General features: G+C 67.7%; 159 protein-coding genes (1 of these 159 only partly in view). 88 read left to right on the forward strand and 71 right to left on the reverse strand.

Features of this window, described 5'->3' with window-relative positions; translation table 11 throughout:
- A protein-coding gene (locus KM176_RS15585; RefSeq protein WP_160894967.1) for an amidase crosses the window boundary here: on the reverse strand, nt 1-409 show its beginning. Its footprint begins 959 nt before the window's first position; only the first 409 of its 1,368 coding nucleotides appear in the window; it begins with the start codon at nt 407-409; its stop codon lies beyond the left edge, outside the window.
- Nucleotides 410-473: 64 nt separating this feature from the next.
- Nucleotides 474-1,259, reverse strand: coding sequence for a histidinol-phosphatase (gene hisN, locus KM176_RS15590; RefSeq protein WP_160894966.1), 786 nt, complete (start codon nt 1,257-1,259; stop codon nt 474-476).
- A 275-nt stretch (nt 1,260-1,534) separates the two neighbouring features.
- On the opposite strand from hisN (KM176_RS15590), the gene KM176_RS15595 reads away from it, so the two are divergent.
- Nucleotides 1,535-2,293, forward strand: coding sequence for a DeoR/GlpR family DNA-binding transcription regulator (locus KM176_RS15595; protein ID WP_160894965.1), 759 nt, complete (start codon nt 1,535-1,537; stop codon nt 2,291-2,293).
- A 9-nt stretch (nt 2,294-2,302) separates the two neighbouring features.
- Here KM176_RS15595 and eutC read toward each other — a convergent pair whose 3' ends face one another.
- The 3 genes from eutC to KM176_RS15610 form a co-directional block, all read right to left on the reverse strand.
- Complete coding sequence (eutC, locus tag KM176_RS15600; RefSeq protein WP_160894964.1) at nt 2,303-3,037, reverse strand: ethanolamine ammonia-lyase subunit EutC; 735 nt, start codon at nt 3,035-3,037, stop codon at nt 2,303-2,305.
- A gap of 1 nt (nt 3,038) precedes the next feature.
- Nucleotides 3,039-4,415, reverse strand: a complete 1,377-nt coding sequence (locus tag KM176_RS15605; RefSeq protein ID WP_311136167.1) for an ethanolamine ammonia-lyase subunit EutB — start codon at nt 4,413-4,415, stop codon at nt 3,039-3,041.
- 81 nt (nt 4,416-4,496) lie between these two features.
- Nucleotides 4,497-5,729 (reverse strand): serine hydrolase domain-containing protein, encoded by a 1,233-nt coding sequence (locus tag KM176_RS15610; protein ID WP_160894962.1) that lies wholly within the window; start codon nt 5,727-5,729, stop codon nt 4,497-4,499.
- Between the two features lie 543 nt (nt 5,730-6,272).
- Here KM176_RS15610 and KM176_RS15615 point away from each other — a divergent pair.
- The 16 genes from KM176_RS15615 (at nt 6,273) to KM176_RS15690 (ending at nt 24,779) form a co-directional block, all read left to right on the forward strand.
- A complete protein-coding gene (locus KM176_RS15615) occupies nt 6,273-7,808 on the forward strand; it encodes an ABC transporter substrate-binding protein (RefSeq protein WP_160894961.1) in 1,536 nt (511 codons plus the stop codon).
- Nucleotides 7,809-7,893: 85 nt separating this feature from the next.
- Nucleotides 7,894-8,880 (forward strand): ABC transporter permease, encoded by a 987-nt coding sequence (locus tag KM176_RS15620; RefSeq protein WP_202397847.1) that lies wholly within the window; start codon nt 7,894-7,896, stop codon nt 8,878-8,880.
- Nucleotides 8,881-8,896: 16 nt separating this feature from the next.
- Nucleotides 8,897-9,820, forward strand: coding sequence for an ABC transporter permease (locus KM176_RS15625; protein ID WP_160894960.1), 924 nt, complete (start codon nt 8,897-8,899; stop codon nt 9,818-9,820).
- Complete coding sequence (locus KM176_RS15630) at nt 9,820-11,670, forward strand: ABC transporter ATP-binding protein (protein WP_160894959.1); 1,851 nt, start codon at nt 9,820-9,822, stop codon at nt 11,668-11,670. Before KM176_RS15625 ends, KM176_RS15630 begins: the two co-directional genes overlap by 1 nt.
- Nucleotides 11,660-12,424, forward strand: a complete 765-nt coding sequence (locus tag KM176_RS15635; protein WP_160894958.1) for a DeoR/GlpR family DNA-binding transcription regulator — start codon at nt 11,660-11,662, stop codon at nt 12,422-12,424. The genes KM176_RS15630 and KM176_RS15635 overlap by 11 nt, the downstream gene beginning before the upstream one ends.
- Nucleotides 12,425-12,443: 19 nt before the next feature.
- Nucleotides 12,444-13,226 carry a histidinol-phosphatase gene (hisN, locus tag KM176_RS15640; protein WP_160894957.1) on the forward strand — a complete coding sequence of 261 codons (783 nt, stop codon included), beginning with the start codon at nt 12,444-12,446 and terminating at the stop codon, nt 13,224-13,226.
- A gap of 209 nt (nt 13,227-13,435) precedes the next feature.
- Entirely contained in the window at nt 13,436-14,125 is a 690-nt protein-coding gene (locus tag KM176_RS15645; protein WP_160894956.1) for a helix-turn-helix domain-containing protein, read from the forward strand.
- Between the two features lie 3 nt (nt 14,126-14,128).
- The gene (locus KM176_RS15650) at nt 14,129-15,739 is read left to right on the forward strand and encodes an ABC transporter substrate-binding protein (protein WP_160894955.1); all 1,611 of its coding nucleotides are present in this window, start codon (nt 14,129-14,131) and stop codon (nt 15,737-15,739) included.
- A 108-nt stretch (nt 15,740-15,847) separates the two neighbouring features.
- The gene (locus KM176_RS15655; protein ID WP_160894954.1) at nt 15,848-16,870 is read left to right on the forward strand and encodes an ABC transporter permease; all 1,023 of its coding nucleotides are present in this window, start codon (nt 15,848-15,850) and stop codon (nt 16,868-16,870) included.
- Nucleotides 16,870-17,700 carry an ABC transporter permease gene (locus KM176_RS15660; protein WP_160894953.1) on the forward strand — a complete coding sequence of 277 codons (831 nt, stop codon included), beginning with the start codon at nt 16,870-16,872 and terminating at the stop codon, nt 17,698-17,700. The genes KM176_RS15655 and KM176_RS15660 overlap by 1 nt, the downstream gene beginning before the upstream one ends.
- Entirely contained in the window at nt 17,700-18,590 is an 891-nt protein-coding gene (locus KM176_RS15665) for an ABC transporter ATP-binding protein (RefSeq protein WP_160894952.1), read from the forward strand. The genes KM176_RS15660 and KM176_RS15665 overlap by 1 nt, the downstream gene beginning before the upstream one ends.
- Complete coding sequence (locus KM176_RS15670) at nt 18,587-19,390, forward strand: ABC transporter ATP-binding protein (protein ID WP_160894951.1); 804 nt, start codon at nt 18,587-18,589, stop codon at nt 19,388-19,390. Before KM176_RS15665 ends, KM176_RS15670 begins: the two co-directional genes overlap by 4 nt.
- The gene (locus KM176_RS15675; protein WP_160894950.1) at nt 19,387-19,899 is read left to right on the forward strand and encodes a GAF domain-containing protein; all 513 of its coding nucleotides are present in this window, start codon (nt 19,387-19,389) and stop codon (nt 19,897-19,899) included. Before KM176_RS15670 ends, KM176_RS15675 begins: the two co-directional genes overlap by 4 nt.
- Entirely contained in the window at nt 19,899-21,977 is a 2,079-nt protein-coding gene (locus KM176_RS15680; protein ID WP_160894949.1) for a hydantoinase/oxoprolinase family protein, read from the forward strand. The genes KM176_RS15675 and KM176_RS15680 overlap by 1 nt, the downstream gene beginning before the upstream one ends.
- Nucleotides 21,974-23,629, forward strand: coding sequence for a hydantoinase B/oxoprolinase family protein (locus KM176_RS15685; protein ID WP_160894948.1), 1,656 nt, complete (start codon nt 21,974-21,976; stop codon nt 23,627-23,629). Before KM176_RS15680 ends, KM176_RS15685 begins: the two co-directional genes overlap by 4 nt.
- Before the next feature lie 55 nt (nt 23,630-23,684).
- Complete coding sequence (locus tag KM176_RS15690) at nt 23,685-24,779, forward strand: M24 family metallopeptidase (protein ID WP_160894947.1); 1,095 nt, start codon at nt 23,685-23,687, stop codon at nt 24,777-24,779.
- A gap of 258 nt (nt 24,780-25,037) precedes the next feature.
- Here the strand turns inward: KM176_RS15690 and KM176_RS25185 are convergent, their stop codons facing one another.
- Together KM176_RS25185 and KM176_RS15695 are read right to left on the reverse strand one after the other, a co-directional pair.
- A complete protein-coding gene (locus tag KM176_RS25185) occupies nt 25,038-25,169 on the reverse strand; it encodes a hypothetical protein (RefSeq protein WP_268946156.1) in 132 nt (43 codons plus the stop codon).
- Nucleotides 25,170-25,237: 68 nt separating this feature from the next.
- Nucleotides 25,238-25,753: a GntR family transcriptional regulator gene (locus tag KM176_RS15695; protein WP_236045336.1), complete on the reverse strand. Its 516-nt coding sequence runs from the start codon at nt 25,751-25,753 to the stop codon at nt 25,238-25,240.
- A gap of 169 nt (nt 25,754-25,922) precedes the next feature.
- Between KM176_RS15695 and KM176_RS15700 the strand changes: the two genes are divergently transcribed.
- Together KM176_RS15700 and KM176_RS15705 are read left to right on the forward strand one after the other, a co-directional pair.
- Entirely contained in the window at nt 25,923-26,729 is an 807-nt protein-coding gene (locus tag KM176_RS15700; protein ID WP_160894946.1) for a sulfite exporter TauE/SafE family protein, read from the forward strand.
- A gap of 10 nt (nt 26,730-26,739) precedes the next feature.
- Complete coding sequence (locus KM176_RS15705; RefSeq protein ID WP_160894945.1) at nt 26,740-28,242, forward strand: amidase; 1,503 nt, start codon at nt 26,740-26,742, stop codon at nt 28,240-28,242.
- A 36-nt stretch (nt 28,243-28,278) separates the two neighbouring features.
- Here KM176_RS15705 and KM176_RS15710 read toward each other — a convergent pair whose 3' ends face one another.
- Nucleotides 28,279-28,674, reverse strand: a complete 396-nt coding sequence (locus KM176_RS15710; RefSeq protein WP_160894944.1) for a GlcG/HbpS family heme-binding protein — start codon at nt 28,672-28,674, stop codon at nt 28,279-28,281.
- Nucleotides 28,675-28,810: 136 nt separating this feature from the next.
- Between KM176_RS15710 and KM176_RS15715 the strand changes: the two genes are divergently transcribed.
- Nucleotides 28,811-29,497, forward strand: a complete 687-nt coding sequence (locus tag KM176_RS15715; RefSeq protein ID WP_160894943.1) for a GntR family transcriptional regulator — start codon at nt 28,811-28,813, stop codon at nt 29,495-29,497.
- Nucleotides 29,498-29,503: 6 nt separating this feature from the next.
- On the opposite strand, the gene KM176_RS15720 is transcribed toward KM176_RS15715, so the two are convergent.
- The 5 genes from KM176_RS15720 to KM176_RS15740 all read right to left on the reverse strand — a co-directional run bounded on the left by KM176_RS15720 (nt 29,504) and on the right by KM176_RS15740 (nt 33,878).
- Nucleotides 29,504-29,950 (reverse strand): type II 3-dehydroquinate dehydratase, encoded by a 447-nt coding sequence (locus KM176_RS15720; RefSeq protein ID WP_160894942.1) that lies wholly within the window; start codon nt 29,948-29,950, stop codon nt 29,504-29,506.
- Nucleotides 29,951-29,956: 6 nt separating this feature from the next.
- The gene (locus tag KM176_RS15725) at nt 29,957-31,252 is read right to left on the reverse strand and encodes a TRAP transporter large permease (protein WP_215558797.1); all 1,296 of its coding nucleotides are present in this window, start codon (nt 31,250-31,252) and stop codon (nt 29,957-29,959) included.
- Entirely contained in the window at nt 31,249-31,761 is a 513-nt protein-coding gene (locus KM176_RS15730) for a TRAP transporter small permease (protein WP_160894941.1), read from the reverse strand. Before KM176_RS15730 ends, KM176_RS15725 begins: the two co-directional genes overlap by 4 nt.
- A gap of 60 nt (nt 31,762-31,821) precedes the next feature.
- Nucleotides 31,822-32,805: a sialic acid TRAP transporter substrate-binding protein SiaP gene (locus tag KM176_RS15735; protein WP_160894940.1), complete on the reverse strand. Its 984-nt coding sequence runs from the start codon at nt 32,803-32,805 to the stop codon at nt 31,822-31,824.
- 143 nt (nt 32,806-32,948) lie between these two features.
- Complete coding sequence (locus KM176_RS15740) at nt 32,949-33,878, reverse strand: LysR family transcriptional regulator (RefSeq protein WP_160894939.1); 930 nt, start codon at nt 33,876-33,878, stop codon at nt 32,949-32,951.
- Nucleotides 33,879-34,143: 265 nt separating this feature from the next.
- On the opposite strand from KM176_RS15740, the gene KM176_RS15745 reads away from it, so the two are divergent.
- The 5 genes from KM176_RS15745 (at nt 34,144) to KM176_RS15765 (ending at nt 38,809) form a co-directional block, all read left to right on the forward strand.
- Nucleotides 34,144-35,481 (forward strand): Rieske 2Fe-2S domain-containing protein, encoded by a 1,338-nt coding sequence (locus KM176_RS15745; protein ID WP_160894938.1) that lies wholly within the window; start codon nt 34,144-34,146, stop codon nt 35,479-35,481.
- A complete protein-coding gene (gene benB, locus KM176_RS15750; protein WP_160894937.1) occupies nt 35,478-35,981 on the forward strand; it encodes a benzoate 1,2-dioxygenase small subunit in 504 nt (167 codons plus the stop codon). Before KM176_RS15745 ends, benB begins: the two co-directional genes overlap by 4 nt.
- A gap of 13 nt (nt 35,982-35,994) precedes the next feature.
- Nucleotides 35,995-37,014, forward strand: coding sequence for a benzoate 1,2-dioxygenase electron transfer component BenC (gene benC / locus KM176_RS15755; RefSeq protein ID WP_160894936.1), 1,020 nt, complete (start codon nt 35,995-35,997; stop codon nt 37,012-37,014).
- The gene (gene benD / locus KM176_RS15760; RefSeq protein ID WP_160894935.1) at nt 37,011-37,799 is read left to right on the forward strand and encodes a benzoate diol dehydrogenase BenD; all 789 of its coding nucleotides are present in this window, start codon (nt 37,011-37,013) and stop codon (nt 37,797-37,799) included. The genes benC and benD overlap by 4 nt, the downstream gene beginning before the upstream one ends.
- Before the next feature lie 107 nt (nt 37,800-37,906).
- Nucleotides 37,907-38,809, forward strand: coding sequence for a LysR family transcriptional regulator (locus tag KM176_RS15765; protein ID WP_160894934.1), 903 nt, complete (start codon nt 37,907-37,909; stop codon nt 38,807-38,809).
- A gap of 8 nt (nt 38,810-38,817) precedes the next feature.
- Here KM176_RS15765 and KM176_RS15770 read toward each other — a convergent pair whose 3' ends face one another.
- The 8 genes from KM176_RS15770 to KM176_RS15805 all read right to left on the reverse strand — a co-directional run bounded on the left by KM176_RS15770 (nt 38,818) and on the right by KM176_RS15805 (nt 46,510).
- The gene (locus tag KM176_RS15770) at nt 38,818-39,537 is read right to left on the reverse strand and encodes an ABC transporter ATP-binding protein (RefSeq protein WP_236045337.1); all 720 of its coding nucleotides are present in this window, start codon (nt 39,535-39,537) and stop codon (nt 38,818-38,820) included.
- Entirely contained in the window at nt 39,530-40,273 is a 744-nt protein-coding gene (locus KM176_RS15775) for an ABC transporter ATP-binding protein (RefSeq protein ID WP_160894933.1), read from the reverse strand. The genes KM176_RS15770 and KM176_RS15775 overlap by 8 nt, the downstream gene beginning before the upstream one ends.
- A complete protein-coding gene (locus tag KM176_RS15780) occupies nt 40,266-41,270 on the reverse strand; it encodes a branched-chain amino acid ABC transporter permease (protein ID WP_160894932.1) in 1,005 nt (334 codons plus the stop codon). The genes KM176_RS15775 and KM176_RS15780 overlap by 8 nt, the downstream gene beginning before the upstream one ends.
- Before the next feature lie 5 nt (nt 41,271-41,275).
- Entirely contained in the window at nt 41,276-42,145 is an 870-nt protein-coding gene (locus KM176_RS15785) for a branched-chain amino acid ABC transporter permease (RefSeq protein ID WP_160894931.1), read from the reverse strand.
- Between the two features lie 71 nt (nt 42,146-42,216).
- The gene (locus KM176_RS15790; RefSeq protein WP_160894930.1) at nt 42,217-43,386 is read right to left on the reverse strand and encodes an ABC transporter substrate-binding protein; all 1,170 of its coding nucleotides are present in this window, start codon (nt 43,384-43,386) and stop codon (nt 42,217-42,219) included.
- A gap of 294 nt (nt 43,387-43,680) precedes the next feature.
- On the reverse strand, nt 43,681-44,673 hold the full coding sequence (locus tag KM176_RS15795) for a TRAP transporter substrate-binding protein (protein ID WP_160894929.1): 993 nt from the start codon (nt 44,671-44,673) through the stop codon (nt 43,681-43,683).
- 2 nt (nt 44,674-44,675) lie between these two features.
- The gene (locus KM176_RS15800) at nt 44,676-45,212 is read right to left on the reverse strand and encodes a TRAP transporter small permease (RefSeq protein WP_160894928.1); all 537 of its coding nucleotides are present in this window, start codon (nt 45,210-45,212) and stop codon (nt 44,676-44,678) included.
- 11 nt (nt 45,213-45,223) lie between these two features.
- Nucleotides 45,224-46,510 (reverse strand): TRAP transporter large permease, encoded by a 1,287-nt coding sequence (locus tag KM176_RS15805; protein ID WP_160894927.1) that lies wholly within the window; start codon nt 46,508-46,510, stop codon nt 45,224-45,226.
- Nucleotides 46,511-46,725: 215 nt separating this feature from the next.
- Here KM176_RS15805 and KM176_RS15810 point away from each other — a divergent pair, with 215 nt between their 5' ends.
- The 5 genes from KM176_RS15810 (at nt 46,726) to KM176_RS15830 (ending at nt 51,527) form a co-directional block, all read left to right on the forward strand.
- On the forward strand, nt 46,726-47,400 hold the full coding sequence (locus KM176_RS15810) for a TetR/AcrR family transcriptional regulator (protein WP_311136166.1): 675 nt from the start codon (nt 46,726-46,728) through the stop codon (nt 47,398-47,400).
- A gap of 26 nt (nt 47,401-47,426) precedes the next feature.
- The gene (locus tag KM176_RS15815) at nt 47,427-48,686 is read left to right on the forward strand and encodes an aspartate aminotransferase family protein (RefSeq protein WP_160894925.1); all 1,260 of its coding nucleotides are present in this window, start codon (nt 47,427-47,429) and stop codon (nt 48,684-48,686) included.
- 102 nt (nt 48,687-48,788) lie between these two features.
- Nucleotides 48,789-49,121, forward strand: coding sequence for a RidA family protein (locus KM176_RS15820; RefSeq protein ID WP_160894924.1), 333 nt, complete (start codon nt 48,789-48,791; stop codon nt 49,119-49,121).
- 25 nt (nt 49,122-49,146) lie between these two features.
- Nucleotides 49,147-50,391: an NAD(P)/FAD-dependent oxidoreductase gene (locus KM176_RS15825; RefSeq protein WP_160894923.1), complete on the forward strand. Its 1,245-nt coding sequence runs from the start codon at nt 49,147-49,149 to the stop codon at nt 50,389-50,391.
- Nucleotides 50,392-50,405: 14 nt separating this feature from the next.
- Complete coding sequence (locus tag KM176_RS15830) at nt 50,406-51,527, forward strand: DSD1 family PLP-dependent enzyme (RefSeq protein ID WP_160894922.1); 1,122 nt, start codon at nt 50,406-50,408, stop codon at nt 51,525-51,527.
- A 3-nt stretch (nt 51,528-51,530) separates the two neighbouring features.
- Here KM176_RS15830 and KM176_RS15835 read toward each other — a convergent pair whose 3' ends face one another.
- A complete protein-coding gene (locus KM176_RS15835) occupies nt 51,531-52,397 on the reverse strand; it encodes a LysR family transcriptional regulator (protein ID WP_160894921.1) in 867 nt (288 codons plus the stop codon).
- 103 nt (nt 52,398-52,500) lie between these two features.
- Here KM176_RS15835 and KM176_RS15840 point away from each other — a divergent pair, with 103 nt between their 5' ends.
- Nucleotides 52,501-53,406, forward strand: a complete 906-nt coding sequence (locus tag KM176_RS15840) for a DMT family transporter (RefSeq protein ID WP_160894920.1) — start codon at nt 52,501-52,503, stop codon at nt 53,404-53,406.
- Between the two features lie 24 nt (nt 53,407-53,430).
- Here KM176_RS15840 and KM176_RS15845 read toward each other — a convergent pair whose 3' ends face one another.
- Nucleotides 53,431-55,038 carry a tetratricopeptide repeat protein gene (locus KM176_RS15845; protein ID WP_160894919.1) on the reverse strand — a complete coding sequence of 536 codons (1,608 nt, stop codon included), beginning with the start codon at nt 55,036-55,038 and terminating at the stop codon, nt 53,431-53,433.
- A 153-nt stretch (nt 55,039-55,191) separates the two neighbouring features.
- On the opposite strand from KM176_RS15845, the gene KM176_RS15850 reads away from it, so the two are divergent.
- Nucleotides 55,192-55,407 carry a hypothetical protein gene (locus KM176_RS15850; protein WP_160894918.1) on the forward strand — a complete coding sequence of 72 codons (216 nt, stop codon included), beginning with the start codon at nt 55,192-55,194 and terminating at the stop codon, nt 55,405-55,407.
- A gap of 97 nt (nt 55,408-55,504) precedes the next feature.
- Here the strand turns inward: KM176_RS15850 and KM176_RS15855 are convergent, their stop codons facing one another.
- Nucleotides 55,505-56,833 carry an LLM class flavin-dependent oxidoreductase gene (locus KM176_RS15855; protein ID WP_202397846.1) on the reverse strand — a complete coding sequence of 443 codons (1,329 nt, stop codon included), beginning with the start codon at nt 56,831-56,833 and terminating at the stop codon, nt 55,505-55,507.
- Nucleotides 56,834-57,045: 212 nt separating this feature from the next.
- Nucleotides 57,046-58,173 carry an acetylornithine deacetylase gene (gene argE / locus KM176_RS15860; RefSeq protein ID WP_160894917.1) on the reverse strand — a complete coding sequence of 376 codons (1,128 nt, stop codon included), beginning with the start codon at nt 58,171-58,173 and terminating at the stop codon, nt 57,046-57,048.
- Between the two features lie 255 nt (nt 58,174-58,428).
- Here argE and KM176_RS15865 point away from each other — a divergent pair, with 255 nt between their 5' ends.
- The 4 genes from KM176_RS15865 (at nt 58,429) to KM176_RS15880 (ending at nt 61,904) form a co-directional block, all read left to right on the forward strand.
- Nucleotides 58,429-59,712, forward strand: a complete 1,284-nt coding sequence (locus KM176_RS15865; RefSeq protein WP_160894916.1) for a flavin-containing monooxygenase — start codon at nt 58,429-58,431, stop codon at nt 59,710-59,712.
- A gap of 24 nt (nt 59,713-59,736) precedes the next feature.
- Nucleotides 59,737-60,150: a RidA family protein gene (locus tag KM176_RS15870; protein WP_160894915.1), complete on the forward strand. Its 414-nt coding sequence runs from the start codon at nt 59,737-59,739 to the stop codon at nt 60,148-60,150.
- Between the two features lie 79 nt (nt 60,151-60,229).
- Complete coding sequence (locus tag KM176_RS15875; protein ID WP_160894914.1) at nt 60,230-60,907, forward strand: DUF1028 domain-containing protein; 678 nt, start codon at nt 60,230-60,232, stop codon at nt 60,905-60,907.
- 70 nt (nt 60,908-60,977) lie between these two features.
- Entirely contained in the window at nt 60,978-61,904 is a 927-nt protein-coding gene (locus KM176_RS15880) for a LysR family transcriptional regulator (RefSeq protein ID WP_160894913.1), read from the forward strand.
- A 39-nt stretch (nt 61,905-61,943) separates the two neighbouring features.
- Here KM176_RS15880 and KM176_RS15885 read toward each other — a convergent pair whose 3' ends face one another.
- On the reverse strand, nt 61,944-62,687 hold the full coding sequence (locus KM176_RS15885) for a class II aldolase/adducin family protein (protein ID WP_160894912.1): 744 nt from the start codon (nt 62,685-62,687) through the stop codon (nt 61,944-61,946).
- A gap of 269 nt (nt 62,688-62,956) precedes the next feature.
- On the opposite strand from KM176_RS15885, the gene KM176_RS15890 reads away from it, so the two are divergent.
- Nucleotides 62,957-64,084, forward strand: a complete 1,128-nt coding sequence (locus KM176_RS15890; protein ID WP_160894911.1) for an aromatic ring-hydroxylating oxygenase subunit alpha — start codon at nt 62,957-62,959, stop codon at nt 64,082-64,084.
- A 186-nt stretch (nt 64,085-64,270) separates the two neighbouring features.
- Here the strand turns inward: KM176_RS15890 and KM176_RS15895 are convergent, their stop codons facing one another.
- The 6 genes from KM176_RS15895 to KM176_RS15920 all read right to left on the reverse strand — a co-directional run bounded on the left by KM176_RS15895 (nt 64,271) and on the right by KM176_RS15920 (nt 72,601).
- Nucleotides 64,271-65,710 (reverse strand): sulfatase-like hydrolase/transferase, encoded by a 1,440-nt coding sequence (locus KM176_RS15895; RefSeq protein ID WP_160894910.1) that lies wholly within the window; start codon nt 65,708-65,710, stop codon nt 64,271-64,273.
- A 47-nt stretch (nt 65,711-65,757) separates the two neighbouring features.
- Nucleotides 65,758-67,383, reverse strand: a complete 1,626-nt coding sequence (locus KM176_RS15900; RefSeq protein WP_160894909.1) for an ABC transporter ATP-binding protein — start codon at nt 67,381-67,383, stop codon at nt 65,758-65,760.
- 44 nt (nt 67,384-67,427) lie between these two features.
- Complete coding sequence (locus tag KM176_RS15905; RefSeq protein ID WP_202397845.1) at nt 67,428-68,255, reverse strand: ABC transporter permease; 828 nt, start codon at nt 68,253-68,255, stop codon at nt 67,428-67,430.
- A complete protein-coding gene (locus tag KM176_RS15910) occupies nt 68,255-69,211 on the reverse strand; it encodes an ABC transporter permease (protein WP_311136165.1) in 957 nt (318 codons plus the stop codon). The genes KM176_RS15905 and KM176_RS15910 overlap by 1 nt, the downstream gene beginning before the upstream one ends.
- Nucleotides 69,212-69,279: 68 nt before the next feature.
- Nucleotides 69,280-70,836 carry an ABC transporter substrate-binding protein gene (locus tag KM176_RS15915; RefSeq protein ID WP_160894908.1) on the reverse strand — a complete coding sequence of 519 codons (1,557 nt, stop codon included), beginning with the start codon at nt 70,834-70,836 and terminating at the stop codon, nt 69,280-69,282.
- A gap of 565 nt (nt 70,837-71,401) precedes the next feature.
- Nucleotides 71,402-72,601 carry a replication initiation protein gene (locus KM176_RS15920; protein ID WP_160894907.1) on the reverse strand — a complete coding sequence of 400 codons (1,200 nt, stop codon included), beginning with the start codon at nt 72,599-72,601 and terminating at the stop codon, nt 71,402-71,404.
- A gap of 560 nt (nt 72,602-73,161) precedes the next feature.
- On the opposite strand from KM176_RS15920, the gene KM176_RS15925 reads away from it, so the two are divergent.
- The 4 genes from KM176_RS15925 to KM176_RS15940 all read left to right on the forward strand — a co-directional run bounded on the left by KM176_RS15925 (nt 73,162) and on the right by KM176_RS15940 (nt 77,153).
- Entirely contained in the window at nt 73,162-74,577 is a 1,416-nt protein-coding gene (locus KM176_RS15925; protein ID WP_160894906.1) for an AAA family ATPase, read from the forward strand.
- Between the two features lie 3 nt (nt 74,578-74,580).
- Nucleotides 74,581-75,684, forward strand: a complete 1,104-nt coding sequence (locus KM176_RS15930) for a ParB/RepB/Spo0J family partition protein (RefSeq protein WP_160894905.1) — start codon at nt 74,581-74,583, stop codon at nt 75,682-75,684.
- A gap of 96 nt (nt 75,685-75,780) precedes the next feature.
- Nucleotides 75,781-76,497, forward strand: a complete 717-nt coding sequence (locus KM176_RS15935) for a hypothetical protein (RefSeq protein ID WP_160894904.1) — start codon at nt 75,781-75,783, stop codon at nt 76,495-76,497.
- Nucleotides 76,494-77,153 carry an RES family NAD+ phosphorylase gene (locus KM176_RS15940; RefSeq protein ID WP_160894903.1) on the forward strand — a complete coding sequence of 220 codons (660 nt, stop codon included), beginning with the start codon at nt 76,494-76,496 and terminating at the stop codon, nt 77,151-77,153. Before KM176_RS15935 ends, KM176_RS15940 begins: the two co-directional genes overlap by 4 nt.
- Before the next feature lie 97 nt (nt 77,154-77,250).
- On the opposite strand, the gene KM176_RS15945 is transcribed toward KM176_RS15940, so the two are convergent.
- The 5 genes from KM176_RS15945 to KM176_RS15965 all read right to left on the reverse strand — a co-directional run bounded on the left by KM176_RS15945 (nt 77,251) and on the right by KM176_RS15965 (nt 84,420).
- Entirely contained in the window at nt 77,251-79,236 is a 1,986-nt protein-coding gene (locus tag KM176_RS15945; protein WP_160894902.1) for a CocE/NonD family hydrolase, read from the reverse strand.
- A gap of 62 nt (nt 79,237-79,298) precedes the next feature.
- The gene (locus KM176_RS15950) at nt 79,299-80,936 is read right to left on the reverse strand and encodes an ABC transporter ATP-binding protein (RefSeq protein ID WP_160894901.1); all 1,638 of its coding nucleotides are present in this window, start codon (nt 80,934-80,936) and stop codon (nt 79,299-79,301) included.
- Nucleotides 80,929-81,762 (reverse strand): ABC transporter permease, encoded by an 834-nt coding sequence (locus KM176_RS15955; RefSeq protein WP_160894900.1) that lies wholly within the window; start codon nt 81,760-81,762, stop codon nt 80,929-80,931. The genes KM176_RS15950 and KM176_RS15955 overlap by 8 nt, the downstream gene beginning before the upstream one ends.
- The gene (locus KM176_RS15960; RefSeq protein ID WP_202397853.1) at nt 81,759-82,706 is read right to left on the reverse strand and encodes an ABC transporter permease; all 948 of its coding nucleotides are present in this window, start codon (nt 82,704-82,706) and stop codon (nt 81,759-81,761) included. The genes KM176_RS15955 and KM176_RS15960 overlap by 4 nt, the downstream gene beginning before the upstream one ends.
- Before the next feature lie 118 nt (nt 82,707-82,824).
- Nucleotides 82,825-84,420, reverse strand: coding sequence for an ABC transporter substrate-binding protein (locus tag KM176_RS15965; protein ID WP_202397844.1), 1,596 nt, complete (start codon nt 84,418-84,420; stop codon nt 82,825-82,827).
- Between the two features lie 236 nt (nt 84,421-84,656).
- Between KM176_RS15965 and KM176_RS15970 the strand changes: the two genes are divergently transcribed.
- The 5 genes from KM176_RS15970 (at nt 84,657) to KM176_RS15990 (ending at nt 90,124) form a co-directional block, all read left to right on the forward strand.
- Complete coding sequence (locus KM176_RS15970) at nt 84,657-85,460, forward strand: helix-turn-helix domain-containing protein (RefSeq protein ID WP_160894898.1); 804 nt, start codon at nt 84,657-84,659, stop codon at nt 85,458-85,460.
- Nucleotides 85,461-85,523: 63 nt separating this feature from the next.
- Complete coding sequence (locus KM176_RS15975) at nt 85,524-86,069, forward strand: flavin reductase family protein (RefSeq protein ID WP_160894897.1); 546 nt, start codon at nt 85,524-85,526, stop codon at nt 86,067-86,069.
- Nucleotides 86,070-86,283: 214 nt separating this feature from the next.
- Nucleotides 86,284-87,678: a hypothetical protein gene (locus tag KM176_RS15980; RefSeq protein ID WP_160894896.1), complete on the forward strand. Its 1,395-nt coding sequence runs from the start codon at nt 86,284-86,286 to the stop codon at nt 87,676-87,678.
- A gap of 27 nt (nt 87,679-87,705) precedes the next feature.
- A complete protein-coding gene (locus tag KM176_RS15985) occupies nt 87,706-89,358 on the forward strand; it encodes a flavin monoamine oxidase family protein (protein WP_160894895.1) in 1,653 nt (550 codons plus the stop codon).
- A 70-nt stretch (nt 89,359-89,428) separates the two neighbouring features.
- Entirely contained in the window at nt 89,429-90,124 is a 696-nt protein-coding gene (locus KM176_RS15990; RefSeq protein WP_160894894.1) for an aspartate/glutamate racemase family protein, read from the forward strand.
- Here KM176_RS15990 and KM176_RS15995 read toward each other — a convergent pair.
- The gene (locus KM176_RS15995) at nt 90,121-90,315 is read right to left on the reverse strand and encodes a DUF1127 domain-containing protein (protein WP_160894893.1); all 195 of its coding nucleotides are present in this window, start codon (nt 90,313-90,315) and stop codon (nt 90,121-90,123) included. The two genes, KM176_RS15990 and KM176_RS15995, sit on opposite strands and share 4 nt — an antisense overlap.
- Nucleotides 90,316-90,386: 71 nt before the next feature.
- On the opposite strand from KM176_RS15995, the gene KM176_RS16000 reads away from it, so the two are divergent.
- Nucleotides 90,387-91,274 (forward strand): LysR substrate-binding domain-containing protein, encoded by an 888-nt coding sequence (locus KM176_RS16000; RefSeq protein ID WP_160894892.1) that lies wholly within the window; start codon nt 90,387-90,389, stop codon nt 91,272-91,274.
- Between the two features lie 14 nt (nt 91,275-91,288).
- On the opposite strand, the gene KM176_RS16005 is transcribed toward KM176_RS16000, so the two are convergent.
- Nucleotides 91,289-92,665 carry an aminotransferase gene (locus KM176_RS16005; protein WP_160894891.1) on the reverse strand — a complete coding sequence of 459 codons (1,377 nt, stop codon included), beginning with the start codon at nt 92,663-92,665 and terminating at the stop codon, nt 91,289-91,291.
- A gap of 304 nt (nt 92,666-92,969) precedes the next feature.
- On the opposite strand from KM176_RS16005, the gene KM176_RS16010 reads away from it, so the two are divergent.
- Together KM176_RS16010 and KM176_RS16015 are read left to right on the forward strand one after the other, a co-directional pair.
- On the forward strand, nt 92,970-94,022 hold the full coding sequence (locus KM176_RS16010) for an AbrB family transcriptional regulator (RefSeq protein ID WP_160894890.1): 1,053 nt from the start codon (nt 92,970-92,972) through the stop codon (nt 94,020-94,022).
- A 56-nt stretch (nt 94,023-94,078) separates the two neighbouring features.
- Nucleotides 94,079-95,578: an aldehyde dehydrogenase gene (locus KM176_RS16015; protein ID WP_202397843.1), complete on the forward strand. Its 1,500-nt coding sequence runs from the start codon at nt 94,079-94,081 to the stop codon at nt 95,576-95,578.
- A 42-nt stretch (nt 95,579-95,620) separates the two neighbouring features.
- Here KM176_RS16015 and KM176_RS16020 read toward each other — a convergent pair whose 3' ends face one another.
- A complete protein-coding gene (locus KM176_RS16020) occupies nt 95,621-96,376 on the reverse strand; it encodes an IclR family transcriptional regulator (RefSeq protein WP_160894889.1) in 756 nt (251 codons plus the stop codon).
- A gap of 192 nt (nt 96,377-96,568) precedes the next feature.
- On the opposite strand from KM176_RS16020, the gene KM176_RS16025 reads away from it, so the two are divergent.
- The 5 genes from KM176_RS16025 to KM176_RS16045 all read left to right on the forward strand — a co-directional run bounded on the left by KM176_RS16025 (nt 96,569) and on the right by KM176_RS16045 (nt 102,187).
- Nucleotides 96,569-97,732 carry an extracellular solute-binding protein gene (locus KM176_RS16025; protein ID WP_160894888.1) on the forward strand — a complete coding sequence of 388 codons (1,164 nt, stop codon included), beginning with the start codon at nt 96,569-96,571 and terminating at the stop codon, nt 97,730-97,732.
- A gap of 78 nt (nt 97,733-97,810) precedes the next feature.
- Nucleotides 97,811-98,926: an ABC transporter ATP-binding protein gene (locus tag KM176_RS16030; RefSeq protein WP_160894887.1), complete on the forward strand. Its 1,116-nt coding sequence runs from the start codon at nt 97,811-97,813 to the stop codon at nt 98,924-98,926.
- Nucleotides 98,923-99,930, forward strand: coding sequence for an ABC transporter permease (locus KM176_RS16035; protein ID WP_160894886.1), 1,008 nt, complete (start codon nt 98,923-98,925; stop codon nt 99,928-99,930). Before KM176_RS16030 ends, KM176_RS16035 begins: the two co-directional genes overlap by 4 nt.
- Nucleotides 99,927-100,793 (forward strand): ABC transporter permease, encoded by an 867-nt coding sequence (locus KM176_RS16040; protein ID WP_160894885.1) that lies wholly within the window; start codon nt 99,927-99,929, stop codon nt 100,791-100,793. Before KM176_RS16035 ends, KM176_RS16040 begins: the two co-directional genes overlap by 4 nt.
- Before the next feature lie 59 nt (nt 100,794-100,852).
- Nucleotides 100,853-102,187 carry an NAD(P)/FAD-dependent oxidoreductase gene (locus tag KM176_RS16045; RefSeq protein WP_160894884.1) on the forward strand — a complete coding sequence of 445 codons (1,335 nt, stop codon included), beginning with the start codon at nt 100,853-100,855 and terminating at the stop codon, nt 102,185-102,187.
- 538 nt (nt 102,188-102,725) lie between these two features.
- On the opposite strand, the gene KM176_RS16050 is transcribed toward KM176_RS16045, so the two are convergent.
- The 5 genes from KM176_RS16050 to KM176_RS16070 form a co-directional block, all read right to left on the reverse strand.
- Nucleotides 102,726-104,141: an FAD-binding oxidoreductase gene (locus KM176_RS16050; protein WP_160894883.1), complete on the reverse strand. Its 1,416-nt coding sequence runs from the start codon at nt 104,139-104,141 to the stop codon at nt 102,726-102,728.
- A gap of 83 nt (nt 104,142-104,224) precedes the next feature.
- Nucleotides 104,225-105,841: a tripartite tricarboxylate transporter permease gene (locus KM176_RS16055; protein ID WP_160894882.1), complete on the reverse strand. Its 1,617-nt coding sequence runs from the start codon at nt 105,839-105,841 to the stop codon at nt 104,225-104,227.
- Nucleotides 105,841-106,404, reverse strand: a complete 564-nt coding sequence (locus KM176_RS16060) for a hypothetical protein (protein ID WP_160894881.1) — start codon at nt 106,402-106,404, stop codon at nt 105,841-105,843. Before KM176_RS16060 ends, KM176_RS16055 begins: the two co-directional genes overlap by 1 nt.
- Before the next feature lie 63 nt (nt 106,405-106,467).
- On the reverse strand, nt 106,468-107,436 hold the full coding sequence (locus tag KM176_RS16065) for a tripartite tricarboxylate transporter substrate-binding protein (protein WP_160894880.1): 969 nt from the start codon (nt 107,434-107,436) through the stop codon (nt 106,468-106,470).
- 48 nt (nt 107,437-107,484) lie between these two features.
- A complete protein-coding gene (locus KM176_RS16070; RefSeq protein ID WP_160894879.1) occupies nt 107,485-108,909 on the reverse strand; it encodes a sulfatase-like hydrolase/transferase in 1,425 nt (474 codons plus the stop codon).
- A 111-nt stretch (nt 108,910-109,020) separates the two neighbouring features.
- Between KM176_RS16070 and KM176_RS16075 the strand changes: the two genes are divergently transcribed.
- Entirely contained in the window at nt 109,021-109,488 is a 468-nt protein-coding gene (locus KM176_RS16075; protein WP_160894878.1) for a MarR family winged helix-turn-helix transcriptional regulator, read from the forward strand.
- A 37-nt stretch (nt 109,489-109,525) separates the two neighbouring features.
- On the opposite strand, the gene KM176_RS16080 is transcribed toward KM176_RS16075, so the two are convergent.
- On the reverse strand, nt 109,526-112,969 hold the full coding sequence (locus tag KM176_RS16080; RefSeq protein WP_160894877.1) for an indolepyruvate ferredoxin oxidoreductase family protein: 3,444 nt from the start codon (nt 112,967-112,969) through the stop codon (nt 109,526-109,528).
- A gap of 168 nt (nt 112,970-113,137) precedes the next feature.
- Between KM176_RS16080 and KM176_RS16085 the strand changes: the two genes are divergently transcribed.
- The 10 genes from KM176_RS16085 to KM176_RS16130 all read left to right on the forward strand — a co-directional run bounded on the left by KM176_RS16085 (nt 113,138) and on the right by KM176_RS16130 (nt 122,334).
- Nucleotides 113,138-113,581 carry an Lrp/AsnC family transcriptional regulator gene (locus KM176_RS16085; RefSeq protein ID WP_236045338.1) on the forward strand — a complete coding sequence of 148 codons (444 nt, stop codon included), beginning with the start codon at nt 113,138-113,140 and terminating at the stop codon, nt 113,579-113,581.
- A gap of 61 nt (nt 113,582-113,642) precedes the next feature.
- Nucleotides 113,643-114,488, forward strand: coding sequence for a PaaX family transcriptional regulator C-terminal domain-containing protein (locus KM176_RS16090; RefSeq protein WP_236045339.1), 846 nt, complete (start codon nt 113,643-113,645; stop codon nt 114,486-114,488).
- 138 nt (nt 114,489-114,626) lie between these two features.
- Nucleotides 114,627-115,832, forward strand: a complete 1,206-nt coding sequence (gene pcaF, locus KM176_RS16095; RefSeq protein WP_160894874.1) for a 3-oxoadipyl-CoA thiolase — start codon at nt 114,627-114,629, stop codon at nt 115,830-115,832.
- Nucleotides 115,833-115,844: 12 nt separating this feature from the next.
- Nucleotides 115,845-116,828 carry a 1,2-phenylacetyl-CoA epoxidase subunit PaaA gene (gene paaA, locus KM176_RS16100; RefSeq protein ID WP_160894873.1) on the forward strand — a complete coding sequence of 328 codons (984 nt, stop codon included), beginning with the start codon at nt 115,845-115,847 and terminating at the stop codon, nt 116,826-116,828.
- Between the two features lie 22 nt (nt 116,829-116,850).
- A complete protein-coding gene (gene paaB, locus KM176_RS16105; protein ID WP_160894872.1) occupies nt 116,851-117,138 on the forward strand; it encodes a 1,2-phenylacetyl-CoA epoxidase subunit PaaB in 288 nt (95 codons plus the stop codon).
- A 92-nt stretch (nt 117,139-117,230) separates the two neighbouring features.
- On the forward strand, nt 117,231-117,956 hold the full coding sequence (paaC, locus tag KM176_RS16110; RefSeq protein WP_375372122.1) for a 1,2-phenylacetyl-CoA epoxidase subunit PaaC: 726 nt from the start codon (nt 117,231-117,233) through the stop codon (nt 117,954-117,956).
- 4 nt (nt 117,957-117,960) lie between these two features.
- Nucleotides 117,961-118,485, forward strand: a complete 525-nt coding sequence (gene paaD, locus KM176_RS16115) for a 1,2-phenylacetyl-CoA epoxidase subunit PaaD (protein WP_202397842.1) — start codon at nt 117,961-117,963, stop codon at nt 118,483-118,485.
- Between the two features lie 24 nt (nt 118,486-118,509).
- The gene (gene paaE, locus KM176_RS16120; RefSeq protein ID WP_160894869.1) at nt 118,510-119,586 is read left to right on the forward strand and encodes a 1,2-phenylacetyl-CoA epoxidase subunit PaaE; all 1,077 of its coding nucleotides are present in this window, start codon (nt 118,510-118,512) and stop codon (nt 119,584-119,586) included.
- A gap of 58 nt (nt 119,587-119,644) precedes the next feature.
- Nucleotides 119,645-121,717, forward strand: coding sequence for a phenylacetic acid degradation bifunctional protein PaaZ (paaZ, locus tag KM176_RS16125; protein WP_160894868.1), 2,073 nt, complete (start codon nt 119,645-119,647; stop codon nt 121,715-121,717).
- Nucleotides 121,717-122,334, forward strand: coding sequence for an acyltransferase (locus KM176_RS16130; RefSeq protein ID WP_202397852.1), 618 nt, complete (start codon nt 121,717-121,719; stop codon nt 122,332-122,334). Before paaZ ends, KM176_RS16130 begins: the two co-directional genes overlap by 1 nt.
- Here the strand turns inward: KM176_RS16130 and KM176_RS16135 are convergent.
- The 4 genes from KM176_RS16135 to paaG all read right to left on the reverse strand — a co-directional run bounded on the left by KM176_RS16135 (nt 122,318) and on the right by paaG (nt 125,620).
- A complete protein-coding gene (locus KM176_RS16135) occupies nt 122,318-122,917 on the reverse strand; it encodes a TetR/AcrR family transcriptional regulator (RefSeq protein WP_160894866.1) in 600 nt (199 codons plus the stop codon). The two genes, KM176_RS16130 and KM176_RS16135, sit on opposite strands and share 17 nt — an antisense overlap.
- A gap of 104 nt (nt 122,918-123,021) precedes the next feature.
- Nucleotides 123,022-124,329 (reverse strand): phenylacetate--CoA ligase PaaK, encoded by a 1,308-nt coding sequence (gene paaK, locus KM176_RS16140; protein ID WP_160894865.1) that lies wholly within the window; start codon nt 124,327-124,329, stop codon nt 123,022-123,024.
- Nucleotides 124,330-124,376: 47 nt separating this feature from the next.
- Nucleotides 124,377-124,826 (reverse strand): hydroxyphenylacetyl-CoA thioesterase PaaI, encoded by a 450-nt coding sequence (gene paaI / locus KM176_RS16145; RefSeq protein ID WP_160894864.1) that lies wholly within the window; start codon nt 124,824-124,826, stop codon nt 124,377-124,379.
- Nucleotides 124,826-125,620, reverse strand: a complete 795-nt coding sequence (paaG, locus tag KM176_RS16150; RefSeq protein ID WP_160894863.1) for a 2-(1,2-epoxy-1,2-dihydrophenyl)acetyl-CoA isomerase PaaG — start codon at nt 125,618-125,620, stop codon at nt 124,826-124,828. The genes paaI and paaG overlap by 1 nt, the downstream gene beginning before the upstream one ends.
- Before the next feature lie 164 nt (nt 125,621-125,784).
- Here paaG and KM176_RS16155 point away from each other — a divergent pair, with 164 nt between their 5' ends.
- On the forward strand, nt 125,785-127,752 hold the full coding sequence (locus KM176_RS16155; protein ID WP_160894862.1) for a 3-hydroxyacyl-CoA dehydrogenase NAD-binding domain-containing protein: 1,968 nt from the start codon (nt 125,785-125,787) through the stop codon (nt 127,750-127,752).
- A gap of 117 nt (nt 127,753-127,869) precedes the next feature.
- On the opposite strand, the gene KM176_RS16160 is transcribed toward KM176_RS16155, so the two are convergent.
- Together KM176_RS16160 and KM176_RS16165 are read right to left on the reverse strand one after the other, a co-directional pair.
- On the reverse strand, nt 127,870-130,659 hold the full coding sequence (locus tag KM176_RS16160) for a bifunctional aconitate hydratase 2/2-methylisocitrate dehydratase (RefSeq protein ID WP_160894861.1): 2,790 nt from the start codon (nt 130,657-130,659) through the stop codon (nt 127,870-127,872).
- A 196-nt stretch (nt 130,660-130,855) separates the two neighbouring features.
- Entirely contained in the window at nt 130,856-131,464 is a 609-nt protein-coding gene (locus KM176_RS16165; RefSeq protein WP_160894860.1) for a malonic semialdehyde reductase, read from the reverse strand.
- 196 nt (nt 131,465-131,660) lie between these two features.
- On the opposite strand from KM176_RS16165, the gene KM176_RS16170 reads away from it, so the two are divergent.
- From KM176_RS16170 to fucP, 11 genes are all read left to right on the forward strand, one after another.
- Complete coding sequence (locus KM176_RS16170; protein WP_160894859.1) at nt 131,661-132,215, forward strand: helix-turn-helix domain-containing protein; 555 nt, start codon at nt 131,661-131,663, stop codon at nt 132,213-132,215.
- 201 nt (nt 132,216-132,416) lie between these two features.
- Nucleotides 132,417-132,878, forward strand: a complete 462-nt coding sequence (locus KM176_RS16175; protein WP_160894858.1) for an Lrp/AsnC family transcriptional regulator — start codon at nt 132,417-132,419, stop codon at nt 132,876-132,878.
- A 363-nt stretch (nt 132,879-133,241) separates the two neighbouring features.
- Nucleotides 133,242-134,741 (forward strand): NAD(P)-binding domain-containing protein, encoded by a 1,500-nt coding sequence (locus KM176_RS16180; protein WP_160894857.1) that lies wholly within the window; start codon nt 133,242-133,244, stop codon nt 134,739-134,741.
- 150 nt (nt 134,742-134,891) lie between these two features.
- Nucleotides 134,892-136,097 (forward strand): ABC transporter substrate-binding protein, encoded by a 1,206-nt coding sequence (locus KM176_RS16185; protein ID WP_160894856.1) that lies wholly within the window; start codon nt 134,892-134,894, stop codon nt 136,095-136,097.
- A 102-nt stretch (nt 136,098-136,199) separates the two neighbouring features.
- Nucleotides 136,200-137,357 (forward strand): ABC transporter substrate-binding protein, encoded by a 1,158-nt coding sequence (locus KM176_RS16190; RefSeq protein ID WP_160894855.1) that lies wholly within the window; start codon nt 136,200-136,202, stop codon nt 137,355-137,357.
- Nucleotides 137,358-137,431: 74 nt separating this feature from the next.
- On the forward strand, nt 137,432-139,273 hold the full coding sequence (locus tag KM176_RS16195) for an ABC transporter permease (protein ID WP_202397841.1): 1,842 nt from the start codon (nt 137,432-137,434) through the stop codon (nt 139,271-139,273).
- 3 nt (nt 139,274-139,276) lie between these two features.
- A complete protein-coding gene (locus KM176_RS16200; protein WP_160894854.1) occupies nt 139,277-140,206 on the forward strand; it encodes an ABC transporter ATP-binding protein in 930 nt (309 codons plus the stop codon).
- Nucleotides 140,203-140,931 carry an ABC transporter ATP-binding protein gene (locus KM176_RS16205; RefSeq protein WP_160894853.1) on the forward strand — a complete coding sequence of 243 codons (729 nt, stop codon included), beginning with the start codon at nt 140,203-140,205 and terminating at the stop codon, nt 140,929-140,931. Before KM176_RS16200 ends, KM176_RS16205 begins: the two co-directional genes overlap by 4 nt.
- 83 nt (nt 140,932-141,014) lie before the next feature.
- Entirely contained in the window at nt 141,015-141,494 is a 480-nt protein-coding gene (locus KM176_RS16210; RefSeq protein ID WP_160894852.1) for a carboxymuconolactone decarboxylase family protein, read from the forward strand.
- Nucleotides 141,495-141,497: 3 nt separating this feature from the next.
- A complete protein-coding gene (locus tag KM176_RS16215; protein ID WP_160894851.1) occupies nt 141,498-142,076 on the forward strand; it encodes a peroxidase-related enzyme in 579 nt (192 codons plus the stop codon).
- A 337-nt stretch (nt 142,077-142,413) separates the two neighbouring features.
- Nucleotides 142,414-143,715 carry an L-fucose:H+ symporter permease gene (fucP, locus tag KM176_RS16220; protein ID WP_160894850.1) on the forward strand — a complete coding sequence of 434 codons (1,302 nt, stop codon included), beginning with the start codon at nt 142,414-142,416 and terminating at the stop codon, nt 143,713-143,715.
- 267 nt (nt 143,716-143,982) lie between these two features.
- Here the strand turns inward: fucP and KM176_RS16225 are convergent, their stop codons facing one another.
- The 5 genes from KM176_RS16225 to KM176_RS16245 form a co-directional block, all read right to left on the reverse strand.
- A complete protein-coding gene (locus KM176_RS16225) occupies nt 143,983-144,687 on the reverse strand; it encodes a YoaK family protein (RefSeq protein ID WP_160894849.1) in 705 nt (234 codons plus the stop codon).
- Nucleotides 144,671-144,973: a GNAT family N-acetyltransferase gene (locus KM176_RS16230; RefSeq protein ID WP_160894848.1), complete on the reverse strand. Its 303-nt coding sequence runs from the start codon at nt 144,971-144,973 to the stop codon at nt 144,671-144,673. The genes KM176_RS16225 and KM176_RS16230 overlap by 17 nt, the downstream gene beginning before the upstream one ends.
- A 127-nt stretch (nt 144,974-145,100) precedes the next feature.
- Entirely contained in the window at nt 145,101-145,508 is a 408-nt protein-coding gene (locus KM176_RS16235; protein WP_160895017.1) for a GFA family protein, read from the reverse strand.
- Between the two features lie 78 nt (nt 145,509-145,586).
- Complete coding sequence (locus tag KM176_RS16240; protein ID WP_160894847.1) at nt 145,587-146,564, reverse strand: D-cysteine desulfhydrase family protein; 978 nt, start codon at nt 146,562-146,564, stop codon at nt 145,587-145,589.
- A complete protein-coding gene (locus tag KM176_RS16245) occupies nt 146,561-148,213 on the reverse strand; it encodes an FAD-dependent oxidoreductase (protein ID WP_160894846.1) in 1,653 nt (550 codons plus the stop codon). Before KM176_RS16245 ends, KM176_RS16240 begins: the two co-directional genes overlap by 4 nt.
- A gap of 112 nt (nt 148,214-148,325) precedes the next feature.
- Between KM176_RS16245 and KM176_RS16250 the strand changes: the two genes are divergently transcribed.
- Nucleotides 148,326-149,294: a LysR family transcriptional regulator gene (locus tag KM176_RS16250; protein WP_160894845.1), complete on the forward strand. Its 969-nt coding sequence runs from the start codon at nt 148,326-148,328 to the stop codon at nt 149,292-149,294.
- A 15-nt stretch (nt 149,295-149,309) separates the two neighbouring features.
- On the opposite strand, the gene KM176_RS16255 is transcribed toward KM176_RS16250, so the two are convergent.
- The 10 genes from KM176_RS16255 to pdxY form a co-directional block, all read right to left on the reverse strand.
- Nucleotides 149,310-150,047, reverse strand: coding sequence for an aspartate/glutamate racemase family protein (locus KM176_RS16255; RefSeq protein WP_160894844.1), 738 nt, complete (start codon nt 150,045-150,047; stop codon nt 149,310-149,312).
- A gap of 5 nt (nt 150,048-150,052) precedes the next feature.
- Nucleotides 150,053-150,865 carry an SDR family NAD(P)-dependent oxidoreductase gene (locus KM176_RS16260; RefSeq protein WP_160894843.1) on the reverse strand — a complete coding sequence of 271 codons (813 nt, stop codon included), beginning with the start codon at nt 150,863-150,865 and terminating at the stop codon, nt 150,053-150,055.
- An 11-nt stretch (nt 150,866-150,876) separates the two neighbouring features.
- Nucleotides 150,877-152,196 (reverse strand): NAD(P)/FAD-dependent oxidoreductase, encoded by a 1,320-nt coding sequence (locus KM176_RS16265; RefSeq protein WP_160894842.1) that lies wholly within the window; start codon nt 152,194-152,196, stop codon nt 150,877-150,879.
- Nucleotides 152,189-153,166 carry an ABC transporter ATP-binding protein gene (locus KM176_RS16270; RefSeq protein WP_202397840.1) on the reverse strand — a complete coding sequence of 326 codons (978 nt, stop codon included), beginning with the start codon at nt 153,164-153,166 and terminating at the stop codon, nt 152,189-152,191. The genes KM176_RS16265 and KM176_RS16270 overlap by 8 nt, the downstream gene beginning before the upstream one ends.
- Nucleotides 153,166-154,170: an ABC transporter ATP-binding protein gene (locus KM176_RS16275; RefSeq protein WP_202397839.1), complete on the reverse strand. Its 1,005-nt coding sequence runs from the start codon at nt 154,168-154,170 to the stop codon at nt 153,166-153,168. Before KM176_RS16275 ends, KM176_RS16270 begins: the two co-directional genes overlap by 1 nt.
- 4 nt (nt 154,171-154,174) lie before the next feature.
- Nucleotides 154,175-155,068, reverse strand: a complete 894-nt coding sequence (locus KM176_RS16280) for an ABC transporter permease (RefSeq protein ID WP_236045340.1) — start codon at nt 155,066-155,068, stop codon at nt 154,175-154,177.
- Nucleotides 155,065-156,036 carry an ABC transporter permease gene (locus KM176_RS16285; protein WP_160894840.1) on the reverse strand — a complete coding sequence of 324 codons (972 nt, stop codon included), beginning with the start codon at nt 156,034-156,036 and terminating at the stop codon, nt 155,065-155,067. Before KM176_RS16285 ends, KM176_RS16280 begins: the two co-directional genes overlap by 4 nt.
- A 75-nt stretch (nt 156,037-156,111) precedes the next feature.
- Nucleotides 156,112-157,716 (reverse strand): ABC transporter substrate-binding protein, encoded by a 1,605-nt coding sequence (locus KM176_RS16290; RefSeq protein WP_160894839.1) that lies wholly within the window; start codon nt 157,714-157,716, stop codon nt 156,112-156,114.
- Nucleotides 157,713-160,085: a molybdopterin-dependent oxidoreductase gene (locus tag KM176_RS16295; protein ID WP_202397838.1), complete on the reverse strand. Its 2,373-nt coding sequence runs from the start codon at nt 160,083-160,085 to the stop codon at nt 157,713-157,715. The genes KM176_RS16290 and KM176_RS16295 overlap by 4 nt, the downstream gene beginning before the upstream one ends.
- 206 nt (nt 160,086-160,291) lie before the next feature.
- Nucleotides 160,292-161,143 (reverse strand): pyridoxal kinase, encoded by an 852-nt coding sequence (gene pdxY / locus KM176_RS16300; RefSeq protein ID WP_160894837.1) that lies wholly within the window; start codon nt 161,141-161,143, stop codon nt 160,292-160,294.
- A gap of 367 nt (nt 161,144-161,510) precedes the next feature.
- On the opposite strand from pdxY, the gene KM176_RS16305 reads away from it, so the two are divergent.
- Nucleotides 161,511-163,349 carry an ABC transporter ATP-binding protein gene (locus KM176_RS16305; RefSeq protein WP_160894836.1) on the forward strand — a complete coding sequence of 613 codons (1,839 nt, stop codon included), beginning with the start codon at nt 161,511-161,513 and terminating at the stop codon, nt 163,347-163,349.
- A 1,294-nt stretch (nt 163,350-164,643) separates the two neighbouring features.
- The gene (locus KM176_RS16310) at nt 164,644-166,050 is read left to right on the forward strand and encodes a sugar porter family MFS transporter (RefSeq protein WP_160894835.1); all 1,407 of its coding nucleotides are present in this window, start codon (nt 164,644-164,646) and stop codon (nt 166,048-166,050) included.
- Nucleotides 166,051-166,084: 34 nt separating this feature from the next.
- On the opposite strand, the gene KM176_RS16315 is transcribed toward KM176_RS16310, so the two are convergent.
- Both KM176_RS16315 and KM176_RS16320 read right to left on the reverse strand, forming a co-directional pair.
- Nucleotides 166,085-167,458, reverse strand: a complete 1,374-nt coding sequence (locus tag KM176_RS16315) for an amidase family protein (protein ID WP_160894834.1) — start codon at nt 167,456-167,458, stop codon at nt 166,085-166,087.
- Nucleotides 167,459-167,461: 3 nt separating this feature from the next.
- On the reverse strand, nt 167,462-167,638 hold the full coding sequence (locus KM176_RS16320; protein ID WP_160894833.1) for a hypothetical protein: 177 nt from the start codon (nt 167,636-167,638) through the stop codon (nt 167,462-167,464).
- Between the two features lie 280 nt (nt 167,639-167,918).
- Here KM176_RS16320 and KM176_RS16325 point away from each other — a divergent pair, with 280 nt between their 5' ends.
- From KM176_RS16325 to KM176_RS16340, 4 genes are all read left to right on the forward strand, one after another.
- A complete protein-coding gene (locus KM176_RS16325) occupies nt 167,919-168,626 on the forward strand; it encodes a helix-turn-helix transcriptional regulator (RefSeq protein ID WP_160894832.1) in 708 nt (235 codons plus the stop codon).
- Nucleotides 168,627-169,250: 624 nt separating this feature from the next.
- Entirely contained in the window at nt 169,251-170,210 is a 960-nt protein-coding gene (locus KM176_RS16330) for an AraC family transcriptional regulator (protein ID WP_236045341.1), read from the forward strand.
- A 105-nt stretch (nt 170,211-170,315) separates the two neighbouring features.
- Entirely contained in the window at nt 170,316-172,430 is a 2,115-nt protein-coding gene (locus KM176_RS16335; protein ID WP_160894831.1) for a TonB-dependent siderophore receptor, read from the forward strand.
- A gap of 179 nt (nt 172,431-172,609) precedes the next feature.
- On the forward strand, nt 172,610-174,307 hold the full coding sequence (locus tag KM176_RS16340) for an ABC transporter ATP-binding protein (protein ID WP_160894830.1): 1,698 nt from the start codon (nt 172,610-172,612) through the stop codon (nt 174,305-174,307).
- A gap of 213 nt (nt 174,308-174,520) precedes the next feature.
- On the opposite strand, the gene KM176_RS16345 is transcribed toward KM176_RS16340, so the two are convergent.
- Complete coding sequence (locus KM176_RS16345; protein ID WP_160894829.1) at nt 174,521-175,618, reverse strand: tRNA-dihydrouridine synthase; 1,098 nt, start codon at nt 175,616-175,618, stop codon at nt 174,521-174,523.
- Nucleotides 175,619-176,415: 797 nt separating this feature from the next.
- Here KM176_RS16345 and KM176_RS16350 point away from each other — a divergent pair.
- From KM176_RS16350 to KM176_RS16360, 3 genes are all read left to right on the forward strand, one after another.
- On the forward strand, nt 176,416-176,841 hold the full coding sequence (locus KM176_RS16350; protein WP_160894828.1) for a hypothetical protein: 426 nt from the start codon (nt 176,416-176,418) through the stop codon (nt 176,839-176,841).
- Nucleotides 176,780-177,379, forward strand: coding sequence for an RraA family protein (locus tag KM176_RS16355; RefSeq protein WP_237453194.1), 600 nt, complete (start codon nt 176,780-176,782; stop codon nt 177,377-177,379). The genes KM176_RS16350 and KM176_RS16355 overlap by 62 nt, the downstream gene beginning before the upstream one ends.
- A gap of 275 nt (nt 177,380-177,654) precedes the next feature.
- Entirely contained in the window at nt 177,655-178,161 is a 507-nt protein-coding gene (locus KM176_RS16360; RefSeq protein ID WP_160894826.1) for a hypothetical protein, read from the forward strand.
- A 212-nt stretch (nt 178,162-178,373) separates the two neighbouring features.
- Here the strand turns inward: KM176_RS16360 and KM176_RS16365 are convergent, their stop codons facing one another.
- Nucleotides 178,374-179,330 carry a LysR family transcriptional regulator gene (locus tag KM176_RS16365; protein ID WP_160894825.1) on the reverse strand — a complete coding sequence of 319 codons (957 nt, stop codon included), beginning with the start codon at nt 179,328-179,330 and terminating at the stop codon, nt 178,374-178,376.
- Between the two features lie 283 nt (nt 179,331-179,613).
- On the opposite strand from KM176_RS16365, the gene KM176_RS16370 reads away from it, so the two are divergent.
- Nucleotides 179,614-180,886: amidohydrolase (locus tag KM176_RS16370; protein WP_215558798.1), on the forward strand; the 1,273-nt coding region annotated here is incomplete at its 3' end.

Here is a 180,886-nt window from a genome sequence, read left to right on the forward strand (position 1 = left end):
AGGCCGAGCTGACGCCCGCCCCGAGGAAGCCCATGTCGGGCATGGTGGATTTCGCGAAGAGGATCGCGCCGGCTTCGCGCAGGCGGGCGACCGGCGGGCTGTCCTCGGTGTCGGGGGCGACGTCGCGCCGCGCCTTCAGGCCGCGCAGCATGGTCATACCCCTGACGGCGATGCTGTCCTTGATGACCACCGGCACGCCATCAAGCGGCCCCTGGGGCGCCCCCGCGACCCAGCGATCCGCCGAGGCCCGCGCCTGTTCCATCGCGCCCTCGGCATCGACCTCGTAAAGCGCGTTGATCTTCGGGTTCACGACCTCGATGCGCGCCAGAAGCGCCTGCATCACCTCGACCGGAGAGAGCGAGCCATCCCGGTATCCGTTGAGAAGTTCGGTTGCGGTAAGCGTCCACATGGGGGCGACCTTTTCTTGGCTGTCGGGCGTGCGCACACGCGCCGGTGTTCGGGGGGACGGGCGCTCAGGCGCCGGCGAGGCAGGGCGCGAGGGCCTTCAGCATCTGTTCATGCAGCTCGGGCGTGGCCGAGGCCAGCACGTCGCCCTTGCTGTCAAGGCCCAGCGGGCGGCCCGACCAGTCGGTGATCACGCCACCGGCGCCCTCCACCACCTGCACCACCGGCAGATAGTCGTAGGGCTGCTGGCCGATTTCCAGCACGATGTCGCAATGCCCCGAGGCCAGCAGGCCATAGTTGTAGCAATCCCCGCCGAAGCGCAGCAGGTGCACCGACCTGTGCAGCGCCTCGTAGGCGGCGCGGTCCGCACCGGTGTAAAGCTCGGGGTCGGTGGTATAGGCGCGCGCCTTCGACAGCTCGGTGCAGCCGCTGGCAGTGCAGGGAGTACCGTTGAAGGTCGTGGGCGCGCCGCGCATGCCCTGCCAGCGCTCATTGAAGGCGGGCATGTCGATCTGGCCCAGCACCGGCTCTCCGTCGCGCAGCAGCGCCATCAGGTTGCCAAACAGCGGGTGCCCGGTGACAAAGCTTTTCGTGCCGTCGATCGGATCGACCACCCAGACCTCGCGGGCGGACATGTTCACCGGGTCCTGTTCCTCGCCGAAGATGCCGTGCTCGGGGAAGGTCTCGGCAATGCGGGACCGCAGATAGGCCTCGATCTCGCGGTCGGCGACGGTGACCGGGGAATGGTCTTCCTTGTCGTCCACTTCCAGCGCGCTGCGGAAGTAGCGGTGGGCGATCTTGCGGGCATTGTCAGCGACATCCGCCGCGAAGACGAGTTCAGGGAACGAGGTCATACTGTGTTTCCATGCGATTCTGAGGCATTCCGGGGAGGATCACCTCCTGCTGACGCCAACATTCCCCACAAACACACACCCAGCAAGGCATTTTCCGGGGATTTCGGGCAATAACCTCCCAATTTGACAAACAAACACACATTCACGCTCCGAATGCCGCAATTCCCATCAGCTTTCGGCGCTGAATTAGGCACAGAGTCATACATACCCACACCTGCTGTGGACTTTTGCCGGGCTGCGGGGCACAGGATGGGGCGGCACAAGCGGGAGGCCCCATGTGGACGCATGAACGACAGGCGCAGATCCTCGCCCGGCTGGGCAAGGACGGCAAGGTGGCGGCCAACGATCTGGCCAGCGAATTCAGCGTCTCGCGCGAGACGGTGCGCCGCGACCTGATGGACATGGAAAAATCCGGCCTGCTGCGCCGGGTCCATGGCGGCGCAGTGCCCTCCCTCGCGCCCGAGCCCGAACCCGCCTTCGCGATGCGGCAGGAACAGTTCGCCTCCCAGAAGGAGGCCATCGGCCAGACCGCCTGCGCGCTGATCCCCACCGGCAGCACCTGCTTCATCGACGCCGGCACCACGACCTCGGCCTTTGCCCATGCGCTGGCGGCGCGCGGTCGCATCCGGGTGATCACCAATTCGCTGGAAATCGCGCGGATCATGGTCACCGGAGAGGATTGCGACACGCTGCTGCTGGGCGGCGCGCCCCATGCCGACGTGCCCGCCACCTACGGAGAGATGACCCTGGCCGAGATCGACCGCTTCCGGGCCGATTTCGCCGTGATCTCTCCGGTGGCGGTGGATCGCAACCGCGGCGTCACGGATTACGAGCTGCACGAGGCCGAGGTGGCGCGCAAGATGATCCGCAATTCCCACGCCTGCATGGTGCTGTGCCATTCGGCGAAGCTGAACACGGAAAGCCGGGTCTCGATCTGTCGCCTGGACGAGGTCGACCTGCTGGTCACCGACGCCCAGGCCGAGCCCTACGAGCTGCCGCGGGGGACGACCCATTACGCCCCCGCAGTCGGCTGAGCGCACGGCCTAGTCCAGCAGCGGCACCGTGTCGGACAGGTCCTTGAGGCCGACGCCGGTGACCCCCAGCTTGCGGGCATAGCGCACCAGCCAGTTGATCTTGTGGGTGGCATCGGCAAGCGACAGGCCGCCCTTTCCGTGGATGTTGGACACGCAGTTGCGGGCGCTGTCGGGGGTGCCCACCTTCGGCGACCGGGTCAGATAGGCGCCCAGGCTGTTGGTGACCGACAGGCCCGGGCGCTCGCCCACCAGCACCAGCACCAGATCGGCACCAAGCGCCGCGCCGACCTCATCCCCGATGCCGACGCGGCCCTGTTCGACCAGCACCACCGGCGCCACGTTCAGATCCGCAAAGGCCGCCAGAAGCGCGGCCACCAGCGCGCCGCCATTGTCGTTGACCGCATGGGCCGACAACCCGTCGGCCACCACGATAGCCAGATCGAACGGCCCCTTCGGCAGCCGCGCCAGATCGGCCTCTCGCAGGCGGCGGCCCAGGTCGGGGCGGCGGATGTAGACCTCGCGCGAGTCGGCGCGGCTGTGCACGGCGATCGCCTCGGCCGGGGCGATGGCGCGAGTGACGCCAGCCCAGTCCACCGGCATGGTGATCGCATCGCGGGCGCTGGCATGGCTGGCCTGGAAATCCAGCACCGCCGAGAGCGGCGCGGCCCCGGCGCCGGGCTCCAGCCGCAGCCGCGAGGGGGTCAGGCGTTTCAGCGCGCGGAAGGCCTCTTCAAGCTCGCTCATCTCAGGCCACCTTTCCCAGACGCTTGACGAAATGGTTCATGTCCGACAGCGCGCCGGTGCCATCCGACAGGCCGACCTTCTGCAGCCAGGCGTCGAATTCCGGCGCCGGGCGGGTACCGAAGCGGCGCTGCATCCAGCGCGCATCCTCGAAGGCGAGCGACTGGTAGGACAGCATCACGTCATCCGATCCCGGCACGCAGATCACGAAATTCACCCCCGAGGCGCCCAGCAGGCACATCAGCGTGTCCATGTCGTCCTGATCGGCATCAACGTGGTTGGTGTAGCAGACATCCACCCCCATCGGCAGGCCCAGCAGCTTGGCGCAGAAGTGGTCCTCAAGCCCGGCGCGGATCACCTGTTTGCCGTTGTACAGGTATTCCGGCCCGATGAAGCCCACGACGGTATTCAGCAGCAGCGGATCGAAAGCGCGGGCCACCGCATAGGCGCGCACCTCAAGTGTCTGCTGATCGACGCCATGATGCGCCTCCGCCGAGAGCGGCGCGCCCTGCCCGGTCTCGAAATACATGACGTTCTGGCCCAGCGTGCCACGGTTCAGCGACAGCGCGGCCTCGTGCGCCTCTTTCAGAACCGAGAGCGAGACGCCGAAACCATCGTTCGCCGCCTGCGTCCCGGCAATCGACTGGAAGACCAGATCCACCGGCCCGCCGGCCTCGATGATCTGGATGGAGTTCGTCACATGGGTCAGCACGCAGCTTTGCGTCGGCACGTCGAATTCCTGGCGGAACCCGTCCAGCGCCTTCAGCAGATCCGTGCAGTTGGCGATACTGTCCGAGGCCGGGTTGATGCCGATCACCGCATCGCCCGTGCCCTGCAGCAACCCGTCGAGGATCGCCGCCGCGATGCCGCGCAGATCGTCCGAGGGGTGGTTGGGCTGCAACCGGGTCGAAAGGTGCCCCTTCAGGCCCACGGTGTTGCGAAAGCGCGTCACCACCTCGATCCGGGAGGCGACCTCGATCAGGTCCTGGTTGCGCATCAGCTTGCTGACGGCGGCGACCATCTCGGGCGTCAGGGCGGGTGCGGCGCGGGCCAGCGCCGGACCGTCGGCGGCCTCGGAAAGCAGCCAGTTGCGCAGATCGCCCACCGTCATCGACCGGAACGGCGCAAAGGCCGCGACATCGTGGGTATCAAGGATCAGCCGCGTCACCTCGTCAGCCTCGTAGGGGATCAGCGCCTCGGTCAGGAAGGTGGTCAGCGGCAGGTCGGCCAGCACGTAGCGCGCGGCCACGCGGTTGGCTTCGCTGGAGGCGGCAAGGCCCGCCAGCTCGTCTCCCGAGCGCAGCGGGGTGGCGGCGGCCATGACCTGGGCCAGGGACTGGAAGCGGTGCGTCTCGCCACCGGCGACATGCGAATAGCTCACGGGAGGGATCGTGCCTTCTGCTGGGTCCGGACGGGCCGGAGAGGGGAGAAGGCCCGCGCGCTGCGGGCCCTCCATGTGCGTTCAGTTGGCAACCGTTGCGCCGTAGATGGCATCGGCCACGTCGGCGGGGAACTTGCCACCCAGCCCTTCCAGGCCGGTGTTGGTCATCTCGACCGCGGTGATGTGGCAGACCGGGTCGATGAACCAGGTGTGCCCGTAGACCCCGCCCCAGGAATAGGTGCCCTTTGGCTGCGGCGTCTTGGCGGCCACCGGATCCAGCAGCACCTTGCCGCCGAACCCAAAGCCATAGCCCGGCCCGTTGGTCGAGACCGGCAGATCGCCGATCTGGTTCTGCATCATCTGCGTGGTCAGCGCCGGGGTCAGGATGTCGCCGCCGCCCTCCTGAAGGGTTTCGAGCAGTTTAAGCACATCGCCCGCGCTTGAAACCATGCCCGCACCACCCGAGGGGAAGGGCGTGTCCTTGCGGGCACGGGAGGGCGAAAAGCGGATCGCGGCCCCGGGGACCGAGGTCACAAGCTGCGGATCCACCATCCGTTTCGCCCCATCGGGCGTGTTGTAATAGGCGGCAGTCAGGCGGTCGGACTGGGTAGAGAAGCCGGTATCCGTCAGACCCAGCGGCTTGGAGACCAGCTGATCCACGGCCTGCGGCAGCGGTTCGCCGGTGATCTTCTCGATCACCGCGCCCATCACGTCGACGGCCACCGAATAAGCCCAGCCCTTGCCCGGAGGATAGGCAAGGCCGGCGGCCGAGATGCGCTTCATCTCCTCGTCCATGCCGATATCGACCTCGTCCAGCCCGTCCGAGACGCCGGCCTTGTGATAGGGGCCGTCGGGCTGTTCCATCAGCCCGTAGCCCAGGCCCGCGGTATGGCTGAGCAGCTGGGAAATCAGGATCGGCGGCGTGCTGCCATCGGCCAGCGCCGGCTTGAAATCGGGCAGGTATTTCGTGACCGGATCCTCCAGCGACAGCTTGCCCTGCTTGACCAGCGCCAGGGCGGCGGTGGTGACGAAGGACTTGCTGACAGAGGAAAGACGGAAGATCGCGTCCTCGGCCATCGGGATATTGGCCTCGCGGTCAGCCAGACCGGCGGCGCGGCTGTAGACCAGCTTGCCGTCCTTCATGATCATCACGACGGCGCCGACGATGCGGTCGTCGCGAATCGCGCTGTCGATCGCCGAATCCACACCGGCACTGAAATCGACATCGCAGCTGCCAGCCTGGGCCGCACCGGCCATCATGGCCAGCCCGGCGGCTGCCAGCACAAGGGTCTTCCTGTTGGTATTAGGGCGCATTCCGCCTCCTGTTGGTGCTTGGGTTGCAGGGTCCATCCTTCTGGCCCCGATCTTTTCCGGCCGCCGGTCCGCCCCGCGGGGCTGGCGGTCCACCATCTGCCACCCCGGGGGCGGCATGTGAGGTTTGTTGGCGACCTGAGGCGATTTGTGGAGGATTCTCTCAGGACGGGCATGCAAGGTTTTTCAAACGGCTATTATTTGATCTGCTTTTATGTGTATTTGTGCGCTTACTCGTCATTGTGCAAAAATTTGCGCCCAAACACAGCTCAAAATTCGGCTGATCACGGGCCTTTTTGCCGGGATCTGCATCCGAACGCTTGACCGAATTGTGCACATGTGTGGTTTTGTGCAGGAGGTCGCACAACAACCACAGGACGATGACCATGACCGCATCCGCCTTCTTCCGTCCCCCGGCCGCGCCCGGCGCGGACCGGCGCGCCGGACAGGCCCGGTCGCATGGCCTGTGCTGGCTCCGGACCGATCCCGCGGGAAGGGCGATGGCCCGGACGATCCGCTGAACGACAAAACAACAGGGAAATCCACATGAAACTGAACCGCAGAAGCTTCCTGATGGTCACCGCTGCCATCCCGCTGACCGCCGCTCTGGGCGCGCCGCTGGCAGTCAAGGCAGGCGAGACCGGCACCATCCGCTGGCTGAGCCCCGAAAACACCACCGGCAACTGGGACCCGTCGATGAACACGACGCTGGCCAACACCCGGATCGAATTCATCGTCTTCGACACGCTGCTGCGCTACCCGATGACCGGCGACGACCTGCTCAAGCCCGAGCTGCGCCTGGTCGAAAGCTACGAGATGACCGACGGCCACACCGTCGATTTCGTGCTGAAGAAGGGCATCAAGTTCCATGACGGCTCCGAGCTGACGGCCGCCGACGTCAAGGCGACCCTCGAATACTACTCGCGCGAGGGCGCGGCGCGCGCCTTCTACCCCGGCCCCGTCAAGGTCGAGGTCAAGGATGACCACAGCTTCACCGTCACCACCGAGACCTTCCCCGCCCACTCCTTCCTGTTCCTGCAGGTCTATTCGCCGATCCTGCGCGCTGCCGATGTCGCCACCCCCGAAAAGCTGGCGGGCAGCATGATCGGCACCGGCCCGTTCCGCTATGTCGGCACCACCACCGACGGCCACAACTTCGAGGCCTTCGCGGATTACTGGGGCGGCGCCACCGGCAACATCCAGAAAATCCAGAACCGCTACGTCCCCGATGGCAACGCCCGAATGCTGGCGCTGATGTCGGGCGAGGCCGAGGTCATCGAACGCCTTGAGCCCGAGCAGTACGACAGCCTGAAGAAGAACAAGGATGTCGCCACGCAGAAGGTGAACTCGGTCGAGAACCGCTACCTGCACTTCCGCTGCAACAAGCCGCCGTTCAACGACTACCGCGTGCGCCGCGCCGCCGCCGCCGCCATCGACCGCGAGGGGCTGCTCTCGCTGATCGGCGAGGCCGGCTACGGCGCCGACAGCGTGCTGCCGCCGATGAAGCTGGGCTCCACCCCGCAGCCCGATTACGGCAAGTACGACCCCGAGCTGTGCCAGAAGCTGCTGGCCGAGGCCGGTTATCCGGGCGGCAAGGGCCTGCCGCCGCTGGAATACATCACCTCGACCGGCTTCTACCCGAAGTCCAAGGAAATCTGCGAGGCGATCACCGCCATGCTGCAGGCCGAGGGCTTCCCGGTGACGCTGACGGTGATGGAGGTCGCCGCCTGGAACGACGCCTATTACAACGTCAACGCCGGCAACATGATCGACGGCGGCTGGGCGCCGAACTCTCCCGAGCCCAACATCCAGCTGATGCTGCAGTACTACTCCAAGGTGGGCCTGGTGACCGGCGTGAACGAGCCCGAGCTGGACAAGGTGCTGCTCAAGCAGGTGGCAGAGACCGACATGAACACCCGCGCCAAGATCATCTCGGACGAGGTGCTGCCGATGGTGGCCGAGAAGCTGCCGAACCAGGTGCTGTTCAACTCTGCCATGATGATCGCCACCGCTGCCAAGCTGACCGATGTCACCATGACCGCCGCCGGCGACATGGACTTCACCGGCGCCACCATGGCCTGAGGCCTTCCGGAGCGGGTCCCTGCGCGGGGCCCGCTTCCCGCGACCCAGTCCGCGTGACCACGATCAACGACCCCGAGGACCAGACATGATCGCCACCCTCTCCTTCCTCACGAGACGCCTGTCGCAGGGCGCGCTCATCGTCTTCCTTGCCGCGCTGATCGTCTTCACGCTGCTGCGCATCGGCCCGGGCGACCCCGCCCGGATGCTGGCGGGCGGCCTTTCCGACCAGGCCAGCGTCGATGCCCTGTCCAAGCAGATGGGCCTGGACGATCCCTTCATCGTCCAGTTCGGCAAGTATATCGGTGGCATCGTCACCCATGGCGACTTCGGCCATTCCTACATCCGGTCGGAAAATGGCCAGTCGGTCGGTGGCGGCCATGGCGACAGCGCCGGTGCCTCCAACCGCGCCTCCGTCATCAGCCTGATCCTGGGCCGCCTGCCGCTGAGCCTGGCCCTGGCCGCCGCGGGCCTGGGCCTGGCGCTGGTGATCTCGGCTCCGATCGGGATCTGGGCGGGGCTGAGGGCCGGGAAATGGCCGGATTCAGTCACCATCATGGGCTCTTCCATCCTGGTCTCCATGCCCAGCTTCTGGATCGCCGGCCTGCTGGTCCTGCTGGTCTCGATCAAGCTGCAATGGCTGCCGGCGGTGGGCTACAGCGGCCCGAAATACCTGATCCTGCCCGCCATCGTGCTGGCCATCGAAATGGCGCCGATCTTCATTCGCACCTGGTCCTCGGCGATCTCGAGCATGACCCGGCGCGACTTCATCCGGGTGGCCCCGGTGCGCGGCCTGGGCAGCAAGGCTGTCTTCACCCGCCACGTGCTGCGCGGCGCGGCGGTGCCCTTCATCAACACCCTCGGCGTCATGCTGACCAGCCTGATCGGCTCCCTGTTGGTGATCGAATACGTCTTCGACTTCCCCGGCCTCGGCAAGCTGACCGTGGAGGCCGTGATGCAGCGGGACTTCCCGCTGGTGCAGGCCATCGCCATCGTCATCAGCACCTTCTTCGTGCTGGTCAACATCGCCGTCGACTATGTCAGCGGCCTCTTCGACCCCCGGCTGGACTACTAAGGGAAGGCGTGTTTCCATGAGCTCCGTTACCACCAACCCCGCCGCCGCCAAGCCCGCCCAGCCCTCGACCAGGGAACTGGCGATGGGCAGGCGGATCTGGCTGGCCACCCGTTCTTCTCCGTGGTTCCTGATGGGCGCCGTGCTGTTTGCCCTGCTGCTGATCATGGCCGTCGTCTCGGTCTTCGTGTTCCAGGTCGATCCGACCAAGATGAATTTCGTCGACAAGTTCAGCCCGCCGATGGGCGCCGAGGGCGCCAAGTCCCAGTTTCCGCTGGGCACCGACCAGCTGGGCCGCGACATGCTTTCGCGCACGCTGGTGGGGCTTCAGATCACCTTCCTGATCGGCCTGACCGCGACGGCGCTGTCCTTCATCATCGGCTCGGCCGTGGGTCTTTACGCCGGTTTCGTCGGCGGCAAGATCGACCAGATCCTGATGCGCATCGTCGACATCCAGATGTCGATCCCGCCGATCATCCTGGCGATCACCATCCTGGGCCTGGCGCGCGCCACCCCGGCGCTGGTGATCTCGGTTCTGGTGCTGGCGACCTGGCCGAACTATGCCCGCCTGACGCGCTCCGGCGCGCTGGCCGAGCGCAGCCAGGAATATGTCCGCGCGGCCCGGGTTCTGGGCGCCTCCAACATCCGCATCATCCTGCTGATGGTCGCCCCGATCGCCCTGCCCCCCATGGCCTTCGCCGCCGTCTTCGATCTGGCCCGCATGATGATCTTCGAATGCGTTCTGGACTTCCTGGGCATCGGCCTGCAGCCGCCCACCCCGACCCTGGGCGTGATCATCGCCGACGGCCGCAAGTACCTGATGAACGCATGGTGGATCGCCGTCCTGCCCGGTGTCTTCCTGATGCTGCTGCTGCTCTCGCTCAACATGATGGGCACCGCACTTGAACGCGCCCGCAACGCCGTCTTCGAAGGAGCGAAATGATGACCAAAGAGCTTCTGAAAGTCACCGACCTCAGCATCGCGAATGTCGGCCCCGCGACCCCGCGGCCGATCCTGAAGAACCTGTCCCTGTCCGTCGCCGAAAGCGAGACGCTGGCGATCCTGGGGCGCAGCGGCGCCGGGAAAAGCGTGCTGGGCCGGGCGCTGATGGGCTGGGTCGACGCCCCGCTGGGCGTCACCTCGGGCCGCATCACGCTGGAAGGCCAAGACGTTCTGGGCGCCAACCCCGATGCCCTGCGCCGCATCCGTGGCACCGGCATCGGCTATGTCGGCGCCGACCCCACCCGGGTCTTCGACCCGACCCTGCCCGTGGGCCGCCAGATCGCCGACAAGTACCGCGCCGTGCGCCCCGAGGTTTCGGCCAAAGAGGCGATGGAGCGGGTGCACGAGCTGTTCTCTCTGGTGCGCATCCCCGAGGCGCGTCACCGCATGGCCGAACTGCCGTCGAAATATTCCGGCGGCATGATCCAGCGCGCCGCCATCGTGGACGCCATGATCGGCGAGACCAAGCTGGTGATCGCCGACAACGTCACCCAGCCGCTGGACGTGACCGTCGCCGCCCAGATCATCCGCCTGTTCCAGGATCTGCGGGAACGCCTTGGCACGGCCTTCCTCTTCATCACCTCCTCCGTGCCCACCATCAAGGACTTTGCCGACCGCATCGTCGTTATGGACCAGGGCGAGATCGTCGAGGAAGGCCCGACTCCGCAACTGCTTGCCGCGCCCCGCACCGAGGCCTCCGAGAAGCTGATCGCGCAATCGCCGCGGATCTGGGGCACCACCGCCCCGGAAAGCCTCTCGGCGGAAGACATCCGCGACATGCCCCCGGCGCTGTCGATCACCGCGCTGCGGCGCACCTACAAGGTGCCGCGCAAGGACAAGCTGTTCGGATCCGTCTTCGTGCAGGCCGTGCGCGGTGCCGATTTCGATGTCTATCCCGGTGAAAGCCTGGCCATCGTGGGCGAATCCGGCTGTGGCAAGTCCACCCTGATGCGCCTGCTGACCTGGCTGGAGGAACCCGATGACGGCTCCGTCCAGTTCCACGGCAAGAACGTCGGCAGCTTCACCGCCAGGGAACGGTTCGACCTGCGCGCCCAGCTTCAGCTGGTGCTTCAGGATCCCTACGGGTCCATCCCGGCGCACTGGACCATCGGGCGCACGATCTCGGAATCGCTGCGGCTGCATTCGCCGCTCAAGGGCAAGGCGCGCCGCGCCAGGGTCGAAGAGACCATGGCAGAGGTCGGCCTGGATCCGGCGCTGTATGACAAGCTGCCCTCGGGTCTCTCGGCCGGTCAGCGCCAGCGCATCAACGTGGCCCGCGCCATCGTGCTGGAACCCACCGTGCTGCTGCTGGACGAGACCTTCTCGGCGCTGGACCCGATGGAGCAGACCCCGCTGATCGAACTGTTCCGCAAGCTGCAGCGCGAACGGTCCATCACCTGCATCTTCATCAGCCACGATCTGGCACTGGTGCGCCGCGTCGCCAGCCGCGTTGCGGTGATGTACCTTGGCCGGATTGTCGAGATCGGCTCGAACCACAATGTCTTCTCGCGCCCGCTGCACCCCTATACCCGCGCGCTGCTGTCGGCGGCCCCGACCATCGAGGACAGCCCCTACGATCCGAACGAATGCCTGGTCGATGGCGAACCTCCCTCGCCGATCCGGCTGCCCAAGGGCTGCGCCTTCGCGGATCGCTGCCCGGTGGCCCAGGAGGCCTGCATGAGCTCCGATCCGGAGCTGATGCGCGCCTCCGAACGCAGCCGCGTCGCCTGCCACTTCCCGCTGGCGGCCCTTGAACCGGCCTCGGTCAAGGACGCGGCCCATGTGGGCTAAGGACCGCCACCACCTGATCCTCGCCAAGCTCTCGGTCGCCGAGCGCGTCAGCGTGGACGAGCTGGTGGTGGACATGCAGGTGTCGCGCGAAACCATCCGCCGCGACATCGTCCAGCTGGAGGGCGAGGGGCGCCTGCGCCGCGTCCATGGCGGGGCGGAACGCGCGGCGGTGCAGAACGAACCGATGTTCGAGGACCGCAAGCGCGTCAATGCCGCCGCCAAGAAGCGCATCGGCATTGCCGCCGCGCGCCTTGTGCAGCCGGGGATGATGGTGGCGCTGGATGCCGGCACCTCGACGCTGGCCTTCGCCACCGCCATGGCGGGCATTCCCGACGTGGCGGTGATCACCAACTCGGTCGATGCCGCCCATGCGATCCTCGCGATCCGGCCCGATGCCGACATGGTGCTGATCGGGGGCCGCGTGGTCCCCGAGATCCCCGGCACCTTCGGAGAGATGGCCACCACCCAGATGCGCCGGCACAGCGCGGACCTCGCGATCTTCTCGCCGGTCGCGGTCTCGGCGGACCGCGGCGCCACGGATTTCCACATGTCCGAGGCCGATTTCGCCCGCGCCATGATCACCTCTTCGAAGAAGGTGGTGGCGCTGGCGGACGGATCGAAACTGGGCGGCGTCAGCCGGGTCGAGGTCTGCACCTGCCGCGAGATCGACACCCTCGTCACCGACAAGAGCGCCGATGCGGCGCGGCTGGATCCGCTCAGGGTGGCGGGTCTGGCGGACATCATTACCGCTTAATCACTTCAGGACAGATTTCATGATCCAGGATACCCGGGCCGGGCAGACCCTCGCCCTTGCCGGCGAGATGGCCGATACCGCACGCGGCATCGCGCTGGACTATTTCCGCACCACGCTGCCCTACGAGAGCAAGCAGGACGGATCGCCCGTGACGCTGGCCGACAAGACCATCGAGGCCCGCCTGCGCGCCCTGATCGAAGGCACCTTCCCCGAGGACGGCATCGTCGGCGAGGAACAGGACAGCGTGCGCATCGACAGCCCCCGGCTGTGGATCGTCGACCCGATCGACGGCACCAAGAGCTTCATGACCGGAATGCCGACCTTCGGCTGCCTGATCGCCACCTACGAGGACGGCGCCCCCGATCTGGGCGTGATCGAGCTGCCGGCGCTGAACGAACGCTTCGTCGGCAAGACCGGCCGCGCGACCGAGTTCAACGGCACCCCCTGCCACACCCGCGCCTGCACCCGCCTGGCCGAGGCCATCGTCTATGCCACCTCTCCCGACATCTTCACCGAGGCAGAGCTGGCGGCCTTCGACCGGGTGTCGAAACAGGCGGCGATCCGGCGCTTCGGGGGCGATTGCTACGCCTATGCGCTGCTGGCCTCTGGGCATGTCGATCTGGTCATCGAATCCGAGCTGAAGCCCTTCGATTACCTGGCGCTGGTGCCGGTGGTGCAGGGCGCGGGCGGCGTGATCACCGACTGGACGGGCCAGCCGCTGACGCTGGAAAGCGATGGCCGGGTCATCGCCGCCGCCACGCCCGAACTGCATGCAGAGGCGCTCGCGGCGCTGGCCCTCTGAGGGGCCGCCCCCACATCCCCCGCAGCCCGACACGCCGGATTCCCCAGGGGTCCGGCGTTCTGCTGTCGCAATATTGGGCATCCGCAGGGCGCGGTTCAATTTTAGGGTGCCTAAAATCCACACTTCGCGGCATTCTGCATCCATTCCCCTTGCCCCAAGGGCCCCGACTCGCTCAATTTTAGCCTGACTAAAACGCGAGGAAGGATCCGATGGCACCCGAACCGGCCGACACCGCAGGCAGCGTCGGCGACCGGCTGCGCCGCCGTCGCCAGGAACTGAAGCTGACGATGAAGCAGGTGGCCGAGGCGGCGGGCTTTTCCATCGGCTACATTTCCCAGATCGAACGCGGGCTGACGACGCCATCGCTGACCGCCCTCGGGCTGGTGGCCGAGGCGCTGGACGCGCCGCTGGCGGATTTCTTCACCCAGCCTGCCGCCGCCGGTCCGGTGACCCGCCAGGGCAACCGCGCCACCTTCAGCGTCGGGCTGGGCCAGGGCACCGTCTACGAACGCCTCTCGGCGGCCTTTCCCGGCAATGTGCTGCGCTCGGTCATCATGCACGAGGCGCCCGGCCACCGCTCCGACATCACCGCCCATGACGGCGAAGAGATCTTCTACATCGTCGAGGGCGCCCTGACGATTGAGGTCGCCGGAGAGACCTACGTGCTGAACAAGGGCGACTCGATCCATTTCAAGTCCTCGCTGCCCCATGTCAGCTGGAACCACACCACCGAACCGACGGCGATCCTGCACACCTGCACCATCGACGTCTTCGGCGACGACCGGCACCCCCATGCCCCCTCCGGGGACCGCCTGTCGCTGCGCCGCGCGGGCAAGAAGGCCCAGACCATAACACCGGCACAGACCGGCCAGGGAACCCTGGACAACCAACAGGAGTAAGTGATGGCACCCGAATTCTCCAAACGTCTGGGGGCGGCGCTGCTGGCGGCGACCTGCCTGACCACCACGCTGGCGGCAGCGCAACCGGCGCTGGCCCATGGCGTGCTGCGCCTCGATGAATCCGCCCCCGGCGACATCGACCCGGCCACCGGCAACGACAATGCCGACACCATCCTGTCGATCAACCTCTACGACGCGCTGGTGGCCCCCAAGCAGGGCGGCACCGGCTATGTCCCGCTGCTGGCCAGGAGCTGGAGCACCGAGGACGGGCTGACCTATACCGTGGATCTGCGCGACGACGTGACGTTCCTCTCGGGCAACCCGATGACGGCCGAGGACGTGGTGTTTTCGCTCGACCGGATGAAGGCGCTTGGCCAGGGGGTGTCCTACCTTTTCGACAAGGTGGAAAGCGCCAAGGCCGTTGATGCCCATACCGTGCAGTTCACCCTGTCCTCCAAGTTCGCGCCCTTCGTCGCCGCCCTGGTGCGCCTGCCGATTTTCGACAAGAAGACCGTGATGGACCACCTCGAACCCGGCGACACCCAGATGGGCGACTGGGGCACCAAGTGGCTGTCGCAGCATTCCGCCGGCACCGGCGCCTATTCCGTCGTCTCGCACAATCCCCAGGAAGAGACGGTGATGCAGCGCAATCCCGACTACTTCCTGGGCTTCGACGAGGCCGCGCCCGACACCGTGCGGCTGCGCTATTCGCTGGAACCCGCCACCGTGCGCACCCTGATCGCGCAGGGCGAACACGACATCTCCTCCCAGTGGCTGCCGCCCGAGGTGATGAGCGCGCTGGCAAAAGGCGGCGCGCAGCTGCTGAGCGAACCCGCCGCCGGGGCCTTCTACATCAAGTTCAACACCCGCAAGCCGCCGCTGGATGATGCCAACTGCCGCCTCGCGCTGGCCAATGCCTTCGACTACGCCAGCGCGCTGAAGCTGGTCGCCGTCTCCAAGGACATCAGCCAGGGCACCGCCCCCACCGGGCTGATCCCCAAGGGGCTGATGGGCGCCGATGACGAAAGCCATACCCTGAAGCAGGACATGGCGAAGGCGAAAGAGTACCTGTCGCAGTGCAAGTACACGCCCTCGGACTACACGCTCGACATTTCCTGGATCGGCGAGGTGCCACTGGAGGAACGCTTTGCGCTGCTGTTGCAGGCCAACTTCACCCAGCTGGGCTTCAAGGCCGAGATCCGCAAGATGCCCTGGGCGCTGTTCGCCTCCCAGGTCACCAGCCCCGAGACCACGCCGATGATAAGCCAGGTGCTGAACACCACCGCCACCGGGGATCCCGACGCGCTGCTCTACAACATGTATCATTCCTCGGCGGCGGGAACCTGGGCCTCTCCGGAATGGCTGAAGGACGATCAGGTCGACAGCCTGCTGGACGAAGGCCGCACCGAGACCGACCCCGAAAAGCGCGACGCCATCTATCATCAGCTGAACGACCGGCTGATGGCCCTCGCGCCCTCGATCAACATGTACGACGCGCAGGAGGTCTTCGCGGGCTCCACCCGGATCAGCGCCCCGGCCCTGTCGGACCCCGAGAAGAAATTCCCGCTCAGCCCGTTCGGCTTCACCTTCCGCCTGATCGATGTGAAGGACTGAGCGCCCGCGCCCTGATGGCGGAGACCTCCGCCCGTTCCGGGGGCCCTACGGCCCCCGCCCTCCGCGCGCCGACCCCTTGAGCGCGCGCGCGCCCCGAGAGGACCTGAAATGCCCCCCGCCCTCAGAGCCGTCCTCGGCAAGCTGATCACCACGCTCATCGTGCTGTTCGGCGTGTCGATCCTGATCTTCTGCATCGCCCGGATCATCCCCGGCGATCCCGTCCGCATCGCCCTGGGCCCGAATGCCAGCCAGGACATGGTGGATGCCCTGCGCGCGCAGATGCACCTCGATGCGCCGCTGGTGACGCAATACGTCTACTTCCTGCGCGATGTGCTGCACGGCGATTTCGGGATGTCGCTGTATTCCAAGCGCCCGGTGATTGCCGACATCGCCCAGTTCCTGCCCGCCACGCTGGAACTGATGATCGTCGCCGGGATCATCATGGTGGGCGTCGGCCTGCCGATGGGGATCCTGGCCGCGCGCACCCGCGATCGCTGGCCCGACCACCTGGTGCGCGTGATCACCCTGCTGGGTGTCTCGGCACCGGGGTTCGTCTGGGCCGTGGTGCTGATGCTGATCTTTGCCTATTTCGTGCCGATCTTCCCGATCGCGGGGCGGATCTCGAACAGCTTCCAGATTCCGCAGGTGACCGGCTTCATGCTGGTGGACACGCTGCTGGCCGGCAACCTCGCCGCCTTCGCCGATGCCTTCCGCCACATCATCCTGCCCGCCTGCGCGTTGGCGGTCACCGGGATCGGCCAGTCCGCCCGCCTGACCCGCGCCAACATGGTCGAAACCTACCGCAAGCCCTATGCCGAGATGGCCCAGTCCTACGGCTTTCCGGCCGGTCGCATCGCCCGGCGCTATGTCTTCAAACCCTCGCTGATCCCCTCGCTGACGGTGATCGGCCTCGATTTCGCCTCCATGCTGGGGGGCGCCTTCCTGGTGGAAAGCGTCTTCGCCTGGCCCGGCCTCAGCCGCTACGGCGTCAACGTGATCCTGGTGAAGGACCTCAACGGCATCGTCGGCACCGTGCTGGTGATCGCCGCCACCTTCCTGATCATGAACATCATCGTCGACCTGCTGGTCTGGTGGCTCAACCCCCGGTTCCGCCTCGGAGGGCGCAGCTGATGAAAAAAGCCTTCGCAATCCTGCTGTCGAACCCGCTCTCGGTGCTGGGGCTGGTGCTGATCGCCTTCGTCGTGCTGTCCGCCGTCTTCGCCGATGTCATCACCCCCTTCCCTTCGCACAGGGGCGCGGTGGTCGATTTCGCCAATTTCAACCAGCCGCCGCACTGGCCCAACATCTTCGGCACGGATCTGGTGGGGCGCGACCTATTCACCCGGATCATCTACGCCTACCGGGTTTCCCTGCTGATGGGCCTCTTCGTGCTGCTGATCGCGCCGCCCGTGGGTACGGTGATCGGCCTGATGGCCGGCTACATGGGCCCGAAGACCGGCTATGCGCTGAACCGGCTGACGGATGTCTTCCTGTCGGTGCCCCCGCTGGTGCTGGCGATGGCGATCATGGGCGTGCTGAAACCGACGCTGACCAACGGGATGCTGGCGATCACCGTCATGTGGTGGCCCTGGTACGCGCGCCTTGTCTACAACATCACCCGCGCCGAACGGGTCGAAGGCTACGTGCTGGCCGCCGAGGTCATCGGCGCCTCCAAATGGCACATCATGTTCCGCGAGATCCTGCCGAACTGCCTGCCGGCGGTGATCACCAAGATGACGCTCGACTTCGGCTTCGTGATCCTGATGGCCTCCTCCCTGTCCTTCCTCGGGCTGGGGGTGCAGCCGCCGACGCCGGATCTGGGCTCCATGGTGGCGGAGGGCGCGAAATACCTGCCCGACAGCTGGTGGCTGACCGTCTTCCCGGGCCTTGCCATCCTGATCGCCGTCTTCGGCTTCAACCTGCTGGGCGACGCCCTGCGTGACATGCTGGAGGCCGAGTGATGGACGATCTGACCCTGCGCATCCGCGACCTGAACCTGCGCTTCAAGTCGCTGTTTTCAGATACCGCCGTGCTGCACGGCATTTCGCTGCACATCCGCAGGGGCGAACGCGTGGCGCTGGTGGGCGAAAGCGGCTCGGGCAAATCCGTTACCGCACGCATCGTGCTGGGCACCCTGCAGGAGCTGAAGACCAGCCGCATCTCCGGCACGGTCGAGGTGATGGGCCGCGACCTGAAGAAGATGACCGAGAAGGAGCGCTACGCCCTGCGCGGGCGCGACATCTCGATGATCTTCCAGGATCCGACCTCCTCGCTCAACCCCGTCTTCAGGATCGCCGAGCTGTTCCACGAGGTTCTGAAGCGGCGCGATCCCGGCATTTCCGCCGCCGCCGCCCGCGCGCGCGCCGCGCAGATGCTGGCGCAGGTCTCCATCCACGAGCCCGAGCGGGCGCTCGACAGCTATGCCTTCCAGCTTTCCGGGGGCATGAACCAGCGCATCATGATCGCCATGGCGCTGGCCAATGAACCCGCGCTGCTGCTGGCGGACGAACCGGGCACGGCGCTGGATGTCACCGTGCAGGCCCAGACGCTCGAGCTGATGCGCGAGATGGTCGAGAGGAACGCCACGTCGGTCCTCTTCATCTCCCACAACCTCGGGGTGGTGCGTGAATTCGCCGACCGGGTCTATGTGATCTACAAAGGCCGTATCGTCGAACATGGCACGACCGAGGCGCTGTTTGCCGATCCCCGCCACCCCTACACCCGCGCGCTGATGGCGGCGGTGCCGCGCCTGACCGGCGGCGGCATCCCCGATGTGCCCGAGGTGTCCGAAAGCTTCTTCGACCCGATGATCACCCATGAGGGCCTGCGCGAACCGGAGCCGACACGATGAGCGTGCATCTTGAAATCGACAATGTCTCCAAGACCTTTCAGGTTGGCAGCCACCAGGTGCAGGCGCTGCGCGAGGTCTCTCTTCAGGTAACGCGCGGCGAATGTCTGGCGGTGGTCGGCGAAAGCGGGTCGGGCAAGTCGACGCTGGCGAACCTGATCCTGGGCATCCACGCCGCCAGCAGCGGCACGATCCGGCTGGACGGCACCGCCCTGCCCGACACCCGCGGCCCCGAACACCGCCGGCGCATCCAGCTGGTCCAGCAGAACCCGCTGTCGGCGCTGAACCCGCGCCGGCGCATCGGGGCCTCTCTGCGCCTGCCCCTTGATGTCTACGACATCGGCCCGAAGGCCGGACGCGCCGCCCGGGTCGGTGAACTGCTGCAAGAGGTCGGCCTGCCGGCGGACTTTGCGCACCGCAAGCCCTCCGCGCTTTCGGGCGGCCAGCGCCAGCGCGTGGCGATTGCCCGGGCGCTGGCCTGCGGCTCCGAGATCGTGGTGCTGGACGAGCCGACCTCGGCGCTCGACGTGCTGGTGCAGGCGCGGGTGCTGACGCTGCTGGACCGGCTGCGCCGCGACCGGGGCCTGACCTTCGTCTTCATCACCCATGACCTCTCTGTCGTGCGCAACATCGCCGACCGGGTCGCCATCTTCGAAAAGGGGCGCCTGGTCGAGACCGGCCCGACCGAGCAGGTCTTCACCGCCCCCGCATCCGACTACACCCGCCGCCTGATCGGCGCGGTTCCCGTCGTCTCCGACGCCGAAGCCCGGCTCAGAGACAAGCTTCTGGAGACTTCCAAGTGACCACGACCCCCTGCACGTCCGATTTCCTTGCGGCCATTGCCACCGAAGGCACCGCCCGGGCCGCCTTCGCGGCCCTGCACGCCCAGATCGAAAAGACCGTGGGCGCGAAAATCTTCACCATGACCGAGAACGTCCCCGAGAAGAACGCGAGCCGCCGCCTCTATACCTCGCACCCGGTCGAATACCCGACCTCGGCGCTGAAGCCCAACAAGCCCGGAGAGACCGATTGGACCGACTGCGTGATCACCCATCACAACACCTATGTCGCCAATGACCTGGCGACCATCGACACGGTGTTTCCCGATGCGCCGCTGATCGACTCCCTCGGGTGTCAGTCGGTGATCAACCTGCCGATCATCATCGGGGGCCAGGTCATCGGCACGCTGAACATCCTGCACGAGGCCGGCTGGTACACCCCCGAACGCGTCGCCGCGACCGAGGCCCTGCGCCTGCAAGCCACAACTGCCATGCTGCTGAGCCTGGCGCTTGACGCGAAAGAGGCCGCCTGATGGGCAAGATCACCCGCGTCGCCACCGATGTCGGCGGCACCTTCACCGATCTGGTGTGTTTCGAGCTGGACAGCGACACCGGCACCGCCACCGTGCGCACGGCAAAATCCGACACCACGCCGCCGAATTTCGAACAGGGCGTGCTGAACGTCATCGACAAGGCGGGGGTGGCCCCCGATGCCATCGACTTCCTCGCCCATGGCACCACCGTCGTCATCAATGCCGTGACCGAGCGCAAGGGCGTCCGGGTCGGCCTGATCACCACCGAGGGCTTCCGCGACACGCTGGAGATCGCGCGCGGCAACCGCCCCGACTTCTTCAACCTGCATTACGAGAAGCCCGAGCCCTTCGTGCCGCGCTACCTGCGCCGCGAACTGCCGGGCCGGATGACCTACACGGGCGAGGAATTCCGCCCGCTCGACCTCACTCCGCTGCCCGCGATCCTGGAGGATTTCCGCGCCGAGGGGGTGGAGGCCATCGCGATCTCCTTCCTGCACAGCTATGCCAACACCGCCCATGAAGAGGCGACGCTGGCCGAGGTGCGCCGCCTCTGGCCCGGCATCTCGGTGGTGGCCAGCCACCAGATCACCCGGGAATGGCGGGAATACGAACGCACCAGCACCGCCGTCCTGTCCGCCTATGTGCAACCCACGGCCGAAAAGTACCTGTCCAAGCTTGGCGGCGGGCTGGCCGCGCGGGGGCTGAAATCCGCGCCCTACATCATGCAGTCCAATTGCGGCGTCGACACGCTGGCCTCGGCCACCGAGACCCCGATCACCATGATCGAAAGCGGCCCGGCCTCGGGCTTCTGGGGCGCGGCGGAACTGGGCAAGCTGATCGGAGAGCCGAACGTGCTGGCGCTCGACATCGGCGGGACGACGGCGAAGTGTTCGCTGATCGAGGACGGCCAGATCCGCATCATGACCGACTACTGGATTGAACGGGACCGGACTTCGGCGGGCTATCCGATCATGGTGCCGGTGGTCGATCTGGTCGAGATCGGCAATGGCGGCGGCTCGATCGCCTGGGTCGATGATTTCGGCAAGCTGCATGTCGGGCCGCAATCGGCGGGCGCCCTGCCGGGGCCTGCGGCCTACGGCAACGGCGGCGGCCATGCCACGACCACCGATGCGAACCTCTGGCTGGGCCGGATCAACGCGCAGTTCTTCAAGGGCGGCGAGGCGCCTGCGGACATGGCCGCCGTCGAAGCCGCGCTGACGGCTGTCGGCGACAGCCTTGGCGTGTCGGTCGATGCGGCGGCGCAGGGGATCGTGCGGATCGCCAACAACAACATGGTCAATGCGCTGAAGCTGGTGTCGCTGAACCGGGGCCACGATCCGCGCGACTTCACCCTTGTCGCCTTCGGCGGCGGCGGCGCGATGCACGCGGTCGCCCTGGCGCAGGAGCTGGGCATGAAGAAGGTTGTGATCCCGCAGGGGGCCGCCGTCTTCTCGGCCTGGGGGATGATGATGTCGGACCTGCGGCGCGACTATTTCGTGACCCATCTGGCCGATCTGACCCCGACCGGCGCAGCCGAGATCGAGGCGCTCTTTGCCAGCGCCGAGGCCGAGGCCCTGGCGCAATACGGCGCCGAGGGGATCGCCCCCGAAAAGGTCAGCTTCCTGCGCTACGGCAAGTTCCGCTACCAGAACCAGGAGCACACGACCGAGGTGCTGATCGAGGACGGCACCCTCGCCCCCACGCGCCTTGCCGCCATCGCCGAGGATTTCCACGCCGCCTACGAGAAGGAATATACCTATCGCCTGGGCGCGCCGGTCGAGCTGGTCGGCATCCACCTTGTCGCCGCCGCCGAGGTCGGCAAGCTGAAGATGACCGCGCAGCCGCTGACCGACACCCCCGCCAGCACCGCGCAGAAGGCCACCCGCCTGGTCGATTACGCGCTGGAGGGCCGCCACGAAGCCACGATCTACGACAGCACGAAGTTCACCCCCGGCATGTCCTTCACCGGCCCCGCCGTGATCGAGGACCCGGGCACCACCATCGTCGTGCACCCCGGCAACCGCGTCTCCATCGACGGGTTCGGCAATATCCACATCGCCCTGGGAGAGGCCGCATGACCCTCGATCCGATCACCAACGAGATCATCCAGAACTCGCTTCAGGCCATCGCGGACGAGATGTTCGCGATCATGAAGAAAACCGCCATGTCCTCGATCATCTACGAGGTGCTGGACATGGGCACCGGCATCACCGATGCGCAGGGCAACCTTGCCTCCTCCGGGGCGGGCATCCCGGCCTTCACCACCGTGCTCGACAAGGCGGTGCAGGCGATCCTGCGTCACAACCCCGTGGAGCAGATCCGCCCGGGCGATGTCTACGCGACCAACGATCCCCATTACGGCGGGGTCACCCACCTCAACGACATCATCTTCGCCTTGCCCGTCTTCTCGGACGGCAAGCTGGTGGCCTGGACCGCCAATATCGCCCACAACTCCGACGTCGGCGGCATGGCGCCCGGTTCGCTTTCCGGCGAGGCGACCGAGATCTTCCAGGAGGGCCTGCGCCTTCCGGCGATCAAGGTGATCGACGCGGGGCAGCCCATCAAGGGCATCTTCGACATCATCCGGGTCAATTCCCGTATGCCCGAGGTGCTTGAGGGCGATGTCTGGGCCGCCATCGCCTCGGTCCGGATCGGTGCGAAACGGCTTGAGGAGCTGGCCGCGAAATACGGCACCGAAACTTTCGAGGCCTCGATGGCAAGCTTCATGGACTTCGGCGAGGAGGTCTCGCGCAAGGCGCTGAAGGATCTGCCCAAGGGCACCTTCGAAATGTCGGAAGAACAGGACGACGGCCTGGTCTACAACGTCAAGATCACCATCGCCGAGGATGCCTTCATCGTCGATCTGCGCGACAACCCCGACCAGGTGACGGGCCCGATGAATGCCTCGCGCGACGGGGTGACGATCTCGGCGCAGATGATCTTCAAGGCGCTGACCAGCCCCGAGACCCCGGCCAATGGCGGCACCTTCCGCCCGGTGCAGGTGCTGACCCGCGAGGGTTCGATCTTCAGCGCGACCGAGACCGCCGCCCATGGCTTCTACTACGAGACCGAGCTGCGCATCTACGACCTGATGTGGCGCTGCCTGGCCCCCGAGATGCCCGATCTGCTGCCGGCGGGGCATTTCGCCTCGATCTGCGGAACCTTCCTGGGCGGCATCCATCCCGACACCGGGCGCCAGTACACCATCGTTGAGCCGCAGATCGGCGGCTGGGGCGCCTCGCCCAAGCGCGACGGCAACCCGGCGATCTTCTCCAGCTTCCATGGCGAGACCTACAACTGCCCCGCCGAGATCAACGAGGCCCGCAACGGGCTGATCGTCGACCGGATGGAGCTGAGCCTGGCCGAGGGCGGCGAAGGGCGCTTCAACGGCGGGCGCGGCATCGTGCTGGATTACCGGGTGCGCGGCGAGAACGGCTTTGTCACCGCCGCCTATACGCGGTCGAAATTCCCCAGCTGGGGGGTGGAAGGGGGCCGCGACGGGTCCCCCAACGTGATCGAATACCGCCCCGCCGATGGCTCTGCCCCGACCCGCCACGCCTTCCTGTCGGGCAAGGTCACCCACCGCGACGACGTGATCCGGGTGATCACCGGCTCGGGCGGCGGCTATGGCGACCCGAAGCTGCGCGATCCCAAGGCCGTGGCCCGCGACATCCGCGACGGGCTGATCACGCCCGAGCGCGCGAAGGCGATCTACGGCACCGAAGGCTGACCGCCCCCTTTCCTGCCGCGCTGCGCCGCCGGCACCAGACATCCGAGGACACGACATGAACCAGACCCGCCTTTCCAACCTGCGTGCCGCCATGGCCGCTTCCGATACCGATCTGGTGGCCATCGGCCCCGGCTCGCACATGCTCTACCTGCTGGGCTACAATCCCCATGGCGACGAACGCCCCTGCCTGCTGCTGGTCTCTGGCGGCGGCGCGGTGATGCTGATGCCGCAGCTCAATGCCGCCAGCGCCCGCGAACATACCGATGTGCCCTTCTGCGAATGGGCCGATGCGGAGGGGCCGGTGGAAGCCCTGCGCGCCGCGCTTGAGAGCATCGGCGCCGACACAGCCGCCTCGGTCGTGCTGGACGAGACGATGCGCGCCGATTTCGCCTTCCTTGTCATGGATCACCTGCCCCAGGGCTGCCGCCGCCGCTTTACCGAGGATACGCTGGGCGCCCTGCGCGCCCGCAAGGATGCCGAGGAATATGCGCTGCTGAAGGCCTCTGCGCTGATCAACGATGCCGCCTTCGAAACCGCCGTCGCGGCGCTGAAACCCGGCATGAGCGAGCTTGAGCTGGGCGCGATCATCGAGGCACATTATGCCGAAAACGGCGCGACGGTGGCCTTCTGCATCATTGGCGGGGCCGGCAACGGCGCCTTCCCGCATCACCACACCGGCCACCGCCCGCTGCAGGCCGGGGATGCCATCGTGGTCGATATCGGCTGCATCAAGGACGGCTATCCCTCGGACATGACCCGGATGATGGTGCTGGGCGACAAGCCCGAGGGCTATGACGAGGTCCACGCCGTGGTCGAGGCCGCCGTGCAGGCCGCGCTGGCAGCCGCGAAACCCGGCGCCCGGGCCCGCGACGTCGATGCCGCCGCCCGTGGCGTGATCGAGGCGGCGGGTTACGGCCCGAACTTCCTGCACCGCACTGGCCACGGGCTGGGTGTCGATGTGCACGAACCGCCCTACATCACCTCGGTCAACGACACCGTGCTGGAGGAAGGCATGGTCTTCTCGATCGAGCCGGGCATCTACCTGGAAGGCCGCTTCGGCGTCCGGCTGGAGGACATCGTGATCCTGCGCGCCGACGGTCCCGAGATCCTGTCCTCGCTGCCGCGCAGCCTCGCCCGCGTCCCGACCTGAGGATCCCCCTCCTGCCCTCGCCCCCGGAAGGACCGCCCCTGGGACCGGGACGGTTGCCCGGGCCGGCATGTCCGCCGTGGTCTGCTGCGGCGGCCTGGTGCGGCAGCTGATCGCGCGGATGGCGCAGGCCTGGAAGGCAAGACAGGGCTGAACGGCGCTGTCGGCAAAGGCCCGCATGGCAAGGTTCAGCCCGGCGCAGAAAAGCTTCGTACGGCAGCCCCCCTGTTCCGGCCCGGGTCGCCGCGAAGCGGGCCAGCGCTACAGCTCCATGGACGCGCTCCAGCGCCGGTCGGCGGCGACCCGGGCACGGATCATCGCGATCTGCGCATCGGCATGGCCGGCGGCCAGTACATCACTGCGGTCGGCATCCCGCGCCGCGATGGCCGCCACCAGCGCCGCATGCGCATCCAGCCCGGCGACGGTCGGCAGCAGGTCGGGGGCAACGGCACAGAGCCCCGTCAGGCGGCCCCCTCGTCCAAAAGCCGGAGGCTCAGCGCTTCGAAATGCCGGTTGCGCGCCGCCCCGGCAATGCAGAGGTGAAAGGCATGGTCGGCGGCGATCACCGCCGCCCGATCCCCCGCCTCAAGAGCCCGGACCACATCCCGCTGGGCGCGGCGGATCCGCACCAGCTCTGCCGGCCCATGTTGCAGCGCCGCACCCCGGGCTGTGGCCCGCGCCATCAGCCGCAGCGCGTCGAAGAAGGACGGCAAATCCAGAAAGTCGATCTGCGCCACCACCGTTGCCCGGTTGTGCAGGGTGGTGACCAGCCCCCCGGCATCCAGCCGTACCAGAGCCTCGCGGATCGGCGTGCGCGACAGGCGAAAGCGCTCCGACAGGGTGGCCTCGTCGATCGGGCTGCCCGGGGGCAGCCGCAGGCCGAGGATCTCTTCGCGCAGGACCGCGTGGACATGGGCCACCCCCGATCCGCGCCGCGGCGTCCCCCGCCGCCTGTCCCGCCCCGTGCCATCCGTCATGCCGCCCTCCGGTTCTGCCCCTGCCCCCTCTACGCAGCGCGGCGCCGGTGCCTCCGTCTTGGGCAGAAGATTTTTTGCCCAGATGCGCCTGCCGCTTTTCAATTGAACAACGTTCTATTGAAACCTATCCTCCGCCGCGACCTTCCAGCCTGCCGACGGACCTTCCCCCATGTTCCTGATCTTCGTAGTCATCCTGGCCCTGACCGGCGCCTTTGCCGGGGTGGTGTCCGGCCTGCTGGGCGTCGGCGGCGGCATCTTCCTGGTGCCGGTCTTCCTGGTGCTGTTCCGCGCCTTCGGCGTCTCCGAAGAGGTCGTCATGCAGATGTGCGTCGGCACCTCGACCGCGACGATCATCGCCACCTCCCTGCGCTCCGTGGTGACCCACAACGGCAAGGGGGCCGTCGACTGGGGCGTGCTGAAAAGCTGGGGCCCGGCGATGGGGCTGGGCGCGGTGCTGGGCGTGCTGGCGGCCACCGCGATGCATTCGGACACGCTGATGGCGATCTTCGGCATCGTCGCCGCCCTGATGGGGGTCTACATGCTGGCCGGCGCCCCGCGCGGACGCCTGGCGCCCAGCCTGCCCGGCCCCGCCGTCTATGCGCCGCTTTCGGGCTTCATCGGCTTTGTCTGCGCCATGATGGGCATCGGCGGGGGCACTTTCGGGGTGCCCGCGCTGTCCGCCTTCGGCCTGCCGGTGCAGCGCGCCATCGCCACCTCGGCGGGCTTCGGGGCCGTGATCTCGCTTCCCGCCTGCGTGACCTACCTGCTGGGCAGCACCGGGAACGCGCAGACCCTGCCGCTGACGGTGGGCTACGTGAACCTGCCCACTTTCGCCCTGATCTCGCTCATGACCTGCCTTACCGTCCCTTTTGGCGTGCGGCTGGCGCATGTGTTACCAGCCGTTCGCTTGCGGCTGATCTTTGCCTTCTTCATCATCCTCGCCGCGCTGAACATGCTGCGCAAAGCCTTCTTCTGAAAGGAATCCCATGTCCGATCTTCCCTCCGATCCCGCAGAGCTCGGTGCCATCGAGGCCCGCCAGCTGATCGCCCGCAAGGCGCTGTCGGCGAAGGAGCTGGCCGAGGCCTGCATCGCCCGGACCGAGGCCGTGGACCATGCCGTCAACGCCCTGGTGGCGCGCGATTTCGACGGGCTTCTGGCCGGGGCCGAGGCCGCCGATGCCGCCCAGGCCCGCGGCGAAGTCCAGGGCCCGCTGCACGGCCTGCCTTTCGGCGTGAAGGACATGATCGACGTCAAGGGCCTGCCCACCACCTTCGGATCAGAGCTGTTCCGCGACAATATCGCGGTGAAGGACGATGCCATCGTTGCCGCGATGCGCGCCGCCGGCGCGATCCCGATGGGCAAGACCAACAACCCCGAATGGAGCGCCGGTGGCAACACCCGCAACCGCGTCTACGGCGCCACCGCCAACCCGCATGACCTGACGCGCACCTGCGCGGGCTCCTCGGGGGGCTCGGCGGCGGGCCTTTCGGCGGGGTATTTCCCGCTGGCAACGGGCTCTGACACCGGCGGCAGCCTGCGCAACCCGGCCGCCTTCTGCGGCGTCGTCGGCTACCGCCCTTCTCCGGGCGTGGTGCCGGGCAACACCCGTGGCATCGGCTATTTCCCGATGTCGACCTCGGGCCCGATGGCGCGCAGCGTCGCCGATGCCGCGCTGATGCTCTCGGTGCTGGCGCGGCCCGACATGAACGATCCCTATACCGCCGTGGTGAACGGCAAGACCGCCTGGGATCCGGCCAGCTTTGCCAACCTGCCGCGCCGCGACCTGTCCTCTCTCAACGTGGCCTTCACCGAGGATTACGGCTTCGCGCCCACCGAAAGCATCGTGCGCGACCACTTCCGCAAGGTGGTGCCGCAGATCGCGCCCTTCTTCGGCACGGTCGAGGACGGCACCCCCGATTGCAGCCATGCCGACCGCATCTTCTCGGTGCTGCGCGGTATCCTGTTCGTGTCGACCCACGGCAAGCGCGTTGATGCCCATCCCGACCAGGTCGGCCCCAACGTGACCGAGAACGTCATCGAGGGTCGCAGCTTCAGCCCCGATGACATCTCGGAGGCCCTGGTGATGCAGGGCAGCTACCACTTCCGCTGGCAGAAATGGTTCGAGACCCATGATTTCGTGATCTCCCCGGCGGTGACGATCAGCCCGCGCGACTGGCACGAGCTGTACCCGGCGGAAATCGACGGCCACAAGACCTCCAGCTACTACCACTGGCTGGCGATGGCCTATGCCTCGACCATCGCGGGGCATCCCTCGATCACCATCCCCTGCGGCACCGATGCGAACGGCATGCCCTTCGGGCTTCAGATCGTCGGCAAGCGTTACGACGACCTGGGCGTACTGGCCGTCGCGGCGGAACTGGAGGCGATCATCGCCGGCCTGTCGGACCTGGCGCCGAAGGGCCCGGACATCGCGGCACTGAAGGCCGCCGGGCCGCTTTCCGCGGTCGAGGGCTTCCTGAGCCTGTAATCCCCCGGAAGGGCGTCCCCGGACGCCCTTCCCGCCTCAGCCCAGGGTGAAGGCGGCGACGACCCGTTCGGCCAGCCGCGTCTCGACATCCTCGACGGCGCCGCTCAGCCCCAGGGCGCCGGCCAGCTGGCCGTTTCGGTAAAGCGGGATGCCCCCGCCCAGAGGCATGACATCGGGCAGCATGTGCACCGGGCGCCCGGCCCGATAGCTTTCGGCAAAGGCCCGGGTCGGGCGGTCGTACAGGACGGCGGTGCGCGCCTTCGCCTCGGCGGCACGGTTTGCCCCGGCAATCGCGCCATCCATCCGCGCCAGCAGCACCAGGTGCCCGCCGGGATCGCTGATCGCGGCGACCACCCGCAGCCCCTCCTGCTGCGCCGCCCCGTGGCAGCGCGCGGCCAGGTCCTGCGCTTCGGCCAGGGTGATCGCGGTCATGGCCGAGCCCCCGGCATTTTCGTATGAGGATCGTCCTTCGGACAGGAGATTGATCTTTTCATAGGAGTCTCCGAAAATAATCAGATAAAATGTTTCCGGGCGCAGGCCCGGCAATTCAGGAACAGGTCCCAGGACGATGACGGGAAAGACTTTCGTGACCGAGGCAGAGGGCGGCAGCACCGCAGACCGCGTGCTGCGCCGGATCCGCCACGACATCATCACCAACCGGCTGGGCCCCGGCGACCGGCTGCGGCTGGAACGGCTGCGCGAAGCCTATGGCGCCAGCGTCAGCACCCTGCGCGAGATCCTGAACCGGCTGGTGGCCGAGGGCTTCGTGGTGGCCGAGGGCAATCGCGGCTTCGGCGTCGCCCCGATCAGCGAACGCGACCTGCGCGACATCTGCCAGATGCGGCTGCTGCTGGAATGCCATGCCCTGCGCCGCTCGATCGAGGTCGGCGGGCTGGACTGGGAGGCACAGGTCGTCTCGGCGCATCACAAGCTGCGCAGCGTCGAGGACCGGCTGATCGGCGGCGACGACAGTCAGGTGATGACCTGGGTCCAGTACGACTGGGACTTCCATCATGCCACCGTGATGGCCTGCGACATGCCGGTGCTGAGCACGACCCATTCCAACATCTTCGACCGGTTCATGCGCTATCACCTCTACGTGCTGGATTTCCGTGGCCGTCCCGCAGCCGAGGAACATGCCCGCCTGCGCGATCTGGTGGTCGGGCGCGATGCCGAGGGCGCCGTGGCCCTGCTGAGCGCCCATGTGCGCGCCGGCATGGAGCACATCATCGCCAGCGGTCGCATCCCCGCCTGAGCGGGCTCAGGCCGCCGCGCGTTCGGCGGCCATCTCCAGCAGCAGGCGCACGGCATGGCCGTAGCCCCGCGTGCCCGTCCCCGCCATGACCGCCGTCGCCACCCCCGAGACCAGGGAATTGTGGTACATCGCCTCGCGCTTGTGGACGTTGGAGATGTGGAACTCGATCAGCGGGTGGGGATACATCTTCAGCGCATCCATGATCGCCATGGAATAGAAAGTGAAGGCCGCCGGGTTGATCAGCAGGGCGCAGGAGCCCTCGATCGCCTCGTGGATCCAGTCGATCATCTCGGATTCCGAATTGGTCTGGCGGAAGACCAGTCCGGTGTCGCCGGCGGCCTCGGCGCAGATCCGTTCGACCTCGGCCAGGGTGACATGGCCGTAGATATGCGGCTCGCGCTGACCCAGGCGGTTGAGGTTCGGACCGTTGAGGACATAGACGGGTTTGGTCATGTGCGTTTATCCATTGTAGCCAAAGAGGCGTGGCAGCCAGAGCGAGAGGTCCGGCACCAGCGTGATGAGGAGGAGCGCCACCAGAAGCGCCACCAGGAAGGGCAGCACCTCGCGGATGATCTGGCTGAGCTTGCAGCCCGAGATCGAGGTCATGACGAACAGCAGCAGCCCGTAGGGCGGCGTGATCAGCCCCAGCATGATGTTGACGACGCAGACGATGCCGAAATGCACCATGTCGATGCCAAGCGCCTGGGCGGTGGGGATGAAGACCGGCACGATCACCAGCAGGATCGTCGTGCCCTCCAGCAGGCAGCCCAGCACCAGCAGGATGGCGTTGACGATCAGCAGGAAGACCACCGGCGACAGGTCGAAGCCGGACAGCCAGGCGCTGAGGGTGGCGGGGATGTTCTCGACCGTGACGACGTAGTTGAAGACCAGCGACCCGGCGATCAGCATCCCGATGGAGGCGGTGGTGCGCGCGCTCGACAGCACCGAACCATAGGCCGATTTCAGCGTCACGCTGCGATACAGCAGAGCCGAGACCAGCAGAGCATAAAGCGCGGCGACGGCGGCGGCCTCGGTCGGGGTGGTGGCGCCGCCGTAGATCCCGCCCAGCAGCACCACCGGCATCATCAGCGCCGGCACCGCGTTGAAGGTGATCCGGGGCAGCGCGCGCAGCGGCACCGGGGGCTCGACCGGGAAGTTCCGGCGCCGGGCCGTGACCAGGATGATGACGACCTGCACCAGCCCCATCAGCAGGCCCGGGACCACCCCGGCCAGGAACAGGTAGCCGATCGAGGCATCCGAGACGAGCGCGTAGATCACCATCGGGATCGAAGGCGGGATGATCGGACCGATCACCGCGGTCGAGGCGGTCAGGGCGGCGGCGAAGGCGGGCGGGTACTTGCCCCCCTCGGTCATCATCCGCTGCATCATCTTGCCGGACCCAGCCGCATCGGCGATGGCCGATCCCGACATGCCCGCGAAGATGATCGACTGCGCCACGTTGACCAGCGCCAGCCCGCCCGGGAAACGCCCGATGAAGGCATTGCAGAAGGCCAGCAGCCGCAGGGTCATGTTGCCGGCATTCATCAGCTCGGCCGCGAGGATGAAAAGCGGCACCGCCAGCAGGATATAGCTTGAGAACATGCCGTTCAGCAGCTGCTCGGCGGCGGTGCCCATGTCCGACCCGCTCAGCAGCAGGTAGAGGATCGAGGAGGCGATCATCGCATGGCCGACCGGAAGCCCCAGCAGCGCCAGCAGAACGATCGACAGGACGGAGGCAGTGAAGGGATCGATCACGGCGCCTCCTCCCCGGGGCCGCGCGCGACCTCGGGCGGGGCGCCCCGCAGGGCCCGCCACAGCAACCAGGCGTAGCGCACCAGGATCGCCACCGCGAAGAGGATGTAGATCGAATAGACCAGGTCGAAGCGCAGATCGAGGTAGGAGGTGTCCTGGATCTTCATGAAGGTGACGAAATCGAAGGCCGCCGGCAGCGACACGCCGTAGAGGAACAGCAGCGCCGCGCAGGCCAGGATCGTCATGACCCGACGCAGCCGCGGCCCGACCATCGAGATCAGGAAATCAAAGCGGATCTCCTCGCGTTCACGCAGCACGAAGGCCGCCCCCCAGAGCACCAGCCAGACCCACATGATCGTGGTCAGCTCCGAGGCGCCGCCGCTGGGCAGGTTCAGCAGGTAGCGGAAGGCCACCTGCACGATGAAGGCGGCGAACATCACCGCCAGCATCAGGGCGGCCACATTCTCGGCCCGGCGCCGCAGCCAGGCCCCGATGACGATCAGTCGTTGCACGTCTCTCTCTCCTCTGGGCCGCCGCCCCCGGGGGCCGGGCGCGGCGGCATGGGGCCGGCCTCAGAGGGCGTTGATGCGATCCAGCATGCCCTCGGGCCAGTCGGCCGAGAACGCGGAGTCGAGGTACATCTTCTGCGCGTAGCTGCGGAACGCCTCCACATCGGGGGTGTTGATCGCCAGGCCCTGGTCCTTGAAGAAGCCCACCAGCTCCTGCTCGCGCGCGAGGTGCTGCTGGGTGCTCCAGGCGATGGCCTCGGTGGCGGCGGCCTGGAAGGCGGTGCGCTGCTCCTCGGTGAAGCCCTTCCAGACCTTGGCCGAGATCACCAGCAGGTCGTAGCCCACCAGATGAGAGGTCATGACGATCTGGTCCATCACCTCGTAGAACTTCATGTTCTGCACGTTGGGCAGCGGGTTGTCCTGGCCGTCGATGGCGCCGGTCTGAAGCCCGGTATAGACCTCGGCATAGGCCATCGGGGTCGGGTTGGCGCCAAGCGCCTTGCCCAGGAACTGCCAGGCATCGCCCCCCGGCATCCGCAGCTTGACCCCCGACATGTCCTCGGGCGTGCGGATTTCCTTGTCGATGCGCAGGCCCACCTGACGGGTGCCGAAATAGGTCGGCCCCAGGATGTGGATGCCCAGCTTGTCCTCCGCAAGCGCGACCATCTCGGCCCCGGCATCACTGTTGAAGAAACTGTTCAGGTGATCCGCGTCCCGGAACAGGTAGGCCGAGGTCAGGATCGAGAATTCCTTGATCTGGGTGGCAATGTCCTGGGGCGCGACATTGCCCATCTCCAGGTTGCCGCGCTGGATCGCGATGATCTCGGTCGTCTGCTTGAACAGGTTGCCGCCGTAATACAGCTCCAGCTTGGCGAAATCCGCGACCGAGGCCGCCAGCTTCTGCATCATCTGGGCGCGGATGTCCTGCTCCGAGAAGACCGCCGAGAAGCGCAGCTTCTTCGCCTCCTGCGCAAACGCCGGCAGCCCGGCCCCCGCGCTCAGCCCGGCTGCCGCCATGCCCCCCAGAAATACCCTGCGATTGGTCATGAGTTCCTCCCTCATATTCCACATACGATTCCGAAATCATATGATGATCCGACCATCCTAAGGTGAACTTCGCGATCAGGTAAAGCGGCAATACCGAAAAACCCGCAATGCGGGTTTCCGGTTGGTTGAACGCGGCGGCGGGCCTAGCCCTGGAGGTCGGCGCGCAGCCCCTCGGGCACCGGGTAGTTCCAGCCCGGATACATCTCGCAGATGACTTCCTTCATCTGCCGCAGCGGTCGCGAAGTGTCGCCGCAGCGGAAGCACATGAAGATCGGAGAGGTCGGCCCCTCTTCGATCGGGCGGTAGCAGACGCCCTCCAGACCGGAGCGGATCAGCGAATCCGGCACGACGGCAATGCCCTCTGCCGCCGCCACCAGGCCGATCGCGATATGCAGCTCGCGCGCCTCGTGGCCGATGCGCGGCGTCAGCCCGTGGTCATGGAACACCGCCAGCACCTGGTCGGCATAGCTGGGCCGGGGCCTGGCCGGATAAAGGATCTGCGGTTCCTGGGCAATCCGCCACAGCGGCAGCGGCGCATTGTCGGCGGCCAGGGGATGGGTCACCGGCATCGCCACCACCATCTTCTCCTCGCGCAGCAGCACCCGGCGCACCGCCGGATCCTCGAACCGCTGGGTGCCGAAACCGGCGTCGATGCGGCCCTCCTTCAGCGCCGCCATCTGCTCCAGGCTGCTCATCTCGACCAGTTGCAGCTCGACGTCGCGGGCGACCTGCCGGAAGCCCCGGATCAGCGCCGGGAAGCGACCGTACATCGTCGAGGCCACGAAGCCGAAGACGACGCTCTGCTTGCCCGAGGCGCTGGCGCGCTCGATCATCTGGCGGGTGGCCTCCGCATGGTCGAGGATCTGCTCGGCCTGCTTGAGGAACAGCCGCCCCGGCGCGGTCAGCCGCAGGGGCCGCACGCTGCGGTCCACCAGATCGGTGCCCATCTCCTCCTCGAGCATCCGGATCTGCCGGCTAAGCGGCGGCTGTGCCATGTTCAGCCTCTCGGCGGCACGCGAAAAATTGCGCTCGCGGGCGACCGCCACGAAGTAGCGAAGCTGGCGCATCTCCATACTATACCTCCCCGGTATGAAGACAGACGAACTTGATCTTGGCTTTTTTCCTCCCGCCGAGCGAGAGTCCATGTTGCCTGATTGGAGTTGGTAGCTGGAGGAGCTGCCGAACGGGAGGTATCGGGCGATACCGAAACGGTCTCATGGGTCCTGACGGACCCTGCCCCCGCGCCCCGGCGCGGGCCGGTGCCGCTGACCTTCCGTTGCCAGGCCATCCCCGCCGTCCGCGCCCGCGCGACGGGCGGCACCGTATGGAGGAAAGCACATGAGCACCCTGAAAACGCGGATCGAAACGGCGGTGGAGGAAGACCCCGCAACCGGCATCCATCGCTGCCGGCGCGACATCTTCACCGATCCCGAGATCTACGAGCTGGAGATGAAGCACATCTTCGAGGGCAACTGGGTCTACCTGGCCCACGAAAGCCAGATCCCCGGCGCCAACGACTATTTCACCACCTGGATCGGGCGCCAGCCCATCGTCATCACCCGCGACAAGCAGGGAGAGCTGCACGCGGTGATCAACGCCTGCGCCCACCGCGGCGCCATGCTGTGCCGTCGCAAGCACGGCAACAAGTCCTCCTTCACCTGCCAGTTCCACGGCTGGACCTTCTCCAACACCGGCAAGCTGCTGAAGGTGAAGGACGGCAAGACCGGCGGCTATCCGGAGGGCTTCAACAAGGATGGCGCCCACAACCTCAGGGCGGTGCCGAAATTCGCCAGCTACAGGGGCTTTCTCTTCGGCAGCCTGAACCCCGACGTTGCGGAGCTGGAAGAGCACCTGGGCGAGACCCGGGTGATCATCGACCAGATCGTCGACCAGGCCCCGGAGGGGATCGAGGTGCTGCGCGGCAATTCCAGCTACACCTACGACGGCAACTGGAAGCTGCAGATGGAAAACGGCGCCGACGGCTATCACGTCAGCTCGGTGCACTGGAACTATTCCGCCACCATGGGCCACCGCAAGGACGAGGGCACCAAGGCGGTCGATGCCAACGGCTGGTCGAAAAGCATCGGCGGCGTCTACGGTTTCGAACATGGTCACATCCTGCTCTGGACCCAGACCCTGAACCCCGAGGTCCGCCCGGTCTGGAACCACCGCGCCGCCCTTCAGGCGCGGCTCGGAGAGGAGAAGACCGCCTTCATCACCGGCCAGACCCGCAACCTGGGCCTTTATCCCAATGTCTACCTGATGGACCAGTTCTCGACCCAGATCCGGGTGATCCGGCCGCTCTCGGTCGACCGGACCGAGATCACGATCTACTGCTTCGCGCCGAAAGGCGAACCGGCCGAGGAACGCGCCCTCCGGCTGCGCCAGTACGAGGATTTCTTCAACGTCTCCGGCATGGGCACCCCCGATGACCTTGAGGAATTCCGCGCCTGCCAGACCGCCTACAGCGCTGCCGACGGCATCTGGAACGACCTGTCGCGCGGCGCCGTGCGCTGGATCGACGGGCCCGACGCCAATGCCACCGCCATGGGGCTGAACCCGATCCTGAGCGGCGAACGCTCCGAGGACGAGGGACTGTTCGTGCGCCAGCACGAATACTGGTCGCGCACCCTCGGGCAGGCGCTGGCCTCCGAACGCCGGGAGGAACTGGCATGAACGCCCCCTTCACGCCCCCCGATACCTCTGTCATCCCCCAGTTCCTCTACCGAGAGGCGCGGCTGCTTGATGATCGCGACTGGGATGCCTGGGTCGAATGCTACGCCCCCGGGGCCACCTTCTGGATGCCCAGCTGGGACGACGACGACCAGCTGGTCGAGGATCCGCAATCCCATGTCTCGCTGATCTACTACCCGAACCGCCAGGGGCTTGAGGACCGGGTGTTCCGGATCAAGACCGAACGCTCCGGCGCCACCATGCCCGAACCCCGCACCTGCCACATGATCGCCAATATCGAGATCCTCGAACAGCGCGACGGCGCGACCGACCTGCGCTTCAACTGGCACACGCTGAGCCATCGCTACCAGACCACGATGAGCTTTTTCGGCACCTCGTTCTACACGCTCGACACCTCCGGGGACACGCCCCTGATCACCGCCAAGAAGGTCGTGCTCAAGGACGATTACATCCACCAGGTCATCGACGTGTACCACGTCTGAGGGAGGGGCAGAGATGAGTTACCGCATTGCGCTGAACTTCGAGGACGGGGTGACCCGGGTGATCGCCTGCAACCCCGCCGAAACGGTGATGAACGCGGCCTACCGGCAGAAGGTGAACCTGCCGGTGGACTGCTCGGACGGGGTCTGCGGCACCTGCAAGTGCCGCTGCGAACAGGGCGCCTTCGAGCTGGGCGACGACTACCTGGAAGAGGCCCTGAGCGAGGAAGAGGCCGCCGGGGGGCTGGTGCTGACCTGCCAGATGGTGCCCGGGGGGGACTGCGTGATCGCGGTCCCGGTGCCCTCCTCGGCCTGCAAGCTGACCCCCGAGAGCCACGCCGGGGTGATCACCCGCCTCACCCGGCTGTCGGAGGCCACCTTCGAGCTGGGCATCACCCTGCCCGAGGGGCCCGATTTCCTGCCCGGCCAGTACGTCAACCTGGCGCTGCCGGGGCAGGAGATCACCCGCTCCTATTCCTTCAGCTCGGCCCCCGGCGCGCGCGAGGCCACCTTCCTGATCCGCAACGTGCCCGGCGGCCGGATGAGCCGCTACCTTTCGGAGCAGGCCCAGATCGGCGATGCCGCCAGCTTTACCGGGCCCTACGGCAGCTTCTTCCTGCGCGCCCGCACCCGCCCCGTGCTGCTGCTGGCCGGCGGCACCGGGCTGGCGCCGATCCTGTCGATGCTGGAGGTCATGGCCGCCGAGGGGGAGACCACCCCGGTGCATCTGGTCTACGGCGTCAACACCGATGCCGATCTGGTGCAGACCGAGCGGCTGGAGGCCCTGGGTGCCCGCCTGCCCGGCTTCACCTGGTGCGCCACCGTCGCCGATGCCGGCGCCGCGCATCCGCTGAAGGGCTACGTGACCGCGCATCTGGACGATGCGCAGCTGCACGCCGGAGAGGTCGACATCTACCTCTGCGGCCCGCCGCCCATGGTCGAGGCCGTGCGCCGCTTCCTGGCCGAAAAGGGGGTGGAGCCCGCGCATTTCCACTACGAGAAGTTCACCCCCTCGGCCACAGAGGCGGCGGCATGATCTGCCCCGACCGCTTTCGCGGCAAGGTCATGGTGGTGACCGGCGGCGCCCAGGGGATCGGCCACGGGGTCGCGGAACGCGCCTGCGCCGAGGGGGCCTCGGTGCTGATCGCCGACCGGGCGGAGTTCGTCGGGGACATCGCCCGGGCGCTTGATGCGGCGGGCCCCGGGCGGGTCCGGGCGCTGCAATGCGACCTGGAAACCCACGCCGGGGCCGAGGCCGCGATGCAGGCCGCTGCCGAAGCCTTCGGCGGCATCGACATCCTGGTCGGCGGTGTCGGCGGGGCGATCCGGATGCGCCCCTATGCCGCCTTCGAACCCGCCCAGATCGAGGCCGAGGTGCGCCGCTCTCTGATGCCCGCGCTCTGGGCCTGCCACGCGGTGATCCCGCATCTGCGGGCCCGTGGCGGCGGGGTGATCGTCAACATCTCCTCCAATGCCACGCGGGGCATCCACCGGGTGCCCTATTCCGCCGCCAAGGGCGGGGTGAATGCGCTGACCGCCTCTCTGGCGATGGAGCTGGCCCCGGAGAACATCCGCGTCGTTGCCGCCGCCCCCGGCGGCACCGAGGCACCGCCGCGCCGGGTGCCGCGCAACGCCGAGGGCGACACCCCGGCCGAACGCGGCTGGATGGAAGAGGCGGTGCGCCAGGTCAAGGGCTCAAGCCTGATGGGACGTTATGGCAGCATCGCCGAACAGGTCGCCCCGATCCTGTTCCTGGCCTCCGAAGAGGCCTCCTACATCACCGCCAGCACGCTGGTGGTGGCGGGTGGCGACACCGGCTGAACACCCCGCTGCGACACCGCTGCCCGTCCCGCCGTCTGCCCGGCGGGACGGGCGCTTTCCTTGCCCGCAACCGCGCCCAGCCGCGCCGCCCGCCCGGGAGACCCAGCATGAACCTCAAGCAGCTGACCTATTTCATTGCCGTCGCCGAAGAGCTCCATTTCGGACGCGCCGCCGAACGCCTCAACATCGCGCAGCCGCCGCTCAGCCGGCAGATCCGCCAGCTCGAACAGACGCTGGGCGCCACGCTGTTCGACCGCTGCCGCAACACCACCCGGCTGACCCAGGCCGGGGAACGGCTGCTGGAACGCGCCCGCGTCATCCTGGCCGAGATCGACGATACCTGCCACGAGGTCCGCCGGCTGGGCCAGGGCGCCGAGGGGCGGCTGCGGCTGGGCTTTGTCGGCTCGGCCACCTACGGCATCCTGCCGGCCATCGTGCAGCGCTACCGCGCCGCCTTTCCCGATGTCGACCTGTCGCTGATGCCGATGAACAACGACCAGCTGCAAAGCGCCCTGACCGCCCGGGATATCGACGTGGCGTTTTCCCGCCCCGCGCTCCGGGACGGCGATTTCGTGGTCCACCGGCTGGTCGAGGAAGAGCTGATCGCAGCCCTGCCCGTCACCTGGGAGATGGGCCATCCCCCCGAGCTGGACCTGTCCGTGCTCGACCGTACCAGCCTGCTGCTTTACCCGGAATTCCCCCGGCCCAGCTATGCCGACACAGTGCTTGCGGCGCTGGACGCGCGCGGCATCGACACTTCGCACCGGGTCTGGACGATGGACATCCAGACCGCGCTCAGCCTGGTGGCGATCGGCGAGGGGCTGTGCATCGTGCCCGCCTCGGTCGGCAGTTCGTTCCGCAACGGCGTCGCCTTCCGCCCGGTGCGCCCGGGCCTCGGCACCACGACGCTGGCGCTGAACCATCGCCTGGACGAGCGCGGCACCCATCTGCACAACTTCGTCCGCATCGCCCAGCGGGTGGCCCGGCACGAGGTCCGGGCCGCCGCCTGAGCCACGGCTCAGACCCCCAGCCACTGGTGCTGCACCCCGGTATCGGCCCGGATCGCCGCCGCCGAGCCGGTCCAGACCACCTGGCCGCGCCCGACCACCGCGACGTCGTCGGCCAGCGCCGTGGCGAAACCGAAGTTCTGCTCCACGATCAGCATCGACAGCCCCGCGCGCTTGAGCGCCTGCAGGCTGTCGTGCAGCTGCTGCACGATGATCGGCGCCAGTCCCTCGGTCGGCTCGTCAAGGATCAGCAGCCGCGGGTTCATCAGCAGCGCCCGCGCCATCGCCAGCATCTGCTGCTCTCCGCCCGACAGCTGCGTGCCGCCGTTGTCCAGCCGTTCGCCCAGGCGCGGGAACAGCGTCAGCACCCGCTCCAGCGTCCAGTCGCCGCGGAACCGCCGGGCCGTCAGCTCCAGGTTCTCCCGCACGCTGAGCGAGGGGAAGATGTCGCGCGTCTCGGGCACATAGGCGATGCCGGCGCGGGCGATGTCATGGGGCTGGCGGGGCATCGGCGCGCCGCGAAAGCGGACCTGCCCGGCGCGGACGGGCAGCAGGCCCATCACCGTTTTCAGCGTGGTCGACTTGCCCGCCCCGTTGCGCCCCAGCAGCGCAAGCACCCGCCCCGGCGCTGCCTGCACCGAAAGCCCGTGCAGCACCTGGGTTTCACCGTAGCCCGCGCAAAGCTGCTCCAGCTCCAGCACCGGCTCCATCGCCTGTCCGGCATCAAGCATCGCTCCAATCTCCCATGTAGATTTCCTGCAGCAGGCGCGATCCCCGCGCCGCTTCGGGCAGCCCGTCAAAGACGACCTCTCCGTAGTTCAGGACCGTGATCGTGTCGGCCACGTCGAAGGCCAGGTCCATGTCGTGTTCGATGATCAGCAGCGTCAGGGACCGCGGCAGATCGGCCAGCAGCCGGTGAAAGCCGCGCGCCATCTCGGGCCCGACGCCGCTGGTGGGTTCGTCCATCAGAAGCACCGACGGCCGCGTGGCCAGCGCCACGCCGACCTCCAGCTGGCGGCGCACGCCGTAGCTGACCTCGGAGACCCGGGCATGAAGATGCGGCACCAGCTGCACCATCTCGGCGACCTCGGCGACGATCTCGCGGACCTCGGGCCGGGCCAGGCTGTCCCCCCAGAGCCGCATCCCCTGGCCGCAATGCACCGCCGCCGCCAGCCCGAGGTTCTCTTCCACGCTCAGCCCGTCGAACAGCGTGTTCTTCTGGTAGCTGCGCGACAGGCCGCGCCGGGCCCGGCGCGCCACCGGCAGCGCGGTGATATCCTCTCCGGCCAGCAGCACCGCGCCGGAATCCGGCGCAAGCTCTCCGGCCAGCAGGTTGAACAGCGTCGTCTTGCCGGCGCCGTTCGGCCCCAGGATCACCCGCCGCTCGCCGCGTTCGAGGCGCAGCGACACCCCCCGCGTCACCTGCATGGCGCCGAAACTCTTGGTCAGGTCGCGTGTCTCAAGCATCGTTGGTTGCCTCTCTCGGGGTGTCCTCGCGCGTGGCATCGGCCAGCCTGCGGTCCAGCCGGGCGCCCCAGCGGGCCTCCAGCCAGCCGAAAAGGCCGTTGGCGCGGCTCATCACAACGGCGATCAGGATCAGCCCGACCACCAGGTGCCAGTGGCTGGTGACGCCGCTCAGCCCGTGTTTCAGCGTCACGAAGGCGGCAGCGCCCACCAGCGGGCCGACCAGCGTGCCCAGCCCGCCCAGGATCACCACCACCAGCGCCTCGCCCGAGGTGGTCCAGGCCAGCAGCCCCGGAGAGATGTACATCACCTGCATCGCCGCCAGCGCCCCGGCCAGCCCTGCCAGCATCCCCGACAGGCCGAAGACATCCGCCTTGACCCGCCAGACCGTCAGCCCGAGGGCGCGCATCCGCTGTTCGTTGTGCATGACCCCGCCCAGCGACCGGCCCAGCCCGGAGCGCAGCACCAGCACCGCCGCGCCATAGGCCAGCGCGGTGGCGGCCAGGCAGAACAGCACGAAGCTGCGGCTGTCGGACAGGTCGATGCCCAGCAGGCTCAGGTCCGGGCGGGGGATGCCGCCCAGCCCGTCGTCGCCGCCCAGCAGCGGTGTCTCGAAGACCCAGGAATAGGCCATCTGCCCGAAGGCCAGCGTGGCCATGATGAAGAAGATGCCATGGGCGCGGGCGCAGATCGCCCCGATGGCCCAGGCCACGGCGCCGGTCAGCGCGATCGCCCCCGCCAGGGCCGGCAGCGGCGCCAGCCCGGCATGTACGCAGAGCACCCCGTAGGCATAGGCGCCAAGGCCCATCAGCGCGCCATGGCACAGCGACACCATGCCGCCAAAGCCCGCCACCATGTCGAGGGCCAGCACCAGGATCGCCAGGATCAGGATCTCGGCCAGGATCTCCAGCCCGAAATAGCCGGCGGTCAGGGCCCGCAGCAGGGCCGCCGCAGCCAGCAGCGCCAGCACCGCGTAACGCAGGAAAGTATGTCGGAACATCGGGATCACCCTTTCGCCGGGAACAGGCCGGTGGGCCGGATCACCAGGATCGCGGCCAGCAGCCCGTAGATGAGAACCGAGGCCAGACCGGGCGCCAGCACCGCGCCGAAAGTCTGCACGAAACCGTAGACCAGGCTGCCGGCAATGGCGCCCTGCAGCGATCCCAGCCCGCCGATGACGATGACGATCAGCGTCGGGATCAGGATCTGCAGCCCCATGTCCGGAGAGACGCTGAGCAGCGGCGCGGCGACGGCCCCCGCCAGCCCCGCCAGCGCGCAGCCCAGGCAGAAGACGATGAAGAAAAGCCGCTCCACGTTGATGCCCAGGCAGGCCGCCATGGCATCGTTGTCGACGCCGGCGCGGATCATCGCGCCGATCTGCGTGCGCCCCAGCACGAAGGCCAGCGCCGCGAAGACCACGAGGCCCAGACCGATGACGAAAAGCCGGTAGAGCGGGTAGTCGATGCCCAGCACGCTCAGCCGCCCCTCCAGCAGCGGCGGCATTGCCGAGGCGAGCGCGATGTCGCCCCAGATCAGCCGCGTCAGGTCAAGCGCGACGAAGATCAGGCCGAAGGTCACCAGGACCTGCGCCATCGGACCGGAGCGGCGCATCCGCCGGATCAGCCCGCCGTACAGCAGCACGCCGATCACCGCGACGGCCAGCGGCGCCAGCACCAGGCCGGCCCAGAACCCCGCCACCGCCGAAACCGACGCCGCCACATAGGCCCCCGCCGCATAGAGCGCGCCATGCGCCAGATTGACGAAATGCATCAGGCCGAAGATCACCGTCAGCCCGATGGAGAGCAGGAAGAGAAGCATGGAAAGCTGCAGCGCATTCAGCGTCTGGAGCAGCCAGAAACCGGGATCGGTCGTCATGAGAGAGCCTCCTAGAAGCAGGTCCGGGTGGCGCGGCGCAGCCCCGGGGCCGCCTCCGCGCGTGCCCGGGATCAGTTGGCCACCGGGGCCATCTCGCAGCCGTTCGCGGCATCGGGACGGGCCGGCAGTTCCGCCAGGATCTTCTGGGTCATGCCGTCATCGCCCTGCACCGTCTCGTAGACGTAGATCGGCTGGACGATGTTGTTGGTGGCCGGATCGATCGAGGTCTGCCCGCGCGGCCCGGTGAACTGCACCTGGCGCAGCGCCTCGCCCAGCCCGGCCCGGCCCCGCGCCCCGGTGGCGGCGGCCTCGACCAGCGCCCGGGCGCTGTCGTAGCCCTGCACGGCATATTCCGACGGCAGGCGCCCGGTCCTTGCCTCGAAGGCGGTCACGAAGGCGCGGTTCTCCTCGGTGTCGATGGTGGGCACGTAATGCAGCGCCGTCACCACCCCCGCGGCCGCCGGCCCCTCGGCATTGACGTAAAGCGGCGAGGTCAGGAAACCGGAGCCGTAAAGCGGCAGCTCGGCCTTCATGCCGAAGCTGTCGTACTGCTTGACGAAGGAGATCGCCTCGCTGCCGGCATAGAAGACATAGACCGCCTGCGCGCCGCTGGCCTTCGCCTTGGCCAGGTAGGGCCCGAAGTCCTGGGTCTTCTGGAACGGCGTGAATTCCTGCCCGGCGATCTCGCCTCCGGCGGCGGTGAACCCCTCGACGAAGCCGCCGATCATCTGCCGGCCACCGGCATAATCGGGGGCCAGGGTGAAGACCCGGGTGATGCCCTGATCATGCAGCCACTGCCCCATCGGCCGGTTCACCTGCCCGTTGGAGAAGGACATCCGCGTGATCCACGGAGAGCAGGCCGACCCGGTGGCATCGTCATTGCCGGCATTGGCCACGATCAGCGGCACCCCGGCGCCATGGACGGCATCGCGCACCGCCCCCAGCACGCCCGAGCTGACAACGCCGGCGATCACGTCGACCTTGTCCTGCAGGATCAGCTTGCGGGTCTTGGCCAGCGCCACCGGCGGCTTGACCTCGGTATCCTCGCGGATCACCTCGAAGCCGCTGTCGGGCGCGAAGGTCTCGAGCCCAAGGTCGAAACCAGCCTCGATATCATTGCCAAGCGCGGCATAGACGCCCGAGAAGGGCAGCAGCAGCCCGACCCGGACCGGGTCTTCGGCATGGGCCGGCACGGCAAAGGCGGTGGCCAGCCCGAGGGCCGCCAGGACATGTCTTTTCATCTGTTTTCCTCCCGTTGCACCCTCCGGGGAGGCCACCCGCCCTCCTCAAGGCGGGGTCCGGGACGGACCCGGGCCATGGCGTCCCCCGATCGCGCGCCGCAGGACCGATCCTGCGCCCGCCGATCCGGGCTTCGCGGTCATCATGAAACGCCCCGCCCGGCAGGTCGATGCCGCCACCGGTAACGGCTGATACCCGCAATGATTGCAACGGGACGTCACGCACTCCCCCGAAACACGCCGGGCGCAACGCAAAGGGGCGCCCGAAGGCGCCCCTGTCTTTCGCTGTCGCGCGGATCACTCCGGCGCGTAGTCCGAGATCATCTTCAGGATCGCGTCGATGCGCTCGGGCTTCACGTTCGGCACGGTGCCCTTCATCTCGGTGGTGGCTTCCTTGAAGGTCGCCAGCTCTGCCTTGGAGGGTTCGTAGACCGCGACGCCTGCCGCCTCGAGCTCCTTCTTGTGGGTCGCCTCGGAATCGTCGACCCACTGGAAGACCTCGGCCAGGGCCTTCTTGGACGCGTCGTTCACCTGCTGCTTCTCTGCATCCGACAGATCATCCCACCAGGCGGTCGAGACCAGCGCCAGGCGCGCCGACATGATCACCTTGGCGTCGGTGAAGTTGCTGAACAGATCGGCCTGGCCGAAGGTCAGCGGCACCGAAGAGGCGTTCACATAGCCGTCGGCAATGCCGGTCTGGATGGCGTTCGGCACTTCCGAGAACGGGATGACCACGCCGTTGGCGCCCATCATCTTGAACATTTCCAGCTGCGAGGGGTCGAGGGCGCGCATCCGCAGGCCCTTCATGTCCGCAACCGTCTTCACTTCGTGCTCATCGTTGAAGATGCCCAGGAAGCCGCCGTTGGGCACCACGGCCAGGATGTGCATCCCGTCGGATTCAAGCTGCTTGTTCACCGTCGCGAGGTAGTCGCTCTCGGTGAAGAACTTGAACTCGTGATCGGGGTTCTCGAAGGCGTAGGGCAGCTGGAGGACGCGCATTTCCGGGACCATCTGGGTGGCCACGGCAAAGTTCGACATCGAGACGTCCAGAATGCCCGAACGGATCTGGTCCAGACGTTCGTCCTCGCCGCCGATGGCGTTCAGCGGGAAGGCCTCGGTCTTCCAGCCCTCGGCCTTGAGGTTGGTCAGCAGGTTGTCGGCATAGCGGAAGGTGCCGGATTTCTCGCGGTCGGGGTTGGCATCCAGGGCGATGTTGATCGACTGGGCGTCGGCCACGCCGCCGATGGCAAGCGCGAGGGTGAAGGCGGTGGTGGCAAGCAGGGTCTTCATGGTTACTCCAGCATGTTGGCTTCGGCTTCTTTGGCAAAGGCGATCTCTTTCGAGAGCACCCGGGGCGAGATGAGCGCGCCGAGACCGGCGAGCCCGTGCAGCAGGATCAGGAAGATGGCGACCGGCAGGGCGGTGGCCATCCAGGCGGTGGACACCCCAAGCCCCTCGGAGGTGCGGCCGATCTGGCGCTCCACGTAGGGCCAGGTGTAGTAGAGCACCGGCGCGAAGAAGATCCACGAGGCCAGGAAACGGGCGACCACCTGGGCCTTCTGCCGCCAGATCACGTGGCTGGGCGGGTGCACCATTGCCGGGTCGGCATGGGTGTGGAAGGCGCAGGACGCCCCCAGCAGCCCGCCCCAGACCATCAGCCAGCGCGCCAGCTCCTCGGTCCAGAACGGCGGGGAGGAGAAGATGTAGCGCGCCACCACCTGCAGCATCATCACCAGCAGCATGCCCAGGAAGCAGTAGGCCGCGATGCGCTTGGCAATGGTATTGAGCCGCTCGGAAAGGGCATAGAGCGCGTCGGCGAAAAAGATCATCGCAACTCTCCTCAGTTCAGGAAGCCGGTCAGGCGCGGCAGGAACAGGCTGATCTCGGGGACGAAGGTCAGGACCATGAGCACGCCAAGCTGCACCAGCAGGAAGGGGGCGGCGGCGCGGGCGATGCCCCAGTAAGGCGCCCCCGACACGGCCGAGACGACCAGCAGCGCGGCCCCGAAGGGCGGGGTCACGATGCCCAGCGTCAGGTTCACCACGATGACGATGCCCAGATGCACCGGGTCCGCGCCCATCGAGATGCCGGTGGGCACCAGCAGCGGCACCAGCAGCGCCAGCGCCACGGGGACCTCCAGGAACATCCCGGCGACCAGGAAGACCGCGTTCAGCAGCAGCAGGTACTTCCAGCCGTCAAAGCCCAGCCCGATCAGCATCTGCGCCAGTTTCGAGGGGATCTGCTCAAGCCCGGCAAGGTAGCCGAAGATCGCCACGCCCGAGAGCAGGATGAAGATCGAACCCGACAGGATCGCGGTGCGCTCCAGGCTTTCGATCAGCTTGCCCCAGGTCATCTGGCCGTAGATGATCCCGGCGATGATGGCGCAGCACACGGCGACGCCGGCGGCCTCGGTCGGGGTCATGATGCCGAAGACGATGCCCGACAGGATGATCACCGGAATGACGGTGGCGGGCAGCGCATAGACCGCGCGGCGCAGGATCTCGCGCAGCGGCACGCGTTCGCCCGAGGGGTGATCGTGCTTGTGCGCCATGTAGGCGTTGGCCCCGAACAGCGCGAGCGCCATCAGCAGGCCCGGAATGATGCCGGCGATGAAAAGCGCGGCGACCGAGGTGTTCATCAGCGCGCCGTAGAAGATCATCACGATCGAGGGCGGGATGATCGGCCCGATGACCGACGACGCGGCGGTGATCGCCCCGGCATAGTTCAGCGAATAGCCCGCCTTCTTCATCGCCGGGACCAGCGTGTTGGACACCGAGGCCGCATCGGCCATGGCCGAGCCGGAGATGCCCGCGAAGAACACCGAGGTCAGGATGTTGACGTGACCCAGGCCGCCCTTCAGCCGCGCCATCAGCGCCATCGCCAGGTCCAGCAGGGCCTGGGTGACGCCCGCGCGGTTCATGATCTCGCCCGCCAGAATGAACAGCGGCATCGACATGATGGAAAACAGGTCGATATGCGCAATGATGCGCTGCGGGGCGGCGGCCAGGAAGCGCACGCGGTCGGCCGCCACGAAGGACAGGATGGAGGCGGCACCGATCAGGTGCGCCAGCACGGCGCCGCCGGAGAGCAGCAGCGCGGAGAGGATGAGGATGGGTATTGCGGCCATTTACGGCTCCCTGCGTCTGAGTCGCTGGTCGGGGCCCGCTTTGGGGCGGGAAAACTTGAAATGCTTATTGAACGATGTTCTATAAAAGGAAATCCGGCAAGACGCCTTCCGGCCCGTCGCGCCCAAAACTGCCATAAATTTAGCCACGGGGATGCAGATTGACTCAGGACAGCGCACAAAAATCAGGCAAATCACCCAGAGGTCGTGCCGCAGTTGTGGGACTCAGCAAGGCACAGGTGGTCGAGGCCGCCATTCGCCAGATCGACGAGAAGGGCTTTGCCGGCTTCTCCCTGCGGGAACTGGCGCGCACGCTGAAGGTCTCTCCGACAGTGATCTACTGGCATGTCGGCGGCGCCAAGGAGGACCTTTTCGCCGAGATCGCCGCCTCCATCACCGGCGCGCTGTCCGAAGGGCTGGGCGAGGAACCCGACTGGAAGACCCGCCTGCGCGCGGTCTTCCTGCGCTATCGCAAGCTGGTGCACGAACATCCCAATGTCGCGCCTCTGCTGGGCGCGCAGATGAAGTCGAACGGCGTCGCCAATATCGACTGGGTGGAAACCGTGCTCTCGGCACTGCAGGATGCGGGCTACAAGGGCGATGACCTGCGCACCGCCTTCAACGCCCTGCTGGGCGGGCTGGTCGGCTTCGTCACCATGGAGCTGGCGCCCCCGCCCTCCGACAAGGCCACCGACTGGGAACAGCTCTTTGCCGAGCGCGTCGCCCAGATCGACCCGCAGACCCATCCGCTGACCCATGCCGCCCTGCCCCATATCACCAACCGCATCTTCGTGCTGCGCTGGCAGAACGGGGCCGACATCTCCTACGACGATGGCTTTACCCTGCTGCTCGATCTGCTGATCGAGGGGCTGGCCGCCCGCGCCCCCCGCTGATCCCCCCTGCTCCGGACCCTTTCCCGATGACCGACGCCTTCACCTCCGATCTTGACGCGGCGCTGGATGCCGCGCGCTCCGCCTATGTCGCCCGCAACCCCGGCAGCGCCGCCGCGCTGGAACGCGCGCGCCGCGTCATGCCGGGCGGCAACACCCGGACCTCGCTCTGGTCCGATCCCTTCCCGCTGTCGGTCGCCAGCGGCCAGGGCTGCCACATCCGCGACGTGGACGGCCATGACTACGTGGATTTCCTGGGCGAATTCACCGCCGGCATCTTCGGCCACACCGCCCCCGCCCTGGCCGAGGCCATGGCCCGCGTCCATGCCGAGGGCATCAACCTGTCCTCCCACACCCCCTACGAGGCCGCGCTGGCCGAACGTCTGGTGGCCCGCTTCCCCTCGATGGAGCTGCTGCGCTTCGCCAATTCGGGGACCGAGGCCAACCTGATGGCGCTGACCACCGCGCGGCTGGTCACGGGCCGGCCCCGCGTCGTCGTCTTCCAGGGCGGTTATCACGGCGGGGTGCTGACCTTCGGCCATGGCAATGCGCCCGTGAACGTGCCCTTCGATTTCGCCGTCCTGCCCTACAATGATGCCGGGGCCGCCCGCGCCGAATTCGCCGCCCACGGGCCCGAGATCGCCGCCGTGCTGATCGAGCCGATGCAGGGCGCCGGGGGCTGCCGTGCCGCCGACCCGCAGGTCCTTCAGCTGCTGCGTGACCTGTGCACCGAGACCGGCGCGCTGCTGATCTTCGACGAGGTCCAGACCGCCCGCATGTCCGAAGGCGGCGCCCAGGCGCGCCTTGGCATCACGCCGGACATGACCACCATCGGCAAGTTCTTCGGCGGCGGCCTGGCCTTCGGCGCCTTCGGGGGCCGGGCCGACATCATGAACCATTTCGACCCCACCCGTCCCGATGCCATCGGCCATGCCGGCACCTTCAACAACAACCGCCTGACCATGGCGGCAGGGCTGGCGGCGCTGGATCACTACCTGACGCCGAAGGCGCTGGACGCGCTGTTCGCGCGGGGCGAAGCCTTCCGCGCCGCGCTGAACGCGCGCTTCGACGCCGCGGGCGGGCTGTTCCACGTCACCGGCATGGGATCGATCATGAACATCCACGGCACCGGTCCGGAGGCCGCCAAACGCCTGCGCCTGCTGCATTTCCGGATGCAGGCCGAGGGGTACTACTTTGCCGCGCGCGGCCTCATCGCGCTGTCTCTGCCTATCGGAGCGGCAGAAACCGATGGTTTCCTCGACGCCATCGAGCGGGTGCTGGCCGCCTGACAGCCCTCCGCTTGACAGGTTTATAGAACAGTGTTCAATAAGCCCGAGAGACCGGCTCCGGCCGGTCTTTTCCATCTTGCCCCAAAGACAAGGTCCCCTCAGATGAACCTCCCCTTCTCCAAGACGCGCCGCATCGGCAACACGGTCTACCTCTCCGGTGAGCTCGGCTTTGCCGCCGACGGCACCGTCCCCGAGGGCATCACCGCCCAGACCGAGAACTGCCTGAACCGCATCCGCGCCACGCTGGAGGCCGAAGGCCTGACGCTGGCCAATGTCGTCTCCTGCACCTGCTACCTGACCGATGCCGCCGATTTCGCCGAGTTCAACGCGGCCTATGCCACCTTCTTCTCGGATCCGCTGCCGGTGCGCACCACCGTGCAATCCGGCCTGATGATTCCGGCCAAGCTGGAAATCACCGTCATCGCCGAGGCGTAAGCCCCTTCCGGACAGGAGACGTGCCATGTCGCAGATCATGGTTCTAGGCGCCGGCATGGTCGGCGTGAGCAGCGCGCTTGCGCTTCAGGCACGCGGTCATCAGGTCACCCTGGTCGACCGGCGCGGCCCGGGCCGCGAGACGAGCTTTGGCAATGCCGGCTTCATCCAGGCCGAGGCGGTCGAGCCCTACGCCATTCCCCGCGACCTGCGCACCCTCCTGTCCTACGCGACCGGACGCAGCAACGACATCGTCTACGATCCCGCCCAGCTGCCCCGGATCGCCAAGGTGCTGCTCGCCTACTGGCGCAACTCCGCCCCCGCGCGCCACCGCGCCATCGCGGCCACCTATGCGCGGCTCGCGCAGCGCTCGACTGCCGATCACCAGCCGCTGATCGCGGCCTCCGGCCAGGACAACCTGATCCGCCGCACCGGCTATGCCCAGGTGTTCCGCGATGGCTCCGTCTTCGACGGGGCCGCGCGCGAGGCCGAGCGGCTGAAGGCCGAATACGGCGTGCGGGTCACCGCGAAGGATGCCGCCACCTTCGCCAGCGCCGAGCCTGGGGTGAAACGCCCCGTCGCCGGTGCCCTGGCCTGGGACGACACCTGGACCTGCGCGGATCCGGGCGCCCTGACCGCCGGCTATGCCGATCTGTTCACCCGCCAGGGGGGCCGGTTCGTCGATGGCGATGCGCTCAGCCTGACGCAGAGCGCCACCGGCTGGCAGATCGACAGCGCCGAGGGCCCGGTCGAGGCGGAACAGGTCGTCGTCGCCCTGGGCCCCTGGGGTCCGGATCTGCTGAAACGTTTCGGCTACCGCGTGCCGATGCTGTGGAAACGCGGCTACCACGGCCATTTCGACAGCCCCACCCCGCTGTCGCGCCCGGTGATGGATGCCCAGAACGGCATCGTCATGACCCCCACCACCCGCGGCCTGCGCCTGGCCACCGGCGCGGCGCTGGTCGATCGCGAGGCACCGGCAGAGCCCAGACAGCTGGAGCGGGGCGCAAAGGCGGTATCGGACCTTGTGGATCTTGGCCCCCGGGTGCAGGAAGTGCAGTGGTTCGGCCACCGTCCCTGCCTGCCCGACATGCTGCCGCTGGTGGGACAGGCGCCGCGCCACCCGACGCTGTGGCTGAACTTCGGCCATGGCCACCAGGGCTTTACCCTGGGCCCGACCACCGCGCTCCTGCTGGCCGACGCCATGGACGGCCAACGGGACGATCTTGCGACGGCGCTGGCGCCCGCCAGCCGACCCGCCGCCATCCACTGACCGGAGTTGCCCCGATGCCGTCCGCCCGCCCCCCTGCCCTTCCCGGTGATCCGGTCTCGGCGATCCGCACCCCGGCGCTGATCGTCGATCTTGACGCCTTCGAGGCCAATATCGCCCGGATGCGCGCCTTCGTGCAGGACAGCGGGCTGCGGCTGCGGGCCCATGCCAAGACCCACAAATCCGCCGATATCGCCCGCATCCAGATGCGCGACGGCGGCGCCTGCGGGGTCTGCTGCCAGAAGGTCTCGGAGGCGGAGGCGCTGGTCGAGGCGGGCGTCACCGACATCCTCGTCTCGAACGAGATCACCGGCACCGCCCGTGCCGAGGCGCTGGCCCGGCTGGCCGAACGCGCCCGCATCGGCGTCTGCGTCGACAGCCTGGAGGGCGTCGCCGAACTGGCCGCCGCCACCGCCCATCACGACACCGAGCTGAGCGTTCTGGTCGAGGTCGATGTGGGTGCGGGCCGCTGCGGTGTCGCGCCGGGGGCCGCCGCCGTGCCGCTGGCCCGGGCCATCGCCGCCGCGCCGGGGCTGATCTTCGGCGGGCTTCAGGCCTACCAGGGATCGCTTCAGCACATCGCCGATCCGGCGGCCCGTGCCGCCGCCGCCAAGGCTGCGGCCCAGGCCACCCGCGACACGCTGAAGGCCCTGCACGCCGAAGGCTTCGACTGCGCCACCGTCGGCGGGGCCGGCACCGGCTCCTTCCGGCTCGACAGTGGCCTCGGCCAGGTGAACGAACTGCAATGCGGCTCCTACATCTTCATGGATGCCGATTACGACCGCATCGAGGAAATCGGCGGCGGTCGACCCGGAGGCATGGAGAACGCGCTGTTCATCCTGACTGAGGTCATGAGCACCGCGGTCCCCGGCAAGGCGGTCTGCGATGCCGGTCTGAAGGCCATGTCGCTCGACAGCGGGCTGCCGCGTCTGGATGCCGAGGGGCTGAGCTACCTCGTCGCCTCGGACGAACACGGAGAGATCGCCGATCCCGACGACCGGCTGGCGCGCGGCGACCGGCTGCGGCTGGTGCCGGGCCACTGCGACCCGACCTGCAATCTTTACGATCATTACGTCGCAGTGCGCGGCGATACGGTCGAGGCGATCTGGCCGGTCACGGCGCGCGGCTGCCTCTGGTAGCGCTCAGGGCGCTTCCAGATCGGCGCGGCGGGCGATGATCGCCGCCGTCAGCACCTCTGAAACCGCCCGCACCCGACGGGCGGCGGCCAGGTCCCCGTGGGTGACCAGCAGCAGCTCCCGCTGCATCCGTTCCCCCGAGGGCAGCCGGTCGCGCAGCAGGCGCAGCCCCGCCGCACGCGCCAGGAAATGCGGCAGCAGCCCGACCCCGGTGCCCATGCGCACCGCCTCGACCATGCCGGTCATGGTGTTGACCGCCATCCGCGGCGCCCCCTCGGGGCAAAGCGCGGCGGACCAGCCGGCGGGGGTACTCAGCCCGGGGTGTTCCGGCCAGATCACGTGGCGGTCGGGCACCGCCCCCCCAGCCGGGGCGTAAAGGCCGAACCCCACCTCTGCCAGCTTGCGCACCCGCAGGTTGCCGCGTTCGGGCCGCACCATGCGCAGCGCCAGATCGGCATCGTGGCGGTGCAGGTTCACCGTCGTCGACTGAAAGCTGATCTCAAGGTCGAGGCCCGGGTTTTCCGCCATCAGCGGCGACAGCGCCGGCAGCAGGACCGGCGTGATCAGGCTTTCGACACAGGCCAGCCGCACAAGGCCGCAGATCTCGGACTGGGCGGCAGTTTCGGTGCGCAGGTCGCTCATCGCCAGCTCCACCGCCTCGGCGCGCGGCACCAGCGCCCGCCCCTCGTCGGTCAGCGCATAGCCCGCCTGGTGGCGGCGAAACAGCGGCAGGCCAAGCGCCTGCTCCATCCGTTCGATCCGCCGCGCCATGGTCGCCACGCCCAGACCCAGCCCCCGCGCCGCCCCGGAAAGGGAGCCCGCCCGCGCCAGCGCCAGGAAGACCCGGGTATCGTCCCAGTTCAGCCGATCCATGCCCCACCCTCCCGTTTTCGGAAAACAGCATCCCGACCTTAGCTGTATCGCCCCGGAAACGGGAATGCGAGACCCGTGACAGACCAAGCACAGGGATCTCTCCATGTCTTCCACCTCCTCCTCCCGCGCGGTCGGGTTGACCGCCCTGGCCGCGATCTTCTGGGGCACGAATTTCGAAGCCACCCGCTTCGTGCTGACCGATCTTTCGCCCTGGACCGCCGCCGCGCTGCGCTTTGCCGTCGCCGCGGCGATCATCCTGCTGTGGCTGATCCTGACCGAGGGCATCGACCGTCGCGGCCTGGCGCGCAACGCCCCCGCCTTCGTGGTCCTGGGTGCCCTGGGCATCGCCGGCTTCAATGCCGCGCTCTGCCTCGGAATGGGCAGCTCCAGCCCGGTGACGGCGGCGCTGATCATGGCCACGACGCCGCTGTCGACGAACCTGATCGACGCGCTGGTGGCGCGCCGGATGCCGCGCCCGGCGGCGCTGCTGGGCATGGCGCTCAGCCTGACGGGCGTGGCCCTGACCGTCGGCGCCTTTGCCGGGGCGGCGCTGTCGCCGGGCGACCTGATGATCCTGGGCGGCAGCCTCTGCGTCTCCTGCTTCACGGTGTTCAGCCGCCGCTGGGTGAAAGAGTCGAGCCCCCTGGCCACCACCACCTGGACCATGGTCGCGGGCGCCCTGCTGCTGCTGACCGGCGCGCTGGCCTTCGAACATCCCCTGGCCGAGGCGCTGGCCGCACCGGCGCCGGTCTGGGGCGTGACCCTGTGGATGGCGATCGCCGGGTCGGTGCTGGCCTTCCTGTTCTGGACCATCGGCATCCGGGTGCGCGGCCCCGGCCCAACGGCGATCCTGTTCAACATCGTCCCGGTCTCGGCGCTGGTGATCGCGACTCTGGCCGGACGGATGCCGGGCCCCGCGCAGCTGGGCGGCGTCACCCTGACCATCCTTGGCGTGCTGGTCGCCAGCGGTCGGCTGCGGCTGCCCGGACGCCGGCCCGCCCGCGCCTGATCCGCCGCCCGCCCCGGGGGCGGTTCAGTCCTCGGGGGGGATGCGGGCGCGGAAGTCGCGCAGTACCTCCAGGTAGCCGGGGTCATGGGTCCAGGAGGGCAGCCCCTCCAGCAGAATGTCGGTGGAGAGGTCCGGGAAATGCGCCAGCCAGCGCCGACCCGCCGCCACCGCCCCCGCCCGGTCCCCCTTCAGCCACAGCGTGCCGAACATCATCCGGTGCGCCCAGTGCGCGGTCGGCGCGGCGCGCATCCCCTTCTCGATCAGCGCGACCGAGGCATCGTAGCGCGCCATCACCCGCAGCGCCGCCGCCCGCCCGAACTGCATGTTGAACAGGAAGGGGTCCAGCGGGCTGAGGTTCTCGGCCCGGTCGAAATGGGTCAGCCCCTCTTCGGGGCGGTTCAGGTAGACCGCGACCCAGCCCAGCCGCAGCCAGGCCCAGGCGTTGTTCGGATCCAGCTCCAGCGCCCGCAGCGCCAGCTCTTCCGAAAGCGGGAAATCCCGCAACGCCAGGGCCGCCGCGGCGCTGAGCGCGGTCAGCGTGGCGGGATTGTCCTGCACCCGGGGATAGGCGCGGTCGAAGGCCGCCCGGCTTTGCGCCCGCGCCAGGTCCGGGCGCGGCGTCCACAGGTAGCAGCAGTCATGGGCATGGCACCAGGCCTTCATCGCCAGCGCATGGGCGGCCTCGGGATCGCGGGCCACGGCCCGGTCCAGCAGTACCAGAGCGCGGCGGTTCTCCTGCGGGTCATGGACCCAGAAATGCGGCAGCGCGGTCAGCACCAGCTCGTAGCTGCTGCGGTCCTCGGGGGCGGTGCGCCGGGCGCGCAGGATCTCGGCGGCGCGCAGGTTCGGCGAAAGCTGCCCCGCGACATGGGCCGCGATGCGGTCCTGCAGATCCATCAGGTCATCCAGACGATCATCGAAACGTCCCGACCAGCGGGTACGCCCGTCGCGCCCGCCCACCAGCTGGACCGAAATCCGCACCCGGTCGCCGGAGCGCCGCACCGCGCCCTGCAACAGGTAGCTGGCCCCCAGCCGGGCGGCGATCTCGGGGACCGGCAGCGGGCTGGCGCGCAGCATCACCGTGGACTGGCGGGCGATGACGTCGAAATCCCGGCTTCGGCTGAGGGCGGCGGTGATTTCCTCGACGATGCCGTCGGCGAACATCTCGGAGGCGCCGGGGCCGAAGGCCTCGAAGGCCAGCACCGCCAGCGCCGGACGGTCCAGCCGGCGCGCGGGCGCCTCGGGCGCGGCGGGGGGAGCGGCCTGTCGCTGCGCCCGCAACCAGTCCTCGAAACCTTCCGAGGGCAGGTCGAAGCCGCTCAGGAAATCACCCTCGCCCCGCGCCACCTCGGTGGTGTCGGCAGCCAGCCAGATCCCCTGGCGGTCGGCGCCGATGCCATCGCCCAGCCGGCGCCGCAGTGCCGACAGTTCCTGCCGGAGCGAGGCCCGCGCCTGCGCCGCCCCGCGATCCGACCACAGCAGGTCCGCCAGCAGGCCACGCTCTGCCCGAAGCCCCGGCTGGCAGGCCAGATAGGCCAGCAGCCCCTGGGCGCGGCGCCCCAGCCCCTCCAGCGGCGCGCCGTCATGCTCGGCCAGGAAGGGGCCGGACAGGTGAAGCACAAGGCGGGGCATCGCAGACGGGCCTCCCAAGGTGGTTTTCACGCGGCATGACGATGTTTTGACGGAAGTATTGCACTCGCGCCATGGCGTTGCACCCGGAAATTCACGCAACCCTGACGTGGGTGGGCGCAGCATGGGATCACACCTTACCCCCGGAGAGAACCGATGACCCTGATGTCCACCCTGACCGCCCCCGCCCTGACGCTGACCGGCCTGCTGAAGGCCCGCCGCCCCGCCACCCGGACCGGGCAGGTCCGCGACCGGGCACTGGATGCCCTTCCGCGCGAGCGGCTGGAGGATCTGGGCATCGCCCCGCGCAGCGCCGCCAACCACCGCCACAGCGGTCAGGCCGGGCCGATCCCCCGCGCCGAGACCTGGTAACCCCGGCCCCGACACAGGACCCGACGACACGGGCCCCGACATGAAAAGGCCGCCCCGAACCCCGGGGCGGCCCAAATCCTTCTGGCCTTGGCGGCGCTTACAGCAGGTGCTGGTTGACCGGACGATCCAGCCCCAGGCCGTCGCGCAGCGTCTCGCCGGCATATTCGGTCTTGTAGAGGCCGCGCTCCTGCAGGATCGGGATCACCTTGCCGGCGAAATCGTCCAGGATCCCCGGCAGGTAGGCCAGCGGCAGCATGAAGCCGTCGCCGCAGCCCTCGCTCACCCATTCCTCCATCCAGTCGGCGACCATCTCCGGGGTGCCGCACATGAAGCGGTTGCCGCGCTTGTAGCTGGCCGCGATCTCGCGCAGCGTCTTGCCCGAGCGGATCAGCTCCACGATCTGGTTGAAATAGGCGGTGTGGTGGTTCGAGGCGGCGGGGATGCGATCCTCGGGGATCGGCGCATCCAGCGGCAGGTCCAGCAGCTGGGTTTCCAGATCCATCGAGAGATACAGCACCGAAAGTTCCGGCGGGATGAAGGAGCGCAGGTACTCGTACTTCTCTTCCGCTTCCTGCACCGTGTCGCCGATGATGACGTTCAGCCCAGAAAGCACCTTCAGCTGGTCCTGGGCGCGGCCGTATTTCGCCATCCGCCCCTTCAGGTCGGTATAGAAGGCGCGCGCGGCCTCCTTGCTGCCGCCGGTGCCGAAGACCACCTGCGCGGTGCGCGCGGCCAGCTCCTTGCCCGCATCCGAGGCGCCGGCCTGGATGATCACCGGGTGACCCTGGGGCGCGCGGGCAACGTTCAGACCGCCGTAGACCTTGAAGAATTCGCCGTCGTGATCGACCACGTGGTATTTCGCCGGATCGAACTGGCGGGCGCCTTCCTTGTCGAAGATGAAGGCATCATCCTCCCAGGTGTCCCAGTACTTCTGCACCACATCGACGCATTCACCGGCCTTCTCGTAACGGCGCGCATGGGGCGGCAGACGGTCGAGGCCGAAGTTGCGCGCCGCGTAGTCATTGGCCGAGGTCACCACGTTCCAGGCCGCACGCCCACCCGAGATATGGTCGAGCGCGGCGAACTGGCGGGCGATGTTGAACGGCTCCGAGAAAGAGGTCGACATGGTGCCGCCCAGACCGATGTGCCTGGTATGCATCGCCAGCGCGCTCAGCACGGTGATCGGTTCCAGCCCGTTCTGGTAGATCGGAGACTTGGTCCAGACCTCAAGGTTGTCGGTGCGGCTTGCCGGGGTATCGGCCAGGAAGAACAGATCGAACTTGGCCGCTTCCAGCTTCTGCGCATAGCGGATGTAGTGCTGGATGTCGGTATCCGCGCCGGGCTCGGCCTCGGGCATCCGCCAGGCTCCGTTATGCTGACCATTGGCCTGGAACAGGCAGGCGAGGGCGATCTGTGTCTTGCTCAATCTTCGTACTCCGTGTGGACCCGGGCCCCCGTGAACCGGGGCCGGGACGACGGGCGGTCGAAGGGTCGAACCGCCCGCGCTGATCTGGCCGGTGCGCCAAAGGCCCGGCTCTTGCGACAGCCTAGGCGCGGAAAGCGACAGGAAGACATTACAAATTTCCGCGCAGCCGGTTAGCGCCAACCTAACCAAGGGGGTCCCGGCAGAGGACGTGCCTACCTCCCTGACGCGGGGACAGCCTGACGCACCGCCCGCTCCAGCAGCGCGCGGCAAGCGACAAGCTGGGCGATTTCGATCCCCTCGTCGGGCTGATGGCCATCGCGCATCGTGCCGGGGCCGCAGACCACGGTGGGAATGCCGAGCGCCGCGAAAAAGCCCGCCTCGGTCCCGAAGGCGATCTTCACCGGCTCGGCGCCGCCATCGGGCAGCAACGCTGCGAAGGCGCGCACCGCCGGATCTTCGGGGTCGGCCTCAAGCCCCGGATAGCTGCCGGTCCCGGTGATCGTCACCCCCTCGGGCACCCGAAGCTGGGCCAGGATCTGCGCCGGGGTCTCGGTGGCCAGGTGGCGGATCTCGAACAGCACCTCGGCGCTGTCGGGCACGATGTTGAGCGCGACTCCCCCCTTCATCACCCCGGCATGGATGGTCGAACAGGCGGGATGCTGGTCCGGGTCCTGCGCGCCATGGGCCATCAGATCGGCCTGGACGCGGCGGATCTCTGCGATCAGGTCGGCGGCGGCGTGCAGCGCATTGGTGAAATCGGGGGCCATGGCGGAATGCCCGGCCTCGCCCGCCGAAAACGCCCGGTAGCTGGCCTTGCCCTTGTGGCCGATGGCCAGCTTCAGCAGCGTCGGTTCCCCGACGATGCACAGATCCGGACGGCCCAGCACCGGGATCACCTGGTCGATCATCTCGGGGATGCCACGGCAGCCGACCTCCTCGTCCCAGCTGAGCGCGATGCCCACGGGCTGGGCGGGCGGCGCCGCCCGCAGCCCCTCGGCCATGGCCAGAACGCAGGCGATGAAGCCCTTCATGTCGGTGGTGCCGCGCCCGTGCAGCCGCCCGTCCCGCTGCGTCAGTTCGAAAGGCGGCAGGGTCCAGTCCTGCCCCTCGACCGGCACGACATCGGTATGGGCCGAGAACAGCAGCCCGCCCGCGCCCGCGCCGAAACGCGCCAGCAGCCCGAAACGGTCGCCCGAAGCCGCCGGCACGATCTGCACCGCAAAGCCCGCCGCCTCCAGAAGCTGTGCACAATAATCAATCAGCGCCCGGTTCGGCCCGCGCGTAATTGTCGGAAAACCCACAAGATCCCCAAGGATCTGCTGCACTCTGTCGGTCTGCATGGCGGCTCCTGTCGTCCGGATGGCAGGCCCCGGCCTAGCGCCCTGCCCGGGGCATCGCCAGAACGATTTGCCTGAGCATCGCTTAGACGCGGGCTTGGTCCTGACGCGGGGTCGCGCAACTGCGGGCTGCACGACAAAGGGGTTTCCTAAGCAGTGCTACATCAAATCATAATTTTCCCGAACCCATCCGCCGACTAAGCTGATCGGGACAGGGGGTTTGCCCCCGCGTGAAAGATTTCAGGAAAGGGTTGGCTTATGCCGGTTGAAACGATCGATACGCTGGTCATCGGCGCAGGGCAGGCCGGCGTGGCGATGAGCGAGCATCTGGGCCGCAACGGCACGCCGCACATCGTCCTCGAAAAGGACCGGATCGCAGAAAGCTGGCGCACGCGCCGCTGGGATTCGCTGGTGGCGAACGGTCCCGCCTGGCACGACCGCTTCCCGAACATGGACTTCCCCGAGACCCCCGGTGACGGCTTCCCCCCGAAGGAAGAGATCGCCGCCTATTTCGAAGCCTATGCCAAGATGGTCGACGCCCCCGTGCGCACCGGCGTCGAGGTGACCGCCGTCGATCCGCTGAAGGGCCGCCCGGGCTTTCTGGTCACCACCTCTGCCGGCGCCATCGAGGCGAAAAGCGTGGTCGTGGCGACCGGCGCCTTCCAGACCCCGGTGATCCCGCCGATCGTGCCGCAAACCGCCGGCCTCAGGCAGATGCATTCCTCCGACTACCGCAACCCCGCCGATCTGCCGATGGGCGCGGTGATGGTGGTGGGCGCGGGCTCTTCCGGCGCGCAGATCGCCGAGGAACTGGGCCGCGCGGGCCGCAAGGTCTACCTCTCGGTCGGGCCGCACGACCGCCCGCCGCGCGCCTACCGGGGCCGCGATTTCGTCTGGTGGCTGGGCGTGCTGGGCAAATGGGACATGCAGGCCAGCGCGCCGGGCACCGAACATGTCACCATCGCCGTCTCGGGCGCCAATGGCGGCGAAACCATGAGCTTCCGCCGCCTGGGCCGCGAGGGCATCACCCTTGTCGGGCGCACCGAAAGCTGCACCGACGGCGTGCTGCGCTTTGCCCCCGACATCGAACGCAACATCCTGCGCGGCGACGACAACTACCTCGCCCTGCTGGACGAGGCCGATGCCTATATCGCCCGCAACGGCCTGGATCTGCCCGAAGAACCCGAAGCGCGCCAGCTGGGCGAAATGCCCGCCTGCGTCACCGATCCGCTGGAAACGCTGGACCTGAAGGCCGCCGGCGTCGGTACGATCATCTGGGCCACCGGGTTCTCGAACGACTATGGCTGGCTGCATGTCGATGCCTTCGACGAGACCGGGCGCCCGAAGCACCAGCGCGGCGTCTCGGCGGAAACCGGGATCTACTTCCTCGGCCTGCCCTGGCTGTCGGGCCGTGGCTCCAGCTTCATCTGGGGCGTCTGGCACGACGCGCGCTACATCGCCGATCACATCGCGATCCGCGCCGGTTACAACGCCTATACCCCCGATGCCCCGGCCGCCGCTCCGGCCGCGCAGAACGCCTGACCCTCCCTCTCGAAAGCACCGAAGATGGCTCATACCCGCATCCGTCCGTTCAACACCAAGGACACCTACCCCGAGCAGAACCTCGACAACGACCTCTGCCAGGCCGTCGTCGCCCGGGGCCGCATGGTCTTCCTGCGCGGCCAGTGCCCGCAAAACCTCGATGACGCCAAGAACATCGAAAGCCACGACCCCACCGTGCAGGCCCACAAGGTCATGCAGAACATCAAGCAGCTGATGGAAGAGTGCGGCGGCGGCATGGAACATGTCTGCCGCGTCCAGGTCTTCCTGACCGACGTGCGCCACCGCGAGGCCGTCTACCGCGTGATGGGCGAATACATCAAGGGCGTGCACCCGGTCTCCACCGGGCTTGTGGTCACCGCGCTCGCCCGTCCCGACTGGCTGGTCGAGATCGAGGCCACCGCCGTCATTCCCGATTGATCGCGACTCCCCGCGATCCCCAACTGCCCGGGCGACCCCTCGTCCGGGCCTTTTTACATTTTCCTGAACGGAGTCCCGCATGACCTTCTCCATCGTGGCGCGCTGCGCACAGACCGGCCAGTTCGGCATGGCGATCTCCTCGTCCTCTCCGGCGGTGGCGGCGCGCTGCGCCTTTGCCCGTGCCGGGGTCGGCGCGGCCTCCTCGCAGAACATCACCAACCCCGCCCTCGGCCCGATGATGCTGGACGCCATCGCAACCGGCGCAACCGCCCCCGAGGCCGTGGCCCGGGCCCGCGATGCAGACGGCTATGCCGATTTCCGCCAGCTGATCGCCATCGACGGCGCAGGCCGCACCGCGATCCATTCCGGCGCCCGCGCCCTGGGCATCTGGACCTCGGCCGAGGGCACCGACTGCGCCTCGGGCGGCAACCTGCTGGCCAATGACCAGATCCCCGCCACCATGGTGAAGGCCTTCGAGACCGCGACCGGATCGCTGGGCGACCGGCTGATCGCCGCGATGCAGGCCGGCATGGCCGCCGGTGGCGAAGCCGGTCCGGTGCATTCCGCGGGCCTTCTGGTCGTCGACAAGCAGGCCTGGCCCTATGCCGAGCTGCGCATCGACTGGCTGGACGACGCCTGCCCGATCGAAGCGCTCGCCCGCGCCTGGGAAGTCTACAGGCCCCAGGCAGACGATTACGTCACCCGCGCGCTGAACCCCGGCGACGCCCCCTCCTACGGGGTGCCGGGCGACGAATGAACCGGGCATCGCGATTGCCTGCACCCTGTGGCGGGGCTACAACCCCGCCACACACAGACCGGAGCCGCACATGCCCCTGAGGTTCACGCTCAGACAGCTGGAATATTTCGTCGCCGTCTGCGAATGCGGCTCCATCGCGCTGGCCGCGCAGAAGGTGAACGTGTCTTCGCCGACGATCTCGGCGGCCATCGGTCAGCTGGAGGCCGAGTTCGGCCTGCAGCTTTTCGTGCGCCGCCATGCCCAGGGCCTCTCGCTCAGCCAGGTGGGGGAACGCTTTCTGGTCGGCGCCCGAGAGGCCCTCGACAAGGCCCGCGCCATCACCGAGCTGGCCAATGACATCGCCGGCAACGTGCGCGGCAACTTCCGCGTCGGCTGCCTGCTGACCTTCGCGCAGATCATGCTGCCCAAGCTGCGCCGCGGCTTCGTCGACATGTATCCCGAAGTGACCTTCTTCCAGTACGAACGCGACCAGTCCGAACTGTTCGAGGATCTGCGCGCCGCGCGCATCGACGTGGCGCTGACCTACGACCTGAACGTGCCCGCCGATTTCCACTTCCTGCCGCTGATCGACCTGCCCCCCTTCGCCCTGCTGAGCGAGACGCATCCGCTCTCCAACAACAAGGTCGTCACCCCCGCCGAGCTGGCGGAATTCCCGATGGTGCTGCTCGATCTGCCGATGAGTTCGGAATATTTCCTGTCGCTGCTCACCGATGCGGGCGTCACCCCCAACATCGTCGAGCGCACCCGCGACATCGCGGTCATGCGCTCCCTCGTGGCCAATGATTTCGGCTATTCCATCGCCAATATCAAGCCGCTCAGCGACCGGGCGCCCGATGGCGGGCGGCTGCGCTACGTGCCGCTGGCCGCCCCGGTGCGGGCGCTGCGGCTGGGGCTGATGATGACCGCCGGGGCCGAAACCTCGCGCAACGTGGCGGCCTTCGTCGCCCATGTGCAGCACCAGGTCACCCCCGATACCGCCTTCGCCTATCAGGCATGACCACGTGACCCGGGACCCCGGGTCACGTGGGAAAGGACCTCAGTCCTTGTAGTCGGGGCATTCCTTGTCGAGGATCAGCTTCATCTCCTCGAAATGGCGGATCGAGAAATCGGCGATGCCTTCCCAGTCCTGCGCGGTCTGCTCGGCGGCCTCGGCCGAGAGATGCTTCAGCGGACGGCCCGTCGCCATCGCCGCCACGACGATCTGCGCGGCGCGCTCGAAGGTATAGATGTCGTCCCAGGCCTCGCCCATGGTGGCGGCGGTGACCATGACGCCGTGGTTGCCCATCAGCAGGCGCGAATGGTTGCCCAGAAGACCGGCAAGCCGGCGGCCTTCCTCGTCCGAATTCGCCATGCCGCCGTAATGGGTATCGACCGCGACGCGGTTGTAGTAGCGGGCCGAGTTCTGGTCGATCGCCGGCATTTCCGGCGGCTCGACCGAGGCCAGCGCGGTGGTGGCGACCGGGTGCAGGTGCATGATCACCCGCGCGGCCGGGCACAGGCTGTGGACCTGGCCGTGAATCACCCGGGCGGTGGTGTCCAGGTCATCGCGCTTCGCCGTCGCCTCGGGGTCGTTCATGTCCACCAGGATCAGGTCCGACGCCCGCACCCGGGCGAAATGCATCCATTTCGGGTTGATCAGGAAGCGTTTGCCATCGGCGCTCAGCGCCACGGAATAGTGGTTGGCCACCGCCTCGTGCATGTTGGCGCGCGCCGTCATCCGCAGCGCCGCCGCAAGGTCGATCCGCGCCTGGCCCTCGTCGAGCACGTCTTGATCCAGCATCCTAGGTCCTTCCTTCTGGCCGCCCGCAAGAGGCGCGGGCCGCAATATGTCCGCCCCAGACTGCGACCCGGACGGGTTAGGGTAAATAACAAAGTATCGCAGCTTTGATTAGCCCGGGACTAAGGATTACATCCTGAGCGGTGTCAGCTTTGCCGAACCCAGGTGCCCTCTGGTTAGCCCTGTCCTTCGCCCTGCTGAGAGAGAAGATACTTTCTTCCGGCCGTTCCGCGGCGCAGAATTGACCCAGCAAGACAGGGAACACAACCACGATGACAGCGCATTCCTCACCCGTGGCCGAGCTGGCAAAGACCATGTCCGCCCCCTTCGAGCAGGCTCAGGCCATGCCCGTCTCGGTCTATACCGATCCCGCCTTCCTTGCCGAGGAGCAGGAGAAGATCTTTGCCAAAAGCTGGATCTGCGCCGGTCGTGCCGACGGGCTGAAGAACCCCGGCGATTACCTGACCATGGAAATCTCGGGCGAGCCGGTGATCGTGCTGCGCGACCGCGACGGCCAGCTGCGCGCGCTGTCCAACGTCTGCCGCCACCGCATGTCCACGCTGCTGGAAGGGCGCGGCACCACGCGCGCCATCGTCTGCCCCTACCACGCCTGGACCTATTCGCTGGACGGCACCCTGCGCGGCGCCCCCGCGATGGAGCTGAACGGATCCTTCTGCAAGGAGCACATCGCGCTGCCGCAGATCCGCTGCGTCGACTGGCAGGGCTGGATCATGGTCACGCTGGATGCCGACCTGCCCGAACCCGCCGAGGCCCTGAAAGAGGTCGACGATCTGGTCGGCTACCTCGACATGTCGCGCTACCAGGAACTGTTCCGCGAAGAGCACCGCTGGAACACCAACTGGAAGATCCTGGCCGAGAACTTCATGGAAAGCTACCACCTGCCGGTCTGCCACGCAGGCACCATCGGCGGGGCGTCGAAACTGAAGGACATGGTCTGCCCGGAAGGCTTCGAAAGCTTCAACTACCACCACATCCTGAAGGATGAGCGCGTGCCGCTGGCCCTCGCCCACCCGTCCAACACCACGCTGGAAGGCGACGATCGCAAGCGCACCTGGCTGCTGGCGATCTACCCCTCGCTGCTGATCACCCTGACGCCGGGCTACTTCTGGTATCTCTCGCTGATGCCCGACGGCCCGGACCACGTGAAGATCCTCTACGGCGGCGGCCTGTCCCCGGAATTCATGGAAGACCCGAAGGCGCCCGAATATTTCGACGCGCTGAAGGCGCTGCTCGACCATGTCAACGAAGAGGACAAGGGCTGCACCGAGAAGGTCTGGAAGGGCATGCAGAGCAAGTTCGCCGCCCCCGGCGCGCTCTCGCATCTGGAACGTCCGAACTACGAATTCGCCCGCTGGATCCTGGACAAGGTCCAGGCCTGAGGTCGATCACCTGCCGGGAAGGTTTCATTCCCTGCCTCCGACCCGGCACGGGAAGGGCCGCGACAGCACTGTCGCGGCCCTTTCTGTTTGCCGCCCCCCGACGCCCCTCCGATGCCCCGTCCGGATGCGAAAAGGGCCGCGGCGGGTGACGCCACGGCCCTGACGGACTGCCTGTTTTCCGGGCGCTCAGCCCTTGGGCGGCGGGGTCGCCCCCACGGCGCCGACCTTCATCGCGGCCTCGCGCCCGCCGTAGCTGGCGATCAGCGCATCCTGATCCTCGAAGGCCATGGCATCGACCTCGGCGGGATTGCAGATCGCGTGCAGCGCCGCGTAAAGCTCGGCCCGCTTGGCCATGCAGGCGGGATCTGCGGCGCGGTTCACCGTCTCGCCCGGGTCGCTTTGCAGATCGAACATCTCGGGCGGGAAACCCTGGTAGTGGATCAGCTTCCAGCTGCCCTTGCGCAGCATGTAGCCGCCCGAAACCGCCCCCACCGCATGGTATTCGCTGAACACCACGCGTTCGGGATCCTCCAGCTCGGCGATCAGATCATAAAGCGAGCGTCCGGGCCGCGTGCCCTCCAGCGTCGCCCCGAAATGATCGAGGATGGTTTCCGAGATATCCAGAAGCGTCGCCGGGGTCCGGCACAGGGCGCCCTGCGGCAGGCCGGGACCGGCGACGATCAGCGGAACGGCGGCGCTTTCCTGGTAGAAGTTGCCCTTGCCCCAAAGCCCCCGCGTGCCAACATTGTCGCCGTGATCGCTGCTGTAGATCACCGTCGTCGTCTCCGAGAGGCCCGCCGCCTCCAGCGCATCGAGGATCCGGCCCACGTTGTGATCCAGATAGCTGCACAGCGCATAGTAGACCCGGCGCGCCATCTGGCGTTCGGCCTCGTCGACCATGCCGTCATCGCCGACGAAGGCCTGATCATGCAGCGCCACCCATGGGTGCTTTTCATAGCCATCGCGGGGATGCAGGCGCAGCGGCGGCAGGCAGCCCTCGGGGTAGAGGTCCAGGAAGGCCTGCGGCACCACCAGCGGGAAATGCGGCGCCACCAGACCCACGTAAAGGCACCAGGGATCGCGGCCCCCGGCGGCATCGGACAGCCAGGCGCAGGTCCTGTCGGTGACGGCGGCGTCATATTGCGTATAGGGGCTGTCGCCCGGGCCGATGTAATCGCCCAGCATCCGGGTGCTGCGCTGGCAGACCCGCTCATCCTCGCGGCGCAGCGATCCGTAGACCATGCCATGCCCGCCCGCGACATGCATCGGCAGGGTCTGGCGGTCAAAGCCGGTGTCGTCCTCGCTGTTACGGTAGTGCAGCTTGCCGATGGATTCGACGCGGATGCCGGAATCCTGAAGCCCATGGCCCCAGCCGCGCGGCTGCCCCTTGTAGGGCATCGCATTGTCCCACAGGCGGATGTCATGCACCCGTCGCCCGGTTGCGAAGGCGGCCCGCGCCGGCACGCAGATCGGCGAGGGCGTATAGGCATCCGTAAAGCGCACCCCCCGCGCCGCCAGCCGGTCGAGATTGGGGGTATGCACCGTCACGTCGGAGGCCGCGATCCCAAGGGCCGTCGCGGCATGTTCATCCGACAGGATCACCAGAAGGTTTCCGGCTCTGCTCATGGGTCTTCCTTTCAGGCGTCGCGGCAGGGGCACCCCCCTGCCCCGCCTCAGCCGCGCGCCGAGGCGAAATCGGGGCGCACCCGGGTGATCCAGTCCGGATCCATCTCGGGGGCGGCCTCGACCAGTTGGCGGGTATAGGGTTCGCTCGGATGGTCCAGAACCTCGGCCACGGTGCCGCGGTTGACCACCGCGCCCTGGCGCATGACGATCACGGTATCGGCGATCTCGCGCACGGTGGCCATGTCGTGGGTGATGAAGATCATCGACAGGCCCAGCTCTTCCTTCAGCTTGCGCAGGATGCGCAGCACCCCCGCCGCCACCAGCTGGTCCAGCGCCGAGGTCACCTCGTCGCAGATCAACAGCTCGGGTTCGGCGGCCAGGGCACGGGCAATCGCCACGCGCTGCTTCTCGCCGCCCGACAGCTGGTGCGGCAGCCGGCTGACATAGCTTTCCGGCAGTTCCAGCATGCTCAGAAGTTCCGCCACCCGGTCGCGCTGCGCCTGACCCTTCAGGCCGCGGAACAGTTGCAGCGGACGGCCGATGATCGTGCCGATGCTCTGGGCGCCGTTCAGCGACAGATCGGGCAGCTGGTGCACCAGCTGGATGCGCCGCAGCACCTCTCCGCGCCGGTTTTCCAGCTTCGGCAGCAGCTGCTGGCCGTCAAACACCATCGCCCCGTCCGAGGGCGGCAGCAGACCCACGACCGAGCGCGTCAGCGTCGACTTGCCCGAGCCGCTCTCGCCCACGATGGCGACCGTTTCGCCGCGATGGACATGGACGGTGACGTCCTTCAGCACGGTCTTCCCGCCCGAGGCATAGCTGGCCGTCAGATTGTCGAGGCGCAGCAGCGCGCGTTCGCCCTTCGGGGCCTCGAATTCAGGGCCGCGTTCGCTGGCCACGCCCTTGAGCAGCGCGCGGGTATAGTCTTCGGCGGGCGCCGACAGCATCTGCCGGGTCGGCGCGCTTTCCACCACCGCGCCATGGCGCATCACCATGATCCGGTCAGAGATCTGCGCGACCAGCGCCAGATCGTGGGTGATATACAGCGCCGCCGCCCCCGAGCGCGTCAGCGCCCGTTTCACGCAGCCCAGCACGTCCAGCTGGGTGGTCACGTCCAGCGCCGTGGTCGGTTCGTCGAAGATCAGCAGGTCCGGATCGGTGGCCATCGCCATGGCGATCATCGCCCGCTGAAGCTGCCCGCCGGAAAGCTGGTGCGGATAGCGCCCGCCGATGCTTTCGGGATCGGGCAGGCCCAGCTCTGCGTAAAGGTCGGCGGCCTTGCGCGCGATGTCGCGCTTCTTCATCGGGCTGCGCATCCGCAGCACCTCGGCGAACTGGTCGCCGATGGTATGGGCCGGGTTGAAATGGCTGGCGGCGGACTGGGCCACATAGGCCACCCGCATCCCGCGCATCTTCTCGACCTGGGCGGTCGGGGCGCTCAGCATCTCGACGCCGTCCAGATGCACCGTCCCCCCCGAGAACCGCCCCCCCTTGCGCACGTAGCCAAGCGCGGCCAGGCCGATGGTGGACTTGCCGGCGCCGCTTTCGCCGATCACGCCCAGGATCTCTCCGCGGTGCAGATCAAGCGAGACACCGTGCAGGATCTCGGACCAGGCGCCGTCCTTCTCGACCTCGATGCGCAGGCCGTCGATCTTCAGAAGCGGTTGGGTCATGGCAGGGCTCCGGCGCGTCAGGTCGTTGGGATTGCTCATCAGGCTCATCGGATCTTGTCCGTGGCGGCATCCGAGGCAAAGTTCATCGCGATCGCCATGGCGGCGATGACACCCGCCGGGAAGAAGGGGGCCAGCACCCCGAAGGTCAGCGCCGGGGCATTGTCACGCACCATGGAGCCCAGATCGGCAATCGGCGGCTGCACCCCCAGCCCCAGGAAGCTGAGCGAGGCGATGAACAGGAAGACGAAGCAGAAGCGCAGGCCGAATTCCGTCACCATCGGGCGCACCACATTGGGCAGGATCTCCCGGGTCATCAGCCACAGCTTGCTTTCACCGCGCAGCCGGGCGGTTTCGAAGAACTCCAGCGTGGTGATGTTCATCCCCGTCAGGCGGGCCAGGCGGAACACGCGGGTTGCCTCGATGATGGCGATGACGATGATCAGCACCGGCGTCGAGGGGCCGGTGGCGGTGATCACCAGCAGCGTCAGGATCAGCGAGGGGATGGCGATGATCAGATCGACGATCCGGCTCAGAACCATGTCGATGGCCCCGCGCGCGATGGCCGCCCAGAAGCCCAGGAAGATGCCGATGACGAAGCACAGCACGGTTGCCGCCAGCGCCACCATCATGGTGTTGCGGGTGCCGTACAGCAGCCGGGTGAACAGGTCGCGGCCCAGCTGGTCGGCGCCCAGGATCATGCCCTTGTGCTCGGATGTGGCCTGCCAGAAGGTACCGGACCAGGCCGATCCGACAATCTCGTTCGGGGTGAAGGGGGCGACCAGCGGTGCCGCGAAGGAGGCCAGAAGCCACAGCAGCACCAGGCCCATGAAGATCCAGCGCAGCGGCGAAAGAAGGCGGGAGGTCATAGTCATCAGCGCGGGAACCGGAGGCGGGGGTTGAAGGCAATGGCCAGCACGTCGGCCACGGTGTTGAGCAACAGGTAGAGGCCGGCGAAGATCAGGCAGGAGGCCTGCACCAGCGGCAGGTCGCGCTGCGACACGCTGTCGATCAGCAGCTGACCCAGGCCCGGGTAGACGAAGATCACCTCGACCACGACGACGCCGACGATCAGATAGGCCAGGTTCAGCACGATGACGTTGATGATCGGCGCCATGGCATTGGGCAGCGCATGGCGCAGCACACGGCGGCGCATCGGCACGCCCTTCATCTCGGCCATGGCCATGTAGGGGCTGTCCAGCACGTCGATCAGCGCTGCGCGGATCATCCGCATCATATGCGCCACCACCGAGAAGGCCAGCGTGATGGCGGGCAGGATCAGCACCTCGATCCGGTCCCCGAAGCTGGGGTCGGGCGGCAGCGTGGCAATCGGCGGGAAGATCTGGAAATGCAGCGCGAACCAGGCGACCAGCGTATAGGCCACGAAGAATTCCGGCATGGAGATCGCGCCCAGCGTCAGGATCGAGGCCGCCCGGTCGAACAGGCTGCCCCGCCACAGCGCCGAGCCGATGCCGAGCGCCAGCGCCAGCGGCACCGAGATCACCGCGCCCAGCCCCGCGAGGAACAGCGTATTGTAAAGCCGGAACGAGATCGCCTGCGCCACCGGCTCTCCCGAGCCCAGCGAGACCCCGAAATCTCCGTGCAGCACGCCGCGCGCCCATTCGAAATAGCGCAGCACCGCCGGCTGATCGAGCCCGAGCTTGAGGCGCAGCGCCTCCAGGGCCTCGGTGGAGGCATTGGAGCCCAGGATCGCCCGGGCAACATCGCCCGGCAACATGTCGACGGCGAAGAAGACCAGCGCCGAGATCACGATCAGCATCACGATGCTGGTCACGAGGCGCTGGAGGATGGTCTTTGTCAGGGTGCTCACGGAGGCTCCGGTCTGGTCGGGCCCGGCGCGGCCCTTGAAGGGTCGCGCCGGGGATCGGTTTCAGAGGGTCAGGCGAACCACCAGCGCTCGGGCGCACGCATGCTGTCGAGCTCGCGGTCGTTGCCCAGCTTCTCGGGCGTGGCGACCTTCTTGGTGGTGGCGTCGGTGAAGTTCGCGAAGGCGAAGATGTTGTTCGACCCGCGGTCGCGGATGATCTCCTGCATGTCGTAGTACATCTGGCGGCGCTTGTCCTCGTTCAGCTCCGAACGGCCCTTGATGACCAGCTCGTCCAGCTGGGGATCCTTCATCGCCGTCTCGTTCCAGCCGGCATTGGCCGCAGAGGTGGTGTAGACACCGCCGATCATGATGTCCTCGGTCAGGCGGCCCGACCAGCGGGTCGCGCACAGCGGCACATGGGTCCAGATCTTGTCCCAGTAGCTGTCGTCGGGAACGCGCTTGACGTCGATGTCGATGCCGGCGGCCTTGGCGTGTTCCTTGTAAAGGACCGCCGCATCCGTCGCGCCCGAGAACGGCACTTCGGAAACGTTCAGCGTGACCGCCAGATGATCCATGCCGGCCTTCTTCAGCAGCGACTTGGCCTTTTCGGGGTCATATTCGCGCTGCGGCAGATCGGCGTTGAAGTAGCGGTAGCTGGCGTTGATGGGCTGGTCGTTGCCCACGGTGCCGTAGCCGTTCAGGATGCGGTCCACCATGTCCTGCCGGTTGATGCCGTAGCGCATCGCATCGACCACCGCCTGGTTGGTGAACGGGTCCATGTCCATCATCATCGGGAAGCAGTAATGCGCCTTCGAGGACACCGACAGGATGTTGACGGTGGGCGCGGCCTTCAGCAGCTTCACGGTCTTCAGATCGACCTGGTTGTAGGCGTCGATCTTGCCGCCGATCAGCGCCGAGGTGCGCGCCGAAGGATCGGCGATGCCGATCAGCTCGACCGCGTCGAAGTGGGCGCGGCCTTCCTTCCAGTAGTTGGGGTTCTTCTTGAAGCTGGCGCTGACGCCGGGCTGCCAGTTCTCCAGGATGTAGGGGCCGGTGCCATTGCCGTCCTTGGGATCGCGGTTGCCATCGGCGACAATCACCGCGTTCGGGGTGGCCAGGATCGCCGGGAAGTCGACATTGGCGTTCTTCAGGGTGATCTTCACCTCCAGCGGGCCGGCAGCCTCGAAGGTCTCGACATCCTCCAGGAAGGGCTTGATCCCCGAGGTGGTGCCCTTTTCCAGGTGACGGCCCAGGGTGAAGACGACGTCCTGCGCATCCAGCGTCTTGCCGCTGTGGAAGGTGACGCCCGAGCGCAGCTTGAAGGTCCAGACCTTGGCGGTGTCGTCGCTGCCCCAGCTTTCGGCCAGTTCCGGGATCAGCGACCCGTCGGGGGCGATCTCGATCAGGCAGTTGCGGGCGCAGAGCTGGGCGATGTTGTAGAACTTGGTATCGTTCGACGTCACGTCCATCGTGTCGGTCGGAGAGAAGTCCCCGATGCCCAGGCGGAAGGTGCCGCCCTGTTTCGGTTCGGCGGCCTGCGCCAGCCCGGGGGCCAGCATCAGGCCCGCGCCCATCGCGGCGGTGCTCGCCAGGAAGCCGCGTCGGTTGAGGCGGAAGGTCTTGTCCATCGTGTTCTCCTGTCCGCGCCGGGAGGGTCGCGGGATCTCTGTTGGATAAGTGTCGCTGATCCCGGCGGGCCGCCTTCTGGCGGCGGGGGCCGGTCTTGGACGATCTCCCTCCGGCCTTCGCAAGAGCCGGTTGAGGACCGGGCGGATCACCCTGCCGGGTGGCCCTCCGGGACGCGGGAGGCAGTCGATCGTCTGGGCTGTGGCATCTGGTCGTCTTTCGTTCGGTGGCGGTCCCTGAGCGGGCTGGTCGGCTGACCCGGACACCCCGGTCCCTGCCCCGAGCAGACAGAAAGCTGTAGGGGAGATAAATTATGAATAACCGCACTACGACTTAGCTCAGGACTAACCCAGATCGCCGCAGATACGGTTATGCCTTCTCAACTCCGTGAACATATGCGCGCGTAGAAATGTTTTCGCAAGGAATTTCATCACCTTATGCGGTGAGCTTGCGTCAGGCGGGCCGGACAGGCGTTTATGCCCCCTGTCGCGCCCCCCCTGCCCTGCCGGTAGCGCCTCCTGTCGGGTCAGGCAGGAGCGCCTAATTTCTGGTCATTCGGGAAACCGCTCAGGCTTCTTCCATGCCGTCGAAGGCCCCGGGGTTCAGCTCTTCCCAGAAGGCGCGGATGGCCTCGGCGTTCAGCGCCGACATCCAGCCGTAGCGCTCGAAATCGTCCCGCGCCGCGCCTTCCAGCTGCGACAGGAACAGCCGACGGTCGGCATCGCGCTGCGTCGGCGTGCGGGCGGCAACCAGCTCCTGGATCCGGCCCAGCCGCCGGGCCCGGGGCGAGGACGGGTTTCGCGGCGAAACCTCGGGGGCGGCGGCGGGCTCCGGGTTGCCGTAATCTGCACGCAGCGCGGCGGTCAGGTAGCCCACCGCGTTCTTCACGCCCCCCTGCCCCGCGATGTAGTCGAGCTTCTGGCGCACGTAGTCCTCGCCATGTTCGCCGACCCATTGCCGGGCCAGACGGTCGCTGACGCCAAGCGCCCGGATGCGGGCATAGACGTCGGAGTTGCGCAGCCCCTCGCCGTCGTCCAGATCCAGGATCGCCAGCTGCGGGTTCTCGGCGATGCGGAAGCGGATGTCCGTCACCGTGCGGCCCATCTTGCGGACCTCGGGCGTCACCACGATGTTGGAGGTCTTGTTCACCTCGGCCACCGCCGGCTTGATGATCTTGGCGTTGAGATGCTTGAACGTCTCGTAATAGGGGCTGTCGGCCACCCCCATCAGGCGGCGGAACAGCTCCAGGCTCCACCAGCCGGTGGACCCCGTGCGCACGAAGCGGTAGCAGTTCTCGTAAAGCGCCAGCGCATGGCCCGAGGTGAAGCGCCGCTGGATGTTGAGGTTGATCAGCGCGAAGACCTTCGGGTCGTTCAGCTTCTCGGCCAGCGCCGGGGAATAGGCGTATTCGCAGACGCCGCCCTTCAGCTTGGCATAGGCCAGCAGCGCGCTGACCCCCCATTCCTGCTGGCCGTCGGCATCCAGCATGTCCCATTCGGCGACGGTCTCGGCCAGGCCGCGCAGGCTGGCCTTCAGCGTCTCCATGTCGTTCGAATTGTAGCCGATCATCAGGCAGAGCGTCTTGGCGTCGATCCGGTGCACCTGCTGGCTGACCAGCGTGTCATAGGCATTCAGCAGCAGGACGTTGGACAGCTTGCGCTGCAGCAGCGTCAGCTTGCCCGAGACGTGGATCGCCGCCACGTGTTTCTTGACGGCGCCGCGGCGCAGGCTTCCGGTCAGCCGGTCACGGGGAATGATGTCTTCCATGCGGGGGCCCTGTCTGTGCTCCGCCCGGGTCCGCGCACGGCCCGAGTCATTGTGCTCGGGACGAGTATGCCTGCATAAGGTGCCCAGGCGCAAGCGCGACGCTGGCACCTTTCGGGTCTCCCGGAAACGGGTACCTTGGCCTCTGTAGCCGGTTCGAAAGGTACCCGGCTACGGGATCGCCCCGCCGGAGCCCCCCGCCCCGTCCCGGGCTGCGGGCGCAAACAGACTCGAAACCTGGGGGAATTGCAGGCTTCGGGCAGCGAAAAGCCCCGGTTCCCGGGAATCGGTGCCCCTGATCCCGCAGATGGGTGCCTTTGGTCCCGGATCCGGCGCCCCCTGGTCCTGAAAACGGGAACCTATGAGCCCCTATCCGTCTGAGAACAAAAAGGTTATTCCGCCGGAAAGTCCTTAAATAGACTCTCAAAGAGCAAAAACACTTGCTGCTGCTGTCTGATTTTTGTCTCTTTTCAAGGAAATCGGTGCCGACTGATTCCCATTCCCCCAGACATGTGCGATAGTTTCCCGGATATCTGGTAAAACAGCGGACATGCGGAGTTTCCATGGCACCGAAATCCGGCAACGGGTCGTCTTCCGGCCTGCCCCCCTATTTCAACATCGATCCCGCGAAGGCCGCAAGTCTGCTGTCCGAGCCGATCACCACGACCCGTTTCGCCAAGGCCGCGAACTTTGCCATGCGGGGCCGCGATGATCTGGCTCGGCGCGGCTATGCGCCCGACGGAGAGAAGCGGCTGCGCAAGTTCTCCACCTGGGAAGTCTGCCGCTACCTGATCCCGGTCGGCGCCGGCCATCTGCGCCGGGTGCTGCGCACCCACCCCGAGCTGCCCCAGGGCACCGGCGAGGGCCATTCGAAATGGTTCACCCTGGAAGAGGTCCTGCGGCTGCGCGACCACTTCGCCGAGGAAGGCGATCCCAACCGCGAATATGCCGCCTGGCGCCCCGAGGGGCTGCCCGCCAAGGTCGTCGCCGTGGCGAATTTCAAGGGCGGCGTCGGCAAGACTTCGACCGCCGCGCATCTGGCGATGTCGGCGGCGCTCGATGGCTACAAGGTGCTGGTGATCGATCTGGACAGCCAGGGCTCGATGACCTCGATCATGGGCGGCAAGGTCGAGGACGAATGGCAGACCGCCTTCCCGCTGCTGGCGCGCGACTATGCCCGCCACCTCCAGGAAGAGAACCGGGTCCGCGAAGCTCAGGGCCAGGCCCCTTTCCCCTTCGACGAAACCCTGACCGAGGCGCTGACGGTTTCGCCGCGAAACCTCGTCCAGAAGACCCACTGGCCGAACATCGACCTGATCGGCGCGCAGCTGAACCTCTACTGGTCCGAATTCCAGGTGCCGGTCTGGCGGATGAACCTGCGCAGCTGGCCGCTCTGGGACGCCTTGCAGAACGCGCTGGAGGATTCCGGGCTGCTGGACGATTACGACGTGGTGCTGCTGGATACCCCGCCCGCGCTCGGCTACCTGACGATCAACGCGCTCTCGGCGGCCGATATCCTGCTGGTGCCGCTGGGCGCCTCCTTCCTTGAGTTCGACAGCACGGGGCGGTTCTTCGACATGATCTACTCGACCTTCGCCTCGATCGAAGAGGGCGAGAACCGGATCCGCCGCCAGGACGGCCTGCCAGAGATGCGCTTTGAATGGGACGCCGTGCGGGCGCTGGTCACCCGCTTCGATGCCGCCCAGCAGACCGATCTGGCCAACGTCATCCAGGCCTATTTCGGCGATTTCATGACCACCTACCGCCAGGAGATGACCGCCATGGTCGGCCAGGCCGGCGAGCAGGTCTCGGGCATCTACGAGATCGACTACCGCGACTTCAACCGCGACACCTACGTGCGTGGGCGCGAGACCTTCGACCGGACCTGGGCGGAGGTGAAGCAGGTGATCCTGGGAACCTGGTGGCGCGATCAGCAGATGGCCGCCGCCGAGCAGACCCCGCGCGCAGAGGAGGCGTAACCCATGGCCAAGCGTCGCAAGCTGGAAGCCCCTTCGGTCCAGGATCTGAACCGGCTGGAAGAGGAGTTTCGCCGCGAAACCCCCGCCGAGGGGGGCGGGCGTCCGCGTGCCTCGCTGGCCGCGCCCATCGCCCAGGTGGCCGCCGAGGCCGCCAGCAGCCACCAGCCGCGCCCCGCCGAGGAGCGCGCCGCCCAGGCCCGCGACCAGCGCGACGCCGAGCGGCTGCGCGAGGCCGAGGGCCGCGGGCTGGTCATGCTGGAGATCCCGCTGGACGAGATCGACCCCGATGCGCTGGTGCGCGACCGGGTGGTGCTGGATGCCGAGGAGATGCAGGAACTGCAGCTCTCGATCGCCGCGAACGGGCTGCGCCTGCCGGTCGAGGTCTTCGCGCTGGCCGAGGGGCAGGGCTATCGCTACGGGCTGCTGTCGGGCTACCGGCGGCTGCGGGCCTTCCAGGCGCTGAAGGGGGGAAACCCGCGCGCCGGGACCTACGACACGATCAAGGCCGTGCTGCGCGAGCCCGAGGCCATGGGCGGCACCTTCGCCGCGATGATCGAGGAGAACGAGATCCGCTCGGGGCTGAGCCATTTCGAGCGCGGCCGGATCGCGGTGATCGCCAGCCAGCAGGGCGCCTTCGTCAACGTCGAGGCGGCGGTGGACGGGCTGTTCCCGATGGCCTCGAAGGCGAAGCGTTCGAAGATCCGCAGCTTCGCGCTGATCTTCGAGGAGCTGGGCGACATGCTGGCCTTCCCGGATCTGATCCGCGAGAAGGACGGGCTGAAGATCGCCGCCGCCCTGCGCAACGGTGCCGAAAGCGCCCTGCGTGAAGCGCTGGCGCGCCGCCATGCCGAGACCCCCGACGAGGAGGCCGAGATGCTGACCGCCGCCCTGGCCGAGGTCACGCCGAGCGATCCCGATCCCCGCAAGGGGGGGCGCCCGAAGAAGCAGCCCGAGACGCGCTCGGTGCCGCTGGACAGCGGGATCGTGCTGGAATACGGGCCGGAGGGGAAGGGCTGGACCATCCGCCTGAAGGGCCGCCGTCTGGACCGGGAGCTGGTGGAGCTGGCGGTTTCCGAGCTGGAGCGGATGCTGTCCCGGGACCGCTAGGTCCTGGCGCGCCAGAGATTGAAAGCGCCAGAGATTGAAATCCGCCGCTATATCTGCTATCTCTATCTTCAACGGTAGCAGATATACGAGGTTGCCATGGCCATCCATCCCGAAAGGGCCCAACCGGAACGCACCCTGCTGGTCCAGGACGGGCAGGTGCGGGCGGTGGCCAGACATGCGCTTGAGGTGGACGTGCACCTGAGCCTCGGGGCCGACCGCGAGGGGCTGGGCGCCGCGATCCGCTCGGTGCTGGCCAATGCCGGCAGCGGGGTCAGCCCGCGCCGGGTGGAGGCGCTGGTTGCCTCGGCGGTCAGTGCCCGCATTGCCGACCGGCTGGAGCACGAGTTCGACGCGTTGCAGCGGGCCTATGGGGCGATGCTGGATGCGCGGATGCCCGAGGGCACCGACCAGGCGGTGCTTGAGGCGCTGACCCGCACCCGGCTGCGCCACGCGCTGCTGGAAGGGGCACAGCTGGTCGACCAGGCCCAGGCCTGCGAGCTTCTGGGGCGCTCCACCGCCAACCCCTCGGCCACTATGAAGCGGCTGGAGCAGAAGGGCCTGCTACGCTTCCTGCGCGCCGGGCGGGCGGCCTATCCGCTGTTCCAGTTCGACACCGACGCCCAGCAGGTGCATCCGGTGGTCCCACGCATCCTGGCCGCGCGGCCCGAAGGCATGTCGGATTTCGCCGTGCTGCAATGGTTCAGCGCCTGGCACGAGGAATTCCAGGGCCCGCCGCGCGATCACCTGGCCCGGGCCCCCGAGGCGGTCTTCCAGGCCTTCCTGCGCAGCACCGAGGCGCCGCAGCACGGATGATCTTCAGCCTGACCCTTCCGCCCGTGACGGCCTTTCGTCCGGGCGCAGAGGCGCATGTGGAGCTGCCCGAGGGCCGCGTGCTGCATCGCATCCACCCCGCGGCCTATGCGGCGGCGGCGTTCAATCCGACGGGGCTGGGGCAGGCGCGGTTTTCGCCGCTGCGGGACGGGCAGGGGGATGTGATCGCGACGATCTACGCCGCCGAAAGCTTCGAATGCGCCCTGGCCGAGACGATCCTGCGCAGCCCCGACCATCCGGAGGTGCCCGGCAGCCTGCGGGTGGAAAGCCCGGCCCGCTGGCGGGACTATTGCCACAGCACGGTGCGGCTGACACGGGCGCTGCGGCTGCTCGACCTCTCGACGCAGGGGCAAAGGCGCATCGGGGTGGAACATGCGGCGCTGACCGCAGGCCCAACCCGCAGCTATCCCGAGACCCGTGCCTGGGCGGAAATGCTGCACCGCAGCTTCCCCGGCATCGACGGGCTGCATTACCATTCGCACCAGTATGGTCCGGATGCCGCGATGCTGCTGTTCGGTGACCGGGCGGGGGATGCGCTGGTTGCGGCGGGGCTCAGCCGGGCGGTCGGCGATCCCGATTGCCACCGTGCGATCTATGCCCTGGGGCAGTCCCTGGGCATCACCTATATCGACCTCTAGGCGGGGCGCCCCCCCGTGTCTTCGGGACAGCCAAAGGGCCGGGCGGTGGAAACCGCCCGGCCCGGGACGCGTGCCGCGCCAACGCCTGTCGGGGGCGTTACATGAAATCGCGCGGGATCTCCTGCGCGAAGCTCTTGCGATGCACCTCGGTGCCATCCTCGTAGCCCACCACCTCGGCCGAGATCTGCCAGTGGGTCTTCGTGCAGGTCATCAGGGCGCGGCAGGTCGAACGGGTCTCCCAGCCCGGGCGCTGCACCCGGATCTCCCAGTCGATCTCGCCCCTGGAAGAGGTCGGATCGGTCCCGATCGACCAGTCCTCGTTGCGGATCTCCTGGGATTGCAGGCCGCTGGTCGGGTGCACCTCCAGCCCGGTGTCCTCGTAGATGCGGTAATGTGTGAGGCCGCTCATCTGGTCGCGTACCACGGTGCGGCGCGTCTCGGCCTCCGCCAGCATCTCGTAGACGGGCAGGGGGCTCGGGTTCTCGGGCTCGGGCACGGTGATGCGTTCATGCGCGCCCAGTTCGGGCAGGGCGAGGTGGATCGAGGAGGTGTCGATCACCAGGCCCGGCGCCTCTGGCGAGGGCAGGATCAGCGGCCAGTAGGAGGTCGAGAGCGCCAGCTTGATGCGGTGCCCCGGCGCGAAACGGTAGCCCATGGCATCCAGCTGCATCGTCACCTCGGCCATGCCCTCGGGCATCGCCTTGGGTTCGGCATAGCTGTCGCGATGGGCCAGGTTCAGCACGCCGTAGCAGGCCCGCGTCTCGGTGCCGTCGGGATGCACGTCGATGATCCGCACCGCCAGGTTTTCCCAGTCGGCGGCGCAGGCGACGTTCAGCGTCAGCTTCGGGGCGCCCAGGTAGACGGCCTCCGCCTCCAGCGGCGCGGTCTCGAAGCACAGCGATCCGCCGTTGTCGATGCGCTGGTCGCCGGCGATCTCGGCATCCGGCTTCAGGGTGAACCATTCGCCGGCGGCGATCCCGGTATCGAGGGGCGAGCGCAGGAACAGATCCCCCACGCCTGCGCCATCGGCGCCGCGCGCCAGCGCCCCGGTCCCGCCGACCGAGAAGACATCCTCGGACGGGGTGCTCCAGTGCGCCTTGGCGACCCAGTAGCCGGGATCACGGTCGCGCCAGGCGGCGGGGCGGGGGGCATCCAGGATATAGGCGCGCATCTGCGGCAGCGCCTCGGCGCCGGTGTCCTCGTCCGAGAGCCACTTTTTCCACCAGGCGATGGCCTCGGCGTGGAAATCGGCGCGCGGTTTCGGCCAGGCGAAATGCGGGTACTTGTGGATCCAGGGGCCGATCATCGCCTTGGCGGTGGCGGGCATCCCCTCGATCGCCTTCAGCGGCGTGTTGCGATAGCCGTCGGCCCAGCCTGCGATGACCAGGGCGGGCACCGGGAAGCCTTCGAAATCCTCGCAGATGGAGCCATGTTCCCAGAAGGCATCGCGGCGCTGATGAGAGAGCCATTCTTCCATGAAGAAGGGTTCGTCCTTCAGCCGTTCCAGCCACATCTCGCGCCAGCTGTCGCCGACCAGCGCCTTGTCGGGGCTGCGCGACTGGTAGGCCAGCATGGTGCCCGCCCAGGACAGCTGCGCCGACAGATGCGTGCCGTTCTTGTAATGGATGTCGTCGTTGTAGCGATCCACCGTCGAGGCGATGGAGATCACGGCCTTCAGCGGTTCCGGCTTCAGCGCGGCGACCTGGAGGCAGTTGAAGCCGCCCCAGCTGATGCCCATCATGCCGACATTGCCGTTCGACCAGGGCTGCGCCGCGATCCAGTCCAGCACCTCGCAGGCGTCCGAGAGTTCGCGGGGCGTGTATTCGCCGTCGATCACCCCGTCGCTTTCGCCCGAGCCGCGGATGTCGACGCGCACGCCGGCGATGCCGGCCTCGGCGAAGACCGGATAGGTGCTTTCGTCGCGCGGATCGGTGCCGCCGCGCTTGCGGTAGGGCAGGTATTCCAGAACGGTCGGCACGGGGGTGTCGGCGGCACAGGCGGGCATCCAGATGCGGGTGGCAAGCTTGGTGCCATCCTTCAGCGGGATCCAGATCTCTTCCGAGACGGTATGGGTTTCGGACATGTCTTTCGTCCTTCGTGAGGGGGGAGGAGGGGAGGGGGCCGGCGCGCACCGGCCCCCGGTTCTCAGGCGCGGCGGCGGGCCAGGACCTTTTCCAGCCAGCCCAGCTCCATCTCGGGAACGGAGGCGAGCAGCAGCGCGGTGTAGTCGTCGAAGGGCGGCGCAAGGACCTGGCTTTTCGGCCCGAAGCGCACCAGCCGCCCGCGATGCATCACCGCCACGCTGTCGGCGATGGCGCGCACGATGGCGATGTCATGGGTGATGAAGACGTAGGAGAGGCCCTTTTCCGCCTGCAATTTCAGCAGCAGCTTCAGGATGCCGTCGGCGACCAGCGGATCCAGCGCCGAGGTGGGCTCATCGCAGAGGATCAGCTCGGGTTCGGCGGCAAGTGCGCGGGCGATGGCGACACGCTGCTTCTGGCCGCCCGACAGTTCGGCGGGGTAGCGATCCAGATAGGCCTCGCCCAGCTCGATCTGGTCCAGCAGCTCGATCACGCGGGCGCGCCGTGCCGCGCCCCGCTTGCCGCTGTAGAAGGTCACCGCGCGGCCGATGATCTGCCCGACCGTCTGGCGCGGGTTCATTGCCGTATCGGCCATCTGGTAGATCATCTGCATCCGGCGCAGCTGCTCGCGTGTCCGCTTCTTCAGGGTGCGGGGCAGGGGGGCGCCGTCAAAGCTGATCTCGCCGGAGGCGGGGGGTAGCAGCCCGCAGGCGACCCGCGCCAGCGTCGACTTGCCCGAGCCGCTTTCGCCGACGATGGCCAGCGTCTGGCCGCGCGGCACGTGCAGGCTGACGTCGTGCAGCACCTGGAACGAGCCGTAGAAGGCGTTGATGCCCGACAGGCGCAGGAACTGGCCGGACTGGTCGGGCGCCTCCGCGTGGCGGATCGAGCGGACGTTGACCAGGTTGCGGGTATAGTCCTGGGTCGGGGCCTCGATGATCTGGCGGGTGGGGCCGTATTCGACCGTCTCGCCATGGCGCAGCACCATGATGTCATCGGCCACCTGCGCCACCACGGCAAGGTCGTGGGTGATGTAGAGCGCCGCGGTATGGGTTTCCTCGATGGCGGCCTTGATCGCGGCCAGAACCTCGATCTGGGTGGTCACGTCGAGGGCCGTCGTGGGTTCGTCGAAGACGATCAGGTCGGGTTCGGGGCACAGCGCCATGGCGGTCATCGCCCGTTGCAGCTGCCCACCCGAGACCTGATGCGGGAAGCGATCCCCGAAGCTGTCCGGGTCGGGCAGGCTCAGCAGGCGGAAGAGATGCGCGGCGCGCGCCAGCGCCTCCTTGCGGGTGGCAAGACCGTGGTGCAGCGTCGCCTCGATCACCTGATCGCCCAGCCGTTGCGCCGGGTTGAAGGAGGCGGCGGCGGATTGCGAGACGTAGCAGACCCGCGCCCCGCGCAGCGCCCGCACGCCCTTCTTGCCAAGCGCGAGGATATCGGTGCCCTCCAGTCGGACCTCGCCGCCGGTGATGCGCACGCCGCCGCGCCCGTAGGCCAGCGCCGCCAGCCCGATGGTGGACTTGCCGGCGCCGGATTCCCCGATCAGCCCCAGCACCCGGCCCTTCGAAAGGTCGAAGTCGATGCCCTTGACGATCTCGATGTCGCGGGGGGCTTCGCCGGGGGGATAGGCGGTGGCGCCGATGCGCAGGCCGCGCACCGAGAGCAGGGTTTCGGGGCGCAGGGTTTCTGGGTCAGCCATCGCCGCGCCCTCCCTTCAGGCTAGAGGTGCGCTTGAGCAGCCAGTCCACCACGAGGTTGATCGAAACGGTCAGCACGGCGATTGCCATGCCCGGCACCAGTGCGGCGGAGACGCCGAAGATGATGCCGTCCTTGTTGTCCTTGACCATGCCGCCCCAGTCGGGCGTGGGCGGCTGGATGCCAAGGCCCAGGAACGACAGCGTCGAGATGAAGAGCACCGCGAAGGCCAGACGCAGGCCGAACTCGGCCAGCAGCGGGGTCATGGCGTTGGGCAGGACCTCCTTGAAGACGATCCAGAGCGTGCCTTCGCCGCGCAGCCGCACGGCCTCGACGAATTCCATGGCGACAAGGTCCATCGCCAGGGCGCGGCCCAGCCGGAAGACCCGGGTGGCATCCAGCACGGCCATGACCATGATCAGCACGCCCAGCGTCTGGGGCAGCGCCGACAGCACGATGAGCGCGAAGATCAGCGTCGGGATCGACATCAGCAGGTCGTTCAGGCGCGACAGGCCGATATCGACCACGCCGCGCATCACGGCGGCCACAAGGCTGAGGATCACCCCCATGGAGAAGGCGATGACCGTCGCGACGGTGGCGACGAACAGCGTCATCCGGGTGCCCCAGATCAGCCGCGACAGCAGGTCCCGGCCCAGGTTGTCGAGGCCCAGCAGGTATTCGGGCGAGCGTTCGGCCCAGGGATCCCCGAGGATCTGGTTGGGATCATAGGGAGAGATCCAGGGCGCGAAGAGCGCGGCGAAGACGCAGAGCGAGATCCCCAGGATCCCGATCCAGGCCGAAAGCGGAACGGTTTTTAGGGTCTGTTTCATCGCGGATGCCTCAGGCGCGGGTTGACGAAGATCGACAGGATGTCCGCCGCCATGTTGAGCAGGATGTAGATGCCCGCGAAGACCAGGCCGCAGCCCTGCACCACGGGCAGGTCGCGCACGGTGACGGCATCGACCATGTACTGGCCCATGCCGGGATAGACGAAGACCACCTCGACCACGACGACGCCGACGATCAGGTAGGCCAGGTTCAGCGCCACCACGTTGATGATCGGCGCGAGCGCATTGGGCAGGGCGTGGCGCACGATGATGCGCAGCGCGCCCAGGCCCTTCAGCGTCGCGGTTTCCATGTAGGCGGAAGAGAGCAGCGACAGGATCGCGGCCCGGGTCATGCGCATCATATGGGCGATGACCACCAGAACCAGGGTGGCGACCGGCAGGGCGATGGTGTGCAGTTTCTCCCAGATCGACATGCTGTCGTAGACGGTGGCGGGGAAGGCCGCGACCGGGTGCTGGACCACCAGCCACAGGATCAGCAGGTAGGCCACGAAGAATTCGGGCAGCGACACGGCCGCCAGCGAAACCAGATTGATCAGCTTGTCCGGCCAGCGGTCGCGGTAAAGCACCGCCAGCAGGCCCAGGCTTACGGCGAGGGGCACGGCAATGACCGCCGCGCAGCCTGCCAGCAGCATCGAGTTGCCCAAACGGTGCCAGAGCTGGTCGGCGATGACCTGTCCACTGGCCCAGGAGGTGCCGAAATCGCCGTGCAGGATGCCACCGGCCCAGGCCAGGTAGCGGGTCAGCATCGGCTGGTCGAGGCCGAGCTCGGCGCGGATGTTGGCGACGGCCTGGGGCGTTGCCGCCTGGCCCAGATAGGTGGTGGCGAAATCGCCGGGCAGGGCCTCGATGCCGCAGAAGATCAGCACGGAGCTGGCCCAGAGCAGGACAAGGCCCAGAAGCAGGCGGCCCAGGATGCGGCTGCCCATCGGATAGTCGGACCGGATCTCGTGGAGCTTGCGGGCAAGCGTCCGCGGGACCGGCGTGTCGGAGCGGGGTGCGGTCATGTCAGATGACGGGGGGCGGCGGACCGCCCCCCGGTGCTCCTCAGGCCGAGAGCCAGCAGCGGCTGGCGACCTGACCGTTCGAGAGGTCGTTGCCCAGATCGTCCACCCAGCCCATCAGCTTCTTGGAGCGCGCGTTCAGGTAGTTGTTGAACACCGGCAGGATCAGCCCGGAGGTGTCGCGCACCAGCACGGCCATCTTCTGGTAAAGGTCGCGGCGGACCTCCTGATCGGTTTCGGCGCGCGCCTGCATCAGCATGGCGTCGAACTCGGGGCTCTTGAAATGGGTGTCGTTCCAGGTCGAGGTCGACAGCTGCGTCGTGGTGTAGCGGATGTCCTGGGTCGGACGGCCCCCCCAGTAGGAGGCGCAGAAGGCCTTCTTGTTCCAGACGTTGGACCAGTAGCCGTCATCGGGCTCGCGCTTGATCTGGAGGTCGATGCCGCAGGCCTTGGCGTTCTGCTGGAACAGCACGGCGGCATCCACGGCGCCGGTGAAGGCGGCATTGGCGGTGCGCAGCTCGATCGGGCCGGAATGGCCGGACTTCTTGTAGTAATGCGCGGCCTCCTCGGGGTCGTAGGCGCGCTGTTCGATGCCGGTGGGGGCCAGGGCATAGGCCTCGTTCACCGGGTAGTCGTTGCCGAGGGAACCGTAGCCGCCCAGGATCTGGTCCAGCATCGCCTGCCGGTCGATCGACAGCTTCAGCGCCATGCGCAGGTCGTTGTTGTCGAAGGGCGCCATGTCGCCCATCATCAGGAAGGAATAGAAGCCCTTGCCCTTGGTGCTGATGGTTTCGACATTGGGCGCGCGCTTGAGCAGCTTCATCGTCTTGGGATCGAGCGAGTTGATGAAATGCACCTTGCCCGAGGACAGCGCGGCGATGCGCGCGGTGTTGTCGTTCATCACCAGGATCTCGACGCTGTCGACGAAGCCGCGCTCCTCGTTCCAGTCGTTCTTGTTCTTGGAGAAGGCGATGCGCACGCCCGGCTCGAAGCTTTCGAGCTTGTAGGGGCCGGTGCCGACGGCGCTGTTGGGATCGTCCATCCCGCCGTTCTTCTGGATCTGCAGGTGGTAGTCCGAGAACAGCAGCGGCAGGTCGGCATTGCCGTTGGACAGGGTGATCACCAGATCCTTGCCGTCTTCCTCGATCTTGGTGATGTCGGCCAGCAGGCCGAGGGCCGCGGATTTGGAGTCCTTGTCGGAATGGCGGCGCAGGGTCTGGGCGGCGTCGGCGACGGTGAAGGGCGTGCCGTCATGGAAGCTGACGTCCTGGCGGATCTTGAAGCGCCAGGTCTTGGCGCCGTCCGAGGGCTCCCACGAGGTGGCCAGCATCGGCAGCGCCTCGCCCGAGACCGGATCGGTGGTGACCAGCCGGTCGCCCCAGGTGAAGGCGGCGGCGAACATGGTCGAGCCGGCATAGGTGCCCGGATCCAGCGTGTCGGTGGTCTGCCCGCCATCAAGGCCCAGCTTCATCGTGCCGCCGCGGGTCGGCGTTTCAGCCGCGCGGGCGCTGCCCGGCAGCCACAGGCCGGAGGTTCCGGCCACGGTCCCGGCGGCCAGCGCGGTCCCGAGGAAACTTCTCCGGTTCAGGCCATCGGCCGTTTCCGGGGTCTTGGTGCTGGCGGACATCTGGATCTTCATATGCGGGTCTATCCCTACCTTGTTGACATGACGAAGCCCCCGGCAGAAAGACGCGCCGGGGGCGCAATCTGCCGGACAAGTGGCGGTGGGGGCCGGGCGAGGGGGGCATTTCCCCCGAAGCTGGGACCGGACACCGCGGTCTTCTGGTTTATGCGCAAGGGGTGACAGCCTTCGAAAGGCTCGACAACTTCGCAAGTTGACGCTATCAGACGCGATCTGACGCGAGATGACCCAGGATGACCGTTAAAAATCGTGTGTACGCGGCCAATTTGCGCTACGCCTGCGACAGCCGGGCCTCGATTGCCCAAATCTGCCGCGACATCGGGCTGAACCGGCAGCAGTTCAACCGCTACCTGTCCGGGCAGACCCGGCCCTCGGGGCACAACGGCAACCGGATCGCGCGCTATTTCGGGGTCTCCGAAGAGCTTCTGTCCCTGCCGCCCGAGCGTTTCCGCGCCGCTTTCGACGGGGCGGGCAAGATCCCGATCCTGTCGCCGGGCAACATGCTGGACGATGGCTTTCCCGGCGATCTGGGGCAGTTGCGCAGCTACCTCGGCTATTACGAGACCTATCACAAGAGCCTGTCCTGGCCGGGGATGATCGTGCGCAGCGCGACGCTGCTGCGCGAACAGGGCGGGCGGGTCTACACCAAGTCGATCGAGCGCATGACCGACCCGTCCGAGGGCATCCGGCAGATGTCGAAATACGTCGGCCAGGCGGCCTATTGGCGCAACCGGATCTTCCTGGCGGAGTATCACCACCACCGCCAGCCCTTCCTGTCGCAGACGATCCTGCTGCCCTTCGGAGAGCATCAGCGCAACTACCTGAGGGGGATCTCGACCGGGGTGGCCTGGCGGCAGGAGAACCTGCCCTATTGCACCCGGATCATCCTGCGGGCGGTCGGGCGCAGCCCCGACGGGCGCGCCCTGTTGCAGAACTGCGGCCTGCTGGGCGAGGACAGCCCGGCGATCCCGCTGCCGGTGCGCCGCTACCTGAACGCGGAAACCGCGCCGCAGATGCTGACCGTGCCGCAGGCCTGAGGGGGGCTGGGCAGCGCCGCCCGGCGGGTCTAGGCTGGCCGGGATCTGCGGGAGGATGTGCCGATGCGGGAAATGCCGCTGTCGCGGGCCTTCACCTGGCTTGAACCGGGGCCGGTGGTGCTGGTCACCACCCGCGACCGGGCCGGGCGGGCCAATGTCATGACGATCACCTGGACCATGGTGCGCGGCTTCGATGCGCGCTTTGCCCTGACCACGGGGGCCTGGAACCATTCCTGGACGGCGCTGTGCGAGACGATGGAATGCGTGCTGGCGGTGCCCGGCGCCGATCTGCTGGATCAGGTCGTGGGGGTTGGCACCTGTTCGGGAACCGAGGTCGACAAGTTCGCCCGTTTCGGCCTGACCGCGCGCCCGGCCCGCCATGTCGCGGCGCCGCTGATCGCGGAGGCGCTGGCCAATATCGAATGCCGTGTCGAGGAGATCGTGCCGCGCCTCGATCTGGTGCTGTTGCAGGGGCTGGCCGCCTGGGAAAACCCCGACCGCCCCGACCGCCGGCTGCTGCACGCGGTGGGCGACGGCACCTTCACCGCCGATGGGGCGGGCTTTGACCGCCGCGAGGCGATGCGCAACCGCCTGCCCGGAGGGCTGTGACGCCCCGTGCCCCCGCGTCATGAGCAAAAGTCATGCCAGTCTGATGAATTGCAGAGTTCTCAGGCCCGGCCATTCCGGTCATAACCCGGGCAACAATGCGACATCGTATCATTTTGCGACACAGAGAGGGGCGGCGTGGCCTGGCGCCGGCCCGGAGACGGAACGCCATGCAGCACACGGAACCGAAACAGCCGCGACGGGCGGGCCGCCCCGCATGAGTCTGGTGGAACGGTCCTGGAGCGGCGGGATGCGGCTGGGGCTGGGCGTCTGGCTGCAGCTTGCGCTGCTGGCGACGCTGGTGCTGGGCGCGGTGGCGCAGCGCCCCGCCGTGGAAGAACTGGCGGGCGCGCTGGCCGGGCTTTGGGCGCTCAGCCAGTGGCGCCGGCTGCTGCCGCTGGCGCGGCTCTTCGTGGCGCTGGCGGGGCTGTCCTTCGCGCTGGTGCTGCTGCTGGCCCCGGCCGAGGGGCCGCGGCTGGTGACGGCGCTGGTGCAGGGCACAGGCTTTGCCGCGCTGATGATGGTGCTGGGGCTGTTGCGCCAGCCGGTGAAACGCGCCGAGGTCACCCGGGCGGCGGCGCAGTACCTGCTGTCGGCGCCGCCGCGCCGGCGCTACGGCGTACTGCTGAGCGGCGCGCAGTTCATGGCGCTGATCTTCAACGTCGGCATCATCGCGATGATCGGCGACCTGACCCGCGATCCCGACCACGAGGGGCCCGATGCCGATCCCGGGCGCCGGGCCATGGTGATGGCGGCGCAGCGCGGGGCGGCGCTGGTGGCGGTCTGGTCGCCGATGTCGCTTGGCTTTGCCATCGTCACCACCGGCATCCCGGCAGTGGCGCCGCTGGCGCTGATCGGCCTGGCCTTCGCATTCACCATGCTGGTGCTGGCGCTGTCGGCCTTCTGGCCGCTGCTGCCGGCGGCGGCGCGGCTGCCGCGCGGCCAGGCAGGCCCGCGGGCCGGGCGCGCCGGGGCCGTCGGCGCGGTGCTGGCAGTCAGTGCCGGGCTGCTGGCGGCCAACCTGACGCTGCACCACCTGACCGGCTTCGGCTTCACGCTGTGTTCGGTCATCGTGCTGCCGCTTTTCGCGCTGGTCTGGCTGGCGCTGGAGCGCGACGGGCGCGCCGATTTCGGCACCCGGCTGGGCCAGGCCCTGGCGGCGCTGGCGGATCTGCGCAACGAGGGGACGCTGTTCCTGGCGGCCAACGTGATCGGCGCGGCGCTGTCGCTGGCGATCCAGTCCAGCCCGCTGTGGCCGCTGCTGTCGGGCGCGGCGCTCTCCAGCCTGCCGGCGCTGCTGGGGCTGCTGGTTCTGATCCCGCTGGCCGCCGCGCTGTATCTGCCCAACACCATCATGGTGGTGCTGGCGGCGCAGATCTTCGGACCCACCCTGCTGGGCCAGGCGCATCCGCTGGCGCTTGGCCTGACGCTGTGCATCGGCTGGGGCCTGGCGATCTGCATCAACCCGATCAGCGCCATGAACCTGATCGTCGGGCGCTTTGCCGGGGTGCCGGCGGCGCAGGTGGCGCATCGCTGGAACGCGGGCTTCGTGGCCGCGACCGGTGCCCTGGCCGCGCTGACGATCAGCCTTGTCTACCGCATGGGCGGCTGAGCCCCCGCCACAGAAACGGAGTGTCCCATGACCCTGAGCGCCTTCGGACCGGATTTCCCCTTCGCCTATGACGACTGGCTGCGCCACCCCGCCGGGCTGGGCCGGCTGCCCGCCGACAGCCTGGGCGCCGAGGTCGCGGTGATCGGCTCCGGCGCTGCCGGGATCATCGCCGCCTACGAGCTGATGAAGCTGGGCCTGCGTCCGGTGGTCCACGAGGCGGCGCAGTTCGGCGGCCGCCTGCGCTCTCAGGTCTTCGAGGGCACCGACGGCATCGTCGCGGAACTGGGCGGGATGCGCTTTCCGGTCTCCTCGCGCGGGTTCTACCACTACCTCGAACTGACCGGCTGCGAGACCCGCCCCTTTCCGAACCCGCTGACCGAGGCCGCGGGCTCCACCGTGATCGACCTGGAGGGCGAGACGCATTTCGCCCGCCGCCTCGAGGATCTGCCGCCGCTCTACGCCGAGATCGCCCGCGCCTATGACGCCGCGCTGGCCGAGCAGGCGGATTTCCCGGCGCTGCAGGACGCGATCCGGCGCCGCGACATCCCGGCGATCAAGGCGATCTGGGATCCGCTGGTCGCCGCCTGGGACGAACGCACCTTCTACGATTTCGTCGCCGGCTCCGAGGCGTTCCGGGCGCTGGACTTCCGCCACCGCGAGGTGTTCGGCCAGGTGGGGTTCGGCACCGGCGGCTGGGACAGCGATTTCCCCAATTCCATGCTGGAGATCCTGCGGGTGAACCTGCTGGGGCTGGATGATGCGCAGCGCTACGTGGTGGGCGGGGTGGAGCAGTTGCTGCACCGGCTCTGGGCCGCGACGCCCGATTGCGCGCACTGGCCCGAAGGCACCTCGCTGGCGGGACTGAACGGCGGGGCGACGCGGGGGCGGGTGACGGCGCTGCGCCGGGCGGGATCGCAGATCCTGCTGCGCGACCAGTGGGGCAACGAGACGACCTACCCGGCGGTGCTGGCGACCTGCCAGACCCACCTGCTGACCACCGCGATCGACGTGGAGGAAAGCCTGTTCGACCAGAAGACCTGGATGGCGCTGGACCGCACCCGCTACATGCAGGCGGCCAAGACCTTCGTGGCGGTGGACCGGCCGTTCTGGAACGACACCGACCCGCAGACGGGCCGCCCGCTGATGTCGATGACGCTGACCGACCGGCACACCCGCGGCACCTATTTCTTCGACAACGGGCCGGATCGCCCGGCGGTGATCTGCCTGAGCTATTCCTGGATGACCGATGCGCTGAAGGTGCTGCCGCTGCCGGTGGAAAAGCGGGTCGACCTGGCGTTGCGCGCGCTTGGCCAGATCTATCCCGGGGTCGACATTGCCGGGCATATCCGCAGCACCCCGATCTGCGTCAGCTGGGAGGCGGACGAGAATTTCCTGGGCGCCTTCAAGGGCGCGCTGCCGGGGCATTACCGCTACAACCACCGGATCTTCGGCCATTTCATGCAGGCCGACCTGCCCGAGGCCGAGCGCGGGCTGTTCGTGGCCGGCGACGGGGTCAGCTGGACCCCGGCCTGGGTCGAGGGCGCGGTGCAGACGGCGCTGAACGCGGTCTGGGGCATCATGACCCACATGGGCGGCGCCTGCGCACCCGAGAACCCCGGGCCGGGCGATCTTTACGCCGAACACGGGCCGGTGGCGCTGCGCGACGGGGCGGGGGCTTGACCCGGGGCGGGGGGCTGGGGCTTTCATGGGCGCGGGCGGCATCGCCCGGCCCCGCGTGAAAGGCCTCCCCTTGCAAGCGTTCATCGGCATCCTCAGCCTTGATACCCGGTTTCCCCGCATCCCGGGGGACGCCGGCCATCCGGGCAGCTATCACCTGCCCGCGCGGGTGCGGATCGTGCCGGGCGCCGAGAGCCCGCTGATCGTGCGCGACGGGCGCCCCTCGGAGGCGCTGGTGGCGGCCTTCTGCGCGGCGGCGCAGGCGCTGGAGGCCGAGGGCGCCTGCCTGATCACCTCGACCTGCGGGTTCCTGGTGCAGGTCCAGGCCGAGATCGCCGCCAGCGTGCGGATCCCTGTGCTGATGTCGGGCCTGTGCCTGCTGCCGGTGCTGGGCGCGATGACCGGCGGGCGCCCGGTGGGCGTGCTGACGGCCGATCGCGGGGCGCTGCGCGACGGCGCGATCCGGGCGGCGGGGGCCAGCCCCGGGGCGGTGCGGATCGGCGGCCTGGAGGACAGCGCGCTGTTCCGGGGCACCTTCCTGGCTGCCAAGGCAGAGCAGAACCAAGCCTTCGACCGGGACGCGATGGAAGCCGAGGTGGTCGCGGCGGCACAGGCCCTGGTCGGGCGCCACCCCGAGATCGGCGCGATCCTCTTCGAATGCGGCAACCTGCCGCCCTATGCCGCCGCGGTGGCAGCGCGGACCGGGCGGGCGGTGTTCAGCCTGCTGGACGCGGCGCGGCTGGTGGCGGGGCCGGGGGCGCGCGTCTAGCGCCAGGGCGGACGGGCCAGCTCGGCGCGGCGCTGCGCCTCGCTCAGGCCGATGTCCTTCAGCCGTTCGGGGGGCAGGCGGCGCAGGGCGCGGCGACTGTGCCAGCGCCGGTGCCAGAGTTTCAGACGCGACAGCACGGCGCGGCCTCCGGGGCGGAGACGATGGGCGGGGGTCAGGATTTCATGTGTCATTCCGTCTTATCGGCGATAGGATGGCGCCTGAAAAACGATGAGTTCTCACGTTGCATGACAAGAAACCTCACATGAAGCGGGGGGCTTTGCCGCTGAATGCGCTGCGCGCCTTCGAGGCGACGCTGCGGCTGGGACAGATGAAGCTGGCTGCCGAGGAACTGGGCGTGACCTATGGCGCGATCAGCCGGCAGGTGCGCGGGCTGGAGGCGTTGCTGGGAGTGACGCTGTTCGAGGGGCCGCGCAACAAGCTGGTGCCGACCCCCGCCGCCCAGTCCCTGCAGCCGGCCCTTCAAAGCGCCTTCGACGGCATCGAGGAGGCGCTGGCGCGGCTGCTGGGACAGGAGCGCCGGCTGGTCGACCTGTCCTGCCTCAGCACGCTGTCGATGCGCTGGCTGATCCCGCGGCTCTATGATTTCCAGGACGCTCACCCGCAGATCGAGCTGCGGCTGAGCGCCGCCGACGGGCCGGTGGATTTCCGGCGCGACCGCCACGACCTGGCGATCCGGGTGGGCCCTGGCCCCTGGGCGCCTGCCGAGGCGGTCGCGCTGTTCGAGGATCGCGTGGGGCCGGTGCTGGCGCCGGGGCGCTGCCCGGCGGGGGCGGATTGGGCGGCGCTGTCGGCGCTGCCGCTGCTGCACACCCGCACCCGGGCCGGGGCCTGGGCCGACTGGTGCGCCGGGCAGGGCCTGCCGCTGCCCCCCGGCGGCCGCAGCTTCGAGCATTTCTACTTCCTGCTGGAGGCCGCGACGGCGGGGCTGGGCATGGCCATCGCCCCGGAGGTGCTGGTGCGCGACGATCTGCAGGCCGGGCGGCTGGTGGCGCCCTTCGGCTTCGTGCCCTCGGGGCAAAGCTATGTCTGCCTGGCGCCGCCGGGGCTGCGCCCCGAGGCCGCGCTGGTGCGCGACTGGCTGGTGGCGCAGGCCCGGACGGCGCAGGACCTGCCCCGCCCGGGCCGCTGATCAGCCGATCCCCGTCACGCGTTTATATTGTTAACTGCGTTATCGAGGGCATTTTTGAGGCGCGCGAACATTTCTTCGACTTCGGGTTGCGTGATGATCTGTGGGGGGGCGAGGGCGATGCGGTTGCCGATCAGGCGGGTGATGAGGCCGTGTTCGCGGGTCAGCCGGTCGAGCATGGGCATGATCTGGAGGGCGGGATCATGCATGGCGCGGGTGTCCTTGTCGGCGACGATCTCGAGGGCGCCGATCAGGCCGATGCCGTCGATATTACCGACCAGCGGGTGATCCTCCAGCGCCTTGAAGCCGGCCAGGAAGGTCGGTTCGAGGGACTTGACGTGGGTCACCAGGTCCATTTCCTCGTAGATGGTCAGCACCTCGTGGGCGACGGCGCAGGCGACGGGGTGCCCGCTGTAGGTGTAGCCATGGGTGAAGCTGCCGCGCCTGTCGCTCTGCTGCATCATGCCCTCGAAGACGCGGGGGCCGACGATGACGGCCGAGATCGGGATGACGGCAGCCGAGAGCGCCTTGGCGCAGCAGATCAGGTCGGGCTTCAGGTTGTAGGTCTGGCTGCCCCACATCTCACCGGTGCGGGCGAAGCCGCAGATCACCTCGTCGACGACGAAGAGCACGCCGTATTTGTCGAGCACCGCCTGGACCTTCTCGAAATAGCCCTCGGGCGGGGTGATGGCGCCGCCCGAGCCCAGCACGGGTTCGGCCCAGAAGGCGGCGATGGTCTCGGGGCCCTCGCGCAGGATCAGCGCCTCGATCTCCTCGGCGAGGCGGGTGGAGAACTGCTGCTCGCTCTCGCCGGGCTCGGCCTTGCGGTAGTAGTAGGGCATGGTGACATAGTGGAAGTCGCTGAAGGGCAGGCCGTAGCCCTCGTGGAACTTGGTCTTGCCGGTCAGGCAGGAGGTCAGCGTGCCGGTGCCGTGATAGCCCTCGTGGCGCGAGATGATCTTGCGCCGCTTGGGTTCGCCCATGGCATCCCAGTAGTACCAGACCAGCTTCAGCGCGGTGTCGTTGGCCTCGGTGCCCGAGGATTGCAGCAGCACCTTGTCCATGCCCTCGGGGGCGATGTCGGCCAGCTTGGAGCACAGCTGCGCGGCCTGCGGCGTGCCCGAGCCGCGGAAGTTGTGGTAATAGCCCAGATCGGTGATGGCCTGTTTGGCGACCTCGGCCAGGCGTTCGTTGCCAAAGCCCAGGGAGGAGCACCACAGCGCCGCCGCGCCCTCGATGTAGCCCTTGCCGGTCTCGTCGAAGACCTGGATGCCCTGGCCGCGCACCAGCAGTTCGTTCGGGCCGGTTTCCAGGTGCCTGCGCAGGTTGGTATGGGGGTGGATCTGGTGCGCCGCATCCATGGCGGCGATGGAATTGGGAAGCGGTTTGTTCATCGAGGACAGCCTTTCATCGTCTGGATGTCGATGCGTCGCGGGCGGGGCCCGGCCGGTCGGAGGGGATCGGCGACCGTTCCGCACAGCAGAACAGCGTTATGCAAAATAGAACAATTGCCCTCTGATCCGTCAAGTATCTCTCCGGCCTTCCCGCAGGCGGGCTCTGGCGGTGGCGCGGCGGTTGCCTGTTACGTAGGCTCTTGTCAGCTCGGAGGTTTGTTGTTCTACTTAATACAAGTGTATTCTACCTAGCAGAACGGCAAGGCAGGCGCCTGCCCTCTGCCCCGGCAGCTTTGGGGGCATCTTGGCCGACATCAAGAAACTGACGATGGTCTTCGCGGCGGCGGGTCTGGGCGGCGCGCTGACCCATGCGCTGCACGTGCCGCTGGGCTGGCTGATCGGCGCGCTGCTGGTCAGCGCCGGGCTGACGCTGGCGGGGATGGAGATCCGGGTCGACAGGATCCGCTCCTACGGGCTGGTGGTGCTGGGCCTGTCGCTGGGCCAGAGCTTTACCCCCGAGATCATGGCGCAGCTGCTGGGCTACCTGCCGCTGGTGCTGGTCAGCGGCATGTTCACCCTGCTGTCGGGCATGGTCTTCCTGGGGCTGTTCACCCGCGGCGCGGGGCTGGACGGTTCGACGGCGTTCTTCTGCACGATCCCGGGCGGGGTGGTGCTGATGGCGGTGCAGGCGCAGCGGGCCGGTGCCTCGGAGGCGCATGTGATCCTGGCGCAGACGGTGCGGCTGACGGTGGTGGTGCTGATGTATCCGCTGCTGCTGCGGATCTTCCTGCCCGATCACGTGGCGGCGGTGCAGGATGCGGTGCAGGTCGCGGTGCAGGGGATCGGCCCGGCCGAGCTGCCCTGGCTGGCGCTGCTGCTGGCGGGGGGCGTGGCGATCGCGCATCTGGCGCGCTATACCGTGCTGCCCAATCCCTGGATGATCGCGCCCTGCCTGCTGGCCATCGCGCTGCAGCAGCTGCAGCTGGATCCGGTGGCGCTGCCGCGCTGGATCGTCACCGTCTGCCAGGTGATCCTGGGGGTGTCGCTGGGGGCGCGGATGGTGCCGGAGTTCCTGGCGCGCTCGATGCGGCTGGTGGCGATCTCGGTGCTCTCGACGGTGGGGCTGACGCTGCTGCTGCTGGCGGCGGCGCTGCTGATGTCGCAGTTCACCACGATGGACCAGGCGGCAGTGCTGTTCGGCATGTCCCCCGGCGGCATGCCCGAGATGACGGTGGCGGCCCGCGCGATGGGCGTCTCGGTGCCCCTGGTGCTGAGCTTCCACCTGGTGCGCATCCTGCTGGCGAACCTGATGCTGGAACCGGTCTGGCGGCTGCTGAGCCGGGGCCTCAAGATATGACGAAGGCAGCCGGCCCGGGCGGGCCCGGCCAGGAGAGGCCAGGAGAGGACAGGACGATGAAGGACCAGGCGATGACCCTGCTGACAGTTGAGAACTACATCGACGGCGCATATGCCCCGGCGGCTTCGGGCGGCTGGCTGACATGCGAGGATCCCTATGCGGCGGCGCCCTGGGGGCGGATGCCGCGCTCGGGTCCCGAGGATGTCGACCGTGCGGTCGCGGCGGCGCGGCGCGCCTTCACCGCAGGCCCCTGGGCGCGGATGACCGCCCCGCAGCGCGGCGCCCAGCTGCACCGCATCGCCGAGGCGATCGCCGCCCATGCCGAGGAACTGGCCCGCATCGAGAGCCGCGACAACGGCAAGACCTACCGCGAGATGCTGGGCCAGCTGAAGCGGGTGCCGGAATGGTACCGCTTCTATGGCGGCCTGTGCGACAAGATCAACGGCGCGGTGCTGCCGACCGAGAAGCCCGAGATGATGAACTACACCCGCTACGAGCCGCTGGGTGTCATCGGCATGATCACGCCCTGGAACTCTCCGCTGATGCTGCTGAGCTGGAAGCTGGCGCCGGCGCTGGCGGCGGGCAACGTGGCGGTGGTGAAGCCCTCGGAATACACCTCTGCCTCGGCGCTGCGCTTTGCCGAGATCCTGACCGAGGAGGCCGGGCTGCCGGCGGGCGTGCTGAACGTGGTGACGGGGCTGGGGGCAGAGGCCGGGGCGGCGCTGACCGCCCATCCCGATGTCGCCAAGGTGGCCTTCACCGGCGGCATCGGCGGCGGGCGCGCGGCCTACATGGCGGCGGCGGCGAACCTGCGGCCGGCCTCGCTGGAGCTGGGCGGCAAGTCCCCGAACATCATCTTCGCCGATGCGGATCTGGAACAGGCGGCGCGCGGCGTCGTCTCGGGGATCTTCGGCTCGGGCGGGCAAAGCTGCGTGGCGGGCTCGCGCGCGCTGGTGCACCGCTCGGTCCATGATGCGCTGGTGGCGCGCATGGCCGAGCTGACCGGCAAGATCCGGCTGGGCGACCCGATGGAGGACAGCACCGATATCGGCCCGGTTGCCAACCGCGCCCAGTACGACCGGATCATGACCTGCATCGGCTGGGCCAAGGAAGACGGCGCGACCTGCGTCACCGGCGGCGCGGCGCTGGCCGATCCCAAGGGCGGCGCGGCGCTGTTCGTGGCGCCGACGATCTTCACCGGCGTGGCGCCGAAGGACCGGATCGCCCAGGAAGAGGTCTTCGGCCCGGTTCTGGCGGTCCTTCCCTTCGACACCGAGGAAGAGGCCATCGCGATCGCCAACGACAGCGCCTTCGGCCTGGGGGCCGGGATCTGGACCCGCGACGTCGCCCGGGTGCACCGGGTCGCGGCCCGCATCGAGGCCGGCACGATCTGGGTCAACAGCTACAAGGGCGGCTCGCATATCTCGCCCTTCGGCGGCTACAAGCAGTCGGGCATCGGGCGGGAAGGCGGGATCGAGATGATCCACGACTACCTGCAGGTCAAGAGCATCTGGCTGAACCTGGCCGAGGAAGCGCCCTATCCCTTCCCGCTGTGAGGCCCTGGGGGAGGGCTTTGGGGGAGACCTTGGGGAGGGCGCTCAGAGGCGCCCTTCCCAGAGTTCGTAGAAGCGCGCGCCCAGCGAGGCGCAGCAGGTCGCGGCGCCGTTCATCAGCAGGGGCTGGATCTCGTCGATCTTCGCCGCGGTCAGCCGCGAGGCCGGGCCGGAAACCGTCAGCGCCCCCAGCATGTCGCCATCCGCGCCGAAGATCGGCACCGAGAGCCCGGCGATGCCCGGCCCGCGTTCCCCGATCGAGATCACCGGCAGCTCTTCCAGGATGTCGAGCGGCGCCGGCTGGTCGCCCCGCATCATGTCGTATTCGATGAAGACATGGCTGGGCGCGCCCTTGTCGATATCCACCGCATCGCCCTCGGCGATATGTTCGCGCAGCAGCTGGTTGGTATCCTCGCGGTACAGGCAGACGCGCTTCTGGCCCTCGCGGCGGAAAAATGAGGCGCTTTCGCCGGTCGCCGCCACCAGGCGCTTCAGCACGGGCCGGATCTCGCCCTCCAGGTTGAAGGTGGACTGGTAGATGCGCCCGACGCGGAAGGCCTCGGGGCCGACGACATAGGCCTTGTCGGGGGTCATCCGCAGGTAGCCTGCCGATTGCAGGGAGACCAGCAGGCGCAACACCGAGCTCTTGACCAGCCCGGTGCGCTGGCTGATGTCACCCAGCGTCAGGCGCTTTGAGGAGGAGTCGAAAAGGCTTAGGATTCTCAATGCCTTGTAGACGGCCTCCACGCCCTTTGTCTTCAACGGTGCCGGCGCCTGGTAGCCACTTTTTTGATCCTCCAACGGGGACCTCCCTTTGCAGATGCGGAAAATCGCTTTGCCGCGTGTCGATGAACTTGACGCTCAAATGAGCATTCCACACAATTCTACTAAGCAGCAAGTTATTCCGTACAGTAGAATATGGCAAAAGGAAAACAAACCCGCCCGGGCGCCTGCGCAAAGACCCCGGCTTGCTGCGCCAACAAGGAGATGGACATGACGAAGACAAAAGACACCAACGGCACGGTCCTGGCCGGCGCGGCGGCGCGCCGCTTCAACCGCCGCACCCTGCTGGGCACTGCGCTCGCCGCCGGGGTGGGCACGGCCGTCTCGCCGCTCTATGTGCGCCGGGCCTTCGCCAGCAGCGGCGAGCTGAACATCCTGTGCTGGTCCGACGAGCTGCCCGACGAGGTGCTCTCGGGCTTCAAGGAGGCCACCGGCATCACGGTCAACAAGACGCCCTTCTCCTCGAACGAGGAGGCGATCAACAAGATGCAGGCGACCTTCGGCGAAGGCTTCGACCTGGTGATGCCCTCGTTCAACCGCGCTTCCGAGTTCCAGTACATCGAGGTGCTCAAGCCCTTCGACGAGGCCCGGCTGAACCTCTCGGCCTACGAGCCCTCGATCCTGAAGGCCTCGCAGAAGATCTGGACCTGGGACGGGCTGTATCACGTGCCCCACGTCTGGGGCACCGAGGGCATGGCCTGGAACACCAGCACCGGCCTTGATTATTCGAAATCCAGCTATGGCCTGCTGTGGGAGCCCGAATATGCCGGCAAGGCGCAGCTGCGCCCGACCTCGGGGCTGCTGGGGCTGGGCCTGTGGCTGGATGCCACCGGCAAGCTGCCGTCGAACCGGATGCTCGACTGCTACAAGGACCCCGACACGATGCGCAAGATCTACGAGGAGATCTATGCCTTTGCGGTCGGCAAGAAGGCCAACTTCAAGCAGTTCTGGGACAGCGCCGACAGCATCCGCGCCGGCTTCACGCAGAACGGCTGCCTGGTCGGCCAGACCTGGGACGGCCCGGTCAAGTCGATGGCCAAGGCCGGCGAGCCGGTGGCCTTCGTGGCCCCGCAGGAAGGCGCGCTGACCTGGATGGACGGCTTCGCCCTGTCGGCGGCGGCGCGCAACACCGATGAGGTCTATGCCTTCTTCGACTACATCCTGAAGCCCGAGACCGCCGGCAAGATCTGCTCGCTCGGGGGCTACAACCCTTCCGTGAAGGGCGCCTCGGACTTCCTGAGCGCGGAAGACAAGACGCTGTTCACCCAGGCCTATCCGGAAGACGCGCTGGACAAGCTCTGGTGGTACCCGGCCAGCCCCGAGTGGTTCAACCCGATCCGCAACGAATACGCCGAACGCTTCAAGGTCGCCTGAGCCCCCCTTCCCGAATGACCGGCGCGTCCGTGCCCGCGGGCGGCGGACGCGCCCAGCCCCCAAAGTGAAAGCAGACTCATGACGAGCGCAATCGAACTTGAGAAGGTGCGCATCACCTTCGGCACCTTCACGGCCGTTCATGAGACGGACCTCCAGATCCGGGACGGCGAATTCTTCTCCTTCCTGGGCCCGTCGGGCTGCGGCAAGACCACGTTGCTGCGCACCATCTCGGGCTTCGTGCAGCCCAGCTCGGGCCATGTGCGGATCGGCGGCGCGGACATGGCGGGCATCGGTCCCAACAAGCGCCCCACGGCGCTGATCTTCCAGAACCTCGCCCTGTTCCCGATGATGAGCGTGGCCGAGAACGTGGCCTACGGGCTGCGGGTGCGCGGCGTCGGCAAGTCCGAGCGCGAGGCGCGGGCGCTCAAGCTGCTGGACCAGGTGGCGCTGAGCCCCCATGCCCACAAGAAGGTCTCGGCGCTTTCCGGCGGGCAGAAGCAGCGGGTGGCGATCGCCCGGGCGCTGGCGGTGGAACCCAAGGTGCTGCTGCTGGACGAGCCGCTCTCGGCGCTGGACCTGAAGCTGCGCCAGCACATGCGCCGCGAGCTGCGCGAGATCCAGCAGCGCGTCGGCATCACCTTCATCTACATCACCCATGACCAGGGCGAGGCGCTGAACATGTCCGACCGGATCGCGGTGATGAACGCGGGCCGGATCGAGCAGGTCGGCCATGGCCGCGAGATCTACGCCAATCCCCAGAGCGCCTTCGTGGCCTCCTTCGTGGGCGAAAGCAACGTGATCCCGGGCCGGGTCGCGGCGGTGGGCAATGGCCTGGCCCATGTCGAGACGCCGCTGGGCCGGCTGGCGGGGCGCGTCGGGCTGGGGCCCGACGGCAGCGCGCCGATCGCGCTGTCCGCCGGCGACGAGGCCCAGCTCTTCGTGCGCCCCGAGCAGATCCGCCTGGTCGCGCCCGATCAGCCCCGCCCCGCATGCGGCTTCGGCGCGCGGCTGCGCGACCTCTCCTTCGAGGGCTCGATGACCCATCTTGAGCTGGACGCGGGCCTGGGCATGCCCTGCAACGCCAGCTTCATGACCTCCAACGCCGGCGCGCTGCCCGAGATCGGCACCGATCTGGCGCTGCAGTTCGACCCGCTGGACGCCATCGTGCTGCGCCAGGAAGGCCGCGCGGCATGAACAACCTCGGGATCACCTTCGTCGCAACGGCGCTGATGCTGGCGCTGTTCTTCTTCCTGGTGCGCTACGACCGGCACCGCGCCGTCACCGCCCAGGTCGGCTTCTTCCGCCGCAACGGCGCGCTGGTGGGCACCTACCTGGTGCTGGGCGTCGGCATCTGGATGCTGTTCACCTTCATCATGCCGATGGTCTTCATGGTGGACCTGTCGTTCCACCACAAGCTGCCGCCCTCCAAGGTCGGCGGCCCGGAGGATGTCTATACCCTCGACAACTACCGGATGTTCCTGTTCGGCTCGACCACCAGCACCGACAGCCTGAACTGGCTGCACCTGCGCAGCTTCTTCATGACGATCTTCATCTCGATCCTGATCACGCTGGTGACCTTCGCCATCGCCTATCCGCTGGCCTATTACATGGCCCAGGTGGCGCGGATGCAGGTGCTGCGCCTGCTGCTGCTGCTGCTGGTCATTCCCTACTGGGTCAACGACATCCTGCGCGCCTTCGCCTTCCGCATCGTGATGGCCGAGAACGGCTTCCTGAACCAGTTCCTCCAGGGCATCGGGCTGACCCATGGCCCCATCGACTTCCTGGGCCAGAACATCGCGCTCTATGTCGCGCTGTGCTACTCGCACCTGCTGCTGATGACCTTCCCGCTCTACAACGCCATCGAGGCGCAGGATCACAACCAGATCGAGGCCGCCCGCGACCTGGGCGCGCCCTGGTGGCACATCCACCTCTTCGTGGTGATGCCCCATGCCAAGCCCGGCATCGCCTCGGGCATGACGCTGTGCTTCATGCTGACCGCCGGCGCGGTGGCCACGCCCATGGTTCTGGGCGGCCCCAACTCGCTGTGGTTCACGCCCATCGTCTACGACCGCTTCTACCAGCTCTTCGACTGGCCGCAGGGCGCCGCCTACGCGATCGTGCTGCTGCTGGCCTGCATCGCCTTCGTCTTCGGCGTGCTGAAACTGACCGGGCTCAAGCTTGGGGAAATCACCAAATGAACGCGCAAAAGATCAACTCCGCCCTGGTCAGCCTGTACCTGGTGCTGTTCTTCCTGTTCCTGCTGGGGCCGCTGCTGGTGATGGCCGTCTCGGCCTTCAACACCCCCAGCTATCCCCAGGTCTGGCCGATCAGGGGGGTGACGCTGAACTGGTTCGTCCAGCTGTTCCACGACAAGGAGATGCTGGAGGGGCTGCGCACCTCGGTGGTGATCGGCGTCAGCGTCTCGATCCTGTCTGTGGCGATGGGCCTGGCCGGGGCGCTGGTGATGACCCAGCTCTTCGGCACCTCGCGGGCCTATTACTACTTCCTCGTGGTGGCCCCGGTGCTGATCCCGGGCATCGTGCTGGGCATCGCGACGGTGGTGTTCTGGCGCGACTTCACCGGGCTGCTGGGGCTGCGCTCGCTGCTTTACAACGGTACGGTGCTGACCATCCTCGCGCAGTCGAGCTTCGTCTCCTCCTACTGCATGCTGATCATCCTGGCCCGCCTGCAGCGCTTCGACGTCTCCCAGGAGGAGGCGGCGCTGGACCTGGGCGCCAGCTATCCGCAGGTGTTCCGCGACGTGCTGCTGCCCTATCTGCGCCCGGCGATCCTGTCCTCGGCGATGCTGGGCTTCCTGACCTCCTTCGAGAACTACAACGCCACCACCTTCGCGATCCTGGCCGACAAGACCCTGACGACGGTGCTGGCCTCGCGGGTGCGGATGGGCTCCTCGCCGGTGATCTCGGCGCTGGCGACGGTGATCGTGGTGCTGACCATCCTGGCGGCGCTGATGTTCGAATGGGTCAAGCGGCGCGAGCAGCGCCGGCAATGGTCGCGGGAAAAGGAGGCGCGCGAGAGCGAGCGCCTGGAAACCGCCTGAGGCCGCAAGGGCCTTGCTGAAAGCCTGAGGCCGCAAGGGCCTTGCTGAAAGGAAGTCATATGTCACCGAAGGTAGATCAGGTGGTCACGCAGGACGTGCTGCCCGACAGTGCCGATGTCGTCATCGTCGGCGCCGGCATCGTCGGGATCACCACCGCGCTGTTCCTGGCCGAGCGCGGGCTGCGCGTCACCGTGCTGGAAAAGGGCCGCGTCGCCGGAGAGCAGTCCGGCCGCAACTGGGGCTGGGTGCGCGAGCAGCTGCGTTCCCCGGTCGAGCAGGGGCTGGCGATCCTGTCGCTGAAGCTGTGGCGGGGGATGTCCGAACGCATCGGCGCCGATGCCGGCTTCCGCAAGACCGGCATGATGGTGGTCTCGAAGGATCCCGCCGAGCGCGCCCGCTGGGAGGCCTGGCAACGCCAGATGGCGCCCTATGACCTGCCCGGCGGGATCCTCGAGGCCGAGGAGGTGCGCGCCGCGATCCCCGAGACCGCCGAGCCCTGGACCCATGCGATCCATTCCCCCGAGGACGGCTGGGCGGAGCCCCGGATCGCCGTGCCGGCGATGGCGCGCGCTGCCATGGCGCGGGGCGCGGTGATCGTGCAGAACTGCGCCGTGCGCGGCTGGGAAAGCGAGGCGGGCCGGATCGCCCGCGTGGTCACCGAACGCGGCACGATCCGCACCGCAAGGGTGGTGGTCGCCGGGGGCGCCTGGAGCGCGATGCTGCTGCGCCACCAGGGCATCCGCTTCCTGCAGTCGGGCGTCTACGGCACCGCCTTCCGCACCGAGGCCGCCCCCGAGGTCTATGCCGGCGGCGTCGGCAGCCCGCTGTTCTCCTATCGGCGCCGCGATGACGGCGGCTACACGGTCGGCTTGCGCGGACGCGGCCGGATCGAGCTCTCGCCGATGGGGCTGCGCGATGCCTGGGCCTTCCGCAACCTGTTCTTCCTGCGCCGCGACCAGCTGACCTTCGCGGTGGGGAAATCGGCGCTGAACGGGCCCTTCGCGCTGCGCTCCTGGAAGAACAGCGGGCCCTCGCCCTTCGAGGAGGACCATGCCCGGGTCTATGATCCCCCCGCCGATCCGAAGCTGGTCGAGGGCGGCATGGCCGCCTTCCGCGCCGCCTATCCGGTGCTGGAGGGAACCGGCGTGGCCGAAAGCTGGGGCGGCGTCATCGACGCCACCCCCGACATGGTCCCGGTGATCGGCCCGGTGCCCCGCCACGACGGGCTCTTCGTCGCCAGCGGGTTCTCCGGACACGGCTTCGCCATCGGACCCGGCGCCGGATGGCTGATCGCCCAGATGGTCGCCGGCGAGGAAACGGACATCCCGGTGCAGGACTTCCGCTTCCAGAGGTTCGCGGAACAAAAACAACATCCCGTGCACCACTGGATCTGAAACTGGCGCCTTCCGGAAAACCGGAAGGCCAAGCCCCCGGGGACGCCCCCTGACGACCCGGGGGAACCAGCCGCCCCCCGCAACCAAAACATCGCAACAACCCCGGCTTGCCCCAGCTCCCGAAACCCCCCGCTGGATCAGACCAGCGGGGGCGACAGCAGATGCTTCCTCAGCTTGGCGGACTTTCTGCGGGTGCGGCGACCGCGAAAGCCGTGGCAATCGCCCCGCTGCTGGTCGTCTGTGATGAACAGGATGTCGGGGCGCCTCCGGGGCCGGTCATGGTGGAGCATTTCCGGAGCGGCGGGGGCCAGCCAGAACTGAAAATACCGGTTTGGCATGGTCGGATGACTGAACGGTCGTGGGACGAGACCGGCGGCAGCATCAGCGTCCTGACGGCGCGGGTCGCAAGCGGACGGGCCGCGACCATCGTGGCCCTGACCCATTGCCATGACCAGATGGCCGCCACTTGGGTGACGGTGCGGCGATCCGGGGACCTTGCCGGGGGCATTCGCTTTGCCGCCACCCGGCTGGGGCGGAATCAGGACGCCGGGAAGAAGATGCCGCTGCCCAGGCAGCCGCCGGGATCGAGCGCGGATTTGATCGCGCGCATCGCCTCGTACTGGGCGGCTTCCTTGCGGCTGGCCAGAACCGCCGCCTTGTGCCGCCCGATGCCGTGTTCGGCGCTGAACGAGCCGCCCAGATCATCGAGCACATCGTAGATCCGGCCCGAGACCTGGCGGATCAGCTCCGGATCCCAGTCCTGCGGGCGCTGTGCCAGCAGCGAGTAGTGGATATTGCCGTCGCCCAGATGGCCGATCGGCAGCACCCGCAGCCCGGCGGCCCGGGCAATGGCATCGGCACGCGCCAGGAAGGGCGGGACGTGCGACAGCGGCAGCGAGGCATCCAGCGCCACGAAGGGCCCGAGCCGCATCAGCATCTCAAGCGTGGCCTCGCGCAGGTGCCACATTTCCTGACGCTGGCGTTCGGAGCTGGCAAAGGCCCCGTCCAGGATCAGCCCGTCCTCCATCAGGTCCCCGATCACCGACATCAGCAGCGCCTGCAGAACGCTTTCCCCTTCGGCGGTGGGGGCGGCGTCACTGTCCCGGGTCGAGGCCAGTTCGAGCAGGAGGCCGGTGCGGGGGATCTGCTCCAGCGGGGCCTGGGTGCCGGGGATGGCGCCCAGGATCGCCTCCACGGTCTCTCCGGGCATCCATTCGAAGGCCTCGACCAGCCCGCCGCTGGCATCCTGGAGACGGTTCAGCACGGTCAGGGCGCTGTCGATGCCGTCGAGGGCCAGGAAGGCGGTGACGCGCACCTTCGGGGTCGGGACCAGCCGGACGACCGCCCCGGTGATGATGCCCAGCGTGCCTTCCGACCCGATCATCAGGTTGCGCAGGTCGTAGCCGCGGTTGTCCTTCACCAGCCCGCTCAGGGCATGGATGATCCGGCCATCGGGCAGTACGGCCTCGATCCCCAGGCACAGTTCGCGGGCATTGCCGTGGCGCAGCACGTTGGAGCCCCCGGCATTGGTGGCAAGCGCTCCGCCGATCATCGCCGAACCGCGGGCGCCGAACATCAGCGGATAGTCCAGCCCGTCCTCGGCAACGCGGGCCTGCAGGGTCTGGATGACCACGCCGGCGTCCACCGTGGCGGTGCGGGCGCCGGTATCGACCGCGCGGATGCGGTTCAGCCGGTGCAGCGACAGAACGATCTCGTCCGGATGGACCGGGACCGAGCCGCCGCAGATCGAGGTATTGCCCGACTGCACGGTGATGCGCATCCCCAGCTCGTTCGCCAGCCGGAGGGTCCGGGCGACCTCCTCGGGGCTGCCGGGGCAGACCACGGCGGCGGCCTGTCCCCGGACATGGCCGGTGATGTCGGCCAGGTGGCGGGCCATCTGCTCGGGTGCGGTCAGCACCTGCCGGGCGCCGACGATGCGGGCGAATTGTTCCATTCAGTCCTCCTTCGGTGCCGGCGGGCGGCGTGTCCGTCTGGTGCCCGGCCCCCGCGGTTTCCCGGCGCGGAGCGGGCTGGGGTCTATTCGGCGGCGGCCCGGGTGGCGGGGGCTGCGGATTTGCGGCGGTCGCCGTCGCGGCGGCGCGAGACCAGCACCACCACCAGCACGGCCGCCACCAGGAAGGCCACCGAGAGCGGGCTGCGGAACAGGAAGAACGGGTCCGCCCCGGAGACCGAGAAGGCCTGGCGGACCGCATTTTCCAGGTTGCCGGCCAGGATCAGGGAGATGACCAGCGGCAACGTCGGGATCATCAGCTTGCGCATCAGGTAGCCCAGCAGCGCGAAGGCGAAGGCGAAGACGAAGCTGTCGATCCGGGGATCCTGCACGTAGATCGCGGTCAGCGTCAGCAGCAGCACCATGGGCAGCAGGATCTGCTTGGGCACCCGGGCCATGATCCCGCAGGCGCGCATCAGCTGGCCGCCGACGATCCAGTTCAGGATATTGGCGAACATCATGGCGGTGAACAGGCCGAAGGCCGTGATCAGCTGGGGGTTCACCTCGGACAGGCTGAAGCGGAAAACTCCGGGGCCGGGGTTGAAGCCGCCGATGGAATCCGCCGCCAGGATCAGGAAGACCGCGCCGACGTTGCCGGGAATGCCGAGCGAGAGCACCGGGATCAGGTTGGCCCCCGAGACGGAGCTGTTGGCGGCCTCGGTTGCGGCAACCCCCTCGGGGGCGCCCTTGCCGAAGGGCACCTTGCCCTTGTGCATCCGGTGGCCGGCGACATAGCCCAGCGTCGCCGCCAGGGTCGAGCCGATGCCGGGCAGGGCGCCGACGATGGTGCCGATCACCGCCGAGACGCTGATGTAGGGCATCAGGCGCCAGCGCTCGCGCAGCGACAGGCCATTGTCGTTGCTGCGCGGTGGCGCCTCCGAGATCGGGCGGGCATTGTGGCGGGCGCGGAACATCTCCTCGAAGGCGGCCAGCACCTCTCCCAAAATCAGCACGCCTAGGATCGCGGTGCTGAGCGGGATGCCCTCGCGCAGGATTTCCGTGTGCATCGACAGGCGCGGATAGCTGTCCTGGCCGCTGGCGATGGAGGCGATAAACAGGCCCAGGAAGGCGGCCATCAGCCCCTTCATCGGGCTGGAGCCGACCACCGCCGCGATGAAGCTGAGCGACAGGATGATCAGCGCCGCCTTCTCGGTGAAGCCCAGGTAATGCTCGACCAGGACGGCCAGGAAGGGGGCGCAGGTGAACAGCACCAGATCCGAGAAGGTGTCACCGGTGACGGAGGCGAAATGCGCCACCCTCAGGGCCTTGCCGCTCTGGCCCCTGCGCGACATCGGGTAACCGTCGAGCGTGGTCATCATGGCGTCCGGCGTGCCCGGGGTCTGGAACAGGATGGCCGGCACCGCGCCGCCCACCGTGGCACCCTTCATGACGCCGACGAGAAAGCCCATGACCGGCAGCAGCGCATCGGGGGTGAAGCCGAAGACCTGCAGCAGGATCGGCAGAGACACGGCCATCAGGAAGGCCCCCGACAGGCCCGGCGTGGCGCCGCCGACGAGGCCGGTCAGGAAGCCGGCGATCACCATCAGCACCGCCGAGGAAATGCCGAGGCCGAAGATCGTGAAGGCCGTGGGCCCCTGGAAAAAGGCCAGGACGCCGGCCAGGACGTAGTGCAGCGGATCCATCACCAGTCTCCGTTGGGGGGCAGCAGCAGGCTGTCGAAGGGCAGGTCGAACACGGCGATCAGGAGCAGCGTGAACAGGAACGCCGCGACCAGCCGGCGGCGGCTGAAGTGACCTTCGATCGCGGCCATCAGGCCCCAGGTCATCCAGGTGCCGCCCAGCAGGAAGCCGATGTATTTCCACGGCGCGTCGCCGCGCACCTCGCGATAGCCGCTGCCATCGCCCAGCAGCGCCCAGGCCAGCGGGCCGGCCCAGAACATCAGCACCATGGCGCTGGCCATGACGCCTGCCAGCAGCGCCAGGAAGGCCAGGCTGTGGCCATCAAGCGGCGGGGCGGACTCAAGGGTTTTCGGTCGCCGCCATTGCAGGACGCCGTGGATCGCGGCGCACAGCGCCACGGCGGCCATGGCCAGCTGCGGCAGGAAGGCGTCGCCGATCTGGGTCTGGCGGCGGTAGGTATAGACGGCGGGCGTCTGGCTGTCGGACGGGATCCAGATCAGCACCGCGACCAGTCCGAGGACCAGCATCACGACGGCGATCCAGAGCTCTGCTTTGCGCTCCAGCATGAAGACCTCCTGGAACCGGAAGGACGGGACGCCCCCCGCCGGTCCTGCGGGGGGCGGGCGGGCTCACTCGGCGGCGTCGTCGATCAGCTTGGTCGCCTGGTCGTAGCGCTGCTGCATCGCGGCGCGCAGGGCCGCGCCCTGGACCACCTCGGGGCCGGAGAAATTCCTGACCGTCAGGGTGTGCAGGGCGCTGTCGGGATCGTTCAGCAGCCCGGCCACCGCCTGCTCAAGAGAGGTTTTCACCTCCTCGGGCAGCCCGGCGGGGGCGATCAGCAGGAACTTGGCGCCGAAATCGTAGGGCACGTCGTATTGCGACAGCAGCGGCGCATCGGGGGACATGATCAGCGGCGTCGCCTCGCCGGAGGCCAGGTTCACCAGATCGCCCGAGCTTACCGAACTGGCCTGCGTCCCGCCGGCCCAGGCAATGTCCACATCCTGCGCCATCACCGCATTGACGCCGCCACGCCCGCCCTGGACATTGACCGAGGTGAACGCGACCCCGTTGTGCTTGCCGATGACATAGGTTCCGTCGGACAGCTGCTGGGTCATGGCGGCAAAGCTGATCTTCTGGCCGGCCCTGGCCGCCTCGATCACGTCGCCAAGCGTCTTCCACCCCCGGTCGGCCCGCGCCACGATGCCCACCTGGGATCCGGTGACGCTGGAAAGGAAATCGAAGTCCTCCAGCCCGTAGGTCGGGATCATGGCGATCTGGGGATCGTAGGCCAGCGACTGGCTGACGGTGAAGCCGATGGTCAGCCCGTCGGCGGGTTCCTTCTTCAGCGCCTCGGCCATGGCGGCGCCGCCGCGCCCGGCGATGTTCTCGGGGACGACGGTCCAGCCGTAGGTGGCCGAGAGCGCATCCGAAAGCACCCGCGCCAGGCTGTCGGCGCCGCCGCCGGCCTGAAAGCCGATCATCATGGTGATCTGGCCCGAGGGGGTCCAGGGCAACGTCGGGGTCTCGGCCTGGGCGCCAAGGCTCAGCGCTGCCGACAGCGCGCTTGCCGCTGCGAAGGTTCGTGCGAAATGGGCCATTGTTCTCCTCCCTGAGATGGCATCCTTGGCAGGCCGGTCGGAGCCGGTCTAGCTGGGGGCGGGTGAGGCCCCCTTGGGTCCGACCTGCAGCGCCTCCTCAACGCCGCCGAAGGTCATGACCAGGGCGTTTTGCCGGTCCTTGGCCGCCCGGTCCGTGGCGACCGGATCGCAGATCCGGTGCAGGGCGGCGCGGAACTGCTCCCTCACGTCCGCATGGGCCGGGTCGGCGGCCAGGTTCCGGCATTCCCGCGGATCGCTTTCCAGGTCGAAAAGCTCGGGCGGGTAATCGGGGTATTCGTGGTATTTCCAGCGCGCATCCGCCAGCATGAAACCGCCGCAGTCCGAGGCCACGGCATGGTATTCCGAGAACACCTGACGCGCCGGATCCTGGTGCCGCATCACCGTCAGAAGCGAGGTGCCGACCCAGGCGGGATCGGGCGGCAGGCCCAGGGCATCGGTGATCGTCGGCGTCACGTCCAGCAGGCTGACCGGGGTCACGTTGCACGCCCCTTTCGCAATCCCGGGCCCGGCCAGGATCATCGGGATGCGCGTCGATTCACCGTAGAGCACGCTCTTGCCCCAGCGACCGCGCTCGCCCAGCGTCTCGCCGTGGTCGGAGGTGAAGATGACGGTGGTCCGCCCGGCCTGTCCGCTCGCGTCAAGGGCATCGAGGATGCGGCCGATCTGGTCATCGACGAAACTGCACAGCGCATAGTAGCAGGCCACCGCAAGGCGGCGTTCATCGTCCGAGGCGAAATCGGCATCGGGGTCATGATAGGCGCTCATCCGCGCGAGCCAGGGATGCGGCTGGTAGCCCGGGCCGGGGCGCAGCGCCGGCAGCGGCATGTCTTCGGGCGGGTACATGTCGAGGTAGCGTTGCGGCACGATCAGCGGGAAATGCGGGGCCACGAAACTGGCGAAGAGCGCCCAGGGCTTGCTTTGATCGGTGGCGTGCAGGGCTGCCACGGTTTCGGTGGCGACCCGGCTGTCATAGCGGTTGTATTTCGATTCGCCCGCTCCGATCCCGCCGATCATGCCAGGGGGGGCTGGCCGTGCGGGCAGCGGATCGCGGACCGAGCCCCAGACCTGCCCGACCCCGTCGAGGATGTGCAGCGGTTCGATCTGGCGCACGAAGCCGGTGTCGTCCGAACCGTTGCGGTAATGCAGCTTGCCGATGCTGACCGGCGCGATGCCCGCATTTTGCAGCACATGCCCCCAGGAGGGCAGGGCGCCGTCATAGGCCAGGGCATTGTCCCAATAGCCGCATTGATGCACGTAGCGCCCCGTCGCGAAGGCGGCGCGGGCGGGCACGCAGATCGGGCTGGGGGTATAGGCATTCTCGAACCGGACCCCGCGGGCGGCCAGCCGGTCTAGGTTGGGGGTGCGCACAAGGGGATGGCCCGCGCAGGACAGGGCAGAGGCCTGCTGCTCGTCCGTCATGATGACAAGGACGTTGCGGTGCGGCTCTGGCATGGCGGTTCTCCTCCCCAGGAACTTCCTCTATCAGATGCTGTAGAGATGATACTCGATTTATGGAGACAAATCCACAATAATGGGGATCTGTCATGAATAATGGAGGCGCCGATGCAGAGCCGAAAGCAGGACCTTGCCGATGAGCTTCAGCGCATTGAGGCGCTGGAACAGCGGCTGACGTTCCGGCTGCATGTCCTCAGCAAGCAGATCGACCAGCAGGCCAGCGCGCTGTTGGAGGGATCGGCGCTGAACCTCTCGGCCTACCGGTTCCTGACCACGGTCGAGAGCCTCGGGGACAGTTCCATCGCGGATATCGCCCGCTTCATGGCGATGGACCGTGCCCTGGCCAGCCGCACCGCCAGCGACCTGGAGCGGCGTGGGCTGATCGGTTTTGACAAGGCCCCCGACAACCGGCGCAAGAAGCTGGTGCGGATGACGCCCGAGGGCCAGGCCCTGCTGGACCAGATGATGCCGCGCTTCGAGGCGCGGCGGCAGAGGTTGCGGGACCGGCTGGGCCCGGACCGGTTCGCGGTGCTGAACGAATGCCTGGACCTGCTGCAGGAGGCGATCCGGGAGTGATCCCCCGGACCGCCCCCGGACCTGTCGCGGAGGCGGATCAGAACCCGGCATCCTGCAGGGCGGCATCCCTGCGGCGGGCATAATCCGCCGCGGCGGCTTCCTTGACCGGCCCGTAGCCCCGGACCTCCATCACCAGCGCGGCGATCCCGGCGGCCTCGTCGCGGTTGCCGGCATTCAGGCTGGCGGCCAGCCGCCCCAGCAGGGCGCAGTACTCCTCGATCATCCGGCGCTCCATCCGGCGCTCGGCGGTGCGGCCAAACGGGTCGAGCGCGGTGCCGCGCAGGCGCTTCATCCGGGCCAGCGCCTTCAGGCCGCCCTGCATCCAGGGACCGAAGCTGCGCTTGAGCGGACGGCCCCGCCCATCGGTGCCGCTGTTCAGCATCGGCGGTGCGAGGTGGTGGTGGACGGTGAAATTGCCCTCGAAGCGCTGCTTCAGCCCCTCGTAGAAGCCGGTCTGGCTGTGCAGCCGGGCGACTTCGTATTCGTCCTTGTAGGACATCACCTTGAAGAGGCCCTTCATCGCGGCCTCGGTCAGGGCGCCGGCACCGCCGGTCGCCAGCACCTCGGCCTTGCGGACGGCGGCGATGGCGTCGGTGTAGCGGCGGGCCCAGGCGGCATCCTGGTAATCGCTCAGGAAGGCGGCACGGCGGGCGATCTGCGCGTCCAGGGTCTGCACCGGGCTGACCGGCAGGTTGGCGATGCGCTCGACCGCGGCGCGGTCGTTGATGATGATCCGGCCCCAGGTGAAGGCGGCCTTGTTCAGGTCGGGCTTCACCCCGTTCAGCTCGATCGCGCGCATCAGCGCATCCAGCGCCAGCGGCACCAGACCGGCCTGCCAGGCGGCGCCGAGGATCATCACGTTGGCAAAGACGCTGTCGCCCAGAAGTGCCTCGGCCAGGCGGTTGGCATCCAGCGTTTCCAGGGCGTTGCCATTGACGGTGGCGCGGATCGCCTCAAGCCGCCGGGCGGCGTTCAGATCGGCATCGCGGTTCTGCACCAGATCGCCCGTCGGCATGACGGCGGTGTTGACCACGGCGCGCGTCACCCCGGGCCGGTAGGTCATCGAGGCCTTGGGCGAGGTGCTGACCACGAGATCGCAGCCGATCAGCGCATCGGCCGAGCTGGGCTCGATCCGGACCTGGTGCACCTCGGCATCGCTGCGCGCCATGCGCAGGTAGCTGAGGACGGGGCCGAACTTCTGCGCGAAGCCCATGAAGTCCAGCACCGAGGTTCCCTTGCCCTCAAGGTTGGCGGCCATGGCGATCAGCTGGCCGACGGTGACGACGCCGGTGCCGCCGACGCCGGTCACAAGGATGTCCCAGGGCGTCGCGAGGTCCGGCATCTGCGGCAGCGGCAGCGCGGCCGAGAGGCGCTTGAAGGCGTCTGTGTCGGCGCTGGCGCCGGGCTTTCTGAGGGTGCCGCCCTCGATGGTCACGAAGCTGGGGCAGAAGCCGTTGACGCAGGTGAAATCCTTGTTGCAGGTGTTGAGGTTGATCTGCCGCTTGCGACCGAACTCGGTCTCCAGCGGCTCCACGCTGAGGCAGTTCGATTCCACCGAGCAATCGCCGCAGCCCTCGCAGACCAGCGGGTTGATGACGGCGAATTTTTTCGGGTCCTCCATCTTGCCGCGCTTGCGCATCCGGCGCTTCTCGGTGGCGCAGGTCTGCTGGTAGATCAGCACGGTGGTGCCGGGGATCTCGCGCAGCTGGCGCTGGACGCGGTCCATCTCGGTGCGGGGGTGGAACTCTACCCCGGCAGGGAAGTCGGCCTTGCGGAAGGCCTCGGGCTGATCGGAGACGACGACGACCTTGCGCGCCCCCTCGGCGGTCACCGACTGGGCGATTGCCGCGACCGAGATCGGGCCGTCGACATGCTGCCCGCCGGTCATCGCCACGGCCTCGTTGAAGAGGATCTTGTAGGTGATGTTGGTGCCGGCGGCGATGGCCTGACGGATCGCGAGCGAGCCCGAGTGGTAATAGGTGCCATCGCCGAGGTTCTGGAAGATGTGCTTGTTGCCGTTGAACCGCGCGCGCGAGACCCAGTTGACCCCTTCACCACCCATCTGGATCAGCGAGGTGGTGTTGCGGTTCATCCAGCTGGCCATGAAGTGGCAGCCGATGCCGGCCATGGCCTGCGACCCCTCGGGCACCTTGGTCGAGGTGTTGTGCGGGCAGCCCGAGCAGAAATAGGGCGTGCGGGTCGCCCCCTTCACCAGGATCGGCGCGGGTTCGGGAACCACCTTGTCGGCGATCTCGACCAGCTCGATGTCGATGAAGTTGCGCTCCAGCCGGGCGGCGATGTGGCGGGCCAGCATGACGGGCCCCAGCTCCTGGGTCCAGGGGATCAGGCGGTCGCCCTTCTCGTCGCGCTTGCCGACCATGCGGCGCGGTTTGCGCCCGGGGAAGTCGTAGAAATACTCCTTCAGCTGGCTTTCGATGATGCCGCGCTTTTCCTCGATGACCAGCAGCTCTTCCTTGCCCTGGGCGAAGGCCAGCGCGCCCTCGTGCTCCAGCGGCCAGACCATGCCGACCTTGTAGATGTCGATGCCCAGCTCGGCGGCGCGGGCCTGATCGATGCCCAGCAGCCGCAGCGCCTCCAGCACGTCGAGGTGCGACTTGCCGGTGGTGACGATGCCGAAGCGGGCGCCCTCGTGGTTCCATTCGGCACGGTCGATGGGGTTGGCGCGGGCGAAGGCCAGAACGGCGGCCTTCTTGGGCTCCAGCCGGGCCTCGATCTGGGGCCCGGGCAGGTCGGGCCAGCGGTAGTGCAGACCGCCCTCGGGCGGGGTGAAATCGGTGGGGAGGACAAAGCTGCGGTCCGCGGGCAGTTCGAACGACATGCCCGATTCCACGGTTTCCGAGATCGCCTTGAAGCCGACCCACATGCCGGAGAAGCGCGACAACGCATAGCCGTATTCGGCGAAGGGCAGGAATTCGGCCACGTTGGCGGGGTTCAGGATGGGCATGAAGAAGCCCATGAAGGCGACGTCGGACTGGTGCGACATGGAGGAGGAGACGCAGCCGTGGTCATCGCCCGCGACCACCAGCACGCCGCCATGCGGAGAGGATCCGTAGGCGTTGCCATGCTTGAGCGCATCGCCCGCCCGGTCCACCCCCGGCCCCTTGCCGTACCACAGGCCGAAGACGGCCTCGCAGGTCTTGTCCGGATCGCTTTCGACCTGCTGGGTGCCGATGATCTGGGTCGCGCCCAGTTCCTCGTTCACTGCCGGGATGAAATCGACGCCGGCCTCGTTGACCAGCCTGAGGTTGCTGGTGACTTCCAGGTCGATCCCGCCGACCGGTGAGCCGCGGTAGCCGGAAATGAAGCCGCGGGTATCAAGCCCTGCGGCGCTGTCGCGCCGCGCCTGGTCGAGCGCCATGCGCACGATGGCCTGGGTGCCGGTCAGGAACACGCGGCCCGTCCGGCGCGTGTAGCGGTCCAGCAGTTCGTAATCCATCTGGATCGGCATCTGGTCGTTCATGGTTCCTCCCCCCTGAAGCGCCACAAGGATGTAGACAAGTCCTCATCCCTCGATGCTAACTCGCAAAGGTTGAAAGGCGATTCCTAAACACATCAGATCGGAGGAGATCCTGATGTGATGCCATCAACAGGAGGGAAGAGGATGAAACAGGATTTCATAATTGGGACATTGGAGACTCGCATTCTCGGGGCGCTGCAGCGCGATGCCTCGATCAGCATGGCCGATCTCGCGCAGGAGGCGCGCAGTTCCACGGCGACCTGCTGGCGCCGGATCCGCGACATGGAAGAGGCCGGGGTGATCGGTGCGCCGGTTCGCATCGTCGATCCGGCGCGGGTCGGGCGCGGCATGGATGCCTTCTGTCAGGTGCGGATGAAGGCGCAGAATGCCGGGGCGCGGGCGGCCTTCCAGAAGGCGATGGAGGCGGAGCCCTCCATCGTCGAGGTCTACTCGATTTCCGGGGACTGGGATTACCTGCTGCACCTCGTGGTGCGCGACATCGCCGATCTGGAATCGATCCTGATGAACCGCGTGCACGAGCTTGACTGCGTGGCCAGCGCCTCGACGCTGTTCGTGCTGCGGCGGGTCAAGCATACGACGGCAATCCCGGTCTGAGCTTTCAAACATCACGGGAATGGTCCAAAGTGGATATTGATGTGATGTTATGGAGGGCGCGATGCAGATGGCAGAGATCCGGGAGGGCACGACGCCGCGCGCGGCGGCCTTTATCGTCACGCTGTACGGGGATGCGGTGGAGCCGCGCGGCGGTCAGCTCTGGATGGGCACTCTGGTCGAGAGTTGCGCGACCCAGGGCCTGAGCGAGAGCCTGGTGCGCACCGCCGTCTCGCGCCTGACACAGGCCGGCCAGCTGGAGGGCGACCGGATCGGGCGGCGCAGCTATTACCGCCTGACCGGGCGGGCGCAGGCCGAATTCCATCGCGCCGCCCGGGTGATCTATGCGCCGCCGCCCCCGCCGCAGGGCTGGCTGGTCGCGCTGGAGGCCCCGGCGGCGCTGCCGGGCGACTGGATGGCGCTGTCCGGATCGGTGGCCATTGCGCCGAACCGCTCTGATGTCGCGCCCGTGTCCGGCCCGGTTCTGTCGGCAGAGGCTCTTGGCAATGCAGCGGAAATGCAGGCCGTCGTGGCCCGCTGCCGGGACCTGGCGCCGGTGGCGGAGGCCTACCGCAACTTCCTGGCCGCCTGGGCCGCGCCGGATCCGTCAGAGGACGATCTGCCGGGGGCCGAGGCGCTCGCACGGCGGCTGCGGCTGGTGCATCTCTACCGGTTGGCGGCCCTGTCGGACCCGCGCCTGCCGCCCGAGGCCCTGCCGGACGACTGGCCCGCCGCCGCTGCCCGCGCGCTGTTCGTGCGGTGCTACTGCGCGCTGAGCCCCGCCGCCGACCGTCTGATCGGCGACAGCTTCCGCGATTGCCAGGGGCTGCTGCCGGCGGAAACCCTGCATACGCAGCGCCGGATGGACCGGCTGCGCCGGGAACTGGCGCTAAGCCCCCGTGCCGGCTGAACAATTTCAGACCCCCTGATAAATTGTCACAGAAAAATCAAAAATGACTGGATTGATGTAATGTCCTGATCAATAATGTGACCGTTCGGTCGGGGAATGGAGGCTCCGGCGGACAGGCAAGACAGCGGGGAGGACACGATGTCAGAGGCTTTCATCTGCGATGCGCTGCGCACGCCCATCGGCCGCTACGGCGGGGCGCTGTCGACGGTGCGCCCCGACGATCTGGCCGCCGTGCCGATCCGCGCCCTGATGGAGCGCAACCCCGCCGTCGACTGGGAGCAGGTCGAGGACGTGATCCTGGGCTGCGCCAACCAGGCCGGTGAAGACAACCGCAACGTGGCCCGCATGGCGGTGCTGCTGGCGGGCCTGCCGGTGGGCGTGCCGGGGACCACGGTCAACCGGCTCTGCGGGTCGGGCATGGATGCCATAGGGCTTGCCGCCCGCACGATCCGCGCCGGCGACGCCGAGATGATGCTGGCCGGCGGCGTCGAAAGCATGTCGCGCGCGCCCTTCGTGATGCCCAAGGCAGAGAGCGCCTTTTCCCGCAAGGCCGAGGTCTACGACACCACGATCGGCTGGCGCTTCGTCAATCCGAAGCTGCACGCGGCGCACGGGTCCCATTCCATGCCGCAGACCGCCGACAACGTGGCCGCAGATTACGGTATCAGCCGCGCGGACCAGGACCGTTTCGCCGCCGAAAGCCAGCGCCGCTGGGAGGCGGCACAGCAGGCCGGCATTTTCGCCGAAGAGATCACTCCGGTCAGCGTGCCGCGCCGCAAGGCCGATCCGCTGGTCGTCGACACCGATGAACACCCCCGTCCCGGGACCACGGTCGGGCAGCTTGCCAAGCTGCGCGGCGTCAACGGGCCCGAGCTGAGCGTGACCGCCGGCAATGCCTCGGGGGTCAACGATGGCGCGGCGGCGGCGCTGCTGGCCTCGGAAAAGGCGGCAGCGACCAACGGGCTTGGCCCCAGGGCGCGGATCGTGGCGATGGCCGCGGCGGGCGTGCCGCCCCGGATCATGGGCATCGGGCCGGAACCGGCGGTGCGCCGGGTGCTGGCCAAGGCCGGGCTGACGCTGGGCCAGATGGACGTGATCGAGCTGAACGAGGCCTTCGCCGCCCAGTCCCTGGCGGTGCTGCGCGCCCTCGGACTGCCCGATGACGCGGGCCATGTGAATGCCAACGGCGGGGCCATTGCGATGGGCCATCCGCTGGGCATGTCGGGGGCACGCCTTGTGCTGCACGCGGCCAACCAGCTGCATCGCACTGGCGGTCGTTACGCGCTCTGCACCATGTGCGTGGGCGTGGGGCAGGGGATCGCCCTTATCCTGGAACGGGTCTGAGAGGAAACAGCCATGTACGCCCAGATGATCAAGTCGGAAGGTACCAAGCGCGAGGACATGTCGCCCCAGGAACTGGCGTTCCAGGCGCGCATCGATCGCGGTGAAAAGATCGAACCCAAGGAGTGGATGCCCGAGGGCTACCGCAAGACGCTGATCCGCCAGATCGGCCAGCACGCCCATTCCGAGATCGTCGGCCAGCTGCCCGAGGGCAACTGGATCACCCGCGCCCCCACGCTGGAGCGCAAGGCGATCCTGCTGGCCAAGGTGCAGGATGAGGCGGGCCATGGGCTCTACCTCTATTCCGCCGCCGAAACGCTGGGCGTCTCGCGCGATGAGCTGTTCGAGAAGCTGCATTCGGGGGCGATGAAATACAGCTCCATCTTCAACTATCCCACCCTGACCTGGGCCGACATGGGCGCGGTGGGCTGGCTGGTCGATGGCGCGGCGATCATGAACCAGGTGCCGCTGCAGCGGACCTCCTATGGCCCCTACAGCCGCGCCATGATCCGCATCTGCAAGGAGGAAAGCTTTCACCAGCGGCAGGGCTATTCGATCATGATGACCATGGCGAAGGGGACGCCGGCGCAGAAGGACATGGCGCAGGATGCGCTGAACCGCTTCTGGTACCCGGCGCTGATGATGTTCGGCCCCTCGGACAAGGACAGCGTCCATTCCGAGCAGTCGATGGCCTGGAAGATCAAGATGAACACCAACGACGAGCTGCGGCAGAAATTCGTCAACGAGACGGTGCCGCAGGCGGAATACCTCGGGCTGAGCGTCCCCGACGAGACGCTGGCCTGGAACGAGGAAAAGCAGGGCTACGACTTTGCCGAGCCCGACTGGTCCGAGTTCTTCGAGGTGATCAAGGGCAACGGTCCATGCAACCGCGAACGGCTGGAAGCCCGGGTCACTGCCTGGGACGAGGGGGCCTGGTTCCGCGAGGGGCTGAGCGCGCACGCGGAAAAGGCCGCCGCCGCCCGCATGGCGGCTGAGTGACAGGCAGAGGGAGGAGCACGTCATGACACACAAGCAATGGCCCCTTTGGGAAATCTTCATCCGTGGCCAGCACGGTCTGAACCACCGTCACGTCGGCAGCCTGCACGCGCCCGACGCCGAGATGGCGATCAACAACGCCCGCGATGTCTACACCCGCCGCAAGGAGGGCGTGTCGATCTGGGTGGTGCCCTCGAGCGAGATCACCGCATCCAGCCCGTCCGAGAAGGGTCCGCTCTTCGATCCGGCGGAAAGCAAGGTCTACCGGCACCCGACCTTCTTCGACATCCCCGAGGAAGTGGGGAAGATGTGATGACCGGGATCGCTGAGCTTGAGGCCCCGCTGGCCGATCCGCACCTGAGCGACGAGGCGCTGCGGCCTGCCTTCTTCGAATGGCTCTGCCGGATGGGCGACAGCACGCTGATCCTGGGGCACCGCACCTCGGAATGGTGCGGCCACGGGCCGGCGCTGGAAGAGGATATCGCGCTGGCCAATACCGCGCTGGACCTGATCGGGCACACCCAGTTCTGGCTGGGCCTGGCCGCAGAGGTCGAGGGCAAGGGCCGCAGCGCCGACCAGCTGGCCTATCTGCGTGACGCCTGGCATTTCCGCAACCTGCTGCTGGTCGAGCTGCCGAAGGGCGACATGGGCCAGACGCTGGTGCGCGAATTCCTTTTCGATGCCTGGCATCACCTGCAGCTGGACTGGCTGGCGGCGAACTCCTCCAGCCCGCGCGTGCGCGAGATCGCCGCGAAGGCCCTGAAGGAAGTCAGCTACCACCTGGAACGCGTCTGCGACCTGGTGATCCGGCTGGGCGACGGCACGGAGGAAAGCCACCGCCGCCTGCAGGATGCGCTGGACCGGCTCTGGCCCTATACCGGAGAGATGTTCACGGGCGACGCCGTTGATGCGACCGTCGCCGGAGCCGGGATCGCGCCGGATCCGGCCAGCCTGCGCCCCGCCTGGGACGCGCTGGTGGACGAGGTGCTGGAGGCCGCGACCCTGACGCGCCCGCAGACCCGCCCCGATGCCCAGAAGGGCGGCCGGCAGGGCCGCCATACCGAGCACCTGGGCTTCATCCTGGCCGAGATGCAGTTCCTGCAGCGGGCCTATCCCGGCGCGACGTGGTGATGTCATGGGCACCGACACGCTTCCCGATCTGACCCAGATCCGGGCCTGGCTGGACGAGGTGCCGGACCCGGAAATCCCCGTCGTCTCGGTCACCGAGCTGGGGATCATCCGGGACCTGCGCTACGAGGGCCGGACCCTGGTGGTGGCGGTGACGCCCACCTATTCCGGCTGCCCCGCCACCGCCGTCATCGACCTGATGATCGAGGAGAAACTGCGCGACAAGGGCGTGCAGGACCTGCGGCTGGAACGCCGCCTGTCACCGCCTTGGACGACCGACTGGGTGACGCCCGATGCCCGCGAGAAGCTGCGCGCCTTCGGCATCGCGCCCCCCATCGACGGCACCGCGCCGGACGGACGGCTGGCGGGACGGGCCAGCCGGATGGCCGGGGCATCGAACCTCTCCGTGGCCTGTCCGCGCTGCGGCTCGACCCATACCGAACAGCAGAGCCGGTCGGGCTCCACCCCGTGCAAGGCCGCGTGGCGCTGCCGGGACTGCCTGGAGCCCTTCGACTACTTCAAATGCATCTGACGACGCCCGGGAGGAGGGCAAGACATGGCACGATTTCATCCGCTCGAAGTGACCGACATCCGCCGCGACACCCGCGATGCGGTCGTCGTTACCCTGAAACCCCGGCCCGAGGATGCCGAGGGCTTCGCCTTCACCCAGGGCCAGTACCTGACGTTCCGGCGCGCCTTCGACGGCGCGGAGCTGCGCCGCTCCTACTCGATCTGCGCGGGCCTCGACGAGGGCTGCCTGCGCGTCGGCGTGAAGCGGGTCGAGGGCGGCGCCTTCTCGACCTTCGTGAACGAGGAGCTGGCCGTTGGCGACACGCTGGAGGCCATGGCCCCCTCGGGGCGCTTCTTCACGGTGCTCGAACCCGACAGGGCGCGCCACTACCTGGGCTTTGCCGGCGGTTCGGGCATCACCCCGGTGCTGTCGATCCTGAAGACGGTGCTGGCGCGCGAGCCCGCCTCGACCTTCACGCTGGTCTACGCGAACCGGCAGACCAGCTCCATCATGTTCCGCGAGACGCTGGAGGATCTGAAGAACCTCTACCTCGGGCGCCTGTCGGTGATCCACGTTCTGGAAACCGAGGGCCAGGAGATCGACCTGTTCACCGGCCGCGTCGATGCCGCCAAGCTCGAGATGCTGTTCCGCCTCTGGGTCGATCCCGGGACCGTCGACACCGCCTTCATCTGCGGCCCCGAGCCGATGATGCTGACCATCGCCGAGAGCCTGCGCCGCCACGGGCTGAGCGACGACCAGATCAAGTACGAACTGTTCGGATCCTCCCAGCAGGGCCGGGCGAAGGCGCCCGCCGTGTCGAAGGTGGCGCGCGAGGCGCAGGGCACCTGCGAGGTGTCGGTGACGCTGGATGGCACCACGCGCAACTTCACCATGCCCAAGGACGGCGAGGCGATCCTGGACGCGGCGATCCGCAACTCGATGGATGCGCCCTATTCCTGCAAGGCGGGCGTCTGTTCGACCTGCCGCGCCAAGGTGATCGAGGGCGAGGTGGAGATGATCCAGAACCACGCGCTGGAGGATTACGAGGTGCGCGCCGGCTACGTGCTGTCCTGCCAGTGCCTGCCGGTCTCCGACAAGGTCGTGCTGAGCTACGACGAATGATCCCGGGGCCGCGCGGCCCCGAGCGACACAGTCCGACAACGAACCGGAAGGACATCCCATGAAGGATACCGCAGCGACACCGCGCCGCCTGGAAAGCTATGTCGCGGGCGCCTGGCGTACCGGGCACGGAGAGGGCCAGCCGGTGCTGAATGCCGCCACCGGCGCGGTCCATGCGCTGATCGGGACCGAGGGGCTCGACATGGCCGAGGCGCTGGACTTCGGGCGCCGCAGCGGCGGGCCTGCCCTGCGGGCCATGACGATCCACGACCGCGCCCTGATGCTGAAGGCGATCGGCCTGAAGTTGCTGGAGATCAAGGAGGAATTCTACCTCGAAAGCTTTGCCACCGGGGCCACGCGTAAGGATGGCTGGATCGATATCGAGGGGGGGATCGGCACCATGCTGACCTTCGCCAGCATGGCCCGGCGGGAATTTCCCAATGCCCATGTGCTGACGGAAGGCCCGGTCGAGATGCTGTCGCGCGACGGCAGTTTCGTGGGCCAACACATCCTCAGCCCGATGCAGGGCGTGGCGGTGCATATCAACGCCTTCAACTTTCCGGTCTGGGGGATGCTGGAAAAGATCGCCCCCTCGCTGATCGCGGGGATGCCGGTGCTGGTGAAGCCGGCCTCCCAGACCGCCTATCTGACGGAACTGGTGGTGCGCCGGATGCTGGACACCGGGCTGCTGCCCGCGGGCGCGCTGCAGATCGTCACCGGCCCCGCCCGCGACCTGCTGGAGCATGTGAGCGAACAGGACGTGGTGACCTTCACCGGCTCTGCCGCGACGGGGCGCAAGCTGCGCGCGGGCCGCGCGGTGGTCGAGCATTCGGTCCGCTTCACCATGGAGGCCGACAGCCTGAACGCTGCCATCCTGGGGGCGGATGCCGGGCCGGGCAGCGAGGAATTCGACCTGTTCGTGCGTGATGTGGCGCATGAGATGACGGCCAAGGCCGGGCAGAAATGCACCGCCGTGCGACGCATCCTTGTTCCGGCCGCCCATGAGGAAGCGCTGATCGGGGCGCTTTCGGCGCGGCTGGCGAAGACGGTGATCGGCCTGCCCGACGACGCGGGTACCCGCATGGGCGCGCTCGTGTCGCTTTCGGACCGCGAAGGCGTGCGCGCCAAGATCGCCGAACTGGCAAAGGAGGCCGAGGTCGTCTTTGGCACCCCGAACGAGGTCTCCGTGGCCTCGGGCGATGCCGAAGCGGGTGCCTTTCAGTCGCCCGTTCTGCTGCGCGCGCAGGATCCGCTGAACGCCCGCGCTCCGCATGAGGTCGAAGCCTTCGGCCCGGTCGCGACGGTCATGGCCTATGGCGATGCCGACGAGGCGGTCGCGCTGGCAAGGATGGGGCGCGGTTCCCTCGTCAGCTCTGTCTACAGCAACGATGCCGGGTTGGTGGGCAAGCTGGTTACCGGTGTCGCACCCTTTCATGGCCGGGTCCATATCGGCAACCGCGGTTCCGCCAAAAGCTCGACCGGGCACGGCTCTCCGCTGGCGCCGCTGGTCCATGGCGGTCCCGGTCGCGCGGGCGGCGGCGAAGAGATGGGCGGTATGCGCGGCGTGAAGCATTTCATGCAGCGCAGCGCCCTTCAGGGCACGCCCGAGATGCTTTCGGCCGTGACCGGACAATGGGTGCCGGGCGCGCCTGCGCAGGTCGATGTGCATCCCTTCCGGAAATCCCTGGCCGAGCTGAAGATCGGCGATCAGGTCGTGACCGCCGCGCGCGAGATCACCGAGGCCGATGTCGAACACTTCGCCCATTTCACCGGCGATACCTTCTATGCCCACATGGACAGCGCGGCGGCGCGGGCGAACCCCTTCTTCGACGACCGCGTGGCCCATGGCTACCTGATCGCGAGCTTTGCAGCCGGTCTCTTCGTCTGGCCCGATCCCGGCCCGGTGCTGGCGAATTACGGCGTCGACAACCTGCGCTTCCTGACCCCGGTCTACTTCGGTGACAGCCTGAAGGTGCGGCTGACCTGCAAGCAGATCAACCCGCGGGCAGGCGGCGATTATGGCGAGGTCCGCTGGGACTGCTGCGTCACCAAGCAGGACGACACGGTCGTTGCGCAATATGACGTGCTGACCATGGTCGCCAAGGTCTGGCCGCCGGCGGGCGATGTGGCGTGATGGGCATCTATGCCTATGACGGCCTTGTCCCGGTGGTCGATCCGGAGGCCTATGTCCACCCGGAGGCGACCCTCGTGGGCGACGTCATCATCGGGGCTGGCTGCTATGTCGGCCCCGGGGCGGTGCTCCGCGGCGATTTCGGCCGGATCGAGATGCGCCCCGGCTCCAACTTCCAGGAAACCTGCGTTGCCCATGCCTTTCCCGGCAAGGACGTGCTGGTCGAGGAAGAGGGACACGTGGGGCACGGTGCGGTGCTGCACGGCTGCAGGATCGGGCGCAACGCCATGGTCGGCATGAATGCCGTGGTGATGGACGAGGCCGTGCTGGGCGAGAACGTCATCCTGGGCGCCATGAGTTTTGTCCGCGCGGGCATGGAGATTCCGGCGGGACACATGGCGCTCGGATCCCCGGCGAAGGTGATCCGGGCCCTGAGCGAGGAGGAGATCGCTTGGAAACGCGCGGGCACCGGCGTCTATCGCCAGCTGGCCTTCGAGGCGGGCCGGAAAATGGTGCCGTCAGAGCCGCTGGCCGCCCCCGAACCGGACCGCCGCCGTGCCGAGGCGCCGCGCTACGATCCGCTGGTGCTGGAACGGCGCCGGTTCAGCGGACAGCCTTGACCCCTTCCAGGATCAGCGTCGTCGCCATCTGCGCGTAATCGGCCCGGCTGATCTTGCCGCCCTCGCGGAACCACATGTAGACCCAGTTCATCATCCCGAAAAGCGACATGGTGACGGGCATCAGCAGCGGCCGGTCGGGCCGGTCCAGATCGGGATGGATGGCGCGGATCACGTCCGAGAAATGCCGCACGATGGCGCGCTCCAGCGTGACGATCTGGGCTTTCTGGTCCTCCGACAGGGCGGGCCCGGCGTTCAGCTGCACCTTGTGCTGGTCATCGGCGCCCCGGTAGGCGTCAAGCACGGTCATCACATAGGTCTCAAGCTGGCTCCGGTGATCGAGGGCGGGATCGCGGGCCGCCTCCAGCGCCTCGTCCAGCTCCTGCAGGTGGCTTTCGATGATCGCGAAGATCAGCGCGTCCTTCGACGGGTAGTAGTGATAGAGCAGCGACTTCGAGACCCCCGCCTGCGCCGCGATCTGGGACATGGAGGCCTTTTCCATGCCCTGGGTCGCGAAGACATGGGCGGCGGTAAGCAGCAATCCGTGCCGCTTCTCGTCGAAGTCGCTGGCGCGGGGTCTGGCCATGAGGGTCTCCGGGGTCGTCTGCGAGGGTCTGTCGGGGGTGTAGCCGAGCCGGGTCCGCCGCGCCAGCGCAGCGCGGCGATCCCGGGCCGGGTGTGGCGCGGGGTCTACTTCGGACGGTTGTCCAGCACGCGCATCGCCTTGCCCTCGGAGCGGGGCACGGCGCCCGGATCCCGGACCTCGATCCGCGCCGAGACCCCGATCACCGATTTCACATGATGCGCCAAGGCCCTGGCCGAGGCCTGTCGGGCCTCTTCGCTACAATGCGCGGGCGTGGCCTCGGCATGGATGACCATCGCGTCCATGCGCCCCGCGCGGGTCAGCTCGATCTGGAAATGCGCCGCCAGCCCCGCGACCTTCAGGATCTGTTCCTCGACCTGGGTCGGGAAGACGTTGACGCCGCGCAGGATGATCATGTCGTCGCTGCGCCCGGTGATCTTCTCGATCCGGCGCATGGCGCGGGCGGTGCCGGGCAGCAGGCGGGTCAGGTCGCGGGTGCGGTAGCGCACCATCGGCAGGCCTTCCTTGGTCAGCGTGGTGAAGACCAGCTCTCCCAGCTCGCCATCGGGCAGCACGGCGCCGCTCACCGGGTCGATGATCTCGGGGTAGAAGTGATCCTCCCAGACATGCAGCCCGTCCTTGGTCTCCACGCATTCCTGCGCCACGCCCGGCCCCATGACCTCGGACAGGCCGTAGATGTCGACGGCGTGCATGTCGAAGGCCTCTTCGATCTCGGCGCGCATGGCGTTGGTCCAGGGCTCGGCGCCGAAGATCCCGACCTTGAGGGAGCTTTGCCGCGGATCGAGGCCCTGGCGGCGGAACTCGTCCAGGATCGACAGCATGTAGGAGGGCGTCACCATGATGATGTCGGGCCGGAAGTCCTGCATCAGGGTCACCTGGCGCTCGGTCATGCCGCCGGACATCGGGACTACGGTGCAGCCCAGCCGTTCGGCGCCGTAATGCGCGCCCAGCCCGCCGGTGAACAGGCCATAGCCATAGGCGTTGTGCAGCATGTCCCCGGGCCGCCCGCCCGCCGCCCGGATGGAGCGCGCCACGAGGTCCGCCCAGGTCGAGATGTCGCGCGCGGTATAGCCGACCACGGTGGGCTTGCCGGTGGTCCCGGAAGAGCCGTGAAGGCGCACCAGCCGTTCGCGCGGCACCGCGAACATGCCGAAGGGATAGCTGTCGCGCAGGTCCTGCTTAACCGTGAAGGGGAATTTCGACAGGTCCGCCAGGCTGCGGAAATCGTCCGGATGCACCCCCTCGGCGTCGAAGCGGGCGCGGAAGAAGGGCGAATTGTCATAGGCATGGCGCAGGGTCCGCGACAGGCGCCGGGTCTGCAGATCGGTGATCTCGTCGCGGCTGGCGATCTCGATCGGGTCGAGCATGTCGCTCTGCGGGGTCAGGTCGTTCATGGTGTCTCCTCCTCGGGGCGCTCTCCCTGCGCCCGGTGCGCTTGGGGTCAGGCTTCGGGCAGAAGCGTGCCCCGGATGGTGCGGGACTGCCCGCGGAACTCCGCGAGCGTCATGTCGTCCCCGGCGCGCGAGATCCGCACGTCGTAGAGGCCCGAGCGGCCCTGGCGCGCGACCTCGCGCGCTTCGGCGATCAGCACGTCGCCCAGCCGTCCCGGGGCGATGTAGGTGATCGAGCACCCCTGACCTACGGTCCGCGCGTCATAGGTGTTGCAGGCAAAGGCGAAGGCGCTGTCGGCGAGCGTGAACAGGTACCCGCCGTGGGCGCTGCCGTGGCCGTTGGTCATCTCGGGCGTGACGGTCATGCGCAGCCGCGCCCGGCCCGGCGCGACCCAGAGGACCTCCATCCCGAGGGCCCGGCTGGCGCGGTCCTGCGCCCACATTCGCGCGGCGCAGGCTTCGGCGAGGGATTGCGCAGAGCGCTCCGGTGCGGGCTGCATCACAGCCCCCGGAAGGCCGGCGCGCGCTTTTCGAGGAAGGCGGTGACCCCCTCGGCGTAATCGGCGCTCTGACCGGCGGCGCGCTGGCAGTCGCGTTCCTGGTCCAGCTGCTGGTCAAGGTCCTGCCCGGCGGCGGACTGGATCAGCCGCTTCGTCAGCCCCAGCCCCAGTGTCGGCCCGCCGGCCAGACGGGTGGCGATGCGGGTGGCCTCGTTCATCAGCTCCGCATCCTCGACCGCCTTCCAGATCAGGCCCCAGTCCTCGGCCTGCCCGGCCATCAGCGGCTCTGCCAGCAGGGCCAGTCCCTTGGCGCGCGCCTCTCCGACAAGGCGGGGCAGGGACCAGCTGCCGCCGGCATCCGGCACCAGTCCGATCTTGGCGAAGGCCTGGATGAACTTCGCCGATTTCGCCGCCAGCACGATGTCGCAGGCCAGCGCGATGTTGGCCCCGGCGCCCGCCGCCACGCCGTTGACCGCGCAGACCACCGGTTTCTCAAGCGCCCGGATCAGCCGCAGCGTCGGATTGTAGAAGGTCTCGAGCGTGTGGCCCAGGTCCGGCGCGCCCGTCCCCTTGCGGGGATCGCGGTCGCCCAGGTCCTGCCCGGCGCAGAAAGCACGCCCCGCTCCGGTCAGCAGGATGGCCCGCACCTGCGGGTCGCGGCCCGCGCGCTCGATCTGGGCCCTGAGGGCCAAGTGCATCTCTTCGTTGAAGGAATTCAGCTTGTCCGGGCGATTGAGGGTCAGGCGCAATACGCCATCCCCGAGCCTTGCCAGCACGGTTTCTTCGGATGTCATCGGTGTCCTCCTGCCGCCTCTTCCCTGCGGCCCCGTCAAAATCCTTGCATAAGCCGACCGTTCGGTCAATGAATTGAATCGGCAAAGATCGCAAAGCCGCCCTGGCAGGTGGCCCGGCTTGAGGAGGCCGGTCGAGCGCGATCCGGACAGGAGAGGAGCCCCCCATGTCGCTACTGAGCATCGCGCAGCACGGAGAGATTGCCGTCGTCACGCTGGACAATCCACCGGTCAACGCCATCTCGGCGGCGGTCCGGCAGGCGCTGGTCGCGGCGGTGGCGCGCTGCGATGCGGACGCGGCGGTGCGCGGCGTGGTGCTGTGCTGCGCCGGGCGCACCTTCCTGGCCGGCGCGGACGTGAAGGAATTCGGCCTGCCCCCGGTGCCGCCGCATCTGCCGGACGTGGTGGCGGCGATCGAGGGGGCGGCCAAACCCTGGATGGCGGCGATCCATGGGGCCGCGCTTGGCGGCGGGCTGGAGATCGCCATGGCCTGCCGGTTCCGCGTCGCCGCACCCGATGCCCGGCTTGGCCTGCCCGAGGTGACCCTGGGCGTGATGCCCGGCGCCTCCGGCACGCTGCGCCTGCCGCGGCTGATCGGTGTCGCGGAAGCGGCCCGGATGATCCTGACCGGGACGCCCGTCGCGGCGCCCTGGGCCCAGAAGGCCGGGCTGATCGACGCGCTGATCGGGGGCGATCTGGCCGAAGGCGCGGCTGCGGTGCTGGCCGAGCGGCTGGCCGCACCCGTGCCGGTGCCGGTCTCGGCCCGTCCGCTTGGCCCCTGCGCGACCGAGGTCTTGGAGGCGGCGGAGGCGCTGGCGAAGCGCGGTGGCAAGGCGGCCCGGGTCGCGCTCGAGACCCTGCGTTATGCCACCGAGGTGCCTTATGAGGCTGCGCTGATCCGCGAGCGCGAGAATTTCCTGGCCCTGCGCGCCTCGCCCGAGGCTGCGGCCCTGCGCCATGTCTTCTTTGCGGAACGCGCCGCGCCGCGTCCGGTCGCGCTGAAGGGGGTCAGCCCGAAGACGCTTGGCGCGGTCGGGGTGGTGGGGGGCGGCACGATGGGGGCGGGCATTGCCGCCGCCTGCCTGCTGGCGGGGCTGAAGGTGCATCTTCTGGAACGTGACACCGCCAGCCTGGGGCGCGGGCGCGACACCATCGGGCGCACCCTGCGCAGTGCCGCCGCGCGCGGCAAGCTCCCGGTGGAGGAGGCCGAGGCGCGCCTGGCCGGCCTTGGGGCCCATACCGATGCCGCCGGGCTGGCGGCCTGTGATCTGGTGATCGAGGCGGTGTTCGAGGACATTGCCGTCAAGCGCCAGGTCTTTGCCGATCTCGACCGGGCCTGCCGCCCGGACACGGTGCTGGCGACCAATACCTCCTACCTCGATCCGCGCCGCATCGCCCAGGGCCTCAGCCATCCGGAGCGCTTCCTGGGCCTGCACTTCTTCAGCCCCGCGCATGTTATGAAGCTGCTCGAGATCATTCCGGTGCCGCAGACCGCGCCCGCAACGCTGGCGACGGCCTTTGCCCTGGGCGGCAGGCTGGGCAAGGTGCCGGTGCAGTCGGGCATCTGCGAGGGGTTCATCGGCAACCGGATCCTCAAACGTACCCGCGCCGAGGCCGAGGCCCTGCTGCGCGCGGGGGTGTCGATCGCAGAGGTGGATGCGGCCATGCGCGGCTTCGGGTTCCGCATGGGCCCGTTCGAGACCCAGGACCTGGGCGGGCTCGACATTGCCTACCTGCAACGCGAGGGCGCGCGGGCCGAGGGCCTCGAGGTGGCCGAAACGCTGGGAGACATCCTGGTGCGGGCCGGACGCAAGGGGCAGAAGACCTTTGGCGGGTGGTACGATTACGCCACCGACAGCCGCCAGCCGGTGACCTCGGCCGAGGTCGCCGCGCTTCTGGCGCCCCATGTCGCCGCTCCCGCACCGCTGCCGCCCGCGTTGATCGTCGCCCGGATGCTGGCGGCCATGGCCGCAGAGGGGCGGGCGATCCTGGACGAGGGGATCGCGGGCGGTCCCGCCGAGATCGATCTGGTGCAGATCCACGGCTACGGTTTCCCGCGCGAGAAGGGCGGCCCGATGTATCATGCCGAGGCCGGGCTGTGCCCGGAAGCGCCGGTGCGGGCGACGGCCTCCTGAGGGGGCGGGGCAGGCGCAGCTCCGACCCAGGCGGGCTCCAAGGAAAAAGGCAGCGCCGGGGCGCTGCCTTTCACACTTTTCAGGGATCATGCGGGCGGGGCGACCGCCCGCCTGCCATCAGAAGTGGACCGAACGGGCGGTGCCGGGCTTTTCGAGCGGCGGCGCGAACTTGGTCAGGTCGATGCCCTTGACGGCAGACTTGTATTCCTCGGCAGAGGGGGTGCGGCCCAGGATGGCCGAGAGCACCACGACCGGGGTCGAGGCGAGCAGGCTTTCGCCCTTCTTCTCGGCCGAGTCTTCCACCACGCGGCCCTGGAACAGGCGGGTCGAGGTCGCCAGAACGGTGTCGCCCTTGGCGGCCTTTTCCTGGTTGCCCATGCACAGGTTGCAGCCGGGACGTTCGAGGTAGAGGATGTTCTCGTACTCGGTGCGGGCCTTGGCCTTCGGCATCATGTCGTCGAATTCGAAGCCCGAATACTTCTGGAGGATCTCCCAGTCGCCCTCGGCCTTCAGCTCGTCGATGATGTTGTAGGTGGGCGCGGCGACGACCAGCGGTGCCTTGAACTCGACCTTGCCGGTTTCGGCCTCGAGGTTCTTCAGCATCTGCGCAACGATCTTCATGTCGCCCTTGTGCACCATGCAGGAGCCCACAAAGCCCAGGTCAACCTTCTTCTCGGCACCGTAGTAGGAAACCGGGCGGATGGTGTCGTGGGTGTAGCGGCGCGACGGGTCGGCGTTGTTGACGTCCGGGTCGGCGATCATCGGTTCGTCGATCAGGTCCAGGTCGACGACGACTTCGGCGAAGTACTTGGCACTGTCGTCCGGGGTCAGCGCCGGGCGTTCGCCCGAGGTGATCTCGGCGATGCGCTTGTCGGCCTTGTCGATCAGGCCCTGAAGGGTCTGGGCCTCGTTGTCCATGCCCTTGTCGATCATCACCTGGATGCGCGACTTGGCCAGTTCGAGCGAGCCGATCAGCGTGTCGTCGTTGGAGATGCAGATGGAGGCCTTGGCCTTCATTTCCGCGGTCCAGTCGGTGAAGGTGAAGGCCTGGTCGGCCAGCAGGGTGCCGATGTGCACTTCGATGACGCGGCCCTGGAAGACGTTGTCACCGTGCTGCTGGAGCATCTGCGCCTGGGTTGCATGAACCACGTCGCGGAAGTCCATGTAATCCTTCATCTCGCCCTTGAAGGTCACCTTGACGGATTCCGGGATCGGCATGGTGGCTTCGCCGGTGGCAAGCGCCAGGGCCACGGTGCCCGAGTCCGCCCCGAAGGCCACGCCTTTCGACATCCGGGTGTGGCTGTCGCCGCCGACGATGATGTCCCAGTCGCTGACGGTGATGTCGTTCAGCACCTTGTGGATCACGTCGGTCATCGAATGGTAGACGTGCTTGGGATCGCGCGCGGTGATCAGGCCGAAGTTGTTCATGAAGGACATGAGCTTGGGAATGTTGGCCTGGGCCTTCTTGTCCCAGACGGACGCGGTGTGGCAGCCCGACTGATAGGCGCCGTCCACGATCGGAGAGATCACGGTGGCGGCCATCGCTTCGAGTTCCTGCGCCGTCATCAGGCCGGTGGTGTCCTGCGAGCCGACGATGTTGACCTTGACGCGCACGTCCGAACCCGCGTGCAGGGTCTTGCCCGGGGTGACGCCGACGGCATTGCGGTTGAAGATCTTCTCAACGGCGGTCAGGCCCTGACCTTCGATGACGACCTCTTTGGAGGCGGCATAGACCGGGGTGGCCTCGACGCCGAGGGTTTCGGCGGCGAAGGTCTGGAGTTTCTTGCCGAAGACCACGGCATAGGAGCCGCCGGCCTTCATGAATTCGACCTTGGCGGGGGTGAAGGCGGAAGCGACATCGGCCAGCTTCTCGCCATCCTCGCTGTAGAGCGCCTTTTCCTTGGTGTTGATCTTCAGCACGGTGCCGGTCTCGACCGAGTATTTCTGTTCGAGGATCGGGTTGCCGTCGTTGTTCAGCATCACCTTGCCGTCTTCATCGACCTTCTTGACCCAGTTCTTCAGGTCGAGGCCGATGCCGCCGGTGACGCCCACGGTGGTCAGGAAGATCGGCGAAATGCCGTTGGTGCCGGCGACCACGGGGGCGATGTTGACGAAGGGCACGTAGGGCGATGCCTTCTTGCCGGTCCACAGCGCGACGTTGTTGACGCCGGACATGCGCGAGGAGCCCACGCCCATGGTGCCCTTTTCCGCGATCAGCATGACGCGGGCATCGGGGTGCTTGGCCTTCAGGGCCTCGATCTCGGCCTGGGCTTCGGGCGAGATCATGCACTTGCCGTGCAGTTCGCGGTCAGAGCGCGAGTGCGCCTGGTTGCCGGGCGACAGAAGGTCGGTCGAGATGTCGCCTTCGGCGGCGATGTAGGTGACGATCTTCACCTCTTCCTCGACGTCGGGAAGCTTTGTGAAGAACTCGGCCTTGGCGTAGCTTTCCAGAACGGCCTTGGCGACGGGATTGCCGGCCTCGTAGGCGTCCTTCAGGCGTTCCATGTCGGCATCGTAAAGGAAGACCTGGGTCTTCAGCACGTCACCGGCCTGGGCGGCAATGTCGGCATCCTTGCCAAGCGCGAGGTCCAGCAGCACGTCGACGGACGGCCCGCCCTTCATGTGCGAGAGCAGCTCGAAGGCGAAGGCGGGGGTGATTTCCGGAACGATGGCCTCGCCCAGGATGATCTTCTTGAGGAAGGCCGCCTTCACGCCTGCGGCCGAGGTGGTGCCGGGCAGGGTGTTGTAGATGAAGAACTCCAGCGAGTCCTTGCGGTACGCGTTCTCCGCGTCCTCGATCTGGGTGATCAGCTCTTCGACCAGGGCGCCGTCTTCGATGGGCTTGGGATGCAGGCCCTCGGCTTTCCGCGTTTCGATTTCAGTCAAATAGTCGGTGTACAAGCTCATGATGACCCTGGCGATTCGAGGTTGCTACGGTATAACGCACTGAACCAGGAGGCTTTCTGGCCAGTGGTAAAAACTTTGCATACATAAGTATACCTGTTTTGCCCCAGCGGCAAGAGGCAGTTCGTGCAAATGCCGGATAAGTCCCTGATTTTGCCCCGTCTCGCCGGGGCGCGACGGGGGCGGGGCGGGGCTGCGTTCAGAGGATCTGGCAGCCGTCCTCGAAGGGCAGGCGGGGCAGGCGGTCCCAGACCTTGGCCGGATCGCCGTAGCCGAGATTGATCACGAAGTTCACCTTCCAGGTGGTGCCGGCGAAGAAGCTTTCGTTGACGCCCGCCGCGTCGAAGCCCGACAGCGGGCCGGCATCCAGGCCCAGGGCGCGGGCCGCGATCAGCAGATAGGCCGCCTGAAGAGAACCGTTTCGGAAGGCGGTCTCTTCCGCCAGGGCCGGGCTGGAGGTGAACCAGGAGCGCGCATCGCCGTGGGGGAAAAGCTGGGGCAGCTTCTCGTAGAAGGCGGTGTCATAGGCGGCCAGCACCGTGACCGGCGCGGTCATGGTCTTCTCGAGGTTGCCCTTCGACAGGTGGGGGCGCAGTTTCTCGCGCGCCTCGGGCGTGGTCAGGAAGACGAAGCGGGCGGGTTCGCAATTGGCCGAGGTCGGGCCCAGGCTGGCCATCTCCCACAGCCGCTCCAGAAGCGCGGGGGCGACGGGGATGTCGCGCCAGCCGTTCTGCGACCGGGCCGTGTAGAAAAGCTGGTCGAGGGCGTCCTGGGACAGAGGCGGGGCGGCGGACAGGGTATCGGTCATCGGGGCTCTCCTTGGAAACGGGGGGGACCCGACCGGGCTTGGCGTTCCCTTCCCCTTGCGGCAAGGCAAGGCCCGGGAATGCGTTTTGCATTTCCCGCGCCGGTGCCGCTTTCGGTGGCAGCCGCCCGCCGGCGGGGCAGCGTTGCACCGCTTCCCCCCCTCGCCTATCCTGAGCCGCGCGAAGGGGAAGACCGGAATGAGCACACAGCTGGGCGCCGATATCCGCGCGTTGCGACGCAGCCGCAACATGACGCTTCAGGCGGTGACCTCGGTCATCGGACGGTCCCCGGCCTGGCTGAGCCTGATCGAACGCGACCTGACCCGGCCCTCGATCGGCGATCTGGAGCTGATCGCGCAGGTCTTCGACGTCAGCATCAGCTTCTTCTTCCGCTCCGAAGCGCAGGATCCCCGGGAACAGGGGGTCGTGGTGCGCGCGGCCCGGCGCGCCCGGCTGGGTTCGGACGAGAGTGGCCTGGTCGAAGAGCTGCTCTCGCCGACGCTGGGCGGCGGGTTCCAGATGATCCGCTCTGTCTTTGCGCCGCGCGCCAGCAGCGGCGGGCCGCGCCGGCGCCGCCCGAAGGAGGACGGCGGCGTTCTGGTGGCGGGCCGGCTGACGCTGTGCATCGGCGACAGGCGTTTCGATCTGGAAACCGGCGACAGCTTCCAGTTTTCGGATGATACCTACGAATGGGAAAACCCCCATGATCAGCCCGCCGAGGTGATCTGGGTGATTTCGCCACCGGTCTACTGAGCTTCGGATCCGAAATCGCCGCAGGAAAATGCCGCGCCATTTCCGCATATCTCGCATTCGCGCTGCAAATTTCAGCGATGCTTCCGGAAAATGCCAGCGCTGTGCCGAAATCGGGCGAAATTGCACGGCGGGGTTTCGGAAAGGCATGACAGCCGGGGTCGGGCATCGCTTGACTGGATGAAACCGTCCGGGAGTTTTGCGATGCTCGACGATCGAGACCGGAAATTGCTGACCCTACTGCAGAAGAATGCCGACATGCCGATCGGAGAGATGGCGGACCTGGTGTCGCTGTCCTCCTCGGCCTGCTGGCGACGGATCAAGCGGCTGACCGACGAAGGGTTCATCCTCAGCCGCGTGGCCGTGCTGGACCGGGGCAAGATGAACGTGCCCCTGACGATCTACGTGCTGATCCGCACCTCCGACCACTCGACCGGCTGGACGGACCGGTTCCGCGATGCCGTGGCCGAGATCCCCGAGATCTCGGAAGCCTTCAGATTAACCGGAAACATCGACTACCTGTTAAAGGTTGTGCTTCCCGATGTCGCGCATTGGGACATGATATACCAGAAGCTTGTCAGACGTCTGAATTTCTCTGACGTTTCGTCCTACATTGCCATGGAAGAGATGAAGAATACCGGTTTCGTGCCGACGTCCTACATCTGATTCCCGGGCCGTATTTCCAGAATGAAAAAGCCGGTGGGGCAACCCTCCGGCCCGATTGCATTCCGCGTGATGGCGAATGAATGTGCGGCAGATTCATGTCGCATAATCCGAAAATACGCCATCTGGTTACGCAATTGCCGCGAGATTGGTAAAAATTATTTTGCAAAAACGCCTTTCCGCCGAAATTTCGTGGCGCACAGTCTTGGCGATCAGGCCGAAGTCGCAAAAACTTTTCATCAGAAGAGGCTTACCCTGAACGTAAGGCGGCGGATCCCGTACCGGCCGCGCCCACCCTCCCAGGTTCCGCAGATCGCGGCAGCGGCCCGCCGAAGACCGCCCCTCCCAGCGTAGCGAAAGGATGTCATGTCGACCTTTGCCCAAGCTCCCAGCCCGTTGCCGCCGCTGTCGCAATGGGACGTCTCGGCCCGCGATGCGGTGGCCGACACCGGCCTGCCCGCGCTCGAGGCGGCGCTGCGGGACGAGTTGCAGCGCCTGTGCCTGCCGCGCCCCGCCTGGGGCCTGCCCGCCCCCGACCCCGAGATGCTGGACGTGCTGGTGATCGGCGCCGGACAGTTCGGCATCGGCGCCGCGGCGGCGCTGCGGCTGAACGGGATCACCAATTTCCTGGTGCTGGACCGGGCCGAGCCGGGGCAGGAGGGGCCCTGGGTCACCTATGCCCGGATGCCGACGCTGCGCTCGCCCAAATATCATCCCGGCCTGTGCTTCGGCGTGCCGGCGCTGACCTTCCAGTCCTGGTACCGCGCCGCCCATGGCGAGGCGGCCTGGCATGGGCTTTACAAGATCCCCAACGCGGTCTGGCATGGCTATATTTCCTGGGTGCGCGACGTGCTGGCCCTGCCGGTGCGCAGCCGTTCGGAGGCAGTGGATCTGCAGCCCCGCACGGATCACGTAGAGGTGGTGCTGGCGGATGGTGCGCGGCTGCGGGCCCGCCGCGTCGTCATCGCCAATGGCCGCGCCGGGGCCGGCGGCTGGGCGAAGATCCCCGGCGTCTCGGAGGATCTCTGGCCCGATCTTGCCGCCCATACCGCCGAGGAGATCGACTTTGCCGCGCTGAAGGGCAAGCGCATTGCCGTCATCGGCACCGGCTCCTCTGCCTGGGACAATGCCGCCACCGCACTGGAAACCGGTGCACGCTCGGTCGACATGTTCGCCCGCCGCAAGGTGGTGCCGCAGCTCAACAAGGGGCGGGCCTCCAGCGGGATTGCCTTCCTTGACGGCTGGATCGAGCTGTCGGACGCGCAACGCTGGGAACTGGCCTGGTACATGGAGAGCATGGGCGCGCCGCCCCCGCACGAGACGATCCTGCGCACCGCCCGGCTGGAGGGCTTTGCCACGCATTTCGACTGCGGCGCGATCCGGGCCGAGCGGCGCGACGGTCAGGTCGCCATCGAGACCGAGAAGGGCCCATCGGGCGATTTCGATTTCCTGATCCTGGGGTCGGGCTTCTGCATCGACCTGTCGCGGGACCCGCTCTATGCCACCATTCTGGAGGACATCACCCTCTGGGAGGACCGCTATGCGCCGCCCGCCGGGCTGGAGAAGCCGGCGATGGGGCGCCAGCCCTACATCGGCCCGCATTTCGAGCTGATCGGCAAGGGCGCGCAGCCGCTGGACCGGATCTACATGTGCAACGCTTCGACCTTCGTCAGCGCCGGCACGATGACCTCCGACGTGCCCTCTCTGGACGTGGCGCCGGCGCGGCTGGCGACCGGCATCGTCAAGGCGCTCTTCGCCGAGGATTTCGACCGCTATTTCGAACGGCTTCAGGACTGGGAGGAAGAGCACGAGATGAAGCCGACGCCCTTCTACGCGCCCGAATACGTCAACAAGACCGCACGCTGAGCGGCGCCGCCCCTGCCGGACCCGGGAAGGCCCGGGGCCGGAACGACCCGGGACCCACGGGCCGCGATGCCCGCGTCCCCAAGAAGACCATCAAGAGAAGACCATAAAAACAAAAGGTTCATCCTCCCAACAGAGAGAAGGAATACTGCCATGACCGGCCGAGTTTTCCAGAATATCCCTGATCAGATCCCCGCGGGCCGCACGCTGGTCCGTTCCGCCGCCACCCTCAGCCGCCGCGCCTTCGGGGCGCTGGCCCTCTCTGCCGCGCTGGCAGGCCCGACCCTAGCCGAAACCTCCGGCGATCCCGTCTACATCGGCGTTTCGGGGCCGATGACCGGCCCGCAGGGCCAGTATGGCGAGATGTGGAAGATGGGCTTCGACCTGGCCCTGGAAGAGATCAACGCCGACGGCGGCATCAACGGCCGCCCGCTGGACTACATCTTCGAGGACACCCAGAACGATCCCCGCCAGACCATCGCCGTGGCGCAGAAGTTCATTGCCGATCCGAAGATCTCGGTCGAGGTGGGCGATTTCTCCTCCACCTCCTCGATGGCGGCCTCGCCACTGTATCAGCGCGGCAAGCTGGTGCAGTTCGGCTTCACCAACTCCCATCCCGATTTCACCAAGACCGGCGATTACATGTGGTCGAACTCGGTTCCCCAAAGCCAGGAACAGCCGCTGCTGGCGAAATTCGCCACCGAAGGGCTGGGGCTGAAGAAGATCGCGGTGATGTATCTCAATACCGACTGGGGCAAGACCTCCAAGGACCTGTTCCTGAAGGCCGCCGCCGATGACGGCGCCGAGGTGGTCGCCGCCGAAGGCTATCTGGGCGACGAGAAGGATTTCCGCGCCACCCTGGTGCGGGTGCGTGATGCCAAGCCCGACGGGATCATGCTGGAAAGCTACTACAGCGACGCGGCGCTGATCGTGCGCCAGATCCGCGATCTGGGCATCGATGTGCCGATCATGGCGACGGGCTCGATCTATTCGCCCGATTTCATCAAGCTGGCGGGCGATGCCTCTGAGGGGGTCTATACCTCGGTCTACTACGCGCCGCAGTCGCCGCGTCCCGAGGTGCAGCATTTCGTCAAGGCTTTCACCGAGAAATACGGCTCCGAACCCAGCCATTTCAGCGCGCTGGCCTATGACACCTTCAACCTGCTGGCCACCGTGATGCGCGACTACGGCACCTCGCGCGAGGACGTGAAGGAAGGGCTGGGCAAGATCCACGACCTGCCCAGCGTCATGTTCCCGAAAGTCAGCTTCGACCCCGAGACCCGGCGCGTGGCCGGGCCCGAGGTGACGCCGCTGGTGGTCAAGGACGGCGAATTCGTCGTCTACAGGCCGCAGGGCTAGGGCAGAGGTCAAGGTCTCCCGTCAAGGCCTGCTCCTGAGGCTCCCGTGCGCGCGCCGGGCAGGGCGCGCGCTCCCGCTCTCTCCGAACACAAGGACATTCCCATGACCGAGCATCGCCTCCTCCCGGCGCTGAGCCGTCGTCTTTTCTGCCAGCTCGCGCTGGTTTCGACCCTGGCCGGCCCGGCACTGGCCGCCACCTCGGGCGATCCCGTCTACATCGGCGTTTCGGGGCCGCTGACAGGGCCGCAGGCCCAGTACGGCGCCATGTGGAAACAGGGTTTCGACCTGGCCCTGAAAGAGATCAACGCCGACGGCGGCATCAACGGTCGCCCGCTGGACTACATCTTCGAGGACACCCAGAACGATCCCCGCCAGACCATCGCCGTGGCGCAGAAGTTCATCGCCGATCCGAAGATCTCGGTCGAGGTGGGCGATTTTTCCTCCACCTCCTCGATGGCGGCCTCGCCGCTGTATCAGCGGGGCAAGCTGGTGCAGTTCGGCTTCACCAACTCCCACCCCGATTTCACCAAGACCGGCGATTACATGTGGTCGAACTCGGTTCCCCAAAGCCAGGAACAGCCTCTTGTCGCCCGCCACGTGGTCGAGGACATGGGGATGAAGAAGATCGGGGTGATGTACCTCAACACCGACTGGGGCAAGACCTCCAAGGATATCTTCGCCAAGGCCGCCAGGGATCTGGGCGCCGAGATCACCACCGAAGAGGGCTATCTGGGCGACGAGAAGGATTTCCGCGCCACTCTGGTGCGGGTACGCGACACCCATCCCGACGGCCTGATGCTGGTCAGCTACTATGCCGATGCGGCGCTGATCGTGCGCCAGGCGCGCGAGATGGGGATCGAGCTGCCGATCTTCGCCGCCGGCGCCAATTCGCCCGAGTTCATCAAGCTGGCCGGGCCCGCCGGCAACGGTGTGCACACCGCGATCAACTTCGCCGAAACCTCGACCCGTCCCGAGGTCGAGCATTTCGTGGCGGCCTTCAAGGAAACCTATGGTCAGGGCCCGTCGCATTTCGCGGCCATGGCCTATGACACGTTCAACCTGCTGGCGGCGGTGATGCGCGAATACGGCACTTCGCGCGAGGATGTGAAGGAGGGGCTGGGCAAGATCACCGACGCCAAGAGCGTGATCTTCCCGAAAGTCAGCTTCGATCCCGAAACCCGCCGCATCTCGGATCCTTCGGTGACCGAGCTCGTGGTGCAGGACGGCGGCTACACCGTCTACCAGCCGGCCAGCCAGTGAGCGGCCATCCCGTGACAGGCCCGCGTTGCCTGCGGCCCGTGGGGCCGCAGATGACCGGATTGGAGACCTAAGACATGGAATTCATATCAAATCTCGTGTCCATGCCCTGGCTGGACTACTCGATCTCGGGGCTGGTGATCGGCTCCATCTACGCGCTGATGGCGATTGGCCTGGCGCTGATCTTCGGGGTCGCGAACCTGATCAACTTTGCCCATGGGGCGGTGTTCACGGTGGGCTCCTACATCGGCTGGACCTGCCTTGTGGCGCTGCATCTGCCGCTGGGCGTGTCGATCGTGCTGGTGGCCCTGGGCACCGGCATCGTGGGGGCGCTGATCGAATGGCTGGCGATCCGGCCGCTGAACCGGCAATCGCGCATCGCGCCGCTGCTGTCGACCATCGGCGTCGGGCTGATCCTGGACCAGGTGATCCACATCGTCTTTTCGCCGACGCCGCGCGCCCTTAGCGCCAATATCCCGAACTGGCGCATCCAGGTCGGCAACGGCACCATCGGTCCCATCGACATCACCATCGCGCTGACCGCGATCCTGTCGGCGGGGCTGCTGTACCTGTTCCTCTACAAGACCAAGCTGGGCATGGCGGTGCGGGCCACCGCCCAGGACGATGACGCGGCCAAGCAGATGGGCGTGAACATCAACCGGGTGAACATGACCGTCTTCGGCATCGCCGGGGCGCTTGGCGGCATCGCCGGGCTGCTGGTGGGGCTCTATTTCAACTCCATCGATCCGAATGCCTCGTTCCAGATGATGCTGAAGGGGATGGTCGCCATCGTCATCGGCGGCATGGCCAACGTGCCGGGTGCCATCGGCGGCGGGCTGATCCTTGGCCTGATCGAAAGCTACGGCATCGGGCTGTTCGGCGCCAGCTACCGCAATCTGTTCGCCTTCGCGGTGCTGCTGATCATGCTGCTGTTCCGCCCCAACGGCCTGTTCGCCCGCAAGGGCGAACGCCATGCCGAGCCGATGACCGGCACCTTCGTCAGCCAGTCCAAGCCCGTGCGCATCCCGAAACAGCTGATCCTGGCGCTGGTGGTGGTGGCGCTGCTGCTGCCGATGGCGAACCAGCCCTACATCACCCAGATCATGACCAATGCCTATCTTTACGGGCTGGCCGCGCTGGCGCTGACGCTGGTGTCGGGCACTGTGGGTCTGGTCTCGATCGGCCATGCGGCGCTGCTGGCGCTTGGCGCCTATGCCTCGGCGCTGGCGACCACCAAGGGGCTGCCGGTGGGGCTGGGTCTGATCTTCGGCGGGCTGTTCGCGGGCATCGTCGGCACCGTGCTTGCCTATCCGGCCTTCCGTCTGCGCGGTCATTACGTGGCCATCGGCACCCTCGCTCTGGGCGAGATCGTGGCCCTGGTCATCCTCAACTGGACCCCGGTCACCAATGGCGCGCTCGGCGTCTTCGCGATCCCCCCGCTGGAGCTGTTCGGCGTGCCGCTTTACGGCACCAACCAGAGCTACTGGTTCGTGCTGGGGCTGCTGCTGGTGTTCTGCGGCCTGCAGGTCAGGCTGCTCAACTCCCACCTGGGCCGGACCTGGCGCGCCATCCGCGAAGATACCGTCGCGGCCGAGACCTACGGGATTTCCTCCAACTACTACAAGGGTCTGGCCTTCGGCTTTGCGGGCTTCACCGCCGGGATCGCGGGGGCCGTCACCGCGCATCAGTGGTCCTTCATCAACTACGACAGCTTCAACCTGCAATTCTCGGTTCTGATCCTGACCATGGTGCTGCTGGGCGGCATGGGCAACGTGTCCGGCGCGGTGCTGGGGGCCATCGTCATCGCGGCGCTGCCGGAATTCTTCCGCGCCGTCGCCGAGTACCGGATGCTGTTCTACGGCGCCGCACTGATCATCCTTATCCGTTTCCGGCCTCAGGGCCTTCTGGGGAGTGGCTGAACCATGTCCGACCAACCTATCCTGACCGCCACCGGCATCACCCGCCGCTTCGGAGGCATCACCGCCGTCGACCAGGTGAACCTGCATGTCCATGAGGGCGAGTTCCTCTCGGTCATCGGGCCCAATGGCGCCGGCAAGACGACGCTGTTCAACCTGATCTCCGGGCAGGACCGCATGAACGGTGGCACCGTCACCCTGGACGGGCGCGACATCACCAACATGCGGCCCCACAAGATGGCCGAGATCGGCGTGGCGCGCACCTTCCAGCATGGCCGGGTCTTCGGCAACCTGACCGTGATGGACAACGTTCTGGTGGGCTGCCACACCCGGATGAAGGCCGCGCGCTCCTCCGTGCCGGTGGTGGCGCCGGTGCTGGAGATCCTGAAGGCGCTGATCCGGCCCGCGTCCGTGCGGGCCGAGGAAGAGGCGATGCGCGCCGAGGCGCGCGAGATCATCGCCACCTTCGGCGAGCGCCTGACACCCCGGATCGACAATCCGACCTACTCGCTCTCCTACGCCAACCGCCGCCGGGTCGAGATCGCCCGCGCCCTGGCCCTGCATCCGCGCATCCTGATCCTGGATGAGCCCACCGCCGGCATGAACGAAAGCGAGACCGCCGAGATGCAGGAGATCATCGCCGGTCTGAAGGCCGAAGGGCGCACCATCCTGCTGATCGAGCACAAGCTGAACATGGTCATGCAGCTGTCGGACCGGGTGATGGCGATGGACAACGGCCGCGTCATCTCGGAAGGCAAGCCCTACGAGGTGCGCAACGACCCCAAGGTGATCGAGGCCTACCTTGGGCATTCCACCATCGGCGGCGGGCGCCCGGCCTCGGGCGATCCCGACGAAGGCTCTGCGGTGGGCGTCGCGCGCACGCGTTGCGATGCCCCGGTCGCCGGTCAGTTCACCCTTGCAGGAGGTTCGCAATGAACAAGCCGCTTCTGGAGATGAAGAACATCAACTCCTTCTACGGACCGGTGCAGGTGCATTTCGACCTCTCGATGACGGTGCCGGAGAATTCGATCGTCTGCCTGCTGGGGGGCAATGCCTCGGGCAAGTCGACGACGATGAAGACGATCCTCGGGCTTCAGGTGCCGAAATCGGGCACCGTCAGCATGGAGGGGCGCGACATCACCGGCCTGCCCACGCCCGAGATCGTGCGTTCCGGAATCGCCACCGTGCCCGAGGCGCGGCGTCTCTTCGGCGACATGACCGTGCGCGAGAACCTGATGATGGGCGCCTATACCCGCACCGACAAGCCCGCCATCGCCGAGGATTTCGAACGTATGCTGGAGCTGTTCCCGCGCCTGAAGGAGCGCGTCTCGCAGAAGGCGGGCACCATGTCGGGGGGCGAGCAGCAGATGGTGGCCATGGCCCGTGCCCTGATGGCGCGGCCCAAGCTGATCTGCATGGACGAACCCACCATGGGCCTCTCGCCGCTGTTCGTGGACCGCGTGCTTGAGCTGATCGCCACCGTGCGTTCCACCGGCGTGTCGGTCTTCATGGTGGAACAGAACGCCTCCATCGCGCTGTCCATCGCCGATTACGGCTATGTGCTTCAGACCGGGCGGATCATGCTGGAGGGCCCGGCGTCGGACCTGCTGGCCGATCCGCGCATTCGCTCCGCCTATCTGGGCGAGGATATCGCCGCCTGATCGCGCAGGCCCTGCGGGCCGCCTCCGGTGGCGGCCTGCATTCCCCCTCTCTCTCCTGACATTGCCACGAAAGGAGTCCGGCCATGCTGGACAAGACCGCCGATCTTCTGCCCGAACTGACGGGCGGCGCGGGCCTGACGCTTGCCGCCAGCCGTCCCGCCGCCTTCGAGGCCCTTGCCGCCTCTTACGAGGCGCTTCTGGGCCCTGCCTCCTCGCCGCATCTGAGCGCGAAGGAGAAACGCCTGGTCGCCACCGCCGTCGCCCACTGGCACGCGGAACCCCTTGCCGCCGCCTTCTACACCGCCGAGGCCGAGGCCGCCGGGGCGGGCATCGAGGAGATCAGCGCCGCCAGGGAAGGCCGCGCCGAAGATCCCCGCCTTCAGGCCCTGCTGGCGCACGCCCATATGCTGACCTTCGCGCCCATCGAGGGCAGCCCGGAAAAGCTTGCCACGCTGCGCGCCGCCGGGGTTTCCGAAGACGGGCTGATCGCGCTGTCGCAGCTGACCGCCTTCCTGTCCCACCAACTGCGCGCCGCCTTCACGCTGCGCCTGCTCGGAGCCTGAGCCATGGCCGAGAAGATCCCCTTCACGATGGAGAACCTCGTCTGGCGCTCCTGGAGCAATCCGATGGTGCTGGAAGAGTGCACCGCCGAACAGATCGACGTGCTGGAGAAATCCGATCCCGTCGCCAAGACCCATGAATACTATCTGACGCTGGTGCGCGATCCGGCGGCGCTGCTGGCGCGTTCGCAACTGTTCAACGCCATCATGTACACCCGCGAAGGGGCGCGGCGCGCCGACAAGGAATTCGCCGCCACCGCCGAAAGCCTGCTGAACGGCTGCGTCTTCTGCGCCTCGGTGCATTCGCGGCTTTATGCGACCTTCGGCAAGGACCGGCCCACCATGGAGGCCTTCATGAAGGACGGGCTTGGCGCCGACCTCAGCCCCCGTCTGCGCGCCATTGCCGAATTCGCCACCGCCCTTGCCGCGACTCCCCCGGTGGCCGGTCCCGCCCATGTGGCGGCGCTGGAAGCCGAGGGGATGAGCCGCGAAGAGATCCTGGATATCGCCAATGCGGTGGCGATGTTTGCCTGGGCCAACCGGCTGATGCTGACTCTGGGAGAGCCGGAATACGCCGCAGCCTGAAGGACTTGGCCGATTGTACCGGGACCGTCCGCGCCAAAGGCGCCGGGCGGTCCCGTCATTTCGGGGCGGCGGGACGCTGCGTTTACCTGTCTTTCATAAGTAATTCGATTTGATTTATTAAATGTCATCTGTAAGGTGTGCCCCGGGAAGGAGAGCACGTCATGGATCGACAGAACCGCCAGAGGCAGGACCGCGGGGCCAGAAGGGGCCTTGTGCGCTCTTGCCGTGGCCCGTCTTCGGGACAGGTCCCGAAGCCTGCCGGTCCGGGGGCAGCCGTGTCGCTGCGCCGCCCGCCCGTGCTCCCGACAGATTGATTTCATCCTCAAGAGGTTTTCCAATGACCGGAAAGACGCCGTTCGTCGAACGCGGCATGTGGCTGCCCTTTGTCCTGCTGGTGACCTGTTTCGCCGCCTGGGGCGTGGCTGCCAACATGACCGATCCGCTGGTGCAGGTGTTCTCGCGCATTTTCTCGATGAGCACCCTCCAGGCTTCGCTGGTGCAGTTCGCCTATTACGGCGCCTATTTCCTGCTGGCGCTGCCGGCAGCCTTCATCAACCGCCGCTTCACCTACAAGACCGGCCTGCTGACGGGGCTGGGCATGGCGACGCTGGGGGCCTTCCTGTTCTACCCGGCCTCAATCGCCATGACCTACGGTTTCTTCCTGGTGGCGCTGTTCTGCCTGGCCGGCGGGCTCTCGATCCTGGAAACCTCGGCCAATCCCTTCGTGATCTCCATGGGCCCCGAGGCCAACGCCACCCGGCGGCTGAACCTGGCGCAGGCCTTCAACCCGGTGGGCACCAATATCGGCGTGCTGCTGTCGGCGACGCTGATCCTGCCGCACCTGAACCCCGCCACCGATGCCGAGCGCGCCGCCATGGCGCCCGAGGCGCTCGACAAGATCCGCCATTCGGAGCTTTCGGCGGTGATGGGCCCCTATGTGGGCTTTGCCGTGGTGCTGCTGGTGATCTGGGTGCTGATCGCCTTCAAGAAGATGCCCGCCCGCGACGAGGCCGTCGCCCATGACGCCGCCGAGGTGCATTTCGCCGCCACCCTGAAACGGCTGCTGAAGAACCGCCACTATGCCTTCGGCGTGCTGGCGCAGTTCTTCAACGTTGCCGCGCAGACCTGCACCTGGACCTTCACCATCCAGTACGTCATCGGCGCCATCGGCGGCACCGAGGCGCAGGCGGGCTGGTATCTTCAGGCCAGCCTGATGGTCTTCCTTGTCGCGCGCTTCGTCATGGTGGGGGCGATGGCTTTCATCCGCCCCTCGGGCCTGCTGACGCTGATGGCGGGGCTGGGCGTGGCGCTGTGCTTCTTCGCCGCCGGCAATCCCGGCATGGCGGGGATCTGGGCGGTCGTGGCGCTCTCGGCCTGCCTGTCGCTGATGTTCCCCACCATCTACGGCATCGCGCTGGAAGGGCTGGGCGAGGATACCAAGTTCGGCGCGGCGGGCCTTGTCATGGCGATTGCCGGGGGCGCGGTCATGCCGATGATCCACGGTGCGGTGCTGGATGCCTACGGTCCGGCAGTGGCCTATGTCGTGCCGGGTCTGTGCTTTGGCGTGGTCACGCTCTACGGGCTGTTCGACCTTCGGGCCGGTCGGCGCGCCCATGCCCGGGCCGATGCCATGCGCTGAACGCAGGGCAGGGTTCAAATACCGGATATTGCGCAGATGTTTGCGCTAACGATATGAAGGGGGCAACCATCAACAGGAGTCCCCTTCATGCTGGGTTTCTTTGCTCTCTACTCTGATCGCCGCGCCACCCGGGCGCTGGCCAAGCGCCGCCGGTTCAGCTTCTTCCTGCTGCCGCACGAAATCGCCGCCCTGAACGGCTGAGGGCCCGGCCCCCGGGGCCGGACCCGGCGACCGCAGCAGGTCGCCCCAGAACAGGCCGTCCGGGTGTCAGGATCTGACCTGCACCCAGAGCGCGCGAAGCGTCACCAGCGGCGGCAGGGCGAAGGCCCAGAAGCCAAGGCTCGTGACCGCCAGGGCGGCTGCCGCGCAGCCGATGGCAAAGACCACCACCGCCGTCAGCATCCGCAAAAGCCGGGGTTTCACCACCTCGGGCGCTTCGCCGCGCCCCGACATCAGGCTGCCGAGGTCCAGCATCAGCTGGGTCGTCGTGCCGGTCATCATCGTGGTGGGGGGCGCCGAAGAGAGGTGCAGCTTCTGGGTGGCGTTCTGGATCGCCATGCCGGTGACCAGCAGCATCCCGGCCAGGATCATCGGTGCGCTGTCGGCGCCGTGATCGCTGCCGAAGCCTATCGCGGCGGCACCGCCGAGGATCAGCAGCACGGTTTCGGCCAGCAGAAGCCTGCGCAGGTGGCGCGGCGCGGCTCCGCCCAGGCGCAGCGCCAGCGCCTGCACCGCAAGGATGGTCACGCAGAAGACCGGCAGCGCCAGCAGCTTGGCCACCAGCCCGCTGCTGCCGTTGGCGATGACGCTGCCGATGGTGACGAAGTTGCCGGTGACATGGGCGGTGAACAGCCCCTGAAGCATCAGGAACCCGGCGGTATCGACATAGCCCGCATTCAGGCTCAGGAGCGTCGGGACCGAAGGGGCGCTCAGCGCCGCGCCGCTGCGGGGCGCCTCAGTTCTGGATGACATCGGACCACTCCGGGTGACGCAGCGCCTGGGATCGCACGAAGGGGCACAGCGGCACCACCCGCTGTCCCCGGGCACGGGCATCCGCGATCAGGCGTTCGGCCAGGGCGGCGGCAACGCCGCGCCCGCGCAGGCTGTCGGGGACCATCGTGTGATCGGCGATCACCAGGCTGGGGGTCACCTTGGAAATTGTCAGCTCTCCGGCTTCGGCGATGCCGTCGACCCTTGCGCTGTAGCGGCCCCTGGTCTCGGTCTCCTCGAAGTCTATCCGGATATCGTCATCGCTCATGATCTGCCTTTCTGGGCTGGGTCGTTGGCCTCGCGCGGCCCAGGCCGCCGGGCCGCGCGATCCCCTCAATCTCGGGGCTGGCGGACGAGCCGTCTTGAAGGATCGGGCGGTGTTTTGTCCCGGACACTCATCCGCTCAGCCCGTCCCGCTTCGGCAGTGTCTCAAGGTCGTGGTCCCAGTCGGCGCGGCTGGCATGGCACAGATGCGCCTCGGGGGCGATGTCGGGCGCGGTGTCGAGGCATCCGGCCGGCACAACCAGCAGGGCGCCGTCCATCTGTTCGCTGGGCAGGGCGGCGCCGCAACGGGCGCAGAAGCCCCGGGCATGGCGGGTGCCGGGCAGCTGGAACAGCCGCCGGCAGGCCGGATCGCCCTCCCAGGTGATCGTCGCGACGCAGGAGAACAGGTTGGCGGCAAAGGCAGAGCCGGTGTCCCTGCGGCACCGGCTGCAATGGCAGAGGAAGAAATGTTCGAAAGCGCCCGCGATGCGAAAGCGCACGGCGCCGCAGAGGCAGCCGCCGGTGGTGATCTGGCTCAGGGTCCCGTCCTCCTTGCGGCGTGACCCGAAGCTTGCCCCGGACGCGCCCCTGCGGCAAGCGCGCGTCCGGGGGCGATCTCAGAAGATCTCGTCGTAGGCGAAGAGCGCGGGGGAACCGCCGGTGTGCAGGAACACGGTCGTTCCGGGCAGCTGGCCCGCGCGGGCCATGGCGATCAGCCCGGCCATGGCCTTGCCGCTGTAGACCGGGTCGAGGAAGATCCCCTCGAGCTGCGCCAGCAGGGTCACGGCCTCGATCATCTCGGCGGTGGGCTGGCCGTAGCCGGGCCCGACCTGGCTGTCGTCGACCTGCACCGCGCGCCCCGAGGCATCGCCGAAGCCATGGCTCTGGACCGCCTCGGCGATAAGGCCGGCGACCTTGGCCGAGAGCTCTCCGGCGCTGGAAGAGACCGAGATGCCAAGCACCGGGATCGCCGTGCCCAGCACCAGCCCGGCCTGGGTCCCGGCCGATCCCGAGGCGGTGATGATGCGGTCGGGGCGCAGGCCCAGGGCGCTGGCCTGGCCTTCCAGCTCCTGCGCGGCGCGGGCATAGCCAAGCGCACCGGTCACGTTGGAGCCGCCCACCGGGATCACGAAGACCTTGCGCCCCTCGGCCTCCAGCGCGGCGATGGTGCGCGTGATGACCGGTGCGGCGTCCTGGCCGGCGGGGACGCGGCGGATGTCGGCGCCGACCAGCCGGTCCAGCACCAGGTTGCCGCCCCGCCCGTAGGCGGCCGAGCGGTTGGGCACGGCCTCAGCCAGCACCAGCACTGATTTCAGCCCCAGCCGCGCGGCGGCGGCGGCGGTCTGGCGTGCATGGTTCGATTGCAGCGCCCCCGAGGTCAGTACCGTGTCGGCCCCCGCCGCAAGGGCCGCGTGCATCAGGTATTCCAGCTTGCGCACCTTGTTGCCCCCGGCGGCAAAGCCCGTCAGGTCGTCCCGCTTCATCCAGATCTCGGCGCCCAGTACCTCAGAAAGGCGCCCGAGGCGCTCCAGCGGGGTGGGAAGTTGCGCCAGCAGGACGCGGTCCTGCTGTTCTTTGGTCGTCTGGTCCTTCATCGGGAAGCTGCCTTTCCAAGGGTCTGTGTAGAGGGGGCACCACCGGCCAGCAGATCGCGGGCGCAGAGGTAGCCCATGATCATGTGCGGGCCGACGGTGGTTCCGGCCCCGACGGAGCGGGTGCCGATCGGGTTCGCCATGGCATTGCCCGCCGCATAAAGACCGGGGATCGCCCGGTCGGCGGGATCGAGGACGCGGCCATGTTCATCGGTGCGCGGCCCGCCCTTCGTGCCCAGGATCGAGCGGTTCACCGGCATTGCCAGGAAGGGGCCGGCCTCGATCCGGCCAAGGGCGGCGTTGCGGCTGCCCGGCGCCCAGTTGCCCGAGCGGAAGCGTTCCCACATCGGTTCGCCGCGCTGGAACTCGGGATCGTGGTTCTGCGCGCAATAGCCGTTGTAGGTGGCGACCTGTGCGGCCAGCGCCTGCGGGTCGAGGCCGATCTTTTGCGCCAGCGCCTCGATCGTGGGGGCGCGGCGGATCCAGTTGCGCGCCCTCAGCGCGTACCAGCTGAATGGCAGAGAGCGGAACAGGAAGCGGCGGTCGCAGATCAGCCAGGCGGGCAGGTTCAGCGGCTGGCCATCCGGCCCCTTCGCATTCAGCGCCTCGCCCAGGTTGTAATCGTATTCACTGACAAAGCGCTTCGCCTGCGCGTTGACGATGATGCCATGCGGCCCGACATGCCAGGCCACCGGCATGCCATGGGCGCGCCCCTCGTAGCGGGTGGGCAGGGCCGGGTGGACGTTCGCCTCGCCCATCTGGTCAAGGGCGGCGCCGGCCGAAAGCGCCAGCGACACCGCATCGCCCGAATTGGTGTCGGGCGTGCACAGCCAGTCGGTCTTGCCGGGAAAGTGCTGGGCGTAAAGCGCGCGGTTCCATTCGAAGCCGCCGGTGGCCAGCACGACGCCGCGGCGGGCGCGGATGCGGCTGCCGTCCGACAACTGCACGCCGCACACCCGGCCCGCGTCGATGTCCAGCGCGGCAACCCGGGTGTCCAGCCGGATCTCGGCCCCGTGCTTCAATGCGCCGCCGATGATCCCGGCCATCAGCGCGCTGCCCTGGCCGCCGGTGTTGGTGGCCCAGCGTTTCAGTAGGGTGAAGCCCATCTTGCGCAGCGTGTGGAAGGGCCGGCCCCAGGGGTTCGGGCTGAACATGTCGTGGTAGGTGAAAAGATGCGGCAGGGTCGAGCGGCGCATCTTTTTCGCGAAGGGCCCGGCATGGTGCCGTGCCAGCGCCAGCGGCGAAACCATGCGCCCGCGCGGAAGCGCGCCCGGCACGTCGACGGGATCGGGTTCGGGCGTGCAGGCGAAGGTCAGCGCGGTCTCGTCCTCGACCATCTTCAGCATGGCGCCGCCGTGGTCGCACATCGCCTGCCAGTGGGCGGTGAAGCGGTTGGCGCTGTCGGGGCCCAGGGCATTGCGGAAATAGGTCATCGCTGTTTCGGGGGCGTCGGTGATCCCCTCGCGCGCGGCCACATGGTTGGCCGGCACCCAGACGCCCGCGCCCGACATGGCGCTGGTGCCGCCGATCAGTCTGCTTTTCTCCAGCACGATGACGCGCAGCCCGTCCTTTGCCGCTGCCAGCGCACAGGTCATCCCCGCCACGCCCGAGCCCAGGATGATGACATCGGCCTCTGTGGACAGATCATTCATTTGGAATGGTATCCTTCCTGCTATATGATACAGCTTTGGTCGCGCGCCGCGGCTCCCCTGCTGATGAGGTCCGGCCCCGCACCGGGCCGATGACCCAACGGATCCCCACGCCATGCCCGCCACCGCCTCCACGCCGATGCTGCCCTATGCCGATCTTGATGAAGAAAAGCTGGGCCTGATCACCGCCTTCATGGCGGTCTGCGACAACGGCAGCTTTGCCGCCGCCGCAGAGGCGCTGCGGCTGACCCCCTCGACCGTCAGCCGCAAGGTGATGCGCCTGGAAGAGCGGCTGGGGACGCGGCTGTTCAACCGCACCACCCGCCGCGTCGCCCTGACCGAGGCCGGTGTGATCTACCTGCGGTCCTGCCGGCAGGTGACCGAGCTGCTGATGACCGCTGAGGCTGAGGTCTCCTCGCTTTCCGTCTTCCCGCACGGGCTGGTACGGATCACCATGCCGGTGGCCTTCGGGCAGCGCACCCTCGCGGGGATGCTGTCGGAATTCCTCCAGATCTATCCCCGGATCGAGATCGAGGCCTCTTTCAATGACCGTTTCGTCGACATGATCGCCGAGAACTACGACCTCTCGATCCGCATCGGCAAGCTGCCGGACAGTTCGCTGGTGGCCAAGAAGCTGGCCTCGAACCGCCGGCTGCTGGTCGCCTCGCCTGCCTATGTGGCGCAGTACGGCGCCCCGGTGGTGCCCTCGGACCTCGCGCATCACGAATGCATCCGCTACCTGCTCTACCGGTCGTCGGGGAACATCTGGCGCTTCGGGCGCGGCGACGGCAGCCGGCGCGAGGAAACCGTCAATGTCGAGGGCTCCTTCCGCTGCGACAATTCCGAAAGCGTGCAGACCTTTGCGTTGCAGGGGCTGGGGATCGGCATCGTGGCGGATTACATCTGCCACGATGCGCTGCGGCGCGGCGATCTGGTGCGCCTGCTGCCGGAGTGGAACGTGCTGCCGGAAAGTGGCATCTACGCCTGCTGGCCGGGCAACCGGATGCTGATGCCCAAGGTGCGACACCTGATCGACTTCCTGCATGCGAAGCTGCAGCAGACCCCCTGGGACGACATCGGCTGACCCGGCACGCATGGCCTAGTACCCCCCGCTGAAGCGCGGCCGCGCGGTCGAGGCGCGCACCATGTCGATCATGGTGATGAAGTCGAAGACCGGCAGCCCTGTCGCGGCCTGCACGGCGGCGGAATAGGGCGGCAGGTTCGAACATTCGATCAGGATCGCACGGATATCGGGGTTGGCCTCGACCATGGCGCGGGTCACGGCGACGGTCTCGGCCTCCACCAGATCGGTATCAAGCACGCCTTCCTCGTCCAGGATCGCGCGGCGGAAGGCCGGCTGGTCTTCCATCCCCGCGACATGGACGGTGCGGTTGCGCTCGGGCCAGGCCATGTCCAGCAGCCCGGCTTCAAGGCGGGCCTTGTGGGCACAGACCACGCCGATCTCGCCCCCGGGGGGCAGCAGGCTGGCGATGAAGCGCAGCTGCAGCAGGCTCGACATCATCACCGGCACCTTCACGGCGGCGGCGACGACATCCTGGTACATCAGCATGTAGCCGCAATCCGAGGTGATGGCCTTGCAGCCCTCGGTCTCCAGCTTCCTTGCGGCCTCGACCATCGCATCGACGGCAGAGGCCTCGCCGCGCTCGACCAGCGCCTCGATGGTTACGCCCGCCACGGTCTCGTAGAGCACCGGGTAGCCGTAGGTCGCGGCATTGCCGACATCGCCGGGCGGGAAGGGGTTCCAGCATTCCATCAGCAGGATGCCGATGTCGTGGCCATAGCTCTGGGCGCCGCGGCGGGCGTGGTAGATCGCCATGCAGGTCAGGCCTCCTCGGCCAGGGCGGAAAGGTAGCGGAACGGGTCGGAGTTGAAGATCGCCCCGCCCGAGACCAGCAGCGTTGCCCCCGAGACATAGGAGGCCACATCCGAGGCCAGGTAGACGGCGGCGCCGGCCACGTCGTCGGGCTGGCCGATGCGGCCCAGCGGGTAGAACTTGGCCTTGTCGGCGATGGCTTCGTCCGAGGTCAGCACATGCTCCAGCAGCGGGGTCTGCACGATGCCCGGCGCGATCGAGTTCACGCGGATGCCGAAGCGGCCCAGCTCGACCGCGAGGGTGCGGGCGATATGGGTGATCGCCATCTTGGCGGCGCCGTAGCAGCCCTCGCCGCCGGGGCAGGCATTCAGCGCGTCGAGCGAGGACATGAAGATCAGGCTGCCGCCGGTGCCGCCCTGCTTCATGGCCCGCGCCGCCGCCTGGGCGCCGTAGACATAGGACGAGACGTTCAGCTTCCACATCGCGTCGAGCGAGGCCGCGTCGACCTCGGTCCAGTCCTTCATGGCGCCGTCGATGAAGCCGCCGGCATTGTTGACCCAGGTGTCGACCTTGCCGAAGGTCGAAAGCGCGGCATCGGCCAGGGCGTCCACGGCCTGTTGCGAGGTGACGTCGGTCGGCACGGCCAGGGCCTTGCCGCCCTTCGCTTCGATCTCGGCCACGAGGGTATCAAGGTCGGCCTTGCCGCGCGCGGCGACGACGACGCTGGCGCCCTGTTCGGCATAGGCCAGCGCGATGGCGCGGCCCAGACCCTTGCCCGCGCCGGTGACGACGGCGACCTTGCCGGTAAGAGAGAAGTCCATAGGGTGTCCTTTCACCTGAGGAGAAGCGTGTTGCGATACAGCCGCATGGCGGCATCCATGGCGTCGCGGCGCAGGGCGCGGCGGCCCTGCGGTGCGGCGGTTTCCACTGGCAGGGGCAGGGGCCCGGCCCGGCCCAGCACGATATCGGCCAGCATCCGGCCGAAGTAGCAGTTCGGTGCGATGCCGCGCCCGTTGCAGCCGACGGTGCCGATCAGCCCCTCTTCGGGGGACATGAGCCGGGGCATGTGATGCGCGGTCAGCCCCAGCGTGCCCTGCCAGACATGGCTGAAGTCCTGTTTCGGCAGGCCCGGCCATAGCCGGTTCAGCGCCCGCTGCGCCCAGGCCTGCGGCCCGCGCGTGCCATCGGGCAGAAAGCCGAGCGATCCGATCATCAGCCGCCCGCCGGGATCGAAGCGGAAGAACAGCGGGATCCGGTGGGTGTCGTAAAGCGAATGGCCCTGCGGCAGGATCCGCGCCTGCGCGGCGGCTGACAGCGGCCGGGTGGCCACCCCGAAGGCGCCGCAGGTCACCAGCGGATCGGAAAAGGCCGGATGCAGCGATCCGGTATAGGCATTGGTCGCCAGGATCACCTTGTCGGCGCGCACCGCGTGGCCGGGGGCGGTGCGCAGTTCCCAGCCCTGATCGCTGCGGCGCAGTCCCAGCACCCGGGTTTCCTGGTGTAGCCGGGCGCCGGCGGCCTGGGCCGCGCGGGCCAGACCGCGCGCGAAGGCCAGCGGCTGGATCGTGAAGCCGCGCCGGTCCAGCATGGCGGCCTGCCAGCGGCGGCTGCCGGTCAGCGCCTCCAGATCGGCGCCCCGGATCATCTCGACCGGCTGGTCCAGGGCCTGCCATTCGGCGGTCTGCGCCTCCAGCATCCGGGCCGAGGCCCGGTCATGGGCGGCACGGATCACCGGGCGGAAATCGGCGTGGCAGTCGATCCCCAGCGTGTCGATCAGGTCGCGCACCAGCGCCGGGGCATCGCCCAGATCGTTCAGGAAGACCTCGGCCTGGGCAGGGCCCAGGGCGGCGCGGATCTGCTCGGGGCCAAGGAACTGGCCCGGATTGACCATGCCGGCATTGCGCCCCGTTGCGCCCTCGCCTATCTCGCCGGCCTCCAGCAGGATCACCGAGACGCCGGCCTGCGCCAGCCGCAGCGCCGCCGTCAGCCCGTTGAAGCCGCCGCCGATCACCGCGACATCGGCCTCTGCGGGTGCGTCAAGCGGCGGCGCGGTCACCGGTGCGCCTGCGGTGGCGTGCCACATGGCGGAGGGCAGGGCGCGCTCGGCCCCGGCAAGGTGGCTGCGGTGCGGGACGGGGGGCGTCTCAGGCATGAAGGGCCTCCCGCGCGGTCATCTCGGCCTGCCAGGTGCCGTCTCGGTGGCAGGCGGCGCGGCGCCCGTCGGCATAGTGGTCCTCGGGCATTTCCAGCGCGCAATGGTCCGTCGCGAAGGGGCAGCGGGTGCGGAACCGGCACCCCGAGGGCGGCGCCATCGGGCTGGGCAGTTCGCCCTCCAGCATCAGCGGTGTCAGCCCCGCCTCCCGCCCCGACAGCGTGGTCGAGATCAGCGCCCGGGTGTAGGGGTGGCGCGGCGCGTGCCAGATCGCCTCTACCGGGCCTGCCTCGACGATGCGGCCAAGGTACATCACCGCGACCTCGTGGCTGACATAGCGGATCACGTCGAGGTCATGGCTGACAAACAGCATCGACAGGCCGCGCTCGGCCTGAAGCTCTACCAGCAGGTTCAGCACCTGCGCCTGCACCGAGACATCGAGGGCCGAGACCGGCTCGTCGCAGATCAGCAACTCGGGGTCGAGGATCAGGGCGCGGGCGATGCCGACGCGCTGGCGCTGGCCGCCCGACAGCTGGTGCGGCAGCCGGTCAAGGAAAGCCTGAGGCAGGCCGACGCGATCCAGCAGCGCCCGCGCCTTGGCGGCGCGTTCCGTCCGGCTGCCCAGGCGATGCACATGCAGCGGCTCTTCGACCAGCTGGCGGATCGTGGAGCGTGGGTTCAGCGATCCCATGGGATCCTGAAAGACCATCTGGATGCGGCGGGCGCGGGCCAGCCGCGCCGCCTGCCCGCGTGTCATCAGCGCGTTGCCATCCATCCGCAGGGTGCCGCTGGTGGGCATCTCAAGTCCGGTCAGGGCGCGCGCCAGGCTGGACTTGCCACAGCCGGATTCCCCCACCAGCCCCAGGGTGCGGCCTGCCGGGATCTTCAGGCTGACGCCATCCACCGCGTGCACGGCGCCGCCCCGGGTCGGGTAGACAAGGCCCAGGTCATTGATTTCGAAAGACTGCATCAGAAGGCCCTCGCGTGGTCGGTGGATGTGCCGGCATGGTGGCAGGCGGCCTTGCTGCCCGAGGTGGCGGGAGGCATCGCGGGCCGTTCCTGCGCGCAGAGCGCGCTGGCGCGCGGGCAGCGGGGCCGGAAGGTGCACCCGCTCGGGCGTTCGTTGGGCTGGGGCACGGCGCCCGGGATCTCGGTCAGGGGGGCGGCACCTGCGGCGATGGCGCCGCGGGGACGCGCCGAAAGCAGGCCTTGGGTATAGGGATGCCGGGGCGCGGCGAAGACGGCGTCGGCAATGCCGGTCTCGACGATGCGACCGGAATACATCACCGCCACCCGGTCGGCGATCATGCGCACTGCGGGCAGGTCATGGGTGATCATCAGGATCGACAGGCCGATGTCTGCCTGAAGCTGGCGCAGCAGGGTGATGATCTGGGTCGAGATCGTCACGTCGAGCGCGGTCGTGGGTTCGTCCGCCAGCAGCAGCTCGGGCTCCCCGGCCAGGGCGATGGCGATCATCACCCGCTGGCGCATCCCCCCCGAAAGGCGGTGGGGATATTCGTCCAGCCGCTTGCGGGGCTCGGGGATGCGCACCAGCTCCAGCAGTTCGACCGCGCGGGCCCGGGCGGCGGCGCCGCGCAGGCCCTTATGCAGGCGCAGCGCCTCGGTGATCTGCCGGCCCACGGTCAGCACCGGGTTCAGGCAGCCCAGCGGATCCTGGAAGATCATCGCGACCCTGCCGCCGCGCACCGCCCGCATCTGCCGGGCCGAGAGCGTCGCCAGATCGGTGCGGCCCAGATGGATCTGCCCGGCGGCGACGCGCATCGCATCCGGCGGCAGCAGCCCCAGGATCGCCAGCGCCGAGAGCGACTTGCCGGCGCCGGATTCACCCACCAGCGCCAGGGTCTCTCCGGGGCGGATGTCGAAGCTGACGCTTTCCAGAAGGGCTGCGGGCTGCGGGCCGGTGGTCTCGATCCGCAGGTCCGAGACGGTGAGGATGGGGGCGGGATGGCTCACGGGATCAGCGCTTGCGCAGATGGGGGTTGAAAGCGTCATTGATCGCATCTCCCAGGAGGTTGAGGGCAAGAACGGTGAGGATCACGAAGCCGCCGGGGATCAGGGCGATGTACCAGGCGGTACGGATCGCCGGGCGCCCGAGGTTGATCATCGTGCCCCAGCTCATGACGTTGGGATCGCCCAGGCCCAGGAAGGCCAGGCCGGCTTCGGTGATGATGGCGGTGGCGACCAGCACCGATGCGATGACGATCACCGGCGACAGCGCATTGGGGATCACCTGGGTGGTGATGATGCGCAGGTCGGTCATGCCGATGATCCGGCAGGACTGGACGAATTCGCGCTTCTTCACGCTCAGGACCTCGGCGCGCATCAGGCGGGCCACGGCGGGCCAGCTGACCAGAGAGATCGCCAGCACGATGGAATGGATCGTCGGCGAGGCGACGGCGACGATGACGATGGTGAAGAGGAACGAGGGCACGGTCTGCACCGCGTCGGTGAAGCGCATCAGCACCGCATCGGTGCGCCCGCCGAAATAGCCCGCGCAGGCGCCCACCGCGATGCCGATCACCAGCGAGACCGAGGCCGAGACCAGCCCGACAAGGAGCGAGATCTGCGCGCCCCAGAACATCGCGGCGGTCATGTCGCGGCCCAGCACGTCGGTGCCCAGCAGCGCCGGGCCGTCGCCGGGCCAGGTGTAGGGCCGCCCGACCATGGCCCAGGGACCCATCGGGAACAGGATCGGTGCCAGCGCCGCCATGGCGACGACGATGCCCAGCAGGGCCAGCCCGGCGATGCCCTTGGGGGTGCCCAGGGTGCGGCGCAGCATCTGGAAGCGGGGCGGTCGTGCGGGGCGGGCCTTGGCGGCGGTGGTGTCGGGAGTGGTGTCCATGGCGGTCATTTCGTCAGCTCCACGCGCGGATCGAGTTTCATGTAGAGAAGGTCCACCAGCAGGTTCACGATGACGATGATGAACGAGCAGACGATCAGGATCCCCAGCAGGAGCGGGAAATTGCGGGCGAAGACGGCGTCATAGGCCAGGCGTCCGACCCCGGGCAGGCCGAAGATCGTCTCGGTCAGGACGGCGCCGCCGAACAGCTCGGTGATCTGGAGGCCGGCCATGGTGATCACCGGCAGCAGCGCGTTGCGCAGCGCATGGCCCAGGATCACGCCGCGTTCGGACACGCCCTTGGCGCGGGCGGTGCGCACGTAGTCCTGGGTCAGCACCTGCAGCATCGAGGCCCGCGACAGCCGGGCGTAGATCGCCACGTAGAAGAGCGAGAGCGAGACGACCGGCAGCACCAGGTGGCGGCCCATGTCGGCGGCGGTGGCCAGGATCCCCTCTTCGGCGCCGGCGGTGGTCAGACCCGAAAGCGGGAACCAGCCCAGCTGCACCGAGAAGATCAGCATCAGTGCCAGCGCGGTCAGGAAGATCGGCGTGGCGTAGCACACCAGCACCACCATCGACAGGATCACGTCGGTCAACTTGTGCGCCTTGCGGGCGGCGAAGACGCCGGTCAGCGTGCCGATGAAGACCGAGGTGATCACCGAGAGGATGACCAGCAGCGTGGTTGCCGGCAGGCGTTGCAGCACCACGTCCAGCACCGGCTGGGAATGCGGCCAGCTGTAGCCCAGGTTCCCGGTCAGCACGTTGCGGATATAGTCGAGCAGGCGGATCGGCAGCGGGTCATCCAGCCCGAAGCGCGCACGCAGAGAGGCCATCAGATCGGCATCCATGTCGCCGCCGCGCCCGGCCAGCACGTCCACCAGATCGCCCGGCACGGCATTCAGCAGGATGAAGTTGCCCACGATGATGATCAGGATCACCACGACGGCCTGAAGCAGCCGGTTGCGAAGGTAATGTCCCATCGGCAGAGCCTTTCGTTGCGCGTTGAAATGCAGGCGCCCCCCGCGTGCATCGACGCGCGGGAGGCGGGAAGACGATCAGGCTTTGGGATCGACCCAGACTTCGGCGAAGTCCGCATAGGTGCCGTGGGCATTGATCGTGTGATTGTGGACGCGCTTGTTGGCGACAGTCACGCTTTCCACCGCGACCAGCGGCAGCACCGGCAGGTCGGTCATCGCGAGCTTCTGGAACGCGTGATAGAGGCCGATGCGCTTTTCCTCGTCCATCTCGGCCGAGGCGGCCTCGAGGATCTTGTCCATCTCGGGGCTGTCGTAATGGGAGCCGTTGGAGAAGCCGACGCCCTTGGCAAAGCTTTTCGACCAGTAGGTGCGGTGGGTTCCGATGGTCGGATCCGAACCACCCGTCAGCAGGTTCACCGTGAACTGGAAGTCGCGGTCGGTGTAGACGCGCTTGACGAAGCCGGCGAAGTCCTCGTTGCGCACGGTCAGCTTGACGCCGATGCCGCGGAAGGCCTCGCGCAGGTAGTTGGCGGTCATGTTCTGGTATTCGCCGTAGGGCAGGGGATCCACCGTCAGCTCAAGCGTGCCGCGCTTGTAGCCGGCCTCTTCCAGCAGCTTGACCGCCTTCATCGGATCGTAGTCGTAGCGCGGCACGTCCGTTTCGTCGTAAAGCTGGGTCAGCTGGTAGTGCAGCGGCGTGTTGGCGACCTTGCCGTAGCCGAAGAACACGTTGTCCACGAGCCACTGCTTGTCGATGGCATAGGCCAGGGCCTCGCGCACCTTGGGGTTCGACATGACCGGATCATCGAGGTTGAACTCGATCATCTGCATCTCGTTCTGGAACTCGTAGCCCTTGGTGGTGATGTCGAACTTGCCGCTGGCTTCGAGGCGCGGCAGGTCGGGCTTGGGCAGCAGAGACTGGTTCACCAGGTCGAATTCGCCCGATTCCAGCCCGGCGGTGACGGTCGCGGGATCCGAGACGAAGCGGAACACCAGCTTGTCGAGATGCGGCTTGCCGGCATCCCAGTAATCCTCGTTCTTCTCCAGCACCAGGTTGTCGCCCGACACGAAGGAGACGAACTTGAACGGGCCGGTGCCGACGGGCTTGAGGTTGTAGGGGTTGGTCATCGGATCCGTGCCCTCGTAGAGGTGCGCGGGCAGCAGCTGGGTCTGCTGGGCGGCCAGCGATTTCAGCATCCCCGGAGAGGGCGCCGTCATCACGAAGACCGCGGTGTGATCGTCGGGCGTCTGGACCTCGGTCACGTCCTTGAAGATCGTCCGGCCGCGACCGTGCAGCACCTTCCAGACCTTCATGCAGGTATAGGCCACGTCCCTGGAGGTGAAGGGCGTGCCGTCATGCCATTTCACGCCCTGCCGCAGGTGGAAGGTGACCGTCTTGCCGTCTTCGCTGACATCATAGGAGGTCGCCAGCTGGGGCTGGATGTTCATGTCGAAATCGTAAGTGAACAGGCTGTCCGAGATCTTGGCCGAGACGACCTGTTCGGCACCGGCGGTGGTCATCGCCGAGGTCAGGATCTGCGGGCTGGGCGAGATCACGAAGGTCAGCGTGCCGCCCTCGTGGCCGACGGGGTCGATCGTGGCCCAGGCGGGGCGCCCGGCAAGGGTGGCCAGCGCCACGGTGGAAAGCGAGGACAGCAGCATCTGTCGGCGGGTCAGCGTCATGGTTGGTCTCCTGTTGGATCTGGGGATGCGGCCCGCTTGGCGCGGGTCTCTGCGGGGGGCTTGGTCTTCACCCGGCCCACGGCGAAGGCCGGGGCGTCGTGGACACGGATCGGGGGCACCTGGGAACGCCAGGGCTCGACCTCGACCAGGCAGCTCTGGGCGGCCGGCCCCTGGGACAGGGCCGAGGTCGGGCGGTCATGGGTCAGGACATTGGGATTGCCATGCAGGTCGAGGCATCCGGGCTGGCCGGGCAGCAGCGGGTCGTACCAGGCGCCGGTGGCCATCTGCACCACATCCGCGCGCATCGCCGCGTTCAGCGTGACGCCGGCCAGGCAGGCGCCCCGGTCATTCCAGACCCGCACCACGTCGCCGGCCTTGACCCCGCGTGCGGCGGCGGCCTCGGGGTGCATGACCAGCGGTTCGCGTCCGCGGATCTTGGAGGCCTTGCTGCCGCCCACCGGATCAAGCTGCCCGTGCAGCCGGTGCTTCGGCTGGGTGCTGAGCAGATGCAGCGGGAAGCGGCGGGCGCGCGGCGCGGTCAGGCCTTCGCGCGGGGGCAGCCAGCTGGGGTGGCCGGGGCAGTCGGGATAGCCGAAATCGGCAATGGCCTGCGAATAAAGCTCGATCCGGCCCGAGGGGGTGGCGAGGGGGGCGCCCTCGGGATCGGCGCGGAACGCCTCGAACGAGGTGAAGGGCGTGGCCGAAAGCGGCTTTTCGAAAAAGCCCTTGTCCCGCCAGGCGGCGAAATCGGGCATTTCGACACCGCGCCGGGCGGCCTTGGTGCGGGTCTCATCGTAGAGATGCGCGATCCAGGCTGCGGCATCGCGGCCCTCGGTATAGGTCTCGGCGACGCCCAGGCGCGCGGCCAGATCGGCGAAGATCGCGTAATCGTCGCGGGCCTGGCCCGGCGGCTCGGCCACCTTGCGCATGGCGATCACGTAGCGGTCGTTTGAAGAGGTGGCGATATCGTCGCGCTCCACCCCCATGGTGGCGGGCAGCACGATGTCGGCATGGCGCGCGGTCGCGGTCCAGACATGGTCGTGCACGATGATCGTCTCGGGGCGCGCCCAGCCCTCCAGCAGGCGGTTGATATCCTGGTGGTGGTGGAACGGGTTGCCGCCCGCCCAGTAGACCAGCGTCGGTGCGGGCAGGGTCAGGCGCTGGCCATCGTAGGCCATGTCCGTCACCTCGCCCAGCAGGTAGTCGGTGACGCGGGCCACCGGAATGTAGCGGTTCAGCGGGTTGTCGAGCACCGGCATCGCGGGGCTGGAGAGCCGCGCCACCGGGTTGCCCGATCCCGCCATGGACCCGAAGCCGAAGCCCAGGCCGCGCCCGCGCAGGCCGATCTGGCCCAGCAGCGCCGCCAGTGCGATCCCCGCCCAGAAGCATTGTTCGCCGAACTCGGCCCGTTGCAGCGACCAGTTGAGGTTGATGAAGCAGCGGCTGGCGGCCATGCGGCGGGCAAGCGCGCGGATCGTCCCTGCGGGCAGGTCGCAGATCCGCGCGGCCCAGTCGGCATCGAAGGGACCACCGCCATTGCCCTGCCGCAGGTAGTCTAGGAAAACCTCCGCGCCGGTGGTGCAGCGCGCGAGGAAGGCGTGATCGGCCAGATCCTCGCTCAGCAAGGTGTGGCAGAGCGCCAGCATCAGCGCGGTGTCGGTACCGGGGCGCACCGCCAGCCATTCCGAGCGGGTGTCATCCACGTCCGATCCCAGCGGAGAGATGTTCACGATCCGCCCGCCGCGCGCCACGAAGGCCTTGCGGTAGCCGCCCTGCACGTGACTGCCGACGCCGCCGCTTTCGATCTGGCCATTGCGCGAGGGCAGGCCGCCGAAGCTGACGAACAGATCGCACCCCTCCAGGATCGCATCCCAGCCGGTCACCGGGCCGTAAAGCATCTCGTTGCTGCCCAGGACATGGGGCAGCAACACCATTCCGGCGCCGAAGCTGTAGTTGTTGCGCTGCTCGACCCCGCCGCCGATGGCGTTGATGAAGCGCTTCAGCTGGGTCTTGGCATGATGGAAGCGCCCGGCGCTGGACCAGCCGTAGGAGCCCGCGAAGATGTGGTCGTTGCCCCGGGTGCGACGGACGCGCTCCAGCTCTCGGGCCACGAGGTCCAGCGCGGTGTCCCAGTCGACCTCCACGAAGGGGTCGGCGCCGCGTCCCGGTGCGGGGATCCCGGCGCGCCCCTCCAGCCAGCCCTTGCGCACGGCGGGCCGCAGGATGCGGGCGGCATGGGTGCGGTACTGCGACAGCCCGTCCAGCAGCTCCGAGGGGGCGGCATCCCGGGCGAAGGGGGTGATGTCGAGGCCGCCGTCGCTGCGGGCGGTGGCCTCGAAGGTTCCCCAATGTGTCGAGCTGATGGGCAAGAGCGGCATCCGATGTTCAGGTTCGGTTGTCGCCAGTGTCACTCGGCCCTGCAGTGCAATAAACGGAGCCGTACGCAATATATTCGTGCGCCGGGCGCACGGGTTTGCCGCCGATCTGACATTTTCAGACCGGCGCCCGCCCAAACGGAACGTTTTTATTTCGGAGCGCTTGCGGCGGCGCCGTCAGGCGTGGGCAGGGGCGGGGCTCAGAGGGGCTGTCCCAGGGTCAGCAGCGCCTGGCGGAAGCCCGGCTCGCTCAGAACCACTTCCCCGGCGCCAAGCGCCCGGGCGTGCTGCAGCGCGCGCGAGACGAGCACCTGCGCGGTTTCCACCGCCTGCGGCAGCGCCAGTCCGCGCCCGATTCCGGCGACGATCAGCCCGGCGAACAGGTCCCCGGTCCCCGGGAGCGCGATGGGCAGGTGCGGCGTCGGGTGGCGGGATGTCCCCTCGGGCCCGAGGATCACGCTTTCGATATGACCCGGGGCGGTGTCGGCCAGGGCGCAGCCGGTGGCGATCAGCCGGGCATCGGGATGCAGGTTCAGCAGCGCACGGGCCGCCGGCAGGTCTTCCAGAGAGGTGATCTGCCGACCGGTCAGCCAGCCCAGCTCGAACGGGTTGGGGGTGGCGATGTCGGCCAGCGGCAGCAGTTGGTCGCGCATCACGTCGGCGATGGTTTCCGGCACGTAGAGGCCGGGCCCGGCATCGCCCATGACCGGATCGCAGATATAGGTCAGGTGCGGGTTGGCGGCCTTCGCCTCGGCAACGAAATCGGCCACCTGCCGCGCCACCTCGAGCGAACCGATGTAGCCGGTCAGCAGGAAATCCGCCCGCGCCGGCAGATCACGTTCCCGCGCGCCGCGCAGCAGGTCGGCGAAGAACGGCCCGGGCAGGGCCTGGCCGCGCAGCGTCGGGTAGTCGGGCGTGTTCGAGAAGACCACCGTCGGGATCGCGGCCACTTCCAGCCCCGCCGCCTGCATCGGGAACAGGCCGGCGGAATTCCCGACATGGCCGAAGACCACCTGGCTCTGGATCGAGATCACGAAGGGGGGGCGGGTCATGGGGACCTCCGGAGATTGCACCGCTTCGCGATACCGCCCGGCGCGGCGGGGTTCAACCGATACGGCGCCGGTTGCTGCGGCGGAGGCGCGCCATGCGGGGCGTTTACGGAGGCCGCAGGTTGTGCCTACGCGCCCGACAGCGCACAATGCGGTATGCGATTTTGGCGATTTGACATCCCCGGGCCAATGAAAGAGTAACGGGCTCCCGCAATCGGAAGGTACAGGGTTGTGCTTTCCTGTCGCCGGCTGCCGAAAGCCAGGGGCGGATCTGCCGCGATCCGCCGGCCCAGGCACCGACCCTCAGACGCCCCAGGGCCCGCCCGCCGAGGGTCCCAGGCAAACGTCTTTCATCAGGTTACAGACGATCATGACCGCAACTGCCGATACCCCTTCCGATCCCTCTCCTCCGGCCTTCATCGAAGACAGGGGCGATGACACCAGCCTGGGCCAGGCCGACAACCGCCAGTTCCTGCGCCGTCTGCTGCTGACCGGGCTCAAGTCCCAGCGATGGACCTATGCCATCGCCATCGTCGCCATGATCGTGGCCGCCCTGGGCGCGACCATGACCGCCTGGGTGATGCAGGGGGTCGTCGATGCCATGAGCGCCAACAAGGACCGCGACGACGTGATCATCGTGGCCGCCACCGTGGCCGGCATCTTCATGATCAAGGGCATCGCGACCTATGTCCAGACCGTCTACATGACCCGCGCCGGCAACCGGATCGTGGCGATGCTGCAGTTGCAGTTCTATGAACGGCTGCTGTCGCAGAGCGTCAGCTTCTTCAACATCAACGAAAGCTCGCAGCTGCTTCAGCACACGTCGCGCAGTGCCCAGAACGCGCGCCAGATCATCGACCTGATCGTCAGCTCGACCGTGCGCGACGTGCTGACCCTGATCGGCCTGGTCTGCGTGATGTTCTACCAGCAGCCGCTGCTGACCGTGGTGTCGCTGGTCGGCGGCCCGATCATCATGTTCGGGGTCCGCACCATCCTCAAGAGCGTGCGCAAGATCGTCGCCAAGGAAACCGCCTCGCTGACGGCGATCCTGAAGGTCACGCAGGAGACCGCGCGGGGCTTCCAGATCATCAAGCTCTTCGGGCTTGAGCCGACCATGGGCAAGGTGATGAAGGACGCGGTGGAGCAGGTCGAGGACCGTTCCAATGCCGTGGCCCGGCTGAACGCCATCACCTCGCCGCTGGTCGAGACGCTCTCGGGGCTGGTGATCGCCGCCGTGGTGCTGATCAGCGCCATCGACCTGGTGGACGGCAACCCCACCACCCCCGGACAGCTGATGTCCTTCATCACCGCGCTGCTGATGGCCTATGAACCGGCCAAGCGGCTGACCCGGATGCGGGTGAAGATCGAAAGCCTGATCGTGCCGCTGCGGCTGATGTTCGACCTGCTGTTCCAGCCGCTGACGGTCGAGGATGCGGTCAACAGCAAGCCGCTGCCCGATGGCCCGGGCGAGATCACGCTGCGCAACGTGCACTTTGCCTACCGCGATGCCGAACCGGTTCTGAACGGCGTGTCGATGACCTTCCAGGCCGGCAAGACCACCGCCATCGTCGGCGCTTCGGGCAGCGGCAAGTCCTCTCTGATGAACCTGCTGATGCGGCTTTACGACCCGACCGAAGGCAGCGTCTGCGTCGATGGCATGGACCTGCGCCATGTCACCACCCGCTCCCTGCACGAACGGCTGTCCTTCGTCGGCCAGGATACCTTCCTGTTCTCGACCTCGGTGATGAACAACCTCAAGCTGGCGCGCAAGGAGGCCACGGAGGAGGAGATCGTTGCGGCGGCCAAGGCGGCCCATGCCCATGACTTCATCATGGAGCTGCCGCAGGGCTACGACACCGAGATCGGCGAGAACGGCGCCTTCCTGTCGGGGGGCCAGCGTCAGCGCCTGTCGATCGCCCGCGCCTTCCTGCGCAACGGCCGCATCCTGCTGCTGGACGAGGCCACCAGCGCGCTGGACGCGACCTCGGAAAGCCTGATCAAGGAGGCGCTGTCGCGGATCTCGCAGGATGCGACGACGGTGGTGATCGCGCACCGTCTTTCGACGGTGATGGAGGCCGACCAGATCCATGTGCTCGACAAGGGGCGGATCATCCAGTCCGGCTCTCCGCAGGACCTGCTGAGCCGACCGGGGCCGTTCCGTGCCTTCTTCGACCAGCAGAACAGCACCGCCGCGCCCGAGGCCGGCTGAACGCCCGTCCGGCGCCGGGCCCGCCGCGCGCCCGATCCCCACAAGGGGCCCGGTCTGAGGACCGGGCCCTTTCCATGTGGCAGGGCCGCTTCGGTCCCGGTCCTGCGGACCAGAGGGCGCCAAGACCCTCCGATCCCCCTTCTGATGGTGATCCGAGGCTTCCTCTCTGGATGGACGGGTCAGGGCAAGGCGGGATGGTCCGGCAACGGGTTGCAAGCGGCGCAGGTTGGGCATGGCCGCGTTTCGCGGCGCAGGGGCCGCCCGGAGGAGGCGCGGGGAAGTGATCCCGGGGGGGATCGGACGGACATCTCAGATCTGGGATCCCGACCCCGCGCGGCCTGGCCTGCCGCAGGGTCCGGCGCCGGTCCGGGAACCTCTGTCCGCTGAACCGGCTCCTGGCGCAATCGAACCGGCGCCGCCTGATCGTGCCGCGCAGACAAAGCCTTGCCGTCCCGACGACAGGGACCGGCAGGATCCCCAGACCGCCTGCCGCGCCGCATATGCGGACCATGGCGTGGCCTTTTCGGGGGACTGGGCCTTCGACCGCGATGTCGCCCGCCATGGCAAGGGCCCTGACCTGATCGCGCACGAAGTCGCAACGGGCCGCAGGACAATCCCTTCTTCAAAGGGGGAATGCCGCACCCGGGTCAGCGGCCCGGATCTTCTCCAAAGCGGGTGGTTTCAGCCCTGCCTGCAGCTGCCGGGCGGTCCGTTGCCCAAGCCCCCGGAATGCGGGGCCGGGATTTGCGGCGCCCTCCTTTTCTGGGCCGCGTCTGCGGCATGGGGCTGCGGTCGGGACCCTGTGGAAGGGCGCTTTGGGGGGCCGGGCCCGGTGCCGTGCGCCCTGGCCGCTGCGGCCCGGGTTGCCTGGGCGCTTGTGATCCCCTATCGCCCCGCTCCGGACGGGGCCGTTGCGGCAAAGGACAGGGCATGAGGCATCTTCGGAAGAAATCCTTCGGCAGTCCCGGCGAGGCGCAGCGAAGACGGGCCGCTGGCCGAACCCATGGCGGTGCCCGGCGGGACCCTTGCCTGCATGTCGCGCGGCCATGATCCCTGTGGCGTCGGCCACAGGTTCGGGATGTAGTGTCGGAACGTGAAGGAGGGCCCCTTGCGCAACACGCGCTTCGTCGTCGCATCCGAGGTCGGATGGATCGGGACCCGGCAGGCGATCTGACCCATTGTGCGGGCTCCGGAGGGCGCCCCGCAGCCCAGTCATTGCCCCGCACGGCGGGGGCTTCGGCGGTTCGTCCCGCGCAGGAGACGCGGACCAAGCCGGATCGAGGAGGAGAGAAAGATGCGCCATTCCGGCACGGAGTCCGCCCGTATCGCGGTCGCCGGCAACGGCTCCGCCCCCCATGTCCGCCGCATGGGCCTGCTGGTCCTGGTGGCCACCTTCGGCGGGTTGCTGTTCGGCTATGATACCGGGGTGGTCAACGGGGCGCTCGGGCCGATGCGGATTGACCTGGGACTGACCGCCATGACCGAGGGCCTTGCCGTCTCGATCCTGATCTTCGGCGCGGCTCTTGGTGCGCTCGGCGGAGGGTACATGGCCGACCGGATCGGGCGGCGGCGCAACATCCTTTACTTGTCGGTGCTGTTCATTCTGGGGACCGTCGGGGCCGCCTGTGCGCCCGACTGGCAGGTGTTGTCGTTGTTCCGCTTCATCCTGGGGCTGGCGGTGGGCGGTGCCTCGACCACGGTGCCGATCTACCTGGCGGAATGTGCCCCGGCCGCGCAGCGCGGCGGCCTGGTCACCCGCAACGAGCTGATGATTGTCTTCGGCCAGTTCGCGGCCTTCGTGATCAATGCGCTGATCTACAATATCTGGGGGGCGCATCCCGGGGTCTGGCGGTACATGCTGGTGATTGCCGTGCTGCCGGCCATCGCGCTGCTGCTGGGGATGCTGAGGATGCCACCCAGCCCGCGCTGGCTGTCGGCGACCGGGCGCCATGACGAGGCGCTGGAGGTATTGCGCTCGATCCGCAGTGCAGAAGAGGCGCTGGAGGAACACCACGAACTGCGCAGCCTGCGCCCGAGCAATCCGCAAGACCAGGCGCTGTGGCGCGAACCCTGGGTGCGGCGGCTGATCCGGATCGGCGTCGGGCTGGGGATCTGTCAGCAGCTGACCGGGATCAACGCGGTGATGTACTACGGCACCCAGCTGTTGCAGGACGCGGGCTTTTCCGCCGGGGCGGCCATCATCGCCAATATCCTGAACGGGGTGGCAAGCCTCGCGGGGATCTCGGCGGGCCTGCTGGTGATGAACCGGGTGAACCGGCGCTGGCTGCTGCTGGGCGGGTTCGGCCTGATCGCGGTGCTGCATGTGCTGGTGGGGCTGGCGGCGCTGTGGATGCCCGACACCGCCCTGAAACCCTTCGTGGTGATGAGCCTCGTCGCCGGCTTCGTCTTCATCATGCAGGGCAGCGTCGGCCCGCTGGTCTGGCTGCTGCTGGCCGAGATCTTTCCGCTGAAGATCCGCAGCTTCGCCATGGGGGTCTGCGTCTTCGCCCTCTGGGTCGCCAACGGGATGCTGACCTTCGCCTTCCCGCCGCTGGTCGCGGGGCTGGGCATCGGCCCCACCTTCTTCCTGTTCGCCGCCATCGCCCTGGGCGCGTGGATCTTCGTCTGGCGCGCGGTGCCGGAAACCCGCGGCGTGTCGCTTGAGAAGGTCGAGGCCGGCTTTCGCGATGGCAGCCTCTGAACCGGCGGGTGTCGGGCCCCCGCAGGGGCCCGGTTCACAGGGCCGCCTCGATCCGCAGGGCCATCGCCAGCAGCATCCGGTCGGCGCCGATCGGGGCCTCCAGCATCATCCCCACCGGCAGGCCGTCCGCATCCAGCCCCGCCGGCAGCGTCAGCGAGGGCTGGCCGGTCAGCGTCGCCAGCGCGGTCTGGCGGGTGACCACGGGCATTGTCGCGCGCGCCTCTCCGTCGATCTGGAGGACCGAGAACTCGGCCTCGGCGGGGGGCTGCACGGGGCTGGTGGGCATCACCACCAGATCGACGCCATGGTTGGGGAAGATCGCCCCGAAACGCGCCTGAAGCGTGGCCCGGGTGCCGGACAGGATTTCGGCATAGGTCCCTGCGGTCTCTGCCGCCAGCTTCGGTACGGCGGCGAAGATCGCGCGCACGTCGGGGCTTGAGAGGCTGGCGGCGAAATCCGCCCAGGCGATGCCGCGCGCCTCCAGGAAGGTGCTCCAGTAGGCCAGCGTCTCGTTGAAGACCAGCGGCATGCCGACCTCGTCCTCCCAGCGGTCGAAGTCGAAGGCGGGCAGGGGGATGATCTCGGCCAGACCGGCGGCGACGAGCCTGTCGAGCGCGCTCCGGAAGGTGGCCTCCAGGGTGGGGCAGTAGCCGGGCAGGGCATCGGCGGGCAGGCCCAGGCGCAGCGGCCGGTCGGGCAGGGCGGGCAGGGTGGCGTCCTCGGGCACGATCACCGCGTCGATTTCGGCGATGTCGGCGACGCAGGCGGCCAGCACGCCGATGGTGTCGCGGGTGGGCGAGAGGTTCAGCACGCCATCCCCGGGATAGCGTCCGCTTGAGGGGCGCAGGCCCGCGACGCCGCAGAAGCTGGCCGGGATGCGCACCGAAGCCCCGGTATCGGAGCCAAGCGCCGCCGGCACCAGCCCGCTGCCCACCGCCGCCCCCGATCCCCCCGAGGAGCCGCCCGCCGTGCGTCCCAGATCGAAGGGATTGCGCACGCTGCCATAGCCGCCATTGTCGGAGGTCACGCCGAAGGCCAGCTCATGCATGTTGAGCTTGGCGGGCACCCAGGCGCCGGCGGCGCGCAGCCGGGCGACCACGGAGGCATCCTGTGCGGGCCGGTTGCCCGCCAGCGCAGGCGCGCCGCCGGTGGTGGCAAAGCCGGCCACGTCGATATTGTCCTTCACGCCGATGGGCAGGCCGGCGAGCGGGCCCTCGCAGGCGCGCGGCGGGGTGAAATCCGCCGCGATCACCGCATGCAGCGGATCGGCCTTGGCGCGGGCTTCCAGCCGGGCGGCCAGGGCGGCCAGGGCGGGCAGGCCGTCAGAGGCGATCTCGGCGCGGGTCTGCGCCAGGCTCAGCGGGCCGAACTGGCCGGGGGCGGGACGGATTTCGGGGGTCTTGGTCATGGTTCAAACCTTCATCTGTTCGCTCAGGGCGGCGCGCAGGTCCGCCCCGGCGTCCTTGCGCAGGACCATGGCGCCGTGGTCGAGGACGAGGGCGCGGGCCCTGGCCAGTGCGGGGGCGGCCAGCAGCGCAGAGGCCACAGGCGCCCCGGTGCCCGATTTCAGAAAGCTGCGCCGATCCATGCGATGTCTCTTGTTGCGGTGCGCCCGCGCCGGGGCGCCTGTTCCGTTCCCAGACCTACGGGGCGTCCGCAGGAGGCGGGTATCGTCAGAAACAACGATGGCGCCCCGGGGGGCGGGCCGCACTGCAGGAAGGTGGTCAAGAAACGGGCAGGGAGCGGGGAAGGCATCCTTCCCGGAGGGCCGTGTCCGCCGGTTGCGCTTTCCCCGCCCCCGGGCCCGGCGCTAGTCCTGCCCCTGTCGCCCCGGGCGGGGCGCTTCGGACCATCCACGGGATTGCGCCATGTCCATCCAGATGCACCAGCTTCAGAAATTCGGAGAGATCGTCCGCACGCTCGAAACCTTCGACGGGCCGCAGAACATCCGCGAAGCGGTCTTTCCGCAGATCATTGCGCTGGTTGAAGCCGATTTCGCAGCCAGCTACCGCTGGAACAACCGCAAGCGCATCTCCGAAGATGGCCTCTATCACAACATGTACGAGACCGCCGGGCGCGACCATGACGGCTATTTCCAGTTCCGCGATCCGATCACGATGCGGATGCGGGCGGCGGGGCGGGCGGCCAGTGTCGACGAGGTGATCGACCGCAAGGCGCTGGAGGCATCGGAGTTCTGGAACGGCTTCCTGCAACGCGACGGGCTGCATTTCGGAATGAACATCTTCCTGTTCGACGGGGCCGAGGACCTGGGGGATTTCCGGCTTTGGCGCAGCCGCGATCACGGCCCCTTCGCCGAGGCTCAGGTCACGCTTCTGGAGGCGTTGCGGCCGCATCTGGGGCGCGCCCTCTCGCGCCAGTCCTGCCGCTACGCGGGCCTGACCCCACGCGAGCAGGAGGTGGTGCACCTGGTGGCGCGCGGCTGCCGGGACCAGGACATCGGCCGCATCCTGCGGATCTCGATCTCGACCGTGCGCACCCATCTCAACAAGGCGATGGAGAAACGCTGCTGCGCCAATCGGGCCGAGCTTGCCGCCAGCCTGCGAGCGCTGTCCTGACGGGTATCCCGGGGCAAAGCCGCGCGTCCATCCGGCTCTCCGGATCCGGCCCTTTCGAAGCGGCCCCTTCGGATGTTGGGGCGCTTTGCATGTGATGCAGGGCGGGACGGCGGCGCAATATTTCCGAACAGATCGGGAAATGACCTGCGGGAGTTGAATTCCCTCAGGTTTCTGAATGGATTTGCTTTTCCATCAAGGTGTCCGGAGGATCTTCTGCGCCATTATGTTGGGCGACAGGTCTTTCATATGCATTGCGATTGGCATCGTGGCATATTCGAGTTGTAATTCCGTCTGGATCCGAAAAGCGGGCCATTTTCGATGTTCTGGCGGCAGAGCTGGCCCAAAAGCCGGAAGATCGATAGAAACTGGGGCGGTGCCATCGCCCCTGGCGGCGGCGCGATGATCGCCGCATCGGAGCCGAGGCCTGGGACAGCGTCCTGCCGGAGATCGCCTTTCGCCGGGCCCGAAGCGGATCCGGCTGGTCCGTCCGGCACAACGGGCCCGGCCAGCCCGGCGGGGGTCTTTCGCGCGGGATGGATTGACAAACCTGACTGTAATAATCAGGAATGACCCGCGCGGCGCCCCGGGGGCTGCGTCTTCCGTTCCCGTACCGATCGTTCCGACATGCTTCCTGCCGCGCAGTCCCATGACCTTATGCCCGCCGCCCTGCCCCCCTTCCGGCCCCGGATGGAGGCCCGGACCCGGGCGCTGCGCACCCTCGCACCGCTGAAATTCCGCCCCCTGGCCGGGGCGGTAGCGGATCTGTGGCAGGTTGCCGGAGAGGCCGGAGCCGGGGGCTTCTACCGCTCGCCCGATCCGCGGCTGGTGGTCTTCACCGGGCCGCGGCCACCGCAGATGGCCTTTCGCACCGCCGCGCAGGCGCCGGATCGGCTGGGCGTGCGGGCGATGTTCGTGCCGGCGGGGGTGCCGCTCTGGGCGCGGCTGCTGAAGGCCGAGACCTTTGGCCACGTGGATTTCCACCTCGATATCCGGTCGCTGCGGCGGCGGCTGGCGGTCTCGGGCGACAGTCACCTGCCGCAGGGCGCGGTCTTCGCCGGGAACGGTGCCGATCTGGAGACGCTGGCCGGGCTTGCGGCGGCCGAGGTGGCCCGCCCGGCGCGCGGCGACATGGTGCTGGACGGTTTGTTGCAGGCGCTGCTGGGCGCCGTCCTGCATCCCGAAACCGATGCCGGGGAAGCCGTGCCGCAGGCTGCCGGGCTGCGCCCGCACCAGGCCCGCCGGCTGGAGCATTACGTCCAGACGCATCTGGAGGACCCCCTGGGGGTGGCCGAGCTGGCGGGCCTCGTGGGGCTGTCGGAAAGCTGGTTCAGCCGCGCCTTCAAGCAAAGCTTCGGCCTGACCCCCAAACGCTGGATCGCGCAGCGCCGGGTCGCGCGGGCGCAGCAGCTGATCCTGGAAGAGGGCCTGTCACTGGCCGAGGTCGCCTTGGCCACCGGATTTGCCGACCAGGCCCATCTGTCGCGGGCCTTCAGCCAGGCCGTGGGAATGCCGCCCTCGCGTTGGCGGCACATCCATGCCGGCAGCACCGGGGCCGGGCACGATCAGCCGCCGCCATTTCCCTGATTTTCCCGGACTGCGGCGGTTTCGGACAAATCGCGGCAGGGATCTTCAAGACGCTCCGGGAAAAGTTGACTTAAACCATCAGGAAAATGCGCAAGGGACATGCATATGAAACACGGCTTTTTCCTCCTGGCAGGTGTCAGCACGCTTGCCCTGATCAGCGGGGCGGCCCTGGGCCAGGAGGCAGAGGGCCTCGATCTGGCGCCGATCACCGTGCAGGGCACGGAGGATCCCACCGGGCCGGTCGCGGGCTACGCCGCCGGGACCTCGGCCTCGATCAAGAGCACGCGTTCGCTTGGGGAGGTGCCGGCCTCCGTGACGGTGGTGACGTCGGACCAGATCGACGACACCGGCGCCGGCAACCTCTCGGAGGCGCTGAACTATGCCGCCGGCGTGGTCACCGAGGCCTATGGCGCCGACCCGCGCTTTGACTCCATCGTCGTGCGCGGCCAGGACCTGCAGAACCAGATCTACCTGAACGGGCTGCATTTCAGCCGCTCGACCCGGCCCGACTATGGCGCCCCCTCGCTCGACCTCTACGGGATGGAACGGGTGGAGCTGCTGCGCGGCCCGCAATCCACGCTTTACGGCGCGGGCTCGCCCTCGGGGATGGTGAACCTGGTGCAGAAGCGCGCCCAGATGTCGGGCGATACCTCCGAGATGGGCGTCGAGCTGGACGGGAACGGCTCCTGGCACCTGTTCGGCGATTTCAACAAGGTGGTCAGCGACCGGCTGGCCTATCGCATCGTGTCGCGGTCCGGAAACGGCAAGACCGGCATCCCGGAATACGACAACGAGGGCACCTACCTGGGCTTCGCCCTGCGGGCAGAGGCCACCCCCTCGACCACCGTCGAGGTCCTGGGATCCTTCCAGAAGGACGATCCCGATGCCCCCGCGGGGGTGCCCAACGACTTTGTCGGTCTTTATGACGGCAAGGACCTGCGCGATTTCTACTTCGGCAACGAGGCCAACGAGACCGGTGATCGCCGCACCGCCAACCTTGGCGTCCAGATAACCCATGCGCTGGACAACGGCTGGACGCTGAACGGCAATGTCGGCGCGACGAAGTTCGACTGGCAATACAGCAACCTCTCGCTCGGCAGCGTCAGCGGGACCCGGGTGGCCCGGACCCTGCTGGATCAGGACGAGGCCGCGACCTCGCTTGCGGCGGACCTGCGGCTGAGCGGCGAGGTGCTGACCGGCGCGCTCAGCCACCGGCTGACCTTCGGTGCCGATGCAAGCCGCTTCCACGAGGCGGCAGGATCGGTCTTCTACTACGGCCAGCCCGAGATCGACTATGCCGATCCCGATTACGCCGCCTTCGATCCGGTCACCAGCGGCGGCACCTATACGGCGGACAAGACCGCGACGGTGCGCCAGCTGGGCGTCTACGCGATGGACGAGATCGAGATGGGCCGCTGGCGCGCCTCTGCCGCCCTGCGCCACGACTGGAACCGCGCGCGCGGCGAAAACGTCACCAGCTACGGCATCACCGACCTGGACCGCAACGACAGCGCCACCACCGGCCAGGCCAGCCTTGGCTATGGCTGGGACAATGGCCTGTCGGCTTACCTGGCCTATGCCACCTCCTTCTCGGTCTTCGCAGAGCCCGATGCCGACGGCAACACGCTGAAGCCGACCGAGGGTGCGCAGTGGGAACTGGGCTTCAAGTACCTGCCGCCCGCCACCGACATCTACCTGACCGCCGCGCTCTACCAGCTTGACGAGCGCAACCGCTCGGTCGCGCAGACCGTCGGCGGCACCACGGTCTACAGCCAGGTCGGCAAGTCGCGGATCCGCGGGCTTGAGCTGGAGGGCCGGGCCAACCTTGCGGACGGCTGGAGCTTTACGGGCGGCTATTCCTACACCGACAGCGAGATCATCGGCGGCTCCAACGACGGCAACCAGCTGGGCCTGACGCCCGAGCATACCGCGAAGATCTGGCTGTCGAAGGAGATCCAGAGCGGCCCGCTGCACAGCCTGACTCTGGGCGCGGGGGCCCGTTTCATCGGCGCGCGCTATGCCTTCAACGAGAATACCCAACGCCTTGATCCGGTGACCCTGCTGGATGCCGGCATCACCTACCGCAGCGAAGGCGGAACCGAGCTGCGGCTGAACGTCACCAACCTCACGGACGAGGTCTATGTGTCCTCGGTGGGCTATTTCTCGACCTACTACGGGGACGGGCGGACCCTCTCGGCCAGCCTGACGCGTCGCTGGTAAGCGGTTCCGGCCGGTTTTGCCTGCTGCGCAAGGCCGCGCCGTTGCGCCGCAAGCCCGGGCGGGCGCTGCCCGATCCACAGGCAAACCCGCAGTTGGCGCGGGCAGGGGGACGGATCCTGCCCGCGCCGCCCGTCCGCGTGATACACCCCGGCTGACTGCCCCTTCCCGAAAGACCGCCCATGCTGCGCCAGTTCTTCGAATATTACCGACCCCACAAGCGGCTCTTCTGGATCGACTTCGGCTCTGCCGTGCTGTCGGGCCTGCTGGAGCTTGCCTTTCCGCTGGCGATCACCGCCTTCATCGACCATCTGCTGCCACTGGGCGACTGGGGGCTGACGGTGCTGGCGGCGATCGGGCTGCTTGGGGTCTATGCGCTCAATACCGCGCTGATGGGCGTGGTGATCTACTGGGGCCACCGCCTGGGGATCGAGATCGAGACCGAGATGCGCCGCCGTGCCTTCGCCCATGTCACCCGGCTGTCCTGGTCCTGGTTCGACCGCGCCCGCACCGGCAAGCTGGTGGCGCGCATCACCCGCGACCTGGAGGAGATCGGCGAGGTGGCCCACCACGGCCCCGAGGATCTGTTCATCGCCATCATGACCTTCGTCGGGGCCTTCGTGCTGATGTTCCTGATCCATCCGGAACTGGCGCTGATCACCGCCGTCATCGTGCCGGTCACGGTCTGGATTGTCACGATCTACGGTGCCCGCATGACCCGCAGCTGGCGCGAGATCTACGCCCGTGTCGGCGCCTTCAACGTCCGCCTGGAAGAGGCCATCGGCGGCATCCGCGTCGTCCAGTCCTTCGCCAATGAACGCCACGAGGAGGCGCTTTTCGCCCGCGACAACGCCGCCTATCGCCAGACCAAGCTGGAGGCTTACGGGCTGATGGCCCGGGCCAGCGCGATCCATTACATGGGCCTGCGTTTCGTGCAGGTGGTGGTCATGGTGGCGGGCGCGGCCTTCGTGCTGCGCGGCAGCCTCGAGGTCGGTGGCTTCGTCGGCTTCCTGCTGCTGGTCAATGTCTTCTTCCGCCCGCTGGAAAAGATCGCCGCCGTGATCGAGACCTACCCCCGCGGCATCGCCGGTTTCCGCAGCTACCTGGAGCTGCTGGAGACCGCGCAGGACATCACCGACGGTCCGGGCGCGCGGCTGGCGGGCCCGCTGAAGGGGGCGGTGCGCTTCGAGGATGTCTCCTTCGCCTATGACGGTGCGCTGCCGGTGCTGCGCGGTGTCAGCTTCGAGGTCGCCCCCGGCGAGACGGTCGCCCTTGTCGGGCCCTCGGGCGCGGGCAAGACCACCGCGCTGGCGATGCTGCCGCGCTTCTACGACCCCACCGGCGGACGGATCACCATCGACGGCGTCGACATACGCGACTTTACCCTGGAAAGCCTGCGCACGCAGGTCGGCACGGTCAGCCAGGATGTCTTCCTGTTCGGCAGCAGCCTGCGGGAAAACATCGCCTACGGGCGCCTTGGCGCCACCGAGGAGGAGATCCTGAAGGCGGTGCAGGAGGCCCAGCTGGGCGATCTGGTCGCCCGCCTGCCCGAGGGGCTGGATACCCTGGTGGGCGAACGCGGCGTGATGCTGTCGGGCGGGCAGAAGCAGCGGGTGGCGATTGCCCGGGCCTTCCTCAAGAACCCGCCGATCCTGGTGCTGGACGAGGCGACCTCGGCGCTGGACCGCGAGACCGAGCGCGAGATCCAGGCGGCGCTGGAGCGGCTTTCGGTGGGGCGCACGGTGCTGGTCATTGCCCACCGGCTTGAGACCATCCGCGATGCCGACCGCATCCTGGTCTTCGAGGCGGGACGGCTGATCGAGGCCGGCAGCGACAGTGAGCTGCGCCGCGTCGGCGGGGTCTACGCCCGCCTGCAATGAGGAGAAGGGCGCTTGGCCAGGGCGGATGCCGGCAAGGTGTCCGGTCGCGGGCTGATCGCCCTTCTGCCGGATCGCCGCTCAGCCGGTCCGAACATTGCGAGGGGCGCCCGTGGACGCCCCTCTGCCGATGGTATTTCAAGCGCATCCCCCTGAAAACATGGGGGGAAGGCCCCCGATGCGCGGCAGGCGCCTGCGCAGCGGGGTTTCATCCGCTCAGGCGGATTGCGCGTAGCCGCCGTTGTAGTCTTCGCTTTTCCGGCGGATCTTGGAATGCTCGACGATCCGGTCCCGGGCGATGCCGCGGAAGTCCTCGATCGAGGCATAGCCCTTGCGTTCCAGGTAATCCGCCAGGTCGCCGGTCAGTTCCTGGATCAGCTTGATCCCGACGCCGCCGCTGCCCTTTTCTTCCATCGCGGCGGTGCAGACCTGCAGGTTGCCGGCGCCGTGGACGATGAAGTTGAACGCCTCGCGGAAGCCCTTGATGCCGCCGATGCCGGAAATCGCCTGGTCCGGATAGGCCTTGGACAGGGAGTTCACCTTCTGCAGCGCCTGGTTCAGGATCGCCAGCCCGCCCTGACCGCCCGAGGTCACGAGGCCGTCGACCTCGACCTCGAACTTCATCGTTTCGGGGTCCATCAGCGGCAGCGAGGGGAAGGTGTTGCAGAGCGAAATGCAGTCGGCGCCCGCGTCATAGGCCACGCCCGCCGCCTCGACGAAAGAGGAGGTCGAGGGGGTCAGCTTGACCCAGACGGGCACGTCGACAACCTCTTTCACCGCTTTCAGGACGGAACGGATGACCGCCTCGTCATTGGCGATATGGGCGCCCATGTCTTTGCGGTCCATGTGCGGGCAGGAGAGGTTCAGCTCCAGCGCGTCGCAGCCCACCCCGATGACCGAGGTCGCCAGCGTCTGCCAGTTCTTCATCTCTTCCGCGCTGCCGGCACCGGCCATGATCGAGGCGATGACCATGCGGTCGGGATAGGCCTCCTTGATCTCCTTGAGGTCGGGCAGCCACTGTTCCAGCGGCTGGTCCGAGATCAGCTCCCAGTTCCAGGAGGAATGCGAGACGGTGTTCGCCCGCTTGTTGCGCGAGACATAGGGTTTTTCCTCGCCGGTGCGCTGGTAGATCGTTTTCGGCCCGGCGACGTTCTCCACCGGGTGCAGGCCGATGGTCTTGGTGACGACACCTCCCCAGCCGGCCTCGAAGGCCTTCATGATCTTGGCCTTGCTTTCGGTCGGCGGCGCCGAGGCCAGAACGAACGGGTTCACGAACTCGAGACCGGTAAAGTTTGTCTTCAGATCAATCGCCATGGCGCTTCCCTCCTGTTGTTGAAAACAGGGACCCATATTTTTTACCAAAAAGTCAATAAATTCCCAAGGCGGCCGCGCAGCCGGTGCGAAAGCGGGCGTGTTTTGGCCCTTGGTGATTAAACCGCGGGCAAAGCCCCCCTTGTGCGCCCGCCCGGAGCCCGGGCGTGGCAGGCGTTTGGGGGACCGGTGCCTGGACTGCATATGGAGGCTGTGGCAGAGCCTGAGACGCGCCGGGTCATTACATGGAGCCGTGTAAGGCCAGGTCTCGCGCAGACTTTGGAGACATAATCCACATTATCACATGCCTGAGCCTGCGCATCGGCGCCAAGCCCGCCCGGTCCGGACCGGTCAATAAGAACATGCCGGGGCGATGCCTCCCGGTTGGTCCCGACGGGCCGGTACGATCAAGGACATCCGGCGACGCAGAGAAGCGGGCCGGTGACGGCCCGTGCGGTCTCTGAACGGGTCCTCGGTGCCGCCTGCATGGCAATTCGCCCCGGCGCAGAGGATAGGATCCCGCGCGCCCTTCCAGGGACCTCGATTGCCATAGATGGCCCACGTGAGTGCAAAATCCGGGCAGACTTCCCCGCAGATACGACGAAATTTTCCTCATGCCACGCCGTGCCTCTCCGGAGAGCACACTAAAATTCATCGAAATTCGCCGGTAACATTCGAAAATTTTCGCCATCCTGAGGGGTAATTGACAAAACTTATCAGATACTTGGAATGCTCATCACTTCTTTGCCTTGTCTTTCCACGGCCATGCCGGGCCAAACACCGACAGGGAAACCAGGCAAATGAGAGAAGAACTCAAGGGACTGAGCGCCCGTATGCTGGCCACTGCCGCATGTTTCACGATCACCATGGCCGCCGGTCCGGCCAGCGCCGAAACCTGGCGCAAGGCGACCAAGGTGCCCGCCGACAGCTTCGGGGGACGCCTGCATCAGGAGTGCGCGGAGAAGGTCAAGGACTCCATACACGGCGATTTCAGGATCAACGTCTACCTCTCCGGGCAGTTCGGCGATGCGCAGACCGTGCTGGAGCAGGTCTGCTCCGGCATCATCGACATTTTCGTGAATGACGTGAGCCATCTCAAAAGCTTCAACCCCGACAGCACCTTGGATCTCCGCGCCGTTCCTGTTCGACAGCCGCGCGCACTGGTTGGGCTTCATGAAGTCGGACTACTTCCATTCGATCCCGAATTCGATCGAGAAGAAGGATAACATCGGCGTCATCGGCGAAGTCGGGCCCTTCGGTCGCGGCTTCCGCGTGCTGGTCACCAAGGACGACGTGAAATCCTTCGATGACATCAAGGGCCTGAAGCTGCGCCTGACGGACATCCTGCTGATCCACCGGTCCGGCGACACCAGGTACGCCTGCTGGGGCGGTGTCATCACCAATGCGGCGGCGATCTGCGGCTTCAAGGCCGGCATCGTCGACGGCCCCGTGACCGACGTGAACGAGATCCGCCGCACCGCCTTCCCGATGTGGAGCCGTGGCCGCTCTTCGGTGACCACCAAGCTTTATGCCCAGTCCGGCGCCTTCAACGTCCCCGTCTCCATCGGGGGCGTCACCGTGCCCCCCGGCGATGCGGTTCTGGCCGATGAAAGCGGTGTCATCCTCCTTGACCCCGCCGAGGCCGTGGCCGACCGCGCGCCTGGCCTGCAGGCCGCCGAGCTGACGCTGATCGCACGGCTGAAGGCGGGCGAGGCCCTGGGCCAGATCACCGGCGCCTCCAGCATGATTGCCGAGCGGCTGTAACCCATGAACATCGACGCGCTGCGTGATGGATGTGGGGCTTTTCGGCGCCCTCGATCCGGGTTGCGATGGACCTTGGTGCGCCGTACGCCTGTCGAGACGCGCTCGGAATCCCGTATCATCACCTTCCCGCGCGGTTCGCGCCCCTATCTCGACGTGATGCAGCGCCTCTCCGCGATGCGCCTGCCCGCCTTGCCGGCAGTGTCGGGCTGCACCGCGCTCTTCCCCATGCGCACCATGGCCGAGCGCGGCCTGGGGTGGCGACACAGCCGCGCAGCATGGCCGGTGAGGCCCGCCTCCAGGAGATCGACATCGGCGTCACCCTGCCCCCGATGAGCTTTGCCGCTGTCAACGAGCCCGCCGCCGCTCCGCCGATCTACGCCCTGACCTGCGCCCTGGCCGCCGATGCGGCGCGCAGCTATGCCCGCCGCATCGGCAGCGGCGTCCATGTTCCCGCCACGCTGGACTTCCCGATGAACAGGGCGAAGGCCGGGCCCTGGCCCGACCGGTCCGGTGCCGGTCGCGGGCCGGGGATGCCGCGACGGAGCCATGCTCTGGAAGCAAGGCAGGTTTGGCGAGACAGCGATGGTGCTGCGTCGCAGCAATTGCTACCTAAGGATCACGGCACAGCGATGTGCCAAAGAGTTTCCTGGACCTCTCTCCTCCTCCCTGAGGTCCGGAAATCAGCGGCGGCCCCTCTCCTCCTCCCTGGGGTCGCCGCGCTCCTCCCTCCTCTGGATTTCAGATGTTTTGCAACGCCTTCCAAGGGCGTCTTCGGCATGTAAAAACCGCGCCCGGTCATCGCCGCGCCTGCGACCGGAGGAATGGGCCATTCAACGGGCCTGCAATGTCCCTTCATGCGATGCCCCCCGGTGCCATGAAGCGCCTGGCGCAATTCTGGCCGCTCATGCGGATCATCGGGCCATGGCGCAGCGCGACCCCTACAGGAGAGGCCCGCCGGGATGGCGCCGTGCCCTGCCGCCGGAATGGGCCGGGTTCAGTAGATCGTTGCGGCCTCCCGCACCGGCCGGAAGGCCTCTTCCAGCCGGGCATATTCCTCCAGCAGCCAGTCCAGCACCCGTTGCACCGCCTCACGCTGCGCGCCGGGATTGCCGCGTGCAACGAAGCAATAGGTGTCCTGGTCGCGCTGGAAGCGGCGGCTGGCGGGCACCAGCTCTCCGCTTTCCAGCTCTCCGGCGACCACGTGCCACCAGCCAAGGGCCACGCATTGCCCCTTGAGCGCCGATTGCAGCACCAGCCCGTAATCCGAGAAGGCCATGCGCGACGCCCCGGTCATCGGATCCAGCTGCACCGCGTTCAGGAAGACTTCCCAGGTCTCGGCCTCCCACATCCTGGCGGTCAGCTCTCCCAGGGAATGGCGTTCGGGCTGCACGTCGGGGTCGTCGATGTAGCCATGGCGGGCCAGGTAGTCGGGGCTGCACACCGGGATCACCAGCTCGTCGATGGCGGGCCAGATGGTGATGCCCGGGCCCGGCGCCCAGTCATAGCGGATCGCCAGGTCGGCCCTGCCCATCGGCCCCTCGGGCTCACCGTGGATCAGCTCGAAACGCAGGGAGATGTCGGGCATCAGTGCCTTCAGGCGCGGCAGGCGGGGCATCAGCCAGTGCAGCGCGAAGGCCGAGGTGATCGACAGCGAAACGGTCTGCTCCTCGGCCAGGCTCAGCTTCAGCTCGTCCAGCGCGTGCTCGATCTGGGAAAAGCCGCCCTGCAGCGCCTCGTGCAGGAAACGCCCCTGCTCGGTCAGCTCCAGCCCGGCATGGTTGCGTTCGAACAGCGGACAGCCCAGGTGCTGCTCCAGGGCGCGGATCGAACGGCTGACCGCCGGCTGGGTCACGTTGAATTCCCGCGCTGCATTGGTGAAGTTCAGGTGCCGGGCGGCGGCGTCGAACACGAAAAGCGATCCCGTCGTCGGAACCTTGGAGCGCAGCGTCATACTAGGCCTTCCTGCTTGCCATTACCTGCTGTCATGGTGGCAGCAGAATTTCAACCTTCGTCCGCCGCCCGCCGCCGCCTAGTCTGAAGGTCGGGCGGGCATCGCCCGGTGGGTGGCAGGCAAAGGCACCGCCGGGATCGAATGCCCGGAAAAGCTACAACCACAAGGCGCGCCCGGCCCGGCCCGGTTCCGATCCGGGACCGACCGGGGGGCTGCAGCGCGTCTTCCTGCGGACATCCCGGGGATCCGCCCGGGGCAGCTCCGCTGACCATAAGGCCATATCATGACTGCTGACCTGCTGATCTACAATGCCGACGTCGTGACGATGGACCCGCTGCTGCCGCGGGCCACGGCCCTTGCCATCCGAGAGGGGCGGGTGATCGCCCTGGGAGAGGAGGCCGACCTGCGGCTCCGCTTTGCCGGCGCGGCCCGGCAGATTGATGCCGGAGGGCGCCAGATCCTGCCCGGCCTCCAGGACCTGCACATCCATCTTCAGGACAGCGGCTATTACACCGGCACGATGGCCGATCTCTATGCCTGCCGCAGCGAGGCGGACCTGACCCGGGCGCTTGGCGATTTCGCCGCCAGCCATGACCGCGACTGGGTCTTCGGCGTCGGTTTCGCCTGCGGCCACTTCTCGAATGCGAACCTTGGGCGCGCGGTGCTGGACCGCATGGTGCCGGATCGCCCGGTGCTGATCTACGGTTCCGACCTGCACAGCGCCTGCCTGAATTCGCGTGGCTGCGAGCTGCTGGGCCTGACCGCCGAAACGCCCGATCCCTACAACGGCCATTTCACCCGCCGCCCCGACGGGACGCCTACGGGGATGCTGCATGAACAGGCGATGTACTGGGCCAGGGACCGGATCGGAGAGATCCCCGACAGCGCCTACCGCTTCGGTGTGCAGCACGGGCAGGCGCTCTGTCACAGCCTGGGCATTACCGGCATCATCGACCCGATGGTCCAGCCTCGCCACGCGCGCGTCTATCAGTCCATGGCCGAGGACGGCACGCTGAAGCTGCGGGTTGGCGGGGCGATCCACATCACCGCGGACGAGGCCCTGCCGGAGGCCATGGCGCGGGCACTGCGGATGCGCGCCGCCCATGACCACCCGCTGTTCCGGCTGCATTCGGTGAAATTCTTCATCGACGGCGTTCTAGAAAACCGCACCGCCGCCATGCTGGAGGACTATGCCGATGCCGATGGGGGCAATGCCCCGCTGATGTTCCCGCCCGAGCAGTTGAATGCCCTGTGCATCGCCTTCGACGCCGCCCGGTTCCAGCTGCACATGCACGTGATCGGAGACGCCGCCGTCAGGGCTGGGCTGGACGGACTGGAGGCGGCGGTGCGGGAAAATGGCCGCTGGCCCGCGCTGCACCAGATGACCCATCTCGAATGTGTCCGTCCCGAGGACATTTGCCGCCTGGGACAGCTGGGCGGGGTCGCCAATATCCAGGCGCTCTGGGCGCGGCGCGAACCCTCGGTGACCGAGGTGGCGATGCCGATGGCCGGACCCGAGCTGGAGGACTGGATCTATCCCTTCGCCTCCCTGCTCG

It is taken from the genome of Pseudooceanicola endophyticus (genome assembly GCF_018760365.1).
GTDB classification, from domain to species: Bacteria; Pseudomonadota; Alphaproteobacteria; order Rhodobacterales; family Rhodobacteraceae; genus Pseudooceanicola; species Pseudooceanicola endophyticus.

Excerpts from the sequence above, each read along its gene's own strand:
- paaB (WP_160894872.1), top strand. The coding sequence starts at position 116,851 with ATGACACACAAGCAATGGCCCCTTTGGGAAATCTTCATCCGTGGCCAG.
- KM176_RS15775 (WP_160894933.1), bottom strand. The coding sequence starts at position 40,273 with ATGCTTGAGACACGCGACCTGACCAAGAGTTTCGGCGCCATGCAGGTG.
- KM176_RS16260 (WP_160894843.1), bottom strand. The coding sequence starts at position 150,865 with ATGGACTTCTCTCTTACCGGCAAGGTCGCCGTCGTCACCGGCGCGGGC.
- KM176_RS15840 (WP_160894920.1), top strand. The coding sequence starts at position 52,501 with ATGTCTTCCACCTCCTCCTCCCGCGCGGTCGGGTTGACCGCCCTGGCC.
- KM176_RS16305 (WP_160894836.1), top strand. The coding sequence starts at position 161,511 with ATGACCGCAACTGCCGATACCCCTTCCGATCCCTCTCCTCCGGCCTTC.
- benD (WP_160894935.1), top strand. The coding sequence starts at position 37,011 with ATGATCTGCCCCGACCGCTTTCGCGGCAAGGTCATGGTGGTGACCGGC.
- paaG (WP_160894863.1), bottom strand. The coding sequence starts at position 125,620 with ATGACATCCGAAGAAACCGTGCTGGCAAGGCTCGGGGATGGCGTATTG.
- KM176_RS15945 (WP_160894902.1), bottom strand. The coding sequence starts at position 79,236 with ATGTCCGAAACCCATACCGTCTCGGAAGAGATCTGGATCCCGCTGAAG.
- paaE (WP_160894869.1), top strand. The coding sequence starts at position 118,510 with ATGGCACGATTTCATCCGCTCGAAGTGACCGACATCCGCCGCGACACC.
- KM176_RS15935 (WP_160894904.1), top strand. The coding sequence starts at position 75,781 with ATGGCCATCCATCCCGAAAGGGCCCAACCGGAACGCACCCTGCTGGTC.
- fucP (WP_160894850.1), top strand. The coding sequence starts at position 142,414 with ATGACCGGAAAGACGCCGTTCGTCGAACGCGGCATGTGGCTGCCCTTT.
- KM176_RS15660 (WP_160894953.1), top strand. The coding sequence starts at position 16,870 with ATGAAAAAAGCCTTCGCAATCCTGCTGTCGAACCCGCTCTCGGTGCTG.
- KM176_RS15645 (WP_160894956.1), top strand. The coding sequence starts at position 13,436 with ATGGCACCCGAACCGGCCGACACCGCAGGCAGCGTCGGCGACCGGCTG.
- paaD (WP_202397842.1), top strand. The coding sequence starts at position 117,961 with ATGGGCACCGACACGCTTCCCGATCTGACCCAGATCCGGGCCTGGCTG.
- KM176_RS16330 (WP_236045341.1), top strand. The coding sequence starts at position 169,251 with ATGCTTCCTGCCGCGCAGTCCCATGACCTTATGCCCGCCGCCCTGCCC.
- KM176_RS15595 (WP_160894965.1), top strand. The coding sequence starts at position 1,535 with ATGTGGACGCATGAACGACAGGCGCAGATCCTCGCCCGGCTGGGCAAG.
- KM176_RS15985 (WP_160894895.1), top strand. The coding sequence starts at position 87,706 with ATGACCCTGAGCGCCTTCGGACCGGATTTCCCCTTCGCCTATGACGAC.
- KM176_RS16175 (WP_160894858.1), top strand. The coding sequence starts at position 132,417 with ATGCTCGACGATCGAGACCGGAAATTGCTGACCCTACTGCAGAAGAAT.
- KM176_RS15685 (WP_160894948.1), top strand. The coding sequence starts at position 21,974 with ATGACCCTCGATCCGATCACCAACGAGATCATCCAGAACTCGCTTCAG.
- KM176_RS16365 (WP_160894825.1), bottom strand. The coding sequence starts at position 179,330 with ATGACGCTGCGCTCCAAGGTTCCGACGACGGGATCGCTTTTCGTGTTC.
- KM176_RS16130 (WP_202397852.1), top strand. The coding sequence starts at position 121,717 with ATGGGCATCTATGCCTATGACGGCCTTGTCCCGGTGGTCGATCCGGAG.
- KM176_RS16360 (WP_160894826.1), top strand. The coding sequence starts at position 177,655 with ATGGCCGGTGAGGCCCGCCTCCAGGAGATCGACATCGGCGTCACCCTG.
- KM176_RS16055 (WP_160894882.1), bottom strand. The coding sequence starts at position 105,841 with ATGGATCCGCTGCACTACGTCCTGGCCGGCGTCCTGGCCTTTTTCCAG.
- KM176_RS16000 (WP_160894892.1), top strand. The coding sequence starts at position 90,387 with ATGAAGCGGGGGGCTTTGCCGCTGAATGCGCTGCGCGCCTTCGAGGCG.
- KM176_RS15995 (WP_160894893.1), bottom strand. The coding sequence starts at position 90,315 with ATGACACATGAAATCCTGACCCCCGCCCATCGTCTCCGCCCCGGAGGC.
- KM176_RS16090 (WP_236045339.1), top strand. The coding sequence starts at position 113,643 with ATGCAGATGGCAGAGATCCGGGAGGGCACGACGCCGCGCGCGGCGGCC.
- paaK (WP_160894865.1), bottom strand. The coding sequence starts at position 124,329 with ATGAACGACCTGACCCCGCAGAGCGACATGCTCGACCCGATCGAGATC.
- KM176_RS16200 (WP_160894854.1), top strand. The coding sequence starts at position 139,277 with ATGTCCGACCAACCTATCCTGACCGCCACCGGCATCACCCGCCGCTTC.
- KM176_RS15865 (WP_160894916.1), top strand. The coding sequence starts at position 58,429 with ATGCCGGTTGAAACGATCGATACGCTGGTCATCGGCGCAGGGCAGGCC.
- KM176_RS15885 (WP_160894912.1), bottom strand. The coding sequence starts at position 62,687 with ATGCTGGATCAAGACGTGCTCGACGAGGGCCAGGCGCGGATCGACCTT.
- KM176_RS16345 (WP_160894829.1), bottom strand. The coding sequence starts at position 175,618 with ATGGCGATTGATCTGAAGACAAACTTTACCGGTCTCGAGTTCGTGAAC.
- KM176_RS16075 (WP_160894878.1), top strand. The coding sequence starts at position 109,021 with ATGCAGAGCCGAAAGCAGGACCTTGCCGATGAGCTTCAGCGCATTGAG.
- benB (WP_160894937.1), top strand. The coding sequence starts at position 35,478 with ATGAACGCCCCCTTCACGCCCCCCGATACCTCTGTCATCCCCCAGTTC.
- hisN (WP_160894957.1), top strand. The coding sequence starts at position 12,444 with ATGATCCAGGATACCCGGGCCGGGCAGACCCTCGCCCTTGCCGGCGAG.
- KM176_RS16320 (WP_160894833.1), bottom strand. The coding sequence starts at position 167,638 with ATGGATCGGCGCAGCTTTCTGAAATCGGGCACCGGGGCGCCTGTGGCC.
- KM176_RS16160 (WP_160894861.1), bottom strand. The coding sequence starts at position 130,659 with ATGAGCTTGTACACCGACTATTTGACTGAAATCGAAACGCGGAAAGCC.
- KM176_RS16195 (WP_202397841.1), top strand. The coding sequence starts at position 137,432 with ATGGAATTCATATCAAATCTCGTGTCCATGCCCTGGCTGGACTACTCG.
- KM176_RS16015 (WP_202397843.1), top strand. The coding sequence starts at position 94,079 with ATGAAGGACCAGGCGATGACCCTGCTGACAGTTGAGAACTACATCGAC.
- KM176_RS16215 (WP_160894851.1), top strand. The coding sequence starts at position 141,498 with ATGGCCGAGAAGATCCCCTTCACGATGGAGAACCTCGTCTGGCGCTCC.
- KM176_RS15740 (WP_160894939.1), bottom strand. The coding sequence starts at position 33,878 with ATGGAGATGCGCCAGCTTCGCTACTTCGTGGCGGTCGCCCGCGAGCGC.
- KM176_RS15905 (WP_202397845.1), bottom strand. The coding sequence starts at position 68,255 with ATGACTATGACCTCCCGCCTTCTTTCGCCGCTGCGCTGGATCTTCATG.
- paaC (WP_375372122.1), top strand. The coding sequence starts at position 117,231 with ATGGGCGACAGCACGCTGATCCTGGGGCACCGCACCTCGGAATGGTGC.
- KM176_RS16045 (WP_160894884.1), top strand. The coding sequence starts at position 100,853 with ATGTCACCGAAGGTAGATCAGGTGGTCACGCAGGACGTGCTGCCCGAC.
- KM176_RS15635 (WP_160894958.1), top strand. The coding sequence starts at position 11,660 with ATGTGGGCTAAGGACCGCCACCACCTGATCCTCGCCAAGCTCTCGGTC.
- KM176_RS16060 (WP_160894881.1), bottom strand. The coding sequence starts at position 106,404 with ATGCTGGAGCGCAAAGCAGAGCTCTGGATCGCCGTCGTGATGCTGGTC.
- KM176_RS15705 (WP_160894945.1), top strand. The coding sequence starts at position 26,740 with ATGTCCGATCTTCCCTCCGATCCCGCAGAGCTCGGTGCCATCGAGGCC.
- KM176_RS15825 (WP_160894923.1), top strand. The coding sequence starts at position 49,147 with ATGTCGCAGATCATGGTTCTAGGCGCCGGCATGGTCGGCGTGAGCAGC.
- benC (WP_160894936.1), top strand. The coding sequence starts at position 35,995 with ATGAGTTACCGCATTGCGCTGAACTTCGAGGACGGGGTGACCCGGGTG.
- KM176_RS16070 (WP_160894879.1), bottom strand. The coding sequence starts at position 108,909 with ATGCCAGAGCCGCACCGCAACGTCCTTGTCATCATGACGGACGAGCAG.
- KM176_RS16165 (WP_160894860.1), bottom strand. The coding sequence starts at position 131,464 with ATGACCGATACCCTGTCCGCCGCCCCGCCTCTGTCCCAGGACGCCCTC.
- KM176_RS15960 (WP_202397853.1), bottom strand. The coding sequence starts at position 82,706 with ATGGGCAGCCGCATCCTGGGCCGCCTGCTTCTGGGCCTTGTCCTGCTC.
- KM176_RS16040 (WP_160894885.1), top strand. The coding sequence starts at position 99,927 with ATGAACGCGCAAAAGATCAACTCCGCCCTGGTCAGCCTGTACCTGGTG.
- KM176_RS16030 (WP_160894887.1), top strand. The coding sequence starts at position 97,811 with ATGACGAGCGCAATCGAACTTGAGAAGGTGCGCATCACCTTCGGCACC.
- KM176_RS15900 (WP_160894909.1), bottom strand. The coding sequence starts at position 67,383 with ATGACCCAACCGCTTCTGAAGATCGACGGCCTGCGCATCGAGGTCGAG.
- KM176_RS16270 (WP_202397840.1), bottom strand. The coding sequence starts at position 153,166 with ATGCAGTCTTTCGAAATCAATGACCTGGGCCTTGTCTACCCGACCCGG.
- KM176_RS15795 (WP_160894929.1), bottom strand. The coding sequence starts at position 44,673 with ATGAAGACCCTGCTTGCCACCACCGCCTTCACCCTCGCGCTTGCCATC.
- KM176_RS15980 (WP_160894896.1), top strand. The coding sequence starts at position 86,284 with ATGAGTCTGGTGGAACGGTCCTGGAGCGGCGGGATGCGGCTGGGGCTG.
- KM176_RS15915 (WP_160894908.1), bottom strand. The coding sequence starts at position 70,836 with ATGGACAAGACCTTCCGCCTCAACCGACGCGGCTTCCTGGCGAGCACC.
- KM176_RS15715 (WP_160894943.1), top strand. The coding sequence starts at position 28,811 with ATGACGGGAAAGACTTTCGTGACCGAGGCAGAGGGCGGCAGCACCGCA.
- KM176_RS16310 (WP_160894835.1), top strand. The coding sequence starts at position 164,644 with ATGCGCCATTCCGGCACGGAGTCCGCCCGTATCGCGGTCGCCGGCAAC.
- KM176_RS15815 (WP_160894925.1), top strand. The coding sequence starts at position 47,427 with ATGACCGACGCCTTCACCTCCGATCTTGACGCGGCGCTGGATGCCGCG.
- KM176_RS16170 (WP_160894859.1), top strand. The coding sequence starts at position 131,661 with ATGAGCACACAGCTGGGCGCCGATATCCGCGCGTTGCGACGCAGCCGC.
- KM176_RS15785 (WP_160894931.1), bottom strand. The coding sequence starts at position 42,145 with ATGACGACCGATCCCGGTTTCTGGCTGCTCCAGACGCTGAATGCGCTG.
- KM176_RS16285 (WP_160894840.1), bottom strand. The coding sequence starts at position 156,036 with ATGGGACATTACCTTCGCAACCGGCTGCTTCAGGCCGTCGTGGTGATC.
- KM176_RS16035 (WP_160894886.1), top strand. The coding sequence starts at position 98,923 with ATGAACAACCTCGGGATCACCTTCGTCGCAACGGCGCTGATGCTGGCG.
- KM176_RS16205 (WP_160894853.1), top strand. The coding sequence starts at position 140,203 with ATGAACAAGCCGCTTCTGGAGATGAAGAACATCAACTCCTTCTACGGA.
- KM176_RS15940 (WP_160894903.1), top strand. The coding sequence starts at position 76,494 with ATGATCTTCAGCCTGACCCTTCCGCCCGTGACGGCCTTTCGTCCGGGC.
- KM176_RS16065 (WP_160894880.1), bottom strand. The coding sequence starts at position 107,436 with ATGGCCCATTTCGCACGAACCTTCGCAGCGGCAAGCGCGCTGTCGGCA.
- KM176_RS15845 (WP_160894919.1), bottom strand. The coding sequence starts at position 55,038 with ATGCCCCGCCTTGTGCTTCACCTGTCCGGCCCCTTCCTGGCCGAGCAT.
- KM176_RS15950 (WP_160894901.1), bottom strand. The coding sequence starts at position 80,936 with ATGGCTGACCCAGAAACCCTGCGCCCCGAAACCCTGCTCTCGGTGCGC.
- KM176_RS15790 (WP_160894930.1), bottom strand. The coding sequence starts at position 43,386 with ATGAAAAGACATGTCCTGGCGGCCCTCGGGCTGGCCACCGCCTTTGCC.
- KM176_RS15880 (WP_160894913.1), top strand. The coding sequence starts at position 60,978 with ATGCCCCTGAGGTTCACGCTCAGACAGCTGGAATATTTCGTCGCCGTC.
- paaI (WP_160894864.1), bottom strand. The coding sequence starts at position 124,826 with ATGCAGCCCGCACCGGAGCGCTCTGCGCAATCCCTCGCCGAAGCCTGC.
- KM176_RS15830 (WP_160894922.1), top strand. The coding sequence starts at position 50,406 with ATGCCGTCCGCCCGCCCCCCTGCCCTTCCCGGTGATCCGGTCTCGGCG.
- KM176_RS15975 (WP_160894897.1), top strand. The coding sequence starts at position 85,524 with ATGCGGGAAATGCCGCTGTCGCGGGCCTTCACCTGGCTTGAACCGGGG.
- KM176_RS15720 (WP_160894942.1), bottom strand. The coding sequence starts at position 29,950 with ATGACCAAACCCGTCTATGTCCTCAACGGTCCGAACCTCAACCGCCTG.
- eutC (WP_160894964.1), bottom strand. The coding sequence starts at position 3,037 with ATGAGCGAGCTTGAAGAGGCCTTCCGCGCGCTGAAACGCCTGACCCCC.
- KM176_RS16180 (WP_160894857.1), top strand. The coding sequence starts at position 133,242 with ATGTCGACCTTTGCCCAAGCTCCCAGCCCGTTGCCGCCGCTGTCGCAA.
- pcaF (WP_160894874.1), top strand. The coding sequence starts at position 114,627 with ATGTCAGAGGCTTTCATCTGCGATGCGCTGCGCACGCCCATCGGCCGC.
- KM176_RS16340 (WP_160894830.1), top strand. The coding sequence starts at position 172,610 with ATGCTGCGCCAGTTCTTCGAATATTACCGACCCCACAAGCGGCTCTTC.
- KM176_RS16255 (WP_160894844.1), bottom strand. The coding sequence starts at position 150,047 with ATGGCGATCTACCACGCCCGCCGCGGCGCCCAGAGCTATGGCCACGAC.
- KM176_RS16240 (WP_160894847.1), bottom strand. The coding sequence starts at position 146,564 with ATGAAGGACCAGACGACCAAAGAACAGCAGGACCGCGTCCTGCTGGCG.
- argE (WP_160894917.1), bottom strand. The coding sequence starts at position 58,173 with ATGCAGACCGACAGAGTGCAGCAGATCCTTGGGGATCTTGTGGGTTTT.
- KM176_RS15670 (WP_160894951.1), top strand. The coding sequence starts at position 18,587 with ATGAGCGTGCATCTTGAAATCGACAATGTCTCCAAGACCTTTCAGGTT.
- KM176_RS16325 (WP_160894832.1), top strand. The coding sequence starts at position 167,919 with ATGTCCATCCAGATGCACCAGCTTCAGAAATTCGGAGAGATCGTCCGC.
- KM176_RS15620 (WP_202397847.1), top strand. The coding sequence starts at position 7,894 with ATGATCGCCACCCTCTCCTTCCTCACGAGACGCCTGTCGCAGGGCGCG.
- KM176_RS15735 (WP_160894940.1), bottom strand. The coding sequence starts at position 32,805 with ATGACCAATCGCAGGGTATTTCTGGGGGGCATGGCGGCAGCCGGGCTG.
- KM176_RS15710 (WP_160894944.1), bottom strand. The coding sequence starts at position 28,674 with ATGACCGCGATCACCCTGGCCGAAGCGCAGGACCTGGCCGCGCGCTGC.
- KM176_RS15630 (WP_160894959.1), top strand. The coding sequence starts at position 9,820 with ATGACCAAAGAGCTTCTGAAAGTCACCGACCTCAGCATCGCGAATGTC.
- KM176_RS16155 (WP_160894862.1), top strand. The coding sequence starts at position 125,785 with ATGTCGCTACTGAGCATCGCGCAGCACGGAGAGATTGCCGTCGTCACG.
- KM176_RS15780 (WP_160894932.1), bottom strand. The coding sequence starts at position 41,270 with ATGTTCCGACATACTTTCCTGCGTTACGCGGTGCTGGCGCTGCTGGCT.
- KM176_RS15770 (WP_236045337.1), bottom strand. The coding sequence starts at position 39,537 with ATGCTTGATGCCGGACAGGCGATGGAGCCGGTGCTGGAGCTGGAGCAG.
- KM176_RS16265 (WP_160894842.1), bottom strand. The coding sequence starts at position 152,196 with ATGCCTGAGACGCCCCCCGTCCCGCACCGCAGCCACCTTGCCGGGGCC.
- KM176_RS15850 (WP_160894918.1), top strand. The coding sequence starts at position 55,192 with ATGACCCTGATGTCCACCCTGACCGCCCCCGCCCTGACGCTGACCGGC.
- KM176_RS15680 (WP_160894949.1), top strand. The coding sequence starts at position 19,899 with ATGGGCAAGATCACCCGCGTCGCCACCGATGTCGGCGGCACCTTCACC.
- KM176_RS15625 (WP_160894960.1), top strand. The coding sequence starts at position 8,897 with ATGAGCTCCGTTACCACCAACCCCGCCGCCGCCAAGCCCGCCCAGCCC.
- KM176_RS16050 (WP_160894883.1), bottom strand. The coding sequence starts at position 104,141 with ATGGAACAATTCGCCCGCATCGTCGGCGCCCGGCAGGTGCTGACCGCA.
- KM176_RS16335 (WP_160894831.1), top strand. The coding sequence starts at position 170,316 with ATGAAACACGGCTTTTTCCTCCTGGCAGGTGTCAGCACGCTTGCCCTG.
- KM176_RS15805 (WP_160894927.1), bottom strand. The coding sequence starts at position 46,510 with ATGGCCGCAATACCCATCCTCATCCTCTCCGCGCTGCTGCTCTCCGGC.
- KM176_RS15700 (WP_160894946.1), top strand. The coding sequence starts at position 25,923 with ATGTTCCTGATCTTCGTAGTCATCCTGGCCCTGACCGGCGCCTTTGCC.
- KM176_RS16005 (WP_160894891.1), bottom strand. The coding sequence starts at position 92,665 with ATGAACAAACCGCTTCCCAATTCCATCGCCGCCATGGATGCGGCGCAC.
- KM176_RS15925 (WP_160894906.1), top strand. The coding sequence starts at position 73,162 with ATGGCACCGAAATCCGGCAACGGGTCGTCTTCCGGCCTGCCCCCCTAT.
- KM176_RS15650 (WP_160894955.1), top strand. The coding sequence starts at position 14,129 with ATGGCACCCGAATTCTCCAAACGTCTGGGGGCGGCGCTGCTGGCGGCG.
- KM176_RS15695 (WP_236045336.1), bottom strand. The coding sequence starts at position 25,753 with ATGACGGATGGCACGGGGCGGGACAGGCGGCGGGGGACGCCGCGGCGC.
- KM176_RS16315 (WP_160894834.1), bottom strand. The coding sequence starts at position 167,458 with ATGACCAAGACCCCCGAAATCCGTCCCGCCCCCGGCCAGTTCGGCCCG.
- KM176_RS15690 (WP_160894947.1), top strand. The coding sequence starts at position 23,685 with ATGAACCAGACCCGCCTTTCCAACCTGCGTGCCGCCATGGCCGCTTCC.
- paaA (WP_160894873.1), top strand. The coding sequence starts at position 115,845 with ATGTACGCCCAGATGATCAAGTCGGAAGGTACCAAGCGCGAGGACATG.
- KM176_RS15615 (WP_160894961.1), top strand. The coding sequence starts at position 6,273 with ATGAAACTGAACCGCAGAAGCTTCCTGATGGTCACCGCTGCCATCCCG.
- KM176_RS16280 (WP_236045340.1), bottom strand. The coding sequence starts at position 155,068 with ATGACCGCCATGGACACCACTCCCGACACCACCGCCGCCAAGGCCCGC.
- KM176_RS16210 (WP_160894852.1), top strand. The coding sequence starts at position 141,015 with ATGCTGGACAAGACCGCCGATCTTCTGCCCGAACTGACGGGCGGCGCG.
- KM176_RS15745 (WP_160894938.1), top strand. The coding sequence starts at position 34,144 with ATGAGCACCCTGAAAACGCGGATCGAAACGGCGGTGGAGGAAGACCCC.
- KM176_RS15955 (WP_160894900.1), bottom strand. The coding sequence starts at position 81,762 with ATGAAACAGACCCTAAAAACCGTTCCGCTTTCGGCCTGGATCGGGATC.
- KM176_RS15870 (WP_160894915.1), top strand. The coding sequence starts at position 59,737 with ATGGCTCATACCCGCATCCGTCCGTTCAACACCAAGGACACCTACCCC.
- KM176_RS15930 (WP_160894905.1), top strand. The coding sequence starts at position 74,581 with ATGGCCAAGCGTCGCAAGCTGGAAGCCCCTTCGGTCCAGGATCTGAAC.
- KM176_RS15965 (WP_202397844.1), bottom strand. The coding sequence starts at position 84,420 with ATGAAGATCCAGATGTCCGCCAGCACCAAGACCCCGGAAACGGCCGAT.
- KM176_RS15655 (WP_160894954.1), top strand. The coding sequence starts at position 15,848 with ATGCCCCCCGCCCTCAGAGCCGTCCTCGGCAAGCTGATCACCACGCTC.
- KM176_RS15820 (WP_160894924.1), top strand. The coding sequence starts at position 48,789 with ATGAACCTCCCCTTCTCCAAGACGCGCCGCATCGGCAACACGGTCTAC.
- KM176_RS16025 (WP_160894888.1), top strand. The coding sequence starts at position 96,569 with ATGACGAAGACAAAAGACACCAACGGCACGGTCCTGGCCGGCGCGGCG.
- KM176_RS16290 (WP_160894839.1), bottom strand. The coding sequence starts at position 157,716 with ATGACGCTGACCCGCCGACAGATGCTGCTGTCCTCGCTTTCCACCGTG.
- KM176_RS15665 (WP_160894952.1), top strand. The coding sequence starts at position 17,700 with ATGGACGATCTGACCCTGCGCATCCGCGACCTGAACCTGCGCTTCAAG.
- KM176_RS16350 (WP_160894828.1), top strand. The coding sequence starts at position 176,416 with ATGAGAGAAGAACTCAAGGGACTGAGCGCCCGTATGCTGGCCACTGCC.
- KM176_RS16230 (WP_160894848.1), bottom strand. The coding sequence starts at position 144,973 with ATGAGCGATGACGATATCCGGATAGACTTCGAGGAGACCGAGACCAGG.
- KM176_RS16185 (WP_160894856.1), top strand. The coding sequence starts at position 134,892 with ATGACCGGCCGAGTTTTCCAGAATATCCCTGATCAGATCCCCGCGGGC.
- KM176_RS15970 (WP_160894898.1), top strand. The coding sequence starts at position 84,657 with ATGACCGTTAAAAATCGTGTGTACGCGGCCAATTTGCGCTACGCCTGC.
- hisN (WP_160894966.1), bottom strand. The coding sequence starts at position 1,259 with ATGACCTCGTTCCCTGAACTCGTCTTCGCGGCGGATGTCGCTGACAAT.
- KM176_RS15875 (WP_160894914.1), top strand. The coding sequence starts at position 60,230 with ATGACCTTCTCCATCGTGGCGCGCTGCGCACAGACCGGCCAGTTCGGC.
- pdxY (WP_160894837.1), bottom strand. The coding sequence starts at position 161,143 with ATGACCCGCCCCCCCTTCGTGATCTCGATCCAGAGCCAGGTGGTCTTC.
- KM176_RS16250 (WP_160894845.1), top strand. The coding sequence starts at position 148,326 with ATGCCCGCCACCGCCTCCACGCCGATGCTGCCCTATGCCGATCTTGAT.
- KM176_RS16245 (WP_160894846.1), bottom strand. The coding sequence starts at position 148,213 with ATGAATGATCTGTCCACAGAGGCCGATGTCATCATCCTGGGCTCGGGC.
- KM176_RS16225 (WP_160894849.1), bottom strand. The coding sequence starts at position 144,687 with ATGTCATCCAGAACTGAGGCGCCCCGCAGCGGCGCGGCGCTGAGCGCC.
- KM176_RS15765 (WP_160894934.1), top strand. The coding sequence starts at position 37,907 with ATGAACCTCAAGCAGCTGACCTATTTCATTGCCGTCGCCGAAGAGCTC.
- KM176_RS15895 (WP_160894910.1), bottom strand. The coding sequence starts at position 65,710 with ATGAGCAGAGCCGGAAACCTTCTGGTGATCCTGTCGGATGAACATGCC.
- KM176_RS16080 (WP_160894877.1), bottom strand. The coding sequence starts at position 112,969 with ATGAACGACCAGATGCCGATCCAGATGGATTACGAACTGCTGGACCGC.
- KM176_RS15835 (WP_160894921.1), bottom strand. The coding sequence starts at position 52,397 with ATGGATCGGCTGAACTGGGACGATACCCGGGTCTTCCTGGCGCTGGCG.
- KM176_RS15920 (WP_160894907.1), bottom strand. The coding sequence starts at position 72,601 with ATGGAAGACATCATTCCCCGTGACCGGCTGACCGGAAGCCTGCGCCGC.
- KM176_RS15890 (WP_160894911.1), top strand. The coding sequence starts at position 62,957 with ATGACAGCGCATTCCTCACCCGTGGCCGAGCTGGCAAAGACCATGTCC.
- KM176_RS15800 (WP_160894928.1), bottom strand. The coding sequence starts at position 45,212 with ATGATCTTTTTCGCCGACGCGCTCTATGCCCTTTCCGAGCGGCTCAAT.
- KM176_RS16190 (WP_160894855.1), top strand. The coding sequence starts at position 136,200 with ATGACCGAGCATCGCCTCCTCCCGGCGCTGAGCCGTCGTCTTTTCTGC.
- KM176_RS15610 (WP_160894962.1), bottom strand. The coding sequence starts at position 5,729 with ATGCGCCCTAATACCAACAGGAAGACCCTTGTGCTGGCAGCCGCCGGG.
- KM176_RS16135 (WP_160894866.1), bottom strand. The coding sequence starts at position 122,917 with ATGGCCAGACCCCGCGCCAGCGACTTCGACGAGAAGCGGCACGGATTG.
- paaZ (WP_160894868.1), top strand. The coding sequence starts at position 119,645 with ATGAAGGATACCGCAGCGACACCGCGCCGCCTGGAAAGCTATGTCGCG.